The sequence below is a fragment of the Variovorax gossypii genome, assembly GCF_003965815.1.
Lineage (GTDB): Bacteria > Pseudomonadota > Gammaproteobacteria > Burkholderiales > Burkholderiaceae_C > Variovorax > Variovorax gossypii.
In genome coordinates this window covers 1-225034 of record NZ_RXOE01000006.1, presented here as the reverse complement: position 1 = coordinate 225034, position 225034 = coordinate 1, and the positions used below count along the sequence as shown (strand labels likewise).

The 225034-nt window shown below is 68.4% G+C and carries 208 protein-coding genes and 1 pseudogene (1 of these 209 cut by a window edge); 92 read left to right on the top strand and 117 right to left on the bottom strand.

Features of this window, described 5'->3' with window-relative positions:
- The 28 genes from EJP69_RS21725 to EJP69_RS21590 form a co-directional block, all read right to left on the bottom strand.
- Positions 1-133, bottom strand: the 5' portion of a protein-coding gene (locus EJP69_RS21725) for a phytanoyl-CoA dioxygenase family protein (RefSeq protein ID WP_126472461.1). The gene continues 548 nt to the left of window position 1, outside the view; the window shows 133 of its 681 coding nt (coding positions 1-133); it begins with the start codon at positions 131-133; its stop codon lies beyond the left edge, outside the window.
- A gap of 33 nt (positions 134-166) precedes the next feature.
- A complete protein-coding gene (locus tag EJP69_RS21720) occupies positions 167-1405 on the bottom strand; it encodes a lipopolysaccharide biosynthesis protein (RefSeq protein ID WP_126472460.1) in 1239 nt (412 codons plus the stop codon).
- A 5-nt stretch (positions 1406-1410) separates the two neighbouring features.
- Entirely contained in the window at positions 1411-2724 is a 1314-nt protein-coding gene (locus tag EJP69_RS21715) for a glycoside hydrolase 5 family protein (RefSeq protein ID WP_240652258.1), read from the bottom strand.
- Positions 2721-3791 carry a glycosyltransferase gene (locus EJP69_RS21710; protein ID WP_093206814.1) on the bottom strand — a complete coding sequence of 357 codons (1071 nt, stop codon included), beginning with the start codon at positions 3789-3791 and terminating at the stop codon, positions 2721-2723. The genes EJP69_RS21715 and EJP69_RS21710 overlap by 4 nt, the downstream gene beginning before the upstream one ends.
- 17 nt (positions 3792-3808) lie before the next feature.
- Positions 3809-4954, bottom strand: a complete 1146-nt coding sequence (locus EJP69_RS21705) for a polysaccharide pyruvyl transferase family protein (RefSeq protein ID WP_126472459.1) — start codon at positions 4952-4954, stop codon at positions 3809-3811.
- The gene (locus EJP69_RS21700) at positions 4951-6024 is read right to left on the bottom strand and encodes a hypothetical protein (protein ID WP_240652257.1); all 1074 of its coding nucleotides are present in this window, start codon (positions 6022-6024) and stop codon (positions 4951-4953) included. The genes EJP69_RS21705 and EJP69_RS21700 overlap by 4 nt, the downstream gene beginning before the upstream one ends.
- A 128-nt stretch (positions 6025-6152) precedes the next feature.
- Positions 6153-6932: a sugar transferase gene (locus EJP69_RS21695; RefSeq protein WP_240652256.1), complete on the bottom strand. Its 780-nt coding sequence runs from the start codon at positions 6930-6932 to the stop codon at positions 6153-6155.
- A gap of 267 nt (positions 6933-7199) precedes the next feature.
- Positions 7200-9461 carry a polysaccharide biosynthesis tyrosine autokinase gene (locus tag EJP69_RS21690; protein WP_093301267.1) on the bottom strand — a complete coding sequence of 754 codons (2262 nt, stop codon included), beginning with the start codon at positions 9459-9461 and terminating at the stop codon, positions 7200-7202.
- Positions 9458-9913: a low molecular weight protein-tyrosine-phosphatase gene (locus EJP69_RS21685; RefSeq protein WP_093301269.1), complete on the bottom strand. Its 456-nt coding sequence runs from the start codon at positions 9911-9913 to the stop codon at positions 9458-9460. Before EJP69_RS21685 ends, EJP69_RS21690 begins: the two co-directional genes overlap by 4 nt.
- Positions 9910-11091 carry a polysaccharide biosynthesis/export family protein gene (locus tag EJP69_RS21680; protein WP_093206820.1) on the bottom strand — a complete coding sequence of 394 codons (1182 nt, stop codon included), beginning with the start codon at positions 11089-11091 and terminating at the stop codon, positions 9910-9912. Before EJP69_RS21680 ends, EJP69_RS21685 begins: the two co-directional genes overlap by 4 nt.
- Positions 11092-12038: 947 nt before the next feature.
- Positions 12039-12242 (bottom strand): hypothetical protein, encoded by a 204-nt coding sequence (locus tag EJP69_RS21675; protein WP_170217205.1) that lies wholly within the window; start codon positions 12240-12242, stop codon positions 12039-12041.
- 221 nt (positions 12243-12463) lie between these two features.
- Positions 12464-13441: a 2-dehydropantoate 2-reductase gene (locus EJP69_RS21670; RefSeq protein WP_093206821.1), complete on the bottom strand. Its 978-nt coding sequence runs from the start codon at positions 13439-13441 to the stop codon at positions 12464-12466.
- A 19-nt stretch (positions 13442-13460) separates the two neighbouring features.
- Positions 13461-14261, bottom strand: a complete 801-nt coding sequence (locus EJP69_RS21665) for a class II aldolase/adducin family protein (RefSeq protein WP_093206823.1) — start codon at positions 14259-14261, stop codon at positions 13461-13463.
- Positions 14262-14280: 19 nt separating this feature from the next.
- Positions 14281-15276, bottom strand: coding sequence for a Bug family tripartite tricarboxylate transporter substrate binding protein (locus EJP69_RS21660; RefSeq protein ID WP_093301272.1), 996 nt, complete (start codon positions 15274-15276; stop codon positions 14281-14283).
- Between the two features lie 36 nt (positions 15277-15312).
- Positions 15313-17064, bottom strand: a complete 1752-nt coding sequence (ilvD, locus tag EJP69_RS21655; protein WP_126472458.1) for a dihydroxy-acid dehydratase — start codon at positions 17062-17064, stop codon at positions 15313-15315.
- Between the two features lie 43 nt (positions 17065-17107).
- Positions 17108-17578 carry a nuclear transport factor 2 family protein gene (locus EJP69_RS21650; protein ID WP_126472457.1) on the bottom strand — a complete coding sequence of 157 codons (471 nt, stop codon included), beginning with the start codon at positions 17576-17578 and terminating at the stop codon, positions 17108-17110.
- A 32-nt stretch (positions 17579-17610) separates the two neighbouring features.
- Positions 17611-18432 carry a 4-hydroxy-2-oxoheptanedioate aldolase gene (hpaI, locus tag EJP69_RS21645; protein ID WP_126472456.1) on the bottom strand — a complete coding sequence of 274 codons (822 nt, stop codon included), beginning with the start codon at positions 18430-18432 and terminating at the stop codon, positions 17611-17613.
- Positions 18433-18442: 10 nt separating this feature from the next.
- A complete protein-coding gene (gene hpaH, locus EJP69_RS21640) occupies positions 18443-19246 on the bottom strand; it encodes a 2-oxo-hept-4-ene-1,7-dioate hydratase (protein ID WP_126472455.1) in 804 nt (267 codons plus the stop codon).
- 27 nt (positions 19247-19273) lie between these two features.
- On the bottom strand, positions 19274-19681 hold the full coding sequence (locus EJP69_RS21635; RefSeq protein ID WP_126472454.1) for a 5-carboxymethyl-2-hydroxymuconate Delta-isomerase: 408 nt from the start codon (positions 19679-19681) through the stop codon (positions 19274-19276).
- A gap of 16 nt (positions 19682-19697) precedes the next feature.
- Positions 19698-20525 (bottom strand): DODA-type extradiol aromatic ring-opening family dioxygenase, encoded by an 828-nt coding sequence (locus tag EJP69_RS21630; RefSeq protein ID WP_126472453.1) that lies wholly within the window; start codon positions 20523-20525, stop codon positions 19698-19700.
- Entirely contained in the window at positions 20522-20857 is a 336-nt protein-coding gene (locus tag EJP69_RS21625) for an aromatic ring-opening dioxygenase subunit LigA (RefSeq protein ID WP_093301282.1), read from the bottom strand. Before EJP69_RS21625 ends, EJP69_RS21630 begins: the two co-directional genes overlap by 4 nt.
- Before the next feature lie 3 nt (positions 20858-20860).
- Complete coding sequence (locus tag EJP69_RS21620; protein ID WP_126472523.1) at positions 20861-21829, bottom strand: tripartite tricarboxylate transporter substrate binding protein; 969 nt, start codon at positions 21827-21829, stop codon at positions 20861-20863.
- A gap of 2 nt (positions 21830-21831) precedes the next feature.
- Positions 21832-23298, bottom strand: a complete 1467-nt coding sequence (gene hpaE / locus EJP69_RS21615; RefSeq protein ID WP_093301285.1) for a 5-carboxymethyl-2-hydroxymuconate semialdehyde dehydrogenase — start codon at positions 23296-23298, stop codon at positions 21832-21834.
- An 18-nt stretch (positions 23299-23316) separates the two neighbouring features.
- Positions 23317-24297, bottom strand: a complete 981-nt coding sequence (locus EJP69_RS21610) for a Bug family tripartite tricarboxylate transporter substrate binding protein (RefSeq protein WP_126472452.1) — start codon at positions 24295-24297, stop codon at positions 23317-23319.
- Positions 24298-24366: 69 nt separating this feature from the next.
- Positions 24367-25137, bottom strand: a complete 771-nt coding sequence (locus EJP69_RS21605) for a fumarylacetoacetate hydrolase family protein (protein ID WP_126472451.1) — start codon at positions 25135-25137, stop codon at positions 24367-24369.
- Positions 25134-25772, bottom strand: coding sequence for a fumarylacetoacetate hydrolase family protein (locus EJP69_RS21600; protein WP_093301288.1), 639 nt, complete (start codon positions 25770-25772; stop codon positions 25134-25136). Before EJP69_RS21600 ends, EJP69_RS21605 begins: the two co-directional genes overlap by 4 nt.
- A complete protein-coding gene (gene hpaR / locus EJP69_RS21595) occupies positions 25769-26206 on the bottom strand; it encodes a homoprotocatechuate degradation operon regulator HpaR (protein ID WP_093206842.1) in 438 nt (145 codons plus the stop codon). Before hpaR ends, EJP69_RS21600 begins: the two co-directional genes overlap by 4 nt.
- A 127-nt stretch (positions 26207-26333) precedes the next feature.
- The gene (locus tag EJP69_RS21590; protein ID WP_126472450.1) at positions 26334-26846 is read right to left on the bottom strand and encodes a MarR family winged helix-turn-helix transcriptional regulator; all 513 of its coding nucleotides are present in this window, start codon (positions 26844-26846) and stop codon (positions 26334-26336) included.
- A 105-nt stretch (positions 26847-26951) separates the two neighbouring features.
- Between EJP69_RS21590 and EJP69_RS21585 the strand changes: the two genes are divergently transcribed.
- Complete coding sequence (locus EJP69_RS21585) at positions 26952-27962, top strand: Bug family tripartite tricarboxylate transporter substrate binding protein (protein ID WP_126472449.1); 1011 nt, start codon at positions 26952-26954, stop codon at positions 27960-27962.
- Between the two features lie 35 nt (positions 27963-27997).
- The gene (radA, locus tag EJP69_RS21580) at positions 27998-29389 is read left to right on the top strand and encodes a DNA repair protein RadA (protein WP_093206846.1); all 1392 of its coding nucleotides are present in this window, start codon (positions 27998-28000) and stop codon (positions 29387-29389) included.
- 77 nt (positions 29390-29466) lie between these two features.
- Here the strand turns inward: radA and EJP69_RS21575 are convergent, their stop codons facing one another.
- Positions 29467-29922 carry a hypothetical protein gene (locus tag EJP69_RS21575; protein WP_093206848.1) on the bottom strand — a complete coding sequence of 152 codons (456 nt, stop codon included), beginning with the start codon at positions 29920-29922 and terminating at the stop codon, positions 29467-29469.
- A 149-nt stretch (positions 29923-30071) separates the two neighbouring features.
- Between EJP69_RS21575 and EJP69_RS21570 the strand changes: the two genes are divergently transcribed.
- Positions 30072-30509 (top strand): glycerate kinase, encoded by a 438-nt coding sequence (locus EJP69_RS21570; RefSeq protein ID WP_093206849.1) that lies wholly within the window; start codon positions 30072-30074, stop codon positions 30507-30509.
- Here the strand turns inward: EJP69_RS21570 and EJP69_RS21565 are convergent.
- Positions 30506-31450 (bottom strand): LysR family transcriptional regulator, encoded by a 945-nt coding sequence (locus tag EJP69_RS21565; protein WP_093206851.1) that lies wholly within the window; start codon positions 31448-31450, stop codon positions 30506-30508. The genes EJP69_RS21570 and EJP69_RS21565 overlap by 4 nt on opposite strands.
- A gap of 202 nt (positions 31451-31652) precedes the next feature.
- Here EJP69_RS21565 and EJP69_RS21560 point away from each other — a divergent pair, with 202 nt between their 5' ends.
- Positions 31653-32981, top strand: coding sequence for an MFS transporter (locus tag EJP69_RS21560; RefSeq protein WP_093206852.1), 1329 nt, complete (start codon positions 31653-31655; stop codon positions 32979-32981).
- Positions 32982-33013: 32 nt separating this feature from the next.
- Complete coding sequence (locus EJP69_RS21555) at positions 33014-34228, top strand: M20 aminoacylase family protein (RefSeq protein ID WP_093301296.1); 1215 nt, start codon at positions 33014-33016, stop codon at positions 34226-34228.
- 131 nt (positions 34229-34359) lie between these two features.
- On the opposite strand, the gene EJP69_RS21550 is transcribed toward EJP69_RS21555, so the two are convergent.
- On the bottom strand, positions 34360-35361 hold the full coding sequence (locus tag EJP69_RS21550) for a recombination-associated protein RdgC (RefSeq protein ID WP_126472448.1): 1002 nt from the start codon (positions 35359-35361) through the stop codon (positions 34360-34362).
- A gap of 143 nt (positions 35362-35504) precedes the next feature.
- On the opposite strand from EJP69_RS21550, the gene EJP69_RS21545 reads away from it, so the two are divergent.
- Both EJP69_RS21545 and EJP69_RS21540 read left to right on the top strand, forming a co-directional pair.
- Positions 35505-36458, top strand: coding sequence for a branched-chain amino acid transaminase (locus EJP69_RS21545; RefSeq protein WP_093206856.1), 954 nt, complete (start codon positions 35505-35507; stop codon positions 36456-36458).
- A 14-nt stretch (positions 36459-36472) separates the two neighbouring features.
- Positions 36473-36682: a zinc-finger domain-containing protein gene (locus tag EJP69_RS21540; RefSeq protein ID WP_126472447.1), complete on the top strand. Its 210-nt coding sequence runs from the start codon at positions 36473-36475 to the stop codon at positions 36680-36682.
- 41 nt (positions 36683-36723) lie between these two features.
- Here the strand turns inward: EJP69_RS21540 and EJP69_RS21535 are convergent, their stop codons facing one another.
- The 6 genes from EJP69_RS21535 to EJP69_RS21505 all read right to left on the bottom strand — a co-directional run bounded on the left by EJP69_RS21535 (position 36724) and on the right by EJP69_RS21505 (position 43835).
- A complete protein-coding gene (locus EJP69_RS21535) occupies positions 36724-37995 on the bottom strand; it encodes an O-antigen ligase family protein (RefSeq protein WP_093301297.1) in 1272 nt (423 codons plus the stop codon).
- Positions 37996-38157: 162 nt separating this feature from the next.
- Positions 38158-39357 carry an ATP-binding protein gene (locus EJP69_RS21530; RefSeq protein WP_126022423.1) on the bottom strand — a complete coding sequence of 400 codons (1200 nt, stop codon included), beginning with the start codon at positions 39355-39357 and terminating at the stop codon, positions 38158-38160.
- 11 nt (positions 39358-39368) lie between these two features.
- Entirely contained in the window at positions 39369-40091 is a 723-nt protein-coding gene (locus EJP69_RS21525) for a response regulator (protein ID WP_093206862.1), read from the bottom strand.
- A 117-nt stretch (positions 40092-40208) separates the two neighbouring features.
- On the bottom strand, positions 40209-41075 hold the full coding sequence (locus EJP69_RS21515; protein ID WP_240652255.1) for a beta-ketoacyl synthase chain length factor: 867 nt from the start codon (positions 41073-41075) through the stop codon (positions 40209-40211).
- Positions 41072-42274, bottom strand: a complete 1203-nt coding sequence (locus EJP69_RS21510; RefSeq protein WP_176947454.1) for a beta-ketoacyl-[acyl-carrier-protein] synthase family protein — start codon at positions 42272-42274, stop codon at positions 41072-41074. Before EJP69_RS21510 ends, EJP69_RS21515 begins: the two co-directional genes overlap by 4 nt.
- A gap of 178 nt (positions 42275-42452) precedes the next feature.
- Positions 42453-43835, bottom strand: a complete 1383-nt coding sequence (locus EJP69_RS21505; RefSeq protein ID WP_093206865.1) for an AmpG family muropeptide MFS transporter — start codon at positions 43833-43835, stop codon at positions 42453-42455.
- A gap of 59 nt (positions 43836-43894) precedes the next feature.
- Between EJP69_RS21505 and EJP69_RS21500 the strand changes: the two genes are divergently transcribed.
- The 13 genes from EJP69_RS21500 (at position 43895) to EJP69_RS21430 (ending at position 57092) form a co-directional block, all read left to right on the top strand.
- Positions 43895-44755: a M48 family metallopeptidase gene (locus EJP69_RS21500; protein WP_093301303.1), complete on the top strand. Its 861-nt coding sequence runs from the start codon at positions 43895-43897 to the stop codon at positions 44753-44755.
- Between the two features lie 224 nt (positions 44756-44979).
- On the top strand, positions 44980-46716 hold the full coding sequence (atzF, locus tag EJP69_RS21495; RefSeq protein WP_126472445.1) for an allophanate hydrolase: 1737 nt from the start codon (positions 44980-44982) through the stop codon (positions 46714-46716).
- A 12-nt stretch (positions 46717-46728) separates the two neighbouring features.
- The gene (locus tag EJP69_RS21490; RefSeq protein WP_126472444.1) at positions 46729-47736 is read left to right on the top strand and encodes an ABC transporter substrate-binding protein; all 1008 of its coding nucleotides are present in this window, start codon (positions 46729-46731) and stop codon (positions 47734-47736) included.
- A 5-nt stretch (positions 47737-47741) separates the two neighbouring features.
- Positions 47742-48569 (top strand): ABC transporter permease, encoded by an 828-nt coding sequence (locus tag EJP69_RS21485; RefSeq protein ID WP_093301307.1) that lies wholly within the window; start codon positions 47742-47744, stop codon positions 48567-48569.
- Positions 48566-49399, top strand: coding sequence for an ABC transporter ATP-binding protein (locus EJP69_RS21480; protein ID WP_126472443.1), 834 nt, complete (start codon positions 48566-48568; stop codon positions 49397-49399). Before EJP69_RS21485 ends, EJP69_RS21480 begins: the two co-directional genes overlap by 4 nt.
- A gap of 117 nt (positions 49400-49516) precedes the next feature.
- Positions 49517-49897 carry an oxalurate catabolism protein HpxZ gene (hpxZ, locus tag EJP69_RS21470; RefSeq protein ID WP_125948748.1) on the top strand — a complete coding sequence of 127 codons (381 nt, stop codon included), beginning with the start codon at positions 49517-49519 and terminating at the stop codon, positions 49895-49897.
- Between the two features lie 53 nt (positions 49898-49950).
- Positions 49951-51075 carry a BMP family ABC transporter substrate-binding protein gene (locus EJP69_RS21465; RefSeq protein WP_126472442.1) on the top strand — a complete coding sequence of 375 codons (1125 nt, stop codon included), beginning with the start codon at positions 49951-49953 and terminating at the stop codon, positions 51073-51075.
- 19 nt (positions 51076-51094) lie between these two features.
- A complete protein-coding gene (locus EJP69_RS21460; RefSeq protein ID WP_420824230.1) occupies positions 51095-52162 on the top strand; it encodes an ABC transporter permease in 1068 nt (355 codons plus the stop codon).
- Entirely contained in the window at positions 52159-53082 is a 924-nt protein-coding gene (locus EJP69_RS21455) for an ABC transporter permease (RefSeq protein WP_126472441.1), read from the top strand. Before EJP69_RS21460 ends, EJP69_RS21455 begins: the two co-directional genes overlap by 4 nt.
- 5 nt (positions 53083-53087) lie before the next feature.
- Complete coding sequence (gene biuH / locus EJP69_RS21450; RefSeq protein ID WP_093206877.1) at positions 53088-53780, top strand: biuret amidohydrolase; 693 nt, start codon at positions 53088-53090, stop codon at positions 53778-53780.
- A gap of 5 nt (positions 53781-53785) precedes the next feature.
- Entirely contained in the window at positions 53786-55375 is a 1590-nt protein-coding gene (locus EJP69_RS21445) for an ABC transporter ATP-binding protein (RefSeq protein ID WP_126472440.1), read from the top strand.
- A gap of 259 nt (positions 55376-55634) precedes the next feature.
- The gene (locus EJP69_RS21435) at positions 55635-56306 is read left to right on the top strand and encodes a cysteine hydrolase family protein (RefSeq protein ID WP_093301318.1); all 672 of its coding nucleotides are present in this window, start codon (positions 55635-55637) and stop codon (positions 56304-56306) included.
- A 39-nt stretch (positions 56307-56345) separates the two neighbouring features.
- Complete coding sequence (locus EJP69_RS21430; protein WP_093206882.1) at positions 56346-57092, top strand: GntR family transcriptional regulator; 747 nt, start codon at positions 56346-56348, stop codon at positions 57090-57092.
- Positions 57093-57133: 41 nt separating this feature from the next.
- Here EJP69_RS21430 and EJP69_RS21425 read toward each other — a convergent pair whose 3' ends face one another.
- The gene (locus EJP69_RS21425; RefSeq protein WP_126472438.1) at positions 57134-58111 is read right to left on the bottom strand and encodes a Bug family tripartite tricarboxylate transporter substrate binding protein; all 978 of its coding nucleotides are present in this window, start codon (positions 58109-58111) and stop codon (positions 57134-57136) included.
- Between the two features lie 44 nt (positions 58112-58155).
- A complete protein-coding gene (locus tag EJP69_RS21420) occupies positions 58156-59394 on the bottom strand; it encodes a flavin-dependent oxidoreductase (protein ID WP_126472437.1) in 1239 nt (412 codons plus the stop codon).
- A 102-nt stretch (positions 59395-59496) separates the two neighbouring features.
- Here EJP69_RS21420 and EJP69_RS21415 point away from each other — a divergent pair, with 102 nt between their 5' ends.
- Entirely contained in the window at positions 59497-60402 is a 906-nt protein-coding gene (locus EJP69_RS21415) for a LysR family transcriptional regulator (RefSeq protein WP_093206886.1), read from the top strand.
- Positions 60403-60423: 21 nt separating this feature from the next.
- On the opposite strand, the gene EJP69_RS21410 is transcribed toward EJP69_RS21415, so the two are convergent.
- Complete coding sequence (locus EJP69_RS21410; protein ID WP_093206888.1) at positions 60424-61227, bottom strand: exodeoxyribonuclease III; 804 nt, start codon at positions 61225-61227, stop codon at positions 60424-60426.
- Between the two features lie 12 nt (positions 61228-61239).
- Here EJP69_RS21410 and pyrE point away from each other — a divergent pair, with 12 nt between their 5' ends.
- On the top strand, positions 61240-61926 hold the full coding sequence (pyrE, locus tag EJP69_RS21405; RefSeq protein WP_093206889.1) for an orotate phosphoribosyltransferase: 687 nt from the start codon (positions 61240-61242) through the stop codon (positions 61924-61926).
- Positions 61927-61945: 19 nt separating this feature from the next.
- The gene (locus tag EJP69_RS21400; protein ID WP_206169373.1) at positions 61946-62644 is read left to right on the top strand and encodes a DUF4124 domain-containing protein; all 699 of its coding nucleotides are present in this window, start codon (positions 61946-61948) and stop codon (positions 62642-62644) included.
- Between the two features lie 101 nt (positions 62645-62745).
- On the opposite strand, the gene gatB is transcribed toward EJP69_RS21400, so the two are convergent.
- Genes gatB through gatC form a run of 3 tightly spaced genes read right to left on the bottom strand, consistent with a single transcriptional unit; the run spans position 62746 to position 66051 of the window.
- Positions 62746-64236, bottom strand: a complete 1491-nt coding sequence (gene gatB / locus EJP69_RS21395; protein WP_126472436.1) for an Asp-tRNA(Asn)/Glu-tRNA(Gln) amidotransferase subunit GatB — start codon at positions 64234-64236, stop codon at positions 62746-62748.
- A 1-nt stretch (position 64237) separates the two neighbouring features.
- Entirely contained in the window at positions 64238-65752 is a 1515-nt protein-coding gene (gene gatA, locus EJP69_RS21390; protein ID WP_126472520.1) for an Asp-tRNA(Asn)/Glu-tRNA(Gln) amidotransferase subunit GatA, read from the bottom strand.
- On the bottom strand, positions 65752-66051 hold the full coding sequence (gene gatC, locus EJP69_RS21385; RefSeq protein WP_093206894.1) for an Asp-tRNA(Asn)/Glu-tRNA(Gln) amidotransferase subunit GatC: 300 nt from the start codon (positions 66049-66051) through the stop codon (positions 65752-65754). Before gatC ends, gatA begins: the two co-directional genes overlap by 1 nt.
- A gap of 215 nt (positions 66052-66266) precedes the next feature.
- Here gatC and EJP69_RS21380 point away from each other — a divergent pair, with 215 nt between their 5' ends.
- From EJP69_RS21380 to mrdA, 4 genes are all read left to right on the top strand, one after another.
- Entirely contained in the window at positions 66267-67310 is a 1044-nt protein-coding gene (locus tag EJP69_RS21380; RefSeq protein WP_007833435.1) for a rod shape-determining protein, read from the top strand.
- Positions 67311-67396: 86 nt separating this feature from the next.
- Positions 67397-68356 carry a rod shape-determining protein MreC gene (mreC, locus tag EJP69_RS21375; RefSeq protein WP_093206895.1) on the top strand — a complete coding sequence of 320 codons (960 nt, stop codon included), beginning with the start codon at positions 67397-67399 and terminating at the stop codon, positions 68354-68356.
- Complete coding sequence (gene mreD / locus EJP69_RS21370) at positions 68353-68874, top strand: rod shape-determining protein MreD (RefSeq protein ID WP_126472435.1); 522 nt, start codon at positions 68353-68355, stop codon at positions 68872-68874. The genes mreC and mreD overlap by 4 nt, the downstream gene beginning before the upstream one ends.
- A gap of 55 nt (positions 68875-68929) precedes the next feature.
- Positions 68930-70900, top strand: a complete 1971-nt coding sequence (gene mrdA, locus EJP69_RS21365) for a penicillin-binding protein 2 (RefSeq protein WP_093206898.1) — start codon at positions 68930-68932, stop codon at positions 70898-70900.
- Positions 70901-71032: 132 nt separating this feature from the next.
- On the opposite strand, the gene fahA is transcribed toward mrdA, so the two are convergent.
- The 6 genes from fahA to EJP69_RS21335 form a co-directional block, all read right to left on the bottom strand.
- Positions 71033-72298 carry a fumarylacetoacetase gene (gene fahA, locus EJP69_RS21360; protein WP_126472434.1) on the bottom strand — a complete coding sequence of 422 codons (1266 nt, stop codon included), beginning with the start codon at positions 72296-72298 and terminating at the stop codon, positions 71033-71035.
- Between the two features lie 141 nt (positions 72299-72439).
- A complete protein-coding gene (locus EJP69_RS21355) occupies positions 72440-73414 on the bottom strand; it encodes a Bug family tripartite tricarboxylate transporter substrate binding protein (protein WP_126472433.1) in 975 nt (324 codons plus the stop codon).
- On the bottom strand, positions 73411-74721 hold the full coding sequence (gene hmgA, locus EJP69_RS21350) for a homogentisate 1,2-dioxygenase (protein WP_126472432.1): 1311 nt from the start codon (positions 74719-74721) through the stop codon (positions 73411-73413). The genes EJP69_RS21355 and hmgA overlap by 4 nt, the downstream gene beginning before the upstream one ends.
- 73 nt (positions 74722-74794) lie before the next feature.
- On the bottom strand, positions 74795-75004 hold the full coding sequence (locus EJP69_RS21345; protein ID WP_126472431.1) for a DUF2783 domain-containing protein: 210 nt from the start codon (positions 75002-75004) through the stop codon (positions 74795-74797).
- Positions 75005-75009: 5 nt separating this feature from the next.
- Positions 75010-76647, bottom strand: a complete 1638-nt coding sequence (locus EJP69_RS21340) for an FAD-dependent oxidoreductase (protein WP_126472430.1) — start codon at positions 76645-76647, stop codon at positions 75010-75012.
- A gap of 137 nt (positions 76648-76784) precedes the next feature.
- The gene (locus EJP69_RS21335; protein ID WP_093206905.1) at positions 76785-77744 is read right to left on the bottom strand and encodes an MBL fold metallo-hydrolase; all 960 of its coding nucleotides are present in this window, start codon (positions 77742-77744) and stop codon (positions 76785-76787) included.
- A 146-nt stretch (positions 77745-77890) separates the two neighbouring features.
- On the opposite strand from EJP69_RS21335, the gene EJP69_RS21330 reads away from it, so the two are divergent.
- Together EJP69_RS21330 and EJP69_RS21325 are read left to right on the top strand one after the other, a co-directional pair.
- Positions 77891-78763: an IclR family transcriptional regulator gene (locus tag EJP69_RS21330; RefSeq protein ID WP_093206907.1), complete on the top strand. Its 873-nt coding sequence runs from the start codon at positions 77891-77893 to the stop codon at positions 78761-78763.
- A complete protein-coding gene (locus EJP69_RS21325) occupies positions 78760-79530 on the top strand; it encodes an SIR2 family NAD-dependent protein deacylase (RefSeq protein ID WP_093301331.1) in 771 nt (256 codons plus the stop codon). Before EJP69_RS21330 ends, EJP69_RS21325 begins: the two co-directional genes overlap by 4 nt.
- Before the next feature lie 6 nt (positions 79531-79536).
- Here the strand turns inward: EJP69_RS21325 and EJP69_RS21320 are convergent, their stop codons facing one another.
- The 6 genes from EJP69_RS21320 to EJP69_RS21295 all read right to left on the bottom strand — a co-directional run bounded on the left by EJP69_RS21320 (position 79537) and on the right by EJP69_RS21295 (position 84560).
- Complete coding sequence (locus EJP69_RS21320; protein ID WP_093206910.1) at positions 79537-79758, bottom strand: hypothetical protein; 222 nt, start codon at positions 79756-79758, stop codon at positions 79537-79539.
- Positions 79759-79795: 37 nt separating this feature from the next.
- Positions 79796-80455, bottom strand: a complete 660-nt coding sequence (locus EJP69_RS21315; RefSeq protein WP_420824229.1) for an ABC-type transport auxiliary lipoprotein family protein — start codon at positions 80453-80455, stop codon at positions 79796-79798.
- A 44-nt stretch (positions 80456-80499) separates the two neighbouring features.
- Positions 80500-81459 (bottom strand): MlaD family protein, encoded by a 960-nt coding sequence (locus EJP69_RS21310; protein WP_093206913.1) that lies wholly within the window; start codon positions 81457-81459, stop codon positions 80500-80502.
- 16 nt (positions 81460-81475) lie between these two features.
- The gene (locus EJP69_RS21305; RefSeq protein WP_093206914.1) at positions 81476-82318 is read right to left on the bottom strand and encodes an ABC transporter ATP-binding protein; all 843 of its coding nucleotides are present in this window, start codon (positions 82316-82318) and stop codon (positions 81476-81478) included.
- A 12-nt stretch (positions 82319-82330) separates the two neighbouring features.
- On the bottom strand, positions 82331-83497 hold the full coding sequence (locus EJP69_RS21300; RefSeq protein WP_126472429.1) for an MlaE family ABC transporter permease: 1167 nt from the start codon (positions 83495-83497) through the stop codon (positions 82331-82333).
- A gap of 133 nt (positions 83498-83630) precedes the next feature.
- Positions 83631-84560, bottom strand: a complete 930-nt coding sequence (locus EJP69_RS21295; RefSeq protein WP_093206917.1) for a LysR family transcriptional regulator — start codon at positions 84558-84560, stop codon at positions 83631-83633.
- 120 nt (positions 84561-84680) lie between these two features.
- On the opposite strand from EJP69_RS21295, the gene EJP69_RS21290 reads away from it, so the two are divergent.
- Together EJP69_RS21290 and EJP69_RS21285 are read left to right on the top strand one after the other, a co-directional pair.
- On the top strand, positions 84681-86189 hold the full coding sequence (locus tag EJP69_RS21290; RefSeq protein ID WP_126472428.1) for a CoA-acylating methylmalonate-semialdehyde dehydrogenase: 1509 nt from the start codon (positions 84681-84683) through the stop codon (positions 86187-86189).
- 78 nt (positions 86190-86267) lie between these two features.
- Positions 86268-87893 (top strand): GMC family oxidoreductase, encoded by a 1626-nt coding sequence (locus EJP69_RS21285; RefSeq protein ID WP_126472427.1) that lies wholly within the window; start codon positions 86268-86270, stop codon positions 87891-87893.
- Here the strand turns inward: EJP69_RS21285 and tetR are convergent.
- On the bottom strand, positions 87841-88524 hold the full coding sequence (tetR, locus tag EJP69_RS21280) for a tetracycline resistance transcriptional repressor TetR (RefSeq protein ID WP_126472426.1): 684 nt from the start codon (positions 88522-88524) through the stop codon (positions 87841-87843). The genes EJP69_RS21285 and tetR overlap by 53 nt on opposite strands.
- A gap of 89 nt (positions 88525-88613) precedes the next feature.
- On the opposite strand from tetR, the gene tet reads away from it, so the two are divergent.
- Positions 88614-89825: a Tet(A)/Tet(B)/Tet(C) family tetracycline efflux MFS transporter gene (tet, locus tag EJP69_RS21275; RefSeq protein ID WP_126472425.1), complete on the top strand. Its 1212-nt coding sequence runs from the start codon at positions 88614-88616 to the stop codon at positions 89823-89825.
- A 7-nt stretch (positions 89826-89832) separates the two neighbouring features.
- Here the strand turns inward: tet and EJP69_RS21270 are convergent, their stop codons facing one another.
- Genes EJP69_RS21270 through EJP69_RS21240 form a run of 7 tightly spaced genes read right to left on the bottom strand, consistent with a single transcriptional unit; the run spans position 89833 to position 96523 of the window.
- Positions 89833-90882 carry an ABC transporter substrate-binding protein gene (locus EJP69_RS21270; RefSeq protein ID WP_240652253.1) on the bottom strand — a complete coding sequence of 350 codons (1050 nt, stop codon included), beginning with the start codon at positions 90880-90882 and terminating at the stop codon, positions 89833-89835.
- Positions 90883-90903: 21 nt separating this feature from the next.
- On the bottom strand, positions 90904-92085 hold the full coding sequence (locus EJP69_RS21265; protein WP_126472424.1) for an NAD(P)/FAD-dependent oxidoreductase: 1182 nt from the start codon (positions 92083-92085) through the stop codon (positions 90904-90906).
- Positions 92082-93485, bottom strand: a complete 1404-nt coding sequence (locus tag EJP69_RS21260; protein WP_126472423.1) for an FAD/NAD(P)-dependent oxidoreductase — start codon at positions 93483-93485, stop codon at positions 92082-92084. Before EJP69_RS21260 ends, EJP69_RS21265 begins: the two co-directional genes overlap by 4 nt.
- Positions 93482-93781 (bottom strand): (2Fe-2S)-binding protein, encoded by a 300-nt coding sequence (locus EJP69_RS21255; RefSeq protein ID WP_126472422.1) that lies wholly within the window; start codon positions 93779-93781, stop codon positions 93482-93484. Before EJP69_RS21255 ends, EJP69_RS21260 begins: the two co-directional genes overlap by 4 nt.
- Before the next feature lie 12 nt (positions 93782-93793).
- Complete coding sequence (locus EJP69_RS21250) at positions 93794-94588, bottom strand: ABC transporter permease (protein WP_126472421.1); 795 nt, start codon at positions 94586-94588, stop codon at positions 93794-93796.
- A 4-nt stretch (positions 94589-94592) separates the two neighbouring features.
- Positions 94593-95453: an ABC transporter permease gene (locus tag EJP69_RS21245; RefSeq protein ID WP_126472420.1), complete on the bottom strand. Its 861-nt coding sequence runs from the start codon at positions 95451-95453 to the stop codon at positions 94593-94595.
- Positions 95450-96523: an ABC transporter ATP-binding protein gene (locus EJP69_RS21240; RefSeq protein ID WP_093206936.1), complete on the bottom strand. Its 1074-nt coding sequence runs from the start codon at positions 96521-96523 to the stop codon at positions 95450-95452. Before EJP69_RS21240 ends, EJP69_RS21245 begins: the two co-directional genes overlap by 4 nt.
- Positions 96524-96741: 218 nt before the next feature.
- On the opposite strand from EJP69_RS21240, the gene EJP69_RS21235 reads away from it, so the two are divergent.
- The 6 genes from EJP69_RS21235 (at position 96742) to EJP69_RS21210 (ending at position 103809) form a co-directional block, all read left to right on the top strand.
- Positions 96742-97611: an IclR family transcriptional regulator gene (locus EJP69_RS21235; protein ID WP_093206938.1), complete on the top strand. Its 870-nt coding sequence runs from the start codon at positions 96742-96744 to the stop codon at positions 97609-97611.
- A gap of 14 nt (positions 97612-97625) precedes the next feature.
- Positions 97626-98045, top strand: coding sequence for an MAPEG family protein (locus EJP69_RS21230; protein ID WP_093301356.1), 420 nt, complete (start codon positions 97626-97628; stop codon positions 98043-98045).
- Between the two features lie 162 nt (positions 98046-98207).
- Positions 98208-99746: an L-piperidine-6-carboxylate dehydrogenase gene (amaB, locus tag EJP69_RS21225; protein ID WP_126472419.1), complete on the top strand. Its 1539-nt coding sequence runs from the start codon at positions 98208-98210 to the stop codon at positions 99744-99746.
- A 100-nt stretch (positions 99747-99846) separates the two neighbouring features.
- A complete protein-coding gene (locus EJP69_RS21220) occupies positions 99847-100749 on the top strand; it encodes an amino acid ABC transporter substrate-binding protein (protein ID WP_126472418.1) in 903 nt (300 codons plus the stop codon).
- The gene (locus EJP69_RS21215) at positions 100746-101975 is read left to right on the top strand and encodes a pyridoxal phosphate-dependent aminotransferase (RefSeq protein WP_126472417.1); all 1230 of its coding nucleotides are present in this window, start codon (positions 100746-100748) and stop codon (positions 101973-101975) included. Before EJP69_RS21220 ends, EJP69_RS21215 begins: the two co-directional genes overlap by 4 nt.
- A 157-nt stretch (positions 101976-102132) precedes the next feature.
- Positions 102133-103809: a thiamine pyrophosphate-binding protein gene (locus EJP69_RS21210; protein ID WP_126472416.1), complete on the top strand. Its 1677-nt coding sequence runs from the start codon at positions 102133-102135 to the stop codon at positions 103807-103809.
- A gap of 112 nt (positions 103810-103921) precedes the next feature.
- On the opposite strand, the gene EJP69_RS21200 is transcribed toward EJP69_RS21210, so the two are convergent.
- Together EJP69_RS21200 and EJP69_RS21195 are read right to left on the bottom strand one after the other, a co-directional pair.
- The gene (locus tag EJP69_RS21200; RefSeq protein ID WP_093206947.1) at positions 103922-104224 is read right to left on the bottom strand and encodes a hypothetical protein; all 303 of its coding nucleotides are present in this window, start codon (positions 104222-104224) and stop codon (positions 103922-103924) included.
- Between the two features lie 18 nt (positions 104225-104242).
- Positions 104243-105481 carry an ammonium transporter gene (locus EJP69_RS21195; RefSeq protein WP_093301364.1) on the bottom strand — a complete coding sequence of 413 codons (1239 nt, stop codon included), beginning with the start codon at positions 105479-105481 and terminating at the stop codon, positions 104243-104245.
- A gap of 375 nt (positions 105482-105856) precedes the next feature.
- Here EJP69_RS21195 and EJP69_RS21190 point away from each other — a divergent pair, with 375 nt between their 5' ends.
- On the top strand, positions 105857-106615 hold the full coding sequence (locus EJP69_RS21190; protein WP_093206951.1) for a sulfite exporter TauE/SafE family protein: 759 nt from the start codon (positions 105857-105859) through the stop codon (positions 106613-106615).
- A 20-nt stretch (positions 106616-106635) separates the two neighbouring features.
- Complete coding sequence (gene chrA, locus EJP69_RS21185) at positions 106636-108006, top strand: chromate efflux transporter (RefSeq protein WP_126472415.1); 1371 nt, start codon at positions 106636-106638, stop codon at positions 108004-108006.
- Positions 108007-108009: 3 nt separating this feature from the next.
- On the opposite strand, the gene EJP69_RS21180 is transcribed toward chrA, so the two are convergent.
- The 5 genes from EJP69_RS21180 to EJP69_RS21160 all read right to left on the bottom strand — a co-directional run bounded on the left by EJP69_RS21180 (position 108010) and on the right by EJP69_RS21160 (position 111468).
- Positions 108010-109521, bottom strand: a complete 1512-nt coding sequence (locus EJP69_RS21180) for a tripartite tricarboxylate transporter permease (protein WP_093301367.1) — start codon at positions 109519-109521, stop codon at positions 108010-108012.
- A 13-nt stretch (positions 109522-109534) separates the two neighbouring features.
- Positions 109535-110023: a tripartite tricarboxylate transporter TctB family protein gene (locus EJP69_RS21175; RefSeq protein WP_093209252.1), complete on the bottom strand. Its 489-nt coding sequence runs from the start codon at positions 110021-110023 to the stop codon at positions 109535-109537.
- A gap of 197 nt (positions 110024-110220) precedes the next feature.
- Entirely contained in the window at positions 110221-110637 is a 417-nt protein-coding gene (locus tag EJP69_RS21170; protein ID WP_093209250.1) for an RNA recognition motif domain-containing protein, read from the bottom strand.
- Positions 110638-110828: 191 nt separating this feature from the next.
- Positions 110829-111065: a DUF3820 family protein gene (locus EJP69_RS21165; protein WP_093209247.1), complete on the bottom strand. Its 237-nt coding sequence runs from the start codon at positions 111063-111065 to the stop codon at positions 110829-110831.
- 7 nt (positions 111066-111072) lie between these two features.
- Entirely contained in the window at positions 111073-111468 is a 396-nt protein-coding gene (locus EJP69_RS21160; RefSeq protein WP_206169372.1) for a translation initiation factor Sui1, read from the bottom strand.
- 62 nt (positions 111469-111530) lie between these two features.
- Between EJP69_RS21160 and EJP69_RS21155 the strand changes: the two genes are divergently transcribed.
- Positions 111531-112802: a DEAD/DEAH box helicase gene (locus EJP69_RS21155; RefSeq protein ID WP_126472414.1), complete on the top strand. Its 1272-nt coding sequence runs from the start codon at positions 111531-111533 to the stop codon at positions 112800-112802.
- A 19-nt stretch (positions 112803-112821) separates the two neighbouring features.
- Here the strand turns inward: EJP69_RS21155 and EJP69_RS21150 are convergent, their stop codons facing one another.
- Genes EJP69_RS21150 through EJP69_RS21140 form a run of 3 tightly spaced genes read right to left on the bottom strand, consistent with a single transcriptional unit; the run spans position 112822 to position 116944 of the window.
- Positions 112822-114219: a dipeptidase gene (locus EJP69_RS21150; protein WP_126472413.1), complete on the bottom strand. Its 1398-nt coding sequence runs from the start codon at positions 114217-114219 to the stop codon at positions 112822-112824.
- Between the two features lie 28 nt (positions 114220-114247).
- Positions 114248-115924, bottom strand: coding sequence for a carboxylesterase/lipase family protein (locus EJP69_RS21145; RefSeq protein ID WP_126472412.1), 1677 nt, complete (start codon positions 115922-115924; stop codon positions 114248-114250).
- A gap of 33 nt (positions 115925-115957) precedes the next feature.
- Positions 115958-116944, bottom strand: coding sequence for a Bug family tripartite tricarboxylate transporter substrate binding protein (locus tag EJP69_RS21140; protein WP_126472411.1), 987 nt, complete (start codon positions 116942-116944; stop codon positions 115958-115960).
- Positions 116945-117068: 124 nt separating this feature from the next.
- On the opposite strand from EJP69_RS21140, the gene EJP69_RS21135 reads away from it, so the two are divergent.
- Complete coding sequence (locus tag EJP69_RS21135) at positions 117069-117998, top strand: LysR family transcriptional regulator (protein WP_093209234.1); 930 nt, start codon at positions 117069-117071, stop codon at positions 117996-117998.
- Here EJP69_RS21135 and EJP69_RS21130 read toward each other — a convergent pair.
- The 11 genes from EJP69_RS21130 to argE all read right to left on the bottom strand — a co-directional run bounded on the left by EJP69_RS21130 (position 117983) and on the right by argE (position 131329).
- Positions 117983-118285 (bottom strand): Dabb family protein, encoded by a 303-nt coding sequence (locus tag EJP69_RS21130; protein WP_126472410.1) that lies wholly within the window; start codon positions 118283-118285, stop codon positions 117983-117985. The genes EJP69_RS21135 and EJP69_RS21130 overlap by 16 nt on opposite strands.
- A 122-nt stretch (positions 118286-118407) precedes the next feature.
- Entirely contained in the window at positions 118408-119166 is a 759-nt protein-coding gene (locus tag EJP69_RS21125) for a slipin family protein (protein ID WP_093209229.1), read from the bottom strand.
- A 73-nt stretch (positions 119167-119239) separates the two neighbouring features.
- Positions 119240-120403, bottom strand: a complete 1164-nt coding sequence (locus tag EJP69_RS21120; protein WP_126472409.1) for an acyl-CoA dehydrogenase family protein — start codon at positions 120401-120403, stop codon at positions 119240-119242.
- A gap of 7 nt (positions 120404-120410) precedes the next feature.
- Positions 120411-121571 carry an acyl-CoA dehydrogenase family protein gene (locus EJP69_RS21115; RefSeq protein ID WP_126472408.1) on the bottom strand — a complete coding sequence of 387 codons (1161 nt, stop codon included), beginning with the start codon at positions 121569-121571 and terminating at the stop codon, positions 120411-120413.
- Positions 121572-121622: 51 nt separating this feature from the next.
- Positions 121623-122525 (bottom strand): SDR family oxidoreductase, encoded by a 903-nt coding sequence (locus tag EJP69_RS21110; protein ID WP_126472407.1) that lies wholly within the window; start codon positions 122523-122525, stop codon positions 121623-121625.
- 37 nt (positions 122526-122562) lie between these two features.
- Positions 122563-124518, bottom strand: coding sequence for an acetyl/propionyl/methylcrotonyl-CoA carboxylase subunit alpha (locus EJP69_RS21105; protein ID WP_126472406.1), 1956 nt, complete (start codon positions 124516-124518; stop codon positions 122563-122565).
- Complete coding sequence (locus EJP69_RS21100) at positions 124515-126125, bottom strand: acyl-CoA carboxylase subunit beta (protein WP_126472405.1); 1611 nt, start codon at positions 126123-126125, stop codon at positions 124515-124517. The genes EJP69_RS21105 and EJP69_RS21100 overlap by 4 nt, the downstream gene beginning before the upstream one ends.
- Before the next feature lie 97 nt (positions 126126-126222).
- Positions 126223-126996, bottom strand: a complete 774-nt coding sequence (locus EJP69_RS21095) for an MHYT domain-containing protein (protein ID WP_093209214.1) — start codon at positions 126994-126996, stop codon at positions 126223-126225.
- 136 nt (positions 126997-127132) lie between these two features.
- On the bottom strand, positions 127133-128791 hold the full coding sequence (locus EJP69_RS21090; RefSeq protein WP_126472404.1) for a hypothetical protein: 1659 nt from the start codon (positions 128789-128791) through the stop codon (positions 127133-127135).
- 113 nt (positions 128792-128904) lie between these two features.
- Positions 128905-130188 (bottom strand): DUF445 domain-containing protein, encoded by a 1284-nt coding sequence (locus EJP69_RS21085; protein WP_240652252.1) that lies wholly within the window; start codon positions 130186-130188, stop codon positions 128905-128907.
- The gene (gene argE, locus EJP69_RS21080; protein ID WP_126472403.1) at positions 130163-131329 is read right to left on the bottom strand and encodes an acetylornithine deacetylase; all 1167 of its coding nucleotides are present in this window, start codon (positions 131327-131329) and stop codon (positions 130163-130165) included. Before argE ends, EJP69_RS21085 begins: the two co-directional genes overlap by 26 nt.
- Before the next feature lie 105 nt (positions 131330-131434).
- Between argE and EJP69_RS21075 the strand changes: the two genes are divergently transcribed.
- The 4 genes from EJP69_RS21075 (at position 131435) to EJP69_RS21060 (ending at position 135598) form a co-directional block, all read left to right on the top strand.
- Positions 131435-132631 carry a glycerophosphodiester phosphodiesterase gene (locus EJP69_RS21075; RefSeq protein ID WP_093301384.1) on the top strand — a complete coding sequence of 399 codons (1197 nt, stop codon included), beginning with the start codon at positions 131435-131437 and terminating at the stop codon, positions 132629-132631.
- Positions 132632-132649: 18 nt separating this feature from the next.
- The gene (locus EJP69_RS21070; protein ID WP_126472402.1) at positions 132650-133150 is read left to right on the top strand and encodes a nucleoside deaminase; all 501 of its coding nucleotides are present in this window, start codon (positions 132650-132652) and stop codon (positions 133148-133150) included.
- A 103-nt stretch (positions 133151-133253) separates the two neighbouring features.
- Positions 133254-134456: a M20 aminoacylase family protein gene (locus tag EJP69_RS21065; protein ID WP_126472401.1), complete on the top strand. Its 1203-nt coding sequence runs from the start codon at positions 133254-133256 to the stop codon at positions 134454-134456.
- Between the two features lie 50 nt (positions 134457-134506).
- On the top strand, positions 134507-135598 hold the full coding sequence (locus EJP69_RS21060) for a M14 family metallopeptidase (RefSeq protein WP_093209198.1): 1092 nt from the start codon (positions 134507-134509) through the stop codon (positions 135596-135598).
- A gap of 108 nt (positions 135599-135706) precedes the next feature.
- On the opposite strand, the gene EJP69_RS21055 is transcribed toward EJP69_RS21060, so the two are convergent.
- Positions 135707-136834 (bottom strand): ABC transporter substrate-binding protein, encoded by a 1128-nt coding sequence (locus EJP69_RS21055; protein WP_093301388.1) that lies wholly within the window; start codon positions 136832-136834, stop codon positions 135707-135709.
- 51 nt (positions 136835-136885) lie between these two features.
- On the opposite strand from EJP69_RS21055, the gene EJP69_RS21050 reads away from it, so the two are divergent.
- The 3 genes from EJP69_RS21050 to EJP69_RS21040 are packed head-to-tail and all read left to right on the top strand — an operon-like array spanning position 136886 to position 140395.
- Positions 136886-138949: a molybdopterin-containing oxidoreductase family protein gene (locus EJP69_RS21050; RefSeq protein ID WP_126472400.1), complete on the top strand. Its 2064-nt coding sequence runs from the start codon at positions 136886-136888 to the stop codon at positions 138947-138949.
- Entirely contained in the window at positions 138946-140085 is a 1140-nt protein-coding gene (locus EJP69_RS21045; RefSeq protein WP_126472399.1) for an aminopeptidase, read from the top strand. Before EJP69_RS21050 ends, EJP69_RS21045 begins: the two co-directional genes overlap by 4 nt.
- Positions 140078-140395: a polyhydroxyalkanoic acid system family protein gene (locus EJP69_RS21040; RefSeq protein ID WP_093209190.1), complete on the top strand. Its 318-nt coding sequence runs from the start codon at positions 140078-140080 to the stop codon at positions 140393-140395. The genes EJP69_RS21045 and EJP69_RS21040 overlap by 8 nt, the downstream gene beginning before the upstream one ends.
- Before the next feature lie 12 nt (positions 140396-140407).
- Here the strand turns inward: EJP69_RS21040 and EJP69_RS21035 are convergent, their stop codons facing one another.
- The 7 genes from EJP69_RS21035 to EJP69_RS21005 form a co-directional block, all read right to left on the bottom strand.
- The gene (locus EJP69_RS21035; RefSeq protein WP_126472398.1) at positions 140408-141145 is read right to left on the bottom strand and encodes an SDR family oxidoreductase; all 738 of its coding nucleotides are present in this window, start codon (positions 141143-141145) and stop codon (positions 140408-140410) included.
- Positions 141142-142668 carry an FGGY-family carbohydrate kinase gene (locus EJP69_RS21030; protein WP_126472397.1) on the bottom strand — a complete coding sequence of 509 codons (1527 nt, stop codon included), beginning with the start codon at positions 142666-142668 and terminating at the stop codon, positions 141142-141144. The genes EJP69_RS21035 and EJP69_RS21030 overlap by 4 nt, the downstream gene beginning before the upstream one ends.
- Positions 142669-142691: 23 nt before the next feature.
- The gene (locus tag EJP69_RS21025; RefSeq protein ID WP_126472396.1) at positions 142692-143822 is read right to left on the bottom strand and encodes an alcohol dehydrogenase catalytic domain-containing protein; all 1131 of its coding nucleotides are present in this window, start codon (positions 143820-143822) and stop codon (positions 142692-142694) included.
- Between the two features lie 156 nt (positions 143823-143978).
- Complete coding sequence (locus EJP69_RS21020) at positions 143979-144959, bottom strand: ABC transporter permease (protein ID WP_126472395.1); 981 nt, start codon at positions 144957-144959, stop codon at positions 143979-143981.
- Positions 144956-146464 carry a sugar ABC transporter ATP-binding protein gene (locus EJP69_RS21015; RefSeq protein WP_126472394.1) on the bottom strand — a complete coding sequence of 503 codons (1509 nt, stop codon included), beginning with the start codon at positions 146462-146464 and terminating at the stop codon, positions 144956-144958. Before EJP69_RS21015 ends, EJP69_RS21020 begins: the two co-directional genes overlap by 4 nt.
- A 25-nt stretch (positions 146465-146489) precedes the next feature.
- The gene (locus EJP69_RS21010) at positions 146490-147419 is read right to left on the bottom strand and encodes an ABC transporter substrate-binding protein (RefSeq protein WP_126472393.1); all 930 of its coding nucleotides are present in this window, start codon (positions 147417-147419) and stop codon (positions 146490-146492) included.
- Between the two features lie 125 nt (positions 147420-147544).
- Positions 147545-148435, bottom strand: coding sequence for a helix-turn-helix domain-containing protein (locus EJP69_RS21005; RefSeq protein ID WP_126472392.1), 891 nt, complete (start codon positions 148433-148435; stop codon positions 147545-147547).
- A 256-nt stretch (positions 148436-148691) separates the two neighbouring features.
- On the opposite strand from EJP69_RS21005, the gene EJP69_RS21000 reads away from it, so the two are divergent.
- The 4 genes from EJP69_RS21000 to EJP69_RS20985 all read left to right on the top strand — a co-directional run bounded on the left by EJP69_RS21000 (position 148692) and on the right by EJP69_RS20985 (position 152856).
- Positions 148692-149936: a CaiB/BaiF CoA transferase family protein gene (locus EJP69_RS21000; protein ID WP_126472391.1), complete on the top strand. Its 1245-nt coding sequence runs from the start codon at positions 148692-148694 to the stop codon at positions 149934-149936.
- Positions 149937-150006: 70 nt separating this feature from the next.
- Entirely contained in the window at positions 150007-151629 is a 1623-nt protein-coding gene (locus tag EJP69_RS20995) for a S8 family peptidase (protein ID WP_126472390.1), read from the top strand.
- Between the two features lie 8 nt (positions 151630-151637).
- Positions 151638-151877 (top strand): hypothetical protein, encoded by a 240-nt coding sequence (locus EJP69_RS20990; protein WP_126472389.1) that lies wholly within the window; start codon positions 151638-151640, stop codon positions 151875-151877.
- Between the two features lie 64 nt (positions 151878-151941).
- Positions 151942-152856 (top strand): DNA/RNA non-specific endonuclease, encoded by a 915-nt coding sequence (locus tag EJP69_RS20985; RefSeq protein WP_126472388.1) that lies wholly within the window; start codon positions 151942-151944, stop codon positions 152854-152856.
- A 16-nt stretch (positions 152857-152872) separates the two neighbouring features.
- On the opposite strand, the gene EJP69_RS20980 is transcribed toward EJP69_RS20985, so the two are convergent.
- The 6 genes from EJP69_RS20980 to EJP69_RS20955 all read right to left on the bottom strand — a co-directional run bounded on the left by EJP69_RS20980 (position 152873) and on the right by EJP69_RS20955 (position 156917).
- Positions 152873-153130: an acyl-CoA-binding protein gene (locus tag EJP69_RS20980; RefSeq protein ID WP_093301393.1), complete on the bottom strand. Its 258-nt coding sequence runs from the start codon at positions 153128-153130 to the stop codon at positions 152873-152875.
- Positions 153131-153196: 66 nt separating this feature from the next.
- Complete coding sequence (locus EJP69_RS20975) at positions 153197-154039, bottom strand: tetratricopeptide repeat protein (protein ID WP_126472387.1); 843 nt, start codon at positions 154037-154039, stop codon at positions 153197-153199.
- Between the two features lie 4 nt (positions 154040-154043).
- On the bottom strand, positions 154044-154757 hold the full coding sequence (locus EJP69_RS20970) for a TetR/AcrR family transcriptional regulator (protein ID WP_126472386.1): 714 nt from the start codon (positions 154755-154757) through the stop codon (positions 154044-154046).
- A gap of 124 nt (positions 154758-154881) precedes the next feature.
- Positions 154882-155358 (bottom strand): phasin family protein, encoded by a 477-nt coding sequence (locus EJP69_RS20965; protein WP_126472385.1) that lies wholly within the window; start codon positions 155356-155358, stop codon positions 154882-154884.
- Positions 155359-155460: 102 nt separating this feature from the next.
- Positions 155461-155910, bottom strand: coding sequence for an acyl-CoA thioesterase (locus EJP69_RS20960; RefSeq protein ID WP_093209153.1), 450 nt, complete (start codon positions 155908-155910; stop codon positions 155461-155463).
- Positions 155911-156020: 110 nt separating this feature from the next.
- Positions 156021-156917, bottom strand: a complete 897-nt coding sequence (locus EJP69_RS20955) for a LysR family transcriptional regulator (RefSeq protein ID WP_093301396.1) — start codon at positions 156915-156917, stop codon at positions 156021-156023.
- A 126-nt stretch (positions 156918-157043) separates the two neighbouring features.
- Between EJP69_RS20955 and gtdA the strand changes: the two genes are divergently transcribed.
- The 8 genes from gtdA to EJP69_RS20910 all read left to right on the top strand — a co-directional run bounded on the left by gtdA (position 157044) and on the right by EJP69_RS20910 (position 165514).
- The gene (gtdA, locus tag EJP69_RS20950) at positions 157044-158105 is read left to right on the top strand and encodes a gentisate 1,2-dioxygenase (protein ID WP_126472384.1); all 1062 of its coding nucleotides are present in this window, start codon (positions 157044-157046) and stop codon (positions 158103-158105) included.
- A 74-nt stretch (positions 158106-158179) separates the two neighbouring features.
- Positions 158180-158884: a fumarylacetoacetate hydrolase family protein gene (locus EJP69_RS20945; protein ID WP_126472383.1), complete on the top strand. Its 705-nt coding sequence runs from the start codon at positions 158180-158182 to the stop codon at positions 158882-158884.
- Positions 158885-158913: 29 nt separating this feature from the next.
- A complete protein-coding gene (locus EJP69_RS20940) occupies positions 158914-160188 on the top strand; it encodes a 3-hydroxybenzoate 6-monooxygenase (protein WP_126472382.1) in 1275 nt (424 codons plus the stop codon).
- Between the two features lie 59 nt (positions 160189-160247).
- Entirely contained in the window at positions 160248-161225 is a 978-nt protein-coding gene (locus tag EJP69_RS20935) for a Bug family tripartite tricarboxylate transporter substrate binding protein (protein ID WP_093209142.1), read from the top strand.
- Positions 161226-161310: 85 nt separating this feature from the next.
- A complete protein-coding gene (locus EJP69_RS20930; protein ID WP_093209139.1) occupies positions 161311-162288 on the top strand; it encodes a Bug family tripartite tricarboxylate transporter substrate binding protein in 978 nt (325 codons plus the stop codon).
- A gap of 124 nt (positions 162289-162412) precedes the next feature.
- Entirely contained in the window at positions 162413-163759 is a 1347-nt protein-coding gene (locus EJP69_RS20920; protein WP_126472381.1) for an FAD-dependent oxidoreductase, read from the top strand.
- A gap of 54 nt (positions 163760-163813) precedes the next feature.
- Entirely contained in the window at positions 163814-164503 is a 690-nt protein-coding gene (locus EJP69_RS20915; protein ID WP_240652251.1) for a hypothetical protein, read from the top strand.
- A 111-nt stretch (positions 164504-164614) separates the two neighbouring features.
- Positions 164615-165514, top strand: coding sequence for an acyl-CoA thioesterase (locus EJP69_RS20910; RefSeq protein ID WP_126472380.1), 900 nt, complete (start codon positions 164615-164617; stop codon positions 165512-165514).
- Here EJP69_RS20910 and EJP69_RS20905 read toward each other — a convergent pair.
- The gene (locus EJP69_RS20905) at positions 165489-166211 is read right to left on the bottom strand and encodes a GntR family transcriptional regulator (protein ID WP_093301408.1); all 723 of its coding nucleotides are present in this window, start codon (positions 166209-166211) and stop codon (positions 165489-165491) included. The two genes, EJP69_RS20910 and EJP69_RS20905, sit on opposite strands and share 26 nt — an antisense overlap.
- A 146-nt stretch (positions 166212-166357) precedes the next feature.
- Between EJP69_RS20905 and EJP69_RS20900 the strand changes: the two genes are divergently transcribed.
- The 15 genes from EJP69_RS20900 to EJP69_RS20830 all read left to right on the top strand — a co-directional run bounded on the left by EJP69_RS20900 (position 166358) and on the right by EJP69_RS20830 (position 182845).
- Positions 166358-167137, top strand: a complete 780-nt coding sequence (locus EJP69_RS20900) for an SDR family NAD(P)-dependent oxidoreductase (RefSeq protein WP_093209126.1) — start codon at positions 166358-166360, stop codon at positions 167135-167137.
- A 53-nt stretch (positions 167138-167190) separates the two neighbouring features.
- On the top strand, positions 167191-168408 hold the full coding sequence (locus tag EJP69_RS20895; RefSeq protein ID WP_126472379.1) for an ABC transporter substrate-binding protein: 1218 nt from the start codon (positions 167191-167193) through the stop codon (positions 168406-168408).
- Between the two features lie 16 nt (positions 168409-168424).
- Positions 168425-169327 (top strand): branched-chain amino acid ABC transporter permease, encoded by a 903-nt coding sequence (locus EJP69_RS20890; protein WP_093301412.1) that lies wholly within the window; start codon positions 168425-168427, stop codon positions 169325-169327.
- Positions 169324-170313: a branched-chain amino acid ABC transporter permease gene (locus tag EJP69_RS20885; protein ID WP_126472378.1), complete on the top strand. Its 990-nt coding sequence runs from the start codon at positions 169324-169326 to the stop codon at positions 170311-170313. The genes EJP69_RS20890 and EJP69_RS20885 overlap by 4 nt, the downstream gene beginning before the upstream one ends.
- Complete coding sequence (locus EJP69_RS20880; protein ID WP_126472377.1) at positions 170310-171086, top strand: ABC transporter ATP-binding protein; 777 nt, start codon at positions 170310-170312, stop codon at positions 171084-171086. The genes EJP69_RS20885 and EJP69_RS20880 overlap by 4 nt, the downstream gene beginning before the upstream one ends.
- Complete coding sequence (locus tag EJP69_RS20875) at positions 171079-171801, top strand: ABC transporter ATP-binding protein (protein WP_126472376.1); 723 nt, start codon at positions 171079-171081, stop codon at positions 171799-171801. Before EJP69_RS20880 ends, EJP69_RS20875 begins: the two co-directional genes overlap by 8 nt.
- A 25-nt stretch (positions 171802-171826) precedes the next feature.
- Positions 171827-172576, top strand: a complete 750-nt coding sequence (locus EJP69_RS20870; protein WP_126472375.1) for an SDR family NAD(P)-dependent oxidoreductase — start codon at positions 171827-171829, stop codon at positions 172574-172576.
- Positions 172577-172600: 24 nt separating this feature from the next.
- Positions 172601-173344 (top strand): SDR family NAD(P)-dependent oxidoreductase, encoded by a 744-nt coding sequence (locus EJP69_RS20865; RefSeq protein ID WP_126472374.1) that lies wholly within the window; start codon positions 172601-172603, stop codon positions 173342-173344.
- The gene (locus EJP69_RS20860; protein WP_126472373.1) at positions 173344-175062 is read left to right on the top strand and encodes an FAD-dependent oxidoreductase; all 1719 of its coding nucleotides are present in this window, start codon (positions 173344-173346) and stop codon (positions 175060-175062) included. The genes EJP69_RS20865 and EJP69_RS20860 overlap by 1 nt, the downstream gene beginning before the upstream one ends.
- Positions 175063-175087: 25 nt before the next feature.
- Complete coding sequence (locus EJP69_RS20855; RefSeq protein WP_126472372.1) at positions 175088-175696, top strand: glutathione S-transferase; 609 nt, start codon at positions 175088-175090, stop codon at positions 175694-175696.
- A 161-nt stretch (positions 175697-175857) separates the two neighbouring features.
- Positions 175858-176571, top strand: a complete 714-nt coding sequence (locus EJP69_RS20850; RefSeq protein WP_093209100.1) for an SDR family oxidoreductase — start codon at positions 175858-175860, stop codon at positions 176569-176571.
- A 170-nt stretch (positions 176572-176741) separates the two neighbouring features.
- Positions 176742-178400, top strand: a complete 1659-nt coding sequence (locus EJP69_RS20845; protein WP_240652250.1) for a ShlB/FhaC/HecB family hemolysin secretion/activation protein — start codon at positions 176742-176744, stop codon at positions 178398-178400.
- A gap of 23 nt (positions 178401-178423) precedes the next feature.
- Entirely contained in the window at positions 178424-181990 is a 3567-nt protein-coding gene (locus EJP69_RS20840) for a beta strand repeat-containing protein (protein WP_126472371.1), read from the top strand.
- 10 nt (positions 181991-182000) lie between these two features.
- Positions 182001-182480 (top strand): FecR family protein, encoded by a 480-nt coding sequence (locus EJP69_RS20835; RefSeq protein WP_126472370.1) that lies wholly within the window; start codon positions 182001-182003, stop codon positions 182478-182480.
- A complete protein-coding gene (locus tag EJP69_RS20830) occupies positions 182477-182845 on the top strand; it encodes a hypothetical protein (protein WP_126472369.1) in 369 nt (122 codons plus the stop codon). Before EJP69_RS20835 ends, EJP69_RS20830 begins: the two co-directional genes overlap by 4 nt.
- Here EJP69_RS20830 and EJP69_RS20825 read toward each other — a convergent pair.
- Positions 182842-183792 carry an AraC family transcriptional regulator gene (locus tag EJP69_RS20825; protein ID WP_126472368.1) on the bottom strand — a complete coding sequence of 317 codons (951 nt, stop codon included), beginning with the start codon at positions 183790-183792 and terminating at the stop codon, positions 182842-182844. The genes EJP69_RS20830 and EJP69_RS20825 overlap by 4 nt on opposite strands.
- A 79-nt stretch (positions 183793-183871) precedes the next feature.
- On the opposite strand from EJP69_RS20825, the gene EJP69_RS20820 reads away from it, so the two are divergent.
- Both EJP69_RS20820 and EJP69_RS20815 read left to right on the top strand, forming a co-directional pair.
- A complete protein-coding gene (locus EJP69_RS20820) occupies positions 183872-185083 on the top strand; it encodes a multidrug effflux MFS transporter (RefSeq protein ID WP_126472367.1) in 1212 nt (403 codons plus the stop codon).
- An 89-nt stretch (positions 185084-185172) separates the two neighbouring features.
- Positions 185173-185787: a class I SAM-dependent DNA methyltransferase gene (locus tag EJP69_RS20815; RefSeq protein WP_126472366.1), complete on the top strand. Its 615-nt coding sequence runs from the start codon at positions 185173-185175 to the stop codon at positions 185785-185787.
- 19 nt (positions 185788-185806) lie between these two features.
- On the opposite strand, the pseudogene EJP69_RS20810 reads toward EJP69_RS20815, so the two are convergent.
- The 12 genes and pseudogenes from EJP69_RS20810 to EJP69_RS20755 all read right to left on the bottom strand — a co-directional run.
- A pseudogene (locus EJP69_RS20810) lies at positions 185807-186445 on the bottom strand (ABC transporter ATP-binding protein); the annotation flags it as partial.
- An 80-nt stretch (positions 186446-186525) separates the two neighbouring features.
- Positions 186526-187281, bottom strand: coding sequence for an ABC transporter ATP-binding protein (locus EJP69_RS20805; RefSeq protein WP_093209092.1), 756 nt, complete (start codon positions 187279-187281; stop codon positions 186526-186528).
- Positions 187278-188258 carry a branched-chain amino acid ABC transporter permease gene (locus EJP69_RS20800; RefSeq protein WP_126472365.1) on the bottom strand — a complete coding sequence of 327 codons (981 nt, stop codon included), beginning with the start codon at positions 188256-188258 and terminating at the stop codon, positions 187278-187280. The genes EJP69_RS20805 and EJP69_RS20800 overlap by 4 nt, the downstream gene beginning before the upstream one ends.
- Positions 188255-189175, bottom strand: coding sequence for a branched-chain amino acid ABC transporter permease (locus EJP69_RS20795; protein ID WP_126472364.1), 921 nt, complete (start codon positions 189173-189175; stop codon positions 188255-188257). Before EJP69_RS20795 ends, EJP69_RS20800 begins: the two co-directional genes overlap by 4 nt.
- A gap of 132 nt (positions 189176-189307) precedes the next feature.
- A complete protein-coding gene (locus EJP69_RS20790) occupies positions 189308-190513 on the bottom strand; it encodes an ABC transporter substrate-binding protein (protein ID WP_093209084.1) in 1206 nt (401 codons plus the stop codon).
- A 264-nt stretch (positions 190514-190777) separates the two neighbouring features.
- The gene (atpE, locus tag EJP69_RS20785) at positions 190778-191017 is read right to left on the bottom strand and encodes a F0F1 ATP synthase subunit C (RefSeq protein WP_012745530.1); all 240 of its coding nucleotides are present in this window, start codon (positions 191015-191017) and stop codon (positions 190778-190780) included.
- Positions 191018-191289: 272 nt separating this feature from the next.
- Positions 191290-195996, bottom strand: a complete 4707-nt coding sequence (locus EJP69_RS20780; protein WP_126472363.1) for an RICIN domain-containing protein — start codon at positions 195994-195996, stop codon at positions 191290-191292.
- 225 nt (positions 195997-196221) lie between these two features.
- Entirely contained in the window at positions 196222-197073 is an 852-nt protein-coding gene (locus tag EJP69_RS20775) for a class I fructose-bisphosphate aldolase (protein ID WP_093209079.1), read from the bottom strand.
- 48 nt (positions 197074-197121) lie between these two features.
- Positions 197122-198132 carry an aldo/keto reductase gene (locus EJP69_RS20770; protein ID WP_240652249.1) on the bottom strand — a complete coding sequence of 337 codons (1011 nt, stop codon included), beginning with the start codon at positions 198130-198132 and terminating at the stop codon, positions 197122-197124.
- Positions 198129-199160 carry an ABC transporter permease gene (locus EJP69_RS20765; RefSeq protein WP_093209076.1) on the bottom strand — a complete coding sequence of 344 codons (1032 nt, stop codon included), beginning with the start codon at positions 199158-199160 and terminating at the stop codon, positions 198129-198131. The genes EJP69_RS20770 and EJP69_RS20765 overlap by 4 nt, the downstream gene beginning before the upstream one ends.
- The gene (locus tag EJP69_RS20760) at positions 199157-200671 is read right to left on the bottom strand and encodes a sugar ABC transporter ATP-binding protein (RefSeq protein ID WP_126472362.1); all 1515 of its coding nucleotides are present in this window, start codon (positions 200669-200671) and stop codon (positions 199157-199159) included. The genes EJP69_RS20765 and EJP69_RS20760 overlap by 4 nt, the downstream gene beginning before the upstream one ends.
- 14 nt (positions 200672-200685) lie before the next feature.
- A complete protein-coding gene (locus EJP69_RS20755; RefSeq protein ID WP_093301435.1) occupies positions 200686-201732 on the bottom strand; it encodes a substrate-binding domain-containing protein in 1047 nt (348 codons plus the stop codon).
- Positions 201733-201913: 181 nt separating this feature from the next.
- Here EJP69_RS20755 and EJP69_RS20750 point away from each other — a divergent pair, with 181 nt between their 5' ends.
- From EJP69_RS20750 to EJP69_RS20740, 3 genes are read left to right on the top strand one after another with little or no spacing between them, the layout of a single operon-like run.
- Entirely contained in the window at positions 201914-203401 is a 1488-nt protein-coding gene (locus tag EJP69_RS20750; RefSeq protein WP_126472361.1) for an FGGY family carbohydrate kinase, read from the top strand.
- Positions 203398-205167: a glycerol-3-phosphate dehydrogenase/oxidase gene (locus EJP69_RS20745; RefSeq protein WP_126472360.1), complete on the top strand. Its 1770-nt coding sequence runs from the start codon at positions 203398-203400 to the stop codon at positions 205165-205167. The genes EJP69_RS20750 and EJP69_RS20745 overlap by 4 nt, the downstream gene beginning before the upstream one ends.
- Positions 205164-205919: a GntR family transcriptional regulator gene (locus EJP69_RS20740; RefSeq protein WP_126472359.1), complete on the top strand. Its 756-nt coding sequence runs from the start codon at positions 205164-205166 to the stop codon at positions 205917-205919. Before EJP69_RS20745 ends, EJP69_RS20740 begins: the two co-directional genes overlap by 4 nt.
- Before the next feature lie 9 nt (positions 205920-205928).
- Here EJP69_RS20740 and EJP69_RS20735 read toward each other — a convergent pair whose 3' ends face one another.
- Genes EJP69_RS20735 through EJP69_RS20725 form a run of 3 tightly spaced genes read right to left on the bottom strand, consistent with a single transcriptional unit; the run spans position 205929 to position 211399 of the window.
- The gene (locus EJP69_RS20735; protein ID WP_126472358.1) at positions 205929-206816 is read right to left on the bottom strand and encodes a DMT family transporter; all 888 of its coding nucleotides are present in this window, start codon (positions 206814-206816) and stop codon (positions 205929-205931) included.
- A 44-nt stretch (positions 206817-206860) separates the two neighbouring features.
- Positions 206861-209977 carry an excinuclease ABC subunit UvrA gene (uvrA, locus tag EJP69_RS20730; protein WP_093209058.1) on the bottom strand — a complete coding sequence of 1039 codons (3117 nt, stop codon included), beginning with the start codon at positions 209975-209977 and terminating at the stop codon, positions 206861-206863.
- A gap of 18 nt (positions 209978-209995) precedes the next feature.
- The gene (locus EJP69_RS20725; protein ID WP_126472357.1) at positions 209996-211399 is read right to left on the bottom strand and encodes a chloride channel protein; all 1404 of its coding nucleotides are present in this window, start codon (positions 211397-211399) and stop codon (positions 209996-209998) included.
- 108 nt (positions 211400-211507) lie between these two features.
- On the opposite strand from EJP69_RS20725, the gene ssb reads away from it, so the two are divergent.
- A complete protein-coding gene (gene ssb / locus EJP69_RS20720; protein ID WP_126472356.1) occupies positions 211508-212062 on the top strand; it encodes a single-stranded DNA-binding protein in 555 nt (184 codons plus the stop codon).
- A gap of 86 nt (positions 212063-212148) precedes the next feature.
- Here the strand turns inward: ssb and EJP69_RS20715 are convergent, their stop codons facing one another.
- Complete coding sequence (locus EJP69_RS20715; RefSeq protein WP_126472355.1) at positions 212149-212985, bottom strand: alpha/beta fold hydrolase; 837 nt, start codon at positions 212983-212985, stop codon at positions 212149-212151.
- A gap of 103 nt (positions 212986-213088) precedes the next feature.
- Here EJP69_RS20715 and EJP69_RS20710 point away from each other — a divergent pair, with 103 nt between their 5' ends.
- Both EJP69_RS20710 and EJP69_RS20705 read left to right on the top strand, forming a co-directional pair.
- Entirely contained in the window at positions 213089-214066 is a 978-nt protein-coding gene (locus EJP69_RS20710) for a LysR family transcriptional regulator (RefSeq protein WP_126472354.1), read from the top strand.
- A 53-nt stretch (positions 214067-214119) separates the two neighbouring features.
- Complete coding sequence (locus tag EJP69_RS20705) at positions 214120-214770, top strand: hypothetical protein (protein ID WP_126472353.1); 651 nt, start codon at positions 214120-214122, stop codon at positions 214768-214770.
- A 6-nt stretch (positions 214771-214776) separates the two neighbouring features.
- Here the strand turns inward: EJP69_RS20705 and EJP69_RS20700 are convergent, their stop codons facing one another.
- The gene (locus EJP69_RS20700) at positions 214777-215748 is read right to left on the bottom strand and encodes a LysR family transcriptional regulator (RefSeq protein ID WP_126472352.1); all 972 of its coding nucleotides are present in this window, start codon (positions 215746-215748) and stop codon (positions 214777-214779) included.
- 74 nt (positions 215749-215822) lie between these two features.
- Here EJP69_RS20700 and EJP69_RS20695 point away from each other — a divergent pair, with 74 nt between their 5' ends.
- The 8 genes from EJP69_RS20695 to EJP69_RS20660 form a co-directional block, all read left to right on the top strand.
- Complete coding sequence (locus tag EJP69_RS20695; protein WP_126472351.1) at positions 215823-216380, top strand: GAF domain-containing protein; 558 nt, start codon at positions 215823-215825, stop codon at positions 216378-216380.
- Positions 216371-216787: a VOC family protein gene (locus EJP69_RS20690; protein WP_126472350.1), complete on the top strand. Its 417-nt coding sequence runs from the start codon at positions 216371-216373 to the stop codon at positions 216785-216787. Before EJP69_RS20695 ends, EJP69_RS20690 begins: the two co-directional genes overlap by 10 nt.
- Entirely contained in the window at positions 216784-217560 is a 777-nt protein-coding gene (locus EJP69_RS20685; RefSeq protein ID WP_126472349.1) for an alpha/beta fold hydrolase, read from the top strand. Before EJP69_RS20690 ends, EJP69_RS20685 begins: the two co-directional genes overlap by 4 nt.
- Positions 217561-217590: 30 nt before the next feature.
- On the top strand, positions 217591-218403 hold the full coding sequence (locus tag EJP69_RS20680; RefSeq protein WP_126472348.1) for an ABC transporter ATP-binding protein: 813 nt from the start codon (positions 217591-217593) through the stop codon (positions 218401-218403).
- A gap of 13 nt (positions 218404-218416) precedes the next feature.
- Positions 218417-219310, top strand: a complete 894-nt coding sequence (locus tag EJP69_RS20675; protein WP_170217203.1) for an ABC transporter permease — start codon at positions 218417-218419, stop codon at positions 219308-219310.
- A 51-nt stretch (positions 219311-219361) separates the two neighbouring features.
- Positions 219362-220465, top strand: a complete 1104-nt coding sequence (locus EJP69_RS20670) for an ABC transporter substrate-binding protein (protein ID WP_170217202.1) — start codon at positions 219362-219364, stop codon at positions 220463-220465.
- An 18-nt stretch (positions 220466-220483) separates the two neighbouring features.
- Entirely contained in the window at positions 220484-221605 is a 1122-nt protein-coding gene (locus tag EJP69_RS20665; RefSeq protein WP_126472345.1) for an FAD-dependent monooxygenase, read from the top strand.
- A 788-nt stretch (positions 221606-222393) separates the two neighbouring features.
- A partial coding sequence (locus EJP69_RS20660; protein WP_276318392.1) for an ESPR-type extended signal peptide-containing protein occupies positions 222394-225034 on the top strand: 2641 nt, incomplete at its 3' end.

Here is a 225034-nt window from a genome sequence, read left to right as displayed (position 1 = left end):
GCCGCTGCTCGATGCCGTCGCGCGCCAGCTCTATCCACCCGGGCGAGACGATCCCGCGCAGGCACACGACGCCATCCCGCAGGAACCGGAGGCGCTCGTCGAAGCTCACGCCGCGAAGCAGTGGGTTGCTCATAAGGATCTCCTCCAGCGCCGGTCCCTAACGGGTTCAGGCGCGTTGCTCCCCGTTCTTCGCCCGCATCAGGAAGAACAGCCAGGCGATCATCAGTGCGGCCATGCAGGCAAAGCCCCACGTCATGGCGTGGACGGTCTGGATGTAGGAGACGGGCGTGCCCGCCGCGAGCATCGCGACGGCGAACACCACCGCGCCGATCACCGAGCACAGCAGCAGGGCGCCGGGCCGCGAGGCTGCCCTGAAGCCGGTGCGCAGGCACATCGTCAGGCCGAAGATCGCGGGCGCGTAGAAGAAGGGCGAGAAATCCATTCCCCTGTAGTTCGCGCCGAAGGCCAGCACGACGAGGCGAGGGCCCAGCAGGCCCAGCACCACGCCCACGGCCTCGGCGACCACGAAGCCCAGCAGCACAAAGCCGGCGAAGTCGCGGAAGGACTTCTTCCTTTGCGCCTCCTGTGCCGACTTCCAGTTGGCCGCCAGCTGCGGCAGCAGGTAGTAGCCCAGCGCCGACAGCACGTACTGCATGGGCAGCAGGAAGGTGATGTAGATCTTGAGCAGGCCGCCCTGCTCGGCATCGGCCGAGGAGCCCAGCAGCAGGATGGCGCCGCCCGTCATGATCCAGCTCATGAACTGCGAGAGGCTGGCCTTCCAGCCGTAGGCCATCGATTCGCCGACCGTCAGGCCCTGCGCGTCCCTGGCCGCCGGCAGCGGTTGAACCGTGTTCCTCACGTTGCGCAGCACGAGGAAGAGAAACGGGATCTGGAGAACGGAAACCAGCAGCAGGGCTTCCTTCCAGCTCGCCGGCCTCTCGGCGTTCAGCACGACGACATAGCCCGCCGCGATGAGCGCGCCCGAGACGCACAGCACGCCGTAGCGCCGCCCCGCGAGCAGCAGGCTGCGCGAGATCCAGAAGATCTCGTAGCCCACGATGAGGGCCGCGCCCACCCATTGCAGCTGCCCCGGAAAGGCCGCTATCTGCCAGGCCAGGTAGCCGAGCAGGGAGAACAGGACCACCAGCGCCCACGCCAGCCACGCGGTGGACCGGTCGACGTAGTAGCGCCGGATGAGCAGGGGCTCGTGCACCATCGCCATGTGCAGGATGTACTGGAAGCTGACCACCGCCAGGAAGGCTGAGGCCACGCCGAAATCGGAGGGAGAGAGCACGCGCGCGAGGGCGAAGCTCAGCAGCAGCTGGCTCGCGCTGTAGATGCACTGGTCGGCAACGGCGAAGACCGGACCACCGAGGCGCCTTGCCAGACCGGACAGACGTTTCATTCCACCTAGTCCGATATCGAAAGCAATACGGGACTTGACGTCGCCTTGACGGTGAACCCCTCGCCCGAGCGGCTGCCGCAGCTGCCTTCGCGCATCTGGGGAAAGAAGTCGACGCGCGTGCACTTGCTGCCGTTCGCGCCGGCGGGGACCGACACGGTCTTCTCGCCGCCCTGCGTCCACACCACGTTCAGCAGCGACTGGCCGCGGCGCAGCACCAGCCGGCTCGTGCCGCCGGCATCCTGGTACGACACCTTCTGCGAGTGCCGGACGATCTTGAGGAATTCGGTGAGCGCCGAGTAGGCCTCCTTCTTCTCGCCGCCCTTCGACTTGAGGCCGAAGTTGTCTTCCTTCGAGAAGTAGGAGTCGCCGCGGTCGCGCCACGAATAGAGGTTCAGCAGCTTGATGCCCGCGGCGACGTTGATGAGGTATTCCCTGAAGACCAGCGCGGCCTGCGCGCCCTGGTTGCGCACCGGCATGTACGAGGCATAGCCCCATTCAGAGGCGACGATGCCGGTCTTGTTCAGCTGGCGGCGGTCGAGCTGCACGCGCAGCTTCTCGTAGTCGGCCAGCGCCGTCTCGGGCACCGAGCGGTAGGGATGGATCGAGATGTCCGTCAGGCAGTCGCTCTTGGCGGCCGAGACGAAGGCGTCTTCCAGCTCGGGAGGCACCTTGCCGTTGCTGCCGCCGACGAAGGGCAGCTTCGCGAAGCCGAATCCGATGATGATGTTCGGCCGGATCTGCTGCTGCTCCAGCTTGCTGCAAAGCGCCGACGAGGCCGCGCCGAACTCCGGGACCAGCTCGGGCCGCAGGAAGGTCTTGAGGTCCGGCTCGTTCCAGACTTCCCAGACGGCGACGTCGGCCGAATGCGCCTTGATGAAGTCGCCCGCGAAGTCGGCGAACAGGCTTTCCTTGCTGGCATTGCCGGGGCCGCGGCGCAGGTCGCCGGGCTCGTGGCCCCAGATTTCCTTGCCGCCGAACAGCGTCACGATGGCGTCGAGCCTGGCCTTGCGCACGCGCTGGATGAGCTTCGGGTAGTCGATCAGCGTGGGGTTGACGCTCTTCAGCGGAGGCCGTACGCCGAAGCGCACGAACTCGAAACCGGACGCGCGGATCTCGCGCAGGTCGTCGTCGGTGATGGTCGCCGGGTCGATCTGCACGCTTAGCGCGACCGGGTACTCCGAGCTCAGCGTGCCGATGCCCCGTGCGGCGGCCGGCCCGGCCGCGGTGACCGCGGTGGCCGCGACGAGCAGGGCGCCGAGCCATCCGGCGAGCCTGCGGGAAAGAGGGCCGGAAGTCCTGGAGGTCATGGCGGTCTTCATGGCAGCACCGATTCCTTGTACAGATCGACGATGGCGGTGTTCATGCGCTGCGAGGTGAACTTCTCCTCGAAGATCCTTCGCCCCGTCTGCCCCATCTGCCGCAGGGCCAGTTCGGGCATGCGGTCGATCTCGCGCAGCATCTGGTCGATGTGGTCCAGCTCGAAGAGCCGGCCGCTGCGGTCGTTCTCGACGATGTCGACCAGGCCGCCCACGGCGGATGCGAACACGGGCTTGCTCCTGGCCATCGCCTCGACGGCGACGAGGCCGAAGCCTTCCCAGCGCGACGGAACGATGATGGCGTCGCAGGACTGGTAGACCGCGTCGAGCGCGTCCTTCTCGAGCCAGCCCTTGAACTCCACCCGCGCGGGCTGCGCGAGCTGGAGGTCCTTGCGCACCGAGTCGCCGACCACGATCAGCCTGAAGTCGGGCCTGACCCTGGCGTAGGCATCGAGCAGGAGGTCGATGCCCTTCTGCCGGTCGAGCCGGCCGACGAAGAGGATCGTGCGCGGCCCGGCTTCGCCGTCGCGAAGCGGCAGGCGCGCCGGCGCGGGGCTCACGGAGTCGATCCCGTTGGGAATGCAGGTGCACCGCCGGATGCCCGACTTCGACGCGATCCGCACCTCGTGGCGGCTGATGCAGATGATGGCGTCGCTGCGCGAGGACAGCAGCCGCTCGATCCAGCGGTAGGCCGATTTCTTGTAGCGCGACGCCGCCTGGTCGAAGGCCCAGCCGTGGGAGCAGTAGACGATCTTCACCTCGCTGGGGATCTGACCGAGCAGCGCCATCGAGCGCACGATGCCGCCCGCGATCGAGCTGTGCAGGTGCAGCACCGAGGGGCGCTCCGTCTCGATGATCTTCTTCACGCGCGCGGCGTAGCCCACCAGCGACAGCGGGCTGCGCGCGGTGGGCACCACGTGGGCGCTTTCGGGGTTCAGCCAGTCGACGTTGCCGGGCAGGATGAACTTCACCTGGCTGATTTCCGGCGAGTTCCGCTGGAAGTTCGAGACGATCCGGAGATAGGTCTCCAGTCCGCCCTTGAGTGTTTCCGCGACGTGCAGGACTTTCATGGAATTCACTCCTCGGCTCAGATCAATGCGTGGGTTCCGGCGATGACGGCGGACTGCAGTTCGTGCAGCCGCTCGCGGTCGTTTCGTGCCTGGAGCAGTGCCAGCACGGAGGCCTTCAGCTCGTCGTGCCGGGGCGAGAGGCCGAACAGGTGCTGGGTGCGGTTCGTGAGCTGGAAGAAGGACTCGACCTTCTTGTCCCAATTCATGCCCAGGGAGGGAATGCCCAGGCTGTAGGCGACGATGTTCGCGTGCAGCCTGTGGGCGGCGATGCAGGAGCAGGCGCTGATCAGCGTGACGAGGTCGTCGGGGCGCTTCGGAACGGCGAACGAGAAGTTCGCCGCCGTGGCGCGGGAGGAAATCTCGGCCAGGACCTTGTTGTCCTCCGACGCGCCGTTCGTGAAGTACAGCACCCGGGCGCCTTCGGCCTGCAGCGCTTCGGCCAGGCCCGAGAAGAACTCCGCCGAGCCGACGGTGCGCGTGCTTCCGTACTCGGAATTCATCACCAGGGCATCGAGGCTGCTGACGCAGATGCCCACGTCCCACTTCTTCTCGGGCGAGAGCTCTTCCGAGAAGGCGCTCGCGCAGACCAGCGCCGGGTCGGGAACCACGCTGATCCGGCTGCGCGGAATGCGGAAGAAGGCGTGCAGGTTGTTCGCCGAATCCACGTCGCGCGTGGCGTAGAAGACCGGCGCGGCGTTCTGGAGGAACTTGCCCACGAGCAGCTTTCCCCAGAAGGACCATCTGGCCGTGACCCCGACCGACACCACGGCCACCTTCTTCCCGCGCAGCAGCCTGCCCAGGAAGAAGAGCTTCGACGGAAAGTTCAGCGCCACGTCGCAGAAGAGCTGGCCGCCGCCGACGATGACCAGGTCGGCATCGGCCACCGCTGCCTGCCATTGCCTGCGCCAGTTCAGCAGGTAGTTCTTCAGGCAGTACGCGAAAACGATTGCGGAGCGCAGCACCGAGGGCAGCTTCTGGAAGACGCCGAACGCGCCGCCGCCGCGCAGGTTGGATTCGTCGAACGCGACGCGCCCGGCGATGTCGAGGAACTCGATCTTCACGCCCGGGTACTTCATGTCCGCGATGTGGGCCAGCGACGCCGCGATGACGCCGTCGCCCAGGTTGTCGCTGAACGGCACCGCGCAAATCAGGATTTTTTTCATCTTTGAATTGGCTTGTTTCCGGAAACCTTGATGGCGATCAGATAAAGCATCACGGAAGTCAGATGCCTGGTGAAACTGCCGAGGTCCGGTTCGAATATCAATTGAACGAGGATGTGCGCGACGAAAAGACTGCCGAAGAAACGGGGCTCGAATTGCTCCGGTTGCCGTCTGGACCTTCGCCGCGCCTTGTAGAGGATCAGCAGCATGGCGAAGATCATCAATTGCATGAACGCGTCGCTCGGCGTCTGGAAATAGATGACGGGCGTGATCAGCACCGTTGCCGCATAGACGTAATTCACCAGGAACCCGGGGCCGGTGGCGGGCGACGCGATATTGGTGAATGCCGTGCGGTTGTCGCTGCCGATCTGTTCCGCATAGGCATTGGAGGTGTCGCGCGGCGATTGCAGCGTCTGCAAAAGACTGGAGGGCGCGGCCAGAACCGCGCCGGCGATCACGATGGCGGCCAGCACGTGGTATTTGAGCGGGCGCCGCCAGAGGTAATGGACGATGAAGAATACGCCGACGATCAGCAAATAGTAATTGCGGACGAAAACGCCATAAATCGCATAAAGACCGAGAAAGGCCCCGATGGTGAAAAATCTGGAAGTCCGGAAATAGATCGTCGTCACGGTGATGCACATGGTCATGAGCAGCACCACCGTCTCTTTTGACGGAGCGAACATGTTCAGCATGATGCAGGGCGCGATCAGCAGCAGCCGCGAAAAGAAATCGCCGGCCCTGCGGATCTTGTGCGTCGCGAAGAAAAGAAATATCGCGCTGCTGATGCAAGTGAAGACGTCGAGGTTTTCCGATCCGATGATGCTGAACAGCGCGGCCGTGACGGCGAACGAATTGTCCATTTCGTCCGTTCCGCCGTAATTCAGGATCTCGAGGATCTTTGCCGAATCGACGCTCCATTTCTCGGGAAGCATTTCCCGGAAATACGCATAGATGATCACGTACACGAACACGATCAGCACTCCGGCAATCGAGTACTGGTTGAAGCGGCGCGTGCCTCTTCTTGTTGTTGTTCGTGGTGTCGCGGCCGGACCTGGAATGGCGTGGCTCATCCGCATGTGGATTCCAATCCGATCATTTGCAAAGCGAAAGAAGGTCTGTCCGGCCTTGCGGCGCGGACTCCGTGGAAGACGGACTCCGACCGATCCGGCCGGAGCCGATCACCCGGGACCGACGAGATTCATCGCGACCCGTGACCGGCAGCAACCACCCAGATGGTCCTGAAGAAGATGTCGACGTCCTTCCCGACGGAAAGGGTCTCGACATATCTCACGTCGAGCGCGACGCGAGCGTTGTAGGTCAGCTGGTTGCGCCCGCTGACCTGCCAGAGGCCGGTAATTCCGGGCCGCACGGCGCAGTAATGCGACCAGTTGTGGCCATAGAGCTCCTTCTGCTCGAGCATGCAGGGGCGGGGGCCGATCAGGCTCATGTCGCCCATCAGCACGTTCCAGAATTGCGGCAATTCGTCGAGGCTGGTCTTTCGGATGAATTTGCCGAACCGGGTGATGCGCGGGTCATCGTCCAGCTTCTGGTATTCGTCCCATTGGCGGCGCGCCTCGGGATTGTTCTTCAGGTGCTCTTCCAGCACCTGGGCCGAATTGGCGATCATCGAGCGGAATTTGTAGAAGCGGAATACCCGTCCGTTCTTTCCGTATCGCGGCTGGTAATAGAGCACCGGTGCGCCGGAACTGGCGAAAACGCACAGGCCGAGCAGCACGAAAAGCCAGCCGAAGGCGGCAAAGAAGAAAAGAGCGGCGCCGATATCCACCGATCTTTTCGCGACCTTCAGCAATGGCGAATGGCTGATTCCGGATTGCGAGCCGCCGCGGGCCATTTCACCGCTGGCCTCGGAGATATCCCAGCCTTGCGGTACGAGCGATTCCTCGGGACGGAGATTGCCCATGGGGTTTTTCCATCCGGATTTGAAGCGCGACAAGATTTCCCGTCGAAATGCTTTCATTTTTGACGCACCTTTCCTCATGCGGGCAAATGCCCGCAGATCCTCGGTTATGGCCCTGTATTTTTGGCCGACACTACCCGCACAAATGCCTCTTAGTGTCTGCGGTGCAGAAACTATTGCGCGGCCAAATGACTCGATGAAGGCAATACGAATGAACTAGCAGTCATTTGTAATGCCTTTTTATTCCGAATACTATTTGAGTATTTAATCGATGCGCCAGGCTGAAATCCGTCGCATGATTTTGAATTTAACTCCAATTCAGTCGGTCTAAGTGGAATCCCTGTTGGTATTGTATGTGTATTGCAACTGTTTGTAAGCGCCGTATTTGTAACCCCCGCTTCCAGCGTGGCGGCGGCTTAAATCAATAGCATTCAGAATTACGCCATTTACAGTTCTGCCCGCATGGGCGAGCCTTCTGACGGTTTCGTTCAATTCGCCCAGCTGGGTCTTTTCGGCTCGTGCCACGAGCAGCAGGGTGCTGGCGAGCGGCGCCACCGAGGCGGTGTCGGCGGCCACCAGGACCGGGGCGGTGTCGATGACCACGAGGTCGTACTGCGGCGACAGCTTTTCCAGCACGTGCACGAAGGACTCGCTGGTCAGCAGCTCCGCCGGGTTCGGCGGCAGCACCCCCGTGGTCATGATGTCCAGGTTGGGCAGCACGGCGGGGCGGATGGCCTGCTTGAAGTCCAGCGTCCCGGCGATCAGTTCCGACAGGCCGGAGGAGCGCGGGATCGAGAAGAACTGGCTGACCCGGCCCTTGCGCAGGTCGGCATCTATCAGCAGCACGCGCTTTCCGGTGGCCGCGGTGATCGCCGCGAAGTTGACCGAGATGAAGGTCTTGCCAACGCCGGGCGTCGCGCCCGAGATGAGCAGGCGGTTGTTGGTCGCCTCCAGCATCGCGAACTGCAGCGCCGTGCGCAGGCTGCGCAGGCTTTCCACCGCCGGGTCCTCCGGCTGAAGGTGTGCGAGCACGTGCTTGCCGGCAAGCTTGTTCTCGATGTTCCTGTCGATGGTGCGCTGCGCGGCGCTGAGCGGAACGCTGCTGTAGACGTTGAGGCCGGTGTGGTTCTCGATCTCGGCCGGATTGCGGATGCCGCCGAAGAAGGAGCTGCGCGCGATCGCGGCGCCGAAGCCGGCGGCCAGCCCGAGGATCGCCGCCAGCGCGATGACCAGCGGCCGCTTGGGCCACACCGGTTCTTCCGGAACGATGGCCTCGTCGAGCAGGCGAACGTTGCCCACCTTGCCCTCCTTGGCCAGCCGCATCTGCAGCGAGCTGTTGAGCAGCGACACGTACAGGTCGGTGTTCACCTTGATGTCGCGCTGCATGCGCACCGTGTTCTGCTGCAGCTCGGGCATCTTGCGGATGCGCGCGTCGACGGTGGCCAGCGCGCTCTTCCAGGCGGCGACCTGCGCGTCCAGCGTCTGCACGTTGGGATGCTCGCTCGTGAAGCGCGACGTGAGCTCGCGCCGCTTCTGCTCCGCCTCGAGCAGCTTGGACTGCAGGTCGACCGTCTGGGTCAGCGCGTTCTTCGCCTCGTCGTCGAGGCTGACGGTGCCGTTCTGGTTGCGGTAGCGGTTGTAGATGTCTTCCGACTGCTCGAGCTGCTTCTTGAACTGCGGCAGGGCTCCGTCGAGGAAGCCCAGCGTCTTCTCCGCCTCGGCCGCCTTGCGCTCCATGTTCTGGCGCACGTAGAGCCGGCCGATCTCGTTGAGCAGCTGCGTGAGCTTCTCGGCGTCGGGGTTCTTCCAGCTCACGTCGAGCACGCCCGACTGCTTGCCCTTCTCGACCACCTTGAGCGCGTCCTGCAGCGCCAGCAGCGTGAGCTGCGTCGAAGACCGCACGAGCACGAACTGCGCGCCGGGCTTGGCCTCGATGCTCGTGACCATCAGGCTCAGGTTGCCGTTGGGAACGCCCGGCACCTTCGCTTCCATCAGGGTGCCGATGCGGCCCTTCATGGGTGTGTCGATGTCCGGGTTGCTCAGCTCGTACTGGCCGTCGGTGCCGAGGGTCAGCGTGAACTTCTTGTCCTCGAAGTCGACGGGCACGTCGAACTTCGGCACGAGGATCTTCTCGGTGCCCGTCACGTAGCCCGAGAGCCCCATGAAGCCGGGGTCCGAAAGCTCGGTGGCGCGGCGCGCGAGCCAGCTGCCCACGAAGGGCGCGTAGCGCGGCCGGGCGCTGATGTAGAGCTTGGTGTTCTCCACCGCCTTGCCGAGGATGGCGCGCGAGCGAAGTATTTCGATCTCGCCCGCGGCCGGCGTCTTCACGCTCAGCAGCGAAGAGGCCGCATCGCCCAGGAAGCTCCCGGCCGAGTTGCCGGAGTCTTCGACCTGCACCGCGACGTTGCCTTCGTAGACCGGCTTGCCGAGAAAGGCGTACGCCGTGCCCAGCAGCACGGCCACGACGGCGATGGCCGCGACGAGCCAGCGGTTGTCGATCAGGATGTCCAGGTACTCGGCCAGGTTGATGCCATCACCATCCTCTTCCATGGCTTGCAGCGGCAGCGCGGCTTGCTGGGTTGCGTTCATGTCGTTTGCTGCTCGGGTTTTGTGATTTTCAGAATGCGGTCGATCCATGCGCGGGTGCCGGCATCGATCAGCGCCAGGGCGTGCTCGAACGCGGCTTCGTCTTTTCCATAGGGATCGGGCACGTCGTGCCCGTCGAATTCGGCGATGCGGAACACCTTGCCGCGCACGAAGGGGTAGGTCGACTCGAGGTGGCGGCGCTGATCGCGGTCCATCACCAGGATCAGGTCGGCCTGCCGGCACAGCAGCTGGCTCACCTGCTGCGCGACGTGGCCCGAGATGTCGAGGCCGCGCTTCTTCATGAGCGCCTGGGCCTTGGCGTCGGCGGGCTTGCCGATGAGCGCACCGGTGCCCGCGGAGAACACGCGCAGCCCCGGCAGTCCCGCCGCGAGCAGGCCCTCGGCCATGGGGCTTCGGCAGATGTTGCCGATGCAGACGGTCAGCACGGATCTCATCGGTGGTTCATGTAGACCTGGTCGCTGTTGTAGAGCGCCTGGGTCGCCGGCAGGATCAGGCTGGCCACCCGGTACCAGGTGACCAGCGGCACGGAGTCGATGTAGACCACGTCGCGCGGCTGCAGCGGAAAGCGGTCGGCCAGCGCGAGCGCGGCGGGGTTCTTCGCGTTGAGATGGAAGACGGCCGGCGTGCTCCTGGCGCCGCCGGCGTCGTTGCTGCCGCCGCCGTTGCGCACGACGTAGATCTGCCCCGTGTTCGCGGTGCCCAGGTTCGCACTGCCGGCCTCGCCCAGCGCCTCGTTGAGGCTGAGCTTGCCGTTGTGCATGGTCAGCGCGGAAGGCTTGAGCACTTCGCCCATCACGAACACCTTGCTCTCGTCGCGGTTGCGCACCTGCACCACGTCGCCGCTCTGAAGCGGGATGCGGCTGGCGCCGACGCCGATGTCCTGCAGCTTCGGCAGGTCGATGAGCGTGGTCCTGTCGCCGCGCGTGAGCGTGATGAACGAGCGGTCGCCCGCGGCCGTGATGCCGCCGGCGCGGTTGAGCGCCTCGGCCAGCGTCATCGGCACGTCGGTGAAGATCTGCAGCCCCGGCGAGTTCACCTCGCCTTCCACGAAGGCGCGGCGGCTTCTGAAGGACTGGATGCGCACCGTCACCTGCGGATCCTTGATGTACCTGGCGATCTGCTTGGCGATCAGGTCGGAGGCCTCGATCTCGGTCAGGCCCTGCATCTTCACGCGCCCGATGTACGGAAAGCTGATCTGTCCCGAGGCGTCGACGATGAAGCCGGGCGCCACGCTGATGCCGGTGGGGTCCACCTGCTGGGAGATCACGGCGCCGGCGTGGGGCAGCAACTCGGGGTGGTCGTAGACGACCACGCCCACCACGTCGCCCGGCCCGATGGTGTAGACCGGCGCTTCGCCGAACAGCGCCTTCACGTCCGGCGGAACGGCAGTGGGTCGCGCGTCGGCCATGGCCCGGATGAGGCTCGGCGAGATCGGCACCAGCCCGCCTTCGGCCGGCATGCCGTCGGCCGCGAGGGCCGGCGCGGGACTCTGGTCGGGCTCGTAGGCCACCACCGAGCCGAAGCCCGGCGCGCAGCCCTGAAGCGCCAGCGCACCGGCCAGGGCGGCGATCCACCCCGTCAGGTACAGGTAGCGGGTCAAATGGAACTCCATTGCGAACTTGGTTATTTCAAAAACTGCGATTGCACATGCAAAGCCCGAGCCTGATTTGGCATCGATTGCGCCGGTTAATTCTTTTTATTGAGGGAGGTTTATTCCGGGCAGTCGACGATTTATCGGCAGGTCGGCGAGAGCGCGAATTGTCGCTGCCTTCGCAAGGCAACTTTTTGGTGGAGTAGACGCAAGTGACGTGTCTATTCGTGCGTCGACCACGCCAGCCACAGGGTCATGTTCCGGCAGGCCTGTCGCCTGTCTGTTTTCACTGGGGAAATGAGGCGAGGAATGCCCGTTTTGCAGGCTGTTCCGAAGGCCGGAAATTGCGACCTATTTATTACCCCGCACAGCCGGGAGATTGTGGTTTTCGATCCACAAAGTCAGGTTGTATAGGGTTTTTGATATTGCGTTCGAATTTGTAAAGAAATGTGTCCCGGTAGGAGGCGGCTGACAAGCCGTGGGCCGGGAACATCAAAGTGCCTGCCGGAGGCAACAAATGGCTTCGGCGAGGCAATGATCGACTGGAATGCTGCGGAATCCGGCAGACAGTACGTTTTTCTAATTAATCCGGAAATTGAGCGCCCCTCGACGGGGCTGAAAGCACCAACTGCGTGCAATGGCGTTCCATGAAGCCGAAGAATGATTTCAGGCTAATCTGGAGCGTATTCCGTACGGGTTCTGATTTGCTCGGAGCCGGGCAAGACTTTTGTATTGCCTGTTGATGCCCGCAATTCCTGGAGCCGGAATATGTTTCATATTACCGATCATTGAAACCGGGGCCGACCGGTGCAAAGGATCGGATAAATCAGAAAAAAGGGTTCATGAGCGGCTGCCACTGCCGCTCGAGGCGCCAAATACAGGAGAAATATTGTGCCGAACCCCGGCGAATTGAATGCGAATGTTTCTGTGCCGGGCTGCGAAATGGGGCCCGTTGCAGGCCCCGCGGCTCATTGCTCGCGGTCGTCGCCGGGGTGGCCGAGCTGGTTCTTGGCCGAGCGCACGCCCCGCACGACGAGGTAGAGCGCGCCGCCGGCAACCACCACGAAGCCGGCCACGGCGAGGCCGCCCATGCCGAAGGCCCACCACCAGAACAGGCCGCTGATGGGCAGCAACACCAGCGCCACCAGCAGCTCGATGAAGATCAAACGCATCCGTCTCCCCTTGTTCTCAGACATGCAGGCAGCCTTGGTGGTGTGTAATAAATCGCTACGTGCATTTTGAGTGGCGAGAGGATAGCCCAAGAAGAAACGCGGGTGTACAGGGTTTGCGGCCCCCCGCAACCCCCAACCCGTCGTTCTTCAGTCTGCGAGCCGAACCTGTGCGCGGCCTGACTGGCGCCGGCCGGCCCCGATCGGCGATCCCGCCCCGGGGATCAGTACAGCCCGAGCTGCCGCGTGCGCAGGCGCGCCAGGCCGAGCAGCGCGTCGGTGAACGGCGTGGCCACCGCCGTCAGCTCGCCCAGTTCGCGCACCACCGTCACCAGCGCGTCCAGTTCCACCGAGCGCCCGGCCTCCACGTCCTGCAGCATGGAAGTCTTGAACGCGCCCAGCTTCTTGGTGATCTCGTGCCGGTCTTCCGGACTCTGGGTGATCTCGATGCCGATGCGCCGGCCGATCTCCTTGGCCTCCAGCATCACCGCCGAGATGAAGCCGCGCACGTAGTCGTCGCCCATGATCAGGTCGGTGGTGCAGCCGGTGAGGGCGCTGATCGGGTTCACCGTCATGTTGCCCCACAGCTTGAACCACACGTCCTTCTGGATCTGCGGCGACAGCGTGGTGTCGATGCCGGTGCTCTTCAGCAGCGCCAGCAGCTTCTGCACGCGCGGCGTGGCCTCGCCCGAGGGCTCGCCGATGATCAGCCCGTTGCCGAAGTGATGCCGGACCACGCCCGGCGCGTCGAGCGAGCAGCTCGCGTGCACCACGCAGCCGACCACGTTGCGCGACGGAATGGCGCGCGCGATGGCGCCGTCGGGGTCCACGGCCGCGAGGCGGTGGCCGGTGATCGGGCCGCCGAAGCCGCCTTCCAGGAACCACCACGGCACGCCGTTCATCGCCACCAGCACGATGGTGTCGGCGCCGATCAGCGGCCCGATGCGCTCGGCCACGCCAGCCAGCGCGGGCGCCTTCACCGCGATGACCACCAGGTCCTGGACGCCCAGGGCCTCGGGGTCGGCCACCGCGTTGACCGGCACGCGCGTGCGCACGTCGCCGCGCATCAGCGACAGGCCGTCGCGCTGCAATGCTTCGAGCGTGGCGCCTCGCGCCACCACGTTGAGGCGCTCCCCCGCCTGGGCGAGGCCGACGCCGATCCATCCGCCGATCGCGCCGGCGCCGTAGATGCAGATCTTCATGAGCTTGGGTCGTTCCGGTTCAGTTGCGGTAGGAAGGATCGATGCGGTCCACCTGCCGCACCAGCGCATTGAACACGTCCTGGCCCGCGCCGTGCTCGGGGCTGAACTGCAGTGCGTCGCGCGTGCAGCGCCGCGCGATCTCCTCGCTCACCGGAATCGCCTGGCCCATCGAGAAGGTCGCCATCTGGATCTCGCAAGCGCGCTGCAGCGTCCAAAGAATGGCAAAAGTCTGCGGCAGCGTCTGCCCCCAGGCCAGCAGGCCGTGGTTGCGCAGGATCACCGCGTTGCGGTCGCCGATGCTCTTCAAGAGGCGCGGACCTTCGTCGGCATGGATGGTGATGCCCTCGAAGTCGTGGTACGCCACCATGCCGTGCAGCTGCGCCGTATAGAAATTGGTCTGCTGCAGGCCTCCCTGCAGGCAGGCCACGGCCACGCCGGCCGTGGTGTGCGTGTGCATCACGCAGTGCGCGCCTTCCAGGCCGTCGTGAATCGCCGCATGCACCGTGAAGCCGGCCGGGTTCACCGGGTACGACGAACCGTCGAGCACCTTGCCCTGCAGGTCGATCTTCACCAGGTTGCTGGCCGTGACCTCGCTGTAGTGCAGGCCGAAGGGATTGATGAGGAACTGCTTCTCGCCACCCGTCACGCTGTCGGGCAGCCGAACGGTGATGTGGTTGTAGATCATCTCCGTCCAGCCCAGCATCGCGAACACGCGATAGCAGGCCGCGAGCTCTTCGCGCGCGGCGCGCTCGTCCGGGTGGATCGAGGGATGGACCAGCGCCGAGGTCGACGATGGCACGGGATTGGCGAGTGTGTTCATGGCAGTTCCTTCATGTGTTTCAACCCTCCGCGGTGAAGCCGACCTCTTTCACGATCGGCGCCCACTTGGCGGTGTCTTTCTTCAGCAGTTCGGTCAGCTCGGCCGGCGTGGAAGACATCGCTTCCAGGCCGAAGGTGCCGAGGCCGTCGATCACGTCCTTCTGCGCGAGCGCGCTCTTCATCGCGGCGTTCAGCTTCGCCACCAGCTCGGGCGAGGCCTTGGCCGGCAGGAAGAAGGCGAACCACTCGCTGTGCGCCATGTCCTTCAGGCCCTGTTCGCCGAAGGTGGGCACTTCGGGCGCGAAGCGGCTGCGCTTGGCGCCCGACACGCCCAGGATGCGCACCTTGCCGGTGGGCAGGTGCTGCGTGATGTCGCCGATGGGGCCCGATACCGCCGAAATGTTGCCGCCCAGCAGGTCGAGCATGGCCGGCTGCGTGCCGCGGTAGGCCGCGTGCTTGAGCTCGACCTCGCCCTTCTTGCCCAGCAGAGCGCCGATGAAGTGCGGCGTGGAGCCGGCGGCCGGCGAGCCGTAGTTGGCGCCTGCCGGGTTCGCCTTGGCCCATGCCAGGAACTCGGGCACGGTCTTCACGCTGGCGGGCACGGCCGGGCCCACGGCGAAGCCGAAGTCGAAGATGCAGGCCAGGCTGACCGGCGTGATGTCGACCATCGGGTCGTACGGCAGCTTCTTGTAGATGTGCGGGTAGATCGTGAGGATCGAGGTCGGCGTCTGCAGGATGGTGCTGCCGTCGGCCGGCTTGCCCTTCACGTAGCCCACGGCGATCTGGCCGCCCGCGCCGGTGCGGTTCTCCACCACCACGGTCTTCGCGTAGTCCCCGCCGAGCTTCGTCGCCAGGCGGCGGCAGGTGGTGTCGGACGTGCCGCCGGCCGCGAAGCCGGTGACGATGGTCGCGGTCTCGATGTTCGTCGTCGCCTGCGCGAAGACGTTCTGGCCAAGGCTGGCCATCAAGGCGGATGCACTGGTGGTCTGCAGGATCTGGCGGCGCGTGAAGCTCATGGTGTCTCTCTCCGGACGGTGGTTATGGAGGGTCGATCAGGACTCGTCGCGCAGCCAGGTGACCGCGCCCGAGTGGGTCACGGCGCCCTGGTGGGCAGGGCGCACGGTGAGCGCGTATTTTTCCAGCAGGCCGCCGCGCGCGACCCCCGCGTTTACCTCACGTCCGGCGAGCCGCGCAGCGATTTCTTCGGCCGCGAGATCGACCGTGATCGAGCGCGCTTCCGCCCGCGCGTCGATCGACACCATGTCGCCGTCGCGCAGCGCCGCGATCGGGCCGCCGTCCGCCGCCTCGGGCCCCGCGTAGCCGATGCACAGGCCGCGCGTCGCGCCCGAGAAGCGCCCGTCGGTCAGCAGCGCCACCTTGTCGCCCATGCCCTGGCCGTAGAGCAGGGCGGTGATGCCCAGCATCTCGCGCATGCCGGGGCTGCCCTTGGGCCCTTCGTTGCGGATCACTATCACGTCGCCCGCCTCGTAGCTGCGGTTCTGCACGGCCGTCTGCGCCTCTTCCTCCGAATTGAAGACGCGTGCCGGGCCGCGGAACACGAGGCCTTTGAGCCCGGCCGTCTTGAGTAGCGCGCCGTCGGGGCACAGGTTGCCCTTGAGCACCGCCAGCCCGCCGTCGCGCGTGATCGGGTTGCCGGCCTCGCGCACCACGCGGCCGTCGGGCGCGAGGGCGCCGGCCAGTTCCTCGGCCATCGTGCGGCCGGTGAAGGTGAGCGCGTCGCCGTGCAGGAAGCCCTGCTCCAGCAGCGTGCGCAGGATGACGCCCGCCCCGCCGATGTAGAACACGTCGCGCGCCAGGTACCTGCCGCCCGGGCGCAGGTCGGCAATGAGCGGCGTGCGCGCGAAGATTTCGGCCACGTCGTCGAGGTGGAACTTGATGCCCGCCTCGTGCGCGATGGCCGGCAGGTGCAGCGCCGCGTTGGTCGAGCCGCCGGTGGCCGAGACGATGGCGCAGGCGTTCTCGAGCGCCTTGCGCGTGACGATGTCGCGCGGCAGCGGGCCGTCACCCAACACCGCCTTCATCAGCGTCTTGGCGGCACGGCGCATCAGCGGCGCGCGTTCGCTGAACACGGCCGGCACCATGCTGGAGCCGATGGGCGCGAGGCCCAGCGCCTCCGACACCATGCCCATGGTGTTGGCCGTGAACTGCCCCGCGCAGGCGCCGGCGGTGGGCAGGCAGGCGCGGCTCATGGCGTCGAGCTCGTCGTGCGTGGCGGTGCCGGCCAGCACCTTGCCGATGGTCTCGTAGGTGTCGACCACGTTCAGGTCCTGCCCGTCGGGCCCCGGCATCTGGCCCGGCAGCGCCGAGCCGCCGTGCACGAACACGCTGGGCACGTTGCAGCGGACCATGCCCATCATCAGCCCCGGCAGGTTCTTGTCGCAGGCGCCGATGGCGAAGATGCCGTCCCACTGGTGGCCGCGCGTGGAGGCCTCCACGCTGTCGGCGATGAGCTCGCGCGAGATCAGCGAGAAACGCATGCCCGAGTGCGCCATCGTCAGCCCGTCGCTGATCGACACTACCGGGCATTCGTGCGGCGTGCCGCCGCCGGCGTAGATGCCGGTCTTGGCGTGCTGCGCCTGCTCGCGCAGGTTGAGGTTGCACGGGCTCATCTCGCCGCCGGTGTGGAACACGCCCACGTGCGGGCGCGCGATGTCCTCGTCGTCCTGGCCCAGCGCGTGCAGGAAGCTGCGCGTGGTCGCGCGGATCGTGCCCTCGCGGATGGTGGCGGAGCGGAAGCGCTTGTTGCCGCTGTTGCTGCGGTTCGGATCGTCGGGCGTGGTCATCGGCTGGCGTCGGGGCTGGCTGGTCGTGGAAGAAGAAGGTGGGTCAGAACATGCCGTTCTTGTTCGCGGCGGTCTCTGGCACCGGCTGCACCACGTCCCAGTGCTCGACGATCTTCCCGTTCTCCAGCTTGAAGATGTCGACGATGGCGCTGCCGCGCGTGCCCGGCTCGCGGATCGCGTTGACGTGCAGGATCACGTAGTCGCCGTCGACGAAGCTGCGCTTGATCTCGCTCCTGGAGTTCGGGAACTTCTCGCGCAGGAAGGCGATGAACTTGCGGAAGCCCTCGGGGCCGTCGGCCGCCGTGGGGTTGTGCTGCACGTAGCGGTTGCCCACGTACTGCAGGGCCGCGTCGGCGTCCTTCTGGTTGAGGCCCTTCTCGTAGAAGGCGAGCACGGCCTGGCGGTTGGCTTCCTGCTGGGCGGTGGTTCCCTGCTTGCCGCCGCCCATGGGCGCGCAGGCGGCGAGGAACAGGGTGGCTGCCGCGGCCAGGGCCGCGAGGGTCATGCGTTGCATGGCGAGTGCTCCCGTGTGAAGAAGAAAAGAGATCAGTAGCCGTTGGGCGAGGCCGCGCCGGGCGCCGCCTTGTACTTGGCCAGCAGCTGCTTCGCCGCCGCCGCCAGCACGATGGTGTCCACGCCCACCGCCACGAAGAGCGCGCCGGCCGCGAGCCACTTGCGCGCCTGCTCCTCGGTGGTCGACAGGATGCCCGGCGCCTTGCCTGCCTTGAGGATGCGCGCGATGGCGTCGGCGATCACCGCCTGCACCTCCGGGTGGTTGGGCTGGCCCACGAAGCCCATCGAGGCCGACAGGTCGGCCGGGCCGATGAACACGCCGTCCACGCCCGGCGTGGCCGCGATGGCGTCGAGGTTCTTCATCGCCTCGACCGTCTCGGCCTGTACCAGCAGGCAGGTCTGCGCGTTGGCCTCGTGCAGATAGTTGGGGTAGGCCTGCCAGCGCGAGGCACGCGCCAGCGCGCTGCCCATGCCGCGGATGCCCTCGGGCGGGTAGCGCATGCCCTGCACCAACCGCGCGGCCTGCTCCGCCGTGTCGACCATCGGCACCAGCAGCGTCTGCGCGCCGATGTCGAGGTACTGCTTGATCAGCGTCGTGTCGCCCACCGGAATGCGCACGACCGGGTGCGAGCGGTCTGCCTCGGCCTGCGCCGACCATGCGCTGGAAATGCCCTGCAGCTGCGCGAGCACCGAGCGCACGTCGTTGGGCGCGTGCTCGCCGTCGACCAGCAGCCAGTCGTAGCCGGTGCCGGCCAGGATCTCGGCCACGTAGCCGTCGGCCAGCCCGACCCAAAGGCCGATCTGGGGCTTGCCGGCCTCGAGGGCCTGCTTGAAGGTGTTGATGGGGGTGTGCATGGTGTTCTCTTCAGACAAAGCGGAATGAGATGGAGCCCAGCGGACCGTAGTCGGCATGGAAGGTGTCGCCCGGCACGGCGGTGGTCGGCCGCGTGAACGAGCCGCCCAGCACCACTTCACCGGCCTCCAGGCATTCGTCCCAGGGCGCGAGCTTGTTCGCAAGCCAGGCCACGCCGGTGGCCGGGTGGTTGAGCACGGCCGCGGCCACGCCCGATTCCTCGATCACGCCGTTCTTGAAGAGCAGCGCGCTCACCCAGCGCAGGTCCACCGCGTCGGGCTTCACGGGCCGCCCGCCCATCACGATGCCGGCATTGGCCGCGTTGTCGGAGATGGTGTCGAACACCTTGCGCGGGGCCTTGGTGTGGCGGTCGAACTGCTCGATGCGCGCGTCGATGATCTCGATGGCGGGCACCACGTAGTCGGTGGCGGCCAGTACGTCGAAGATGGTCACGTTCGGGCCCTGCAGCTTCCTGCCGAGGATGAAGGCCAGCTCGACCTCGATGCGCGGCGCGATGAAGCGCTTGAACGGGATGTCGCCGCCCTGCTCGAAGAACATGTCGTCCAGCAGCGTGCCGTAGTCGGGCTCGTCGATCTGGCTCGACTGCTGCATGGCGCGCGAGGTGAGGCCGATCTTGTGGCCCTTCACGGTGCGGCCCTCGGCGATCTTGGTCTTCACCCATTCGCGCGAGATGGCGTAGCCGTCCTCGACGGTCATCTCGGGAAAGCGCTTGGAGAAGTGCTCGACCTGCACGCGCGACTTCTCGCTTTCGTGCAGCTCGGCGGCCAGTTGGGCGATGGTGGCTTTGGAGAGCATGTGGGTCCGTTCTTCTCTTGTCGTCGTTCAGCTCTTGTTGAACAGCGGATGCAGGTTGCTGTGCTTGCCGTCGTACACCTGCCCCGGGCTTTCGTCGATCTGCAGCGTGATGCCGATGTGGCGCTTCTCGAAGATCGGCGCGAAATGCGAGCGCACGTCGGCCAGCAGCTCGTCGCCGGCCTTCTTCTTCACGGCCTCGGAGCGCCCGGCGGCCATGCGGATGTTGAGGTAGACGAAGGCGTAGTCGGCCTTGCCGTCGGCCACCGCATAGTGCGCGGCGGGGTAGGCCAGCACGCGCGTGCCGCCGATGGGGAACACCGGCTTGTCGGCCTCGTCGCGCTGCTTCAGCATGGTGTCGGCCAGCGTGCGGCACAGGGCCGACATGTCGGTCTCGGCCTCGATGTTCGGCGTGTAGAGGATCACGAGATGGGGCATGGGTGCAGCTCTCCGTTCATTCCACCGACATCGTCGCGGCCGTGCAGGTCACCGCGAAGATCGGGATCGCCTTCATGTGGAAGATCTCGCCCTTGCCGCGCGCGGCCGCCGCCACGCTGATGAAGGTGCGGATCTCGAAGCCGCCCTGGCCCGCCTCGCGGTAGGTGGCCTCGTCGCCGTAGTCGGCCTGCGAGAGCAGCGTCTCGCGGTCGTTGGCGCACCAGCGGCGCATGAACTCCGCGTCCCACTCGGCGTTGACCTTGCCCGAGTCGGGCGTGGCCGGCCAGTGCGAGATGCCGCCCGTGCCCACCAGCGCGATGCGCTCGGGTACCTTGTCGCAGGCGCGGCGCAATGCCTCGCCGAAGGCCCAGGCGCGGTGCAGCGGCGTGAGCGGCGGGCCCTGGCAGTTGATGTTCACGGGGATGACCTTGGTGTCGAACTTCGGCGTGAGGAAGTTCAGCGGCACCATGATGCCGTGGTCGAACTTCCATTCCTCCGCATAGGCCACGTCCACCGTCTGCATCACCTCGCGGATCAGCCGCTGCGACAGCGCGGCGTCACCCGGGATGCGGTGCTTCTCGATGCCCAGCCACTTCGGGTCTTCGATGGGGCCTTCGTAGCTGTCGGCCATGCCGATCGCGTAGGCCGGCATGTTGTTCATGAAGAAGTTCGCGAAGTGCTCGGCGGCGATCACGATCACCGCGTCGGGCTTCGTCGCGCGCATCGCCTCGCCGAAGCGATGGAACTGCGCGTGGAACTCGTCCTTCACGGCAGGGTCGGCAAGATGCGCGCGGCCGGTGATGCCAGGGGCGTGGCTGCACACGCCTGCGAATACGAGACTCATACGCCTGCCACCTTTTCGTCCGTGCCCGTTGTCATTGCGTAGATGCCCGCGCGCACCGGGCCGTACTTGCGCACACCCTCGCGCATGGCCTCGAGGTAGTCGGCCCATGGGATGCCCAGCAGCGGCGCGAAGTGCATCAGCAGCTGGCCGTTGCAGCCGAGCACGTAGAGCTTGCCGATATCGCCGGTGTCGATGGCTTCGCGTTCCTCGTCCGTGAAGTCGTAGGCGCCCAGCAGCGCCGCGCGCGTAGCGCCGCCTTCGGCATAGCGCCGCTGCACTTCCGGCTCGCGGTTGAGCGCGAACAGGAATTTCTGCATCGCATAGAGGCTCATCGTTCAGCCCTCGATCTGGATGTTGGCCTTGCGGATCACGTCGCCGTACTTCGCGATCTCGCTCTGGATGAAGGCCGCGAAGCGCTCGGGAGTGCCCGACAGCGAGGCGATGCCGCCCTTGTGGAAGGCATCGGTCACGGCGGGACCCGCGAGCGCGCGGTTCACCTCGGCGTTCATGCGCTGCACGACGGCGTCGGGCGTGCCGGCCGGGGCCAGCAGGCCGTTCCACGAATTGGACTCGATGGGCACACCCTGTTCGGCCAGTGTGGGTATGGCCGGTGCGTACTGCGAGCGCTGCGCGGTCGCCATGCCCAGCGCGACCAGCCTGCCGCTCTGGATGTGGCCGCGGAACTCCGGCCAGTTGCCGAACATCATCGTCACCTGCCCGCCGAGCAGGTCGGTGAGCGCCGGGCCCTGGCCCTTGTAGGGAACGTGCACGATGTCCAGGCCCATCTGCAGCTTCAACATCTCGCCCGAGAGATGGGCCGAGGTGCCGTTGCCGAAGGAGGCGAAGCTCAGCGTGCCCGGCTTGGCCTTCGCCTGGTTGCGCAGGTCGGCCAGCGTCTTCAGGCCGCTGTTGGGGTGCGTGGCCAGCACGTGTTCCGACATGCCCATGAGCGCCACGGGGCGCAGGTCTTTCTGCGTGTCGTAGGGCAGCTTGCGGATCAGCGTCTGGTTGGCCGTGAAGCTGTTGGCCACGCAGACGAAGGTGTAGCCGTCGGGCGCGGCCTTGGCCGCAGCGTCCACGCCGATCACCGTGCCCGCGCCGGGCTTGTTGTCGACGATCACCGGCTGGCCCAGCGTCTTCGACAGCTCGGTGCCGACGAGACGGGCGACGAAGTCGGTGGTGCCGCCGGGCGTGAAGGGCACGATCACGCGGATCGGCTTGGCGGGCCATGTGCCCTGTGCGCGAGCGAGCGAGGGCAGGGCCGCGAATGCAGCCGCGCCTTGCAGCAGCGTGCGGCGTTGCATGCTCACGCCACGCCCCAGTGCGGAATGTGGTGCGAGCCCAGCGACACCGCCACGTTCTTCGGCTCGCAGAACACTTCGTAGCTCCAGGTGCCGCCTTCGCGGCCCGTGCCCGAGGCCTTGGTGCCGCCGAAGGGCTGGCGCAGGTCGCGCACGTTCTGGCTGTTGACGAAGCACATGCCGGCTTCCACGGCGGCGGCCACGCGGTGCGCCTTGCCGATGTTCTCGGTCCACACGTAGCTGCTCAGGCCGTACTGGATGTCGTTGGCGAGCTCGATGGCGTGCGCCTCGTCCCTGAACGGAATCAGGCAGGCCACTGGGCCGAAGATCTCGTCCTGCGCGATCTTCATGCGGTTGTCGACGTCGGCGAACACGGTGGGCGCGACGTAGTTTCCCTTCTTCACGCGGTCGGGCAGGTTCGACGGAGCTTCCAGGCCGCCGCACAGCAGCGTCGCGCCTTCCTTCGGGCCCAGCTCGATGTAGCTGCGCACCTTGGCCAGGTGGGCCTGCGAGATCATCGGGCCGACGATGGTCTTCTCGTCCAGCGGGTCGCCCACCGTGATGCGCTTCGCGCGCTCGGCGAACTTCGCGGCGAAGTCGGCATAGATCGACTGCTGCACCAGGATGCGCGAGCCGGCCGTGCAGCGCTCGCCGTTGTTGCTGAAGATCATGAACACGGCCGCGTCGAGCGCGCGGTCGAGGTCGGCGTCTTCGAAGATCACGAAGGGGCTCTTGCCGCCGAGTTCCATGCTGAACTTCTTCAGGCCCGCGCTCTTCACGATGCGGTTGCCGGTGGCGGTGGAACCGGTGAACGAGATGGCGCGCACGTCGGGGTGAGCCACCAGCGGCTCGCCGGCTTCCTTGCCGTAGCCGTGCACCAGGTTCAGCACGCCGGGTGGAATGCCGGCTTCCAGAGCCAGCTCACCCAGGCGAGCTGCCGTCAGCGGCGAGAGCTCGCTCATCTTCAGCACGGCGGTGTTGCCGAAGGCCAGGCAGGGCGCGACCTTCCAGGTGGCCGTCATGAAGGGCACGTTCCACGGGCTGATGAGCGCGCACACGCCCACCGGATGGAACAGCGTGTAGTTCAGGTGCGTGGGCGTGGGGTAGGTGTGGCCGTCCACGCGCGTGCACATCTCGGCGAAGTAATAGAAGTTGTCGGCCGCGCGCGGCACCAGCTGCTTGCCGGTCTGCGCGATGACCTGGCCGCAGTCGTTGGTCTCGGTCTGCGCGATCTCGGGCACGTTCTTCGCAATCAGGTCGCCGAGCTTGCGGATGAGCTTCGCGCGCTCGGGTGCTGGCATGCCGGCCCACTTGGGAAAGGCTTCCTTCGCGGCGGCCACGGCGGCGTTGACTTCGGCTTCGCCGCCCGAAGCGACTTCGGCCAGCACTTCCTGCGTGGCGGGGTTGACGGTCTCGAAGTAGTCCGAGCCCTTGACGGACTTGCCGCCGATGAGATGGTCGATCTGTTGCATGAAGAGAGTCCGGTTCAGTCAGTCCAGTTTGATGTCGCGCGCCTTGATGAGGGCGTGCCATTTCTTGCGCTCCGAGTCGGTGTAGCGCGTCATTTCGGTGGCGTCGGCGGGGCGTGCCTCCCAGCCGGCGTCGTAGAGCTTCTGCTTCACTCCGGCATCGGCCATGGCCTTCTGAAGTTCGCTGCCGAGCTTCGCCTGCACTTCCTTCGGCGTGGCCGCGGGTGTCACGAGGCCCTGCCATGTGTAGGCCTCGACGTTGGCGAAGCCGAGTTCCTTGGCGGTGGGAACGTTGGGCAGCTGCGGCACGCGCTCGCCCGACATGGCCAGCAGCGGGATCACCTTGCCGGCCTTGACGGCGCTCACGCCGCTGGGCAGGTCGAGCATCATCAGCGCGACCTGTCCGCCCATCAGGTCCTGCAGGGCAGGGGCGCCGCCCTTGTAGGGCACGTGCAGCATCGACACGCCGGCCTCGCGCTGGAACAGTTCGTATGCAAGATGGTGCGGGCTGCCGGTGCCCGGCGTCGCGATGCTGTATTTGCCGGGCGAGGCCTTGAGCGCGGCCAGCAGCGCCTTCGCATCGGCGATGCCTGCGTTCGGCGCGGCCGTGATGATGAGCGGCGATCGGCCCATCATGCCGACGAGCGCGAAGTCTTTCTCGGCGTCGTAGGGCAGCTTCTTGTAGAGCGCGGGGTTGTAGACCAGCACGCCGTTGTCGGCCGAGAACACGGTGTAGCCGTCGCCCGGCGAGCGCGCCACGTTCTCCGACGCGATGATCGCGCCCGCGCCGGGGCGGTTGTCCACCAGCACCGGCTGGCCCAACTGCTGCGAGACCTGCGCGCCCACGGTGCGCGCGAGGAAGTCGGTGCCGCCGCCGGCCGGGTAGCCGACCACCCAGCGCACGGGCTTGGCGGGGTAGGCGGTCTGTGCAAGGGCCGTGGCCGAGACGGCCAGCGCCAGTGCGGCTGCGGTGAACTGGAGGAGCTTTCTGCCGGTGATCATGTCGTGTTGTCTCCGCTGATCTGGTTATGGATATGGCAAGGAAAAAGCGCGCCGTGACAGCGCGCCGGCTCAGGCGGCCGCGATGGTGTTGACCAGCGCGCCGACGCCTTCGATTTCGGTGACGACCACGTCGCCCGGCTTGCAGTCGACCACGCCGTCGGGCGTACCGGTGAGGATCAGGTCGCCCGGCGAGAGCGTCATGAAGCGGCTGAAGTACTCGATGAGGAAGGGCGCGTCGAAGATCATGTCGCGCGTGCTGCCTTGCTGCGTAACCGTGCCGTTGACGGTGGTGCGCAGCGCGAGCGCCATCGGGTCGGGCACATCGGCCGCGTCCACGAACCACGGGCCCAGCGGCGTGCAGGTGTCGCGGTTCTTCACGCGCAGGTTGGGGCGGTACCAGTTCTCGAGGTAGTCGCGGATGGCGTAATCGTTGGCCACCGTGTAGCCGCCGATGAAGTCGTAGGCGTCGTCGCGCTTCACGTTCCTCGCGGTCTTGCCGACCACGATGGCGAGCTCGCATTCATAGTGCATGAACTGCACGCCGGCGGGGCGGTGCGTTTGCTGGCGGTGGCCGATGAGCGTGCTCTGGCCCTTGACGAACACCAGCGGTTCCTCTGGCGCCTTGAACTCGAGTTCCTTGGCGTGGTCGGCGTAGTTCAGGCCCAGCGCGAGGATGGTGCGCGGGCGCGCGGTAGGCGCGAGCGGCGGCAGCCACACGAGCTGCTCCTGCGGCACGACGCGGCCGTCTTCCAGCCGCACGGCGGCGTCGGGCTGGCCGTTGAATTCGTGGCTGGTGCCGGTATGTTCGCGGCCCTCGAAGATGACGCGTGCGTGCTTCATGCGGCTTCCTTCGCCAGCGTGTTGCTCAGGGCTTCGAAGCCCGGGGCGGAGATGTCGATGCGGTCGCCCGCGCGTGCCAGCGGGCGGCCGGGGCCGCAGCCGAGCATCAGCACGTCGCCGTGCGCGAGCGTCATGAAATCGCCGACGTCGGCGAGCAGCTGCCGTGCGGGGCGTACGAGCTGCGAGAAGTCGAGCGACTGCCTGAGTTCGCCGTTGATGCGCACCTCGACGCGGAAGCTCGCGGGGTCGGCGACCTCCTGCGCGTCGCGCAGCACGGGGCCGATGCCGAGGAAGCCGTCGACGCACTTGAACTTGACCGGCGGGCGGAAGAAGCTCGCGTGCGGGATCGACAGGTCGTTCATCAGCACGAAGCCTTCGACGTCGCCCTCGGCGCCGATCACCATGCCGATGCTCGCGCCGACTTCCACTTCGGGCACCGCGGCGGGCACGGTGATGGCGCTGCCGTGCGGGCTCCAGGTGTTGGCCGTCTTCACATAGAGAACGGGCGCCTTCGGCGGTGCCTTGTACGGCGGCTGCGTCATCTGCGGCGCGAGGGCTTCTGCCTCGGCGCGGAAGTTGAGCAGGGTGCCGTACACCGTGCCCGTTGGCAGGAAATGGGGAGTGATGCTGCTCATGGCGAGGGTTGCTCCAGTGCGATCAGTTCGTCGAGCAGCCCGTAGAGCTGCGCGAGCTTGGCCTTGCCGAGGGACTTTTCCATCCAGTCGTAGTGCGCCTCGATGCTGCTTCCCAGGCGCTTCACCAGCTTCATGCCGTGTGGCGTGGCCTCGACCACGGTGCGGCGCTGGTCGGCCGGATCGCGCGCGCGGGTGATGAGGTTGTCGCGCTCCATGCGCGCGAGCACGCCTGTAAGGCTGGGCCCGAGGATGAAGGCCTCGCGCGCCACGCGGCCGGTGTCGACCGCGCCGTGCTCGCCCAGCACGCGCAGCACGCGCCACTGCTGGTCTGACAGCGCGTGCTCGCGCAGGCTGGGCCGCGTGTGGGCCATCACGGCTTCGCGCGCCTGCAGCAGCAGGCGAGGCAGGTTGCGATGAGTGAATGTCGTGCTCAAGGCTCGTCTCTTCCGAAATTACTTAACATGTTAAATGAATCGTCGAAGCTTTCCTAGTGGCTGTTCCGATCGATTCGAAAACCTAGGGTATGCACGGATGAGCCGTGCGCCGCGGGAGCTTCTCGCTTCAGCGCGCGACCGGTGGCTCGCGGCGGCGCCGGTCGGCCTTGGGCAGGTCGGCCGCGGCCGCCACCATCGCCTCGCCGCGCGCGTGCAGGCGCTGCAGCATGTCGTCGAGCAGCGCCACTTCGTCTGCCTTCAGTGCGCCCAGCAGTTCGGTGTTGATCGCGCAGACCAGCGGATAGAGCTCCGCATGGAGCTTCGTGCCCGCCGAGGTCAGGCGCAGACGCACATGGCGCCGGTCGCCGGCGGGCTGCTCGCGCGAGACCAGGCCCTTGTCGACCAGCGAGCTCACCGCGCGCGAGGTGCGCGCGCGGTCGAGCTGCGCATGCTCGGCCAGTTGCGACGAGCCCAGCGCGCCATGGCCCGCGAGCGTGGCGATGAGCCGCCATTCGCGCCGCGTGATGCCGAAGCGCCCCTCGCACAGCCGGATCACCATGCTGCCCGCCACCGACAGCAGCCGGCTGGTGCGGTAGAGCAGCAGGTCGTCGAGCGTGCGCGGCTGTGCGTGCATCGGCATAGGGTTTGCCCGGGCAATGATTGATTAGATGAACCAATTGTCGGCGCTCTACATTGGCCCCGATCCACCGCGCCCCACCGGCGGAAGAGAACGGAGACGAGACAGATGACGACAGACCCGCAGTTCCTGCCCCAGCCAGGTCGCCGCCATGCGCTGGCCGTGCTCGGCGGCATGGCCCTCGCGCCGCTGGCTGCAACCGTGCAGGCGCAGCCGGCCATCGCGCCGGGAACCCCCATCCGCGTGCTGATCGGCGTGCCCGCCGGCGGCACGCAGGACGTGCTCACGCGCGCCATCGCACAGGAAGTGCGCGAATCGCTCGGCCCGCTCATCGTGGACAACCGCTCCGGTGCCGCCGGGCGCATCGCGGTCGAGGCGGTGAAGACCGCCGCGCCCGACGGTCGCACGCTGCTGCTGGGCACGGCCAGCATGATGACCATGTTCCCGAGCGCCTACAGGAACCTGTCGTACGACCCGATCAAGGATTTCCAGCCCATCATCAACGCGGCGCGCTTCGAGCTCGCGCTGGTGGTGCACAAGGACGTGCCGGCCAACACGCTCCCCGAGTTCATCGCATGGGCGAAAAAGCAGCCGGGCGGCGCGAGCTTCGCGTCGTACGGCGCGGGCACGCCTTCGCACTTCCTCGGCGAGATGCTCAACCGCGCGGCGGGGCTTTCGATGGTGCACGTGCCCTATCGCGGCTCCACGCCGGCGCGCCAGGACGTGATGGGCGGCACCGTGCCGGTCTACTTCGACACCGTGGGCGGCGCGCTGCAGATGGTGCCGGGCGGCCGCGTCAAGGTGATCGCCACCAGCGGCGAGAAGCGCTCGCCGCTGATGCCCAGCGTGCCCACCTTCGTCGAGGGCGGCCTGAAGGACGTGGTGGCGACCGCATGGTTCGCGTACTACGCGCCGCTGAAGACGCCGAAGCCCGTGGTCGACCAGCTGCGCGCCGAGTTCATGCGCGCCGTGAACTCGCGCGAGGTGCGCCAGCAGCTGCTGCAGAACGGCATGTACCCGGTGGGCGACGGCCCCGAGGCGCTGCTGAAGACGATGCGCGAGGACATCGCGCGCTGGGCGGCGATCATGAAGGCGGTGAACTTCCAGGCGAACGACTGAGGGGCCTCGCCCGTCCGGCCACCTAAACTCGAAGGATGGCCAAGGACAAAACACTTTTCGTCTGCAGCGAATGCGGCGGCACCAGCCCGAAGTGGCTCGGCAAATGCCCCAGCTGCGGCGCATGGAACACGCTCATCGAGCAGGTGGCGGGCGCGGGCAGCGGACCCGCCAACAACCGCTTCGGCACCCAGTTCGCATCGCTCGCGGGCGCATCGGAGCTCGCGACGCTTTCTGAAATCGAGGCGACCGACGTCGCGCGCACGCCCACCGGCATCGACGAGCTCGACCGCGTGCTGGGCGGCGGCATCGTCTCGGGCGGCGTCACGCTGATCGGCGGCGACCCGGGCATCGGCAAGTCGACGCTGCTGCTGCAGGCGGTCGATGCGCTGCAGCACGCCGGGCAGAACGCGCTCTACGTCACCGGCGAGGAAAGCGGCTCGCAGGTGGCGCTGCGCTCCAGGCGGCTGGGCCTCGACCATTCGCAGGTGCAGGTGTTGGCCGAGATCCAGCTCGAGAAGATCATCGCCACGCTCGACGCCACGCGCCCGGCCATCGCGGTGATCGACTCGATCCAGACGGTCTATTCGGACCAGCTCACCTCGGCCCCAGGCTCGGTGGCGCAGGTGCGCGAATGCGCCGCGCATCTCACGCGCTTCGCCAAGACCAGCGGCACGGCCGTGGTGCTGGTGGGCCACGTGACGAAGGAGGGTGCGCTCGCCGGTCCGCGCGTGCTCGAGCACATGGTCGACACGGTGCTGTACTTCGAGGGCGACACGCATTCGAGCTTCCGCCTCGTGCGTGCCATCAAGAACCGCTTCGGCGCGGTCAACGAGATCGGCGTGTTCGCGATGACCGAGCGCGGCCTGAAGGGCGTGACCAACCCGAGCGCGATCTTCCTGAGCCAGCATGCCGAGCCGGTGCCGGGCAGCGTGGTGCTGGTCACGCTAGAAGGCACGCGGCCGATGCTGGTGGAAATCCAGGCGCTGGTCGACAACGGCGGGCCCAGCCCGCGCCGCCTCTCGGTGGGCCTGGACCGCGACCGCCTCGCGATGCTGCTGGCGGTGCTGCATCGCCATGCGGGCGTCGCCTGCATGGACCAGGACGTGTTCGTGAACGCGGTGGGCGGCGTGCGCATCAGCGAGCCCGCGGCCGACCTGGCCGTGATGCTGGCCATCACCTCCAGCCTGCGCGGCAAGCCGATGCCCAAGGGCTTCATCGCATTCGGCGAAGTGGGCCTGGCCGGCGAGGTGCGCCCCGCGCCGCGCGGGCAGGAGCGCCTGCGCGAGGCCGCCAAGCTGGGCTTCAGCGTCGCGGTGGTGCCGAAGGCGAACGCGCCCCGAAAGGGCGCGAAGGAAATCGAGGGGCTGACGATCCACGCGGTGGATCGCATCGAGGAGGCGATGGAGGTGGTCCGCCGCCTCGACTGACCCGGTCTTTCACCGGAGCCGGATGCCGGGAGAAAAAATGACCCGGCGCGCGCGGTGGCGCGCCGGGCCTACCCTCCCTATCCCCCTATGTGCATCGTGAATGCCGGTCCGCTGTTGAGCACGCATTGGCCGCTGCCCAACGTGGCCGAGTTCATCGAATACTGGCAACTCAGGTTGCCGCCGCGGCTGCCGGTGGCGTTCGCCACGCCGGCAGTCCGCGAGCCGGCGACCCGGGTTGCCTCTCCCTGGAACTGCTCACCGCCGATCTGCGCGTTGAAGTGGCCGCGGCCGTTCATGTCGTTGGTCACCGTGCCTGCGACGACGCCGTAGCGCGAGGCTTCGGCGTTCGACGGATACAGCCGCGCGGCGAAGGTCTGTGCGACCGGGCCCGGTGCGACGGCGTAGGCCTGCGAAGGCGGCGCCGAGGGAGCGGGTTGTCCGAGCGGCACGACGTAGCAACCGCTGAGCGCGGCGGCCGTGAGCGTGGCGGCGAGGGTGAGACGAACGAATGTGACGGAGCGCGGAATGGTCATACGCTTTTCGGTGGCCCGGGCAGATGCCCGTGCGGCGAAATGTGCCAGCCGATGCGCCCGCGCAAAGTGCTTTTGAGGCCGAGTACCGTTTTTCGCCCCTTACGGTAGTCGGGGTGGCTACTTCGAAGGGCACTCGAGGGGCGGCGACAATGCGCGCCATGAATTTCAAGAACTTTCTATTGCCTCTGGGCGCCATCGTCGTCATGGCGCTGGCCTGGCGCGCGGCCGGATGGGGCGGTGTCGCCCTGGCCGGCGGCGCGATCGTGATGTTCCTGCTGCTGCACTTCAACCGCGCCATGCAGGTGCTCAAGCGCGCAGCCGAGCGGCCCGTGGGCTACGTGGCCAGCGCGGTGATGCTCAACGCCAAGCTCAAGCCGGGCGTGACGCTCATGCACGTGATCGCGATGACGCGCGCCCTCGGCGAACTGCGCTCGCCCAAGGACGAGCAGCCCGAGCACTACCGCTGGACCGACGGCGGCGGCTCGTACGTCGATGCGATCTTCAACGGCGGCAAGCTGCAGAGCTGGACGATGACGCGCCCGGAGGCACCGGCTGACGACGAGGGCAGCAACAGCCCCGCAGCCTAGGCCGCGTTCCCCTTGCGCCGGGGCTGCCGCCAGGGCGGATTCGCCTTCGCATGGTGGCGCGCCTCCTTCGCGAATTCGGCGCACACGTGCGTCATGAGGTCTGCCGAGCGGTAGACCAGGAACACGTCGAAGTCCGGCAGCTCGTCGGCAATCGGCAGCTTCTCGAGCAGGTGGGGCTGCAGCCGCAGCGGCCCCGCGCCGTGGAACACGAAATCCGACCACATGCTGATCAGGTCGGTCTGCGTGGCCAGCTGCAGGCCCAGCAGGTTCGACGCGCTCTGCACCATGCGCTTCGGCATCTCAAGCCCGTGCATGTTCATCGTGCTCACCAGCGGGCTGCCCGCGTCGTCGATGGGGTCGAGTACCAGCCAGTCGGCGTCCAGCAGCGGCTGCAGCCTGCGCACGCGCCGCAGCGGATGGCCGGTACGCACCGACAGGTGCATGGCCACCGAGAACAGCGGCTCCCATTGAAAGGCGTTGGTGCCCGGCCCGTTGCAGGTGGAGACCAGCCCCAGGTCGAGCCGGCCTTCGCGCAGGCCCTCGAAGATCTGCTGCGGCCGCAGCTCGAAGCCGCGCAGCGCCACGTTGGGAAAGCGCTTGCGGAACGAGGCCATCGCATCGGGCAGCGGACCGCTCGAGGCCACGGCGGTGAAGCCGATGTTGAGCTGCGCCTCGTCGTGCCCGCGGATCGCCTCGATGTCTTCCAGCGCGTGCCGCAGCTCCTGCTCGACCACGCTCGCGCGCTTGACCAGCGCCGTGCCGTAGGCCGTGAGGCTCACGCCGCGGGTGGAGCGCGACATCAGCGTCACGCCGAGTTCGCGCTCCAGCTCCGAGATGGTCTTCGACAGCGCGGGTTGCGTGGTGTGCAGGCTTCGCGAGGCCTCGTGGATGCTGCCGTGCTGCGCCACCGCCAGCAGGACGCGCAACTGTTGCAGCTTCATCGTGGTGCCGATCTGCCGGAAAGATGCGCCTTGGGGCTTGTCCCGATGGCTTCCGGTGACTGTTTATGACGGGGATGCCGTTTGGTTATCAGCATGAAAATTTGTGATTCTTCGCCGCAGCGCTTTGCCTGAATACTCCGCCGCGAACGGGCCCCAGGGTTATGCAGAGGCCCCCCGCAACCTGTACGTGGAGTGACATTAGATGAGCGAAGCCGCATTGCCCGCAAGCCCGATCGGGGGCTCTTCACCAGCCGCCGCTCATGCGCCCCATGCCGCGCAGGGCAAGGGAAAGCAGAGCCAGTTCCGCCTGATCGCCGCCTGCTCGCTGGGCAATGCGCTGGAGATGTACGACTTCACCGTCTACAGCTTCTTCTCGCTGCTGATCGGCAAGCTGTTCTTCCCTTCCGACAGCCCCTACGGCTCGCTGCTGCTCGCGGTGGCGACCTTCGGCATCGGCTTCGTGATGCGGCCGCTGGGCGGCGTGATCATCGGCAACTACGCCGACCGCAAGGGCCGCAAGGCCGCGATGACGCTGACCATCGGCCTCATGGTGCTCGGCACGCTGTGCATCGCGTTCGCGCCGCCGTACGCGTCGGCCGGCGTGTTCGGCTCGCTGATGATCCTCGCGGGCCGCCTGCTGCAGGGCTTCTCGCTCGGCGGCGAAGTGGGCGCTGCCACGTCGATGCTGATGGAGGCGGGCGGCGTCAAGGGCCGGGGCTTCCGCGTGAGCTGGCAGCTCGCGAGCCAGGGCGTATCGGCGCTGCTGGGCGCGCTCACCGGCGCAGCGCTGTATGCCGCGCTGCCGCAGGCCTCGCTGGAGAGCTGGGGCTGGCGGCTGCCGTTCCTGCTCGGGCTGCTGATCGCGCCGGTGGGCCTCTACATCCGCGCGCACCTCGAGGAAACGCACGTTGCCGAGAGCCACGAGTCCAGCCCCATCGGCCGGCTGCTGCGCAACCATGGCGGCCTGGTGCTCAAGGGCATCCTCGCCACCACCGCCGGCACGGCGACGATGTACCTCGTGGTGTTCTTCATGCCCACGTACATGATCCGCGTGCTGCACATGCCGCCTTCGCTCTCGCTGCTGTCGGGCTGCGTCACGGGCATCACGCTGTTCGCGGTGTCGCTGGTGGCGGGTCGGCTGGCCGACCGGCTGCCCAACCGCAAGCCGCTGGTGATCGGCTCGCTGCTCTTCAGCGTCGTCGCCGTGGGCCCGGTGTTCTGGCTCATCAGCCACTACCCGAGCGTGCCGCTGGTGCTGGCGCTGTCGGCGCTGCTCACCGCGAGCGTGAACATCGGCACGACGCCGATGTTCCTGATGCTGCTCGAGATGCTGCCGGCCGGCGTGCGCGCCAGCGGCATCTCGGTGATCTACAGCGTGGGCGTGACCATCTTCGGCGGCTCCTCGCAGTTCATCGTCACCTGGCTGCTCGCGAAGACCGACAACCCGCTCTCGCCGGCCTTCTACATGATGGCCTGCGGGCTGCTGAGCCTCGGCGCGCTGCTGAGCCTGCGCGAGCGCAAGGCCGGCTGACCATCGAATCCCCATCCGACGACCTCCTTCACATGACCCGCGAACTCAGCCCCCAGACCACCAAGCTTCTTTCGCGCCTGCTGCCGCAAGCCGACGTCGACACGCAGGCCTTCGTCGACATCCGCAGGCAGATCCACGCCAACCCCGAGCTCGGCTTCGAGGTGAGCGCCACCAGCGAGCTGGTCGCCAACCTGCTGCGCAGCTGGGGCTACGAGGTGCACACCGGCATCGGCCGCACCGGCATCGTGGCGCAGCTCAAGCTCGGCAGCGGCACGCGCCGCCTGGGCATCCGCGCCGACATGGACGCGCTGCCCATCGTCGAGGCCACCGGCCTGCCGTACGCGAGCCGCAACCAAGGCCGCATGCATGCCTGCGGGCACGACGGCCACACGGCCATCCTGCTGGCGGCGGCCAAGGCGCTGGCGACGGCGCGTGACTTCGACGGCACGCTGAACCTGATCTTCCAGCCCGACGAAGAGAACCTCTGCGGCGCGCGCGCGATGATCGAGGACGGCCTGTTCGAACGCTTCCCCTGCGATGCGGTGTACGCGCTGCACAACGCGCCGGGCGTGCCGGTGGGCACGATGATGGCGATCGAAGGTCCGGTCACGCTGTCGTCCGACGTGGCCGACGTCACCATCAAGGGCGTGGGCGGGCACGGCGCCATGCCGCACCGCGCGCGCGATCCGGTCGCGGCTGCCGCGGCGGTGGTGACGGCCCTGCAGACGGTGGTGGCGCGCAACGTGGCGCCCGACGACACGGCGGTGGTGTCGGTCGGCTTCATCCGCGGCGGCGCCACGCACAACGTGATTCCGCAGTCGGTGTCGCTGGGGCTGAACGTGCGCGCGGCCCGGCCCGAGACGCGCGCGCTGGTCGAGCAGCGCATCCGCGAGATCGTGAGCCTCACCGCGCAGGCGCACGGCGTGGAAGCCGAGATCGACTACCGCCAGCTCGTGCCGCCGGTGGTCAACACCGCGGCCGAGACCGAGCTGGCCGCGCAGGTATGCGCCGAGCTGGTGGGCGAGGAGAACGTCGTAAGGCAGGCGCCCAAGGGCTTCTCGGGCAGCGAGGACTTCGCCTGGATGCTCTCCGAGTTGCCGGGCTGCTATCTGCTGCTCGGCAACGGGGAGGGCGAGTTCGGCGGCTGCATGGTGCACAACCCCGGCTACGACTTCAACGACGAAGTGCTGCCGCTGGGCGCGGCCTGCTGGGTTCGCCTGGCGCAGACTTACCTGGCGAAGACGTGAACAAACCTGCTGCGCAACCCGATCTCGCACCTGCGGTCCTCACCGTACGCGAGTACGGTTCCGGTCCTCGATGCGAGCTCGGGCTGCTCGCGACGGTTTCTTCACGTCTTCGGCGCGCCCTGACCTGAGGCCTAGAACGGCGCGTCTTCTTCCTCGGGCGCATCGGCCGGCACGGTCGTCGTGGGCGCGGCTGCAGCAGCAGGCTTCGGCGCTTCGTCCGGCGCCGCCGCCGAGAAGGCCGCCTCGCCGCCCAGCGCGTCGAGCAGCGCGGGCACCAGCTGGCCCAGCTCGCCCGTGGCGATGGCCACGTCGGCGTCGAAGTTGTCTTCCTTCTTGCCGCCGGCCGCGCCGTCGCCCGTGCCTTCGAGGAAGGCGATCTTGCGGATCAGCAGGCCGTGCGTGAGCTCGAAGGACACGCGGTCGTCCCAGGTCAGCGCGAGGCGGGTGGGGCGCTTGCCGTCGGTGATGTGCTGCTTCACCTCGTCGATGTCCAGCGGGTGCTTGGCGTAGCGCACCACGGCCTTGGAGTCGTCGCCCGCCTTGAGCTCGCACTCGCGGTCGATGGTGAAGCCGGCCGGCGGCTCCTGCGTGAGCAGCCAGTTGGCCATGGCCGCGGCGGGCTCGATCTGGGTGTTGATGAGGGCCACGGCGAAGCCGTCGAGCGACTTCACGAGGCTGGTGACCACTTCGTCGGCGCGCGAGGCGTTGCCGGTGTTGATCACGAGGCGGTTCTCGGCCTTGTCGATCCACACCGCGACGCGGGCGCTGCGCGTGAAGGCCATGGGCAGCAGCTCGAGCGTGATGTCTTCCTTGAGCTCCTTCTTTTCCTTCTTGCCGGGCTTGCGGCCGGTGGTGGCCTCGATCTGGGCGCAGCGCTCGTCGACCTTGCGGCGCACCACCGAGCCGGGGACCTGCTTGCTCTCGATCATGTATTCGACCAGCCACTGGCCGTCGATGGACTCCACCAGCGGGCCGTTGGCCTCGCCGCGCGGCTCGATCCAGCCGGCGGACTTTTCCTGCGAGGGGCCGCAGGGCTCGAAGCGCTGCTTGCCGAGCCCTTCCTCCGCCTCGGCCAGTGTCTGGGACCAGGCGGGTTCGATGCGATAGACGATGACGTTCTTGAATACGGACACGGAAACCCTTTTTCCAACGGTTTGGACAGCCGGCCATTGTCGGGCACCCCGGAAACTCCGCCGCCGTAAAATCGCAAGCTTTTGCGACTTCCCTCCTTCGTCGCACCACCCCCACACCGCTTCCCAAACAAAGGAATCAGGAAATGAGCTCGATCCCCCCCTCGCTGGACGACCGTGACGGCAAGATCTGGATGGACGGCGAACTCGTGGACTGGCGCGACGCCAAGATCCACGTGCTGAGCCACACGCTGCACTACGGCTGCGGCGCCTTCGAGGGCGTGCGCGCCTACAAGACGGCCGACGGCAGCACTGCGATCTTCCGCCTGGCGGAGCACACCGAGCGCCTGTTCAACAGCGCCAAGATCCTGCGCATGAAGATCCCCTTCACGCAGGAACAGCTCAACGAGGCCCAGAAGCAGGTGGTGCGCGAGAACAAGCTCGAGAGCTGCTACCTGCGCCCGCTGATCTGGATCGGCTCCGAGAAGCTGGGCGTGAGCCCCAAGGGCAACAAGGTGCACGCCATGGTCGCGGCCTGGTCCTGGGGCGCCTACCTGGGCGAAGAGGGCATGAAGCGCGGCATCCGCGTGAAGACCTCCAGCTACACCCGCCACCACGTCAACATCACGATGACGCAGGCCAAGACGGTGAGCAACTACACCAACTCGATCCTGGCCAACATGGAAGCGCTGGACGACGGCTACGACGAGGCGCTGCTGCTCGACGCGAGCGGTTTCGTGTCGGAAGGCGCGGGCGAGAACATCTTCGTGGTCAAGGGCGGCGTGGTCTACACGCCCGACCTGTCGGCCGGCGCGCTCAACGGCATCACCCGCAACACCATCCTGCACGTGTGCAAGGACCTGGGCCTCGAACTGGTGCAGAAGCGCATCACGCGCGACGAGGTCTACGTCGCCGACGAAGCCTTCTTCACCGGCACGGCCGCGGAAGTCACGCCCATCCGCGAACTCGACCGCGTCGAGATCGGCAACCGCGGCGACGGTGGCGCGCGTGGCCCGATCACCGAGAAGATCCAGGCGGCCTTCTTCGACATCGTGAACGGCAAGAATCCCAAGTACGCACACTGGCTCACGAAAGTCTGAGAAGAAGAGATCCCATGTCCACCAATGCAGTAGTCGAACTCCTGGCCAAGGAGCTCAATCATCAGGGCGGCGTGTTCTGCCCCAGTCCCAAGGCCGACATGAAGCTCTGGAACAGCCACCCGAAGGTCTACCTCGACGTGGCGCGCACCGGCGAGGCCAAGTGCCCGTATTGCGGCACGGTGTACCGGCTGAAGGCCGGCGAGGCGGTGTCGTCGCGGCACTGATAAGCCGCTGAACCGACCGGCCCCGGTCGTCCGATGCCTCTTCAGGCAGCCGGGCGGGCGGGGTCTTTTTCCAGGCTCTCCAGGCTCTTCAAGCGCGAGGGCAGCAGGCCGCGCCACGGGGCCGGATCATTCTTCTCCTGCGCGAGCCGCAGGTAGACCATCGAGATGAAGAGCAGCGCCAGGCCGATCTGCGCATCGCGCATGGCCGAGTTCACGCTCGAGGCGATCAGCGCGATCAGCGTCGCGGCCAGCGCATAGCGGCCGGCGATGTCGGGCCGCTTCCATGCCTGCCAGACGGCGGCGACCATGATGAGGAGCAGGCTCAGCAGGGCGGGAAGGCCGCCCTGGGCGCCGACCCACAGGAAGTCGTTGTGCGGCATGTTCGAGTCGGCGAGCAGCGCCGGGCCGCGCTTGTGCCACTGGTCGGTCCAGCCGCCGATGCCCCAGCCGGTGAACGGGCGGTCGGCGATCATGAGGCCGGTGTCGCGGTACATGTAGTAGCGGATGGCCCAGCTGCCCTTGAAGACCGCGCCGGCCTGCGCCTCCTCGATTTCCTGCACGCCGACTTCGACCTTGTGCTGCAGCTGCGGCAACTGGTAGAGCCCGGCGCCCATCACCACGGCACCCAGCACCAGCGCGCCCACCAGCATCTTCAGGTGGCTGCGCCACTGGTGGATGCACACCACCGGAATCACCAGCAGCAGCGCGAGCACCGAGGTGCGCGAGGTCAGCGGCAGCGCCACCACCAGGCCCAGGCCGAGCAGCAGCACGAAGGCCGGAATGGCGCGCAGCGGCCTGTGCGCGGCGATCTGCGCGATGCCCCACACCGCGGCGGTGGAAGCCACCACGCTGAACAGCAGCGCGTTGCTGATCGATTTGTTGCCCACCTCCATCACCACCGCGCGCAACGGCGACCAGATGTTGAAGCCGCCGACCGCGTAGAAGACGACGATCAGCACGATGTTCAGCACCGCCACCAGCAGGAAGCCGCGCAGCGCCCAGATCGCTTCCTCGCGCGTGAGCGCCATCGCGATCAGCATCGTGAGACCGATGCGGATGCCGTGGAACAGGTTGGAGCCGGTCTCGGGGTAGTGCGGCCCGATGGCCAGCACGATGAGGGTCCAGGCGAAGTAGGCCATCACCGGCCACCACAGCGGGTTGGCGCGCAGCCGCGCATAGCGCTCGCCCAGGCCGCCGGCCACCAGCATGGTGAGCAGCAGCAGGATGGCCGAAAGATAGGTGACGCCGACCGGCATGAACACCACCAGCCCCCAGAACATGGCCGCGGGCCGAACGATGTGCGATCTCTGCATAGGGGCGGGATTTTAGGTTGGCATCTTGGAGCTGACCTGACTTCTCCCCCAGGCTTCGCGCACTTCGTGTCGCTTCGCCAACCCCCTCGCCGGGGGCGATGCCTGCGGCCCGGCAAAGCCGGTTCCGTGGCATCCCCGCGAACTGCCGGGACGGGGGCAGTGTCAGTGGCTGCGCGCGGCCGCTGGCAGGCGGATCACGAAGCTGGCACCGCCACCGGGGCGGTCTTCGCAGCGCACGGTGCCGCCGTGCCGCTCGGCGATCGACTTCACCAGCGCCAGCCCCAGGCCCACGCCGCCGTTGCGCTCGCTGGCGCCGGGCAGCCGGTAGAAGGGCTCGAAGATGCGTTCGCGCAGGGCGGGCGGCACGCCCGGGCCCCGGTCGTTCACGCGCACGGTGGCATAGCCGTTGGCGCTGCCCAGTTCCACCGCGATCTCGCCGGCGCCGTAGCGGCGCGCGTTCTCCAGCAGGTTTCGGATCGCCCGGCGCAGCAGGCGCGACACGCCCGGCACGGTGAGCGTGGCGTTGTCGGTGCCGTCGGCCAGGTCGAGCTCGGCGTTGACCTGCGAGCATTCCTCCGCCGCCAGGCCGGTCAGGTCGACCGGTTCGATGGTGCCCATGTCGGCCTCGCTGGCGTCGAGCCGGCTGGCCAGCAGGATCTCGTCGATGAGCTGGTCGAGCTCGCCGATGTTGCGCGAGATCTCCTCGCGCGCCGACTGGCTCGGGTGCTCGCCCATCAGCTCCAGGCCCATGCGGATGCGGGTGAGCGGCGAGCGCAGCTCGTGCGAGGCGTTGGCTAGCAGCGACTTGTGCGAGCGCACCAGCTGCTCGATGCGTTCGGCCGACGCGTTGAATCGTTTGGATAGATCAGCCACTTCGTCCTGCCCTTCTTCTGTCACGCGCACCGAGAGATCGCCTTCGCCCCAGCGCTGCACGCCGCGCTGCAGCGATTCCAGCCGCTGCGTGATGCGCCGCACGATCGGGTACACCCCCAGCGCCACCGCCACGCCCACCAGCGCGATCATCCAGCCCAGGCCGAAGGGCGTGCGCCACGGCGCGAAGCCGCCGGTGCCGGTGGGCCGCTCGCGCGGCGCCACGCGCAGCGTGATGGCCTTGCCGTCGCTGAGCGTCACGTCGAACTCCAGGCCCTGGCCCGGCACGCGCAGGGCGGTGCCCGCGCCGATCGGCTTGTCCTGCGCGTCCAGCACCACCACGTTGCGCGGCACCGGCGCCAGCCGCTCGCGCTCGGCCTCGGCGGCCTCGCGCACGATCCAGTTGGCCATCAGCGTGAGGATCACGACGCCGCCCACCACCGCGAGCCAGATGCGGACGTAGAGATGGCGCGAATAGAGACTGCGCAGCATCGGCGGCCGGCCTAGTCTTGCTGCTTGGCGAAGACGTAGCCCACGCCGCGCACGGTAAGGATGCGCTTGGGGTTCTTCGCGTCGACTTCGATGGCGGCGCGGATGCGGCCCATGTGCACGTCGATGGAGCGGTCGAAGGCTTCCAGCTCGCGACCGCGCACGGCTTCCATGATCTGGTCGCGCGTGAGCACGCGGCCCGCGCGCTCGGCCATCGCCGTCAGCAGGTCGAACTGGTAGGAGGTGAGGTCTGCGATCGCGCCGCCCACGGACACGGTGCGCGCGTTGCGGTCGATCTCCAGCGTGCCGAAGCGCATCACCGACGAAGCCTCGGTCTCGGTGGCGCTCTCGGAGCGGCGGCGCAGCACGGCGCGGATGCGCGCCAGCAGCTCGCGCGGCTCGAAGGGCTTGGGCAGGTAGTCGTCGGCGCCGATCTCCAGGCCGATGATGCGGTCCATGGGGTCGCCCTTGGCGGTGAGCATCAGCACCGACACCTTCGACAGCGGGCCGGGCAGCGCGCGGATGCGGCGGCAGATCTCGAGGCCGTCGGTGTCGGGCAGCATCAGGTCGAGGATCACCAGGTCGGGCGCGTGCTGCTGCAGCTGCTCGAGCCCGGCGGCGCCGTCGCCGGCATGGTTGAACGCGAAGCCCGACTGCGTCAGGTATTCGCCCACCATCTGCGCCAGGCGGGCGTCGTCTTCGATCATCAGGAGTTGGGGGGTGCTCATGCGCTTCATGGTCGTCCACCGGGAGCAAGAGGGCTTGAACGCTCCGTAAAGTTGGGTAAACCTCGGCAACCCCTGTCAACCGGCGATGCTGCGAAAAGCATAGCGCCGGCCGCAGTGGCCGTGGGCTCAGCCCCGTGCGAGCGGCCGCAACTGCAGCCGCAGCGACAGGGACGCGGAAAGCGGCAGGTCGACCGGCGAGCCCGCGCCGCCGACATTGCCGTCATCGAGATGTGCCAGCGATTCGAACAGCCCCAGCGACGCGGCCATGGGGTTGATCTCGGCCAGCGACTTCGCGGCTTCGGAGCGCGGCGGCGTGGCTGCAGCAGCCGTGCCGTCTTCGCTGACCAGCGACCAGTCGAGCGCCGCGACGGTGCGCTCGCTCGGCTCGCTCGCGATCACCAGCGCCACCGCGAGCAGGCCGCGGCTGTCGGTGACGGACGTCAGCGCGCCTACCGTGGGTGCGTCGTAGCCCACCAGCAGCACCGGTTCCTGGTCGCAGGCGGATTGCACCGCGGCCTCCAGCAGGCCGGAGGCGAAGCTGTGCTCGTAGGCGGAGACCGCGTTGCTGGCCGCCATGCAGCCGGTGCCGATGGTCCAGTAGCCCACGGCCGCGTTGTGCACCGAGTTGTGGAACTTGGTGGGCGACAGGCCCTTCGGATCGCTCGCGAGCGTGCTGCACATGTAGTCGTTGATCGACAGGTCGCCGTGCGCCGACGTGAACACGCAGGGCACGTCGGCCGCGTTGCGGCCCGAGCCGGCGAGGGCGGCCGCGGCCACCTCGAGCGCCAGCGCCACGGTGTCGGGCGCGCGGCGGCGCTCGGCCGGGGCCAGCACCTGCGGCGACGGGCGTTTCGCGGGCGGATCGGCCAGCGCGCCTTCGCCGCGGAAGGCGGCGCGCGCGGCGTCCCAGCCGGGCAGGGTGGGAGTCCAGAAGGCCGGGCCTTCGATGTAGAGGGTGGGGGGCTTGGGGGCGGCCTGGTTCATGTCGTTCATGCCGCCTTGCCGAAGACCAGCGAGCAGTTGTTGCCGCCGAAGCCGAAGGAGTTGCTCAGCGCGTAGCGCACTTCGCCGCGCGCGGGCTCGAGCCGGATCTGCGGGCCGAAGCCTTCGTCCAGCGTGTGGGTGTTGACGGTGCCCGGCATCAGGCCGCGCTCGATGGCCAGCAGGCTGATGACGGCCTCGACGATGCCCGCCGCGCCCAGCGTGTGGCCCATGAAGCCCTTGGTCGAGCTGGCGTGCGTGCGTGCCGGGAAGCGGCGCGCCACCAGCGCGCCTTCGACCTCGTCGTTCTTCTGGCTCGCGGTGCCGTGCATGTTGATGTAGTCGATGGCCTCGGGGGCGAGGCCCGCGCGCGCCAGTGCCTCGTCGAGCGCGCGCTCGGCGCCCAGGCCCTCGGGGTGCGGCGTCGACATGTGGTGCGCGTCGCTGGCCTCGCCGTAGCCCAGCAGGTGCAGCGGCGCGGCATCGGTGCCCGTCTGCACGCGCTCGACCAGCGCGAAGCCCGCGGCCTCGCCCAGGCTGATGCCCTTGCGTGCGGCGTCGAAGGGCCGGCACGGCTCGCTCGACACCAGTTCGAGCGAGTTGAAGCCGAACAGCACGCTGCCGCACAGCGTGTCGGCCCCGCCGACCACGGCCGCGTCGGCCAGGCCCAGGCGAATGAGCCGCTCCGCCGAGGCGAACACCTTGGCGCTCGACGAGCAGGCGGTGGAGATGGTCTCGCTCGGGCCGCTGATGCCCAGCAGCTGCTGCGCGAACATGGCCAGCGAATGCGGCGTGTGCACCGCGGCGCGGCGCTGCTCGGGCGGGAACATGCCCTGTGCATCGAGCCGGGTGTAGGCCAGCTCGGTCTCGCCGATGCTGGCGGTGGATGTGCCCAGCACCAGCGCGATGCGCGATGCGCCGTACTTCTCGCGCGCCGCGGCCACCGCCTCGACGAAGCCGTCGGCCTGCAGGCCCATCCAGGCGAGCCGGTTGTTGCGGCAGTCCCATTGCGCGAGCGGCTCGGGCAGCCGGACGTCCTCGACCCCTTCGACACGGCCGATCCAGGTGGGCAGCGGCGCGTCGCCGAAGTCGTTGGCGCGCAGCCCGCTGCGCGACTGCGCCAGAGCGTCGGCCAGCGCTTCCTTGCCGACACCGACGGCGCAGGTGGCCGTGTAGGCACTTATTTGAAGAGGAGAAATTCGGGACGGCACGATCTTGGAGGTGTTGGGCTGTCGGTCAGGCAGACGATGGGCGCGCGGAAAGGAAAACCTGAAAGGGCGCGGCGGAGAAAGGATATTGAAAGAAACGAATGTATACCGGTACAGCCTACCAGTTGCGCGGCCCGTGCAGCGTCGGCCGTTTCCTATAAGGCGCAGGCCCTGTAGACCCCTATTGACGGCCCTGGGGGCTTGTGGTCGTCAGCCGCGAGGCCAGCGCCACCAGCACCAGCACCGGCGCGCCCAGCAGCGCGGTGCCGACGAAGAAGCTGCTGTAGCCGTAGGCGTCGACGAAGGCGCCCGAATAGCCGGCCAGGAACTTCGGCAGCAGCAGCATCAGCGAGCTGAACAGGGCGTACTGCGTGGCCGAGTAGCTGATGTTCGTGAGGCTCGACAGGTAGGCGATGAAGGCCGCCGAGGCGATGCCGCCGGCCAGGTTGTCGGCCGACACCACCGCGATCAGCGCCGTCAGGTCGTGCCCGCGGGTGGCCAGCCAGGCGAAGAGCAGGTTGCTGGCGGCGCTGAGCACCGCGCCCAGCATCAGCACGCGCATCACGCCCAGGCGCATCGACAGCACGCCGCCGACGAAGGCGCCCACCAGCGTCATGATCACGCCGTAGATCTTGCTGACCGAGGCCACCTGGTCCTTGGTGAAGCCCATGTCCACGTAGAAGGGGTTGGCCATGATGCCCATCACCACGTCGCTGATGCGGTAGATGGCGATGAGCGAAAGGATCAGTACCGCCTGCCACTTGTAGCGGCGGATGAAGTCGGCGAAGGGCTCGACCAGCACGTTGCGCAGCCATTCGGCAGCGCTGCGGGCCTTGGGCAGGGCGCCCGGCACCGGCTCAGGCGAGAGCAGCACCGTGACCACGCCGACGGCCATCGAGGCGGCCATGACCAGGTAGGCCGTCTTCCAGGCGCCGTTCTGGTAGGCGGCGGCGCCCGTGGCCGCCACGGCGGGCGCCACCTCGGCCCAGGCCGCGACCCACAGCACGCCGGCACCGGCCCAGATCATCGCGAGCCGGTAGCCGGTCTGGTACGCAGCGGCCAGCGCGGCCTGCTTGCGCGCCTCGGCCGATTCGATGCGGAAGGCGTCCAGCGCGATGTCCTGCGTGGCCGAGCCGAAGGCCACCAGCAGCGCACACCAGACCAGCGGCGTGAGCCCGTGTCGCGGGTCGTTGACCGCCATGCCCGCCAGCCCGGCGATCACCATGCACTGCGCCAGCAGCAGCCAGCCGCGGCGGCGGCCCAGCAGCGTGGTCAGCGGCGGCAGCGGCAGCCGGTCGACCAGCGGCGCCCAGACCCACTTGAAGCCGTAGGCCAGCCCGACCCAGCTCAGGTAGCCGATGGTGGTGCGGTCGATGCCCGCTTCGCGCAGCCGGAAGCTCAGCGTGCCCAGCACCAGCAGCAGCGGCAGCCCCGCCGAGAAGCCCAGCGCCAGCATGCGCAGGGTGGCGGGTTCCAGGTAGACCTTCAGCGCGTCGCGCCAGGGCGGTGAGGGGGGCGTGGGGGTTTCTGCGGGCGAGGCGGACATGTGCCCCGGATTGTCCATGAGCGAGGCCCCGGGCTTCCCGCCTTCTTGTCTTCATTTGTTCCTATCATCCCGCTCCTATGTGCACACGATGCGATCGCCCCGTTTTCGCCCTTGCGGCTCCTTCCGCAGCTTCCGCCTGGAATCCCCGGCGGGCCTTCCTGCTGGCCGCCGCCGGCGCGGTCCTCGCGAAGCCGGCGCTGGCGCAGGTCGAGGTGGGCAAGCCTTCGGTGGCGCGCAACATCGTGCCGGTCGAGCAGATCGAGGCGGCCGGCGTGCAGCAGTACGGCCAGCTGCTCGAGCAGGCGCGCGCCAAGGGTGCGCTGGCGGGCGAGAGCAATCCGCAGCTGCAGCGCCTGCGCACCATCGCCAGGCGCCTCGTTCCTTTCGCCACGCCGTGGAATTCGCGCGCCCGCGACTGGAAGTGGGAGGTCAACCTCATCGGCAGCAAGCAGATCAATGCCTTCTGCATGCCCGGCGGCAAGATCGCCTTCTTCACCGGCATCCTCGACCAGCTCAAGCTCACCGACGACGAGGTCGCGATGGTGATGGGCCACGAGATGGCCCACGCGCTGCGTGAACACGCACGCGCCCGCATGGCCAAGAGCGCGGGCACCGGCGCGGCGCTCTCCATCGGCGCGCAGCTGCTCGGATGGGGGCAGGTGGGCGACCTGGCCGCGCGTGCCGGCACGCAGCTCATCACGCTCAAGTTCAGCCGCAGCGACGAGTCCGAGGCCGACCTCGTGGGGCTCGAACTCGCGGCGCGCGCGGGCTACGACCCGCAGGCGTCGGTGTCGCTGTGGAAGAAGATGGCCACGGCTTCGAAGAACCAGGGCGGCCTGAGCTTCCTCTCGACGCACCCCAGCGGGCCTGACCGCATCGCGAAGCTCGAGTCGAACCTGCCGAAGGTCGAGAAGCTGTACCGCGAAGCAAAGAAATAGCTCGCCCCCAGGCTGCGCGCAATTCGTGTCGCGCACGCCTTCCCCCTACCGGGGGCAACACCTGCGGCCCGGCAAAGCCGGTTCCGCGGTGTTTCGCGAAAACTCCACTCCCCATTCTGTTTTTCTGACTGACGCGCGCCGCGCGTGAGTCGCATCGCATCGCGCCGGCGGTCACTGGCACGCCGCTTGCATCACAACATGTGTACATGTTTGGATGCCTGAAGATGGTGCATGAAGAAAACCCGAAGAGCGGATCGCCCGAAGCGGCCTGGATTGCCAGGTTCGCCTCGCCCGTGGCGCACGCGCAGGCCGCGGGGGCGCTGGATTTCGCCCTGCCGCTCGCCGGGCTGCGCTTCGCGGTCAAGGACAACATCGACGTGGCCGGCGTGCCCACCACGGCCGCCTGTCCGGCCTTCGAGCGCCTGCCCGCGGCGCATGCGGCCGTGGTGCAGCGCTTGCTCGAAGCCGGTGCATTGCTGGCCGGCAAGACCAACCTCGACCAGTTCGCCTGCGGCCTGAACGGCACCCGCTCTCCGTATGGGGAGGTGCCCAACGCCTTCGATGCGCGCTACGTATCGGGCGGCTCCAGTTCGGGCTCGGCCTACGTGGTGGCGAGCGGCGAGGTCGACTTCGCGTTCGGCACCGACACCGCCGGCTCGGGCCGCGTGCCGGCCGGGCTCAACAACATCGTCGGCCTCAAGCCTTCGCGCGGCCTGCTGAGCGCCTTCGGCGTGGTGCCCGCGGCGCAGAGCGCCGACTGCGTCTCCATCTTCGCGCGCACCGTCGCCACGGCGGTCGACGTGCTGCTCGCCGCCGCGGGCCACGACGCGCGCGACCCGTACTCGCGCGACATCGACCTGCGCCGCGAACCGCTGCCCGCGCGCTTCCGCTTCGGCGTGCCCGACAGGCTGAGCTTCTTCGGCGACGCCGCCGCCGAACAGGCATTCGGCGAAGCGGTCGCGCGGCTGCTCGCCATGGGCGGCACGCCCGTCACCATCGCCTACGCGCCGCTCGCCGAAGCCGCCGGGATGCTCTACGAAAGCGCGCTGGTCGCCGAGCGCTACGCCGCGGTGCGCGAATTCTTCGACGCGCACGCCGACGACGTGATCGAGCCCGTGCGTGGCATCCTCGAGAGCGGGCGCCGATACGACGCCGCCGACGTGTTCGAGGCCCAGGCGCGGCTGCGCGCCATCGCGCAGAAGGTCGAGCCGATGTGGCGCGACATCGACGTGCTGCTCGTGCCCACCGCGCCCACGCACTACACCCGCGAGCAGATGCGCGCCGACCCGGTCGTGCTCAACCGCAACCTCGGCGCGTACACCAACTTCGTCAACCTGCTCGACTACGCCGCGCTCTCTGTGCCCAGCAGCCTGCGCGCGGACGGCCTGCCTTTCGGCATCACGCTGATCGGCCCCTGCGGCAGCGATCTCGCACTGGCCGAACTGGGCCAGCGCTATCACCACGCGACCGGCCTCGCGCAGGGCGCGACCGGCGAGCCGCTGCCCGCGCCGCGCGCCATTCCGGGGCTCGCCGCGCCGGGCGCCGGCCTGCTGCCCATCGCGGTGGTCGGCGCGCATCTCTCGGGCATGCCGCTCAACGGCCAGCTCACCGAGCGCGGCGCGACGCTGCTGCGCGCCACAACGACTTCGCCCTTCTACCGGCTGCATGCATTGCCGGGCACGGTGCCCCCCAAGCCCGGGCTGCGGCGCGTGGCCGTCGGGGCAGACGAAGGCGGTGCCGCCATCGCGCTCGAGGTGTGGGCCGTGCCGCTCGCCCAGGTCGGCAGCTTTCTCGCGCTCATCCCGGCTCCGTTGGGCCTCGGCAGCGTCGAGCTGGCCGACGGCAGCTGGGTGAAGGGCTTCATCTGCGAAGGCCATGCGCTGGCCGGCGCGCAGGACGTGACCCATCACGGCGGCTGGCGCGCCTACGTCGCGAGCCTGGCCAACCCGAGTTCCAACTGATCAGGAGTTCCGATGAGCATTCAAGAAAACTCTTCCGCCGCTCGCCAACGACGCCAACTGCTGCAGGCCGGCGCCGCTGGCCTGGCTGTGCTGGCCGCGCCCGCCATCGTGCGGGCGCAGGGCGCGGCGACGAAGCTGCGCATCGGCTTCTGGCCGGTGGCCGCCGGCCTGCCGTTCTTCGCGGCGGTCGACAAGGGCTACTTCAAGGAGGCCGGCCTCGACGTCGAGCCGCTGAAGTTCGCCGGCGCGCAGCAGGTGATGGAAGGCATGCTCGCCGGCCGCTGCGACGGCAGCGCCAACGGCACCGGCTCGGCCAACCTCGCCATCGGCGAGATCGCGCAGCCCGGCCTGTTCAAGATCTTCTGCACCAACCCGAGCAACGCGAAGTACGTGCTCGACGAATTCATCGTCGCCAAGGACAGCCCCGTGAAGAGCGTGGCCGAGCTGGCCAGCAAAAAGGTGGCCTCGGGCCCCGGCATCCAGAACGTCACGCTGTGCAAGACCATGCTCGAGCGCGCGGGCGCCAAGGGCGCGACCGTGAGCGAGCTGCCCATCGGCCAGCACGTGGCCGCGCTGGTCGCGGGCCAGGTCGACGCCTGCTACACGCTGGAGCCCACCGGCACGGTGGGCCGCATGAACGGCACCACGCGCGTCGTCGAGGCCGGCGTGGTCGCCAAATACATCCTCGGCGACCCGATGGCGCCCTGGCACGGCGGCGCGGCCAGCCTCACCAGCGAGTTCATCAAGAAGAACCCCGAGATCGCGAAGAAGTACATCGCCGCCTACGCACGCGGCGTGGAACTGGTGCGCACCAAGCCCGACGAGGCACGGCAGTTCATGAAGGGCTACACCGCCATCGAAGGCAAGCTCACGGCCGAGGTGCCGCTCGCGTCGTACATGCTCTACAACGAGTTCAAGCCCAGCGACGTCGCGTACTTCCAGAAGTTCTACGACCTGTTCACCGAGAAAGGCATCTTCGAGAAGAAGGTCGCGGTGGACACGCTCCTCTACAAGGCCTGAAGACCATGGCCGAAGCAAGCACGACCACGGCCGCGCCGTGGACCCCGCCGGCAAGCGCTGCCACCGCAGCACCGAAGCCGCCGTTGCGCGACCGCATGCTGCCCTTCATCGGCCCGGTGGCGCTGTTCATCGTGTGGGACCTGGTGGTGCGGCTCGGCTTCATCAAGCCGATCCTGCTGCCCACGCCCGCCGACACCATCGCAGCGCTCATCACCGGCCTGGCTGGCGGCCCGCTGCTCACCGACTTCGCCATGACCGTGTGGCGCACCGTGCAGGCCTTCGTCATCGCGGCGGTCGTCGGCGTGCCGCTGGGAGTGCTGCTCGGCAGCAACGAGAAGGCCTACCGCAGCGTGGAGTTCCTGATCGACTTCTTCCGCTCCACGCCGTCGTCGGCGCTCATTCCGCTGTTCCTGCTGATCTTCGGCGTGAGTGACGTCAACAAGGTCGCCATCGCGGCCTTCGGCGCGCTGCTCATCGTGGTGTTCAACAGCGCCTACGGTGTCATCAACGCCCGCAAGCAGCGCGTGATGGCGGCACGCGTCATGGGTGCCTCGCGCTGGCAGATCTTCAAGGACGTGCTCGTGTGGGAAAGCCTGCAGCCCAGCTTCGTGGGCCTTCGCTCGGCGGTGTCGATGGCGCTGGTGATCGTCATCGTGGCCGAGATGTTCATCGGCTCCGACACGGGGCTGGGCCACCGGATCATCGATGCGCAGCAGGTGCTCAACGTGAAGAGCATGTACGCGGCCATCCTTGCGGCGGGTGCATTGGGCTACGCGCTCAACATCCTCTTCCTGATCGCGGAACGCCGCATCGTGCACTGGAGCGGAAGATGAAAGTCACGCAGGACATCGTCATCAAGGGCCCGGTGTACGCCGACGTTCCGAAGCCCGCCTTCAGGCCCGGCCCGGCAGGCACGCACATCACGATCCGCGGGCTCACCAAGTACTTCGCGGGCTGGCCGCTGTATGAGAACTTCGACCTCGACATCCCGAAGCACGCGATCGTCTCGGTGTTCGGACCCAACGGCTGCGGCAAGTCCACGCTCATCAACATGATCGCGGGGCTCATTCCCATCGATTCGGGCGAGATCCTGTTCGACGGCAAGCAGCGCAAGGACACCAAGATCGGCTACGTGTTCCAGAACTATCGCGAGGCGATGTTCCCGTGGATGCGCACCATCGACAACATCGCCTATCCGCTGAAGCTCGAAGGGCGCAGCAAGGCCGAGGTCGACCGGCGCATGGAAGAGCTGGTGGCGTCCTTCGACGTGAAGTTCGACCTGAAGCGCTTTCCGTACGAGCTCTCGGGCGGCCAGCAGCAGACCGCGTCGATCATGCGCGCGCTTGCGCCCAACCCCGAGGTGCTGTTTCTCGACGAGCCCTTCTCGGCGCTCGACTTCGAGATGACGCTCTTCATCCGCGAGAAGCTGCAGGAAGTGTTCATGCAGACCGGCACCACCATGCTGCTGGTGTCGCACGACCTCGAGGAGGCCGTGTACCTCGCCGACGAGGTGCTGCTGCTCACCAAGCGGCCCACCAAAGTCGCCGAGATCCTGCGCTACGGCGACGCGCGCCCGCGCACCGTCGAGACGCTGAGTACCGAGAGCTTCGTCGCGATGAAAAAGCTCAGCCTCGACATCTTCCAGCGCGAGGTCCGTCGGTAGCATGAAAACCACCCCCAGTCTTCGCGCACTTCGTGTCGCTTCGCCAACCCCCTCGCCGGGGGCAATACCAGCGGCCCGGCAAAGCCGGTTCCGCGGTATTTCCGGATGGGACGTGTCATGACGCATGAGATCAATATCCCCGAGGTGCTGGCTGAAGTGCAGGCCGTGTTCGCACGCTACGAGGCCGCGCTGGTCGGCAACGACCGCGCGACGCTCGACGAGCTCTTCTGGAACAGCCCGCACACGCTGCGCTACGGCTTCTCGGAGAACCACTACGGCCATGCCGACATCGCCGCCTTCCGCGCCTCGCTGCCGTTGCAGAGCCCGCCGCGCGAGCTGCTGCGTACCGTCATCACCACCTACGGCCGCGACTTCGCGACCGCGAACGTCGAGTTCCGCCGTGAAGGCAGCCGCCAGACCGGCCGCCAGAGCCAGACCTGGATGCGCACGGCCGAAGGCTGGCGCGTGGTCGCCGCCCATGTGAGCCTGCTCGGCTGAGCCCCGGCAAGGGCACGTTTTTTGCACCTCAACCTGTAACGGAGAAGAAAGCCATGACCAGCCAATTCAACCGCCGCGATTCGCTCAAGACCCTTGCCGCGCTGGGCGCGGCCGGCAGCCTGGGGAGCTGGAGCTCGCTTGCCAGTGCGCAAGCCAAGCCCAAGCCGCTCACCGTCGGCGTGATCTACGTCGGCGCGCGCGACGACTACGGCTACAACCAGGCGCACGCCATGGCCGCCGCCGAGATCAAGAAGCTGCCCGGCGTGAAGGTCGTCGAGGAAGAGAACGTGCCCGAGACCGCGGCGGTGCAGAAGACCATGACCGGCATGATCTCGCAGGACGGCGCGGGCCTGCTCTTTCCCACCTCGTTCGGCTACTTCGACCCGCACATCCTCGCGGTGGCGCCCAAGAACCCCGACGTGCGCTTCTCGCACTGCGGCGGGCTCTGGACCGAAGGCAAGCACCCGAAGAACGTCGGCAGCTTCTTCGGCTACATCGACGAGTGTCAGTATCTCAACGGCGTGATCGCCGCGCACATGACGAAGAGCAACAAGATCGCCTTCGTCGCCGCCAAGCCCATTCCGCAGGTGCTGCGCAACATCAACGCATTCACGCTCGGCGCGCGCTCGGTCAAGCCGAACATCACCTGCAGCGTGATCTTCACGGGCGACTGGTCGATGGCGGTGAAGGAGGCCGAGGCCACCAACAGCCTCGCCGACCAGGGCTGCGACGTGTTCACCATGCACGTGGACGGCCCGAAGGTGGTGGTCGAGACGGCGGCCAAGCGCGGCAAGATGGTCTGCGGCTACCACGCGAGCCAGGCCAAGCTGGCGCCCAATGCCTACCTCACCGGCGCCGAGTGGAACTGGCTCACCGCCTACAAGACCGCCATCGAGGCCGCGCAGAGCGGCAAGCCGCACCCCAACTTCCTGCGCGGCGGCCTGAAGGAAGGCTACGTGAAGATGTCGGCCTACGGCCCCATGGTGCCCGACGCCGCGAAGAAGCATGCCGACGAGATCAAGGCGAAGATGATCGCGGGCAGCTTCGACATCTTCAAGGACGGCATCAAGGACAACAAGGGCGCGGTCGTGGTGCCCGCGGGCAAGGTCCTGAAGCAGACCGACCTCGAGCTCGAGAAGATGAACTACCTCGTCGAAGGCGTCGTGGGCAGCGTCTGACCTTCACTCCGTCGACGACATGTTGCGCCCCGCGCTCTTCAAGGAACTGGCCCTGCCGGTGTTCGCCATCGCGGCGGCGCTGCTGCTGTTCGGGCTGGTGGTGGCCTTCGCCGGCATCGACGCGGTGGAGGTGTGGGCCACGCTGTTCAAGGGCGCGTTCGGTGACTGGTTCTCCTGGCAGAACACGCTGCAGCGCGCCGCGCCGCTGATGCTCACCGCGCTGTGCGTTGCGCTGCCCGCGCGCGCGGGGCTCATCGTCATCGGCGGCGAGGGCGCGCTGGTTCTGGGCGGGCTGGCCTGCGCGGCGCTGGCGCACGCAGTGCCGCTGCCCGGCAACGCCGTCGGCACGGCGGTCGTGTGCATCGCGGGTGCCGTCGCCGGTGCGCTGTGGATCGTGCTCGCGGGCTGGCTGCGCCAGTACCGCGGCATCAACGAGACCATCAGCAGCCTGCTGCTGGCCTACATCGCCATCGGCGTCTTCAAGCATCTGGTCGAAGGGCCGCTGCGCGACCCGGCCAGCCTCAACAAGCCCTCGACGCATGCGCTTGCCGACGGGCTGCTGATCGGCGGCATCGGCGGCTCCGACGTGCATTGGGGCCTTGTGATCGGCGTGGTGGCCTGCCTGGGGCTCGGCTGGTGGCTGCGCGCCACGGCCTCGGGCTTCTCGGTGCGGGTGGTGGGCGGCAATCCGCGTACCGCGCAGCTCGTGGGACTGCCGGCGACGCGGCTCATTCTTTCGGCTTGCGGGCTCGGCGGCGCATGCGCCGGGCTGGCTGGCGCCATCGAGGTGGCGGCGGTGCACACCAACGCCAATGCCTCGCTGATCGCTGGTTACGGCTACGCGGGCATCCTGGTGTCGTTCATCGCGCGGCACAACCCTGTGGCCATCGTGCCGGTGGCCATCCTGTTCGGCGGCTTCGGTGCGGCGGGAAGCCTGCTGCAGCGGCGCGTCGGGTTGCCCGATGCATCGGTGCTGGTGCTGCAAGGTATCGCCTTCGTGCTGATCCTCGCGAGCGAAGGCCTGCGCACCGTCGACTGGAAGAAGTTCGGCGACCGCATGCTGCCCGAAGCCAGGAGCTACACATGACGGCCGACCAGTGGATCGCGCTGCTCGCCGGCATCGTCGGCGGTGCGCTGCGCGTGGGTGCGCCGTTCCTCTTCGTGAGCCTGGGCGAGTGCCTCACGGAGAAGTCCGGCCGTATCAACCTCGGGCTCGAAGGCGTGCTGGTGTTGTCTGCAATGGCGGCCTTCGGTGGCGCCTACCTCACCGACTCCGCGTGGCTCGGCGTGCTGATCGGCGCGCTGGCCGGGGCCGCGCTCGCACTGCTGCACGGGCTGCTGTGCTCGCTCGACCGCGTGAACGACGTGGCGACGGGCATCGCGCTGATGCTGCTCGGCACCGGGCTGGCCTTCTACCTCGGCAAGCCGCTGATCCAGCCGCAGGCGCCGCAGATTCCAGCGATTCGGCTGGGCTTCTGGAGCGACAACCCGGTGGTGCAGTCCGCCCTGCAGCTCAACGCGCTGGTGCCCGTGGGCGTGGCGCTCGCGGTGCTGCTGTGGTGGGGCTTCGCTCGCACACGCGCAGGGCTGCTGGTGCGCATGGCGGGCGATTCGGCGCAGGCCACGCGCGCGCTCGGCTATTCGGTCTCGGGCCTGCGCATCGCGGCCACCACCGCCGGCGGCTTCATTGCGGGGCTGGGCGGTGCATCGCTCACGCTGTTCTATCCGGGCAGCTGGAACGAAGGCATCTCCAGCGGCCAGGGCCTGATCGCGGTGGCGCTGGTGATCTTCGCGCGCTGGAGTCCGCTGCGTTGCGTGGGCGCCGCGCTGCTTTTCGGTGGCGCGGGCGCCATCGGGCCGGCGCTGCAGTCCGTCGGCATCGGCTGGGGCTATCACCTCTTCAACACCGTGCCTTATGTGCTCACGCTGGTGATCCTCGTGCTCACCTGCAGGCCGGGCAGCGCCGCCGCCGGCAGCCCCGGCGAACTCTCATCGACAAGGAACTGAAAGCCATGACGACAAAGACCGTCGCCGCCGAGCCTTATGCCTGGCCCTACAACGCCAACATGCGCCCCGAGAACACGGCGCTGATCGTCATCGACATGCAGACCGACTTCTGCGGCAAGGGCGGTTATGTCGACGTGATGGGCTACGACCTGTCGCTGGTGCAGGCACCCATCCAGCCGATCGCGCGCACGCTGGCGGCGCTGCGGCCGCTGGGCTATCACGTCATCCACACGCGCGAAGGCCACCGGCCCGACCTCGCCGACCTGCCGGCCAACAAGCGCTGGCGCTCGCGGCAGATCGGCGCCAACGGCGTGGGCATCGGCGACGACGGGCCGTGCGGGCGCATCCTGGTGCGCGGCGAGCCGGGCTGGGAAATCATTCCCGAGCTGGCGCCGCTGCCGGGCGAGGTGGTGATCGACAAGCCCGGCAAGGGCTCGTTCTATGCGACCGACCTCGAGCTGATCCTGCGCACGCGCGGCGTCGAGAACATCATCCTCGCGGGCATCACGACGGACGTGTGCGTGCACACCACGATGCGCGATGCCAACGACCGGGGCTTCGAGTGCCTGCTGCTGTCCGACTGCACGGCCGCCACCGACCATGGCAACCACCTCGCCGCGCTGAAGATGATCACCATGCAGGGCGGCGTGTTCGGCGCGCATGCCACCTCGCAGGCGCTGCTGGCCGCGCTCGGCTGACCGCGATGGGCGCCGCGCCTTCTTCCCACGCCATCGGCGGCCTGCCCGCGGGCAGCGGCGCGCTCGCGCTCGACACCTACGAGCTCACCAAGCGCTTCGGCGACTTCACGGCGATGGATCGCGTGACGATGCGCGTGGAGCCCGGCACGGTGCACGCGCTGCTCGGCGAGAACGGCGCGGGCAAGAGCACGCTGGTGAAGTGCGTGGCCGGCTTCCAGCGCGCGGAGGAGGGCAGCATCCTGATCGACGGGCGCGAGCAGGACATTGCCAACCCGATCGTGGCGCGCGCATTGGGCATCGGCATGGTCTACCAGCACTTCACGCTGGCGCCGGGCATGACGGTGGCCGAGAACCTGCTGCTCGCGGGCGGCAAGACGCCGGCGCTGATCGACTGGAAGCGCAAGCGCGCGGAGCTGGAGGCGTTCCTGGCGACCACGCCGTTCAGCCTCGATCTCGACGTGCGGCCTTCGGAGCTCGCGGCGGGCGAGAAGCAGAAGCTCGAACTGCTCAAGCAGCTGTACCTGAAGCCGCGCCTCTTGATCCTCGACGAACCGACCTCCGTGCTCACGCCGCAGGAGGCCGACGAGGTGCTGGGCCACGTGCGCGAGTTCGCACGCAGCGGGCTGTGCACGGTGCTCATCATCACGCACAAGTTCCGCGAGGTGATGGCGTATGCCGACAGCGTGACGGTGCTCAGGCGGGGCAAGGCGGTGCACCATTGCCGCGTGGCCGATACCAGTCCGGCGCAACTGGCGCAGGCCATGATGGGGGGCGAGCAGGTCGCCTCGTCGCCGGCGCAGGGGCCAGTCGACAGGAAGCCGGTGGCTACTGGCGCGCCGATCGCGCTGAAGGTCGAGGGCCTGAAGGCGCAGGGCGATCGCGGCACGCTGGCGCTGCACGAGTTGAGCCTGTCGGTTCGCGCCGGCGAGATCCTCGGCGTGGCCGGTGTTTCCGGCAACGGGCAGCGCGAACTGGTGGAGGCGCTCGTCGGGCAACGTCCGCGCCTGGCGGGCAAGGTCAGCGTGATGGGGCGGCCTTACGCCGCGCATCGCGCCGAGAACCGCGAGCTCAAGGTCCGCAGCCTGCCGGAGGAGCCGCTGCGCAATGCATGCGTCGGCGATCTCAGCGTCGCGGAGAACATGGCGTTGCGCGACTTCGACCAGCCGCCCCTGTCGCGCGGCGGCGTGCTGAGCTTTCCGTACTGGCGCAGCCGCGCGCGCGAGTGGATCGCCGAATACGGCGTGAAGACGCGGGGCGAGGGGGCGCCGATCCGCAGCCTCTCGGGCGGCAACGTGCAGCGTGCGGTGCTGGCGCGCGAGCTGGCGGGCGACATCAACGTGCTGATCGCGGCGAACCCGGTGTTCGGGCTGGACTTCGCGGCCGTCGCGGAGATTCATTCGCGCATCGTGCAGGTGCGGGAGAAGGGCGGGGCCGTTCTGCTCGTCAGCGAGGACCTCGACGAGCTGCTCGAGCTGGCGGATCGCATCGTGGTGATGAGCGAAGGGCGGATCGTGTTCGAGACTTCGGCTTCCGGAGCCGAGCGGCACGTCATTGGGGCGCATATGGGTGGCGGGCATCACGAGGTGGTCGCATGAGTGCTCTTCCTGTCGTCTTGAGAGCGCCCGGCGGGCGACACGGCGCGGCCGCCCCCACTATGCCGGCCGCTTCGCGGCTTCCCTGCGGTGCTCGCGTTTCGCGGGGTCTCGCAGAACTCGCTTCGCTCAGACAGCTGCGAGCCCTTGTCCGCGAAACGCTGCGCTCCTCGGCGGCACAGAGGAGGCGACCGCGCCGTGCCACCCGCCGGGCTCGGTTGTTGAGTGATTGCCGCAGCCTTGGAAACACACTAGGACGAGCATGCGCATAGAACTGGCCGATCCGTTCCCCTACGAGTTCGACATTGATCGGACCGCGCTCGTGCTGATCGACATGCAGCGCGACTTCATCGAACCTGGCGGCTTCGGCGAGACGCTGGGCAATGACGTTTCGCTGTTGGAGGCCATCGTCCCTGCGACGAAAGCCGTGCTGGAAGCATGGCGGGAGGCAGGTGGCCTCGTCGTGCACACGCGGGAGGCGCACAAGGCCGATCTTTCGGACTGCCCGCCGGCCAAGCGCAATCGCGGCAACCCCACGCTGCGCATCGGCGACGAAGGGCCCATGGGGCGCATCCTCGTCGCGGGCGAGCCGGGCAACCAGATCATCGAGGCGCTCGCGCCCGTCGAGGGCGAGATCGTGATCGACAAGCCGGGCAAGGGCGCGTTCTACGCCACCGGCCTGCACGAGCTTCTGCAGGCGCGCGGCATCACCCATCTGCTTTTCGGCGGCGTCACGACCGAGGTCTGCGTGCAGACCAGCATGCGCGAGGCCAACGACCGCGGCTACGACAGCCTGCTGCTCGAGGACTGCACCGAGAGCTACTTTCCGGCGTTCAAGGCGGCGACGCTCGACATGGTGCGCGCGCAGGGCGCCATCGTCGGCTGGACGGCGCCGGGCGCCGCGCTCGTCGCGGCGCTTGGGAAGCCGCAATGACGACCATGGCCCGCCGCGCCAGCGACTAACATCCCATCCGTGTCTACCGTTCGCCCCCGCCCAGAAGCTTCCGCTCCAGCCGCCGCCGACGCGTCCGCCTTCCGCACGCGTGCCGACGAGGTCTACGCGCAGCTCAAGCGCGACGTGGCCGACTTCATCCTCGTGCCCGGCGACCGCTTCACCGAAGGCGAGATCAGCGACCGGCTCGGCGTGTCGCGCACGCCGGTGCGGCAGGCGCTCTTCAGGCTGCAGCAGGAGGGCTTCGTCGAGGTGCTGTTCCGCAGCGGCTGGCGCGTGCTGCCCTTCGACTTCGACCAGTTCGAGCAGCTCTACGACCTGCGCATGGTGCTGGAGACCACCGCCGTGCACCGCCTGTGCGAGACCGACCGCCACATCGACCGCGGTCTGCTCGACACGCTGGCCGACATCTGGCTCGTGCCCGCGGCGCAGCGCAGCACCGACATGGCACAGGTGGCGCAGTGGGACGAGGCCTTTCATTGCTCGCTGGTGGCGGCCGCAGGCAATGCCGAGATGGCCCGCGTGCACGGCGACGTGACCGACCGCATCCGCATCATCCGCCGGCTCGACTTCACCAAGCAGCCACGTATCGATGCCACCTACGACGAGCACGCCAAGATATTGAAGGCCGTACGGGCGAACCGCGGCGACCAGGCAGCGATGCTGCTGCGCGCGCACATCGAGACCAGCCAGGCCGAGGTGCGCAAGATCACGCTGCACCAGGTGCATCTGGCGCGGCACGCGGGGAAGGCCTCGACTACGCGCTGACCGGAAAGTCCCCCGAGTTCAGGCGCAACGGGGCGGGCCGATCAGTCTGCAGTGATGTTGCCGCGCTTGACGACACCCGCCCAGCGGTCGGCATCCTTCTTCAGCAGCGTGCCGAACTCCGCAGGCGTCGAGCTCGCCGGCACCATGCCCTGCGACTCGAAGGACTTCGCCACCTCGGGCTGCTTCAGCACCGCCGCGATCTCCTTGTTGAGCCGTGCCACCACGTCCTGCGGCGTGCCCTTGGGCGCGAGCACGCCGTACCACATGTCGACGTTGTCGGCGGTCACGCCGGCTTCGGCCAGCGTCGGCACGTCGGGCAGTTGCGGCAGGCGCTTGCCGCTGCCGGTGGCGATGGCCTTGAGCTTGCCTACCTGGATGTGCTGCAGCGCCACGTGCACCGGCAGGAACATGTAGTCGATGCGCCCGCCGAGCAGGTCGGTCACCGCGCCGGCCGTGCCCTTGTAGGGCACGTGCAGCAGCTCGGTGCCCGTGCCCTGCATGAGCAGCGCCATCGAGAGGTGGTGCGGCGTGCCCACGCCCGGCGTGGCGTAGGTCAGCTTGCCGGGCTCCGCCTTGGCTGCGCTCACCATCTGCTGCACCGACGAGGTCTTCTGCACGTTCGGGTTGGTCACCAGCAGCAGCGTGCCCCACGAGGTGAGCGACACCGGTGCGAAGTCGGCCACCGGGTCGTAGCTGAGCGACCGGTAGAGGCTGCGGTTCATCACCAGCGTGTTGACCTGCACCAGCAGCGTGTAGCCGTCGGGCTTGGCGCGCGCCACGCGCTCGCTGCCGATGTTGCCGCTGGCGCCGGCCACGTTCTCCACGATCACCGGCTGGCCCAGCCTGGCGGGCAGGCGGGCCGAGAGCTGGCGCGCGACCAGGTCGATGCCGGTGCCGGGGGTGTAGGGCACCACCAGCGTGATGGCCTGCTCGGGCCAGGCGAATGCACTGGTGGCGACAGTCGCGGTACTGGCCGCGACGAGCAGGGTGGCGAGGGTCTTCTTGATCAGCGAGCGCATGGTCTGTCTGTCTCCGTGTTCTTCTGTGGGTTGCCTGTTCAGGTTCAAAGGTAGGAAGCGCGGGCCTTCAGGGCCGCGGGGTCGTAGCCGGCCACGCGCTTGTAGTTGTCCGAGATGGCCTGCAGCTCGGCGACGGGCACGACCTCGTCGATGCTGTCGAAGCGCTTGCCGCCCGAGCGCTCGAACACTTCGCGCAGGATGGCGTCGGGCGGATTGCTGCGGTTGGTCAGCACGACCTCTGTGGTGGCCTTGACGCGCACGCGGTCGTAGTCTTCGAGTGCGGCCGTACCGACGCCCGTCTTCTTCAGTGCGCCCGCGAGGTAGCGCGCGTCGATGATCGCCTGCCCCGCGCCGTTGGAGCCGCGCGGCACCATCGGGTGCGCGGCGTCGCCCAGCAGCGTGAGGCGGCCGTGCGTCCAGCGCGGCAGCGGGTCCTGGTCGACCATCGGGTACTCGAGGATGGTGTCGGAGGCGAGGATCAGCGCGGGCACGTCGAGCCAGTCGAAATGCCAGTCGGCGAAGGCGGGCAGGAAGTCTTCGAGGCGGCCCGCGCGGCTCCAGTCGCGCATGGCGGGCTGCGGTGCGTGGATCTCGGCGACCCAGTTCACGAGCTGGTTGCCCTCGGCGTCGATGTTGTTGCGTATCGGGTAGATCACCATCTTGCCGACCGAGAGCCAGCCCGCGCGCACCATGCTGCCGCCCGAGAGGAATGGCTTCCAGCGCGCGGTGCCGCGCCACATGTTCACGCCCGAGTAGCGCGGTGCACCCTCGTTCGGATAGAGCTGCTTGCGCAGGGCCGAATGGATGCCGTCGCAGCCCACGGCAACGGCGCCGCGCACCGCTGGCGCATCTGCGAAATGCACGGTGACGCCTTCCGCGTCCTGCTCCACGTGCGTGCAACGGCGGCCGCACACCACGCTGTCGGGGCCGAGGCGCTTCAGCGTCTCTTCGTACAGCACCGTCTGCAGGTCGCCGCGGTGGATGGAGAACTGCGGCCAGTCGTAGCCCGCGTGCTGCCCCGCGGCTTCGCGGAAGACCAGCTGGCCGTGCTCGGAGAAGAAGACCGCTTCCTGCGTGCGCACGCCCACCTTGTCGAGGGCCTCCAGCAGCCCGAGTTCGGTGAGTTCGCGCACCGCGTGCGGCAGCAGGTTGATGCCCACGCCCAGCGGCTTCAGCTCGGGCACGGCTTCGTACACGCGGCAGGGAATGCCGGCCTGGTGCAGGCTCAGCGCGAGGGTCAGGCCGCCGATGCCGGCGCCAAGGATGATGACTTCGTTGCTCATGATGATCGGTCGTTGCAGTGCGTTCCTGTCTCGGCCCGCATTAGGAACTTGGATCGATCATTTTGGAAATTTAGATGTGATATGGATTTATCATGAATCCATATGAATCTATCGACCCGCCAGCTGCGCGCCTTTCTGCAGGTTGCGCGCGTGGGCAACTTCACGCGCGCCGCCGAGCAGGCGCACATCACGCAGGCGGGGCTCAGCATCCTGATCCGCGAGATGGAAAAGCAGCTGGGCTGCCGCCTCTTCGACCGCACCACGCGCGTGGTGAGCCTCACGCCCGCGGGCCGGCGCCTGCTGCCGGTGGTGGAGCGCATGGTGACCGACCTCGACGACGTGGCTGCCGAGCTGGGCGCCGAGGGTGACGCCGCACGCCAGACGCTGCGCATCGCGGCCACGCCGCTCGTGTCGTCGAATCTTCTGCCGCAGGTGTTCGCCAGCTTCCGCGAAGCCCATCCGCAGGTGAGCCTGCGCCTGTTCGACGCCGACCTGCGCGACGTGGAGGCGATGGTGACGGCCGGCGAGGCCGACGTGGGGCTGGGCTTTTTCTTCAAGGCCGCGCCGGGGCTGGCGCGCGAGCCGGTGGGGCGGTTTCACCTGATGCGCGTCGCGCCGATGGATGAGGCCGGGGAACCGGGGGCCGTCGGCTCCGCGCCCTGGTCGGCATTGCGCGGCGCCGAGCTCGTAGGCTTGCCGCCCGGCAACCCGATCCAGAAGGTGATCGACCAGCATCTCGCCGCCATCGGCCGCGCCGACGCGCAACGTACCTCCTTCAACTTCTTCGGCACGCTGATCTCGATGGTGGAGGCGGGCTTCGGCACCGCCGTGATGCCGACCTTCGCGCTCGCCGCCTGCCGCCGCCACCGCGTGCGCACCGACGTGCTGACCAAGCCGAAGGTGGGGCTCGACTTCTATCGGATCACCAAGCGAGGGGCGTACGAGACGGAGGCCATGCAGGCCTTCGTCGCCACGCTGGAGAAGGCGCTGCCCGAGCTGTCGCGATGAGCGGGCGGGCGTCTCGGTGGCTTACAGCTTGAAGTCGTAATCCACCGTGATCGGCGCGTGGTCGCTGAACTTCACGGTCTTGTAGATCTGCTCGGTGCGTGCCAGCGCCGCGGTCTTCGGCGTGGCGAGGTGGTAGTCCAGCCGCCACCCCACGTTGTTCGCGTAGGCCTGGCCGCGGTTGCTCCACCAGGTGTAGGCCTCGCCGGTGGTGTCGGGCTTGAGCATGCGATACACGTCAACAAGGCCCGCGCCTTCGGCGCCGGCGTCGAGCAGCTTCGTCATCCAGGCGCGCTCCTCGGGCAGGAAGCCGCTGTTCTTCTGGTTGCCGCGCCAGTTCTTCAGGTCGATCTCTTTATGGGCGATGTTGATGTCGCCGCACAGCACGAACTCGCGCTCCTTCTTGAGTGCCACGAGGTGCGGGAAGAAGCCCTTGAGGAAGCGGAACTTGGCCTCCTGGCGTTCCTCGCCCGAGCTGCCGCTCGGAAAGTAGCAGCTGATGACGGAGAACTTGCGCTTGGGCGTGTCGAAGCGCAGTTCGAGATACCGGCCCTCGGCGTCGAACTCGGGATCGCCCCAGCCCACCACGACCTGGCTCGGAGCGTGCTTGGTGTAGACGGCGGTGCCGGCGTAGCCCTTTTTCTCGGCGAAGTGGAAATGGCCCTTGAGGCCGGCCATTTCCTCGAACCGGCCCTCGATGTCGCTGGCCTGGACGCGGATCTCCTGCATGCAAATACAATCCGGCGCAAGTTCGGCCACCCAGTCGGCCACGCCTTTGGTTGCGGCCGAACGCAGGCCATTGAGATTGAGACTGGTCAGTTTGAACACAAGGAATTTCCGATGGCTGTAGATGGTGAGAAGAAAAGCAGCGCGATCGCACAGGATTTCGTCCAGTTCGCACTGGATGCCGGCGTACTGCGCTTTGGGGAGTTCAAGACCAAGGCCGGTCGGATGAGCCCCTATTTCTTCAATTCGGGGCTCTTCGACGACGGCGGCAAGATTGCCCGGCTCGCCGGATTCTATGCAGACCGCCTGATCGAGAGCGGCCTCGAGTTCGACATGATCTTCGGCCCCGCCTACAAGGGCATTCCGCTGGGCGCCACGGTGGCGGCCGAGCTGGCCCGCCGGGGCCGCAACTATCCCTTTGCCTACAACCGCAAGGAAGCCAAGGCGCACGGCGAAGGCGGCAACCTGGTCGGCGCGCCGCTCAAGGGGCGCGTGCTGATCGTCGACGACGTGATGTCCGCCGGCACCGCGGTGCGCGAGTCGATCGCCGCCATCGAGGCTGCAGGCGCCACGCCGCATGCCGTGGCCATCGCACTCGACCGGCAGGAAAAGGCCACCGAGAACGGAGTCGACGTGGACCACAGCGCCGTGCAGTACGTGCGCAACCAGCTGGGCCTGTCGGTGATCGCCATTGCCACGCTGGACGACCTGCTGAGCTATCTTTCCGGCGATGCCGCGGCCGACCTGGGCGCTCATCGCGAGCGCGTGCTGGCCTACCGCGCGCGCTACGGCGCCAGCTGAAGAGGCAGGGCCGCCGAACATGCACCATCCCGCACGCGACGATCACGGTACACCGGCCCGCCTGCTGGCGGCGGCATCATTTCTTCTCATTGCCTCCTCGTTCTGCGGCGCGTTGCAGGCGCAACCGCAGAAAGTGGAAGGCGCCTCCGCCGGCATCTACACCTGCACCGACGCCCGCGGCCGCACCCTGACGGCCGACCGGCCCATCGCCGAGTGCAGCGACCGCGAGCAGCGCGAGCTCAACCCGAGCGGCTCGGTGCGCCGCAAGGTCGAGCCGACCTACACCGCGCGCGAGCTGCAGGAGCGCGAGGACCGCGCCCGCGAAGCCGCCATCCAGGCCGCGCGCCTGACCGATGAGCGGCGCCGCGAACGCGCACTGCTGGTGCGCTACCCGAACCTCGCCACGCACGACCGCGAGCGCAGCGAAGCGCTGGCGCAGATCGATGCGGTGACCCAGGCCGCGAAGAAGCGCATTGCCGAGCTGGGCGAGGACCGCAAGAAGATCGACGAGGAGCTGGAGTTCTACAAGCAGGACGTCAGCAAGGCGCCGGGGGCGGTGCGTCGCAAGCTCGACGACAACACGCAGAGCGTGGCGGTGCAGAACCGCTTCATCGCGGAGCAGGAAGAAGAGAAGAAGCGGGTGAATGCGCGCTTCGACGAGGAGCGCACGCGCCTGAAGACGCTCTGGACGCCGCAGAACGGCGGGAACCCGAAGTAACCCCCCAGGCTGCGCGCACTTCGTGCGCTTCGCCAACCCCCCTGCCGGGGGCAACACCTGCGGCCCGGCGGAGCCGGTTCCGCGGTGTTTCCCGAAAAGACTCAGCTGAGCTTGGCCTTGAGCAGTTCGGTCACTTGCGCCGGATTGGCCTTGCCGCCGCTGGCCTTCATGACCTGGCCCACGAGGGCGTTGAGCGCCTTCTCCTTGCCGCCGCGGTATTCCTCGACGTTCTTGGCGTTCTTCGCGATCACCTCGTCGAGGATCTTGTCGAGCGCGCCGGCGTCGTTCATCGGCTTCAGGTCCTTGGCCTCGATGATCGCGTCGACGTCGCTGCCTTCGCCGGTCCACAGGGCTTCGAACACCTGGCGCGCGGCGTTGTTGGGCAGGGTGCCGTCGGCGATGCGCTTGACCAGCTGGGCCAGTTGCTGCGCCTTCACGGGAGCGGCCTCGATGCCGATCTCGGCGGCGTTCAGGCGGCGCGCCATCTCGCCGGTGATCCAGTTGCTCGCGAGCTTGGGCGTGGCGCCCGCGCTCACGGCTTCGTCGAAGTAGCCGGCGAGCGCCGCGCTCTGGGTGAGCTGCGCCGCGTCGTATTCCGACAGGCCGTGGTCGCGCACATAGCGCTCGGCCATCGCGCGTGGCAGCTCGGGCATGGCGGCCTTCACGCGCTCGATCCAGTCGGCGGCGATCACCAGCGGAGGCAGGTCGGGGTCGGGGAAGTAGCGGTAGTCGGACGAGTCTTCCTTGGCGCGCATCGCACGCGTCTCGCCGGTGTCGGGGTTGAACAGCACGGTGGCCTGCTCGATCTCGCGGCCGTCCTCGATCTCGTCGATCTGCCAGCGGATCTCGTAGTCGATCGCCTGCTGCATGAACTTGAAGCTGTTCAGGTTCTTGATCTCGCGGCGCGTGCCGAGCTTCTCGCCGGGCTTGCGCACCGACACGTTGGCATCGCAGCGGAAGCTGCCTTCCTGCATGTTGCCGTCGCAGATGCCGATCCAGGTGACGATCTTGTGCAGCTCCTTCGCGTAGGCCACGGCCTCGGCGGTGGAGCGCATATCGGGCTCGGTCACGATCTCCAGCAGCGGCGTGCCGGCGCGGTTCAGGTCGATGCCGCTCTGGCCGATGAAGTCTTCGTGCAGCGACTTGCCGGCGTCTTCCTCGAGGTGGGCGCGCACCAGACGCACCGTCTTCTGCTCTTCGCCCACGAAGAACGACACCGCGCCACCCTGCACCACGGGGATCTCGAACTGGCTGATCTGGTAGCCCTTGGGCAGGTCGGGATAGAAGTAGTTCTTGCGCGCGAACACGCTGCGCGGCGCGATGTGCGAGCCCAGCGCCAGGCCGAGCTTGATGGCGCGTTCGACGGCACCCTTGTTCATCACGGGCAGCGTGCCGGGCAGCGCCAGGTCGACCGCGCAGGCCTGCGTGTTGGGCTCGGCGCCGAAGGCGGTGGAGGCGCGGCTGAAGATCTTGCTCGCGGTGGAGAGTTGCGCGTGCGTCTCGAAGCCGATGATGACTTCATAGCCGCGCACCAGCGGGCCGGTCGGGCGGCCCTGTTGTTGTGCTTCGAAGGTGTTCACTGTCTCGCTCATTTCAGAAGCCCTCGGGCGTGCGTGCGTGCCAGTCGGTGGCCTGCTGGAAGCGGTGAGCTGCGTTGAGCAGCTTCGCTTCACCGAAGTAGTTGCCGATCAGCTGCAGGCCCACGGGCATGCCGCCGTCGAAGCCCGCGGGCACGCTCATGCCGGGCAGGCCGGCCAGCGATGCGGGCAGCGTGAAGATGTCGGCGAGGTAGTCGGCCACCGGGTCGTCGCCGTGCTCGCCGAGCTTCCACGCGGTGGTGGGCGCAGCGGGGCCGACGATGACGTCGCACTGCTTGAACGCCTGCTGGAAGTCGTCGGCGATCATGCGGCGCACCTTCTGCGCCTGCAGATAGTAGGCGTCGTAGTAGCCGTGCGAGAGCACGTAGGTGCCGATCATGATGCGGCGCTTCACTTCGTCGCCGAAGCCTTCGGCGCGCGTGCGTTCGTACATCTGCGTGAGCGCGCTCTTCTTGCTCGCGGGGTCGAAGAAGTCCTTGGCGCGGTGGCCGAACTTCACGCCGTCGAAGCGGCTCAGGTTGCTCGAGGCCTCGGCCGCGGCAATGATGTAGTAGACGGGAATCGACAGCTCGGTGCGCGGCAGCGTGACCTCGACGCGCTTGGCGCCGAGCTTCTCGTACTGCGCGAGCGCGGCGTCGATGGCCGCGCGCACGCCGGGTGCCACGCCTTCGCCGAAGAACTCCTTGGGCACGCCGATGCGCAGGCCTTCGAGCGAGTCGTTCAGCGAGCGGCCGAAGTTCTCGGCGGGCTTGTCGAGCGAGGTGGAGTCGCGGTCGAGGTCGGGGCCGCAGAAGGCCGACAGCAGCAGCGCGCAGTCTTCGGCCGAGCGGGCCATCGGGCCGGCCTGGTCGAGGCTCGACGCGAAGGCCACCATGCCGTAGCGCGAGGCGCGGCCGTAGGTGGGCTTGATGCCCGTCACGCCGCAGAACGACGCGGGCTGGCGGATCGAGCCGCCGGTGTCGGTGCCGGTAGCCGCGGGCGCGAGGCGTGCCGCCACGGCTGCCGCGCTGGCGCCGGACGAGCCGCCCGGAATGCGCTCGCGGTTCCACGGGTTCTGCACCGGCACGGCCTTGTCGTGGCCCACGGCGGGCACGGCGACGTTCTCGTTGGCCGAGCCCATGGCGAACTCGTCGCAGCTCAGCTTGCCGAGCGTGACCGCGCCGGCTTCTGCCAGTCGGCGCACCACGGTCGCATCGAAGGGCGAGCGGTAGCCCGCGAGCATCTTCGAGCCGGCGGTGGTGGCGAAGTCGGTGGTGACGAAGATGTCCTTGTGCGCGATGGGCACGCCGGCCAGCGCGGGGGCGTCGCCCCTGGCGATCAGCGCGTCGGCCGCGCGGGCCTGCGCCAGCGTGGCTTCCTCGTTCACGTCGACGAAGGTGCCCAGCGACTCGTGGGCTTTCATGCGGCCCAGGAAGGCCTGCGAGGCCTCGACGGCCGAAACCTTGCGCTCGGCCAGCGCCTTCGCCAGCTCGACGACGCTCAATTGATGCAATTCACCGCTGCTGCTCATCATTCGATCACCTTGGGCACGAGGAACAGGCCGGCTTCGACGGCCGGGGCGCTCTTCTGGTTGGCTTCGCGGTTGTCCGGCTCGCTCACCACGTCGTCGCGCAGACGCAGCGTGATGTCCTCGATGGCCGCGACCGGATGGGCCAGCGGCTCGACACCGGCGGTGTCCACGGAACGCATACGTTCGACTAAGTCGAAAAAGCCATTGATCTGGCTGAGCATGCGCTCGCTTTCGTCGGGAGCCAGCTGCAGCCTCGCCAGCGAGGCGATGCGCGCAATATCGGAAGCGGAAAGTGACATAGGTCGGAACGGCCCAAAAAAGCGGGGGTAATCGCACGCCGGAACGGGTGCTAATACGGGAATCAGAGGGGATTCGGGTATTATCCCGCCTTTGCCGCAACCCCCGCGAACGCGCCGGCTTTTGCGCCAAAAACGATCAATTCACCCCGTCAAACGACCCAAAAAATAGAGCGACGACCTGCCGATGCGCAGGCCGTGCTCAGAGGATTCCGCACATGTTTGGAGCTTTCCGTCGGTACTTTTCCACCGACCTTGCGATCGACCTCGGCACCGCCAACACCCTGATATTCGCCCGCAACAAGGGCATCGTCCTCGACGAACCCTCGGTCGTCGCCATCCGCCACGAAGGCGGCCCCCATGGCAAGAAGGTGATCCAGGCCGTCGGCCGCGAGGCCAAGGCCATGCTGGGCAAGGTGCCCGGCAACATCGAGGCGATCCGCCCGATGAAGGACGGCGTGATCGCCGACTTCGTGATCACCGAGCAGATGATCAAGCAGTTCATCAAGATGGTGCACCCGCGCACGCTGCTCACGCCGAGCCCGCGCATCATCATCTGCGTGCCCTGCGGCTCCACCCAGGTCGAGCGCCGCGCCATCAAGGACGCGGCCGAGGCGGCGGGCGCCACCTCCGTCTACCTGATCGAAGAACCCATGGCCGCGGCCATCGGCGCCGGCCTTCCCGTCAGCGAAGCCTCGGGCTCGATGGTGGTGGACATCGGCGGCGGCACCACCGAGGTGGGCGTCATCTCGCTGGGCGGCATGGTCTACAAGGGCTCGGTCCGCGTGGGCGGCGACCGCTTCGACGAAGCCATCATCAACTACATCCGCCGCAACTACGGCATGCTGATCGGCGAGCCGACGGCCGAAGTCATCAAGAAGAACATCGGCTCGGCCTTCCCGGGCTCCGAAGTCAAGGAAATGGAAGTCAAGGGCCGCAACCTTTCCGAAGGCGTGCCGCGCAGCTTCACCATCAGCAGCAACGAAGTGCTGGAAGCCCTGACCGATCCGCTCAACAACATCGTCTCGGCCGTGAAGAACGCGCTGGAGCAGACGCCGCCCGAGCTGGGCGCCGACATCGCCGAGCGCGGCATGATGCTGACCGGCGGCGGCGCGCTGCTGCGCGACCTCGACCGCCTGCTGGCCGAGGAAACCGGCCTGCCGGTGCTGGTGGCCGAAGATCCGCTGACCTGCGTTGTGCGCGGCTGCGGCATCGCCCTCGAGCGCATGGACCGCCTCGGCAGCATCTTCACGAGCGAGTAAAAGGCGAAAGCCATCATCGGCCGGCCTCTGCTTGCGCAGGCCGGCTTTTTGTTATTTGATTCCGCACCACCGTCGGGTCTGAATTCATGCCTCTGGGCACGCTCGATCGCACAGCGCCACCCCTGTTCAACCAGGGGCAGTCGGCACTCAGCAAGCTGATCTTCTTCGGCGCGCTTTCGCTGTTCCTCATGGTGGCCGATGCGCGCTTCCATATCGTGCAACCGGTGCGCTCGGCCATCGGCGCGGTGCTGTACCCGGTGCAATGGGTGGCGCTGAAGCCGGTGCAGGCCGTGCTCGGCGGCGGACGCTACCTCGAAGACCTGCAGACCGCCCAGCGCAACGAGGAAGACGCGCGCAAGGCGCTGATGATGCAGGCCGAGCGCGCCGCGCAGGCCGACACGCTGGCCCAGGACAACGCCCGCCTGCGCGAGCTGCTCGAGCTGCGCCAGACCACCACCACGCCGGGCCGCGCCGCCGAGGTGCTCTACGACGCGGCCGACCCCTACACCCGCAAGATCGTCATCGACCAGGGCCTGGCCCAGGGTGTGCAGCCCGGTTCGCCGGTGATCGACGCACGCGGCGTGCTCGGGCAGGTCACGCAGGTGCTGCCCTTCACGAGCGAGGTCACGCTGGTGATCGACCGCGACCTTTCCATTCCCGTGCAGAACACCCGCACCGGCGTGCGCAGCGTGGCCTTCGGCGACGCCTCGGCCCATGGCGGCGGACTGGAGCTGCGCTTCATGGCCGCCAATGCCGACCTGCAGGAGGGCGACCTGCTCTCCACCAGCGGCGTCGACGGCATCTACCCCGCGGGCCTGCCGGTGGCGAAGATCGAGCGCATCGAGCGCCGCGCCGACTCGGCCTTCGCCCGAATCTACTGCGTGCCGCTGGCCCACGTGACGGCCGCGCGCTACGTGCTCGTGCTCGAGCCCACGGGCACGCCGGCCGCGCCGCCGCCCGCGGCGCCCGCCGTCACCCAGCGCAAGCGCCCCGAGGGCAAGCCCGGCGCCGGCAAGAACGAGAAGAAACCGGGAGTGCGCCCATGATCAAGCGTCCAGGCCAGCAGCAGCTGTTGCTGCCCGTCAGCCCGCTCTTCATGTGGAGCAGCCTCGTGGTCGCGCTGCTCGTCAACATGATCCCGATCGGTCGCGCCGTCTGGATGCCCGACCTGCTGGCGCTGGTGATCGTGTTCTGGGGCGTGCACCAGCCCGCGCGCGTGGGCATCGGCGCGGCCTTCGTGTTCGGCCTGTGCATGGACGTGCACCAGTCGTCGCTGCTGGGCCAGCATGCGCTGTCCTACACCACGCTGGGCTTCTTCGCGATCACCATCCACCGGCGGCTGCTGTGGTATCCGGTGGCTTCGCAGGCGCTGCAGGTGCTGCCGCTCTTCGCGCTGTCGCAGCTGATCGAGGTGCTCACGCGGATGATCGGCGGCGGCGTGTTCCCGGGCTGGACGGTGCTGGCCTCGCCGGCCATCGAGGCAGCGCTCTGGCCGCTGGCCACCGCGCTGCTGCTGGCTCCCCAGCGAAGAACGCCGGAACCGGACGAGAACCGGCCCCTCTAAGCCCAGCCTCCCCGCATTTGCCTTCGCACCTGCGCGCGCCTAAGCTCCCATCGCCATGACCGAAATCCGCAACGTCGCCGCCGATCTCGCGCGTTTCAAGCGCCGCGTGATCGTCATCGGACTGGCGGTGCTCTTCGCGTTCGGGCTGCTGGGCGCACGGCTGTTCTACCTGCAGGTCACGCGCCACGAGGACCTGGCCGAGCAGGCCGAGAGCAACCGCACGGCGGTGGTGCCGGTGGTGCCCAACCGGGGTCTCATCCTCGATCGCAACGGCATCGTGCTGGCTTCCAACTACTCGGCCTACACGCTGGAGATCACGCCCTCGAAGGTGGGCGACGTCGAGGAGACCATCGACAGCCTCACGCAGGTGCTCGAAGTCTCGCCGCGCGACCGCCGCCGCTTCAAGCGCCTGCGCGAGGACTCGCGCAGCTTCGACTCCATTCCGATCCGCACCCGCCTGAGCGACGAGGAAGTCGCCCGCTTCGCCGCCCAGCGCTACCGCTTCCCGGGCGTGGAGATCAAGGCGCGCCTGTTCCGCAACTACCCGCAGGGCGAGCTGGCCTCGCATGTGCTCGGCTACATCGGCCGCATCAACCAGCGCGAGAAGACCGCGATGGAAGACTGGGACGAGGAGGACCAGGCCAACTACAAGGGCACCGACTACATCGGCAAGCTGGGCGTCGAACAGAGCTACGAGAAAACGCTGCACGGCCAGACCGGCGTCGAGCAGATGGAAACCTCCGCCGGCGGCCGCGCCGTGCGCCGCCTCGCCAGCCATCCCGCCACGCCGGGCAACACGGTCATGCTGTCGCTCGACATCAAGCTGCAGAAGCTGGTGGAGGACATGTACGGCGACCGCCGCGGTGCGCTGGTGGCCATCGATCCCAAGACCGGCGAGGTGCTGGCCTTCGTGAGCAAGCCCACCTTCGACCCGAACCTCTTCGTCGAAGGCATCGACAACGAAAGCTGGGCGGCGCTCACCGAGTCCATCGACAAGCCGCTGCTGAACCGCGCCCTGCGCGGCACCTACCCGCCGGGCTCCACCTACAAGCCCTTCATGGCGCTGGCGGCGCTGCAGACCGGCAAGCGCGGCCCCAGCGTGGTGGTGAACGACCCCGGCTACTTCAACTTCGGCGGCCACCGCTTCGGCAGCCCCGAGGGCAACCTGGGCGGCGTCGACATGCGCCGCTCGATCCAGCTGTCGAGCAACATCTACTACTACTCGCTGGCCAACGAGATGGGCGTGGACTTGATCCACGACTTCATGAAGCCGCTGGGCTTCGGCCAGATCACGGGCATCGACCTCGGCGGCGAGGTGCGAGGCGTGCTGCCGAGCACCGAGTGGAAGCGCAACACCTACAAGCGGCCCGAGCAGAAGAAGTGGTACGCGGGCGAGACCATCTCGCTGGGCATCGGCCAGGGCTACAACAACTTCACCATGCTGCAGCTGGCGCAGGCCACCGCCGTCATCGCCAATGGGGGCCTCAAGCACAAGCCGCACCTCGCGCTGGCCACGCGCGACACCGTGAGCGGCAACGTGGTGCCCCTGCCGCAGCCCGCGGCGGAGAACCTGGGCTTCACGGCCGCCAACATCGCGGTGATCCGCGAGGGCCTGACCAGCGTGGTCACCAGCGGCACCGCGCGCGGCGTGTTCGCCGGCGCCAGCTACCAGGCGGCCGGCAAGACCGGTACCGCGCAGGCGGTGTCGATGGGCCAGAACACCAAGTACAACGCGCGCGCTCTCGAGGAGCACCAGCGCGACCACGCCCTCTTCATGGCCTACGCGCCGGTGAACGACCCGAAGATCGCCCTGGCGGTGATCGTGGAAAACGCCGGCTGGGGCGCCGGCGCGGCGGCCCCCATTGCGCGCCGCGTGTTCGACTACTGGCTCGCCGACCAGTACCCGAGCGAGGCCGACATGGCCGCCATCAAGATCGGCAAGGCGACCGCACCGATTGGCAAGCCGCGCGTGGCGAGCGAAGTAGCCTGGCCCGCAGCCTCGGCAACGCCAGCCGCGGCGCCCTGATCCGGTCTTGCCCCCTCTCCCTCTGGGAGAGGGTTGGGGTGAGGGCATCGGCATCGACTTCGAAGCCGTGCTTCATCGGGGGCACGGAGCCCTCGCCTTGGCCCTCTCCCAGAGGGAGAGGGGAAAACACACTCAGACCACCGTTCCGCTGACTTCGCCCAAGCCGATGCGCACCGCGCCCGGGCGTTCGCAATAACCGCGGATCACCAGCGTGTCCCCGTCTTCCAGGAAGGTGCGCTTCTCTCCGTTCGGCAGCGTGATCGGCTGCTTGCCGCCCAGCGTCAGCTCGATCAGCGAACCGGCCTCGTCGGGCTTGGGGCCCGACAGCGTGCCCGAACCCAGCAGGTCGCCCGGTTGCAGGTTGCAGCCGTTCACCGTGTGGTGCGCGACGAGCTGCGCGGCCGTCCAGTAGGCAGCCTCGGTGGTGTTGCCGCGCGTCAGGCGCACGGGCTCCACGCCCTCGGCGCGCATCTTCGCGGTCTGCAGCAGCACTTCGAGCGTGATGTCGAGCGCGCCGCTCTCGCGGTTCGAGGCCGAGTCGAGGTAGGGCAGCGGCTGCGGGTCTCCGGCGGGCCGCTCGAACTTCGCGCGGAAGGGCGCCAGCGCTTCCATCGTCACGATCCACGGCGACAGCGCGCTCGCGAAGTTCTTCGAGAGGAAGGGGCCGAGCGGCTGGTATTCCCAGGCCTGCAGGTCGCGCGCCGACCAGTCGTTGAGCAGCGTCACGCCGAACAGGTGCTCCTCGGCGTCGGCGATGGCGATGGGCTCGCCCTGCGCGTTGCCGCGTCCGACGAGGAAGCCCAGCTCCAGCTCGTAGTCGAGGCGCTTCGAGGGGCCGAAGCTCGGCTCGGCGGCGTCGGGCGCCTTGGTCTGGCCATGCGGGCGCTTGAAGACCTGGCCGCTCACGCCGATGGACGATGCGCGGCCGTGATAGCCGATGGGCACCCACTTGTAGTTGGGCATCAGCGGCTGGTCGGGACGGAACAGCTTGCCGATGGTGGTCGCGTGGTGGATGCCCGTGTAGAAGTCGGTGTAGTCGCCGATGCGGCAGGGCACGGTCATCTCGGCCTTGGCCTGCGGCAGCAGGGCCTTCGACCATGCGGCCTGCTTGTCGCTGCCCTCGGCGAGGCCGGCGGAGATGGCGGCGCGCAGTGCCTGGCGCTCCTTCGTGCCGGCGTCCATCAGCGCGTTCATGTCGTCGGTGTCGACGAGGCCCGCGGCGCGCAGGTCCAGCACCTGGTCGCCGATGGCGACGCCGATGCGGAAGGCCTCGCTGCTGCCCGCAGCGCGGAAGCGTCCGAAGGGCAGGTTCTGGATCGGGAAGTCGGTGCCGGCCTCGTTGGCCGATGCGACCCAGCTGCGCAGCTTCGGGTCATGGGTGGCGTTCAGTGCGGTCATGGAGGATGTCTTTCAGGCAAATGTTCTAAAGGGTCCGGACTCTTTCGGGGAACACCGCGGAACCGGCTTTGCCGGGCCGCAGGTGTTGCCCCCGGAAGGGGGTTGGCGGTCACACGAAGTGGGCAAGCCTGGGGGTGAGCTTTACTCTGCGGTCATGCCGGCCTTCTTGGCGACTTCGCCCAGGCGCTTGTATTCGGTCTCGGTCAGCGTCGTCAGCTCCTGCGCGGTCGAGCCGCGCGGCGAGAAGCCGGCCTGCGCCAGCTTGGCCTTCACGTCGGGCATCGCGAGCGCCTCGACGAAGGCTTCGTTCAGCGCCTTCACGACCGGCGCCGGCAGCTTCGCCGGCCCGTACACGCCGAACCACGGCTCCAGCGCATAGCCCTTCAGGCCCGCCTCGGCCATCGTCGGCACATCGGGCAGCGAGGGCGAGCGCGTGGGGCCCGCCACTGCCAGCGCGCGCAGCTTGCCGGCCTGGATGTGCGGCAGCGACGCAGGCAGGTTGTCGAACATCACGCCGATGTTGTTGCCCAGCATGTCGGTGATGGCCGGGCCGCTGCCCTTGTAGGCGACGTGCACGAGCTCCGTGCCGGTCATCTGCGCGAACATCACGCCGGCCAGGTTCATCGAGGTGCCGGCGCCCGCGGTGGCGTAGGGCATGCCGGGGTTCTTCTTCGCGGCGGCGATCAGGTCGGGCACCGACTTCACGGCCGAGGCCGCAGGCACTTCGAGCACGATGGTCGAGGTGCCCAGCAGGCTGATGGCGGTGAAATCCTTGCGCGGATCGAAGGCCATCGACTTGTAGATGTGCGGGTTCAGCGCATTGGTCGAGATCGCGCCGAAGCCGATCGTGTAGCCGTCGGGCGCGGCCTTGGCCACCGCGTCCATGCCGATGTTGCCGCCCGCGCCGCCGCGGTTGTCGATCAGCACCGGCTGGCCCAGCTTCTCCGACACCTTCTGGCCCACGGTGCGCGCCACCAGGTCGGTGGTGCCGCCGGGGGTGTAGGGCACGATGAAGCGGATGGGCTTGGACGGGTAGTCGGCCGCATGCGTGAGGAAGGGCGCGGCGAGCAGGGCCACGGCCGCTGCACGACGCGTGAGGGTGAACACGGTCTTCATGCCTTGAATTGATCCTTGAGGCCGGCCCAGCAGTCTGCGTAGTCGGTGTCGAGTGCGGGGCTCTTCAGCGCGAAGTTCGTCGGAATGAACCGGTAGCGGCTCTCGAACATGAAGGCCAGTGTGTTGTCCAGCTTGTGCGGCTTCAGGTCGGCGTGGGTGGCCTTGTCGAAGGCTTCCTCGTCGGGGCCGTGCGGCACCATGCAGTTGTGCAGGCTCGCGCCGCCGGGCTTGAAGCCGCCCGGCTTGGCGTCGTACTCGCCCAGCACCAGGCCCATGAACTCGCTCATCAGGTTGCGGTGGAACCACGGCGGGCGGAAGGTGTTTTCCATGACCATCCAGCGCGGCGGGAAGATCACGAAGTCGCAGTTGGCCGTGCCGGGCGTGTCGCTGGGCGAGGTCAGCACGGTGAAGATCGACGGATCGGGATGGTCGAAGCTGATCGAGCCGATCACCATGAAGTGCGCGGTGTCGTACTTCACCGGCGACAGGTTGCCGTGCCATGCGACCACGTTGAAGGGCGACTGCTTCATCGGCGCCTGCCAGAAGCGGCCGCCGAACTTCTTGACGATCTCGTAGCCGCCTTCTTCCGTTTCGAAGGCCGCCACCGGCGCCTGGAAGTCGCGCGCATTGGCCAGGCCGTTCGAGCCGATCGGACCGAGCTCGGGCAGGCGGAAGTGCGCGCCGTAGTTCTCGCAGACGTAGCCGCGCGAGAGACCGTCGGGCAGCGCCACCTTGAAGGCCATGCCGCGCGGCAGCACCGCGATTTCGCCGGGCTTCACGTCGAGCACGCCGAGTTCGGTGGTGATGACGAGGCGGCCCTGCTGCGGCACCACCAGCATCTCGCCGTCGGCGTTGACGAAGGCGCGGCGCTCCATCGAGCGGCCCGCGAGGTACATCAGCGAACCGATGCCGACCTGCGACTCGGCATCGCCGTTGGCCGCGATGGTGCGCATGCCGTCGATGAAGTCGGCTTCGGCCGCGCCGTCCAGCGGCTGCGGGTGCCAGCGCAGGGGCTCGGGCGGCAGCGCGATCTCGCGGTCGGCGCCGGTGGTCCACAGCGGCTGCGCGTACGGCTGGTAACGGCCCGACACCACCGAGGGCTGGCGGCGATACAGCCAGGTGCGACGGTTCTCGTGGCGCGGCGCGGTGAAGGCGGTGCCGGAGATCAGCTCGGTGTACAGGTCGAAGGGGCCGCGCTGCGGGTTGTTGCGGCCCTGCGGCAGTGCGCCGGGCACGGCCTCGGAGGCGTATTCGTTGCCGAAGCCGCTCTGGTAGCGCCGTTCGGAGGACGGGGTTGCTTGGGTCATGTGCTTGCTCTTTCGGGAGTCGCGATGAGGTTGGAATGTGTTCCGGGCCGGTCGGGCCGAGCAGGGGCGGCGCTCAGCCGGCGCGCGCCGCGTCGAAGGCCTCGCGCAGCACGGCCAGCGAGCCGACGTGGTTGGCCAGCACGAGCACGAGGCGCGCGTTGAAGGCGTGGCTCTCCTCGGTGGAAAGCCCCTGGTGCGCCTCGATGAGCGCTTCGTAGAAGTCGTCGGGCGCCTCGAGGTTCGGAGCGGTGATGAGGTGTTGCTGTTGTTGATGCTGCTGCATGGTGTTCACGCCTTTGCCAGTGCGCGGTCGACGGCCGTGCGGATGTCCGCTGCCGAAGGCTGCCGCCAGCGTGCGCACACGTGCTGGTCGGGCCGCATCAGGTACATGGTGCCGGGCCGCGCGTCGTAGCGCTGCGTTGCCAGCTCGCTGCCCTTGGCGCCGTCCTCGACGCGCACCACGTGCAACGGCAGGTCGCTGGCCTTCAGCTCGCCGAGGCTGCGCTCGGCCGCCTCGCCCTGGCCGAACACCAGCGCGGTGAACTGCGAGACATGGCATTCGCGCAGCAGCCAGCCGGTGCTGCCGTCCGCGTGCACCACGGGCGCGTCGGCGGCGGCGGCGCCAGGCACCATCGCGCCCGAGAAGGCATCGGCGTCCGGCGTGTTCAGCGGCGAATCGCGCAGCACCGAAGGCACCGAGAGCCGCCCGCTGTTGACCAGCGTGCGCGCGAAGGCGTGGCGCTTCGTCAGCTCCAGCACCGCGTCGCGGAAGAGCCGGCTCACCTCGCTCTTGGGCGTGATGAAGTCGGTCGCGCGGGTGGAGTTGCGGATGTTCTCGTCGGCGGCGTACTCGCGCTCGCTGGCATAGCTGTCGAGCAGCGCCTCGGGCGCCTGGCCCTGCACCACGGCGGCGAGCTTCCAGGCGAGGTTGTCTGCGTCCTGCACGCCCGAGTTGGCGCCGCGCGCGCCGAAGGGCGACACGCCGTGCGCCGAGTCGCCCGCGAACAGCACGCGGCCGTGGCGGAAGCGCTCCATGCGCTGGCAGGCGAAGGTGTAGACGCTGGCCCAGCCGATCTGGAACTGCACGCCCTCGAAGCCGATGCTGTCGAGCAGGGCGCGCACGCGCGGCGTGATGTTCTCGGGCTTGCGCTCTTCCACCGGGTCGGCGTCCCAGCCGAGCTGGAAGTCCACGCGCCACATGCCGTCGGCCTGCTTGTGCAGCAGCACGCTCTGGCCGGGGTGGAACGACGGGTCGAACCAGAAGCGCCGTTCGGTGGGCAGGTGCGCGTCCATCGTGATGTCTGCGATCAGGAAGCGGTCGCGGAACACGCGGCCCTTGGCTTCCTGCCCCAGCATCTGGCGCAGGTTGGAGCGCGAGCCGTCGCAGGCGGCGACGTAGTCCGCCTGGAGCCGGTAGCTGCCTTCGGGCGTTTCCACCGTCAGCACCGCGCCGTCGTCGCGCTGCTCGATGCCCGTGACCTTGTTGTTCCAGCGCAGGTCGACCAGCGGCAGCTCGGCCGCGCGCTCGACGAGGTAGCCCTCGACGTAGTACTGCTGCAGGTTGATGAAGGCCGGGCGCTCGTGGCCGGGCTCGGGCAGCAGGTCGAAGCGGTAGACCTGCTCGTCGTGGAAGAACACCTTGCCCACGTTCCACGACACGCCCTTGTCGACCATGCGGTCGCCGCAGCCCAGGCGGTCGAACACTTCCAGCGTGCGCTTGGCGAAGCAGATCGCGCGCGAGCCGCTCGAAAGGGTGTTGTCGTTGTCCAGCAGCACCACGGGCACCTGCCGCAGCGCGAGGTCGATGGCCAGCGCCAAGCCCACCGGGCCGGCGCCGACCACCACCACCGGGTGGCGCGCAGGCGTGGCCGCGTCCTGGTCGGCGTGGCGGCGGTAGTCGAAGCGCAGGCTCTGATAGTCGATCACGTACTTGTCTCCGTGTCTTTGGTCTTCGCTCCTTCCCCCGCTGGGGGAAGGCCGGGATGGGGGCAAGCTGCCGTCACTTCGGGCGCTCTGCCTGCCCCCACCCCAACCCTCCCCCAGAGGGGGAGGGAGCAGTTCGATCAGCCTTCCAGCGCCTTCCACATCTCGACGTCGCGCTCGGCCGTCCAGATGCGCGGATCGGCATGGCCCGAGGCCTCGTCGTAGGCGCGGCTCACGTCGAAGGGCATGCAGTGGTCGAAGATCACCCACTGGCTGTACTTGGGCTTGAGCTTCTCGTAGGTTTCCTTGTAGACCGCGTTCAGGTCGCGCCCGGCCTTCACGCCTGCCTGCACGCTGGCGTAGACGTCGGAGATGAAGTCGCGCGTGCCCGTCAGGCCTTCGGACACGGCCTCGGGCGTGGTCAGCGCGGCGCCGCGGCCCGGCACCAGCGCCACGGGCTTCAGTGCGGCGATGTTGTCCAGCGTCTGCGGCCAGTCCTTGAAGTAGGCGTCGCCGGCGTACGGCGTGGCGCCGAACTCGACCAGGTCGCCCGACAGCAGCGTGCGCTCCTGCGGCAGCCAGACGACGGTGTCGCCCTTGGTGTGGCCGCGGCCGAGCTGGATCAGCTGCACCTCGAGCTTGCCCAGCCACAGGGTCATCTTGCCGGTGAAGGTCATGGTGGGCCAGGTCAGGCCCGGCGGCACGGTCTCGACGTTCTGGAACAGGCGCGGGAAGCGGCCGATCTCGCTGGCCTTGTCCTGCTCGCCGCGCTCGACGATCAGGTCGCGCGTGTCCTGGCTGGCCAGGATGTGCTCGGCACCGTAGCCCGCCGCGCCCAGCACGCGCACCGCGTGGTAGTGGGTGAGCACCACGTACTTGATGGGCTTGTCGGTCACTTCGCGGATGCGGCGCACCACGTCGGCCGCCATGGCGGGGGTGGCCTGGGTGTCGGCCACCAGCACGCAGTCGTCGCCGATCACGATGCCGGTGTTGGGGTCGCCCTCGGCGGTGTAGGCCCAGGCATGTTCGGAGATCTGGCTGAAGGTGACCTTCTTCTCTTCCATGTCGGCCTGGCTGGCGAATTTCTTGGCTTGGCTCATCGGGTGTCTCCGTCGGTGGGGTTGAATCTTGAAATTCGTTTAAGTCGAACGAATTTGCAGTTAACGAATGATCGCAGTGTAAGCCGCAGATCAGTTAATGTCTAATCCCTTCTTCATGAACGAACGACCAGAAGGCGAGGCAGGCCATGGCAGCCAGTGACAACGACCGCGCCCAGCGCGGCATCCAGAGCATCGAAGTCGGCGGCCAGCTGCTGCGCGCGCTGGTGCATCACGGCCGGCCCATGGCGCTGAAGGACCTGGCGCGCGAGGCCGACATGACGGCCGCCAAGGCGCATCCGTACATGGTCAGCTTCGGGCGGCTGGGCCTCATCGAGCAGGACCGCGCCAGCGGCCACTATCTGCTCGGCCCGCTCGCCTTGCAACTGGGCCTCATCAGCCTGCAGCAGGCCGACCCGGTGCACATCGCCACCCCGCTGATCGGCCAGCTCGCGCAGCAGATCGGCCACACCGTGGCGCTGGCCGTGTGGGGAGCGCGCGGCGCGACCATCGTGCGCACGGCCGAATCGCCCTCGCCGGTGCACGTGAACATGCGGCACGGCACGGTGTTCTCGCTGACCAACACCGCTTCGGGCCGGGTGTTCGCCGCTTACCTCGACGCCGGCGTGGTGCGCCAGCTGCTCGAGGAGGAGCGCCAGCGCCAGAAGCAGCGCAAGGGCGCGGAGCCCGCTCCCGCAGCCGGCATGCCGCCGGTGCAGCCGCTGCCTTCGTGGAGCGACTTCGAGCGCCAGCTGCAGGAAGTGCGCGCGCACGGCATCAGCCGTTCCGACGGCGAGGTCATCGAGGGCGTGAGCGCCATGGCCGCGCCGGTCTTCGACCACACTGGCGCCATCGTGCTGGCCGTCACCGCCATCGGCCCGGCCGGCATCTTCGACACCGCGTGGGACGGCGAGATCTCCCGCGCGCTCAAGGCATGCGCCGACACCGTGTCGCAACGCCTCGGCGCCTCGCCGGCGCAGGCGGCGGCAGCAGCAGCCAATTCCCCCAGACCAGAGCGATGACGCCAGTCACAACAGATATCTCTTCTCCCTCTTCCCCCGCTTCTGCCATCCAGGCGGCCACCGAGCTGCTTCGCAATGCCCGGCGCATCGTCGTGTTCTCGGGCGCAGGCCTGTCGCGCGCCTCGGGCATTCCGACCTACCGCGACGCCGACGGCCTGTGGAAGAGCCAGAACGCGCTGCAGTTCTCCCACGCCGAGGACCTGCAGCGCGACCCGGCCGGCTTCACGAAGTTCTGGGCGCAGCGCCTGTCGATGATCGAGTCGGCGCAGCCCAATCCGGGCCACACCGCGCTCGCGCTGCTGCAGCGGCTGCGCCCAGCCACCCGGCTGGTCACGCAGAACGTCGACGGGCTGCTCACGCTGGCCGGCGGCCAGGACGTGCTCGAGCTGCACGGCTCGCTGCGCCGCTGGCGCTGCGACCGCTGCGGCAACCGCAGCGGCCCCTGGCCCTTCCACCGCTGCCTGCGCTGCGGCTCGCACGCGCGGCCCGACGTGGTGATGTTCGGCGAGATGCTGAACGAAGGCGTGTTGCTCGACGCGCAGGTGGCGGCGCAGGAGTGCGATCTGTTCATGGTGGTGGGCAGCACCACCATCGTCTATCCGGCGGCCGAGCTGCCGCAGACCGCGCTGTCGCACGGCGCGCGGCTCATCACGCTGAACCTGGAGCCGCTGCCGCACCTGGACGACGCGGCGGCCGTGGTGCTGCGCGGTACTTCCGAAGAACTGCTGCCGCAGCTGCTGGCGGGCGTGCCGGGCTCGAGAGGCTGAGGGGGCTCAGCCCTTCCTGCCCCCGAGCAGCACCAGCGCCCCGCCCACCACGATCACGGCCACGCCGGCCCACACCGGCAGGTTGACCGTTTCCTTCTCCTTCACCGAGAACTCCAGCGGCCCGAGCTTGGCCTGGTGGGTTTCCTTGGTGAAGCTGAAGCTGCCCATGGCCAGGGCGACGATGCCGGCCACGATCAGCAGGATGCCGACGATGCGAGTTGCGTTCATGGGTCGATGATCCTTCCTTCCGTGTCCTTGCCGGAGATTACTGCCGTGGCTGTTGCTGCTGCAACTGGTCCACCCACTGCACCACCTCGGCCACGGCGGCGTCGCTGGCCGCGACCAGCGCCTTCACCCCGCCGGGCGCGTCGGCGCTGGGCGCCGGGCGGCGCACGGTGAACAGGCGCTGGCCCAGCACGCGGTCGCCGCCGCTCGTGGTGCGGACCAGCGTGGCGCGCAGGCGCACCAGGCCCGTGCTGGCACTTGCCGAATCGAAGTAGTGGCTGAACTCGTCGAGCGAGATGCGCAGCGTGTCGGGCGCCTCGCCCCGGCCGCGCGAGATGGTGGCGGCCTCTTCGGGGCCCAGCACCATGCGGCGCTCCGACAGCGTGTCGCGCAGCCGCTGGCGCAGCAGCTGCGAGGGCGGCAGGCTCCAGCGCGACTGGCCGTAGGGGCGCAGCTCGTTGACGTCGGCATATCCCAGCCGGTAGAGGATCTGCGTGCCTTCCAGGCGCGAGTTGCTTTCGAACTCCGCCAGCGAAAGCGTGGGCAGCGTGGCCGGCGCGGGCGCCGAGGCGGATGCCGCCGGGCCGGGGCCGAAGTCGTAGAGCGTGGCGCGCGCGGGCTTGTCGGGCAGCGCGCCGCAGCCGGCCGCCAGCAGCATCGCGCAGCCGAGCGCGATGGCTGCAGGGGTCTTCGTCGTCAAGGAGCGAATGGCGTTCATGGTCGGTGATCCTCCCCGGGGCTGGTTCAAGGCCGCGTCGCGGCCGGCGCTTGGAAGCCCGGCTCGCCCGGGCCCGCGGCCGCGCCGCCGTTGCCGAACAGCAGCGATTGCGGGTTGTCGTTGATGCTGTCCGCCGCGCGGCCCAGCCGGCGCACGGCGTGCGAGGTGTCGTCGGCCACGCGGTTCACGCGCGGCAGCGTGGCGGCGTTGAACGAATCCACCGCCTGCGCCAGCGCCTTGGTGCCGTCGCTCAGCCGCTCTACCGGGCCGTCGGGCGCGTTCAGCCTGCCCACGGTGGTGTTGAAGTTGTTGGCCACGCGCGAGACGTCGCCCGCCGCCTTCTTCACCGAGGCCATGGTGTCGGGCAGCTTCGTCAGCGCCGGGTTCAGGCCGGTCTTCACCGTGTTGTCGAGCGTCTTGAGCAGCGTGTTGGCGCTGGCCGAGGCGGCCGCGATGTTCTCCAGCGCATCGGCCGCGCGCTTCTGGTTGGGGTCGCTCAGCAGCTGGTTGGCGCGCTTCGTCACTTCCTCGACCTGGTTGATGATGGCCTCGCCGCGGTCCTGCAACTGCGCCAGCATCGAGGGCTTGAGCGGGATGCGCGGCGGGTCGTCGTTGTTCGGCTTAAGCGAGACGGTCGATTCGCCCTTGTCGTCCAGCGCGATGAAGGCCAGGCCGGTCACGCCCTGGTAGCTCAGCGTGGCGAAGCTGGATGTGGTGAGCGGCACGCGCTCGTCGACCGTGATGCGCACCCGCACGTTGCCCTTGACCTTCGGGTCGAAGTCGATCGACGCCACCTTGCCCACCGCGATGCCGCGGTAGCGCACCATGGCCTGCGGCTGCAGGCCGCTGACCGCGTCGCGCGTGGAGAGTTCGTAGATGTTGCGCACGGTGCTGTCGCGCGTGAACCAGACCACCAGCGCGACGAGCGCGGCGATCAGTCCGAGCACGAAGGCGCCGGCGGCGATGGCGTGGGCCTTGTTTTCCATGGTGGCTACCTACCTTTCAGCGCCCGGCCGCGGGGGCCTGTTGCGCGGGGGATTGTCCGGCTGGCTTGTCATGCAGCGCTTCGAGGGCGCGCTGGCCGCGCCCGCCGAGAAAGTATTCGTGGATGAAGGGATGCGGGTACGCGATGACCTCGCGCGCCGCGCCGGTGACGATCACCTTCTGGTCGGCCAGCACCGCGATGCGGGTGCTCAGGTCGAACAGCGTGTCCAGGTCGTGCGTGACCATCACCACCGTGAGGCCCAGCTCGCGGTGCAGGCCGCGCAGCAGGTCGCAGAAGCTGTCGGAGGCCTCGGGGTCGAGGCCGGCCGTGGGCTCGTCGAGCAGCAGCAGCGGCGGATCCATGATGAGCGCGCGCGCCAGCGCCACGCGCTTGATCATGCCGCCCGAAAGATCGGCCGGGCTCTTGTTGGCATGCTGCGGGCCCAGGCCCACCATCTGCAGCTTCACCAGCGCCGCGTGGCGGATGAGCTCGTCGGGCAGCAGCTTCAGCTCGCGCAGCGGAAAGGCGATGTTCTCCAGCACGCTGAAGGCAGAGAACAGCGCGCCGTGCTGGAACAGCATGCCCACGTTGGCCGCGCCCGAGGCGCTGAGCTCGCCGGGCTCCTGGCCCAGCACCTCGACATGTCCGCGCGTGGGTTTCTCGAGGCCGAGGATCTGCCGCAGCAGCACCGTCTTGCCCGTGCCCGAGCCGCCCACCAGCGAGAGCACCTCGCCGCGGTCGATGTGCAGCTGCAGGTCGCGATGCACCACCTGCTCGCCGTCGGCGCTCTGGAACACGGTCCACAGGCCGCGGATGTCCACCACGGTGGCGTCGGTGTCGGGGCGCACGGGCATGCTCATGGTTTCACGCCCTCATGCCCGGAAGCCGATGCCCTTGAAGAGCACGGCGAAGAGGGCGTCGACCAGGATCACGGCGGTGATCGAGGTGACGACCGACGAGGTGGTGCCGCGCCCGAGGCTCTCGGTGTTCGGCTTCACCTTCATGCCGAAATAGCAGCCGATCAGCGCGATCAGGATGCCGAACACCGCCGACTTGGCCATGGCCAGCCACAGGTTCGAGATCGGCACCGCGCGCGGCAGCGCCGAGAGGAAATAGGCCGGCGAGATGTCGAGCGCCGCGTCGGCCGCCAGCATGCCGCCGGCGAGCGCGGCCATCGAGGTCCACAGGCTGATCAGCGGCATCGCGATGGCCAGCGCCAGCACGCGCGGCATCACGAGGCGGAAGCCGTGCGGGATGCCCATCACGCGCATCGCGTCGAGCTCCTCGGTCACGCGCATCACGCCGATCTGCGCCGTGATGGCCGAGCCCGAGCGCCCGGCGATCAGCACTGCGGCCAGCACCGGCCCCAGCTCGCGGATCAGCGAGAGCCCGAGGATGTTCACCACGAAGGTCTCGGCGCCGTACTGGCGCAGCTGCTGAGAGATCAGGTAGGCCAGCACCACGCCGATCAGCAGGCCGACCAGCGCCGTGATGTGCAGCGCCGTCGCGCCGAACTGGTAGAGGTGCCCGGAGAAATCGCGCCACGGCCCGCGGTGCGGCGCGCGCGCCAGCCGGCACAGGTCGAGCGCGAGCTGGCCGACCAGCGCGGTGAAGTCGCGCATCACGTACATGGCGCGCGGCCCGTTGTGCGAGAACTCGCGGATGCGGTCGTTCAGCGAGGGCGAGGGCTCGTCCGGCGTGGCGACGGTGTACTGCGCCACCTGGTCGAGCACGGCCTTGTGCTGCGGCGACAGCTCGATGGTGGCGGGCCACTCGTGGCGCCAGTGTTCCCACAGGAGCTGCGCGCCGATGTGGTCGAGCTGCTCGATGGGGCGCAGGTCCCAGGCGCGGTTGGCGGCGGGCGGGGCTGCCTTCAGGCTCTCGTCCAGCGCCTGCCAGGCCGGCTTGGACGACATCGCCAGCGTGGTCCAGCGGCCGCTGGCCACCGTCCATTGGCGGTCTTCCTGCTCCCGCTGGCCGACGCGAGGCCACCCGCTGTCGGCGGCGGAAGCCTCGGCAGGCGATGTGGCGGGAGGCATAGACAAGGCGGGTGAGCGGGAAAGTTAACAAAAACGGGGTTGGAAGCGCGCATCGTAACCGCGTGCATCCGAAGAGAAGGTGTTCCAGACCCTTCGTTCGCGTAGGGCACGACGCCGTTTCTTCATGATTTCTTCAGGGTGCGAAACCTTCGGACAGCGCCTCGCGCAGCCAGCCCACGAATGCGGTCACCGCCTGCGGCACGTGCGTGGCATAGGGCCGTATTGCATACAGCCGCTCGCCGAACGCGCCCACCGAGCGCCATTGCGGCAGCACCTGCTGCAGCTTTCCCGACTGCAGCGCCGCCTGAGCGCTGAAGTCGGGCACCAGCGCGATGCCCAGCCCGCTGAGCGCCGCGTCGCGCAGCGCCTCGCTGTTGTTGGCGACCAGCGGGCCCGACACCGGCACCGTGATGCGCGGCGCAGACGGCTTCGCCTCGAAATGCCAGGTCGGTGTTTCCTGCGCGCGGGGGTAGTGCAGGCAGTCGTGGCCGGCCAGCGCCTGCGGTTCGCGCGGCGTGCCCCGGCGGCGCAGGTAGGCGCGGCTTGCCACCAGCACCGATCGGGTTTCGCACAGCGTCCATGCCACGTGCGTGTCGGGCGGCGCGGCCGTGTGGCGGATGGCGAGGTCGAAGCCCTCCATCGCGAGCGAGCTGAGCCGGTCGGACAGGTCGAGCTCGATGCGCACCTCGGGCTGCGCGCGCAGGAAGTCCGCCAGCCTCGGCACCAGCTGCTGGCGCGCGAAGGCCACCGGCGCCGTCACCCGCACCAGCCCGCGCGGCACGCCCGCGAGGTCGCGCACGCCGGCGAAGCTGTGGGCGATCTGCTCGAAGGGTTCGCGCATGTCTTCCACCAGCCGCTGGCCGGCTTCGGTGAGCCGCACGCTGCGCGTTGTGCGCTGCACCAATGGCGCACCGGCCGCGCGTTCGAGCTCGGCGATGCGCTGGCTCATGGCTGCCTTGCTCACGCCCAGGCGCAGCGCGGCGGCCGTGAAGCTGCCCTGTTGCGCGAGCACCGTGAGCCAGTGCAGGTGCGTCCAGAGCGACTCGATATTTTGGGGTTTCATGGTTCGATTGTTCGCTATTCTGAACAATAAGTTCAGTCTTCGTGACTAGGCGAGGAACAACACGCTGCCTAAACTGGCCGCACTCTTCCTTCGGACACAGCCTCTTTCAGGGTTCTCCCCATGCCTACTTCCATCGATCACTTCATCGCCGGCAAGCTCGCCGCCAACACCTCCGGCCGCACGCAGGACGTGACCAACCCCGCCACCGGCGTCGTCACCGGCAAGGCCGGCCTGGCGAATGCCGACCAGGTCGGCGCCGCCGTCGCCGCCGCGCAGGCCGCGTTCCCGGCCTGGGCCGACACGCCGCCGATCCGCCGCGCGCGCGTGATGTTCAAGTTCCTGCAGCTGCTCAACGAGCACAAGGACGAGCTGGCCCACATGATCACCGCCGAGCACGGCAAGGTCTTCACCGACGCGCAGGGCGAAGTCAGCCGCGGCATCGACATCGTCGAATTCGCCTGCGGCATTCCGCAGCTGCTCAAGGGCGACTTCACCGACCAGGTGAGCACCGGCATCGACAACTGGACGCTGCGCCAGCCCCTGGGCGTGGTCGCCGGCATCACGCCCTTCAACTTCCCGGTGATGGTGCCGATGTGGATGTTCCCGGTGGCCATCGCCGCAGGCAACACCTTCGTGCTCAAGCCCAGCCCGACCGACCCGACGCCTTCGCTGCGCATCGCCGAGCTGCTGACGGAAGCCGGCCTGCCCGACGGCGTGTTCAACGTGGTGCAGGGCGACAAGGTCGCGGTCGACGCGCTGCTGGAGCACCCCGACGTCAAGGCCATCAGCTTCGTCGGCTCCACGCCCATCGCCAACTACATCTACGAGACCGGCGCACGTCACGGCAAGCGCGTGCAGGCCCTGGGCGGCGCGAAGAACCACATGGTGGTGCTGCCCGACGCCGACATCGACCAGACGGTGGACGCGCTGATCGGCGCCGGCTACGGCTCGGCCGGCGAACGCTGCATGGCCATCAGCGTGGCGGTGCTGGTGGGCGACGTGGCCGACAAGATCATTCCGAAGCTCATCGAGCGCACGAAGACGCTGAAGGTGCTCAACGGCGAGAACCTCGCGGCCGAGATGGGCCCGATCGTCACGCGTGCCGCGCACGAGCGCATCACCGGCTACATCGACCTGGGCGAGAAGGAAGGCGCGAAGCTGCTGGTCGACGGCCGCAAGTTCGACGGCAACACCGCGGGCGAAGGTTGCGGCGACGGCTTCTGGATGGGCGGCACGCTCTTCGACCACGTCACGCCCGAGATGCGCATCTACAAGGAAGAGATCTTCGGCCCGGTGCTCAGCTGCGTGCGCGTGGCCAACTTCAAGGACGCGATCGACCTCGTCAACGCGCACGAGTTCGGCAACGGCGTGAGCTGCTTCACCCGCGACGGCAACGTGGCGCGCGAATTCAGCCGCCGCATCCAGGTGGGCATGGTCGGCATCAACGTGCCGATCCCGGTGCCCATGGCCTGGCACGGCTTCGGCGGCTGGAAGCGCTCGCTGTTCGGCGACATGCACGCTTACGGCGAGGAGGGCGTGCGCTTCTATACCAAGCAGAAGTCGGTCATGCAGCGCTGGCCCGAGAGCATCGGCAAGGGCGCCGAGTTCGTCATGCCGACAGCCAAGTAGCATCGGGCGCGGCGCGAGGGGCGCCGCGATTCCGCCCGGGAATTCCGTCGAACAAAAAGAGAGACAAGGCAAGACGCCATGAGCGACACCCAATTCGACTACATCATCATCGGCGCCGGCACCGCCGGCTCGCTCATGGCGAACCGGCTCAGCGCCGACAAGAGCAAGCGCGTGCTGCTCATCGAGGCGGGCCGCAAGGACGACTACCACTGGATCCACATTCCCGTCGGCTACCTGTACTGCATCGGCAATCCGCGTACCGACTGGCTCTACAGCACCGAGCCCGACGCGGGCCTCAACGGCCGCGTGCTGCGCTATCCGCGCGGCAAGACGCTGGGCGGCTGCTCCAGCATCAACGGCATGATCTACATGCGCGGCCAGTCGCGCGACTACGAGCACTGGGCCGACCTCACGGGCGACGACGACTGGCGCTGGCAGAGCGTGCTGCCGGCCTTCAAGAAGCACGAGGACTTCTACCTCGGCGCCGACGAGATGCACGGCGCCGGCGGCGAGTGGCGCATCGAGAAGCAGCGCCTGCGCTGGGACATCCTCGACGCGTTCGCCGAAGCCGCTTCGCAGGCCGGCGTGCCGCACACCGCCGACTTCAACCGCGGCAACAACGAGGGCGTGGGCTACTTCCAGGTCAACCAGAAGAACGGCTGGCGCTGGAACACCGCCAAGGCCTTCCTGCGCCCGACCTGCTATGGCAGGCCCAACTTCGAGCTCTGGACCGGCGCGCAGGTCTCGCGCCTGCTGTTCGAGACGCTGCCCGACGGCACGCGCCGCTGCACCGGCGCGGAGGTATGGAACGGCAGCGAGATGGTCACGGCGCAGGCCACGCGCGAGGTGGTGCTGAGCGCGGGGGCCATCGGTTCGCCGCAGATCCTGCAGCTCTCGGGCATCGGCCCGGCTGAACTGCTGCGCCAGCACGGCATCGACGTGGTGCTCGACGCGCCCGGCGTCGGCGCCAACCTGCAGGACCACCTGCAGATCCGCGCTGTCTACAAGATCGAGGGCGCGCCCACGCTCAACGTGATGGCCTCCTCGATGGTCGGCAAGGCGAAGATCGGCCTCGAGTACCTGCTCAAGCGCAGCGGCCCGATGAGCATGGCGCCGTCGCAGCTCGGTGCCTTCACGCGCAGTTCGCCCGATCGCGAATGGCCCAACCTGCAGTACCACGTGCAGCCGCTGTCGCTCGATGCCTTCGGCGATCCGCTGCACAGCTTTCCGGCCTTCACCGCGAGCGTGTGCAACCTCAACCCGACGAGCCGGGGCTCGGTGCGCATCAAGAGCAAGCGCTTCGAGGACGCGCCGGCCATCGCGCCCAACTACCTGAGCACCGACGAGGACCGCAAGGTGGCGGCGGATTCGCTGCGCGTCACGCGCAACATCGCCGCGCAGCCTGCGCTCGCCAAGTTCAAGCCGCAGGAATGGAAGCCCGGCGTGCAGTACCAGACCGACGAGGAACTGGCGCGCCTGGCCGGCGACATCGCCACCACCATCTTCCACCCGGTGGGCACCACGAAGATGGGCGCCGACGACGACCCGGGCGCCGTGCTCGATTCGCGGCTGCGCGTGCGCGGCATTCAGGGCCTGCGCGTGGTGGATGCGGGCGCAATGCCCACCATCACCAGCGGCAACACCAACAGCCCTACGTTGATGATGGCGGAGAAGGCGGCCGGCTGGATCCGCGGCGCGGCCTAGCCTTGGCGCCCTTGGCCTGGCTTTCGAGGCGCGCCTTCGCGCCCTCGATCATCAGGTCGACGCCGATCTCGAACATCGCATCCGGGCCGGCCTCGCGGTAGCGCGCGAAGGCCTCGGCCAGCAGGGGGCGCGAGGCGGCCGAGGCATCGAGCGCCTGCTGCCGCGCCTCGGCGTCGGGCGGCGCCGCCTGTTCCTCGAGCACGCAGCCCACGGTGTAGCGGCCCAGCGCGATCAAAAGCGTCATCGCCTGCGGCGCCGGCACGCCGCGGCTGACCACCGCCGCCAGCTGCGCCTCCACCATCTCCAGGTCGCCCGGATCGGGCTCGGTGCCCGCGTGCAGCCGCGCGCCGTCGCGCCGTGCCAGCAGTGCGCGCCGGAAGCTGCGCGCGTTCTCGCGCAGGAAGGTCTCCCACGACTCGTCGGGCAGCGGCAGCTTGCGCTCGTGGGTGCGGCGCAGGATCTCGCTGTTCATCGCGTCGAGCAGCGCCCGCTTGTTCCTGAAATGCCAGTACAGCGCCGGCTGCTGCACGCCGAGCCGTTCGGCCAGCAGCCGGGTGCTGAGCTTGTCCATGCCGACCTCGTCGAGCAGCGTGAGGGCTGTCTCGAGGATCACTTCGCGGTCCAGTTTCATTCGGGTGTGCTTGCCGGTATCGAGCCGGGAGGGTACTTCACGGCCTGAAATTTATCGCTGATAATTCCTTATCAACGATAAATTCCAACATGTCTTCCACATCCACCCCATTCGCCGGCGGCCGCCACGCGCATGCCGTGATCCTGGCGATCGTCACGCTCGACGCCGTCGGCATCAGCCTGGTCATGCCCATCGTGCCGAGCCTGCTGCGCGAGGTCGGCCACACCGGCGACCTCGGCTGGCGCTTCGGCGCCTTTCTCTCGCTCTATGCGCTGATGCAGTTCCTCTGCGCGCCCGTGCTCGGAGCGCTCAGCGACCGCTTCGGCCGCCGCCCGGTGCTGCTGGTGTCGGTGGCGGGCGCTGCCGTCGACGCGCTCTTCATGGCCTTCGCGCCCTCGCTGTGGCTGCTGTTCGTGGGCCGCGCGATCGCCGGCATGACGGGCGCGAACATGGCGGTGGCCTCGGCCGCCATCGCCGACCTCACGCCCGAGAACCAGCGCGCGCGCTGGTTCGGCCGCATGGGCGCCTGCTTCGGCATCGGCTTCATCGCGGGGCCGGCGCTCGGCGGCGTGCTCGGCGACCACGGCGTGCGGCTGCCCTTCATCGCCGCCGCCGTGCTCAACGGCCTGACCTTCCTCGCGGCCTTGCTGCTGCTGCGCGAGTCGCGTCCGGCGAAGCTCGCTTCGCAGCCCTTCGATCGCGGCGTGCTGCATCCGCTCGCGCCGCTGCGCTGGGCCAAGAGCTTTCCCGCGCTGCTTCCCATCCTCGGCGTGTTCACGGTGCTGATGCTGGTGGGCGAGGTCGCTGGCACGACCTGGGTGCTCTACGGCGAGGACAAGTTCGCCTGGAACGGCACCATGGTCGGCGTCTCGCTCGCGGTCTTCGGCCTGATCCAGGCGCTGATGCAGGGCTTCGTGGCGGGCCCGCTGGTCGAGCGCTGGGGCGAGCGCGCCGCCCTCGCCATCGGCACCGCGGCCGACTGCACCGCCTACGCGCTGCTTGCCTTCGCCACGCGGGGCTGGATGGCGCTCGCGCTGCTGCCGCTCCTGTGCACGGGCGGCATCGGCGCGCCCGCGCTGCAGTCGATGCTCTCGGCCCGCGTGGGCGAAGCCGAGCAGGGGCGGCTGCAGGGCGTGCTCGCGAGCCTGTCCAGCCTGGCCTCGGTGTTCGGGCCGTTGCTCATCAGCCAGCTCTACTTCGCGTTCCGCGTGCGCTTCCCCGGCATCGTGTGGCTGGCGGGTGCGGTGGTCTACCTGCTGTGCATGCCGGTGCTGCTGCGCAGGCGCGAAGCGCGCGGCTGAAGAAACATCACTTCTCTATCGTCTTGTTCCAGCGCGCGTTCCAAGCCGGGCGGTTCGCGTTGATGCTTTCCCAGTCGATGGTCACGGCGGTCTTCATCCACTTGTTGATGTCCGCCACCTGCGCCACGCCGTCGCCCACCACCGGCGCCTTCGGGTTGGTCGGGATCTGGGCGCCGTACTGCAGCACGTTGGCCTGCGCCAGCGGGCTCAGCAAAAACTCGGCGAGCTTCTGCGACAGCTCGGGCTCGGTGTTGTTGGCGATCACGCACTGGCCGACCATGAGCACCACCGCGCCTTCCTTGGGCGGCGCGTATTCCACCGGAATGCCCTTGCTCTTCATCGCCGCCACGGCCGTGGGCGTGAGCGGGAAGATCGCCGCCTCGCCGGTCTGAACCATCTCGGAGAGCTTGGCCGAGCTCGGGATGTACTCCAGCACGTTCGGCCCGATGGAGGTGGGCCAGGCCTTGAAGCCGGGCTCCACGTTCTTGTCGTTGCCGCCCTGGATGCGGTTGAACATCAGGAAGCCGTGCAGCCCGAAGGAAGACGACGACATCGACTGGAACACCACCTTGCCCTTGTACTTCGGGTCGGCCAGGTCCATCCACGAGGTGGGGGCGGCCCAGCCCTTCTCCTTGAACATCTTCGCGTTGTAGGCCAGGCCCGTCATGCCCAGGCTCACGCCGCTGGCCATGTCGTCCTTGAAGCGCGCGGCCGGGTAGATCTCGGAGAGCGACTGGCTGGGCTTCTGCTTCTGGCACAGGCCCATGCCGATGGCGCGCACCATCACGCCGTCGTCGAGGAACATCACGTGCATCTGCGGCCTGTCCTTGTTGGCCTGGGCCTTCGCGAGGATGTCGGACGAGGTGCCGGGCACCACCACCACCTTCGCGCCGTAGGCCTTCTCGAAGGCGGGGAAGACGTACTGCGTGTACGCCTTCTCCATCGTGCCGCCGTTCATGCCGATGTAGAGGGTCTTGGTCTGCGCACCGGCGATGCCGGCGGCCGCGAGCAGCGCGGCCAGGAGCGGGAGGGTTCTGATCGAGGACTTCGGGGACATGGCGATGCTCTCCATTCAAGTTCAGGTGGGGGATGCGGGAGTGAGGGTGAGGGGCTTTGGGGCCTGCGCTTTCGCTTTCGCCTGCTCGTCGTCGAAGCGCTCGATGGCGAAGGCGTCGATGGGCGTGTCGGTGCGGCCGTCGCGCGCGAGCTCGGCAAGCACCTCGCCGGCGGCAGGGCCGATCTGGAAGCCCGCGCCCGCGAAGCCGAAGCCGTGGAACAGGCCGGGCGTGGTGCGGCTCGGGCCCAGCACCGGTTCGCGGTCGGGCAGGTAGCCTTCGGTGCCGCCCCAGGTGCGGATGATGTGGGCGTGGCGCAGCGCGGGCAGCAGCTCGATGGCCTGCACGGCCAGCGCGGCGATGCCCTCGCGCTCGGCGCGCGAGCGTTCGGCGTCGAGCGTGATGCCCGTTCCGCCGCCCAGCACCACGTTGCCGCGCTCGACCTGCCGGCAGTAGATGCCGCCGCCTTCCACGCCGAGGCTCCATTTCATGAAATGCGGCACCGGCTCGGTCACTGCCATCAGCGGGCTGCGCGCAAACATCGGCGGCGTCTCGCCGAACTGGCTGGCAATGGCGCCGGCCCAGGCGCCCGCGCAGTTGAGCAGCACCGGCGCCTGCACTTCGAGCGCATTGCCGCTGCGCACCATGAACATGGCACCGTCGTGCGCCACCTCGTCGACCTTGTGGCGCTCGAAGACCTGCGCGCCGGCACGCTGCGCCGCGAGTGCGAAGGCCGGCGACACCAGGCGCGGATTGGCCTGCCCGTCTTCCGCGCACAGCGAGCCGCCCACCGCGCGCGTGCCTAGCCACGGGCATTGCTCGCGAAGCCGTGCGCCGGAGATCAGCTCCAGGCCCAGGTCGAAGTCGCTGCTCAGCGCGCGGTAGCGTTCGAGCGAGGCCATGTCCGATTCGCTGCGCGCGATCTTGAAGTGGCCCGAGCGGATGTATTCGCCGTCGGTGCCCAGCAGCCCGGCCAGGTCGCCCCAGATGCGGTGTGCGCGCTGCGCCAGCGGCAGCTGGCTCACTGGCCGGCCCTGGCGGCGCACGCCGCCGTAGTTCACGCCGCTGGAACGCGAGCCGCAAAGATCGCGCTCCAGCAGCACCACGCCGAGGCCCATGCGGCGAAGGGCCAGCGCAGCGGAAGAGCCGACGATGCCGCCGCCGACGATGGCGACATCGGTTCGCAGCTTTTTGATCGAACTCATGCGCCGCTCCCTTCGACCGGCACGAGCCTGATCGGAATCGGCTTGATCGGCGCCTGCCCGCGCAGCCGGCCCACCTGCTGCAGCGGCTGCCGCGTCGCGTGCGCGAGGATTTCGGCAGCGGCCGCGCCGCACATGCGGCCCTGGCAGCGGCCCATGCCGACGCGCGACAAGGCCTTGAGGCGGTTCATCTCGTCGGCGCCGGTGCTGGCGATGGTCTGGCGCAGCGTGCCGGCGGTGACGTTCTCGCAGCGGCAGATGACGAGGTCGTCGCTCGCGTGCGCTGCCCAGTCCTGAGGCACGGGGAAGGCGCGTTCGAGGCCCTGGCGGAAGCCGGCGAGCTTGTCGAGCTTGCGTTCGAGCACGGATGCGCGCGCCGTGTCGATGGCGATGCCCGCGTCCTGCAGCAGTGCCAGCGCCGCGCGCTCGCCCGCCCATTCGGCCGCGTCCGCGCCCATGATGCCGGCGCCGTCCCCTGCGAGGTACACGCCATCGACGCTGGAGCGCCCCGCTGCGTCGCGCACCGGCAGGTGCGCGCGGTGCAGCGGCGCGTAGTCGAAGCGGCAGCCGAGCAGGTCGGCCAGTTGCGTCTCGGAGCGCAGCGCGTAGCCGAAGCCCACCGCATCGCAATCGATCGTGCGCTCCGTCTCTCCGTCGAGCCACGCCACGCCGGTGACGCGGCCCTGCTGCTCGTCGCCGAGCACCCGCAGCGGACGCACGCCGCCGTGCAGCGCGATGCCGTGCGCGCGCAGCCAGCCCACGTAGTACATGCCCTTGGCGAGCACGGCGGGCTGCGCCAGCATGGCGGGCGCGGCGGCGATCTGGTCGGCGAGGCACGCGGTGTCGAGCACAGCGGCCACGTCCACGCCGGCCTTCGCATATTGATAGGCCACCAGGTACAGCAGCGGCCCCGTGCCCATGAACACCACGCGGCGCCCGATGGCGCAGCCCTGGAACTTGAGCGCGACCTGCGCGCCGCCCAGCGTGTAGACGCCCGGCAGCGTCCAGCCCGGAACGGGCAGCACGCGGTCGGTGGCGCCCGTTGCCACGATGAGATGGCTGTAGGGCACGCGGCGGTTGCCGAGCGTGGGGTTGTGCATCACGTCGAGCACCTTGTCCTGTGCGTTCCACGCGAGGCTGTCGGCGTGGTGCTCGATGCTGCCCCGCAGCGCGTCGAAGGCCGCGTGCACCGCGTCGGCGCGCTTCGATTCGAAGCCGTAGAGCGTTCGCGCGGTCCGCTGCGCAAGGCGCGCGGGCGGGCGGCGGTAGATCTGGCCGCCGGCGCGCGGTGCCTCGTCGATCACCACGGGCCGCAGGCCATGCGCCACCAGCGCCTGCGCCGCGCGCACGCCGGCCGGACCGGCACCGACGATCACGGGGCGGACTTCATTCGGCGCCGTCATGCGTCGTTCCTTCCCGTGAGCAGTTCCATGCCCGGTGCGATGAAGGTCGAGCAGGCGCGAAAGCGCTCGCCCTCGCTGGTGGAGATCCAGCAGTCCTGGCAGGCGCCCATCATGCAGAAGCCCGCGCGCGGCAGGCCGCTGAACTCGTTGCGGCGCAGCTGGCCGCACTGCGTGAGCACGGCGGTCAGCACGGTGTCGCCGGCCAGCGCGCTCGCGGGCACGCCGTCGAGCGTGAAGGGCACGGCCTCGCGGCCGGTCTTCTCGGCCACGCGATGCAGCAATGCGTGTGCGGTCATGGTCGTCTTCATCTATCTGCGCCCCACCAGGACGCGGTCGAGCCCGTACACGCGGTCGAGCAGCATCATCGCGAAGGCCGTCACCGCCACCATCAGCGCCGACACGGCGGCCATCAGCGGGTCGATGGACTCCGTCGCATACATGTACATGCGCACCGGCAGCGTGACCGTGCTCGGCGAGGTGACGAAGATCGACATCGTCACTTCGTCGAAGCTGTTGATGAACGACAGCATCCAGCCGCCCGTCACGCCCGGCAGGATCATCGGCAGCGTGATGCGGCGGAACACCGTGGCCTGGCTCGCGCCCAGCGAGAGCGCGGCCTGCTCGGCGCTGCGGTCGAAGCCCACCAGCGCCGCCACCACCAGCCGCAGCGTGTAGGGCGTGACGATGAGCGCGTGCGCCAGCACCAGCCAGCCGAAGCTGCCCGTGCCGCCCACCAGCGAGAACAGGCGCAGCAGCGCCACGCCCAGCACCAGGTGCGGCACGATCAGCGGCGAGAGGAACAGGCCGTTGAGGAAATTGCGCCCCGGGAACTCGTAGCGCGTGATCGCCATGCCGGCCGGCACCGCGAGCAGCGTCGCGATGGTGGCCGAGCTCAGCGCGAGCCACAGGCTGTTCCAGAACGACTGCATGAAGTCGGGGTGCGCGAACACTGCTTCGAACCAGCGCAGCGAGAAGTGCGTGGTCGGAATGGTCAGCGTGTTCTCGGGCGTGAACGCCACCACGCACACCACCACCAGCGGTGCCAGCATGAAGACGATGACGAGCGCGTTGAACGCAAGGGCGATGGGGCCGTTCTTGTTCATCGGTTCACCCCAGTGCCTTCTTGTAGCGGCCTTCGACAAGGCGGTTGTAGCTGAGCATCACGGCGAGGTTGGCCACCAGCAGCACCAGCGCCACGGCAGCGCCCAGCGGCCAGTTGAGCTCGCTCAGGTATTCGTCGTAGACGATGGTCGCGACCATCTTCAGCCGCCGTCCGCCCAGCAGCCCCGGAATGGCGAACGAACTCGCGGCCAGGCCGAACACGATCAGGCTGCCCGAGAGAATGCCCGGCATCACCTGCGGCAGCACGATGCGCCGCAGCGTGGTGAAGGGCGTGGCATTGAGCGAGAGGGCCGCGTTCTCCACGCCGGGGTCGAGCTTCTGCAGCGAGGTCCACACCGGGATCACCATGAAGGGCAGCATCACGTGCACCAGCGCGATGACCACTGCCGCGTTGGTGTAGAGGATCTTCACCGGGCCGATGCCCAGCAGCTGCAGCAGCCCGTTCACCGCGCCCTCGGGGCCCAGCAGCATGCTCCAGCCGAAGGCCCGCACCACCACCGACACCAGCAGCGGCGCCAGCACCACCAGCAGCAGCGCCGAGCGCCACGGGTTGCGCATGCGGCTGAGTACATAGGCCTCGGGTGCGCCGATCAGCACGCAGATCAGCGTGACCAGCGCCGAGACCCAGAAGGTGCGCCAGAAGATGCCGAGGTAATACGAGTCGGAGAACACCAGCGCGTAATGCGCGAGCGTGAACTCGCCCGACTTCGGCCCCGTGGCCGGGTCGTAGGCGTTGAACGACAGCACGGCGGTGAGACCGAGCGGCACCACGAGCAGCACCGTGAACAGCAGCAGCGCGGGGCCGGAGAGCCACCACGGGGCGGCCTTGCTCTTCGATGCGCTCATGCTGCAACGGCCTTTTCTTCCGCCGGCAGCAGCCGCATGCAGTGCGCCGGCCAGTCGATGCCGGTGCGGCTGCCTTCCGCGAGGGCCTCGCGCCCGTCGTTGGGGCTCAGCACCGTGAGCTCGCCCACCGAAGTCGCCACGCGGTAGAGCCACTGGCTGCCGAGGAAGAAGCGCTCCAGCACTTCGCCGTCGATGCGGCCCTGGCCCGGCGCCACCAGCTGCAGCTTCTCGGGCCGCACGCTCAGCAGCGCGGCGGCGTCGACGCTGAAACCCGTGTCGTCCACGTCGAGCGAGAGCGTGCCGACCTCCACGCAGGTGCGTTCCGCGCCGCTGCCGGACACGCGGCAGTCCAGCAGGTTGGCCTTGCCCACGAAGGTGGAGATGAAGCGCGTGCTCGGATGCTCGTACACGCGCTGCGGGTGGTCGATCTGCGTGGCGCAGCCGCCTTCCATCACCACCACGCGGTCGCTGATCGACATCGCCTCGCTCTGGTCGTGCGTGACCATCACCGTGGTGGTGCCTACCTTGCGCTGGATCTGGCGCAGCTCGAACTGCATCTCCTCGCGCAGCTTGGCGTCGAGGTTGGACAGCGGCTCGTCCAGCAGCAGCACCGGCGGCTCGATCACCAGAGCGCGCGCCAGCGCCACGCGCTGCCGCTGGCCGCCGGAGAGCTCGCGCGGGTAGCGCCCGGCGTGCCGGTCGAGGTGCACAAGCGCAAGCGCCTGCTTCACGCGCTCGGTGCGCTCGGCCTTGGGCATCTTGCGCATCTCGAGGCCGAAGCTCACGTTGTCGGCCACCGTCATGTGCGGGAAGAGGGCGTAGGTCTGGAACACGATGCCCAGCCCGCGCGTGTTGGCCTTGGCGTGCGTGATGTCCTTGCCCGCGAGCTCGATGCGGCCGCTGCTCACGGCCTCGAAGCCCGCGATCATCTGCAGCGTGGTCGTCTTGCCGCAGCCCGAGGGGCCGAGCAGCGAGACGAACTCGCCCTTTTCCACCGAGAGATTCATGGCCGACACCGCGCGGGTGGCGCCATAGAACTTGGTCACGTCGGTGAGCCGTAGGAATGACATGGAACGGGCCTTTCTTCGGGGGCGAAAAAGATGGCTTCGGGCACCTTGCCTCGGCTTGGTGCAGGCCATGGACAGCTTGCTGTTCTTGATTCACTCTATTGCAACGATTGCGCCAGATCGCCTCGGGTATTCCACTAATCAGAATATTTCTTTAAATTATTCCGTTTAACGGAATATGATGGCCGCATCAGCCAAATCGAATTCCGCAGGAGGAAGGTATGGAGAGCACTTCGGCGGCGCCCGCCGTCAGCAGCAGCGGCGTGCCGCGCGTCTTTTCGGTGATCCGCGCGCTCGGCGCGGTGCAGGCCGAGGGTGGCCGCGTGACCCAGATCGCACGTTCGGTGGGCCTCACGCAGGCCACCACGCACCGTTTGCTGCAGTCGCTCATGGCCGAGGGCATGGTCGAGCAGGACGAGCGCAGCAAGCTCTACCGCCTGAGCATCGATTTCTTCGCGCTGGCCGCGAGCGCGGGCAACCCGGGCGACCTGCGCTCCATCTGCCGGCCCGTGCTGCTGCGCCTGTGCGCCAGCCTGGGCGACAGCATCTTCCTGCTCGCGCGCAGCGGCTTCGACGCCGTGTGCCTCGACCGGAGCGAGGGGCCGTTCCCCATCCGCTCATTCACCGGCGACATCGGCGGGCGCATCGCGCTGGGCGTGGGGCAGGGCGCGCTCGCGATCCTCGCCTTCCTGCCCGAGGCCGAGCGCGAGGAGGTGATCCGCTTCAATCTGCCGCGCGTGCGCGAGTACGGCGTGTACGACGAGGTTTACCTGCGCACCGAAATCGAGCGCGTGCGCCAGGCCGGCTTCGCGGGGCGCAACACCGGCCTGCTCGAAGGCATGGCCGGCGTGGCCGTGCCGATCCTCGACCGCGAAGGCCGCGCGGTGGCCGCGCTGAGCGTGGGCACGATTGCCGACCGGCTGAATGCGGACCGCATGCCGACGGTGGTCGAACTGCTGAAACGGGAGGCCGCGACCATCGGGCCGAAGATCAATCCCTTCGACGCGACGCTGAGGCGGCCCGCGCAGAGCCTGGCGGGGTCGCCGGCGGGGCAGAAGATTCCCTTGCCCGAGGCGCCGGGGCCGGGCTGAACAAGGAGCCGACCATGAACAACCCCTCGATCCTCTACCCCGTCTTCGCCCTCGCGGCCCTCACCGGCATGGTGCTGCTGCTCATTCCCTTCACGCGCGTTCGCGCCGTGCTGCGCCGCGAGATCCGGGCGGCCGATTTCAGGCTGGGCGAGTCGGACGCGGTGCCGGACGCGGTGCGTCTGCCCAACCGCAACTACATGAACCTGCTGGAGCTGCCTGTGCTGTTCTACGTGGTGTGCCTGCTCTTCTACGTGGCGGCGCAGGCGACGCCCGCGGCGGTCTGGCTGGCCTGGGCCTACGTCGGGCTGCGGGCGCTGCACAGCGCGGTGCACCTGACCTACAACCACGTGCTGCACCGGCTGGGCCTGTTCGCGGCGAGCAACGTGGTGCTGGTGATGCTGTGGATCCTGGCGGCGACCCGGTTGGTGCGCTAGGCGCACGTCAACGGCTCGAGATCCTTCCTGAAACGCATCAGGTCCTTCCATATTTTCATTAGGCAATCGGGCGGGATTCGCTGATATTGGCCGGATTACGCCCCTCGGCCTTCGTTGCCTTCCCGTTCCCTTTCTCTTTCATCTGCCTCCCGGAGCGCGTCCATGTCCGAATCCCAATCCCCCGTTTCCGTCGCCACCGAAATCGAACAGTTGCTGCAGCGCCTCGGCGTGCCCCGCAGCGCCCACACCGGCGGCGAGCTGACGGTGCGTTCGCCCGTCAGCGGCGAGGTGGTGGCGCAGGTGCCGCAGACCTCGCCGGCCGAGGCGACGGCGGTGATCGGCCGCGCGCACGAGGCCTTCAAGGCCTGGCGCAACGTGCCGGCTCCGCGCCGCGGCGAGCTGGTGCGCCTGCTGGGCGAGGAGCTGCGCGCCGCCAAGGGCGACCTGGGCCGCCTCGTCACGCTGGAGGCCGGCAAGATCCCGTCCGAAGGCGCGGGCGAGGTGCAGGAAATGATCGACATCTGCGACTTCGCGGTCGGCCTCTCGCGCCAGATCTACGGCCTCACGCTGGCCACCGAGCGCGCCGAGCACCGCATGATGGAAACCTGGCATCCGCTGGGCGTGTGCGGCGTGATCTCTGCCTTCAACTTCCCGGTGGCCGTGTGGTCGTGGAACGCCGCGCTGGCGCTGGTGTGCGGCGACCCGGTGGTGTGGAAGCCCTCCGAGAAGACGCCGCTGACCGCGCTGGCCGTGCACGCCATCGCGCAGCGCGCCATCGAGCGTTTCGGCGACGCGCCCGAAGGCCTGCTGGGCCTGCTGCTGGGCCAGCGCGACATCGGCGAGCTGCTGGTGGACGACCACCGCGTGCCGGTTCTCTCGGCCACCGGCTCGACCGCCATGGGCCGCCAGGTGGGGCCGAAGCTGGCCGCGCGCTTCGCCCGGGCCATTCTGGAGCTCGGCGGCAACAACGCCGCCATCGTCACGCCCTCGGCCGACCTCGACCTCGCGCTGCGCGGCATCGCCTTCGCAGCCATGGGCACGGCCGGCCAGCGCTGCACCACGCTGCGCCGCCTGTTCGTGCATGAAGGCGTGTACGACCAGCTGGTGCCCAAGCTGGCCAAGGTCTACGGCAACGTGCAGGTGGGCGATCCGCGCGAGGCCGGCACGCTGGTCGGCCCGCTGATCGACCGCGCCGCCTTCGACGGCATGCAGAAGGCGCTCGGCGAAAGCCGCGAGGCCGGCGCCAAGGTGCACGGCGGCCAGCGCGTGGAAGGCATCGGCACGAAGGACGCCTACTACGTGCGCCCCGCGCTGGTGGAGCTGAAGTCGCATGAAGGCCCGGTGCTGCGCGAGACCTTCGCGCCCATCCTGTACGTGGTGCGCTACAGCTCGCTCGACGAGGCCATCGAACAGCACAACGCGGTGGGCGCGGGCCTGTCGTCGTCGATCTTCACGCTGAACATGCGCGAGGCCGAGCGCTTCATGTCGAGCTCGGGCTCCGACTGCGGCATCGCCAACGTCAACATCGGCCCGAGCGGCGCCGAAATCGGCGGCGCCTTCGGCGGCGAGAAGGAAACCGGCGGCGGACGCGAAGCCGGCTCCGACAGCTGGAAGGCGTACATGCGCCGCGCCACCAACACCATCAACTACTCGACCGCCTTGCCGCTCGCTCAGGGCGTGACCTTCGACATCGGCGACTGACCGATCGCTTTGTGGACTGTCCAGGCCTGCCGCTTCGCGCGCCAGGCGGGCAGCCGCATGCATTCATCGCAACCAGAACCACAACCAGGAGACAGAAAAAATGAGGATTTCCTTCAAGGCCATCGCTGCCGCAGCCGCGCTGCTGGCACTTTCGCTCGCCGCCACGGCCCAGACCGCCGCCGGCGGCACGCTCGACAAGATCAAGTCCAGCGGCAAGGTGGTGCTCGGCGTGCGCGAAGCCTCGCCGCCCATGGCCTACATGCTGGGCGCGGGCGAGAAGTACGTGGGCTACCACGTCGAGCTGTGCGAGCGCGTGCTGAAGGACATCGCTCCGCAGGCGAAGCTCGAGTACATGGCCGTGACCGCGCAGAACACCATCCCGCTGGTGCAGAACGGCACGCTCGACATCGGCTGCGGCCCCACCACCAACAACACGGCGCGCCAGCAGCAGGTGGCCTTCGCGCTCACCACCTACGTGAGCGAGGTGCGCATGGCGACCAAGATCGACTCGGGCATCACCAACCTCGACCAGCTCGCGGGCCGCAACGTGTCGGCCTCCACCGGCACCACGGCGGTGCAGCTGCTGCGCAAGCGCGAGCGCGCGCAGAACGTCTCGTACAACACCATGCTCGGCAAGGACCACCTGGAAAGCTTCCTGCTGATGGAGTCGGGCCGCGCCGATGCCTTCGTGCTCGACGACAACCTGCTGGCCGGGATCATCGCGAACTCGAAGAACCCGTCGGCCTATCGCATCGTGGGCGAGCCGCTGGGCTCGGAGCCGATCGCGCTGCTGTTCCGCAAGGACGACCCGGCCTTCAAGGCCGCGGTGGACGACTCGTTGCGCCGCATGATGAAGAGCGGCGACCTCGAGAAGATCTACACCAAGTGGTTCGTGGCGGCCATTCCGCCGAAGAACACCAGCCTGAACCTGCCGATGAGCACCACGCTCAGGCAGCTCATCGCCGAGCCTAACGACAAGCCGCTGGAGGCCTACGCCAAGTGACAGCAGATACCGCCACCTCCATCGCTTTCGAGCCCGCGCAGCGCGTGCGCGCCATCGGCGTCTCGGAGATCCTGCGCATCACCGACCACGCCAACGCGCTGAAGCGCGCGGGCCGACCGGTGATCGTGCTGGGCGCGGGCGAGCCCGATTTCGACACGCCGCAGAACGTGCGCGAGGCCGCGGTGCGTGCCATCGGGCGCGGCGACACGCGCTACACCGTGCTCGACGGCAGCCCGGCGATGAAGGCGGCGGTACAACTCAAGTTCAGGCGCGACAACGCGCTCGACTTCGCGCTCGACGAGATCAGCGTGAGCGCGGGCGCCAAGCAGGTGATCTTCAACGCGCTGATGGCCAGCCTGAACCCCGGCGACGAAGTCATCCTGCCCGCGCCGTACTGGACCTCGTACGCAGACATCGTGCAGATCTGCGGCGGCGTGCCGGTGCCCGTGGCCGGCACCGAGGCCAACGGCTTCCGGCTCGATGCCGCGCAGCTCGAGGCGGCCATCACTCCGCGCACGCGCTGGCTGTTCCTGAACTCGCCCTCGAACCCGAGCGGCGCGGCCTACAGCGCCGACCAGCTGAAGCCGCTGTGCGAGGTGCTGCTGCGCCATCCGCAGGTGTGGGTGCTGGCGGACGACATCTACGAGCACATCCTCTACGACGGGCTGGCCTTCGCGACGCCCGTGGCGGTGGAGCCGCGGCTGCGCGAGCGCACGCTGACGGTGAACGGCGTGTCCAAGGCCTATGCGATGACCGGCTGGCGCGTGGGCTACGGCGCCGGTCCGCGCGCGCTGATCGCGGCCATGGCCGTGGTGCAGAGCCAGACCACTTCGTGTCCTTCGTCGGTCAGCCAGGCCGCGGCCATCGAGGCGCTGACCGGACCGCAGGACATCGTGGCCGAGCGCTGTGCCGACTTCCAGGCGCGGCGCGACTTCGTGGTCGCAGCGCTGAACCGCGCACCGGGGCTGCACTGCCGCGTGCCCGAAGGCGCGTTCTACACATTCGCGAGCTGCGCCGGCGTGCTCGGCAGGCGTACCCGCGGCGGCGCGCTGCTGCAGACCGACAGCGACTTCTGCCGCTACCTGCTGCAGGACTTCGAGGTGGCGGTGGTGCCGGGCAGCGTGTTCGGGCTGGCGCCGTACTTCCGGATTTCGTATGCGACGTCGATGGCGCAACTGGAAGAGGCGTGCGCGCGCATCATCGCTGCCTGCGCCGCCCTCGAATGAACCCGCATTTCTCCCTCCCCCGCTGGGGGAGGGCAGGGGTGGGGGCGGGCGGCCTGGCAATTGCTGTCGGCTTGTCCATCGCCGCTTGCCCCCATCCCAACCTTCCCCCAGAGGGGGAAGGAGCAATACCCGACACCTTCAGCCCATTGGATACAGCATGACTTCCTCCTCCCGCACCGGCGGCCAGATCCTGGTCGACCAGCTCATCACCCACGGCGTCGAGCAGCTCTTCTGCGTGCCCGGCGAGAGCTTTCTCGCCGTGCTCGACGCGCTGCACGACGCCTCCATCGAAGTGACCGTGTGCCGCCAGGAAGGCGGCGCGACGATGATGGCCGAGGCGCAGGGCAAGCTCACCGGCAAGCCGGGCGTGTGCTTCGTCACGCGCGGGCCGGGCGCCACCAATGCGTCGGCCGGCGTGCACATCGCGCACCAGGACTCGACGCCGCTGCTGCTGTTCGTCGGCCAGGTCGCGCGCGACGCGCTGGGTCGCGAGGCCTTCCAGGAGCTGGACTACGGCGCGGTGTTCGGCACCATGGCCAAGTGGGTGGTGCAGATCGACGACCCGGCGCGCGTGCCCGAGCTGGTGTCGCGCGCCTTTCACGTCGCGACCTCGGGCCGCCCCGGGCCGGTGGTGATCGCGCTGCCGGAAGACATGCTGACCGAGGCCGCGACGGTGGCCGACGCGCAGCCTTACGCCGTCACCGAGACCCATCCCGGCGCGGCGCAGATCGCCGAACTGCAGCAGCGGCTGTCGCAGGCGCAGCGGCCGGTGGTCATCCTGGGTGGCAGCCGCTGGTCGGAGAAGGCATCGCGGCAGTTCGCGGACTTCGCGGCGGCGTTCTCGCTGCCCGTGTACTGCTCGTTCCGCCGGCAGATGCTGCTGTCGGCCGATCACCCGAGCTATGCGGGCGACCTGGGGCTCGGCGCCAATCCGCGCATGCTGGAGCGCATCCGCAATGCCGACCTGGTGCTGCTGGTGGGCGGGCGCCTGTCGGAAGTGCCTTCGCAGGGCTACGAGCTGCTGTCCATTCCGCAGCCGAAGCAGGCGCTGGTGCATGTGCATGCCGATGCCGGCGAGCTCGGCAGGCTGTATCGCCCGGCGCTGGGCATCCACGCCACGCCGCAGGCTTTCGCCGAGGCCGTTGCCACGCTGCGGCCCGCGCAGGTGGCTGCATGGCAGGCGGAAACGAAGACCGCCCGCGAAGACTTCCTGCGCTGGAGCGACCCGTCGCCCATCCGCATTCCGGGCCCGCTGCAGATGGGCGAGGTCATGAAGCACCTGCGCGAGGTGCTGCCGGCCGACACCATCTTCTGCAACGGCGCGGGCAACTTCGCCACCTGGGTGCATCGCTTCTGGCCGTTTCGTTCGTATGCCAGCCAGCTCGCGCCCACCAGCGGCTCGATGGGCTACGGCCTGCCGGCCGGCGTCGGTGCCAAGCGCCTCTGGCCGCAGCGCGAGGTGGTGGTGTTCGCGGGCGACGGCGACTTCATGATGCACGGCCAGGAGTTCGCGACCGCCGTGCAGTACGGCCTGCCGATCATCGTGGTGCTGCTGGACAACGCCATGTACGGCACGATCCGCATGCACCAGGAACGGCACTACCCGGGCCGCATCAGTGCCACGCAACTGAAGAACCCCGACTTCAGGGGCTACGCCGAGGTGTTCGGTGGCCACGGCGAGCGCGTGACCAGCACGGAGGAATTCGGCCCCGCGCTGGCCCGCGCGAGGGCGAGCGGCAAGCCGGCGATCCTGCATTGCCTGCTGGACCCGGAAGCCATCACGCCGGGCAGCACGCTTCAGTCGATCCGCAAGGCGGCGCTCGCCGTGGACTGAGCACTCCCCCAGGCTTCGCGCACTTCGTGTCGCTTCGCCAACCCCCTCGCCGGGGGCGACACCGGCGGCCCGGCGAAGCCGGTTCCGCGGTGTCCCGCGAACTGGCTGCGTATCAGCGGAGGCCGCCTACGTATCGGGGCGGGGGCGTGGGCGGCTGGCCGTCGGGCTGCCGCGCCGCCAGCCGGGCGGCGCGCGCCAGCGGCTCCATCGCCTGCTCCAGCCGCGTTGCGAGCAGGTAGAGCTCCTCGTCCTTGGTGTCGGCGGCGTGCGCGCGGGTCATGCGCACGATCTCGGCGGCGTACTCGGCGTTGGTCGCCATCCACTCGGTGTCGGTCACGCGGCCGTGCTTTCGCCGCAGCGCCACGTGAAGGCGGGCGGCGAGGGCGATGCGTTCGCTTTCGGACATGGATGGCATGGTTCCTCCGTCGGTGGGTCAACTGCTCCCGAGATGTTCCCTGTGCTGTGCAAGATCGAGGCCCAGCACCTCGCTGTCGGCATCGACGCGCAATCCGACGATGACGTGCACCAGGAACAGCACCACCGCCGTTCCCGCGGCGCTGAAGATGGCCACGCTGCCGACCGCGATCGCCTGCGTCAGCGCGTCGCCGGTGGCGCCCGAGACGCGCGGGTCGGCGAACACGCCCGTCAGCAGCGCGCCCACGATGCCGCCGATGCCGTGCACGCCGAACACGTCGAGCGAGTCGTCCGCGCCCAGCAGGTGCTTCAGGCCGGTGGCGCCCCAGTAGCAGGCCAGCCCGGCGATGGTGCCGATGGCCAGCGCGGCCGGCGGCGTGACGAAGCCGGCGGCCGGCGTGATGGCCACCAGCCCCGCGACCAGCCCCGAGCACAGGCCCAGCAGCGAAGGGCTGCGCCGCACGATCCATTCGCCGAGCATCCAGCTCAGGGCGCCGGCGGCGGCCGCGATGTGCGTGACCAGCATCGCCAGCCCCGCGCGGCCGTCGGCCGCCACCGCCGAGCCGGCATTGAAGCCGAACCAGCCCACCCACAGCAGGCCCGCGCCGGTCATGGTGAATGCCAGGTTGTAGGGTTCGAAGGCCTCGCGGCCGTAGCCCTTGCGCGAGCCGAGCGCGTAGGCGCACACCAGCCCCGCGATGCCCGCGTTGACGTGAACCACCGAGCCGCCTGCGAAGTCGAGAGCGCCCATCTGCGCGAGCCAGCCGCCCGGCTCCCACACCCAATGGGCGATGGGCGCGTACACCAGCACGCTCCACAGCAGCGCGAACCACAGGATCGCCGAGAAGCGCATGCGCTCGACGAAGGCGCCGAGAACGAGGGCCGTGGTGATGATCGCGAAGGTCAGCTGGAACATCGCGTAGACCGTCTCGGGCACGTTGGGCGCCACGTGGCTCACCGCCAGCTGCCCGGCCGCCTTGAGGTATTCGAAGCCCGAGAACCAGAAGCGCCCGGAGCCGCCGAGCCAGGGCCAGCCCTCGGTGAAGGCCAGCGAATAGCCCACCGCGAACCAGGTCAGCGAGACCGTCGCGGCGATCGCCACCACCGCCGCCATGGTGGCCAGCACGTTCTTGCGGCGCACCATGCCCGCGTAGAAGAGAGCGATGCCGGGCAGCGTCATCAGCAGCACCAGCGCGGTCGAGGTCATCATCCATGCGGTGTCTGCCGCGTTGATGGAGGCTTGCGGTGCCAGGGCCATGGTCGCTTTTCTTCTTCAAGTGATGGACTCAGGCGCCCCGTGCACAAGTCGTGCCACGTCGTTAACTATCAGAAACACTTTGGTTTGCAAATCGGACTTCTTCGGTAAGGCAAAGCGGGTAATTCCCAATGCACTGAGGCGGTGCGTGCCCATAAAGTCTGCGCACTCGCGAACGGGCCCTGCTCGTGTGCCGAGGGTCCGAGGAGACAATCCCCCCAAGCAACAAGAAAAATCTTCAAAGGCTCCGTACGAGATGCCTGTTCGACTTTGGAAGGCGCCGCTGGTCGGCGCCTTTTTTATTTGCGCGAAAGGCACGGGGCGCAGGCTTCTTCAGCTACTTTTTCGATAGCACCGAGGTGAGACAATCCAGCCCCTATGGAAATGCTGGTGGTGACGGGCGCCTCTGCGCTCGCGGGTTTTGTCGATTCGATCGTGGGCGGGGGCGGGCTGATCCTGGTGCCCGCGCTGTTCGCGGTTTTCCCGGGCGCACCGCCCGCGACCCTGCTGGGCACCAACAAGAGTGCGTCCATCTGGGGCACGGCCGCCGCCGCCGCCCAGTTCAGCCAGCGGGTGCAGATGCGCTGGGGCGCGCTCTGGCCGGCCGCGCTGCTCGGTTTCGCCGGCTCGATGCTGGGCGCCTGGGGCGTCACCATGTTCCCGGGCGACTTCCTGCGCAAGGCGCTGCCGCTGATCCTGCTGGGCGTGCTGCTGTACACGCTGGCGCGCAAGGACATGGGCCGCATGCACGCGCCGCGCTTCTCGGGCCGGGCCGAGACGCTGGCCGCCTGCACCATCGGCCTGTCGATCGGGCTGTACGACGGCTTCTTCGGGCCGGGCGCGGGGAGCTTCCTGGTGTTCCTCTTCGTGCGCTGGATGGGCTACGACTTCCTCAACGCCTCGGCCTCGGCCAAGATCATCAACACCCTGACCAACGCCGCCGCGCTGATCCTGCTGGCGGCCAAGGGTCACGTCTGGTGGCACTACGGGCTGGTGATGGCGGTGGCCAACGTGGCCGGCAGCGTGCTGGGCACGAGGGTTGCGCTGAAGCACGGCGCGGGCTTCGTGCGGGTGGTGTTCATCGTGGTGGTGAGCGCGCTGATACTGAAGACCGCCTACGACGCATTCCTGAAATAGCGAGACACGAAAGTCGCCCGATGCCGCCCACCGAAGACCCAGCCGAGCCGCCCGTCCCCGTCAGCTTCTGGCAGGCCTTCGGCTACTGGCTCAAGCTGGGCTTCATCAGCTTCGGCGGGCCGGCCGGGCAGATCGCGCTGATGCACCAGGAGCTGGTGGAGCGTCGGCGCTGGATCTCGGAAAAGCGCTTCCTGCATGCCCTCAACTATTGCATGCTGCTGCCCGGCCCCGAGGCCCAGCAGCTCGCCACCTACATCGGCTGGCTCATGCACCGCACCTGGGGCGGCATCGCGGCGGGCGTGCTGTTCGTGCTGCCCTCGCTCTTCATCCTGATCGCGCTGTCGTGGGTCTACATGGCCTACGGGCAGGTGCCGGCGGTGGCCGGGCTGCTGTACGGCGTGAAGCCGGCGGTGACGGCCATCGTGCTGTTCGCGGCCTGGCGCATCGGCTCGAGGGTGCTGAAGAACGCGTGGCTCTGGGCGATCGCCGCGGCGGCCTTCGTGGCGATCTTCGCGCTGCAGGTGCCGTTTCCGCTGATCGTGCTCGCGGCGGCGGCCATCGGCTATTTCGGCAGTCGCGTGGCGCCGCAGCGCTTCGCGCCCGGAGGCGGCGGGCATGGCGCGGCGGGGGCTGCGGCCATCGGCCCGGCGCTCATCGACGACGACACGCCGACGCCCGCGCACGCGCGCTTCGGCTGGGGCCGCTTCTGGCGCGTGCTGGGCGTGTTCCTCGCGCTGTGGCTGGGCGCCATGGGCGCGCTCGTCGCGCTGTACGGCTGGCACGGCACGCTCACGCAGATGGGCTGGTTCTTCACCAAGGCCGCGCTGCTGACCTTCGGCGGCGCGTATGCGGTGCTGCCCTACGTGTTCCAGGGAGCGGTCGACCACTACGGCTGGCTGGGCGCCACGCAGATGATCGACGGCCTCGCGCTGGGCGAGACCACGCCGGGGCCGCTGATCATGGTGGTGTCCTTCGTGGGCTTCGTCGGCGGCTGGAACCAGGCGCTGTTCGGCGCCCACTCGCTGTTCGCCGCGGGCGCGGTGGCGGCGACGGTGGTGAGCTTCTTCACCTTCCTGCCGTCCTTCCTGTTCATCCTGCTTGGCGGTCCCTTCATCGAATCGACGCACGGCAACCTGAAGCTCACTGCTCCGCTGACGGCCATCACCGCGGCGGTGGTGGGCGTGATCGTCAATCTGGCGGTTTTCTTCGCCTGGCACGTGCTGTGGCCAAAGGGAGCCGGAGGGGGCTTCGACGCGGCATCGGCGGCGATCGGGCTGATCGCCGCCGTGGCGCTGTTCCGCTTCAAGGCCGGGGTGATCCCGGTGGTGCTGGGCTCGGCCCTGCTGGGGCTGGCGTGGCAGCTGTTGCTGCTGCCACTGTTCGTGCGCTGAGGCTCAGTCCTCTACAAAAGCCTCTTCGCGCTTGGCCTTGATGGCAGGGAGAAGCACGATGCCCAGCAGCAGCACCGCCGCGATCAGCAGCCCCGCCGACAGCGGCCGTGTGACGAACACGCTCCATGCGCCGCGCGACAGCAGCAGCGCCCGGCGCAGGTTCTCTTCCATCATCGGCCCCAGGATGAAGCCCAGCAGCAGCGGCGCGGGCTCGGTGCGCAGCTTGATGAACAGGTAGCCGATGAAGCCGAAGGCCGCCACCATCCACACGTCGAAGGTGTTGTTGTTGGTCGAGTACACGCCGATCGCGCAGAACAGGACGATGGCCGGGAACAGGAACTTGTAGGGCACCGTCAGCAGCTTGATCCACATGCCGATCAGCGGCAGGTTCAGGATGATGAGCATCGCGTTGCCGATCCACATCGAGGCGATCAGGCCCCAGAAGAGCTCGGGGTTGCTGGTCATCACCTGCGGGCCGGGCTGGATGTTGTGGATGGTCATCGCGCCCACCATCAGCGCCATCACGGCATTGGGCGGGATGCCCAGCGTCAGCAGCGGGATGAAGGAGGTCTGGGCGCCGGCGTTGTTGGCCGACTCGGGCGAGGCCACGCCGCGGATGTTGCCCTTGCCGAAGGGCACTTCGCCGGGGCGCATCTTGATCTTCTTTTCCAGCGCATACGAGGCGAACGAGGCCAGCAGCGCCCCGCCGCCGGGCAGGATGCCCAGCGCGGAGCCCAGCGTGGTGCCGCGCAGCACCGCGGGCAGCATGCGCTTGAAGTCGTCCTTGGTGGGCCACAGGCCCTTGACCTTGTGCGTGAACACCTCGCGCTCGTCGTCGGGTTGCGAGAGGTTGCCGATGATCTCGCCGTAGCCGAACACGCCCATGGCGATGACCACGAAGCCGATGCCGTCGGTGAGCTCGGGAATGTCGAAGCTGTAGCGCGCCACGCCCGAGTTGACGTCGGTGCCGACGATGCCCAGCAGCAGGCCCAGCACGATCATCGCCACCGCCTTCAGCAGCGAGCCCGAGGCCAGCACCACTGCGCCGATCAGGCCCAGCACCATCAGCGAGAAATACTCGGCGGGGCCGAACTTGAAGGCCAGCTCGGTCAGCGGAGGCGCGAAGGCGGCCAGGATCAGCGTGCCCACGCAGCCCGCGAAGAACGAGCCCAGGCCGGCGGCGGCCAGGGCCGGGCCTGCGCGGCCCTGCCTTGCCATCTGGTAGCCGTCGATGCAGGTGACCACCGAGGACGACTCGCCCGGCAGGTTCACCAGGATGGCCGTGGTGGAGCCGCCGTACTGCGCGCCGTAGTAGATGCCCGCCAGCATGATCAGCGCCGAAACCGGCGGCAGCGCGTAGGTAGCCGGCAGCAGCATCGCGATGGTCGCGACCGGGCCGATGCCCGGCAGCACGCCGATCAGCGTGCCCAGGATGCAGCCGATCAGGCAGTACAGCAGGTTGGTGAAGGTGAACGCGACGCCGAAGCCGGTCGCGAGGTTGTGGAAGAGTTCCATGGCGGTGTGCTCCTCAGCCCGAGATGAAGGTGGGCCACACCTGGATCTGCAGCTTCAGCGCCCAGATGAACGCCACGTAGCTGCCGGCCGCCAGGATGGTCGCGAGGATCAGCACGTCGCGCAGCTTGAAGTGCTCGCCCGCCATGCTCGAGATGATCGTGAGCGCGTAGATTGCGATGATCATCCCCATGGCCGGCAGCCCGATGCTGGGCAGTCCGCCCAGCAGCACGCCGAAGGCCAGGTTCGCGCCGAGCACGAAGGCCAGCGGCTTCCAGGCCCACTTGCCGATGGGGTCGCCGTCGTTGGTCTCGACCACCATCGCCTGGAACATGATGATCGCGCCCAGTACCGCCAGCAGGATGCCCAGCATCAGCGGGAAGTAGCCCGGCCCCATGCGGGCGCCGTCGCCGATGGTGTAGGTGGTGGCGCCGATGGCGAAGGCGCCGCCCACGGTGGTGAACATGACTCCTGAAAAGAAGTCCGCCTGACTCTTTATCCGCATGTCTCGCTCCTCTTGTTATGGAGGAATGAGGGTCGATCCGCGGGGCTGACCGTTGGCTGACCAGCGCGGTACGAACAAATGCGTACCGCAGGGCAAGGGTTCTTCCCGGTTCGGGCGTTTTCCCCAATAAAAAAAGCTCCCGAAGGAGCTTTTTTCATTCAAGGGCCCGAAGGCCCTGGAGGCAGGAGGGGGAGGGCTCAGTAGCCGCCGCGGCCACCGCCGCCGTAGCCACCACCGCCGCCACCGTAACCGCCGCCGCCGCTGCGGTCGCCGCCGTAGCCGCCACCACCGCTGCGGCCGCCGCCACCGTAGCCGCCGCCACCACCACCACCGTAGCCGCCGCCACCGCTGCGGGGGGGACGGGCTTCCATCGGACGGGCTTCGTTCACCGTCAGGGCGCGGCCCTGCAGGGGCTGGCCGTTCATGGCTTCGATGGCTGCGAGTGCTTCGGCATCCGTGCCCATTTCGACAAAGCCGAAGCCCTTCGAACGGCCGGTGTCACGTTCCATCATGACCTTTGCGCTGACGATCGAGCCGAATTCGCCGAAGGCTTGCTCGAGATCGTTGTCACGGACCGAGTAGGCGAGATTGCCCACGTAAAGTTTCTTGCCCATCAAGGGACTCCTGATTCAAACCAACAAAAAAACAAAAAGCGATGGAGTCCCAGAATCACAACAAACAAGAACTGCGCTGTGGCGCGAAACTGACCGATCACCGAATTACGTGCACGGGAGCCGCGGGGGCCCACTGACACGTAGCAGGGATTATCCGGCCCGATTTGCAAAAATTGCGGCGAAATCGTGCTTCATCGGGTAACTCCCGGGCCTGAAGGGCGGTTTCGCAACGGTTTCAGCAGGCCGGAAAGCCCGTTGTGGTCTATTTCATGCATCAACGCGAGCAATCTGCCGATTTCTCCCGAGGGAAAACCCTCGCGTGCAAACCAGCTCAGGTAATTGCCGGGCAAATCGGCAATCAGCGTGCCCTTGTACTTGCCGAAGGGCATTTCGAGCGTCACCAGCCGCTGGAGGTCTTCGGGATTCATCTTCTGCTCAGCCTCCCGCGCGCTTGACCGTGTGGCCCAGCTTCGAGAGCGCGGCGATCACCGTCTCGCGGTGGTCGCCCTGGATCTCGATGGTGCCGTCCTTCACCGTGCCGCCCGAGCCGCAGGCCGTCTTCAGCTGCTTTCCCAGCGTCAGCAGCGCCGCCGCGTCGAGCGCAACGCCCTTGACCACCGTCACGCCCTTGCCTTTTCTGCCCTTGGTCTCGTGGGATACACGCACAATGCCGTCGGTGGCCGGCGCGCGGGCCTGGCTAGCGAGCTCCTTGCAGCGGCATCGGGCCACGGGCTCCCCGCAGCCGGGGCACATGCGGCCGCCCGCCTCGGTGGAATACACCAGCGTGCCGCCGGACTGATTGCTGCGCTGCTGCTGTTTCATCGTCGACATCCGATACGTCTCTCTTCTCTGTCCATCCATCTACCCTGGGGTTGATCCTTCTGTCCGCTCACATGCCATTCGACTCACTGGGTCTGTCCCCCGCGCTCGTGCAGGCCGCCGCCCGCCGCGGCTATGCCGCGCCGACCGCCATCCAGGCCGCGGCCATTCCCGCGATTCTGCAAGGCCGCGACGTGCGGGGCTCGGCGCAGACCGGTTCCGGAAAGACCGCCGCATTCTCCCTGCCGCTGCTGCAGCGCCTGGGGGCCGACCGGCCTCGCGGCGCGCGCCGCGTGCGCGCCCTGGTGCTCGTTCCCACGCGCGAACTCGCGGCCCAGGTCGGCGAGACCATGCACGACCTGGCCCAGGACCTGCCCGAACGCCCGAAGATCGTCGTCGCATTCGGCGGCGTGTCGATCAACCCGCAGATGATGAGCCTGCGCGGCGGCGCCGACATCGTCGTCGCCACGCCGGGCCGGCTGCTCGACCTGGCGGACCACAACGCGCTGAAGCTCGACGGCGTGGCCATGCTCGTGCTCGACGAGGCCGACCGCCTGTTCGACCTGGGCTTCGCCGACGAACTCGGCCGCATCCTCGAACTGCTGCCGAAGCGGCGCCAGAACCTGCTGTTCTCGGCCACCTTCCCGGGTGCCATCCAGGCGCTGGCCGACGGCATGCTGCAAGACCCGGCGGTAGTCGACGTGCAGGGCGAACCCGGCACCGCGCCCGACATCGTGCAGCGCGTGATCGAGGTCGACCCCGGCCGCCGCACCCAGCTGCTGCGCCACCTGCTGAAGCAGCACGAGGACGAATGGGGCCGCGTACTGGTCTTCGTCGCCACGCAGCACGCCGCACAGACCGTGGCCGAGAAGCTCTACAGGAACGGCATCTACGCCGTGCCCTTCCACGGCGACATCGCGCAGCGCACGCGCACCGACATCCTCTCGCAGTTCAAGCAGAGCCGCTGGGACGTGGTGATCGCCACCGACCTCGCGGCGCGCGGCATCGACATCGCCCAGCTGCCCGTGGTCATCAACTACGACCTGCCGCGCTCGCCCGCCGACTACATCCACCGCATCGGCCGCACCGGCCGCGCCGGCGAGAGCGGCCTGGCCATCAGCTTCGTGAGCGCATCGACGGAGGCCCACTTCAGGGTGATCGAGAAACGCCACGGCCTGAAGCTGCCGCGCGAGCGAGTCGAGGGCTTCGAGCCGGTGGAGGTGGCGCCGCCGCTGGTCGACGCGTCGGGCACGGGGGGCATCAAGGGCAAGCGGCCGAGCAAGAAGGACAAGCTGCGGGCGGCGGCTGCGAAGGCAGCGCGGCCGCGCGAGGGCGAAGAGCCCTGAAGAAATCCTTCGCCGGGCGTCAGCCGACGTGAAAAGACGCAGGCGGATGCTTCGCCAGTTCCGCGAGAAGCAGCGTCCACGCCCGCGTCCCTTGCCGGATCGACGCCAGCCTGAAGAACTCGTTCGGCGCATGCACGTCTTCGTCGGGCAGGTTGAAGCCGAACATCAGCGTGTCGATGCCCAGCATCTCCTTGAAGATCGCCGTCACCGGCACGCTGGCGCCTAGCCGCACGTGGATGGGGCGCAGGCCGCTCTCGCGCTCCAGTACAGCCTCGGCCGCGCTCACCAGCGGATGGTGCGGCGCGAGGGTGGAGGCGGGCGAGCCGTCGTTCATTGCCACCACGTCGAGCGTGCAGCCCGGCGGGCAGTGCCGCTGCAGGTGGTGCAGCACCGCGTGGATCACGGCGCGCGGGTCCTGCCCCGCGACGACGCGCGTGGTGAGCTTGGCCTGCGCCTCGCAGGGCACGATGGTCTTGCCGCCGCCGCCTGTGTAGCCGCCCCACAGGCCGTTGACGTCGAGCGCGGGACGCAGCGTGATGCGTTCGCGCGCGGTGTAGCCGGGCTCTCCGTGCGCGCTGCCGCCGACGTCCGAGAAGAACGCGGCCTCGTCGTACGGGAACGCAGCGGTGTCTGCGCGCTGTCTTTCCGTGGGCGACGCGGCGCCGTCATGGAAGCCTTTGACCGCAACGCCGCCATCGGGGTGGTGCAGCGACGCGACCAGCCGCGCCATCTCGTGCAGCGCATTGCGGACGCCGCCGCCGTAGCGGCCCGAATGCAGGTCCTTGTGCGCGGTGCGCAGCCGCACCTCCAGCTGCGCGTTGCCACGGGCGCCGGTGTTGATCGTCGGCACGTCCGCGCTCGCCCGCCCGCCGTCGGCGGACAGCACCGCGTCGGCCTGAAGCAGCGCGCGGTGGCGTTCGACGATGGTTCGCAGCGACGGGCTGCCCGTTTCCTCCTCGCCTTCGAGGAACACCTTGATGTTCACCGGGCAGCGTCCCTGCACCGCGAGGAACGAGGCGATCACCTCGAGCGCGATCGCGGTCGAGCCCTTCACGTCGGAAGTGCCGCGCCCGTAGAGACGGCCGCCCACCTCCGTCGGCTCGAACGGCGGCGTGTGCCACTGGTCGAGGGGATCGGCCGGCTGCACGTCGTAGTGGCCGTACACCATCAGCGTGGGCTGGCCGGGCGCGCCGTTCCATTCGCCGTAAACGGCGGGCTCGCCGCCGCCGTCGAGCAGGCGCACGCCGGACAGGCCGATCCGCTGCAGCCGCTCGAGGAGGAAGCGCCGCGCCTCGTGCATGTGCGGCGCGAAGGACGGGTCGGCGCTCACGCTCGGAATGCGCAGGAATGCCTTGAGCCAGTCCACGATCTCCGGCTGGCGGGCGTCGAGGTGGTCGATGACGTGTCGTTCGTTCATGAGTGGGTCGATGCGGTTCATTCTTCGGTCAGTACATCGGCGGGAACACGTCGGGTCCCCAGAGCGTGTCGCATTTGTGGGCGTGCTCGAACGCGTTGCTCGATGTCTTGATGGCCGGGTAGGTGAACTCCATCAGCGCCCGGTCCGAAGGGCCCATGGAGCGCGGCCAGCGCGTCGCGACGTTGCGGCCGTCGCCGTTCGGGTCGCCGTTCTTTGCGAAGTTGAGGAGGTACGCGACCATCTGCGTCGACAGCGCCTTGCGCTGCGCCGTGGTGGCCGCGTCGGGCGTGGTGCTGCTCTGATCGAAGTAGGGGTAGGTGGGCAGCGAGTCGACCGTGCCGGTCAGGTAGTAGCTGTCCATGCCGTGTGCCGTGCCGTAGTAGAAGGCCGTGGGGCTCGATGGAAACGACAGCTGCGGATCGGTCATCTCCCAGCCGTACACCGGCACCCACGCCGCGAGCGCATCGCGCCGCGCGCTGTTGCCGCAGGCGTACATCGCGTCGCCGATGGCCCGTGCGATGCCTTGCGCCGGCACGGCGTAGTTGCCGATCGGATAGGCCGCCTCGATGGCCGTGGTGTCGTAGCCGGCCGGCGCGAGCCCGCGCAGGTACAGCGGGTAGTAGGCTGCGCTCAGCTTCGTGTCGACGAACAGCGTGCCCTCGTCGTGCACGCCGCCGATCATCACGGGCACCTGGTTGAAGTTGCCGGTCGCGAATGCGCGCGCGGGCACCTGGGTGATGACCTGCGCGTCCACGGTGGGCCGCCACTTGAGTCCGCCCTGCGCGAGCAGCGCGGATACCGGCAGCGCGCGCAGGCAGGCCACCACGTCGGTGGCACCGCCGCACCCGAGGTTCTGCACGGCGGTGTCTCCCACCGCCAGCGAGGTGTCCATGCCGGGATTCGAATACTCGGCCGCGCCGCCGCTCTGCATCACCGCGCGCTGGAACAGCCCCCTGGCCTTCGGCGACTGCAGCAGCGAGAAGCTCTGCGTCGCGCCCGCCGAGGTGCCCCACAGCGTGACGTTGCCCGCGTCGCCGCCGAAGGCCGCGATGTTCCTCTGCACCCAGCCGAGCGCGGCAAGCTGGTCCATCACGGCGAAGTTGCCGAGGCTGCCGTCCTTGTTGGCCGCACGCAGCGCCTTGTTCGCGAGATAGCCGAGCGCGCCGAGCCGGTAGTTGATGCTGACGACCACCACGCCGCGGCTCGCCAGCGGGCTCGGGCCCATCTCTCCCGAACCCAGCGTGAACGCGCCGCCGTGGATGTAGAAGATCACCGGCAGCTTGTCGCCGGCCTTGGTTCCCGCCGGTTTCCACACGTTCAGGTAGAGACAGTCTTCGGCGATCGGCGACGACACTGCGCCGGGCGCCTGCGGACATGCGCTGCCGAAGGCCTTGGCCTGCAACGTCGCCGCGCGGGCGGCCGGCGGTTGCGGCGGTGCCCAGCGCAGTGCGCCCACCGGCGGCTGTGCGTAGGGAATGCCGAGGAACGACACGATGCCGTCACCCGCATTGCCAGCGACCTTTCCTTCGGTGGTGACCGCGACCGTGAGGTCGTCCTGCGCAGGTGCGGGTGCCACCGGTGCAGGGCTTGCGGCCGGCGGCAGCGCGACGCCGCCGCCGAACCCCGCGCCGCTGCCGCCACCGCCGCACGCCGAGAGCGACAGCGCGATCGTCAGCGCCAGGCCGTTGATTTGTCTCGTCTTCATGGATGCACCTCTTGTCTTGGAATGGATCGCGGCTCAGGGCGACTCGTAGCCGATGGTCTTGACGAGGTCGCGGTAGCGCGCGATCTCGGCCGCATAGAACTTCTCGCCTGCCTCGAGGCTCATCGGCTCGAAGACGGTCTTGGCCTGCGATTCCAGCTGCGCGCGCGCCTGCGGGTTCTTCAGCGCGGCGGCGATCGCGGCGTTGAGCCGCTCGGCCACGGGCCGCGGCGTGCCCTTGCGCACCATGTAGGAGGTCCAGATGCCGAAGTCGAAGTCCTTCATGTCCTTGCTCTGCGCGCTGGTCTGCAGCGTGTCGAAGGGCGCGGGCAGCCGCCTGCCCGGCGACAGCGAGCCGATCACGCGCAGGCGTCCCTGCTTCACGTAGTCGGCATAGAAGGCCTGGTAGGGCATGAAGGCGAAGTCGATCTGCCCGCCGATCAGGTCCTGGATGATGGGCGCGCCGCCCTTGTAGGGCACGTGCGTGACGGGTGCGCCCGTGCGCCTGGTGAAGAGTTCGCCCAGCAGGTGGTAGAGCGTGCCCGGGCCCGGAGTGCCGTAGCTCAGCGGCGCGTCCTTGCGCGAGCGCGCCAGTGCCACGAACTCGTCGAGCGAATGGGCCGGCAGCTGGCTGTTGACCACCAGCACCAGCGGCGAGGTGGCCACCGGTGCGATCCACTGGAAGTCCTCGGGCTTGTAGCGCGTGCTCTTGTTGACCAGCCCCGAAAGGATCAGCTCGTTGGGCGAGCCCTGGAACAGGTAGTGACCGTCGGCCGGCGCCGCCAGCACCTTGGCTGCGGCGATGGCGCCGGTCGCACCGCCGATGTTCTCGACGATCACCTGTCCGCCGAGCTCCTTGCCGACCAGGTCGTTCAGCGCCCGTGCGGTGAAGTCGCTCGCCGCGCCCGCCGGGTAGGGAACCATCATCGTGACGACCTTCGAGGGGTAGGGCGCCTGCGCCATCGCTGCGGCACCGCAGCCTAGAAAAGCCAGCGCGCAGAGCCATCGACCGAACCGCTTCATGGGGAATTCCTTGGTCCAAAGTAGTACGCGATGGATGCTAGGAATCGGGCTTCTATCTGTCCAATGCATTGTTTTTGTCATTACCATGAGCAGACCTCATGCATGTGACAACGGACGGCCCGCCATGAACCTCCAGCAACTCGACCACCTGCTCGCACTCGCCGAAACCGGCTCCTTCAGCCGCGCATCCGAGAAAGTGCACCTGACGCAGCCGGCGCTCAGCCGCAGCATCCAGATGCTCGAGCAGGAGCTCGGCATGCAGCTCGTCGACCGTGTCGGCAAGCGCAACGAACTCACGCCGTTCGGCGCGATGGTGCTGGCGCGCGCCAAGCGCATCTCGATGGAAACGCACGAGCTCAAGCGCGCCGCCGCGCTGCTGGCCGATGGGCAGGCAGGCGTGGTGCGGCTGGGGCTCGGTGCGGCGCCCGGGGCGTTGTTCTCGTCGCCGCTGCTGATCCACATGCTGAGAAACCATCCGCGCGTGGGCCTGCAGCTGCATGGCGGCGGGCCCGAACTGCAGCTGGCGGCGCTGCGAGCGCGCACGCTCGATGCACTGGTGCTGACATACCGGGCGGTGTCGCCGCGCGAAGACCTGCACATCGACGTGCTGCCGACACTGCGCTCGGGCTTCGTCTGCCGGCGCGGCCATCCGTTGCTGGCGTCGCGCCGCGGCAAGCCGGTTCGCTTCGACGAGCTGGTGCGCTATCCGGTGGTCTCGACGATGGTCAGCGACGACGTGGCGCGCATCCTGGTGGAGCGCTACGGCAGCGACGCGAGTCCGCAGCGCTGGCTGCATGTGTCGTCGGAAGACATCGGCGCGTTGATCGAGGCCGTGCGCGGCACCGATGCGATCTTCCTGGGAGTGCTCGCGGCCACCCGTGCGCTGCAGGACAACGGCGATCTGGCCGAGTTGAAGGTGGAGCCCGCGGCGGGGCTCAGCGCGCAGTTCGCCTTCGTGACGCTGGAAGGCCGGACCGAAGCGCCTGCGTTGCGTCTGGTGCGGGAGTTCTGCGTCGGGCTCGCGCAGGCGGGGGCCGATCAGTCGGCCGCGTAATCCACCTGATGCCGCGCGATCCGCAGGTCGCCCAGCTCCTCCCGCACGCGAAGGTGCGCCGGATGCGTGGCATAGCCGTCCAGCGAGGCCTGACTGTCGAACTCGCTGTAGAGCACCACGTCGCAGGCGTAGTCCACGCGGCTCGAGTCGATGCCCACTTCCATGTGCAGCAGGCCCGGGATCTGGCCGCGCAGCGATTCGAACTTGTGCTTGAGCAGCTGCGTGGCCTGCTGTTTCTGCGCCGGCGAATCGGCGCGCAGGTTCCACATCACGATGTGCTTGAACATGGATCGGGCTTGTCTGGAAATGAAGGAGCGAAAGTCGTGCGGTCGATCGTAGGCACGCCGCGCGCGAAACACCAGACGCCGCGCCCGGCGCCGGTGAAGAACAGTTTTCCGCTTTCGCGTCGTCAGGCGGGCTTGGCCAGGAATCTCGCCAGCAGGTCCACCGGCAGCGGGAACACGATGGTGGTGTTCTTGTCGGCGCCGATGACGGTGAGCGTTTCCAGGTAGCGCAGCTGGATCGCCTGCGGCTCCTGCGCCAGCACGCGCGCGGCCTGCGAGAGCTTCTCGGACGCCTGCAGCTCGCCCTCGGCGTGGATCACCTTGGCGCGCCGTTCGCGTTCCGCCTCGGCCTGCCGCGCGATGGCGCGCACCATCGATTCGGTGAGGTCGATCTGCTTGATCTCCACGTTCGACACCTTGATGCCCCACGAGGCCGTCTGCACGTCCAGCGACTCGCGCACGTCGAGGTTCAGTTGCTCGCGCTCCGCCAGCATGTCGTCGAGCTGGTGCTTGCCGAGCACCGAGCGCAGGGTGGTCTGCGCCAGCTGGCTGGTGGCGTTGAAGAAGTCCTTGACCTGGATGATGGCCTTCTCGGCGTCGATGATGCGGAAGTAGACGACCGCGCTGACCTTCACCGACACGTTGTCGCGCGAGATCACGTCCTGGGTGGGTACTTCGAGCACCACGGTGCGCAGATCCACGCGCACCACCTGCTGGATGGCCGGAATCACGAGCACCAGGCCTGGCCCCGAGACGCGCGAAAAGCGGCCGAGGGTGAAGACGACACCGCGTTCGTACTCCCGGAAGATCCAGATCGCGGAAAAGAGCAGCACCGCCAGCAGGACCACGATGACGGCGCCGGTGACTGAGGTGAGAGAGAGCATGACGGTCTCCTGCGACCCAGCGAAAGCGCTGGATGGTTGGACACCTGGCGCGCGGCGGCGTTCCGCGCGGCGCCTACCAGCCCATCTGCCGGGCCGCCAGCTCCTTCATGATCTCCTCGGCCCCGCCGCCGATCATCATCACCTTGACCTCGCGGTAGACGCGTTCGCTCACCGTGCCTCGCATGAAGCCCATGCCGCCGAGGATCTGCACCGCCTGGTCGGCGCAGAACTGCATGGTCTGCGTGGCGTGGTTCTTCAGCATGCAGATCTGCGCGACCCATTCGGGCGCGTTGTGGCGCCCGGCCGCCTCGAGCGCGTCGCCCTCGGCCGACACCGCCTCGATCCACGCCTCGGTGGAAGCGATGCGCATCTGCATGTCGACCAGCTTGTGGCGCACCGCCTGGTGCTCGACGAGCGCGGCGCCGAAAGTCTTGCGCTCGCGCGCCCAGGCCAGGGCTTCGTCGAAGCAGGCCTGCGAGAAGCCCAGGGCGCCCGCGGCGAGGCCGATGCGCTCGCCGTTGAAGTTGCCCATGATCATGCGGAAGCCTTCGCCTTCGTTCCCTAGCAGGTAGCGCGCGGGGGCGCGCACGTTGTCGAAGTGCAGCGTGGCGGTGTCGGAGCACAGCCAGCCCATCTTCGAGAGGCGCGTGCGCGTGAGGCCCGGCGTGTCGCCCGGCACCAGCAGCATCGAGATGCCGCCGGCGCCGCGCCCCTCGCCGGTGCGCACGGCCACGGTGATCCAGTCGGCGCGCATGCCGGAGGTGATGAAGGTCTTCTCGCCGTTGACGACATAGTGGTCGCCTTCGAGCCGCGCCGTCGTGCGAAGGGCCGCCACGTCGGAGCCGCCGCCGGGCTCGGTGATGGCCAGCGCCGCGATCTTCTCGCCGCGCAGCACCGGCGGCACGACCTCGCGGCGTACCTCGTCGCCGGCATGCAGCACCACCGGCGGAAGGCCTATGTTGTGCGAGAACAGGCTCGCGAGCACGCCGCCGCTCTTGCCATGGCGCGCGAGCGCGATCCACGCGGGCAGCTTGAGCGAGTACGAGGCGGGCGTGCCGCCGAGTTCTTCCGGATAGCCCAGGCCCAGCAGCCCGAGTTCGGCGGCTCGCGCATAGAGTGCGCGCGGAAACTCGCCCGCGTCGTCCCACGCCTGCACGTGCGGCGCGATCTCGCTTTCGGCGAAGCGCCGCACCGTGTCGGCGAGCGCAGCGCGGTCGGCTTGCAGTTCGGCGTCCATGCCGTGTTCAGCCGCGCGGCGGGCGCTTGGCGATGCCCATGGTCTTCGCGAGGATGCCGAGCATCACCTCGTCGGCGCCGCCGCCGATGGAGCCCAGCCGGCCGTCGCGGTACAGCCGCGACACGCGGTTCTCCAGCGTGAAGCCCATGCCGCCCCAGAACTGCAGGCAGGTGTCGGCCACCTGCCGCGTGAGCCGGCCGGTCTTGAGCTTGGCCATCGACGCGAGTTCGAGCACGTCCTCGCCCTTCACGTGCAGGTCGCAGGCGCGATAGGTGAGCGCGCGCAGCGCTTCAACCTCTGTCTTGAGTTCGGCCAGCTTGAACTGCACCCATTGCTGATCGGCCAGCGTGGCGCCGAACATCTGCCGCTGCTGCGCCCACTCGATGGTCTGCGCGATGCAGTCTTCCATCGACTCCAGCGAACTCGCCGCGGCCCACAGCCGCTCTTCCTGGAACTGCTGCATCTGGTAGACGAAGCCCTGGCCCTCCTCGCCGATGCGGTAGCGCTGCGGCACGCGCACGTTGTCGAAGTAGATGAGCCCGGTGTCGCTCGAATCCATGCCGATCTTGCGGATCTTCTTCGCCTTCTCGATGCCCGGCAGGTTCATCGGCACCATGACGAGCGACTTGTTGCGGTGCACCGGGCCGTCGCTGGTGTTGACCAGCATGCACATCCAGTCGGCCTGCAGGCTGTTGGTGATCCACATCTTCTGGCCGCTGATGAGGTAGTCGCCGCCGTCCTTGCGCGCGTGGCTCTTCAGGCCTGCCACGTCGCTGCCCGCGCCGGGCTCGCTCACGCCGATGCAGCCGACCATGTCGCCGGCAATGGCGGGGGCGAGGAACTCGCGGCGCAGCTCGTCGCTGCCGAAGCGCGCGAGCGCGGGCGTGCACATGTCGGTCTGCACGCCGATGGCCATCGGCACGCCGCCGCAGGAGATGTGGCCCAGCGCCTCGGCCATGGCCATCGCGTACGAATAGTCCAGGCCCGCGCCGCCGAAGGCCTCTGGCTTGTTCAGGCCGAGCATGCCGAGGTTGCCGAGCTTCTTGAAGACCTCGTGCGCCGGGAAGATCTCGGCCGCCTCCCATTCGTCCACATGCGGGTTGATCTCGTCGTCGATGAAGCGGCGCAGGGTCTTCTGGATCTCGAGGTGTTCGTAGCTGTACTGCATGAATTGGTCTCCGGTCGATCTTTCGTTCGTTCGCTTGTTCTCTCGTTGTCCCTACTTGTCCTGGAACACGCGCGGCGCCTGCGCCAGATGGAAGCCGTCGAAGGGCTTCACCGCCGTGCGCTGCTGCGCCTGTGCATCGGGAATCGCCATCGGCCAGCCCATGCGCACCTGCGGTCGCGCGCCGTCCACACGCAGCACGCTGCCGCTGATGAAGCTGGCCGCGGGGCTCAGCAGGAATGCGATGGCGGCGGAGGCCTCGGCCTCGTTGCCGAAGCGGCCCGCGGGCACGGTCTTGCGCATGGCGCGCAGCATGTCGCCGGCCTCGGGCGGATAGTGGTCCATGCCGCTCGACGCGATGTAGCCCGGCGCCACCGCGTTCACGCGCACGCCGCTCGCGGCCCATTCGAGCGCGGCGGTCTCGGTGAAGCTCACCATGCCCGCGCGCGCCGCGCCGCTGTGGCCCATGTTGGGCATGGAACCCCACATGTCGGCCACGATGTTGACAATGGCGCCGCCATTGGCCTGCATGCTCTGCAGGTAGCACTCGCGCGCGACCAGGAAGCCGCCTGTGAGGTTGGTGTGGATCACCGCTTCCCAGCCCTTGGCCGAGATCGCATGCAGCGGCGTGATGTACTGGCCGCCCGCGTTGTTGACGAGACCGTCGATGCGGCCGTGTTCCGTAACGATGGCAGCCACCGCCGCACGCACCGCGTCTTCGTTGCGGATGTCGAAGGCCTGCGTGGAAGCCTTGCCGTCGGCGGCCTCGATCTCGGCGCGCACCGTGTCGAGCTTCTCGGGCTTGCGGCCGACCAGCACCACCTGCGCGCCCAGAGAGGCGAGTTCGTGCGCGGTGCAGCGGCCGATGCCGGAGCCGCCGCCGGTGACGACGATGACCTGCCCGTCGAACAGGCCGGGCGCGAAGACGGAGCGGTAGCGGGAGGAGGGTGAAGTCATGCGGTTGGCTTTCGGAAAGACGCGGGGGCTGGCCCCGTCATGCATCGGCGACCTGCGCGACCACGTGCCGCGCCGCCACCTGCGCACCCACGGCGACATGCAGGGCGACCCGCCCGGCGCGCGGCGCGCAGTGCACGTGTTCCATCTTCATCGCTTCCAGCGTGACGATCGGCTGGCCCGCGGCGACCGCGTCGCCCTCGGTCACCAGCAGCGCGATCACGCGGCCGTTCATGGAGGCGCGCAGCAGGCCGTCGCCGCCGCTGCCGTCCGCACGGGTGGCGGCGACGTGCGTGAGATCGTCCAGCTGGTGCGCCTGCCCGTCGTGGTGGAAGAACACGCGGCCGTCGCGCCGCGCGACGAAGGCCTGCGCGGATACGCCGGTGCACGAGAAGCGAAGGTTGCCGTCGCCCGGCAGTGCGAGCAGCGCAAGCCGCACCGGATCGCCGCCGTCCAGCGCGGTGTCGAAGCTGCCGGCGCCGCGCGGCGTCACGCGGGCCGCGTGCACCTTGCCGTCGAGCGAGAAGCGCAGGGCGTTGGGCAGCGTGTGGGCCAGCGGCGAGGGCCAGCCGCGTTCGCCCAGCTGGAGCAGCAGCGCGGCGAGCAACGCTGCGCGTGCCTGGTCCGCCGGGTCGACGGCGAGCAGCGCGTCGAGATGGTCGCCGACGAAGGCGGTGGTCGCCCCGCCACTCGCGAAGACATCGTGCGACAGTGCGCGCCGCAGCAACTGCTGGTTGGTGGGAATGCCGAGCGCGACCGTGTCCTGCAGGCCTGCGGCGAGCCGCTGCCTTGCCTCGTCGCGCGTGCGGCCGTGGGCCACCAGCTTGGCGATCATCGAGTCGTAGAAGGGCGGCACTTCGGCGCCGTCATGCAGCGCGTGCTCGGTGCGCAGCGCGGCGGAGGGTCGCCATGCGGCCAGCGTGCCGCTCTGCGGCATGAAGCCCTGCAGCGGGTCTTCGGCGCACAGTCGTACCTCGATCGCGTGGCCTGAGATGCGCACGTCCCGCTGCGCAATCGGCAGCGACTCGCCGGCCGCGACGCGCAGCTGCAGCTCGACCAGGTCGAGTCCTGTCACGGCCTCGGTCACCGGGTGCTCCACCTGCAGGCGCGTGTTCATTTCCATGAACCAGTACTGGCCCTCGGCGTCGAGCAGGAATTCGAGCGTGCCCGCGCCTTCGTAGCCGATGGCCTTCGCAGCGGCCACGGCGGTGGCGCCCATGCGTTCGCGCAGCGCTTCGGACACCGCCGGCGAGGGCGCTTCCTCGATCACCTTCTGGTGCCTGCGCTGCACCGAGCAGTCGCGTTCGCCGAGATGGATGGCATTGCCGTGCCGGTCTGCGAACACCTGCACCTCGACGTGGCGCGGCGCGACGATGGCGCGCTCCAGGATCACGGTGGCGTCGCCGAATGCATTGAGCGCTTCCGACTGCGCGCTGCGCAGTTGCTCGGCGAAGTTCGCGGCTGAAGTGACGAGCCGCATGCCGCGCCCGCCGCCGCCGGCCGTGGCCTTGATCATCACGGGCCAGCCGATGCGCGCGGCTTCGGCGGCAAGCGTCTTTTCGCCCTGGTCCCCGCCCTGGTAGCCCGGAATGCAGGGCACGCCCGCCGCCTGCATCAGCCGCTTGGCGCCGGCCTTGTCGCCCATCGCGCGGATGGCTTCGGGCGAGGGGCCGATGAAGACCAGGCCCGCGTCGCGGCAGGCCTGCGCGAATGCGGCGTTCTCGGCGAGGAAGCCGTAGCCGGGGTGCACAGCGTCGGCACCGCTGGCGCGCGCGGCCTCGACGATCGCGGCGATGTTCAGGTAGCTCTGCGCGGGCAGCGGCTCGCCGATGTGCACCGATTCGTCGGCGAAGCGCACGTGCTGCGCGTCGACGTCGGCGCTGGAGTACACGGCCACCGTGCGATGGCCCATGGCGCGCGCGGTGCGCATCACGCGCATCGCGATCTCGCCGCGGTTGGCGATCAGGATCTTGTGGAATCTGGTGGTGCTGCTCATGGACGTGCCACCCCGAACTGCATGGGTTGCGTCGTGCGGGCGTCGGCGTCGCGGCACACCGAGAGCACTTCGGCCAGCACCGCGCGCGTGTCGCGCGGGTCGATCACGCCGTCGTCCAGCAGCAGCGCGCTGGTGGTGAACACGCTCATCTGCCGGTCGAAGCGCTCGACGATCTGCTGCTGCATCGCGTCGAGCTTCGCCTGGTCGACCGCGCCCTTGCGCGCCATGCCGGCCTCCATCACGATGGCCATGGTCTTCGCCGCCTGCTCTCCGCCCATCACGGCGGTGCGCGCGTTGGGCCAGCTGAAGCAGAAGCGCGGCGCGAAGCCCCGGCCGCACATGCCGTAGTTGCCCGCGCCGTACGAGGCGCCGCAATGCAGCGTGATCTGCGGCACCGTGGCGTTGGTCACGGCCTGGATCATCTTCGCGCCGTGCTTGATGATGCCGGCCTCCTCGTGCGCGCGGCCCACCATGTAGCCGGTGATGTTCTGCAGGTAGACGATGGGCGTGCGCGACTGGCAGCAGGCCTGGATGAAGTGCGTGGCCTTGGTGGCGCCGTCGGAGTCGATGGGGCCGTTGTTGGTGATGATGCCCACGGCGTGCCCCTCGAGACGGATGTGGCCGCAGACGGTGGCGCTACCGTAGTGCTCGCTGAACTCCAGGAACTCGGAGCCGTCGGCGATGCGCGCGATGACCTCGCGCATGTCCACCGGCCGCCGCCCGTCGGTCGGCATGATGCCGAGCAGGTCTTCGGCGTCGTAGCGCGGCGCAGCGAAGGTGCGCGGCTTTTCTTCGCGTGCCCAGTCGATGCCGCCGAGGATCGAGCGAGCGATGCGGATGGCGTCGCGGTCGTCCTCCGCGAGGTAGTCGCCGAGGCCCGAGACGTGGGTGTGCATCACGGCGCCGCCCAGTTCTTCCTCGGTGGCGATCTCGCCGGTGGCGGCCTTCAGCAGCGGCGGCCCCGCGAGAAAGGCGCGAGTGCGGTCGCGCACCATCACGATGTAGTCGGACAGGCCCGTCTGGTAGGCGCCGCCGGCGGTCGAGGAGCCGTGCGTCACCGTCACCACCGGCAGCCCCGCGGCAGAGAGCCGTGCGAGGTTGCGGAAGATGTTGCCGCCGCGCACGAAGTCCTGCACGCGGTACTGCATGAGGTTGGCGCCGGCGCTTTCCACGAGCTGCACGTAGGGCAGCCTGTTCTCCAGCGCCATTTCCTGCACGCGCAGCTGCTTGTCTAGCCCCATGGGCTGCAGCGCGCCGGCGTCGATGCCCGAGTCCGACGCATTGACCATGCAGCGCACGCCCGACACGTAGCCGATGCCGGAGATCAGGCCGCCGCCGGGAACGCTCTTCGAGAGATCGGGGTTGTCCTGCCCCAGTCCCGCGAGCGAAGCCAGCGGCAGGAAGGGCGCGCCGGTGTCCAGCAGCAGCGCGATGCGCTCGCGCGGCAGCAACTGGCCGCGCCTGGCGAAGCGCTCGGCCGAGGCGCCGGAGGCCGCGACGGCGCGGGCTTCGTGCTCGCGCACCTGGCCGAGCAGCGCCAGCATGCTGGCACTGTTGGCCCGGAAGGTGTCGCTGGCCGCTTGCAGCCGGGATTCGATGACTGGCATGTGAGAGTCCGTGCAGATCGTTTTTTTCGCTCTGCACGGACTCTAGGACGCGGGCGCGGCGCCCGCTTGCGCTTACTGGCTGGTGCCCGTCGGGCGGTCAGCCGGCGCGGGCGCGCCGGGGCGCGACCGGGGTGTCGAGGCTGCTGCCCGTGACCACCCAGTAGATGAAGATCAGCACCGCGCCGGCCGTGCCGAACACCGTGAGGCCCATGTAGCTGCCGCCGATGGCCAGCGCGTCGACCGGCGCCGCGGCGGTGCAGACCATGCTGGCCGCGCTCATGCCCACGTAGTGCATGGTGCAGACCGCCACGCCCATCACCGCGGCGGCCGCCACCTTGTGCGTGAACTTGCGCAGGTTGAAGGCGAGCCAGAGGGCGGCTCCGGCCGCGGTGACGGCGATCAGCACCGACAGCCCGACCGTCGCCAGGTCGAAGTTCATCGAGGCGCGCATGTTCATCGCGAACATGCCCATGTAGTGCATCACGCACACGCCCAGGCCCGCCAGCAGGCTGCCCGCGAGCCAGCCCGGCTTGCTGAACTTGCGCCGTCCGCCGGCCATGTAGAGCGCGATGCCCGAGATCAGGATGGCCGCCACCAGCGACACCACCGTCAGCGGCATGTTGTACGAGATGGCCACCGGCAGCCGGTACGCCAGCATGCCGATGAAGTGCATCGACCAGATGCCGATGCCGCCCAGCGCCACCGCCGCGCAGGTCACGACGGCGAGGTTGGGCTTGCCGTCCGCGCCGACCATCCGGCCGGCGCAGATCAGGGCCACCAGCGAGCCCGCGAAGGAGATGAGGAAGGAAAGCGCCACCATGCCCAGGGAGTACTCGGGCGACAGGATCTGGCCTACGACGAGCGGAGTCATGCGATGTCCCTTTCAGGTCAAAAGAGCGTTTCGCGGACCCCCGGTCGCCGGATGCGAACGGGACGCCGCAAGACGTCCCGCGCAGTCTGTAATGTTTGTTTTAAAAAGTAAACCGAAATTTACACTTATTGTTACGCTACCTTACCGGCCTGATTCGATATATCGCATTGTTGCGATCGGCCGCCATGTAGATCGTGCCGTCGGCGCCCACGGCGACGCCCGTGACCACGTAGGGCGGAGGCAGTCCGGGGCCGGCCGCGACGCCGATCGGCAGGTTCTCGGCGACGGTGCGGCGCGTGCCGTCAGGCGCGATTTCCACCAGCCGGCGCGCCGCGCTCTCGGCCACGACGAAGCTACCCCAGGGCGTCTGCGCCACGCCCTCGGGCAAGGCCAAGCCTTCGGCTACCGCGCGCAGCGGCGAGCTGGCGTCCAGTGGAATGCGCAGCAGCCTGCCGGCCGCCTCGGTCACGTAGAGCGCGCCGTCCCGGCCGACGATCATCTGCACCGGGCCGTTCAGGCCGCTGGCGAGCACTGACTTCTGTGCGAACTTCGGCCCGCTGGCGCGGGTGATGCTGCCGGTGGCGATCTCGGCGTAGATCACGCTGCCGTCCGGCATGGGGATGGCGTCGAAGGGCGCCTTCAGGCCGTGGATGGTGTCGACCGTCTTCAGGGTGCGCCGGTCCACCAGCTGCACCGAGCCCGTGAACCACGAGGTCAGCGCGAAGAGCTTCGGCGAGAGGCCGACGGCGAACGGATAGTCGAGATCGGGGTCGCGCTGCATGCGGAACACGTCGCGCACTTCGCCGGTGCGCACGTCGACCTGGCGGAAGCCGAAGACGTCGGCCACCCAGAGGTCGTTGCCGTCGAGCTTCATGCCGGCCGGCGCCGCCACCTTGCCGCTGGTGAGCGTGCGCAGCTCGCCGGTGGCGGGGTTGAAGGCCTGCACCTCGTTGTTCGCCATGTTGGAGACGTAGATGGTCCCGTCGGGCGTGTCCTTGGCTATGGCCAGGTTGTCCAGCGACGGCCGCAACTGCTTCGCGACCGTCTTGCGGCCGGTGGCCAGCTCCACCCGCACCAGCTCGCCGCTGCGCGTGTCGACCACCCAGAGGTTGCCCTTGCCGTCGAGGTTGGCCGCGGCCGGGATCTTGAAGCCGTCGGCGATCACGGTCATGTTGCCGTTCGCCGGATCGATCTTCACGACCTGGCCCTTGAACCACAGCGGCCCGTAGAGCATGCCGTCGGGGCCGGCCTCGAAGCCGTTGAAGCCGCCCATGTCCTTCTTGATGAGCCGGGGCGGCTTCTGGCCCTCGCGGTCGATCTCCCACAGTGCGTCGCCCAGGAACACCTGCGAGGCGTAGAGCCTGCCGTTGCGGCGGTCGAAGTCGAGCGAGTTGATGCCGGGCAGGTCCTTGGCCAGCACGCGCATGGGGGCGGTGTCGCTCTCGCGGTAGCGCACGATGCCCATGAGGTAGTTGGTCCAGGCCAGCTCGCCCTTCGGGCCTACGGCGATGTCGTCCGCCTGGCCTTCAGGCGCGTCGATGAACACCCTGGCCGCGCCGGTGCTGCGGTCTACCTCCCACATCGTGTTGCCGAGCACGGAGCCTGCCAGCAGCCGGCCCTTGGCGTCGACGGCCAGCCCGTGCACGCCCATGAAGGCAGACGGGGCGACCAGCGCCTCGGGCGCGGCCCACGAGGCGGGCCGGGTGGCCGATGGCGGCGCGAGGCTGCTGCAGGCGCCCAGCAGGGCGAGGGTGGCGGTCAGCGCAATGGCGCCGAGACTGCTTCGACGGGGCATGGTTGGCGTCTCCTCTTGTTGATGCGCGAAGCAGTCTAGGAGCCCGACCGGGCCGTGGAGTCCCGCCGGGGACAGGATGCGGACTTTCGTCCGCTGTGGATTACCCGCGGGCTTCAGCCGCGCAGCAGCTGCGTGGCCGTGTGGATCAGCAGCCCCACCAGCCCGCCCACCAGCGTGCCGTTGATGCGGATGAACTGCAGGTCGCGCCCGATGTGGCGCTCGAGCTCGACCGTCATCTCCTGTGCGTTCCACTCGCCCACGCGCTCCTCGATGTAGCGGCGGATGTCCTCGCGGTAGCGCTCGATGGCCAGCGGCGCGGCCGCCTCGATCTGCTCGTTGATCCAGCGGCGGATGGCCTCGTCGCCCTGCAGCCGCGTGCCCAGCGCGCCGGCCATCGACGCGATGCGCTGGCGGATGGCCGAGTCGCCGCGGCCCAGGTCGTCGTGCAGCCACGCCAGCAGCTCGCCCCACAGCCCGTGCAGGTAGTCGCCCAGGGCAGGGTGCGCGACCAGCTCGGCGCGGATCTGCTCGCCGCGCTGCTGGAACTCGGGGTCGAGCTTCAGGCGCACCACGAAGTCGTCGACGAAGTGATCGAAGCGCCTGCGCATCGGGTGATCGGGCTCGGCCGCGAGCTCTCCGATGGTGCGTGCCACGGCCGCGACGATCTTGCGCGTGGCCAGCTTGGCGGCGACCTGGTCGAGGCCCACGTAGCGCAGCGTCTTGATCTCGCGCGCGATGGCCTCGGTGATGTGGGCCTGCGCCTCCTCGCCTTCGAGCAGGCCGGCCACCTGCTGCAGCACGTCGTCGAGCAGCGCCTGGTGGCGCCCGCCGGCGGTGAGCGCGTCCAGCGCCTGGCCGGTGAGGCGCGAGAGGTCGATCTTCGCGAGGCCCGCCGCGGCGGCGCGGCCCATGAAGTCGCGCACGCGCTCGTCGTCGAAGGCCGAGAGCCCGTAGCGCGTGGCGGCCACGCCCCATTCGCCGAGCTTCTCGCCGCTGGCGGGCCGCGCGAGCCAGTCGGCGATGCGGCCGGCCGCGTCGAACTGCCGCAGCTTGGCGAGCACCTGCCCGGTGCTCAGGAAGTTGTCGCAGATGAAGCCCGCGAGCTTGGCGCCGATGCGGTCCTTGTTGCTCGGGATGATGGCCGTGTGCGGAATCGGCAGGCCCAGCGGATGACGAAAGAGCGCCACCACCGCGAACCAGTCGGCGATGGCGCCGACCATCGCGGCCTCGGCGAAGGCCGCCACGTAGCCCCAGGCCGGATGGCGGTCGTGCAGCACGCTCGCCACCGCGTAGAGCAGAGCGGCGCCGCAAAGCAGGCCGAGCGCGACGCGCTTCATGCGCCGCGATGCGTCGTTGTTGTTGTCGCCGCGGTCAGCCAATGCTCGGCGTGGACGCAAGGCGCTCCATGAACAGCTCGCAGCGCGCGAGCTGCTCGAGGCTCACGTATTCGTCGGGCTGGTGCGCCTGCTCGATGCTGCCGGGTCCGCACACCACGGTGGGGATGCCGGCGTTCTTGAAAAGACCCGCTTCGGTGCCGAAGGCCACCAGCGTGGTGCGCTCTTCGCCGGCGAGGCGCTGCGCCAGTTTGGTGATGGGGTTGTCGGCCGCGCCGAGGAAGCTCGGGATCTCGCAGATGGTCTCGAAGCTGAAGCCCGTGTCGGGCGCCACCTTCTTCATCGCGGGCTCGAGGCTGCCCGCATAGGCGACCACCTCGGCCTGCATCTTCCCGGCATCGGCGGTGGGAAGATCGCGGAATTCATAGCGGAACTCGGCGTCGCGCGGCACCACGTTGTCGGCGATGCCGCCGTGGAACTGGCCCACGCTCGCGGTGCTGAAGGGCACGTCGAAGCCCTCGTAGCGCGCCTCGCTGCGCTCGAAGCCCTCGGCCATGTCGCGCACCTTGCCGATCACTCGGGCCGCCATCTCGATGGCGTTGACCGACTTCGGCGTGAGCGAGGAGTGCGCTTCCTTGCCGCGCACGCAGCACTTGTAGCGGTACACGCCCTTGTGCGCGATGGCGGGCACCATGCTGGTGGGTTCGCCCACGATGCAGGCGACAGGCTTGATGCCTGCATCGCGCATGTCGGCGATGAGTTCCTTCACGCCGAAGCAGCCGATTTCTTCCTCGTAGCTGAAGGCGAAGTGCACCGCGAAGGGGGCGTCGCTTTCCAGGAAGCGCTTCGCGTTCGACAGCGCGATGGCGATGAAGCTCTTCATGTCGGCCGAGCCGCGCCCATAGAGGCGCTCGTTCTGCACCACGGCGGACAGCGGGTCGACGCTCCAGTCCTGCCCGTCCCATGGCACCGTATCGGTGTGGCCCGAGACGATCACGCCGGCCGGCTTGCCCTCGCCCAGCGTGGCGAACAGGTTCGCCTTGGTGCGTTCGGCGTTGTAGGTGATGCGGCTCTTGACGCCCAGGGCCGCGAGGTGGCTCTGCGCGAAGTCGATCAGTTCGAGGTTGCTGTTGGCGCTGATGGTGTTCATGCGCACCAGGGTCTGGGCCAGCAGCAGGCTTTGGGGGGAAAGCGTATGGAGCATGCAACACATTCTCCCGGAAGTCGGCTCCATGCGCGCGCCGAGGTCGAAGCTGTCACGCTAAACGGGTACCCTGCGCCTCTTCTTTTGAACGGAGAAACAAGGACCATGCGCACCTTTCAGATCGCCCTGACCGCAACCGCCGCCATTGCCCTGGCAGCCTGCAGCAGCACCGGAGGCCCCTCCAGCGGCGGCAAGCTGCTGACGCTGGACGGCAAGCCGCCGCTGGTCATTGCCCATCGTGGTGCATCGGGCTATCTGCCGGAGGAAACGCTCGAAGCCTATGCCCGCGCCATCGAACTCGGCGCCGACGTGATCGAGATGGACCTGATCTCCACCAAGGACGGCGTGCTCATCGCCCGCCACGACCCCAACCTCGCCATCAGCACCGACGTGGCCAAGCACCCCCGCTTCGCCTCGCGCAAGAAGACCATCAAGGTCGACGGCGAAACCCAGACCGGCTGGTTCAGCAACGACTTCACGCTGGCCGAGATCAAGACCCTGGGCGCCATCTCCACCGACGCCGAGCGCCCGCAGGAATTCAACGGCAAGTACAAGGTGCCGACCTTCCAGGAGATCATCGACTTCGCCAAGGCCAAGTCGAAGGAAACCGGCCGCACCATCGCCATCTACCCCGAGACCAAGAACCCGACCTACTTCCGCGACCTCGGCCTGCCGATGGAAGACAAGGTCATCGCCGCCATCAACGCGGCCGGCTGGAACAGCAAGACCGCGCCCATCTACGTGCAGTCCTTCGAGCCGGGCAGCCTCAAGTACATGAAGAGCAAGGGCCTGAACACCAGGCTCATCCAGCTGATCGACGGCGACAGCGTCGACCTGAAGACCGGCGCGGTCACCTTCGCGGTGCCCAGCGACCGTCCCTACGACTGGACCAAGGCCGGCGACAAGCGCAACTTCGACGCCATGGTCACGCCCGCGGGCCTGGCCGAGATCAAGACCTATGCCGACGGCATCGGCCCCTGGAAGCGCTACATCGTGAGCATCAAGGGCACCATCGGCGCCGACGGCAAGCCGGTGGACGTCAACAAGGACGGCAAGATCAACGACGCAGACGCCACCTCCACGGCGCCCACCTCGCTGATCGCCGACGCGCACAAGGCGGGCCTGTTCGTGCACCCCTTCACCTTCCGCAACGAGTCGCGCCGCCTGGCCTCCGACTACAACAAGGACGGCAAGAACGAATACGGCGTGTACTACAAGCTCGGCGTGGACGGGGTGTTCACCGACTTCACCGACACCGCGCTGGCCGCGCGCGCCGACTACCTGAAGAGCATCGGCCGCTGACCGGGGTATCGTCCGCGCATGACCACCGACGACCTGTCCCCGCGCGACCTCGAACTGCTTCGCATGGCCATCCGCCTGTCGGACGAGTCGAAGGCGCGCGGGCGCCATCCCTTCGCCGCGCTGGTGGCCAACGAGCACGGCGAGGTGGTGGTCACCGCGGGCAACAACTCGATGCCGCCCGAGGGCGACCCCACGCAGCACGCCGAGCTGGTGGCGGCCGCGCAGGCCGCGCGGCTGCTCACGCCCGAGGAACTCGCGCGCTGCACGCTCTTCACCAGCGCCGAGCCCTGCTGCATGTGCGCTGGCGCGATCTACTGGACCAACATCGGGCGCGTGGTCTACGCGCTCTCGGAACACGCGCTGCTCGGCCTGACCGGCGACCATCCCGAGAACCCGACCTTTTCGCTTCCCTGCCGCGAAGTCTTCGCGCGCGGGCAACGGCGCGTCGAGGTGATCGGGCCGTTGCTCGAGCAGGAAGCCGCGGCGCCGCACGTGGGCTTCTGGACGGCCGGGCACTGAGTAAAGGCCCACGCATGTCCCGGCAGCCCTCTCGGGCTGCGTGTTTTCCGAGGTGCCCCGAAACGCCATAGTGGATAGACTGGCGTTTTGAGACGACCACCCCATGAAACTCATCGATTCGATCGTCACGCAGGCGGCCGGCATCGCCGCCGTCCGACGTGACCTCCACGCTCATCCCGAACTCTGCTTCGAAGAAGTCCGCACCGCCGACGTGGTGGCAGGCAAGCTCACCGAATGGGGCATTCCCATCCACCGCGGCCTGGGCACCACCGGCGTGGTGGGCATCGTCAAGAACGGCACCAGCAACCGCGCGGTCGGCCTGCGCGCCGACATGGACGCGCTGCCCGTCACCGAGCTCAACACCTTCGCCCACGCCAGCAAGCACCACGGCAAGATGCACGCCTGCGGCCACGACGGCCACACCGCGATGCTGCTCGCGGCCGCGCAGCACCTGTCGAAGCACCGCAACTTCGACGGCACCGTCTACCTGATCTTCCAGCCGGCCGAGGAAGGCGGCGGCGGCGCCCGCGAGATGATCAAGGAAGGCCTCTTCGAGAAATTCCCCATGGATGCCGTGTTCGGCATGCACAACTGGCCCGGCATGAAGGCCGGCCAGTTCGCCGTGAGCCCCGGCCCGGTGATGGCCTCGGGCAACAAGTTCTTCGTCAACGTGATCGGCAAGGGCGGCCACGCGGCGCTGCCGCAGACCGGCGTCGATCCGGTGCCGATCGCCTGCGAGATCGTGCAGGCCTTCCAGACCATCCTCACGCGCAAGATGAAGCCGACCGATTCGGCCGTGATCTCGGTCACCACCATCCATGCGGGTGAAACCAACAACGTGATTCCCGACAACTGCGAGCTGTCGGGTACGGTGCGCACCTTCTCCATCGAGGTGCTCGACATGATCGAGGCGCGCATGAAGAAGATCTGCGACAACATCTGCGCCGCGCACGACGCGACCTGCGAGTTCCGCTTCGAGCGCTACTACCCGCCCACCATCAACACCGAGGCCGAGGCCGACTTCGCGCGCCGCGTGATGGGCGGTGTCGTCGGCGCCGAGAACGTGCTGAAGCAGGAGGCCGCCATGACCTCGGAAGACTTCGCCTTCATGCTGCAGGCCAAGCCCGGCGCCTACGCCTTCATCGGCAACGGCGACGGCGCGCACCGCGACGTGCACCACGGCGAAGGTCCGTGCACGCTGCACAACGCGAGCTACGACTTCAACGACGATCTGATCCCGCTGGGGGCCACCTGCTGGGTGCAGATCGCGGAGCAGTTCCTCAAGCCCGGCGGCGCCGCGGCCTGATCGCCCGACCACCCTGATCGCCTGATCCACCGAGAAAGGTCCTGCGCCACATGATCGGAATCGCCGAAGCCTTTTCGCCGCGCTACGCGCAGGCGCGCCAGAAATTCCTGCAGGGCTGCGTGAGCGCCGGCCTCACGGTCGAGCCGCATGCCCATCCGCTCAAGGGGCGCGAGGGCGAGGAGCTCTCGATGGACGTGGCGCTCGACGGCGCACCCGATGCGCAGAACCTGCTGGTCGTCAGCAGCGCATGCCATGGCGTCGAGGGCCATTGCGGCAGCGGCGTGCAGGTGTTCGCGCTGCACGACGCCGAATGGCGCGAGAAGGCGAAGGCGCAGGGCGTGGCGGTGCTGTACGTGCATGCGCTCAATCCGCACGGCTTCTCGTACGGCCGTCGCGTGACGCACGAGAACGTCGACCTCAACCGCAACTTCATCGACTTCTCGAAGCCGGTGCCGGTCAACGAGCCCTACGCGAAGCTGCACGAGCTGCTGTTGCCCGACACCTGGCCGCCCACGCCGGAGAACCAGGCGGCCATCGAGAAGTGGATAGGCAAGCACGGCACCACCGCTTACCAGGCGGCAGTGACCAGCGGGCAGTACCAGTTCGACGACGGCCTGTTCTACGGCGGCAAGGCGCCGACCTGGAGCAACAAGACCATCCGCGATGTGCTGCGCCGCCATGCCGGCCGCGCGAAGCGCATCGCGTGGATCGACCTGCACACGGGGCTGGGCCCGAACGGCCTGGGCGAACGCATCTTCGCCTGCCGCGACGACAAGGTCGCCTATGCGCGCGCCAACGCGTGGTGGGGCACGCCGGCCGCGCCAGTCACCTCGATCTACGACGGCTCCTCCACTTCGGCGCTGCTGCGCGGGTTGATGTGGGATTCGGTGTACGAGGAATGCCCGCAGGCCGAATACACCGGCATCGCGCTCGAATACGGCACGCTGCCGATCCTGGAAGTGACCGGCGCGCTGCGCGCCGACCACTGGCTGCACAAGCATCCGCAGGCGCCGGCCGAGCTGGCGGACGGCATCCGGGCGCGGATGCTGGAAGCCTTCTATACGGACACCGACGCCTGGCGCGGACAGATCGTCAGCCAGGCGCGCCAGGCCATGTTCCAGGCCGTCGACGGGCTGAGCTGACCCACCACCCCCAGGCTTCGCGCACTTCGTGTCGCTTCGCCAACTCCCTCAAGGGGGCAATACCTGCGGCCCGGCAAAGCCGGTTCCGCGGTATTCCACGAAAGAACTTCAAGTCCTGACGCGGCCGTCGCCCGTCAGCATCGAGAGCTCGACGAACTTCGAGCCCACGTGGTTCTTCGCCGAGAACGACACCTCGAAGCCGCCGAACTGCTGGCGGTCGATGCTTTCCAGCCCGGCGATGAGGCTCTCGCGCGTGGGCTTGCCCGGTGCCTTGCGCAGGCCCTCGGTCAGCACCTTCGCGGCCAGGTAGCCTTCCATGCTGGAGAAATTGGCGCTCGCGCCGCCGCCGGCCTTGCGCACCGCTTCGTTGAACTCGCGCGCCAGCGCGTTGGCCTGGTTGTAGGGCGAGGGCACCACCTGCGTCACCATCACGCCGGCCGCGTCCTTGCCCAGCTCGTCCGCCAGCGCCTGCGTGCCCACGAAGGACATGTTGAAGAAGGTGCCGCCGTAGACCGCCTTGCGTGCCTCGCGGATGAAGGCGGCGCAGGCCTTGTACGCGCCCACCTGCACCACCGCGTCGGGCCGCGCCGCCACGATGGTCTTCACCGCCTGCGCCACGTCGGCCGAATTGCGCTCCACGGTGGCCAGCGCCACCGGCTTGAGCTGCTGCTCGGCGAGCGCCAGCGTCACGCCGTCGAGCCCGGCCTTGCCGTAGGCGTCGTTCTGGTAGAAGACCGCGATCTTCTTCAGGCCCAGGTGGGTGAGCTGCTTCACCATCAGCGCCGTCTCGTCGTTGTACGAGGCGCGCAGGTGGAACACGTTCTTCTGGAAGGGCTCGCGCAGCGACATCGCGCCGGTGAAGGGGGCCACGAAAGGCACCTTGTCCTTCGCGGCCAGCGGCAGGGCGGCCAGGCTGGTCGGGGTGCCGACATAGCCGAACAGGGCGAAGGCGTCTTCGTCGATCAGCTTCTGCGTGTTGGCCGCGCAGCGGTCGGGCTCATAGCCGTCGTCCAGGTTCTTGATGACCACGTTGCGGCGGCCCGGCTGGGCGTTGTACTGGTCCAGGAACAGCTTGGCGCCCTGGTGGAACTGGATGCCCAGCTGCGCTGCCGGGCCGGTGAACGGCGCCGACTGGCCGAGCACCAGCGGCGTGTCGCCCTGCGCCCGGGCGATGCCGAAGCCGCCCAGCGTGGCGGCCGCGCCGGCGGCCAGGGAAAAATGACGTCGATTCAACATGATGAAAACCCACTCCCGCGCTCTGATTCGCGCACAAATTAGACTTGCCCGATGGCCCACGCACCGGATACCTCGCTCGAAGAAGCGCCCGCCCAGCCCGCAACGACCACCGTGCTGGGCGCCTGCCCGCACGACTGTCCGGACACCTGCGCGCTGGTCACCACCGTCAGGGACGGCGTTGCCGTGAAGCTGCAGGGCAACCCCGCCCATTCGCACACGGGCGGGGTGCTGTGCACCAAGGTGTCGCGCTACATCGAACGCAACGACCATGCCGAACGGCTGGTGCAGCCCCTGAAGCGCGTCGGCCCCAAGGGAAGCGGCCAGTTCGAGCCGGTGAGCTGGGACGCCGCGCTGGACGACATCGCCGCTAATCTTCGAGTATTACAGGGAAAACCCGAAGCTATTGTCCCCTACAGCTATGCGGGCACCATGGGCCTGGTGCAGGGCGAGTCCATGGACAGGCGCTTTTTCCACAAGCTGGGCGCCACCCTGCTGGACCGCACGATCTGCTCGATGGCCGGCGGCGAGGCCATGCTCTACACGCTGGGCGGCAAGGTCGGCATGCGCATCGAGTTCTTCGTCGAGGCGAAGCTGATCCTGATCTGGGGCAGCAACTCCATCGCCAGCAACCTGCATTTCTGGCGCCACGCCCAGGCCGCCAAGCGCGCCGGCGCGCGGCTGGTGTGCATCGACCCGCGCAGGACCGAGACCGCCGACAAGTGCGACGAGCACATCGCGCTGCTGCCCGGCACCGACGCCGCGCTGGCGCTGGCCCTGATGCACGAGCTGATCGTGAACGACTGGCTCGACCACGACTACATCGCCAGCCACACGCTGGGCTGGGAGCAGCTGCGCGAGCGCGCGCTGCAATGGCCGCCGTCGCGCGCGGCCCAGGTCTGCGGCATTCCCGAAGAGCAGATCGTCTCGCTCGCGAAGGCCTACGGCACCACGAAACCGGCCGCCATCCGCCTGAACTACGGCATGCAGCGCGTGCGCGGCGGCGGCAACGCGGCCCGCGCCGTGGCATGCCTGCCGGCGCTGGTGGGCGCCTGGCGCGACCGCGCGGGCGGCCTGCTGCTGAGCAGCTCGGGCCACTACCCGGTGGACCGCGCCGCGCTGCAGCGCCCCGACCTGCTGGCCGGGCGCAAGCCGCGCACCATCAACATGAGCACCATCGGCGACGCGCTGCTGGACACCGCCAACCCGGTGAAGGCCATCGTGGTCTACAACAGCAACCCGGTGGCGGTGGCGCCCGAGTCGGCCAAGGTGGCGGCGGGCTTCGCGCGCGAAGACCTCTTCACGGTGGTGCTGGAGCAGTTCCGCACCGACACCGCCGACTACGCCGACTACCTGCTGCCCGCCACCACGCAGCTGGAGCACTGGGACATCCACTGCAGCTACGGCCACACCGACGTGCTGCTGAACCGCCCGGCCGTGGCGCCGCGCGGCGAGGCTCGCAGCAACGCCTGGGTGTTCCGCGAACTGGCGAAGCGCATGGGCTTCGACGAGCCCTGCTTCTCCGATTCCGACGAGACGCTGTGCCGCACTGCTTTCGCCGAGCGCAACATCGATTTCTCCGAGCTGTTGGCCCAGGGCTTCAGCAGCCTGAAGCTGCCCGAGGCTCCGTTCGCCGAGGGCCGATTCCCCACGCCCTCGGGCCGCTGCGAGTTCTTCAGCGACCGCCTGCAGGCCATGGGCATGGACGGCCTGCCTGAGCACGTGCCCAACTGGGAGCCGGCAGGCAGCTCGACCGAGTTCCCTCTGGCCATGATCTCGCCACCAGCGCGCAATTTCCTCAACTCGACCTTCGTCAACGTGACGAGCCTGCGCGCCATCGAGGTCGAGCCGCTGCTCGAGATCCACGAGGCCGACGCCGCAGCGCGCGGCATCGAGGACGGGGCGACGGTGCGCGTCTTCAACAAGCGCGGCGAGCACCGCTGCCGCGCCGAGGTCTCGCGCCGCGCACGACAGGGCGTGGTGCACGGCATGGGCATCTGGTGGCGCAAGCTCGGCATGGACGGCACCAACGTCAACGAGCTCACCAGCCAGCGCCTGACCGACATCGGCCGCGGGCCGACCTTCTACGACTGCCTGGTCGAAGTCGAGAAGGTGTGAGGCCTCTTCGCGTTCTTCCGGCGCTCGCGCTCGCCGGTTCGCTGCTCCTGCTCACCGGCTGCGCCGACCTCGGCTACTACTGGCAGTCCGCCAGCGGCCACATCGGCATCATGCGGGCCGCCAAGCCGGTGCCCGAGTGGCTGGCAGACCCGTCGGTGTCGGCCGCGCTGAAGACCAAGCTCGAACTCACGCAGCGCATCCGCAACTTCGCGTCGGCCGAGCTCGGCCTGCCCGACAACGCCAGCTACAAGTCGTACGCCGATCTTCACCGCCCCGCGGCCGTGTGGAACGTGGTGGCGGCGCCGCCGTATTCGCTCACGCTCAAGAGCTGGTGCTTCCCGGTGGCGGGCTGCGTGGGCTATCGCGGCTACTACAGCGAGGAAGCGGCCAAGGCCGAAGCCGAGGAGCAGAAGAAGCAGGACCTGGAAGTGGCCGTGTACCCGGTGCCCGCGTACTCCACGCTGGGCTGGATGAACTGGGCCGGCGGCGATCCGCTGCTGTCCACCTTCATCGGCTATCCCGAGGGCGAGCTGGCCCGCATCGTGTTCCACGAGCTGGCGCACCAGGTGCTCTACGTGGCCGGCGACACGGTGTTCAACGAGTCCTACGCCACGGCGGTCGAGCGCATCGGCGGCGCGATGTGGCTGCAGCGCGAGGCCGGCGACGCGGCGCGGCGCGAGTACGCGCAGTTCGATGCGCAGCGCCAGGATTTCCGCGCGCTCGCGCTCAACACCCGCCGCGCGCTCACGCAGGTCTACGAGTCGCCCGAGGCCAAGGCCAAGGACTGGGCCAGGGTGGACGTCATGAAGCAGGCCGCCATGGCCGACTTCCGCGAACGCTATACCAAGCTGAAGGCCGGCTGGAGCGGCCCGCGCCAGAACGCCTACGACGCCTGGGTGGCGCGCGCCAACAACGCGGCCTTCGGCGCGCAGGGCGCCTACGACGACCTCGTGCCCAGCTTCGAGAAACTCTTCGAGCGCGAAGGCCGCGACTGGCCGCGCTTCTATGCCGAGGTGCGGCGCATCGCCGCGCTTCCCACCACAGAGGAACGCCGCGTCGCCCTGCAGGCAGCGACGGGTATCCTTCAGACCCAGACCAGCCCTGAACACGACAAGACCGGAGATCGCGGTGCCTGACATCCACATCGAACGCAACCACACACTGGGCATCGCACGCGCGCGTGTCGTCGCACGCAAGTGGATCCAGCAGGCCGAGCAGGAGTTCGGCCTCGAATGCGTCTACACGCAGGGCGAGGGCTGCGACACCGCCACCTTCACGCGCGCCGGCATCGACGGCACCGTCGAAGTCACCGACACCACCTTCAAGCTCGACGCGACGCTGGGCTTCCTGTTCAGCAGCTTCAGCGAAATGATCGAGCAGAAGATCACGCGCAACCTCGACGCGATGCTCGAATCGTCTCCCCGGGGCGGCACCCGCCTCGCCTGAGCGCCCCCGGTTTCAGACGACGGTGTAGCCGCCGTCCACCGGCAGCGCCGCGCCGCTGATCATCGACGCGCCGTCGCCCAGCAGGAAGAGGATCGGCGCCACCACTTCCTCCACCTGCGCGAAGCGGCCCAGCGGAATGTTCCTGAGAGCCGCGGCGCTCTTTTCCGGATCGGCCCAGGCCTGCTGCGCCATCGGCGTGAGCGTGATGGTCGGGTTCACGCTGTTCACGCGGATGCCGTGCGGGCCGAACTCCAGGCACAGCGAGCGCGTGACGGCGTCCATCGCGGCCTTCGAGGCGCAGTAGCAAAGATGTGCGTCGAGCGCGACCAGCGAAGCCTGGCTCGACACGTTGACGATGCTGCCGCGCACGCCGGCCGTGATCATCGCCTTGCCGCAGCGCGAGGCCACCAGTGCCGCCGCGCGCGCGTTGACGGCCATCACCGCGTCGAAACTGTCGGCCTGCAGTTCGATGGCGGATTCGAGCAGCGCGATGCCGGCGCAATTCACCACGAGATCGAAGGCGGGCAGGGCAGCCAGCGCACGTTCCAGCGCCGGTGCATCGGCCACGTCGAGCAACAGGGGCGTGCAGCCGGCTTCGGTATGCAGCGCAGCCAGTGCCGCGGCATTGCGCCCGATGGCCGTGACCTGCGCGCCCGCTTGTGCGAGCCGTGCCGCCACCGCGCGGCCGATGCCGCTGCTCGCACCGGTCACGAGGGCGCGGCGTCCGGAGAAGTCGAAGGAGATGGTCATTTCAGCCGCTGCATCGCATCGCGCAGCGCGGGGTAGAGCGATTTGTAGATTTCGAAGCGTTCGCGATAGACGGCCTGCGCGCGGGGCTCGGGCCGCGCGCGCTCCACCAGCGTGACCCAGCCGCGCTCGGCGGTGGCCGCGTCGACCAGCCCGGCGCCGAGCGCCGCGAGCATCGCCGCGCCCAGTGCCGCTTCCACTTCCTGCTCGATGGTGAACACCGGGTAGCCCGTGATGTCCGCGACGATCTGCATCCAGAGATCGGAGTGCGCCGCGCCGCCGACCACGATCAGGCGCTCGTCCAGCGGCTGGCCGCTTCGGTGCCCGGCCTCGATGTTGTGCTGCAGTGCGAAGCTCACGCCTTCGAGCACCGCGCGGTAAAGGTGTGCGCGGCTGTGCGCGAGCGAAAGCCCGATGAACGCGCCCTTGGCCTGCGCGTCCCAGATCGGGCTGCGCTCGCCCATGAGGTAGGGCAGGAACACCAGGCCCTCGGCACCCGGCGGCACGTCGACCGCCTTGCGCTCGATGAGCGCGTGCGCGTCCTCGCCGGTGCGCGCGGCCTCCGCGATCTCGGCCTGGCAGAAGGCCTCGCGGAACCAGGTGACCGCGGCGCCCGCGGTGATAGCGCCGCCGAACACATAGCTGCGGTCCGCGCCGCGGTACACGTGCGGCATGGTGATGAGCTTGTGCCGCGCATCGACCGTGGGGCTCACGAAGCCCCAGCACATGCTGGTGCCGATCATCGCCACGTGGTCGCCGCTGCCGGTGACGCCCGCGCAGAAGGTGGCGACCGCCGCGTCGACCCCGCCCGCCATCAGCGGCATGCCCTCGGCAAGGCCGAGCTTCGCCGCCCATTCGGCACCCAGAGCGCCGACCACGTCGCTCGACTCCACCAGGCGCGGCGGCATCATGCGCGACGGAATGCCGAGCATGCCCATCGCTTCTTCCGACCACTGCCGGCGCGCCGCGTCGTACACGCCGCCGATGTTGCCGGCCGAGCTGTGGTCGACCGCCAGTTCGCCGGTGAGCCGCCAGTTGACGTAGCTGTTGGGCGGCAGGAAGTGGCGCGTCTTCGCCCATACCTCGGGCAGGTGCTCGCGCACCCACAGGATCTTGGTGAAGCCGTAGTAGCTGTCCACGCCGTTGCCGGTGATGGCCTGCAGCCGTGCCACGTCGACATTCGCATTCACCGCGTCGACCTCGGCGGTGGCGCGGCGGTCCATCCAGATCAGGCAGGGGTGCAGCGGGCGCATCTCTTCATCGACCGGAATGCCCGCGCCGCCGTAGAGGCTGCTCACGCACATCGCGGCGATGTCGGAGGGTGCGACGCCGCTGCCGGCCACGCAGGCACGCACGCTCTCGCATACCGCGTCGAACCACACCTCGCAGTCCTGCTGCGCCCACAACGGCTTCGGCGTCTCGGGCTGGTAGGCGACGCTGTGCTGCGAATGCACCTTGCCGTCGATGCCGACGAGCAGGCACTTGGTGCTCTGCGTGCCGATGTCGACGCCGATCACGTATTTCATGGTGTCCTCTGGCTGGTTGTCTCTCAGGATCGGGGCTGCGGCTTCAGCAGCACCTTGATGGAATCCAGCGAGTTTGCCAGCGCGAAGGCGCGCTCCCATTCGGTCAGCGGAAAGTCGTGCGTGACGATGCCCTTCGAGGTGACGAGGCCGCGCGCCAGCAGGTCGATGGCAACGGGGTAGCAGTACGGTCCCAGGTGCGCGCCGCGCACGTCGAGCTCCTTGCGGTCGCCGATGATCGACCAGTCGGCGCTGGTCTCCGAGCCGAACACGCTGAACTCCACGAAGCGGCCGAGCTTGCGGATCATGTCCAGGCCTTGGGTCACGCCCGCGGGCACGCCGGTGGTCTCGATGTACACGTCGCAGCCGTAGCCGCCGGTCAGGCCCTTGACGATGGCGTCGGCGTTCTCGGCCTTAGGGTTGATGACGACGTCGGCGCCGTACTGCTTCGCGAGCGCGAGGCGTTCGGGCACGAGGTCGATCACGATCAGCTTCTTCGGTGTCTTCAGTGCCGCCACCTGCACCATCATCAGCCCCAGCGGCCCGGCACCGGCGATCACCACCACGTCGTCGAGCTGGATCTCGCCGCGGTTCACCGTGTGGATCGCGCACGAGAGCGGCTCGATGATGGCTGCGTCTTCCAGCGGGATGCCGTCGGGAATCCTGTGCACGCGGGCGGTGGGCGGCAGCCGCATGTAGTCGGCCATGCCGCCGTCGGCCACGATGCGCTGGAAGCCGAAGATGTTGTGCACCTCGCACATCCAGTACTTGCCCGAGGTGCAGAAGCGGCACTTGCCGCAGGGCACGATCTGCTCGGCGATCACGCGGTCGCCTTTCTCCACGCCGAAGTGCTCGGCCGCGCCTTCGCCCAGCGCCTCGACGTAGCCGAAGAACTCATGGCCCGGGATCACCGGTGCCTTCACCCACGAGGGCTGCCCGTCGCCGCCCCAGAACATCTTCGCGCCCGAGTGGCACTTGCAGTCGGAGGCGCAGATGCCGCAGGCGGCGATGGAGATCAGCAGCTCGTTGGCGCCGATGACCGGCATGTCGACGGTCTCGAGCCGATAGTCCTTCGGGCCGTGGCAGACCACGGCCTGCATGGAGGCGAGTTGCGAGATGGCACCCGAGGTGCCGGGCTGGAGCTTTTGATAGGACATGGGTTCCTTGTGTTCAGAGAGGTTGTTTCGGGTTTTTCTCCCTCCCCCGTTGGGGGAGGGCAGGGGTGGGGGCAAGCGGCGTGACCATTGGGCACGCCCTGCCTGCCCCCATCCCAGCCTTCCCCCAGCGGGGGAAGGAGCAAGGCGGGAAAGGGCTCAGCGTTTTGCCTCGCGGCTGATGAAGATGGCGAGCAGCACGATGCCGCCCTTGATGATCAGTTGCAGGTACGGCGACACGCCGATCATGTTCAGGCCGTTGTTCAGCACGCCCAGCAGCAGCGCGCCGACCAGCGTGCCCACGATGGCGCCGCGGCCACCCGCGATGGAGGTGCCGCCCATCACCACGGCCGCGATGGCGTCGAGCTCGAAGCCCACGCCCACGCCGGGCTGCCCGCTGGTCACGCGCGAGGCCTGCACGATGCCGGCCACCGCCGCGGTGAAGCCGCTGAGCGCATACACCAGCAGCTTGTAGCGCGACACCCGCACGCCCGACAGCCGCGTGGCTTCCTCGTTGCCGCCGATGGCGTACACGTAGCGGCCGAAGGGCGCCATGTTCAGCAGCACGTAGGCCGCGAGGTAGGTCGCCAGCATGATGAGGATCGGCACCTTGATGCCCGCCAGCACGCCGCCGCCGAGGAAGGCGAAAGAATCGGGCAGCCCGTCGATGGGATAGCCGCCGGTGTAGATCAGCGCGATGCCGCGCGCGATGCCCATGGTGGCCAGCGTCACGATGATGGGCGGCATGCGCAGGTAGGCCACGCAGTAGCCGTTGAACAGGCCGATCACCACGCCCACGCCCAGGCCCAGCGGCACGGCGAGCACCGGCGGCAGCCCGAACTGCACCATCAGCCCCGAGGCCAGCGTGCCCGAGAGCGCCACCACCGCGCCCACCGAAAGATCGATGCCGCCGGTGAGGATCGCGGCCGTCATGCCCACCGCGATGATCGCGTTGATCGACGACTGCAGCGCGATGTTCTGCAGGTTGCTCCACGAGAGGAAGTTGTCGGTCGCCACGATCATGAAGACCGAGATCGCGACCAGGCCCACCAGCGGAAGAAAGGCCGTCGAGCGGCGCAGCCGGGTGAAGAGCCCGCCGGCGGGAACCGGCGGCACGGGATGGGTGGCGGTGGCGTTCATTGCAGGCCCCCTTTGGTTGCGTGGCGCATGATGTCGCCGGAGTTGATGGAGTCGCCCTCGAGCGTGGCCACGATGGAGCCGCCCGAGAACACCGCGACGCGGTCGCACATGCCCACGATCTCGGGCAGCTCGCTGGAGATCATCACGATCGACTTGCCCTGCCGCGTGAGTTCGCGCATGAGCCCGTAGATCTCTGCCTTGGCGCCCACGTCGATGCCGCGCGTGGGCTCGTCGAAGATCAGCACGTCGCAGTCGTGGCCGAGCCAGCGTGCGATCACCACCTTCTGCTGGTTGCCGCCCGATAGCGTGGCCACGCGGGTTTCGATGCCGGGCGCCTTCACGCCCACGCGGCGCGAGAGCTCGGCGGCCGAGCGCTCTTCCGATGCCCTGCTGACCAGTCCCGCGCTGCGGTGCCTGCCGAGGTTGTTCAGCGAGATGTTGAAGCGGATCGTGAAGTCGGTGATGAGCCCTTCCACCTTGCGGCTCTCGGGCAGCAGGCCGATGCCGTGTTCCAGCGCCTGCGTCGGGTTGTCCAGCCGCACGGGCTTGCCGTTGCGCAGCACCGTCTTGCGGTAGGCGCGGTCGGCGCCCATCATGCCCAGCGCCAGTTCGGTGCGGCCCGAGCCGACCAGCCCCGCGAAGCCGAGGATCTCGCCCTCGTGCAGCTCGAAGGCGTTGACAGGCCCGCCCTTGGCGAGCTGGATGTGCGGCACTTCCAGCACCTTGCGCCCGCGCGGCGCGGGCTGCGGCTTCGGCGGAAAGCTGTGCTCGATGCGCCGGCCCACCATCATCTCGACCAGCGCATCGACGTTCGTCTCGCCCACTTCGGCGTGCCCCGCGTTGGCGCCGTCGCGCAGCACGCTGATGCGGTCGCACACCTCGAAGATCTCGTCGAGGTGGTGCGAGATGAAGATCATCGCCACGCCCCTGGCGCGCAGCTCCCGCATGATGTTGAACAGATGCCCGGCCTCGTTCGGCGTGAGCGTGGCGGTCGGCTCGTCGAGCACCAGCAGGCGCGCCTTCAGCGAGAGCGCCTTGCCGATCTCCACGAACTGCTGCTGCGCCACCGAGAGGCGGCAGATGGGCGCGTCGAGGTCGATGTGCACGCCCAGCTCATCGAAGAGCTCGCGCGCCGAGCGCTTCATCGCCGCCCTGTCCATCAGCCCGAAGCGGTTCTTCAGGTAGCGGCCGAGGAAGATGTTCTCCACCGCGTTCAGGTACGGGATGAGGCTGAACTCCTGGAAGATGATGCCGATGCCCGCGGCGATCGCGTCGTTGTAGCCCGCGAACCTGCGCTCGCTGCCCTCGATGAGGATGCGCCCCTCGTCGGCCTGGTGGATGCCGCCGAGGATCTTCATCAGCGTCGACTTGCCCGCGCCGTTCTCGCCGAGCAGCGCGTGCACCTCGCCCTTGCGGATCGAGAGGTCGATGCCCGAGAGCGCCTTCACGCCGGGAAAGCTCTTCGAGACGCCTTCGAGCCGAAGCATTTCGGCGGTGTCTTCCATGGCCTTGAACTCGTCGATGCGAGGGTTACCAGCTGAAGGTCTTCGCGCCCTCGGCGTCGATCAGCTTCACGTCGACAGGTACTGCGGCCGGCACGTTGGCGCCCCACTTCTTCGCCAGCGCGATGCCGATAGCCAGGCGGATCTGGTCGCGCGGGTACTGCGCGGTGGTGGCGATGAACTTCGAGCCCGGCTTCTGCATCGCCTTGATGGCCTCGGGCGCGCCGTCGACGCTGGCGAGCTTCACGTCCTTGCCGCTGGCCTCGATGGCGGCGAGCGCGCCCATGGAGCCGCCGTCGTTCACGCTGAAGATGCCTTTCAGGTCCTTGTTGGCCTGCAGGATGTTCTCGGTCACGGTGAGCGCGGTGGCGCGCTCCTGCTTGCCGTTCTGCGTGCTCACCACCTTGATGCCGGGGTACCTGGCGAGCGCCTCGCGGCAGCCCTTCACGCGCTCGAGGATCGGCACCACCGGGATGCCGTCGAGGATGGCCACGTCGCCCTTCTCGCCGATGTTCTTCGCGAGGTAGTCGCAGGCCAGGCGGCCGGCGTCGGTGTTCTTCGAGCCCACGAAGGAGTCGACCGGACCCTGCGCGTTGGCGTCCACCGCCACCACCACCAGGTTCGCCTTCTTGGCCGAGCGCACGGCCGACTGCACGCCGGTGGAGTCGGTCGGGTTCAGCAGCAGGATGTCGACCTTCTTCTGGATCATGTCCTCCACGTCGCCGATCTGCTTGGCCACGTCGTGGCGCGCGTCGGTGGTGACCACGGTCGCGCCGATGCTGGCGGCGGCTTCCTCCAGCGCCTGCTTCATGGTCACGAAATAGGGGTTGTTGAGCTCCTGGAAGGTCATGCCGATGCGCAGCGGCTGCTTCGCCGCCTGGGCCTGCGCGGCCGAAGTGCCGCAGACCAGCGCGGCGATGCATGCGGTGAGGGCGGTGGCTTTGAGAAGGTTCGTCATGGTGGCTGTCTCCTTGAGGTTGTCTTGCTGTCCGTGGAAGAAACGCTGGCAAAGGGCCGCCCCGCGCGGCGCCTCGATGCGCCGCGCCGGAAACGACGCGGGGGGAACGGTGGTGGCGCCGTGCGCTACGGCGGGCTGGCTGCGCGCGAGGCGGCTGCCTGCATGCGGTGGAACTGGCGGAACTTGGTGGGCGGCATGCGCTTGTGCAGCAGGAACTGCCGGTTGAAGTTCGACACGTTGTTGAAGCCCACGTCCATGCAGACGTCGAGCACGGGCTTCTCGCTGTTGGTGAGCAGCTCGCAGGCGCGGCTGATGCGCAGCCGGTTCACATAGCGCACGAAGGACTGGCCCGTGTGCTTGCGGAACGAGCGCGAGAAGGCACTGGGGCTCTGGCCCACCAGCTCGGCCAGCATCGGCTCGCGCAGGTCGTCGCCCAGGTTGGCGGCGATGTGCGCCAGCACGTTGTTGATCGCGTGCGACATGAAGGCCTTGGGGTCGGGCTTGAAGGCGGGGCTGGCGAGGCGCTGGCGGTCCCGGCCGTCGGCCAGCAGCTCGAGCAGCGACAGCAGCAGCACCACGCGCCGAAGGCCGCGCGCCTCCAGCAGCGATTCCATGATCGGCTTGGCCGTCGCGGCGGTCTCGGCCGAGAACAGCAGACCCGAGCCCGATTCGGCCAGCAGCGGTGCGATGCGCTCGAACTCGGGGAAGGTCGCGGCCATGCCCTGCGCCAGCGAGGCCGGGAACTGGATCACGATGCCGCGCCGTTCAACACTCTGGCCGGCGGGCACGTCGCTGATCCAGTTGTGGGGCAGGTCGGGGCCCATCAGCACCAGGTTGCCGGGCTCGAAGTGGCCGACGTGGTCGCCCACGAAATACACGCCCTGGGTCTCGACGATGAGCTGGATCTCGTACTCGGGATGGAAGTGCCAGCGCACCGTGCGGTACGGGTATCCGTGCGCCCAGCAGGTGAACGATTCGTCACCGCGGACTTCGACGATTTCCAGGTCGGGTTGCATGGGGCGGACTGTACGAACCGCTCCCGACGCCAACAACCAGAGATAGCGCCGGGAATCGATACTTTCTTGACCTTGCGTAAGGCCCCGGAGACCGATGCCGGAGCCCGCATTGCGCCGCAGCAAGACCCTTTCTCCCCGAGGAAGGAGCAGGGCGCGGGCTCCGATTGCTGCACTGCGGCGAACCCGAGGTCGGCGGAGTCAAGAATTCATAGGTGTTTTCCCTTCCCGGCCCGGCGGGGCGGCACACTCGGGCGCCATGACGACGACCACAAGCACAACCTCATCCTCCTCGGCGGGCCCGCTGGCCGGCCTCAAGGTCATCGAGCTGGGACAGCTCATCGCCGGGCCCTTCGCCGCGCGCACGCTGGGCGATTTCGGCGCGGACGTCATCAAGATCGAGCCGCCCGGCGCAGGCGATCCGCTGCGCACCTGGCGGCTGCTGAAGGACGGCACCTCGGTCTGGTGGCAGGTCCAGTCGCGCAACAAGCGCTCGCTGGCGCTGGACCTGCGCGAGGCCGAGGCGCAGGCCGTGGTGCGCAAGCTCGCGGCGGAGGCCGACGTGCTGGTCGAGAACTTCCGGCCCGGCGCGATGGAAGGCTGGGGCCTGGGCCCCGACGAGCTGCTGGCCGCCAACCCCGCGCTCGTGATGCTGCGCATCAGCGGCTACGGCCAGACGGGGCCGTATCGCGACCGACCCGGCTTCGGCGTGGTGGCCGAGGCCATGGGCGGGCTGCGCCATCTCACGGGCGAACCGGGCCGCGTGCCGGTGCGCGTTGGCGTCTCGATAGGCGACACGCTGGCCTCGCTGCACGGCGTGATCGGCGTGCTGATGGCGATGCAGCACCGGCATGCGACGGTGAGCGCGGAATATCCGAAGGGGCGCGGGCAGGTGGTCGACGTGGCGCTCTATGAGGCGGTCTTCAACTGCATGGAAAGCCTGCTGCCCGAGTACGACGCCTTCGGCGCGGTGCGCGAGGCCGCCGGCAGCGCGCTGCCGGGCATCGCGCCGACCAATGCCTACCGCTGCGCGGATGGCGGCTACGCCATCGTCGCGGGCAACGGCGACAGCATCTTCCGCCGGCTCATGGAATGCATCGGCCGGCCTGACCTGGCGGCCGACCCGGCGCTGGCCGGCAACACGGGCCGCGTGGCGCAGGTGGAAATGCTGGACGCCGCCATCGGCGACTGGGCCGCGCAGCGCACCGTGGGCGAGGTGCTGGCGGCGCTCGATGCGGCGCACGTGCCGGCCGGGCGCATCTACACCATCGCCGACATCGCGGCCGACCCGCACTACGCCGCGCGCGGCATGCTGCAACAGGTGCGCATGGCCGACGGCAGCGATCTCGCGGTGCCCGGCTTCGTGCCCAAGCTGTCGCTCACGCCGGCCAGCCACCGGCACGACGCGCCCGCGCTCGGAGAGAACACCGACGCGGTGCTGAAGGAAATCGGATTGAGCGATGAGCAGATCGCGGCGCTGCGCGAGCGTGGGATCGTGGGCTAGCTCCGCGAGGGGCAATCACCGGGGCGTAACGGCCCTCGTGCGATAAACCGGCAACAAGGAGAGAGAGTCCATGGCTGCAGCAGCGAACGAGCGACGCGAGGCGCCGAGGCGCATCCACCACCAGCCCGTGAAGAGCGAGCTGTCGAAGTCGGACGAGCAGAAGCTGGAGCGCCTGCTGCAGGTGCTGCGCCTGCGCCGCATGGCGGTGGAGCCCAAGTTTTCCGACGACGTCATCGTCTGGCCCCCGCGCAGCGCGGCGGCCGGCGGCGCGGAGCTGGCGACGCTGAGCGCGATCAACCTGGGCAATTCGGCGGACGCGATCGGGCAACGGGTGGAGGGCCGCGGCATCCCCCGGATGAAGCTCCTCAAGCAGGTCGAGGGCGTGTCGGTGATGAGCGCCAACTCGGCCGCGCTGCTGGCGATGCGGCGAAACACGCCCGGGCTGCGCATCGCGCCGGCCGCGTGGGCGTATCTCCAGTACATCCGGCCGCTGGGCGACGAGCTGGAAGCCAGCGCGATCCAGGTCGCGGCGGGAACCAAGGTCAAGCGCTTCGAGCTGCGCCTTGCCGATCCGCAAGGCAAGCCCGTGGCGGGCGTGCGGGTCAAGGCGCTCGTGGACTGGGACGGTGCCCACGTGCCGGCGGTGACCGACAAGGAGGGCATCGCGAGCATCGGGATTCCCGTGCTCTATCCGCGCGTCGAAATGATCCTGGTCGAGCCGGAGCACACGCACTGGTCCGTCTTCCTCAAGGGCTTCGACCGGACGGCTGCGCCGAAGCGGCTGGACGTGCGGGCGCTGCCGCTGGCACCAGATTCCTTTCGGCTGCTGGCGCACTACGCGCCCTACGACCCCCAGGCGGGAGCGGGCGTGACGGTGGGCGTGATCGACAGCGGCGTCGGGCCGCATCCGGACATCGCCGTGGCCGGCGGCGGCTGCTTCGTCACCGGCGAGAACCCGGCCGACTTCCTGGACAACGGCATCGGGCACGGCACGCACGTGGCCGGCATCATCGCGGGCCGGATGGCGCAGGGCACCGGCATCCACGGCCTCGCGCCGGCCTGCAGGCTCATGGCCTACCGCGTCTGCCCGAAGAGCGGCGAGCGCGGGCGCGCGAAATCGACCGACATCGCCAGCGCGCTCGACCGCGCCATCGCCGACGGCTGCCACATCGTCAACATCAGCATGGGCAGCCTGGAGCCGATGCCGGAGATGCCCGACATCCTCGAGAAGGCGCGCAATGCCGGCGTGGTGGTGTTCGCGGCCACCGGCAACGACGGCCAGCCGCTGCTGCGTTTTCCCGCCCGCTACAGCCACACCCTGGCCGTGGGCGCGATGGGGCGCGACGGGACGTTTCCGGCGGATTGCCCCGAGAGCTTCCAGGAAAGCGAGATCCGCCGGAAGAAGGAGTTCGTCGCCGAGTTCTCGAACCATGGGCTCTCCACCGATTTCATCGGCCCCGGCGTGGCGGTGCTGTCGACCTTTCCGGGCGGCAGGTACGCGATGATGTCCGGCACCTCGATGGCCACGCCGTACTCCTCGGGCATGGCGGCCCGTCTGTTGTCAGGGAATCCGAAGCTGCTTACCATGCAAAACGGTCCTGAAAAGGCCGACGCCATCGTCAGGATGCTGTCGCAGACGGCGCAAAGGGTGGGTTGGCCGGCCGAGTACGAAGGATTTGGAGTTCTGAAGTGACCAGCGTCGTGTTGACCTACACAGGCAGCCCCGGCAAGAAGTTGTCGGCGAAGGCGCGGCTGCGCCGCCGCGTGCCGGGTGTCGTCCTGACGGCCAAGACCAGCACCCTGCTGGAAGCCCAGGTCGACGAGGAGCAACTGGCCGCGCTCGAGCAGAACCCCGAGTGGGCGGTGTCCCAGCCCACCTTCGCGGAAATCCGCAAGCCTGCCTTCAATCTGAAGAACGCGCGCGCCAAGCTGGCGAAGTGATCGCGCAGCACGCATCCACCGGGGCCGAAGACGGCCCCGGCGTCTTTCTGGAGGGAGCTTTTCCATGTCCGATGCAGACATCCAGGTCGTGAGCGACTCGTGGGCCGGCATCCAGCGCGTCGCGGCGACGCCGAAGCCGCCGGAGTTCTTCGAGGGCCGCCAGGGCTATTCGGCCGGTTTCCTGGGGCGGGACGCGCACGTGGCGCTGCCTTCCATCGGCGAGCCCATCTCCATGGACGACATCGCGAGGCTGGAGGACGGCAGCGTCGAGCTCAGGTACCAGCACTTCAGCACCGTGCAGTGCATGTCCCGGCGCATGCCGCTCTATTCGGCCTGCAACATCGACGGCTCGAAGTCGAAGAACGTCCCGCGCCACGACACCTGGAGCTACGACGGCCGCATCGCCAAGGAGCACCAGATGCTGCGCGAGGCCTACGGCCCCGGGCAGGAAGGAAAGTTCTCCCGCGGCCACATGACGCGCAGGCAGGACCCGAACTGGGGCCCGCTGGCGACGGCCCGCAAGGCCAACATCGACACCTTCTTCGCCACCAACGCCTGCCCGCAATGGCAGCCGTTCAACGAGGGGCTGTGGGGCGACCTGGAAGACTACGTGCTCGGCAACGCGCAGGGCGACGACAAGCGCATCAGCGTCTTCACCGGCCCGATCCTGCGGCCGGACGACCCCGAGAGATTCAGCATACGGATACCGCGCGATTTCTGGAAAGTGGTCGCCTTCGTCAGCGAAGCGACCGGCGAACTCGCCGCCATCGCCTACCTGATGAGCCAGGGCAGGTACCTGGATTCAGGCGTGGCGCGCGACCTCGAGGACTTCGGCACCTCGCAGCGGCCGCTGGCGTTCATCGAGGCGGAAACGGGGCTCGGCTTCGAGAGCCTCGCGGGACGCGACGTGCTCGACGGCGCGGACCTCGCGTTCGCCCAGCCCATCCGGCGCTTCACGGACACGAAGCTGCCGGCCTGAGCCGAGGGGCTGTCTGTCAGCCGCGCAGCGATTCGATCAGGTCGATGTACTTCTGCTTGGCCTCGTCGGCGCTCGCGCCCTTCTGGGCCGTCCACGCGTCCCACTTGGCGCGCGCGACCACGTCGCTGAAGCTGGGCTTCTTGGCGGTGTTGTCGCCTTCGGTGGCCTGCTTGAACAGGGCGTAGATCTTCAGCAGCGTCGGGTTGTCGGGGCGCTCGGCGAGCAGCTTGGAGTTGGCCTGGGCGGCTTCGAACTGGGCGTTGAGATCGGACATGGCGTTCAGGGTGATGAAAAGCGGAAAGCACGCATCTTAAATCGTGCGGTACATGGCGGTACCAAGTCAGTCTCTCAACCCCGCCCGCGCCAGTTCCACATCCAGCCGTTCCCGCGCATCCGCGGGCTTGAGTTCCGCCGCCTTTTCATAGAGCCGCGTCGCCTCGCCCATGCGCGATTCGCCATGCAGCATCAGTTGCGCGCGGGCGTATTCCATCATTCCGGCGGCCGAGTGGGGGTGCAGCTCGAGCCCGCGCTCGAACAGCTCGATCGAAGTCTCCGAGCGCACGCCGTAGGTCATGCGTCCGACCAGCGCCCCCACCTTGTCGATCACTTCGGCGTGGAAGGAGGCCAGGGCGAGGTGCGCGTCCGCGTGCCGCGGCTGCAGCTCGATCACGCGCTCCAGCGCGCCCTTGAGCTTGCTGCCCAGGCCCTGCGCCAGCGCGCGCGCCACGCTGATGCCCTGGCTGTACCGGCCCAGCGCATACGACTGCCAGTAGAGCGCCTGGCAGTTGTCGGGCTCGGCGGCCGCCTGCGCGCCCGCGCGCTCGATCACCTGGCGGAACATCGCGAGCCGTATCGATTCGCGCGGCTCGAGGTAGTTGGCGTAGATCGCCGTCGCCTGGTTGGCCAGCGCCATTCCTTCGGCGCCCTGCTGCAGCCCGATGGCGGCGGCGCGTTCGAACTCGCCGCTGTGGTACAGCGCCCAGCCTTCGGCGAGCGCCGAGCCCTCGGCAGGCAGCGGCAGTTCGTGGCCGGCATGCAGGCGCGGCCAGTGGGGCAGCACGCTGCGCGCGTCGTAGCGGGGAGAGTCGGCCCAGGGAAGGGGGGTCCAGTGTTCGGTGTCGGCATTGGCGTTGGGTGCACCGGCCGACATCAGCGAGAGCGGTTTGAAATCGTGGTGGGGCATGGTTCTAGACCGCCATATCGACAGGGGAAGCCGCGGCGCCGGCACTGCTGCTGTTGCCGGGGTCTTCGCCGTTGTAGGCATTGCCGAGCGCCAGCAGATGCCTTCTCTGTTCGCGCCCCAGGTAGGGCGCCAGCAGGTGCAGCGCATGGAGGCCGCCGCGCATCAGCGCGCCCTGCGCATGCTCGGGCTCCAGCGCCTCGCGCGGGTTGCGCACGTATTCGTAGCTGAGCCAGTAGGTCAGCACCACGACCATGCTCTGCGCGAGCGTGTCGACCTCGTGCACGTCGATCTCCAGGTGGCCCGCGCGGCTCAGCCCGGCGATCAGCTGGCGGATGGCGCGCGCCTTGTTCTTCAGCACGAGCTGGAACTGCGTCTCCAGCCGGCGGTTCTTGCTGAGCAGGTCGTTGAGGTCGCGGTACAGGAAGCGGTAGCGCCAGATCAGCTCGAACAGGCTGTGCATGAAGAACCACGCGTCCTCCACGTCGTGCACGCCCTCGCTGGCGTGCAGCAGTTCGTCGAGCTCGGCCTCGTAGGCCTCGTAGAGCTTGTTGATCAGCTCTTCCTTGGCCGGGTAGTGGTAGTACAGGTTGCCAGGGCTGATGTTGAGCTCGCTGGCCACGAGCGTGGTCGAGACGTTCGGTTCCCCGAAGCGGTTGAACAGATCCAATGCGGCTTCGAGGATGCGTTGCGCTGTTCGGCGTGGCGCCTTCTTTGCCATGCTGGTGCCCCCGGTTGTCTCGTGGTCTCTTGGGAGCACTCTAGCGTATGTGCACCGCACCATGAACGGTGCGGGACATGTTTTGCGGCGCTGGTTTCTTGTGCAGCGCCGCAATGCGGGCCGCTCAGCTGGCCTTGCTGCGGCGCAGGGTCTTCTTGGCCGCGGGGGCTGTCGTCTTGCGCGCCGCGGTCTTGCGGGGCGCTGCGGTCTGCTGCGACTTCTTCAGCTGGGCCTCGAGCGCCTCGACGCGCGCCTGCAGCGCGGCCATGTCGGCGGCGCTCGGCGCGCCGAGCTTCTCGAGCGCGCGCGCCACGCGCTCCTCGAAGATGTTCTCCAGCTTGCCCCACTGGCCGGCGGCCTTGGTGCCGAACTCGCTGGCGAAGCCGGCCATGCGCTGCTGGGCCTGGGCCAGGGTTTCCTCGGCGGCCTGCTGGGTCTTCTTCTGCATGCCCGCGCCGTCCTTGACCAGCGCCTCGAAGGCCTTGCTGCCTTCCTGCTGCATCTTGGCGAAGGCACCGAGGCCGGCAAGCCAGATCTGCTGGGCGGAATCCTTGATGCGGTCGGCGGCCTTGCCGTTGCTGTCGTCGTCCTGGGTAGCCATGCGATTTCTTCCTTTGCTTGCAAACAATCGCCTGACTCTAGCCGCCCGGCGCGCTCTTCATTAGAGCTTCGCGTCTACGGGGTCATGCCGTGAAGCGCGGTATCAGGGCGTGCCGCCGGCCGCGCGGCTCGCGTCCAGGTGCGCCTTGGCGCGCTCGGCCAGCGCCATTTCGCCGGGGGTGCCGGGCACGTAGGCCTCGACCGGCAGCGGCCGGCCGTGCGAGTCGACCGAGACGAACACGATCAGGCACTCGGTGGTCTTCTCCATCGCGCCGCCCTTCATGTCGCCGCTGCGCACCTCGACCGAGATGTTCATGCTGGTGTTGCCGGTGTAGGCGAGGCGGGCCTCCACCTCGACGAGGTCGCCGATCATGATCGGCCGGTGGAAGCGGATGCTGCCGATGAAGGCGGTGACGCAGTAGCGCTTGGCCCAGCTGGTGGCGCAGGCGTAGCCCGCTTCGTCGATCCACTTCATGACGGTGCCGCCGTGGACCTTGCCGCCGAAGTTGACGGTGCTGGGTTCGGCAAGAAAGCGCAGGGTGATCGAGGACATGGGAGGCCGCCTTTGGTGAATATGGCTGTGACTATGAAGTGGGGAGCCGCGATTATGCGAGCGGGCACCCGCTTCCGGACGCCGCCCGTCGTCCGGGCGCATACGCCCGGCTAGCTGCCGCTGAACAGCTGCGCCATGGTGCGCCGCAGCCAGGCGTTGCCCGGGTCGGCGTGGAAGCGCTCGTGCCAGTGCTGCTTCACCGCGTAGTCCTGCAGCGCGAAGGGCGGCTCCAGCAGCTTCACCGGCTCCTGCGTGGCCAGCACCTTGCCCAGGATGCGCGGCACCACCACGAGCAGCTCGGTCTGCGCCACGATGCGCGCCACGCTCAGGAAGCTCGACAGCCGCACAACCACGTTGCGCTTCAGCCCCAGCCGCGCGAGCGTGGTGTCGACGATGGCGTGCCCCGTGCCCGAGGTCGACACCACCGCGTGCGCCTCGGCCTCGAAGCGCTTGCGCGTGAGCTTCGTGCCGATGCGCGGATGGTTCTTCGCCGCCAGGCAGACGAAGTTCTGCATGAAGAGCGTCTGCTGGTAGAAGCCCGCGTCCAGCTGCGGCATGAAGCCCACGGCGAGGTCGACCTCGCCGTCCTGCAGCCGCCGGCCGCTGATCGTGGAGATGATCTCCGTCTCGATGTGCACCCCGGGCGCCGACCGCCGCAGGTGGTCGAGCAGGCCGGGCAGCAGCACCACTTCGCTGATGTCGGTCATGCAGATGCGGAAGCGCCGCTGCGCCTGCGCGGGATCGAAGCTGCTGCGGTTGCCCTGGGCCTGCGCCAGCTGGGCCAGCGCCTCGCGCAGGTTCGGGTAGATGCGCTCGGCGTGCGGCGTGGGCTGCATGCCCTGCGCGGTGCGGGTGAAGAGGCGGTCGTCGAAGTGGGCGCGCAGCTTGTTGAGCGCGGTGCTGGCCGCCGCCTGCGCCATGCCCAGCCGCTCGGCCGCCTTCGAGACGTTGCCGGTCTTGTAGACCTCGTCGAACACGGCGAGCCATTCGAGATCGAGCTTCGACATGCGGGACTCCTGCTTGCTTACGGCAAAAGACACCATTATCGAAATTTCGAATTCCGTGTATTGGCTGTCGGTCTTGAGGAAATAGTGGTGCGGGCCAACAATGCCGCCAACGGAGACACCCGCCCCATGAAACCCGCCCCCTCGAATGCGGCCGAGCGCCGCGACTACTACGACCGCATCCGCCCGCTGCACCTCACGCCGCTGTGGGAGTCGCTGCACGCACTCGTGCCGCGCGAGCCGCAGACGCCCTGCGTGCCCGCCCTGTGGCGCTACGACGAGATCCGCCCGCTGCTGATGCAGTCGGCCGATCTCATCACCGCCGAGGAGGCCGTGCGCCGCGTGCTGGTGCTGGAGAACCCGGCGCTGCCCGGCAATTCGTCGATCACGCAGTCGCTCTACGCGGGCCTGCAGCTCATCATGCCGGGCGAGGTCGCGCCTTCGCACCGCCATGTGCAGTCGGCGCTGCGCTTCATCGTCGACGGCAAGGGCGCCTACACCACGGTGGGCGGCGAGCGCACCACCATGTACCCGGGCGACTTCATCATCACGCCCTCGTGGGCCTGGCACGACCATGGCAACGAGGGCATCGGCGGCAGCGTGGAGCCGGTGGTGTGGCTCGACGGCCTCGACATCCCGATGCTGCGCTTCTTCGACGCCGGCTTCGCCGAGAACGACGACTCCAAGGTGCAGCACGTCTCGCGCCCCGAGGGCAACAGCCTCGCGCGCTTCGGCCACAACATGGTGCCGGTGCGGCACGACCACGTATCGGCCACCTCGCCGATCTTCAACTACCCCTATGCGCGCAGCCGCGAGGCGCTGGCGCAACTGCAGAAGCAGGAAGTGCCCGACGCCTGGCTGGGCCACAAGCTGCGCTACATCAACCCGCTGACGGGCGGCTCGCCGATGCCGACCATCTCGACCAACCTGCAACTGCTTCCCAAGGGCTTCGCGGGCAAGACGCACCGCGCCACCGACGGCGCCGTGTACAGCGTGGTCGAAGGCCACGGCACGGCCGAGATCGCCGGCCAGCGCTTCGCGTTCGGCCCGCGCGACACCTTCGTCGTGCCCTCGTGGGCGCCGCTGAAGCTGTCGTCGCCGGGCGAAGACGCCGTGCTCTTCAGCTTCTCCGACCGCCCCGTGCAGCAGGCCATGGGCATCCTGCGCGAAGCCTTCCTCGAAGACGCCTGAAGCCCGGGCGATCGTTCTTTCTTGCCGTTTCTTTCTTCTTGACCGTGTGCCGCCCCGAGCGGCAGGAGCCTCCCATGTCCTTCGTCTTCACGCCTCCTTCCATCGTCGGCCTGCCCATCGTGGGCTCCGACCAGCAGTTCCCCGTGCGCCGCGTCTATTGCGTCGGCCGCAACTACGCCGCGCATGCGCGCGAGATGGGCTTCGACCCCGACCGCGAGCCGCCTTTCTTCTTCTGCAAGCCGAACGACGACGCCTCCGTGGTGCCCGTGTTCGACGGCAAGGGCGCGTCCATTCCCTACCCGCCGCTCACCGGCAACTACCACTACGAGGCCGAGCTGGTGGTCGCCATCGGCAAGGGCGGCGCCAACATCCCGGTCGAGCAGGCCGCCAGCCACATCCACAGCTACGCCGTGGGCCTGGACATGACCCGCCGCGACCTGCAGATGAAGATGCGCGAGCAGGGCCGCCCGTGGGAAATCGGCAAGGCCTTCGATTTCTCCGCGCCCATCGCGCCGCTGCGCACGCTGGCCGACGTGGGCGAGATCAACGCCGGCGCCATCGTGCTCGAAGTGGACGGCGAAGTGCGCCAGAAGAGCGACATCACGCACCTGATCTGGTCGGTGAACGAAGTCATCGCCAACCTCTCGACGCTCTTCACGCTGCAGCCCGGCGACCTGATCTTCACCGGCACGCCCGAGGGCGTGGGCGCGGTGAAGCCGGGCCAGACCATCAAGGTGAGCATCGAGCGCCTGCCTTCGCTGACCGTCCGAATCGACTGACTGAATCCTCCGGAAAGCGCGGGCCCGCCATGACTCCATCGAAGAACCCTCCCACCGTGCTGCTGGTCGGCGGCGGCATCGGCGGCATGGCCGCCGCGCTGGCGCTCGCGCGCCTGGGCGTTTCCATCGACCTGCTCGAGCAGAGCGCCACCATCGGCGAGATCGGCGCCGGCCTGCAGCTCGGCCCCAATGCCTTCGCCGCGCTCGACGCGCTGGGCGTGGGCGAGGCAGTGCGCCGGGGCTCGGTGTTCACCGACCGGCTGGTGATGATGGACGCCGTCGACTGCGGCGAAGTGGCCTCGGTGCCGGTCGGCGAGGCCTTCCGCGCGCGCTTCAAAAATCCGTATGCGGTGAGCCATCGCGCAGACCTGCACGGTGCGATCCACGAGGCGGTGAAGCAGCATCCGCTGATCCGCTTCCACACCTCGGCGCAGGTCGAGTCCATCGACCTGGGTGGGCAGGGCGCACACGCGGTGACGGCTGTCACCCGCGACGGCCGCAGCTTCAAGGCCGACGCCATCGTGGGATGCGACGGCGTGAAGTCGGTGGTGCGCGGCAAGCTCATCGGCGATGCGCCGCGCGTGTCGGGCCATGTGGTGTATCGCGCAGTGGTGCCCGCGGCCGACATGCCGGCCGACCTGCGCTGGAACGCACCCGTGGTCTGGGCCGGCCCCAACTGCCACCTGGTGCACTACCCGCTGCGCCACGGAGAGCAATACAACCTGGTCGTCACCTTCCACAGCCGCGAGAAGGAAGAGTGGGGCGTGACCGACGGCAGCAAGGAAGAGGTGCTCTCGTACTTCGAGGGCGTGCATGCGCGCCCCCGCCAGCTGCTCGATCGCCCGACCTCGTGGCGCCGCTGGAGCACCGCCGACCGCGATCCGGTCGAGCGCTGGAGCGAAGGCGCTGCCACGCTGCTGGGCGACGCGGCGCATCCCATGATGCAGTACCTCGCGCAGGGCGCGTGCATGGCGCTCGAGGACGCCGTGACGCTCGGCGAGGCCGTGAAGGCCTGCGGCTTCGACATGCCCGCCGCCTTCAAGCTCTACGAGGCGGCGCGCGTCGCCCGTACGGCGCGCGTGGTGCTGTCGGTGCGCGAGATGGGGCGGCTCTATCACGCCAAGGGCGTGGAACGCCTCGTGCGCAACAGCCTCTGGCCGGGCCGCACGCCCGAGCGCTTCTACGATGCGGTCGAATGGCTCTATGCCTGGCGGCCCGAGCGCTGCCTGGACGACGCGCCCGAGTCGCTGCGTCCTTCGGGCGCGGCCGTCGCCGAAGCCGTTGCGGCGCTCTCGCCGCACTGAAGCAGTTTTCTTTCAGCAATTCATAACCATCGAGGCCGAAGGCCCAGGAGACAAGAGACATGAACTTTTCGCGCGCGCTGCTGACGGGCTTCCTGGCCCTGACGGCCACTGCCGGGGCACTGGCCCAGGCTTCCGACTACCCGAGCAAGCCCGTGACCCTGGTCACGCCCTTCGCCGCCGGCAGCGGCCCCGACGCGGTGCTGCGCCTCGTCTCCGACAAGCTCTCGCGCCTGTGGAACCAGCGCGTGCTCGTCGACAACCGGCCCGGCGGCGGCGGCTTCATCGCCATCGACCAGGCACGCCGCGCCGCGCCCGACGGCTACACGCTGCTGCAGCTCGACAGCGAGCACATCGCCGCGCTGCCGCACCTGTACAAGTCGCGCAACTTCGTGACGCTGCAGCACTTCGACCCGGTGGCATCGCTCTTTCGCACGCCCTTCTTCGTGGCCGTGGCCACCGAGTCGAAGTGGAAGAACATGGGCGACCTGATCGCCGCCGCCAAGGCCAACCCCGACGGCATCGTCTACGGCTCGTGGGGCGTGGGAAGCCCGGGCCACCTGGGCGCGCAGCAGCTTGAGGCACTCACCGGCATCCGCATGCGCCACGCGCCGTATCGCGAGGTGTCGCAGCTCTACTCCAACGTGGGCACCGGCGAGGTGCCGTGGGCCTTCGCGAGCATCCCGTCGAGCCAGGGCATCTACAAGGCCGGCAAGCTGCGCTACATCGCGGTCGCGGCGAGCAAGCGCATCCCGCAGATGCCCGACGTGCCGACCATGGCCGAGGCGGGCGGACCCGCATCGCTGGAGGTGAATTCCTTCGTGTCGCTGCTCGCGCCCAAGGGCGTGCCGGCGGCCATCAAGGCGAAGATCAATGCCGACGTGGCCAAGGTCATCGCCGATCCCGAGATCCGCGCCCGCTTCGACACCTTCGCCTTCGAGCCGCTCGCATGGTCGCCCGAGGAAATCGAGCGCAATGCCGAGGCCAAGTCGAAGGTGTACGGCGAGCTGGTGCGCAGGGGCAACATCAGCCTCGAATAGCGGAGGGCTCGGCTTGCCCGGTGTCTTCTCAGGCAGTTAAGCTGGCCCTCTCAGGTTTTTGACAACTTTTTCACACTTTCCCTTCATGCACGCCACCAAGAGAGCCCTTTTGATCGCCTGCGGCCTGGCCGCCGCTGCCGCGCTGCCCCTGAGCGCCAGCGCACAGAACGCCGCCTGGCCGACCAAGCCCATCCGCCTGCTGGTGGGCTTCCCCGGCGGCTCCACGCCCGACATCGCCGCTCGCACCATCGCCGAGCCGCTGTCGAAGGCGCTGGGCCAGCCGATCGTGGTCGACAACAAGGCCGGCGCCTCGGGCAACATCGCGGCCGACCAGGTGGCCAAGGCCAACGACGACCACACGCTGGGCCTCGTCATCAACGGCAACCTCACGTCGTCGAAGATGCTGTATCCCAAGCTGCCGTACGACCCGGTCAAGGACTTCACGTATCTCTCGCTGATCGCGACCGCCCCGCTGGTGCTGGTGGCGCAGAACAACCTGCCCTCGGGCACCGCCTTCTTCGACGAAGGCCGCAAGGCCGGCGACAAGTGGAACTACGGCTCGGTGGGCATCGGCTCGGTCGGCCACCTGGGCATGGAACTGCTCAAGACCCGCGTGCCCGGCTTCAAGCCCGAGCACGTGCCCTACCAGGGCAACCCGCAGGTCATCACCGCGATGCTGGGCGACCAGGTGCAGATGGGCCTGATCCCGCCGGGCGTGGCCATGCCGCAGATCAAGGCCGGCAAGCTCAAGGCCATCGGCCTCACGGGCGGCCGCAGCGCGCTGGTGCCCGAGATCCCGCCGCTGTCCGACGCCGGCGTGAAGGACTTCAACCTCGAGGTGTGGGTGGCGCTGCTGGGCCCGGCCAACCTGTCGAAGGTGGCGCAGGCGCGCATCAGCCGCGAACTCGAAGCCGTGATGAAGAACCCCGACGTGCGCCGCAAGCTCTTCGAGCAGGGCTGGCAGGCCGTGGGCACCTCGCCGGACGGCATGCGTACGCGCGTGAACGAGGAGGCCGCCATCATGACCAAGATCATTTCCGCCCGCGGCATCAAGTTGCAGTGAGCACACCCCCAGGCTTCGCGCACTTCGTGTCGCTTCGCCAACCCCCTTGCAGGGGGCAACACCGACGGACCGGCAAAGCCGGATCCGTGGTGTTTCCCGAACAGACATCCATGGATCTATTTGAATGACTTCCACATTGCATGAACCGGCGCGCACGCTGCCGGTGTTCGGCGAGTACGACGTGGTGGTGGTCGGCGGCGGCCCCGCCGGCATTGCGGCCGCGGTGAGCGCCGCGCGCCATGGCGCCAACACGCTGCTGGTGGAGCGCTACGGTTTTCTCGGCGGCATGGGTACGGCCGGCGGCGTCACCAATTTCGCGGGCCTGTACGGCAAGCGCAAAGGCGAGATGACGCAGCTGGTGCGCGGCGTGGTCGACGAACTCATCGACCGCATCGCCGCGCTCAACGGCATGAACCAGCCGCAGAACGGCATGGGCGGGCGCATCTGCGTGCGCTCCTACGACACCTCGGCCTACAAGCTCGCCGCCGACCAGCTGCTCGGCGAAGCGGGCGTGAAGCTGCTGTTCCACGCGCTTGCGGCCGCCGTCGTGCTCGACGGCAAGCGCATCGCAGCACTGGTGGTCGAGACCAAGTCGGGCCGCCAGGCCATTCGCGCCAACGCCTTCATCGACGCCAGCGGCGATGCCGACGTGGCCGCCTTCGCGGGCGTGCCCTTCGAGGTGGGCGACGGCCACGGCAGCGGACTCTTCCCGACCACCATGTTCCGCATCGGCCAGGTCGACGCGCCGGCTGCGCTGGAGGCGGTGGGAGAGTTCAAGGCCATCAACGACTTCATGGCTCGCGCCGAGCAGCAGAAGCCGGGCGTCTACAAGTTCCCGCGCGAGGGTGCGATCCTGCGGCCCAACAAGGACCCGCGCGAGTGGCGCGCCAACGTCACGCAGATCCGCAATTCGCAGGGCCGGGCGATGAACGGCGTCGACGCGCGCGAGCTCACCGAGGGCGAGCTCGAGGGCCGCCGCCAGATCACGGAGTACTTCAGGTTCCTGAAGGCCGAGGTGCCGGGCTTCGCGCAGTCGGCCATCGTGGAGATCGCGCCGCAGGTCGGCATCCGCGAGACGCGGCGCATCCAGGGCCTGTACGCGCTCGGGCGCGAGGACATCCTGGGCTCGGCGAAGTTCGACGACAACATCGGCCTGAACGCCTGGCCCATGGAAATGCACGCCGACGGCCGCATCGAGTGGGCCTTCCCGCGCGACGAAGCCAACGCCTACAACCACCTGCCGTGGCGCATGCTGGTGCCGCAGGCGCTCGACAACCTGCTGGTGGCCGGGCGCTGCGCGTCGATGACGCACGAGGGCCAGTCGGCCGCGCGCGCGAGCGGCGGCTGCTTCGTCATGGGGCAGGCCGCGGGCACGGCGGCGGCGTCGCTGGGCGGCGGCAGCTTCGCGAAGGTGGACGTTCCGGCGCTGCAGGAAAAGCTGCTCGCCGACGGCGTCGACCTCGACCGCTGAGCGCGGCGGCGCGCTAGAGTCCGGGGCTTGATGAACTCGAACCCCGGACGAAACGTGCACTTCCCTTCGCTGTCGACACCCGCGCGTCGCACCCTCCTGGCGCTGTCCTGCGCCGCCATCGGCCTCTCGCTGGCCGGCTGCGCCAGTACTCCCGAAGGCGAGCCGGTGCACGGCAAGGACCGGCTGCTGAGCTTCTTCGCGGCCAAGGACGGCCGCAAGGTCGCCATCGCCGGCGAGAACTACCACTACGTGTTCGACGGCGATCCCTCCGTGGCGGCGCTGCTGCGCTGGGAAGGGCGCACCAAGGTCACGCCCGCGCTGCTGGGCGAGTTCAAGGTGGCGCGCAACCAGAGCTTCGAGGGCCAGTACGTGCTGATGGCTTTCGACGCCGACCTGACGCCCGAAGACCGGGCCTTCCTGATCCAGACCGGCTTCGCCAAAACCGACGCGAAATACGGCGACCGGCCCGGGCCGTCGCTGCGCTACTTCGGCACCGTCTACGGCAAGCGCTATGCGGCGGTGCCGCTGAAGTCGGCCGACACGGTCGACTTCTCCCGGCGGCAGTACCTGGGCTACGTCGAGCAGGAAACGCTCAGCGCCCCCTTCAGCAAGGCCGCGCCTTCGCCGCTGGTGTATGCGGACGACGGCTCGCTGCTGCTGTCCGGCGTGCCGGTGCGCGTGGTGCAGGGCGGCACGGACTACGGCTGCCGCGCCCGCCTCATGGGCGTGTGCTTCTACAAGTAGCCGAGTAGCGGGAGAGCGGCGGGAGGCAGCTGACCGGCCCGCGACAGCCCGCGGGCGCGGGCTTTGCTATGGTCGAGGGTTGCCTTTTCGACAGTTTTGCCTCCTTCCCCGATGACCACCGATCCCGCCACCGCCTCCCGCCTCGTCAACGAACTCGTCGCGCTCATGCAGCTCGAGCCTCTGGGCGGCGACCGCTTCAGGGCCCAGAGCGAGGACATCGGCACGCCAGCCGTGTTCGGCGGCCAGGTGCTGGGCCAGTCGCTGATGGCCGCGAGCCTCACCGTGGGCGCCGAGCGCCCGGTGCATTCGATGCATGCCTACTTCCTGCTGCCGGGCGAGCATGCGCCCATCGAGTACAGCGTCGACCGCGTGCGCGACGGCCGCAGCTTCACCACCCGCCACGTGGTGGCGCGCCAGCAGGAGCGCATCATTTTTGAAATGTCCGCCTCGTTCCAGACCGTGGACGAGGGCGTCGAGCACCAGTTCGACATGCCCGAGGTGGATGGCCCCGACGGCCTCATCAGCGAACTCGACCAGCGCATCGCGCTCGGCGACCGCCTGCCGGAGCCCTGGCGCACCAAGGCGATCCAGCCGCACGGCATCGAGTACCGCCGCGTAGACCCCGAAGACCTGATCGCACCGCAGGTGCGCCCGACCTCGGCGCAGAGCGCCATCTGGATGCGCGCCATCGCGCCGCTGCCCGACGACCCGATGGTGCATCGCGCGCTGCTGGCCTACGCCTCCGACCACGGCCTGCTGCGCGCCGCCATGCTGCCGCACGGCCTGAGCTTCATGAGCGGCCAGGTGCGCCCCGCGAGCCTCGACCACGCGATGTGGTTCCACCGCGATTTCCGCATGGACGACTGGCTGCTGTACGTGCTCGACTCGCCCAGTGCGGGCGGCGCGCGCGGCCTGTGCCGCGGCAGCCTCTATTCGCGCGACGGCCGGCTCGTGGCCTCGGCCGCGCAGGAGGGCATGCTGCGCATCAGGAAGCCGGCGGCTCGTTCGTGATGAGCGTGGGCGGCAGCCCGTCGCGGCTGCGCTCGTCGAGCAGCCGCTGGTAGTTGTCGCGCAGCAGGATGCCGGCGTAGTACACGTGCTCGCGCATCAGCTGCTCGGCGCGGGCCGCGTCGCCTGAGATCACGGCCTGCACGATGCGGTGGTGGTCGTCGTGCGAACGCAGGATCACGCCGTGGTCGTTCCACAGCATGATCCGGTCCGACGCGAAGGGCACCGCCTGTGCCTGCGCGCCGAAGCGCACCACCCACGGGTTGCGCGCGCCGTGCATCAGCGTGTTGTGCAGCTTCACGTTCATCTGCTGGTAGGGCGCCAGGTCTTCCACCAGCAGCTTTCCCTTCGCAAGTATTTCGTCGCCCTCGCGCAGGCATTCGCGCAGCAGGGCGGCGGTGGGCTCGTCCACGCCCAGCGAGGCGAAGCGCCGGCAGGCCAGGCCCTCCAGCACCGAGCGCACCTCGTAGGCCGCGAGGATGTCCTCGAGCGCGAAGGCGCGCACCAGGTAGCCCTTCTTCGGCTGATGGTCGATCAGCCCTTCCATCGCCAGCGCGGCCAGCGCGGCGCGCACCGGCGTGCGCGACACCTTGAGGCTTTCGGCGATCGGCACTTCCTCCACGCGCATGCCCGGCGAGAGCCTGCCGTGAAGGATCCAGGTGCGCAGCGTCTCTGTGACTTGTTGGGAGAGTGTGTCCATGTCAGGTATACATGATGCCGTGAAATTGAACGAATAGTTCGAGTTGTTAGGGTAAACGAGGACGCATGAATGATTTCATGTATACACAATGCGGCCCTCGATCAACTTTCAAGCCGCCCCTGCGCGGCCCGGAGACCCTGCAGCCCATGGCGGACCATCATGCACAACCCCACGGCCGGCTGGCCCTCGTGACCGGCGGCGGCCGGGGCATCGGAGAGGCCGTGTGCCGCCGGCTCGCGGCCAGCGGCTATCGCGTCGTCGTCGCCGACATCGACGGCGGCAACGCGCGCGCCGTGGCGCAGTCGCTGGGCGAGGGGCACCACTTCCGCCAGTTCGACGTGAGCGATGAAGCGGCCGTCGAGGCCGTGTTCGACGACATCGAGGGCAGCATCGGCCCCGTCGCCGCGCTGGTCTGCGTGGCCGGCGTGCTGCTGATGCCGGGCGGCGAGCGCTCCCTCATCAAGGACACCACGCTCGAAGACTGGGAGCGCACCTTCGCCGTGAACGCGCGCAGCGTGTTCCTCTGCGGGCGTGCATACCTGCGCCGCCGCGAGGCGAAGCCCGTGGCGCACGGGCGCATCGTCACCTTCGGCTCGGTGGCGGCGCAGCTCGGCGGCTACCGCTCCAGCGCCACCTACATCGGTGCCAAGTCGGCGGTGCTGGGCCTCACCAAGGCCATGGCGCGCGAATCGGCGCACATGGGCATCACCGTCAATTCGGTGGCGCCAGGCCTGATCGACACCGACATGCTGCGCGGCACCGTGCGCAGCAGCGGCGCGCTCGACGCGGCCGCCGCCAACATCCCGCTCGGGCGCATCGGCACGGTGGACGACGTGGCGGGCGCAGTCGACTACCTGGTCTCGGAACAGGCGGCCTACATCACGGGCAACGTGATCGACGTCAACGGCGGCTACCGCATGCAGTGACACGGCAACGCACCGGTCCTTCACCCCTTCATTCCAACGAACGGAGACAGCTCATGAAAAAGAACTTCCTGATTTCTGCATTGGCCCTGGGCGCAGTGCTCTGCGTGGCCTCGCCCGCCGCGCTCGCGCAGGCCGAGCCCGGCCTGACCGACAAGACCATCAAGATCGGCATGTTCTCGCCGATGTCGGGCGCGTCGATGAACTACGGCTTCGACGTCATCAACGCCGCGAAGATGTACTACGACAAGGTCAACAAGGAAGGCGGCGTGAACGGCCGCAAGATCGAGCTCGTGGTGGAGGACGACCGCTGCAACGCCAACGACCTGCTGGCCGCGGTGAAGAAGCTCACCGAGCAGGACCAGGTGTTCCTGCTCAACGGCGGCTCCTGCTCGGCCGCCGTGGTGGGCGCGCGCGAATACGTCGAGCGCGCGAAGATCCCGCTGGTGATGCTCAACGCCTCGGGCGACGGCGCGCTGTATCCGCCCTCGAAGTACATCTACGGCGCGTTCTCCATCTCGCAGCACGCGGTGGGCGGTTCGATGGTGCAGTTCGCGAGCGAGCACCTCAAGGCCAAGAAGATCGGCTACATCAACCACGACGACGCCTACGGCGGCTGGAACCTGGAATCGGCCCAGGCGCAGGCCAAGGCGCTCGGCGGCATCGACCTGCAGGTGCAGTCGGTCAACCCGAACATCACCGACGTCACGGCGCCCATGCTGAAGATCAAGGCCGCCAACCCCGACGTGCTGCTGCTCACCACCTACGCGCGCCCCGTGAGCCTGATCGTCAAGCGCGCCTTCGAGCTCGGCTTCAACAAGCCCATCGTGCTGGCCGTGAACTCCACCGCCGACCTGAAGCAGCTGGTGGAGAACGTCGGCAACAAGGACGCCTTCAAGAACGTCTACATCCAGGAAGTGCTGGCCGACGTGCCCGGCGGTCCCAAGCTGAAGTGGGTGTACGACATGTACAAGGCCTCCTACCCCGACCTGGCCTCCAAGCCCGGCTACCCGCAGACCTACATGCCCTACGGCATTCCTTCTGCCATGGCGGTGGTCAACGCGCTGAAGGCGGCCGGGCCCAGCCCCACGCGCGAGAAGGTGCTCACGGCGCTGTCGACGATGAAGTTCGACTCCGGCGTGATGGCCGGCCCCATCGAGTTCGGCCCCGACGACCGCGCCGCGCAGGAAGCGGCCATCTACATCAAGTTCGACGCAACCAACATGACGCTCGTGCCCGGCAGCTACAAGAGCGTGTGGAAGTACAAGCCCTGAGGACGGCCGCGAACCCATGAGCCTTTCCGACATCTGGCTTTTCGTGCAGCAGGGCGTGCTGTCCGGCATCGTCACCGGCAGCGTCTACGCGCTGCTCGCGGTGGCGATCGTCATGGTCTTCAAGACCACCGACGTGCCGAACTTCTCGCAGGGCGAGATCTTCATGGCCGGCGGCTACGCCGCGCTCTTCCCGCTCGTGGTGTGGGGCTGGCCCTACTGGGGCGCGGTGCTCGCGAGCATCGCGGTCACGGCATTGCTCGCCGCGCTCTTCCAGCGCGTGGTGATGCAGCGCGTGACCGCCTCGCGCGGCGTGGGCGTGCAGCTCGTCATCGCCACGCTGGGCTTCGCCTACCTGCTCAAGGGCCTGGTGCGCAAGACCGGCCTGGGCGACACGCCGCGCTCGCTGCCCTCGCTGGTGCCGCAGGACCCGATCACCATCGGACAGGCCTCGCTCACGCTGCTCGACCTGGCCATCTTCGGCTCGGCGGTGGTGACGATGGTGCTGCTGTACCTGATGTTCACGCGCACCCGCACCGGCCAGGCCATGCGCGCGGTGGGCATGAACCCGCGCGGCGCGCAGATCGTTGGCGTGAAGCTCGGCAGCATCCGCATGCAGATCTGGGCGCTCACGGGCGTCATCTCGGCCATCTCGGCGCTGCTCATCACGCCCAAGATCCTCATCACGCCCGACATCGGCCACATCGCCATCCTGGCCTACGCGGCCGCCATCGTCGGCGGCTTCACCAGCCTGCCGGGCGCGGTGGTGGGCGGCTTCATCATCGGCATCGTCGAGAACCTGGTGGGGCTCTTCATTTCGTCCAACGCCATCGTGGTCGCGCCCTTCGTGGCGATCATGGTGGTGCTGCTGGTGCGCCCGCAAGGCCTGCTCGGCGGAAAGCCGCAGGTGAAGAAGGTATGAGCGTGTCTCCTGCTTCTTCTTCATCTCCGTGGCGCGACCGCGCGGTGCTGCTGGTCATGGCGCTGGTGCTCGCGGTGCTGCCATTCACCACCAGCGGCTACGTGCTGTACGTGGTCAACCTGCTGATGGTGTTCACCGTGCTCGCGCTCGGCATGCACCTGGTCATCGGCGAGACCGGGCAGTTCGCACTCTCGCACGCGGCCTTCTTCGGCATCGGCATCTACACGGCCGGGCTCATCAACAACCAGTGGCAGCCGCCGTTCTTCGTCTCGATCCTCGCGGGCGCGGTGCTCTCGGCCGCGCTGGGCTGGGTCATCGGCCTGCTGGCGCTGCGCATGCGCGACATCTACCTCGCACTCGCCACCTTCGCCTTCGGCGAGGCGATGCAGTGGGTGTTCCTGAACTGGGAGTCGGTGACGAACGGTTCGAACGGACTGCAGATGAAGCCGGCTTCGCTGGGCGGACTGCAGCTGATGAACGACCTGCAGGCGTATCCCTTCGTGGTGGCCATCGCGGCGCTGATGCTGTGGCTCACGGTGGCGCTGTCGCGCTCGCGGCTGGGCTCGTCGTTCCGCGCGGTGCGCGAGAGCGACGTGGCGGCTGTGGCCATGGGCGTGAACACGCGCGCGGTGAAGGTCACTGCCTTCGTGCTCTCGGCGGCCTTCGCGGGCGTGGCGGGCGGCATGTACACGCTCTTCACCTCGTTCATCCATCCCGAGAGCCTGGGCTTCCAGACCACCATCCTGATCCTCACGATGGTTGTGGTGGGCGGCCTCGGCTCGGTGCGCGGCGCGGTGGCGGGTGCCATCGTGTTCGGACTGGTGTCGGAACTGCTGCGGCAGGCGCCGTCGTACCAGGAAATCATCTACGGCGGCATCCTCATGCTCTTCATGATGTTCCTGCCCAAGGGCATGGCGTCGCTGTTCGCGGCGCGCCGCAAGGCGCAGCGCGCAACCTCGGTCAACGCGGCGGAGGCCGTGCGATGAGCGCGACGGCATTCCTCGACGTGCGCGACATCAGCGTGGTGTTCGGCGGCCTCAAGGCGGTGAACGGACTCTCGTTCCAGGTGGAGCAGGGCCGCATCCATGCGCTGATCGGACCGAACGGCGCGGGCAAGTCGACCACCTTCAACTGCATCTCGCGCTTCTACACGCCCAGCAGCGGCAGCGTGACCTTCGAGGGCCGGGAGCTCACGCGCGTGGCGCCGCATCGCATGGCCTCGCTGGGCATCGCGCGCACCTTCCAGAACCTGGAGCTCTTCGCCGAGCTGTCGGTGCTGGAGAACGTGCTGCTCGGCACCCATGCGCGTGCCGCCGGCACGCTGGGACGCCTGCTGTGCCGGCCCGATCGCGAGACCGAGGACTACGCCCTGCACCTGCTGGAGCGCGTGGGCCTGGCCGACGAGCGCGACCAGCCCGCGCGCGACCTCGACTTCGGCCGCCAGAAGCTGCTGGAGCTGGCGCGCGCGCTGGCCATCAAGCCCAGGCTGCTGCTGCTCGACGAGCCCGCCGCCGGCCTGCGCAACCGCGAGATCGAAAGCCTCGACCGGCTGCTGAAGGAGCTGGTGGCGAGAGACGGCATCACCGTGCTGCTGGTCGAGCACGTGATGCAGCTGGTGATGTCGATCTCGGACCGCATCACCGTGATGGCCTTCGGCGAGAAGATCGCCGAGGGCACGCCTTCGGAAATCGGCAGCAATGCGCGCGTGATCGAGGCCTATCTGGGCAAGGGAAATGGAAAGGGAGCCGCGCATGGCTGAGGAAGCACTGTTGTCGCTGCGCGGCATCTCGGCAGCGTACGGCCGCATCCAGGCGCTGTGCAACGTGTCGGTGGAAGTGCCCGAGGGGCAGATCGTCGCGCTGCTCGGCAGCAACGGCGCCGGCAAGACCACCACGCTCAACTGCATCTCGAACATCGTCGATTGCACGGAGGGCGAGGTGCGCCTCGCGGGCGAGCGCATCGACCGCCTCGGCTCCGACGCACTGGTGAAGCGCGGCATCGTGCAGGTGCCCGAAGGCCGGCAGGTGTTTCGCGACATGAGCGTGCGCGAGAACCTCGACCTCGGCGCCTACCTGCGGCGCGACCGCGCGGGCATCCGCAACGACCTGGAGGCGGTGTACGGCATGTTCCCGCGCCTGAAGGAGCGGCAGGGCCAGATGGCCGCCACGCTCTCGGGCGGCGAGCAGCAGATGCTGGCCATCGGCCGCGCCGTGATGGCGCGCCCGCGCGTGATGCTGTTCGACGAGCCGTCTATGGGCCTTTCGCCGCTGCTGGTGGAGCAGATGTTCGGGATCATCGAGCGGCTGCACCGCGAACAGAAGATCACCATCCTGCTGGTCGAGCAGAACGTGCAGCTCGCGCTGGCGGTGTCGAGCTACGGCTACATCCTGGAGAACGGCGAGATCTCGCTGAACGGCCCTGCTGCGCAACTGGCCGACGACGAAGCGGTGCGCCGCGCCTACCTCGGCGTCTGACGGCGCCTTCGCAAAAGGAAACTTCATGCTTCTCGAAGACAAACTCGCGCTCGTCACCGGCGCGGCGCGCGGCCTGGGCGAGGCCATCGCGCGCCGCATGGCGGCCGAAGGCGCGCGCGTGCTGGTGGTGGACCGCGACCTCGACGTGGCCCGGCAAGTGGCTGCATCGATCCGCGAGGCCGGTGGCCGTGCCGATGCCGACAGCGTCGACGTGAGCGACGCTGCAGCGGTGGACGCGCTCGCGGCCCGCATCGCCGCATCGCACGGCGACATCGACATCCTGGTGAACAACGCCGGCATCTCGGCACGCTCGAAGTTCGACGAGCCCGGCGCGCGCGAGGCCTGGGACCGAGTGATGTCGGTCAACCTGCAGGGCGTGTTCAACGTGACGCAGGCCTTCGTGCCGGCGCTCAAGCGCACGCACGGCAACATCGTGAACCTCTCGTCCATCGTGGCTTTCGGCGCGGGCATCTCCTCGGCCGGCTACGTGGTGGCCAAGGGCGGGGTGCGCTCGCTCACGCAGGTGCTGGCGCGCGACCTCGCGCCGTACGGCGTGCGCGTGAACGCGGTGGCACCAGGCCTGATGGTCACCGACATGACGGCCGGCCAGCGCGAGACCGAGCACGGCACCGACTGGTACCTGAGCCGCGTGCCGGTCAAGCGGCACGGCGAGGCCGACGAGATCGCCGGGCCCGTCGTCTTTCTCGCGTCCTCGATGGCGAGCTACGTCAACGGCGTGGTGCTGCCGGTCGACGGCGGCTACCTGGCGGTCTGACGGCCGCCTTCCAACGGAACAAACATGAACAACAGCAGTGAAGAAAAGCCGCTCGTCCTCGTGACCGGCGGCGCCAGCGGCATGGGCCGCGCCATCGTCGAGCGCATGGCGCGCGACGGCTGGCGCGTGGTGATGGCCGACTACAACGGCGAGCTCGCGCAGCGCGAGACCGATGCGCTGCGCGCCGAAGGCCTCGACGTGGAATGTCGTGCCATCGACCTGACCGACGAGCCGGCCGTGCGCGCGATGGTGCAGGCGCTGCCGCCGCTCACCGCGCTGGTCAACAACGCGGGCATCTTCGACGAGCGCAAGTTCATGGACGTGAGCTCCGCCGACTTCCGCCGCATGTACGAAGTCAACCTGCTTGCCGTGGCCACGCTCACGCAGGAGGCCGCGCGCAAGATGGCCGATGGCGCGCGCATCGTCAACATCGCCTCGCGCGCCTACCTGGGCGCGAAGAATCATCCGCACTACGTGGCCTCGAAGGCCGCGCTGGTGGGCTACACGCGCGCCAGCGCGATGGAACTGGCGCCGCGCGGCATCATGGTCAACGCCATTGCGCCGGGGCTCATCGACACGCCGCTGCTGCGCGCGCTCACGCCCGAGAGGCTGGCCGCGCAGCTCGCGTTGCAACCTACGGGCGCGGCCGGCCGGCCCGAGGACATCGCCAACGCCGTGGCCTTCTTCGCATCGCCATCGACCTGCTTCGTGACCGGACAGGTGCTCTTCGTCGACGGCGGCAAGTCGCTCGGCGGCTCGGGGGCCTGATGCCGCAGCAGCAAGATGAGAAGACCACGTACGACGTCGTGGTGATCGGCAGCGGCGCGGGCGGGCTCTCGGCCGCGCTCACCGCGAAGCTGGAAGGGCTCGACGTGCTGGTGGTCGAGAAGACCGACCGCATCGGCGGCTCCACGGCGATCTCGGGCGGAGCCGTCTGGGTGCCGCTCAACGACCAGGCGGAAGCAGCCGGCCATCCCGACACGCGCGAGAAGGCACTGACCTATCTGCAGAACACCGTGGGCGCCGCCGGCGACGAGGCGTTGCGCCACGCCTTCCTCGACGCGGGCCCGCGCGCGCTGCGCTACCTGCGCGAGCGCACCGACGTGAAGCTCGCGGCACGCACCTACTCGCCCGACTACTACCCCGACCGCGAAGGCGCTGCCATGGGCGGGCGTTCGCTCGACCCCATCGAGTTCGACGGCCGGCTGCTCGGCGCGCACTTCAAGACATTACGCGACCCGCTGCCCGAGTTCTGCGTGCTCGGCGGAATGATGGTCAACATGACGGACGTGAAGCACCTGCTCGGCGTCTGGCGTTCGTTCGCTTCGTGGAAGCACGGCGTGAAGCTGGTGCTGCGCTATTTCGGCGACAGGCTGAGCGGCCATCATCGCGGCACTCGCGTGTTGTTGGGCAATGCGCTGGCGGCACGGCTCTTCCACGGCGTGTTGAAGCAGGGCATTCCGTTCTGGCTCGACACGCCGGCATTGGGGCTCGAGCAAGACGCGGGCGGCAAGGTCATCGGCGTGAAGCTGCGCCGCGATGGCAAGGAAATCATCGTGCATGCGCGTCGCGGCGTGGTCGTCGCTACCGGTGGCTTTCCGTGGAATGCGGCGATGCGCGGCCAGCACTATCCGGCACCCACTGGTCCGTATTCGATGTCCCCGCAGGACAACGTCGGCGAAGGCATCACCATGGCGCGCGAGGCCGGCGGCACGCTCGGCATCGGGCATGCGGGGCCGGCGCTGTGGGCGCCCGTCTCGTTGCTCACGCGGCCCGATGGCAGCGTGCTGCGCTATCCGCACCTGGTGTGGGACCGCGCGAAGCCGGGGCTCATCGCGGTCGATGCGCGCGGCGATCGCTTCGTCAACGAATCGACCTCGTACCACGAGTTCGTGCGCGGCATGTACCGCGCGAACGGCAAGGCCACGAGCATTCCGGCGCTGCTGGTGTGCGACAGCGACTTCGTCGAGAAATGGGGCCTGGGCCTCGCATTGCCCGGCGGCCGGCCGCGCGAGCATCTGGTGCGCGCGGGATATCTCTTCCGCGCCGACACGCTGCAGGACCTGGCGAAGCAGGCGGGCGTGGACCCGGCCGGGCTTGCACGCACCGTCGCCGCATACAACCCGCCTGCCGCGCAAGGGCAGGACCCGGCCTTCGGCAAGGGCGGCGACGCCTACAACCGCTACCTCGGCGACCCCGAGCACCAGCCCAACGCCTGCCTCGCCCCGCTGCAGAAGGCGCCGTTCTACGCGGTGAAGGTGTACCCGGGCGACATCGGCACCGCGCTCGGCATCCGCGCCGACGGCAACGCCCGGGTGCTCGATACGCAGGGCGCTCCCATCGCGGGCCTCTACGTGGCCGGCAACGACATGCATTCGGTGATGGGCGGCGAGTACCCCGCGCCTGGCATCACGCTCGGCCCCGCGCTAACCTTCGGCTGGGTGGCCGGCATGCATCTGGCGCACGGCTCCGAGGCTCAGCTCTGAAACACAAGCTCCCAGCATCATCATCATGAAAATCTTCTTCTCTCCTGCTTCCCCGTTCGTGCGCAAGTGCATGGTCGTGGCCCACGAGCTCGGCATTGCCGACCGCATCGAGAAGCTGCCGAGCGCGGCCGGCCCGGTGAAGCGCGACGCCACCATCATCCCGAAGAACCCGCTCGGCCAGGTGCCCACCTTCATCACCGACGACGGCCAGGTGCTGTTCGACAGCCGCGTGATCTGCGAGTACCTCAATGCCACGCAGTCGGGCAAGCTGTTCCCGTCCGACGGCAAGGAGCGCTGGGCCCGCCTCACCGAATTGGCGCTTGCCGACGGCATGACCGGCGCCGCCTTGCTCGCACGCTACGAGAACGTGCTGCGCCCCGAGGAACTGCGCTGGGCCGACTGGACCGACGGCCAGCTCGCCAAGGTGCGCACCGGCCTCGATTGGCTGGAAACCGCCGCCCCTTCATTCGGCGACCGCGTCGACATCGGTACCATCGCCTTCGGCTGCGCGCTGGGCTACATGGACTTCCGCTTCCCTTCCGTGGACTGGCGCGCCGAGGCGCCTAACAGCGCGAAGTGGTTCAAGGCGTTCAACCAGCGGGCTTCGATGCAGGCGACCTTGCCTACGGTCTGAGTTTTTTCTTTCGGGGTGCGATCACGCCGACGGGGTGCCTTGCTCCGCGAATGTCCCCGGCGGCCTGTGCATGCCCCCGGACATCGCCGAAAGTCTCCACTTGGCAGGAGATCCGAATCCTTGGCTAAATGCGAGCTCTCGCATGAACCAAGGAATCCCGAATGTCTTCTGAAGACCAGAAAAAAGTAGCCATCGTCACCGCAGGCGGCAGCGGCATGGGTGCCGCCGCGGCACGCAAGCTCGCCGATGACGGCTTCCGCGTGGCCATCCTGTCGTCGTCGGGCAAGGGCGAGGCGCTGGCCGCCGAGCTGGGCGGCATCGGCGTGACGGGCTCCAACCAGTCGAACGACGACCTCAAGCGCCTCGTCGACAAGGTCGTGGCCCAGTGGGGTCGTGTCGACGTGCTGGTCAACAGCGCCGGCCACGGCCCGCGCGCTCCCATCCTCGACATCACCGACGAAGACTGGCATCGCGGCATGGACGTCTACCTGCTGAGCGCCGTGCGTCCCGCGCGGCTCGTCGCGCCGCTCATGGTGCAGCAGGGCGGCGGCGCGATCATCAACATCTCCACCTTCGCGGCCTTCGAGCCCGACCCCGTGTTCCCCACCTCCGGCGTGTTCCGCGCCGGCCTCGCGGCCTTCACCAAGCTCTTCGCTGACACCTATGCCGCGAAGAACGTGCGCATGAACAACGTGCTGCCCGGCTTCATCGACAGCCTGCCCGAGAAGGCCGAGTTCCGCTCGCGCATTCCGATGGGCCGCTACGGCAAGAGCAGCGAGATCGCCGCCGTCATCGGCTTTCTAGCGTCGGAAGGCGCGGGCTACATCACCGGGCAGAACCTGCGCGTGGACGGCGGCATCACGCGTTCCGTCTGACGATTCGGACGTTGTGCGATCGCAACTCTTTGAAACGTGTCAACCCCATAAAGCCGCGATGCACAACATATTTACACTTTTGTTTACATTGAATTACCATATGTAGCACTCTGAACACGGCCACCGTCCCGCCTTATTTGTTCAGCCACCGGTGTTTCCTGGGTGAACGAATGAGACAAAGACTGACGAGGCAGTGGCTGCGATGCGGCGTGGCCGCGACGATGTTGGCGATCGCGGGCTGGGCCAACGCGCAGGGCGAGCGTTTCGACATCTCGCGCTTCCAGGTCGAAGGCGACACGCTGCTCGGCGCCGCCGAAGTCGACCGGCTGGTCGCTTCCATGGCGGGCCCCGGCAAGGCCTATGGCGACATCCAGCGCGCGGTCGACGCGCTGCAGCAGGCCTACACCCGTGCCGGCTACACGACCGTGCGGGTCTCGGTGCCCGAGCAGGAACTCACCGGCGGCACCGTGAAGCTGCGCGTGACCGAGAGCGTGATCTCGTCGGTCACGGTCAGCGGCAACACTCACTTCGATTCGGACAACATCCGCGCCAGCCTCTCGCGCCTGCAGCCCGGCCGCGTGCCCGACCTGCGCGCCGTCTCGGAGTCGGTCCAGCTGGCCAACGACAGTCCGGCCAAGCAGATCGGCGTGACGCTCGGCGAAGGCGCCAGCCCCGGCACCATCGACGCCAAGGTGTCGGTGGTCGACCACGATCCGCTGCGCCTCATCACCACGCTCGACAACACCGGCACCGAGGCCAGCGGCCGTTGGCGCACCGGCGTCGCGCTGCAGCACGCCAACCTGTTCAACCGCGACCAGGTGGGCACGCTGGCGTACACCACCTCGCCCGACAGCCCCGCGGGCATGCGGCTGCACCTGTATTCGCTGGGCTACCGCATCCCGCTCTACGGCTTCGGCGACAGCCTGGACTTCATCTACGGCAAGTCGAGCGTCAACTCGCCGGCCAGCTCGCCCACGCTCGGCGGCGTGCTGGGCTTCACCGGCAAGGGCGATGTCTACGGCCTGCGCTGGAACCACTTTCTCGGCCGCAGCGGCGAAAGCAGCTCGAAGCTCGTGGTCGGCCTCGACCGCCGCCGCATCGACTCGCGCTGCGACATCGGCGGCGAGCAGGTGAGCATCGCGCCGCCCACACCGCCCATCGCCTCGTGCGTGCCCTACGTCACCATGCCGCTGAGCCTGACCTACATCGGCCAGCGCGACAGCGTCGACGAAGTGCTGGCCTACAGCGCCGGCCTGTCGCGCAACCTGCCCAGCGGCACGCGCTACACCAATCTCGACGGCCGCACCGACCGCTACTCCTACCTCACGCCCGGCAACCGCCGCACGCGGGACGACTTCGTCGTGCTGCGCGGCAGCGCTTCGTACGCAAAGAACCTGTCCAGCGGCTGGCAGGCACGGCTGGCGGGCAGTGCGCAGTACACCAACACGCCGCTGGTGGCGAGCGAGCAGTTCGGCCTGACCGGCCAGACGCTGGTGCGCGGCTTCCTGGAGCGCGCCGTCGTGGCCGACAGTGGCGTGGTCGTCAACGCCGAACTTTATTCACCCGAGCTGAGTGCGCTGACAGGCGTGCCCGGCCAGCTGCGCGCGCTGGTCTTCTTCGACGCGGGGCAGGGCAGCAACAGCCGCACGGCCGGCACCACGCTGCCGCGCCGGGTCCATGTGTCGAGCATGGGCGTCGGCGCGCGCTACAGCTGGGGTCGCGACTTCAGCCTGCGGCTGGACATCGCCCGCGTCAACGACGCGGGCCCCTCGTTGACCGAGAAGCGCGGCGACTGGCGCGCCCACCTGAGCGCGATGCTGGCGTTCTGAACCCCACACAAGGCAAACACACCATGCGCCCGAACTTCAGACGCCGCCTCCTGCCGATGGCCGCCGCCGCGCTGTGCGCCGCCGCCGCTCCGCTCCCGCTGTGGGCCCAGCCGCTGCCGGGCGCATTGCCCACGGGCTGGAGCGTCACCTCCGGCAATGTCTCGTTCACGCAGAACGGCAACACGCTGAACATCCTGCAGGGCACGCCGCAGGCGCTGGTCAATTTCGCGACCTTCAATGTCGGCGCGAACGCGCTGGTCGACATCCGCCAGCCGGGCAGTACCTCGGCGCTGCTGGCGCGTACCGTCGGTGGCGACCCGTCGCTGATCTACGGGCAGATCAAGGCCAACGGCGCGCTCTGGCTCATCAATCCGGCCGGCATCATGGTCGGGCCCGGTGCGCGCATCGACGTCGGCAGCTTCATTGCGAGCACGCTCAACGTCAGCGACAGCGACTTCCTCGCGGGCCGGCTCATGTTCCGCGGCACGGCTTCGGCGGGCGAAGTCCGCAACGCCGGCACCATCAACGCCGCGAGCGGCGGCAGCATCTACCTGGTCGGCCCCAGCGTGGTCAACAGCGGCACGCTCAGCGCGCCCAACGGCGAAGTGCTGCTGGCGGCGGGGCAGACCGTGCAGCTGGTCGACACCGGAACGCCGGGCGTCTCGGTAGCCATCACCGGCACGCCGGGCGAGGCGAAGAACCTCGGGCGCATCGCGGCCGAGGCCGGGCGCATCGGCCTGGCGGCGGGCCTGGTGACCAACAGCGGCAGCATCAACGCCGACAGCGTGGTGCGCGAGGGCGGCCGCGTGTTCCTGCGCGCCTCCGGCGACCTGAAGACGACGGCCGCATCGGACATCAGCGCCAACGGCACGACCGGCGGCAACGTCGTTCTCTACGCCGACGGCGCTGCGGCGATCGACGGCCGTGTGTCGGCCACCGGCAGCGCGGGGCGCGGAGGCTACGTCGACACCTCGGGCCAGCGCTCGCTCGACGTGGTCAACGTGCCCATCGTGGGCCGCGGCGGCGAGTGGCACATCGACCCGATCAGCATCGAGATCGTGGCCGGCGGCGGCAGCGGCGGAACCACCGGCACCAACGCCATCACCTCGAGCGAAACCGGCGCGCACATCGGCGCCGACATCATCACGTCGCAGCTCGACGCGGGCACCGACGTGAGCATCACCACGGGCAGCCCCACGACCGGGGCCGGCGACATCACCGTCTCGTCGGCCATCGCCAGGACCAGCGCCGCAGACTCCACGCTGACGCTGAACGCCAGCAACAACATCGTCATCAACGCGGCGATCACCAGCAAGGGCGGCAAGCTCGGGCTCAATCTCAACAGCAACCTGCAGAACGACGACTCGGGCGCCAGCCATGCGGCCCAGGTCAACGCCGACATGAACCTGAACGGCGGCGTGCTGACCGTGTCTGAAGGTTCTTCGGCGACCGGCAACGGCACGCTCATCATCGGCGGCGGAACCACCTCGCTGGCCGCACCCACTTCGGCCATCGTGGCCGGCGCCGTCAACGTAGGAGCGGGCGGCACGCTGCTGGTGCAGCGCGAAGGCTCGCCGATCTCGGGCGTGCTCAACAACGCCGGCACCGTGAACATCGACAGCCCCGGCACGGTGTCGTTCGGCCAGGGCGGCACCCACAGCGGCGTGTTCAACGTGAGCGCGCCCTCCACGCTGTCGATGTCGGGCGGGCAGACCTTCAACGCCGGTTCGGGCTTCACCGGTACCGGCACGGTCGCATGGTCGGACGCCGTGACGCTGGGCACGAACCTGAGTTTCGGCCCGGGCGGCAACAGCCTGGTGCTGCACGACATGAGCCTCAACACCGGCGGCAACACGCTGCTGACGCAGGGCGCGAGCGTGGTGGTCGACGGCGCAGTCACCCTGCGCGAAGCCGGCGTCTGGAGGAACAGCGCGGCCGTCGAGGTCAGGGGCAGCAGCGGCGCCATCCTGGCGCACGACGAGCGCGTGAAGTTCGAGAACGACGGTACCGTCACCACCACCGGCACGCGCTCCGACGTGTTCGCGGGCGCGGGCGGCGTCATGGCCACCTTCATCAACAACGGCACGCTGGTGAAGGCCACCGCCAGCGACCAGCAGTTCACGGGCATCCAGAACGGCGCGGCCGGCACTATCCGTGCCGACGCCGGGCGACTGACCCTGGCGGGCTCCACGCTCGGCGGCAGGATGCAAGTGGCGAGCGGCGCGCAATTGACGCTCGACAACGTGAGCCTGAACAGCAGCGCCGACTTCTCCGGCGCCGGCGCGATGACCTGGCAGAACTACATCTCGCTGCTCGGCGCGGTGGACGTCAAGGCGGCCGCCCCGGCGCTGTCGATGGGGGCATCGACCGTGATCCAGGGACAGGGCAACGCACTCACCACGCGCAACGTCGTGAACATGGCCGGGTCCGAAGTGACGCTGGTGGGCACGACGACGTGGAACAACCTCGGCACCCTCAATCTCGGCGACGGCGCAGCGTTCACGGCCGGCAACGGGCGGCTCGCGAACGGTGGCACCGTGGTGAAGACCGGCACGGGCCTCGTCTCCGTGCCTCTCAGCAACATGGCGGGCGGCACGGTGCGCATCGAAGGCGGCACGCTCGATGCGCGCCAGGGCACCGACAACCCCAACAACGGCACCATCGTGCTGCAGGCCGGCGCCACGCTGGGCGGTGGCGGCGCGGACATCTACAACAACGGCAGCATCAGCGGCAGCGGCACCATCGCGCTGGGCGGCGACGGCACGCTGGTCAACAACGGCATCGTGTCGCCCGGCACCGCCACGACGGCAGGCACGCTCACCGTGCGCGGCAACTACACGCAGACCGGCAGCGGCGCGCTGAACATCAAGATCGGCGGCAGCGGCTTCGACCTGCTCGACATCGACGGATCGGCGCACCTCGCCGGCGCTCTCAACCTCGCCGGGCTTGGCGGCGCCTTGCCTGCGAACGGCGCACAGGCCGACTTCGTCGTGGCGAGGGGCCTGAGCAACAGCGGCACCTTCAGCCAGGTCAACGCGCCCGTGCAGACCTCGCCGAACAGCACCGCCACGTTGACCGTCAGCTACCCGGCCGGCGGAAGCTCGGTGGCGCGCGCCACCGCCGCCGTCGTGCCCACGCTGGGGGCCTGCACCACCAACCCCGCGCTGCCCGGCTGCGACGCGGTATTGCCGACGCTGGCGCAGTGCGTGGCGAACAGGTCGCTCGACGGCTGCTCGGCCGTGCTGCCGACTGCGGCCGCATGTACCGTGAGCCCGGCGCTGCCGGGGTGCGTGGCGCCGATCGCATCAACGCCGCCGCCTTCCGCCGACATCTGCACCATCGCGCCCAATTCGGCGCTCTGCCAGATCCTGAGCCCGCCGACGGCGTCGGAGCCGAGGAGGCCGGTGCTGCAGGCGGCCAACGAGATCATCAAGACCGTGACTGCCGCAGGTCCCTTGCATCCTGCCAGCGACAAGACCTTCGACGAGAAAGCCGACAAGTCCACCGACAAGACGGACACCAAGGAAGTGGCGTCGGCGGACAAGGCCGCGACCAAGAGCGAGCCCGCCAAGAAGATGTACTGCAATTGAGGAGCGGCACATGACATCGAAATCGACATCCATATCGCCGACAGCACGACGCATCGCGGGCCTGCTCTGCCTCATCGGCTGGCTGGCGCTGGTGCCCTCGGCCCATGCACAGGTGGTCGGCACCGTGACCAATCTCTCGGGCATCCTGGCCGCGCGCAACGCGCAGGGCGTCACCCGGCTGCTGGCGGTGGATTCGCCGGTTCACCAGGGCGACACGCTCACCACCGAGAGCCGCGCCTATGCGCAGCTGAAGTTCGCGGATGGCGCCGAGCTGACCCTGCAGCCGCAGTCGATGCTGGTGGTGACGCGCTACAGCTACGACGCCGGCAAGCCGCAGGACGACAAGGTCGAGCTGGGGCTGGCACAAGGCGGCTTTCGCAGCATCGCCGGTGCGCTCGGCCAGCGCAGCCGCGACGCGACCGTCATCAACACCCCGGCGGGTGTGCTGAAGGGGAGCGCCAGCATGGTCGTTTCCCTCGTGCCGCAGTGAGCCGAGCACTGCAAGGAGACCGTTCGATGAAAAAATTCTCTTTCTTCTTCCTTTCCGCGCTGTCGGCTGCCCTGGTCCCGATGCACGCAGCAGCACAGCTTGTGCCAGCTGCTTCCGCTCCCGTTCTTCCGCCGGGCCTGTATGTCCAGGTGATCGATGGCCTGATCAATGTCAGCAACAAGGGCGGGAGCACCAACTTTGCCCCGGGGCAGTTCGGCTTCACGCCAACGCCCAGCCAGGCGCCGATCACCCTTCCGAAGAACCCCGGCATCCCGTTCACGCCGCCGGTCGCCTTCACGCGACCACCCGTCAGCGGCAGTTCTGCTCCCCCCAAGTCGAGCGGTGTCGACTGCGAAGTGCGCTAGGCGCCGATTGCGCGATCGCCGCGGCTCAGCGTGCGGAAGCGTCCGGGGCTTTCGCCCACCATGCGCCGGAAGGCAGCGCTGAACGCCGTTTCCGACTGGTAGCCGATGCGCTCGGCAATGCGCGCAATGGCCTCGTCGCTGTGGCGCAGCGCATTGCGCGCCACCGTCATGCGCCAGCCGCCCAGGTAGTCGAGCGGCGTCGATCCCGTCAGTGACTTGAAGCGCACCGCGAAGGCCGTGCGCGACATGCCCGCCGACTGCGCGAGGCGTTCCACTGTCCATGGCTTCGCGATGTCGCCATGCATGCGCGACAAGGCCTCGCCGATGCGCGCATCGGCCATCGCGCCCAGCCAGCCTTCGGGTTGCGGCGCATTCGCCAGATACACGCGCAAGGTCTGCACCAGCACCAGTGCGGCGAGATTCGTGCGGGCAATCGAAGCGCCCGGGCGCATCTCGGCTGTCTCCCAGCCCAGCAGGTCGAGCAGCCCCACGAGCGGCCGCGCGCCGGGGGCGCTCGCGCGCAGGTGGATCAGCGGCGGCAGATGGCGCAGCAGCAGTTCGCCGGCTTCGCTGTCGAGCGTGAAGCGACCGCTCGCCATGGTGACTGCCTCGGCATCGCCCGCAGCACGGCCGTCGTAGCGCAGCACGCCGTCGGGTCCGCGGTGGTCGCGGCTGACCTGTATGCCGTCCTGCACCGGACCCGGCGGATCGCTGGAGGAAGTGAAAGGCTGGCCGTTGGTCAGCAGGTAGAAGTCGCCCGTTTCCAGCAGGACCGGCGGGCCCTCGTCCCCGATCTGCAGCCGCAGCCGGCCCGTGAGCACGCCGCCCAGCTTGATGTGCGAGTCGTAGTGCGGATAGCGGAATGCCCAGCGGCCGCGTGCCTCGAAGCGCGAGGACAGCGTGCTGCTCACCGTGAGCATCGACAGCACATCGGACAACGGATCCATGGTTTCTTCTGTACGAATGAATAGGAAAAGCGGTCTGTTGATTATTCAATCATTCAGTTCGAAGCGCGACCATTGGCGCATGTCCTCATCGAACGCTCAACTTTCACGCTACGCCATCGTGCTGGGCCTGCTCACCGCGATCGGACCTTCAGCCATCGACATGTACCTGCCCGCGCTACCCGCCATTGGCCATGCGCTGGGCGCCGATGCGCACGCGGTGCAGGCCAGCCTGATGGCCTTCTTCATTGCGACTGGCGCGGGTCAGCTCGTGGCCGGCCCGCTGTCGGACATGTTCGGGCGCAAGCGGCCGATGTACGTGGGCCTTGCCGTGTTCGTCGCAGCGAGCATCGGCTGTGCGCTGGCGCCGAGCATCGGCGTGCTGATCGCCTTCCGCTTCCTGCAGGGGCTGGGCGCCTGTGCGTGCATGGTCACGCCGCGCGCGGTGGTGCGCGACCTGCACACCGGCACCGAGGCGGCGCGGCTGATGTCGCTGCTGATCCTGGTCTACAGCGTGTCGCCTATCCTGGCTCCGCTGGTGGGCAGCTTCGTGGCAGAGGCCGCAAGCTGGCGCGCGGTGTTCTGGGTGATCGGTGCGCTGGCGGTGCTGGCCGCGGCGATGGTGGCGGTGCTGTTGCCCGAGACGCGGCCGCCGGCAGCGCTTGCGCAGAGCAGCTTTCGCGGTGCGATGGCCGCCTATGGCGTGCTGCTGCGCGACCGGCGCTTCCTGGCCGTGGCTTTCATGGCCTCGCTCACGCTGTCGGGCTTCTTCGTCTACGTGGCGAACTCGTCGTTCGTGATGAGCGCGCACTACGGCATTTCGCCGCGCATGTATGCCGTGCTGTTCGCGTTGAACGCGGTGTCGATGATCGCGGCCTCGCAGGCCAACGGCTGGCTCGCCACGCGCTTCGGCATCCGGCGCGTGCTGCGCACGGCGGTCGTCGCGCATGCCGCCGTCACGGGGCTGCTGCTGGTGCTGACGCTGGCGGGCGTCGACCGGCTCGGCGTGCTGGTCGGCCTGCTGGTGGTCGTCTACGGGCTCAACGGTGTGATCGTGCCTTCGGCCTTCGTGGTCGCGATGGAAGGCCATGCCGCGCGCGCCGGCACCGCCTCGGCGCTGCTCGGCACGCTGAACTTCGCGGGCGGTGCGATGATGGTCGCGCTGGTGTCGCCCTTCGCCAATGGCACGCCGCTGCCGATGGTGGCGGGCATCGCGTGCTGCTCGGCCATCGTGCTGATGCTGGCCTTGCGCGCGTTGCGGCCCGCGCACGCCACGGCACCGGTCAGCGCCTAGGCAACTTTCCCCATGAGCCGGATGGCGCGTTGGGCCTAGACTTTCCATCCAGGTCCCGCCGGATGTCCGATGGGCCGGAAAGGCCGCTCATGAAGACCCCCGCGCAGGCGCTGGAAAATTCGCGCCGCACCGTCCAGTCCTACGACGCGCATGCCCGCGAGTACAACGCGATCGTGGCCGAACATCCGCTGCAGCCTGAAATCGCGGATTCGATGCGACGGATGATGGCGTTCGTGCCCGCCGGCGGCAGCGTGCTCGAGATCGGCTCCGGTCCGGGGCGTGACGCCGACTTCGTCGAGTCGCTGGGCGGCGTAGTCCGGCGCACCGACGCGGCGCAGGCATTTCTCGATCTGCAGGCGCAGCGGGGCAAGAAGGGCGATCTGCTCGACGTCGTGACCGATGCGCTGGGCGGGCCCTACGACGCCGTCCTCGCGATGTGCGTGCTGATCCACGTCGATCGCGCGCAGGTACCCGGGGTGCTGCGCAAGGTCTTCGATGCACTAGTGCCCGGCGGCGTCTTCCTGGTGTCCATGCGCGTCGGCGAAGGCGAGAAGAAGGGCGACTACCACACGGTGTGCTGGGATAAGGACCGGTTCGCCGCGGAGCTCGTGGCGGCCGGCCTGCACCCCTGCTGGGAGATGGAGCGCATCGGCCGCAACGACGAGGCGTGGGTCTACTTCCTGGCGCGTCGCCCGCAGCCGTGAGCTGCTGGCGAAGCTGCCTCTACACGCCCAGGTAGCGCGTCCACAGCGACCGGTCGGCATCCAGCGCGGCCGAGTCGCCCTGCCACACCACGCGTCCGCGTTCGAGGATCACGTGGCGGTTGGCCAGCGGCAGCAGGCGCTGCACGTACTTGTCGACCACCAGGATCGCTTCGCCCTCGGCCTTGAGCGTGGCGATGCAATGCCAGATCTCCTCGCGGATCACCGGGGCCAGGCCTTCGGTGGCTTCGTCGAGGATCAGCAGGCGCGGATGTGTCGACAGCGCGCGTGCAATCGCCAGCATCTGCTGCTCGCCGCCCGAGAGCTGGTTGCCCGCGTTGGCCTTGCGTTCCGACAGACGGGGGAACAGGCCGTAGAGCGCCTCCAGGGTCCAGCGCGGCGCGCTGCCCGGACGCGGCCTTGCGAAGGCGCGCAGGTGCTCGTCGACGCTGAGGTTCGGAAACACATGCCGACCCTCGGGCACGATGGCCACGCCGCGCCGCGCGATGGCGTCGGGCTTGTGTCCTCCGATGGCCGCGCCGCCGAAGTGCACGCTGCCGCGCATCGGCGAGAGCGTGCCCGTCAGCACCTTCAGCAGCGTGCTCTTGCCCATGCCGTTGCGCCCGAGCAGCGCGAGCACTTCGCCGGGGCGGATGTCGAGGTCGATGCCGAACAGCACCTGGCTGGCGCCGTAGCCGGCTTCGATGGATTTCGCTTCGAGCAATGTCATGGTGGCCGTGTTCATGAATGGCCTTCGGCTTCGGTGCCGAGGTAGACGGCCTGCACGTCGGGATGGCCCCGCACTTCGTCGGCGGTGCCGCTCATCAGCACCTTGCCCTGCACCAGCACGGTGAGCCGGTTGGCGAGGCGGAACACCGCGTCCATGTCGTGCTCGATCAGCAGGATGGCCATCGACGCGCGCAGCGACTCGATCAGCTCCACCATGCGCGCCGATTCGTCCGGTCCCATGCCGGCCATCGGTTCGTCGAGCAGCAGCAGCTTGGGCTCGGCCGCGAGCGCCAGCGCCACGTCGAGCGCGCGCTGCGCGCCGTGCGGCAGCGTGCCTGCGATGCGCGTGCGCTCGGCGCCGAGGCCGACGCGCTCGGCCAGCGCCACGGCGCGATCGACGAGATCGCGCTCCTTCGCGCGCGGCGCCATGAAGCGCAGGCTGGTGCCTGCATGCGCCTGCGCCGCGAGCATCAGGTTGTCGTGCACGGTCTCCTTCGGGAACACGCGCGTCACCTGGAAGCAGCGCGACATGCCGGCGGCCACGCGCTGGTGGTCCTTCAGCTTCGTGATGTCGGCTTCGTCGAGCAGGATGCGCCCGGCATCGGCTTTCAGCAGGCCGGTGATCAGGTTCACCAGCGTGGTCTTGCCCGCGCCGTTCGGTCCGATCAGCGCATGCACCTCGCCGCGTTCCACGGTGAGGCTCACATGGTCGGTCGCCAGCAGTCCGCCGAAGCGCTTGACCAACCCTTCGATTCTGAAAAGGCTCATGACTTGCTCCCTCGCCCCTCTGGGGAGAGGGTTGGGGTGAGGGGCATGCGGCGCTTGTACAGGGCAGCAAGTCCCTTGGGTGCCCACAGCGCCACGGCGATCAGCAGCAGCCCGAGCGGCATGTGCCAATGCTCCGTGTGCTGCTTCAAGGCTTCTTCGAGCACCAGCCAGACGACGGCACCCACCGGCCCGCCCCAGCTGCGCCCCAGCCCGCCGATGACGACCATCACCAGCAGCGTGGCCGACTGCGTCCAGTGCATCGTCGCCGGGCTCACGAAGCCGTTGCCGCCAGCGAGCAGCGCACCGGCCAGCCCGGCGATGGAGCCCGCGATGGCGAAGGCCACCAGCTGCAGACGGAACACCGGATAGCCCAGCGCCCGCATGCGCGTCTCGTTGTCGCGGATGCCCATCAGCGCATGGCCGAAGCGCGATTGCGTCGCGCGGTGCAGCCACCACAGCGTGAGCGTCACGATCGCCAGCACCACCCAGTAGAAGTTCGCCTCGTTGCCCAGGTCCAGCCCGGGCAGGAGCGTGGGCCGCGACATCAGCGTGTAGCCGTCGTCGCCGCCATAGCGGCGCAGCGACACCACCACGAAGTACAGCATCTGCGCGAAGGCCAGCGTGGTCATGATGAAGTACACGCCGCGCGTGCGCAGCGCCACCGTGCCGATCAGCGCGGCGACAAGGCCGGCCACGAGCGCGGCCGCGGGCCACATGATCCAGCCCGACATCACGCCGGAGTCGCTGAGCGCCACCACCGTGTATGCGCCCACGCCGATGAAGCCCGCGTGCCCCAGCGCCACCATGCCGCCGAAGCCGAGGATGAAGTTGAGGCTCGCGGCGGCCAGCGCCACGACGAGCACGCGGCGCACGAAGCCGATGTAGAACTCGAGCCCGAAGGCGGGCGCGACCAGCGGAAACGCCGCGAGCAGCACGAAGAGCAGCCCGAGGCCGATGTAGCTTGACGATGTCTTCATGCGCGTGCCGAGAAGAGCCCGGAGGGCCGGAAGATGAGGACGACCACCATCAGCGCATACATCGCGACTTCGGCGAACAGCGGGCCCAGGTCGGCCGCGGTCGCCGGTGGCAGCGTGGCGCGCAGCAGCATCGGCACGAAGGCGCGGCCCACGGTGTCGACCACGCCCACGAGCAGTGCGGCCACGAAGGCGCCGCGCACCGAACCGATGCCGCCGATCACCAGCACCACGAGCGCCGGAATCAGGATGGCCTCGCCCATGCCGACCTGCACGGCGACGATCGGGCCCATCAGCGCGCCCGCCAATGCGGCCAGCGCCGCGCCGAGCAGGAACACGCCGTTGAAGATGCGGCCCACGCGCACGCCCATCAGCTCGGCCATCGGCCGGTCGGAGGCGCCCGCGCGCACCCGCATGCCGATGCGCGTGTGGTTCACCAGCAGGTACAGCGCCAGCGCCACCAGCAGGCCGCCGACAAGAATGACTAGGCGATAGGCCGGGTAGGGCAGGCCCTCCATCAGGTCGACCGGCCCCGAGAGCGCGGCGGGCGTCGGCGCCATCACCGGCGAAGGGCCCCAGGCCATCTTCACGATGTCGTCGGCCACCAGGATCACGCCGAAGGTGGCGAGCACCTGCGCGAGGTGATCGCGCGTGTAGAGCCGGCGCATCAGCAGCACTTCGAGCAGGAGCGCCACGACCACCGTGATCGCCACCGCAATGACGATGGCCGCCGCGAACGAGCCGGTGCGCGTGTGCGCCTCGGCCGCCACGTATGCGCCGGCCATGAAGAGCGAGCCGTGCGCGAGGTTCAGCACATCCATGATGCCGAACACCAGCGTGAGCCCCGCAGCCAGCAGGAACAGCATCAGCCCGTAGCCGAGGCCGTTGAGCAACTGCTCGAGAACAAGAATTCCACTCATAGAACCATCAGGAGGGTTGCCCGCATTGATTTCAGGGAACACCGAGGAACCGGCTTCGCCGGGCCTCAGGTGTTGCCCCCGGTAGGGGGTTGGCAAAGCGGACACGAAGTGCCGCGCAGCCTGGGGGCGAGCCTATTTCAATGGGCACTTGTCGGCGTAGGAGTCGCCGTAGTTCGTGAGCACGGTGTTGATCAGCTTGTTCGTGACCTTGCCCTGTGCGTCCTTGCCGATCACGCGCAGGTAGAAGTTCTCGACGGGATAGTGGTTGTTCGCGTACTTGAAGTTGCCGCGCGTCGAGGCGTAGTTGGCCTTCTTCAGTGCGGCCACCACGGCTTCGCGGTTCTGCGCGTTGCCTCCGGCCTGCTTCACGGCGGCGTCCATCGCGAGGATCGCGTCATAGGCCTGTGCCGCGTACACCGACGGGTAGCGGCCGTTGTATTCCTTGCGGAACGCGGCCACGAAGGCCTTGTTGGCGGCGTTGTCGAGGTCGTGCGCCCAGTGCGAGGTGTTGAAGAGGCCGAGCATGGGCTCGCCCACTGCGCCGATCACGTCCTCGTCGGCCGAGAAGCCGCTGGTCACGAGCGTGATGTCCTTCGACAGGCCCGCGCCCACGAACTGCTTGATGAAGTTGATGCCCATCGCGCCGGGCAGGAAGAAGTAGATCGAGTCGGGCTTGGCCGCGCGCAGCTGCGCGAGTTCGGCGGCGTAGTCGATCTGGCCGAGCTTGGTGTAGAGCTCGTCGGCCACCTGCCCCTTGAACTGGCGCTTGAAGCCGCCCAGCGCATCCTTGCCGGCCGGGTAGTTGGGAGCGATCAGCACGATCTTCTTGAAGGCGCGATCCTGCGCGAACTTGCCGGCGGCCTCGTGGAACTGGTCGTTCTGGTAGGCGGTGCCGAAGAAATAGGCATTGCACTGCGCGCCCGCGAACTGGCTCGGGCCGGCGTTGGCCGAGAGGTAGGGCACCTTGGCGTTGAAGAGCGTCGGGCCCACGGCCAGCGCCACGTTGGAGCCGATGGGGCCGCTGAAGAGGTCGATCTTGTCGCGCTGGATCATGCGGTCGACCAGCTGCTTGGCCTGGTCGGGGCTGCCGGCCATGTCGGCCTGCACGAATTCGACGTCCTGCCCGCCGAGCTTGCCGCCCAGCTGCTTGATGCCGAGCGCGAAACCGTCGCGCGCCTCGGCGCCCAATGCCGCGAACGGCCCGGAGATGTCGAGGGCCAGGCCCACCTTGACAGGGGCGGCCGTGGCGGACACCGCAGCACCGAGGACTGAGCCGCACAGCAGCAGCGAAAGCAGGGTGCGCGGCAGCGCGGGCGACTTCGGGGGCAGGCGGCTCATGGGTTCTCCGGCAGGAAAGGATGCAGAAACAACGCACCGGCACCGCCCCATGCGGCACCGACGACATCAAACCGTTGATAGCTAAATACTTTAGCTGTAAACAATTTGGTGTCAACAGTGCTAGCACGAATGGTGCCAATACGTCGTCTTGCTTCCTGATGCGCGGGCCTGTTTAAGGAACACCGCGGAACCGGCTTTGCCGGGCCGCCGGTGTTGCCCCCTGCAAGGGGGGCGAAGCGACACGAAGTGCGCGAAGCCTGGGGGTTAGCCAAAAGGATTTGCGGTGGCGAACCAGAGGCCGATGCCGGTGGCGATGATGAACGCCCCGTCGGTCACGCCCGCCACCAGGAAGAACTTGGTCTGCAACGTATCGACCAGCTCGGGCTGGCGCGCGGTGCTCTCCAGGAACTTCTGGCCGACCAGTCCGATGCCGAGGCACGAGCCGAGGGCGGCGACGCCGATCAGCAGGGCCACTGCGAGGGGAAGGATGTTGAAGCCGGTCATGGTGTTTTCTCCTGGTTGGTTGGTGAATCGAGGCACTGATTGCTTCCTCGATGGACGTACTTTCCCAGAGCGGCTGCGCACGGTCCATGACGTGAGAGGTCATGGAGCGGATGCAGCCAATGCAGACGAGACAAAGAAAAAAAGCCGCCCGTGAAAACGGGCGGCTCCTTCGCGGAACACCGCGGAACCGGCTTCGCCGGGCCGCAGGTGTTGCCCCCTGCAAGGGGGTAGGCGAAGCGACACGAAGTGCGCGCAGCCTGGGGGTTTGCCTGCTACTGAAGCTGCGTCCAGTTCTGGTTGTTGCCGCCGTTGCAGGTCCACGTGATCAGCGCCGTGTCCTGCGTCGTCGCATTGTTCGGCACGTCCAGGCACGAACCCGAGGCGCGGTTGCGCAGGGCCGCGCCGACCAGGCTCCACTGCGTCGTGTCGCCGGCCGAGCAGGCCAGCTGGACCACGGCCGCATTGGTCGTCGCGGTGCCGCTTTGCGCCAGGCACAGGCCGCTGTGTTCGGCCTTGAACTGCACGAAGCCGCCACCGAGCTGGGTCACGGTGAAGCGCTCGTTGCCCGCGTTGCCGCACGGCCACTGCACCACCGTCGTGCCGCTCGTGGTCGCCGCGCCCTTCACGTTCACGCACAGGTTGCTGTGGTTCGAGCGGATGCGCGTGACCACCGGCGTCGGGTCGTTGTCGAGCGAGCGCACGTATTCGCGCAGGGCGACCACGTCGTTGGACGGCAGGCTGGAGGCGTTGCCGTGGCCGCTCGTGAGAACGTCCTGCAGCGTGGCCGCCTGGCCGTTGTGGAAGAACGCGGTGGTGTTCCACGTGCCCAGCAGCGTCGGCGTGTCGAAGCCCACGCCCGCCAGCGGCTGGTTCATGCCCTTGCCCGAGGAAGCCTGGATCGTGCCCACGTCGTGCCGCACGCCGTCGCGGAAGGTGGCGCCGGTGTGGCAGGTCGCGCACTGCGCCGTGTTGAACACGGTCTGGCCGCGCGCGGCGTCCACGCTGAGGCTGCCGTCCGCCGCACGCGCGGGGCTGCGCATGTACTTGGTCAGCGAGGTCAGGTAGGCCGCGAGGTCGTCGAGCTGCGCGCTCTTGCCGGCCTTGGGCGCGCCCAGCGGGTCGGAGGTGGCCGCGAAGTCCGCGTTCGTCAGGAAGCCGGTGCCGCCGAACTCGTTGCGGATGTCGTTCTCGAAGTCCTGCACCTCGTCGAAGTTGGCCGTCCAGTGCAGCTTGCCGTGGCCCAGGCCGCGCCGGCCCTGCAGGCTGATGGTGCGGCGCAGGCCCTCGCCGCGCTGGGTGAAGTCCCACACCATGCCGTCGTCGCCGCCGTCCGCATGGCAGCTCGCGCAGGAGATGTAGTTGTCCTTGCTCATGCGGCGATCCGACGCGTTGTAGAACACCTGCTTGCCGCGCAGAGCTGCCGGCGACATGGGCTCCGCAGCGACCGTCGACACGGTCTGCAGGAAGGTCGGCACATTGGTCTCCGACGACAGCACCGTCGCCACGTCGTGCACCGTCACCGAGCGCGCCAGGAAGTTGTTGACGAACAGCCGCTTGCGCGTCGCGTCGAGGTACAGGCCGTGCGGCGCGCTGCTGGCGTTGATCTCGCCACGCACCGCGCGGCTGTACGGATCGACGATGGCGACGCGGTTGCCTTCCATCTGCGCGACGAACAGGTAGTCGCCCGAGGGAGAGAAGAGCGCCGCGCGTGCCGGTGCCCGGTCGTCGAAGTCGATCTGCTCGCCGAACTCTTCCGCCGCCGTCTGCAGGTTGACCTGCGACAGGATGGAGCGCACCGTCTGGTCGTGCACCAGGTTGTTGCCGTCCCGGTACTTGCCGCGCACGATGTTGTCCTTCTTCGAGGGCAGCACGGCACGTGCGCCGTCGGGCGAGATCACCACCTGGCTCAGGTAGTTGGCCACGCCGCGCGCGCGGCTCTCGGTGTCCACCGTGGTGGTGTCCACCGGCAGCGCGACGGTGGTGATGGCGCTCATGCTCTGCAGGTTCACCTTGTGCAGCTGGCCGCCCGTCATCTTCGACTTGAAGCGCGTGACGTAGGCCACCTGCGAGCCCGACTCGACCGCGATGCCGCGCAGCGCGCCCTCCAGCGCGACCGCGCCGGTGGTGGTGCCGTTGCTCGGGTTGAAGCTCATCAGCACCGACTTGCTTTCCATCGTCAGCAGGCCCTTGGTGCCGTCGGGCGTGAAGGCCACGCCGTAGGGGCCGCTGCCGTAGGCCAGCGGCACGGTGGCCGAGAGGCTGCCGTCGGCGGCGTTGAGCACCACCAGCTTGTCCTCGCCCTGCACCGTGACCCAGATGCGTCCGTCGGGGCCGACGGCCAGCGTCTTCGGCTCGTCGCCCACGCGCACTTCCCAGCGCTTGACGAGGCTCTGCGAGTCGATGGCGGCGACCGTGCCGCTGTCGGGGTTGACCGAGTACACCGAGTTCGCGTCGCCCGCGATGTTGGTGGTGTGCGTGGGCGCCTTCGCCGTCACCGGCATGATCACCGTGAGGTTGTAGGTGTAGAAGGTCTCGCGGCCGCTGGCGTCCTTCACCGTCAGCGTCACCGTGAAGTGGCCGGGGCGCGTGTAGGTGTAGCTGTAGTTCGCCTGGTTCGAGTAGGCCGTCTGCGTGCCGTCGCCGAAGTTCCAGCGGTACTGCGCGCCGCTGCTGCCCAGCGTGGCCGGGTTGAACACCAGCTGGCCGTTCACCAGCTTGGGCCCGCCGCCGATGCCGGGGTCGCCGATGATGGCCTGGCCGCGCAGCGTGTTCACGTCGGTGTCACTCAGCACGCGGCCGTAGACGCGCACTTCCGCCAGCGTGCCCTTGAAGAGCGCCGCGTTGCCCTGGATCTGGCCGAGCACCGCGAACTTGTTCGACAGGCCCTTGTTGCCCGTGGGACCGGTGGAGGTGGTCTTCGCGCCGTCGACGTACACGGCCTGCGCGCCGGAGGCGGCGTCGCGCGTCATCACGACGTGGTGCCAGGTGCCGTCGTTCACCGCCGCGGTGGAGGTGGTGCCGCCGTCGTTGCCGACCGAGAGCTTGATGCGCCCGCTGTTGTCGAGCCAGCCCCAGAACACGTCGTCGGCGCCGCCGGACTGGTCGCGTCCGAAGATGCCGGGCGCGGTCCAGGAGTTCGGGCCGCCGGCCTGCGTGGTCTTCATGTAGAAGCTCAGCGAGGCGCTGCCGCCCAGCACGGTGGCCACGGTGTCGCTCTTTAGCGGCACGCCGGCCGTGCGGTTCGCGAAGTTCAGGCCGATGCTCTCGAAGGCGTCGCCGGTGGCGGGCGTGCCGTTGTTGGCGCCGATCTGGTCGGAGAGGTTGCCCGCCAGCGTCCAGTAGTGCATCAGGCCGATTTCGGCGGCGTTGCCGGTGTGGAACACCGACTTGTAGTCCGCGCCGATGGCGTTGCCCGCATAGTCCTTCACGCCGTTGGCCGGCAGGAACACCTCGTAGCTGGTGCCCGGCTGCAGCGGCTGCGCGGGGTGGAAGTTGATGATGCCCAGCTGCACGCTGTAGGTGCCCGCCAGCGTGTTGCCGCCCACCGGGCGCACGATGAAGGTGTTGGAGTTCACGCTCTCGGGCAGGATGCTGTCGCTCATGCCCAGGCCGATGCGCGAGGTCAGCGCCTGCTGCTTCGAGTCGCCGGCGGGAGAGACCTGCCTGACTTCCGGCTTGGTGGTGTCGGGGTCGACCTGGTGCACGACGAAGCCGCTGCCCGAGCCGTGGTCGTTGCCCACGAAGATCAGGTTGCCGAAGGCCGCGACCTGGCCGTTGTCGGAGTGCGAGAAGTTCGGATCGTCCTCGCGCAGGATGCTGCCGCGGCCCACTTCGACGTGGTTCAGCGGATTGCTCACGTCGACCTTGTGGATGTAGGTCTGCGCACCCTGGATGACGTAGTTGTCCTGCGTGGCGCAGTAGAGCTGCTCGTCGATGACGAGGCGGTTGTCCTCGGCCACGAAGTTGGAGCGGTCGCTCAGGTCGTAGCTGTACATCTTCGCGCCGCCGCCGCGCGCCGAGGCGTGCAGCGTCTTGCCGTCGAAGCAGGTGGCGTAGTAGTTGGGGTTGGAGCCCACGGTGTCCAGCACCTTGGGGTTCAGCGGGTCGGAGATGTCGAGGCTGGAGAAGCCCGCGGTGTTGTCCATCGAGGTCAGCACCATGTGGTTGCCCATGGTGAAGATCGGGCCGATGCGGAAGCCGCCGAGCTCCCCGGTCGGCACCGGATTGGGCTTGCCGGCGCCGCGGTTCGCCACCACGGCGTTGGCGGGGTCGGTGGCATCGACGATGAATATGCCGCGGCCCGCCGAGGCCACGTACAGGTAGGGCGCCTGCCACCAGAGCTGCCAGGCGACGTTCTCGTAGTCGCCGCCGTTGACGCCGGGCAGCGCGAGCTTCTTCACCTGCTTGATGTCGTTGACGTCGGTGAAGTCCCAGAACTCGACGCCGTTGATGCTGGGCAGCACCACGTACGTCTTGCCGCCGATCTTCGCGGTGCCGAAGGAGTGGGTCTCGCGGAACTCCTGCGTGCGGCCCTCGGGCTCGTAGATCTTCTTCACGAGCTTGATCTGACGCGGGTTCGAGATGTCGTACAGCAGGAAGCCGCCCGGGCCGAGGCCGCTGTCCGGCGCGAAGGAGGTCAGGAAGTAGCCGTTGACCATGATGCCGGCGTTCATGCCGTAGTCCTTGCGGCCCGGGTAGGTGGCGGGCACCTCGCGCGACTCGTAGGCATTGCTGTGCGCCGGGTCCAGCGGATGCGCGGCACTGGTGATCATCGAGACCGGCTTGAACAGCTCGGCCGAGGTGTAGGTGAGATTGCCGAGGCCCGGTCCCTGCAGGGGGAGAGGATCGGCCACGGCTTCGGCCACCGCCGTCGCCATGTTGTTCAGGGTCGTCATCGGACTGACCCCCGTGATTGCCGCGTGCGTCAGCAGCGTGACGAACGGCAGCAGGAACGCCATCAAGTAATACCGGATTTTCATCGTCGCCTCCAGGTTGTTTGAAGTCCGCAGGGGAACCGTTTTCTTCTCGGCCAACTAACTCCGTGTTTGTCTTTTCTCTTTGTCTCTCTCGTCTCTTCCTTGCCTGCCTGGGCGCGTGGCAGAAAACGCGCGCGCAGGACGCACCCCGGCGGGCGACGCATCCGTCGCCCGCCGTGAGCTTTCTTCCTTCTTTCTTCCTCCTAAAGAGGGCGCGTATTCGTCATGTCATTTCGCGCCACCCGATTCGTAGATGTCCCATGCCTCCTTGGCGCTGGCGCCGCGGTGGATCATGGCCATCAGCGCGTCCACCACCGCCGACGGATTGCCGTGCTGGTAGACGTTGCGCCCGTACACCATGCCGACGGCGCCTTCGTCCATCAGCACGCGCGAGCGCGCGAACACCTGCTGCAGGTCCTCGCGGCCGCCGCCGCGCACGAGCACGGGGCAGCGCGCGGCCTGCACCACGCGGTGGAAGTCCTTGGGGTCGGTGGTGGGGTCCGCCTTGATGATGTCGGCGCCCATGTCGCGCGCCAGGCGCACCAGCGTGACGATCTTCTCGGCATCGCCGTCCACCGAGTAGCGGCTGCCGGCCGACGGCGCCTGCATCACCAGCGGTTCGATCATCAGCGGCATGCCGTAGCGGTCGCAGTCGGCGCGCACGCGGGCGATGTTCTGCACGCACTGGCGGAACAGATCGGGCTCGTCGGGCAGCATGAAGAGGTTGACCACCACGCAGGCGGCGTCGCGCTGCACCGCCGGCAGCACCGGGTCGTGCTCGTTCTGCAGCACGGCCCACATCACGCGGTGGCGCGTGGCGTTGTAGGGGTTGCCCATGTCGATGCGCATCACCAGCGCGGGCTTGTCGCGGCCGGGGCGGTCCTGCAGCAGGTCGGACTGGCCGTAGTTGAGCTGGATCGCGTCGGGGCGGGCGGCCACGAGACGGTCCATCACCGAGGGCATGTCCTCGAGGCCGTCGAGGAAGCTCGGCTCGTTGCACACGCCGTGGTCGAGCGCGATGTCCAGGCAGCGCCCGTTGTTGAGCAGCCTGTTCAGGCGTGCGGTCTTGTCCTTCGACATACGGAAAGAAGTCCTTGTGTGTTGTGTGACAGAAAAGAAGAGGGCGGCTCAGGCCAGCGAGCCCAGGTGCCTGCCGGCTGCCGCGTCGATCAGCTGCAGCGCGGCGTCGTGCAGGCGCACCGAACCGGCGCCTGCGTTCTCGATGGCCTGCTTGCTCACGCGCGCGCCGCACAGCGCCACCGAGATGCTTCCGCGTGCCAGCGTCCAGGCGATCATGAGTTGGCCGAAGGAGCATTCGAGCTGCTTGCGCAGCGGCTCCAGCTCCTCGAAGAAGGCCTTGAGCTTCGCGCGGTTCTGCGCGCTGAAGCGCGGGTTGGTGGCGCGCTGGTCGTCGCCGGTGAACTTGCGCTCGGGGTCGATGGGGCCCGCGAGCAGGCCCAGCGCCAGCGAGGAGTAGCCCAGCACCGCCACGTTGTGCTCGGTGCACAGCGGCACCAGCGTCTGCTCGATCTCGCGGTCGATCAGGCTGTAGCGCTCCTGTGCGGCGTCGACCGGGCCGTACCGGAGGTATTCGGCCAGCGTCTCGGGGCTCACGTTGCTCACGCCGATGGCGCGGATCTTTCCCTGCTTCTTGAGTTCGAGCAGCGTGCTCATCGTCTCTTCGACCGGCGTGGTGCTGTCCTGCCAGTGCGTGATGTAGAGGTCGATGTAGTCGGTCTGCAGGCGCTTCAGGCTTTCTTCGGCCTCGTGGATGATCGACTCGCGCCCGAGGTAGCGGTACACCGGGTGGCCGTCTTCTTCGAAGAAGTGCGTTCCCTGTTGGGTGTGCCAGACCAGGCCGCACTTGGTGGCGATCACGGCCTCGTGGCGCCGGCCCTTCAGCGCGGTGCCGACGATGCTCTCGGAGCGCCCGAGGCCGTAGGCCGGCGCGGTGTCGATCAGGTTCACGCCCGCGTCCAGCGAGGCCTGGATGGCAAGCACGGCGGCCGCGTTGTCGCCGCCGCCCCACATCCAGCCGCCCATGGCCCAGGTGCCCAGGCCGATGGCCGAGCACTCGATGCCCGACGGGCCGAGCGTGGTCTTCTGCATGGCCGATGCGTTGTTGGTGCTGTTGCTCATCGCTTGGTCTTTCTCGTGTTCATGAGGTGGTCGATGGTCACGGCCGCGAGCAGGATCACGCCCTTGATCACGTCCTGCCAGTAGGGCGACACGTCGAGCAGGATCAGCGAGCTGGTCACCACCGACAGCAGCGCCAGGCCCAGCACAGCGCCGAGCACCGTGCCCGAGCCGCCCTTGAGGCTGGCGCCGCCGATCACCGCGGCGGCGATCACGTTGAGTTCCATGCCCATGCCGAAGGTCGGCGTGGCCGCGCCGAAGCGCGCCGTGTAGATCACGCCCGCGAGCCCGGCCGATGCAGCGCACAGCACCGTGACCCAGAACTTGACGTGGCCCACGCGGATGCCCGAATAGAGCGCAGCCTTCTCGTTGCTGCCGGTGTAGAACACGCGGCGCAGCAGCGAGGAGCGGCGCAGCACGAAGTCGCTCACCACCACGATCACCAGGAAGATCAGGATCACCGCCGGAATGCCGAAGAGCGTGCCCTGGCCGATGAACTTGAACTCCGCCGGCAGCGAGAACAGCGACTGCGGCGTGCCCTGCGTGAGCGCGAGGCACAGGCCGCGCACGATCACCATGAAAGCCAGCGAGGCAATGAAGTGATTGAGCCCGATGCGCGTGACGCAGCCGCCGATCATCGCGCCGATCATGGCGCTGGCGGCGATGGCGATGAGCCCCGCCGTCCACGGGTCGAAGCCCATGAGGAAGAGCTTGCCCGTGACCACCATCGCGAAGCACACCACCGAGCCCACCGACAGGTCGATGCCACCGACGATCAGCAGGATGGTCATGCCCACCACCACGATGCCCTCGATGGAGAACGACAGCAGCATCGCGCGCACGTTGTCCCAAGTGAGGAAGTAGGGCGAGGCGAAGCTCATGCCCACGCACAGCGCGGCGATGATGAGCAGGAGGCCCATCTCGCGCATGCTGCCGAGTTTGCTGGCGGGTTTCACGGGACCTCCTCCTCCCGATTGGCGTTGCTGGAGACCGGGGGCAGTCCCCGCATCGAGTTGTGCTGGGTAATTCATGCTGTCGCTTCCTCTTCGCAAAGTCCGGAGGCCAGCCGCAGCAGCGCCTCTTCCGTCATGTCCTTGTCTTGCACCTCGCCGGCGAGCCGGCCGTCGCGGATCACCAGCGCGCGGTCGCACAGCCCGATGATCTCGGGCAGCTCCGAGGAGATCACGATCACGCCCACGCCCTGGCTGGCCAGGTCGCGCAGGATGTGATGAATCTCCGACTTGGCGCCCACGTCCACGCCGCGCGTGGGCTCGTCCATCAGCAGCACCGACGGGTTGGTGGCCAGCAGCTTGGCGATGGCCACCTTCTGCTGGTTGCCGCCCGACAGGCTCGCGACGTCGATGTCGACGCCGTCGGACTTGAGCTTGAGCTTGGCGCCCAGCTCGATCGCGAGCTTGCGTTCGCTCGCGCGCTGCAGCAGGCCGAAGCGCGAGCTCACGCGCTTCAGTGCCATCGACGCGATGTTCTGCGCGATCGGCAGGTCGAGATAGACGCCGGCCGCCTTGCGGTCTTCGCTGAGATAGGCGATGCCCTCGCGCAGCGCGTCGCTGTACTTGCGGATGGCGAGCTCCCTGCCGCGCAGCCGCACGCTGCCGCCGCGGGCCGTGCGCAGGCCGCAGATGGTCTCGGCGAGTTCGCTGCGGCCGGCGCCCATCAGGCCCGCGATGCCGAGGATCTCGCCGCGCTTGAGCCTGAACGACACGCCGTGCACGCGCTCGCCGTCGGCGATGTCCGTCACCTCGAGCACGTGCTCGCCCGACGAGGTTTCATCCTGCTTGGGCGGGTAGTAGTTGCCCAGGTCGCGCCCGACCATGCGGCGCACCAGGCCGTCGGCATCGAGCTCGGCCAGCGGGCCGCTGTGCACGTCGCGCCCGTCGCGCAGCACGGTCACGCGCGAGCAGTGCGCGAAGATCTCGGCCATGCGGTGGCTGATGTAGATGATGCCGATGCCCTGCGCCTGCAGGTCATGCAGCACCTTGAAGAGCGCGGCCGATTCGTTGTCGGTCAGCGCGGCGGTGGGCTCGTCGAGGATCAGCACCTTGCAGTCCAGCGTGAGCGCCTTCGCGATCTCGATGAGCTGCTGCGTGGAGATGCTCAGGTCCTTCACCAGCGCGGACGGGTCCACGTCCTGCCCCAGCCGCTGCAGCACCTTCGCCGCGCGTTCGTTGAGGCTCGCGTAGTTCATCCACGCGCTCTTGCCGGCGTTGATTTCCGGCATGAAGATGTTCTCGGCCACGGTGGCGTCGCCGCACAGGGCGATCTCCTGGTGCACCAGGCCGATGCCCAGGCGCATGGCGTGCGCCGGGCCGTCGATCACCACCTTCCGGCCGTCGAGCGAGATCTCGCCCTCGTCCGGCTGGTGGATGCCGTCGATGATGTTCATCAGCGTGGACTTGCCCGCGCCGTTCTCGCCGCACAGGGCGTGGATCTCGCCGCGGTGCAGCGTGAAGTCCACGCCCGAGAGCGCGCGCGAAGCGCCGAAGCGCTTGCTGATGCCCCGCAATTCGAGCAGTGCGCTCATCGCTTCGTGCCCATTCACTCGCCGATGCCCTTGGTACCGCGGCGGGCGAGGTACTTGTCCCAGTAGAAGTCGTCGGCGTTGGCCTTGCTCACCACCGACAGGCCGTTGTCCAGGAAGGGTACGGCCATCGGGTTGGTGCCGTTGCGCTTGGCGTCGTTCATCGGGTCGATGAGGCCCGGGTTCTTGGCCAGGAACAGCATCATCATGCCCATGTAGCCCTGCATGCCCTGGTTCGGGTTGATGGAGCCGAACACGTCGCCCGACTTGATCATGTCGAGGATCTTCGCGTTCACGTCGCAGCACATCACCTTGATGTTCTTCTTGGTCTCGACCTTGGCCTGCGCCGCGCCGAGGGCGGAGTTGGCCTCGGGCATGAAGAGCGCGCCCAGGTTCGGGTTGGCCTGCGCGAGGCTCAGCACCGCCTGGTAGGCCTTGTTCGGGTCCTGGTTGCTGGCGGCGCGGCCGACCAGCTTCATGCCGGGGTGCTTGGCCTTCATGCGGTTGATGAAGGCGGCGATGCGGCGGTCGTGGTTGTCCTGGCCGGGGTTCTCCAGCACCGCGTATTCGCCCTTGCCGCCCAGCGAGGCCGCGATGGCGTCGGCGGCCTGCGTGCCTTCGCGGTCGTTGTCGGAGGTGACGAAGGAGGTGCGCTTGGAGTTCGGCGAGTCGGCCGCGAAGGTGACGACCGGGATGCCCATCGCCGCGGCACGGTTGATCGGCTCGATGAACGGGTCGGGGTTCATCGGGTGCAGCAGGATGCCCGCGGGCTTGCGCGCCAGCTCCTGCTCGAAGGACGCGAGCTGCTTGTTCACGTCGTACTCGGGCGTGCCGGTGTAGCGGGTGCGAACGCCCAGCGTGCGGCCGAGCTGCTTCATCATTTCGTAGACCGGAAACCAGTACTCGACCCCCGACACCATCACGTTCATCACGTAGACGTCGCTCGAATTGCCGCGCAGGCCGCCTGCCGCGGCGGGGGCAGCCGCCTGCTGCTGCGCGAACGCGCTTGCGCCGGCCAGGCCGATGCCGGCTGCGGCTGCGGACTTCAGGAAATTACGCCTCATTTTTTGTCTCCTCACGTTGGGTGGCACAGCTTGTGGCTGCCGCTTTTCAGGGCAGCCCTTGGAACCTCTTTGTCACATCAGTTGTTATGACAGGCTAGAATGTACGCGCTGGCCGTTTGCAGGGATAACTAGGGGAAACGCTACTGGCAAGGTGCTTTTATTCAGCCGAAGCTGTTATGACATGAAGCCAAACATACTGATCGGCATCGACATGGGGTCGAGCAGCCTGAAAGCCCTGGCCCTCGAAGCCGGGAGCGGCCGCTCCGTCGCCCTGTCCCGAATGCCACTGCCGCACGACCGGCTGCCCGGAGGGGGATGCGAAGTGAGCGCGACGGCCATCCGCGCAGCGCTCACCCACGTGCTGCGCGACGTCGCCCATCAACTCGGAGACCGCGTGGCGGAGGTCCGCGCCATCGGCTGCACCGGCCACGGCGCGGGGCTCTATGCGCTCGACGCGCGCAACGAGCTCGTGGGCGGACGCGCCGTCGCCTCCACCGACCAGCGCGCCGACGCGCGTGCCCGCTCCCTCGCGCTCGGCCACGGCCCTGCGCTCTTCGCCGACGTGGGCTGCCAGCCCTGGCCCGGCCAGCCCACGGTGATCGCGGCCGAGCTGCTGGGCACCGATGCCGTGCAGCGCGGCGCGGTGCGCCGGCTGATGTTCGCGAAGGACTACCTCGGCTTCCTGCTGACGGGCGAGATCGCGACCGACGCCAGCGATGCGAGCACCGCCGGGCTTGTGTCGATCGAGACGGGCACCTGGTCGCAGGCGGCCTTCGATGCGTCCGGCATCGCGGATCTCGGCCCGCGCGTCTTCGGTCCGCTGGTGCCCAGCGGCGAGATCGTCGGCAGGCTGCGGCCTTCGGAAGCCGCGCTGTGCGGCCTGCCCGCCGGCATTCCCGTGGCGATGGGCGCCATCGACCTGCTCGCCTCGATGACCGCGATCTGCGCCGAGGGGCGCTCGCGCGCGGTGTCGGTCTTCGGCACCTGGTGTGTGAACGCCGTCATCGGGCCGGTGATCGAGCCCAAGCCCGCGGTGGCCGCCGTCGTCAATTTCGGACGCGAGGACAAGCGCCTCTACATGGAGAACAGCCCCTCGTCGATGGCCAACATCGCATGGCTGGCCGGCGTGCTCGGGCTGCCCGATTCGCGCGCGGTGGTCGACCTGGCGATGTCGGTGCCGCTGGGTGCCGGCGGCCTGCGCTTCCTGCCTTTCGTCAACGGCGGCGGTGGCGTGACGGCGGGCTTCGTCGGCCTGAAGAGCCATCACACGCGCGGCGACATGGCGCGCGCGGTGGTCGATGCGGTTGCCGCGCTGCACGCACGGCACACGGCGCGCCTCGCGGCCTGCGGGCTGCCGGTGTCCGCATCCACCGTGCTCGGCGGCGGCGCAAGCGACACGCGCCTCGTGCGCCTGCTGGCGGGCTTCCTCGGCCACCCGGTCGAGCGCTGCGCCGACGACGAGACCGGCGCGCGCGGCGCCGCCATCTACGCCGCCATGTCGCAAGGCATCGACCGCGCGGAGCAGGGCAGCGCCCTGCTCGCGCCCTGCGACACCGTCGCACCCGACGCAGCCCAGGCGCGCGCCCATGCCGACTTCATCGCCGGCTTCAACGAACTGATCGACACCATGTCTCCTGTGTTTTCCCATCTGGCGGGAGGTGCCCGATGAGCGCCTGGCAACTGCCTTTCGTTCGTCCTGCTTCTTTGGCGGACCGCCATTTCTCGACGGTCATCATCGGCGCCGGCATCAACGGCGTGGGCGTGTTCCGCGACCTGTGCCTGCAGCGCGTGGACTGCCTCATCGTCGACAAGGGCGACTTCAGTGCAGGCGCCAGCAGCGCGCCCTCGCGCATGATCCACGGCGGCCTGCGCTACCTGGAGAACGGCAGCTTCTCGCTGGTGGCCGAGGCCACGCGCGAGCGCAACCTGCTGCTGCGCAACGCGCCGCATCTGGTGCAGCCGCTGAAGACGGTGGTGCCGCTGTCGAGCTTCTTCGGCGGCCTGATGAGCAGCGCGCTCAAGTTCTTCGGTCGCACGCCGCCGCAGCGCACGCGCGGGCTGCTGGCGGTGGCCGCGGGCCTGCGCCTGTACGACCTGCTGGGCCGTCGCCAGCGCGTGATGCCCAACCACCGCATCAGCCGCGTGCCGCCGGGCGACCGCAGCCTGTTCCGCGCGGCGGTGCGCTGGACGGCCACCTTCTTCGACGCGTGGATCAGCCACCCCGAGTGGCTCATCCTCGAGCTGATCGGCGATGCCTGCCGCGACCAGCCGCGCTCGGCCGCCACCAACTACTGCCGCGTGATGGGCTGCGCGGGCAACATCATCACGCTGCGCGACGAGATCACCGGCGCTCTGGTGCGCGTGACGGCCGACACCGTGGTGAACGCCAGCGGTGCCTGGCTGGACCGGAGCACCGCGGTGCTCGGCGGCGGCGGTCCGCGCGTGATGGGTACCAAGGGCTCGCACCTCGTGCTCGACCATCCCGCGCTGCGCGATGCGCTCGAAGGCCGCATGGCCTACTTCGAGGCGGTGGACGGGCGCGTGTGCATCGTCTATCCCTTCCTCGACCGCGTGCTGGTGGGCTCCACCGACATCCCGGTGGAAGACCCCGACAAGATCGCGACCGAGCCGGAGGAGGTCGACTACCTGCTCGAAGTGCTGGCCGAGGTGTTCCCGAACCTGCGCTTCGACCGCGGCGATGTCGTCTACACGTACGTCGGCGTGCGGCCTCTCGCGCGCTCCGACGCCGACAAGCCGGGGCAGATCTCGCGCGACCACTCGGTGGTGCTGGATCCGCCGAGCGCCACGCGCGATATTCCCGTCGTCGGCCTCGTCGGCGGCAAGTGGACCACCTTTCGCGCGCTCGCCGAGGAAGCCACCAACGAAGTGCTGAAGCAACTGGGCCGTCCGCGCACGGCGTCGACGGACATGCTGCCCATCGGCGGCGGTGCCGAGCTGCCGGCCGATGCGCAGGCGGCCGAGCGCTTCGTCGAGCGCATGGTCGGCGCCTCGGGCATGAGCCGCACGCGCGCGCAGGTGCTGCTGCGGCGCTACGGATCGAAGGCGCTGCCGCTGGCGCAGCGCCTGGCCGCCTCGGGCGACATGCCGCTGCGTCATGCGCCCGACTATTCGGTCGCCGAGCTTTCGTACCTGTGTCTCGAAACCGGCGTGGTGCACCTGGACGACCTCGTGATCCGGCGCACGCTGCTGGCAATTCGCGGGCTCGTCACCGACGCCGCGCTGGCCGAGATGGCCGGCATCGCCGCCGAGGCGCTGGGCTGGGACTCGGCGCAGCAGCATGCCGAGCTGAAGGCCTGCGCCACCGCGCTGCGCGAGCGCCACGGCGTGCGGCTTTCGCCGGTGGCGGCCGATGCGCCGGCATCTTTCGATGCATCATTGATGACTCCTCAGGCCATGGGCCAGCCCTCGACGTGAACTCTCAGACCGAAATTTCGACCGTCCTCGACCGCGACTCCGAGTCCCCGCTGTGGGCCCAGTTCCGCGACGCGCTGCGCATGCAGATCCTGCAGGGCGTGCTGCCCATCGGCGCCAAGCTGCCGTCCGAAGCCGAGCTGGGCGAGCAGTTCGGCATCTCGCGCATCGTGGTGCGCGAGGCGCTGGCCGACCTGGTGCGCAACAACCTCATCTACAAGATCAAGGGTCGGGGTGCCTTCGTGTCGGCGCGCGAGCGGGATGAAGACTTCGTCTCCACCGTGCTCGGCTTCTCCGACGAGATGGAACGCAAGGGCCGCTCGGTGCGCACGCAGATCCTCGCGCAGGAGCTGCGCGCGCCCACCGAGCAGGAGGCCGCGTCGCTCGGCCTGACCGACGACACGCAGGTGGTCGCGCTCAAGCGCCTGCGCAGCGTGGACGGAGAGCTGCGCCTGCTGGTTGAAACCGTGGTGCCCGCCGACCTGGCGCCCGGCCTGCACCGCACGCGCCTGGACGACCGCTCGCTCTACGACGTGCTGCGCCGCCAGTACGGCCTGCGGCTGGTGCGCGCAGAACGCTGGATCGACGCCGTGCTGCCCGACGCCGAGACCTGCGACCTGCTCAACCTGCCGCAGCCCGAGCCGCTGCTGCGCATCGAGTCGATCGCCTACGGCGCCAATGGCAGGCCGCTGGAGCACTACCGCGCGCTGCACCGCTGCAAGACCAGCCGCCTGCACGTGCAGACGACCACCTGAGGTCTGGGTTCAGCTCCTGGCTGTCTTCGAGGGCCAGAGCACCGAGGCGATGGCCACCATCATCAGCGCCACCGCCACCCAGTCCTGCCAGTGCACGGCCTCGCCGAGCCACACCGCGCCGCTGAAGACGCCGAGCACCGGGATGAACATCACGCTCAGCGTCGACGCGATCGGCGGCAGGCCGCGCGCAAGGTAGAACCACGCGGCGTGGGCGAAGCCGAAGATCAGCACCGCGTTGTAGAGGATCGAACCCCATGCCACGCGGCCCGGCCAGTAGAGCTGCTCGCGCTCGAAGAGCAGCGAGAGCACCGTCATCACCACGGCCGTCATCGCGGTCATCCAGAACGAGAGCGTGAGCGTCGGCAGGCCGATGCGCGTGTGGCGCAGCAGTTGCGTGCCCAGCGCCCACGTGGCCGCGGCCACCAGTGCCAGCGCCACGTAGCCGGGCCGGCCCGACAGGTTCGTGAGTTCGTGCCACAGCAGCAGCCCCACGCCGACCGCGCAGGCGCCAACGCCCAGCCACGCGCGCCGCGTGAGCGCGGCGGAGAACAGCAGCGCACCGATGACGGCCGAGAACACCGGCATCGTGTAGCCCAGGATCGCGGCGCGCCCGCCCGAGAGTGCCTTCACCGCGAGGATGATGCAGGCGTGCCAGACGAACATGTTGGTGGCGCCCAGCCAGACCAGCTCGGGCCACGCGCTGCGCGGCACGCGGAACGGCACCTTGAGCCACACCAGCGCGATGGCCAGCACCGGCAGGCCGAGCCAGATCGAGATCGCGCGGAAGCCCAGCGGCGGGTAGTCGGCCACGCCGAGCTTCATCACCGGCCAGTTGAAGCCCCACGCGAGGGTCAGGAGAACGAGGATGACGAACTGGCGCGGGGTGAAGGAAGGCATGGGGCGCGATTGTGGCGCGGCCCGTGCATTCGTGCAGGGCGCGGCTACTTCAGCAGCCGCTTCAGGTACCGCCCCGTATGGCTCGCCTCGTTCGCCGCGATGTCTTCCGGCGTGCCCTCACCCACCACCGTGCCGCCGCCGGCACCGCCCTCGGGGCCCATGTCGATGAGCCAGTCGGCGGTCTTGATGACGTCGAGGTTGTGCTCGATCACGACGATGGTGTTGCCCGCGTCGCGCAGCTGGTGCAGCACCTTCAGCAGCAGCTCGATGTCGGCGAAGTGCAGGCCGGTGGTCGGCTCGTCAAGGATGTAGAGCGTGCGGCCGGTGTCGCGCTTGCTGAGCTCCAGCGCGAGCTTCACGCGCTGGGCCTCGCCGCCCGACAGCGTGGTGGCCGACTGGCCCAGCTTGATGTAGCTCAGGCCCACGTCGAGCAGCGTGCGCAGCTTGCGCTCGATTGTCGGCACGGCCCTGAGGAAGTCGTGCGCGGCCTCGACCGTCATCTCCAGGATCTGCGCGATGTTCTTGCCCTTGTAGAGCACCTCGAGCGTCTCGCGGTTGTAGCGCTGGCCGTGGCAGACCTCGCAGGGCACGTACACGTCGGGCAGGAAGTGCATCTCGACCTTCACCACGCCGTCGCCCTGGCAGGCCTCGCAGCGCCCGCCGGCCACGTTGAAGCTGAAGCGGCCCGGGCCGTAGCCGCGCTCGCGCGCGGTGTTGGTCTCGGCCATGAGCTCGCGGATGGGCGTGAACAGGCCGGTGTAGGTGGCCGGGTTGCTGCGCGGCGTGCGGCCGATGGGGCTCTGGTCGACGTTGATGACCTTGTCGAAGTACTCGATGCCTTCCACCGACTCGTGCGCGGCCGGTTCCTCGTGCGCGCGGTAGATCGTGCGCGCCACCGCGGTGTAGAGCGTGTCGTTCACCAGCGTGGACTTGCCCGAGCCCGACACGCCCGTCACGCAGGTCAGCAGGCCGACGGGGAAGGCCACGCTCACGTTCTTCAGGTTGTTGCCGGTGGCGCCGACGACGCGGATTTCCTGCAGGTCGGTCTGCGTCGCCAGGTGCGCTGCCTCGCGCGCGGCGCGGCGCTCGGCGGCGGGGCTGGGCGGAAAGCGCGGGGGCTTCTTGCCTTCATGGAAGGCGGGTTGCTTCGTCGCCGGCAGCCAGGCGGTGCGGTGCTTGGGCACTTCGATCTTTCGTGCGCCCGAGAGGTACTGGCCGGTGAGCGAGTCAGGGTTGGACGAAACCTCGGTGTAGGTGCCCTGCGCCATCACGCGGCCGCCGTGCACGCCGGCACCGGGGCCCATGTCGATCACGTGGTCGGCGGCGTGGATCATGTCCTCGTCGTGCTCGACCACGATCACGCTGTTGCCGATGTCGCGCAGGTGCTTGAGCGTGCCGATGAGGCGGTCGTTGTCGCGCTGGTGCAGGCCGATGCTGGGCTCGTCGAGCACGTACATCACGCCGGTGAGTCCGGAGCCGATCTGCGAGGCGAGGCGGATGCGCTGCGCCTCGCCGCCAGAGAGCGTTTCGGCGCTGCGGTCCAGGCTCAGGTAGTTCAGGCCCACGTCGTTCAGGAATTTCAGGCGCAGACCGATCTCGCGCACCACCTTGTCGGCGATGTCGGCCTTGGCGCCGCGCAGCCTGAGCTTCTGGAACCAGTCGAGCGAATCGCGCAGCGTGAGGCGGCTGAGCTCGAAGATGGCCATGCGCGGACGCTCGGCGCCGTTGTCGGCGGCGCTCTCGTCGACCAGGAACACGTTGCGCGCCTCGGGCCGCAGTCGCGAGCCGCCGCAGTCGGGGCAGGGCTGCAGGTTGCGGAAGCGCGCGAGGTCCTCGCGCACCATCACGGAGTCGGTCTCGCGGTAGCGCCGCGTCATGTTCGGGATGATCCCCTCGAAGGGATGCTTCTTCGTGAGCTTCTTGCCCGCGAAGTTGCCCGACTCCATGGTGTAGTTGAACTTGATCTCCTCGGCGGCCGAGCCGTGCAGCAGCACGTGCTGCACCGAGGCGGGAAGCGATTCGAAGGGCGCGTCGACGTCGAACTTGTAGTGCTTCGCGACGCTCTCGATCATGCTGAAGTAGTAGCCGTTGCGGCGGTCCCAGCCCTTGACGGCGCCGCTGGCCATCGACAGCGATGGAAAGGCCACCACGCGCGCCGGATCGAACACCTCGCGGTGGCCGAGGCCGTCGCAGCTGGGGCAGGCGCCCACGGGCGAGTTGAACGAGAACAGGCGCGGCTCCAGCTCCGACAGCGAGTAGTGGCAGATCGGGCAGGCGAACTTGGCGTTGAACAGGTGCTCCTTGTCGGGCGCACCCTCGGCGCCCAACTGCAGCGCGATGGCGCGTCCCTCGGCCAGGCGCAATGCGGCTTCGAAGCTCTCGGCCAGGCGCTGCTGCATGTCGGGGCGCGCGCGCAGGCGGTCGATGACGACGTCGATGTCGTGCTTCTCGGTCTTCTTGAGCTTGGGCAGGTCGTTGTATTCGTAGGTCTGCCCGTCGACGCGGAAGCGCACGTAGCCGGCTGCCTGCATCTCGGCGAAGAGCTCGAGGAACTCGCCCTTCTTCTCGCGCGCCACGGGCGCCAGGATCATCAGCCGGGGCTCGTCGGGCAATGCCAGCACCGCATCGACCATCTGCGACACCGTCTGCGCCTGCAGTGGCAGGTGGTGGTCGGGGCAGTAGGGCGTGCCGGCGCGGGCGTAGAGCAGGCGCAGGTAGTCGTGGATCTCGGTCACCGTGCCCACGGTGGAGCGCGGGTTGTGGCTGGTGGCCTTCTGCTCGATGCTGATGGCGGGCGAGAGGCCCTCGATCACGTCGACGTCGGGCTTGTCCATCAACTGCAGGAACTGCCGCGCATAGGCCGACAGGCTCTCGACGTAGCGCCGCTGTCCTTCCGCATACAGCGTGTCGAAGGCCAGGCTCGACTTGCCCGAGCCCGACAGGCCGGTGATGACCACCAGCTTGTTGCGCGGGATGTCGAGGTCGACGTTCTTCAGGTTGTGCGTGCGCGCACCCCGGATGCTGATGCGCTGCTGCGCCAGCACCGCGCCGAGGTAGGTATTGCGTTCGAGTTCCGCGTCGCGAGCGCTTTCCGCGTCGGCGTCGGTGTATTCAGTGGTTTTTGAATTCAAGGGGGCGATCGTCCGAGGGCAACCGGACATGATAGACCGCCGGGGATTTCATGGCGAGTGGCCGGGCTCTGGAGGCTTGGGCGTGGGGACTTCCGGCGATGGCGGCGGCTGCACCGCTTCGGTGCCACCCCCGCTGCCCCCACTGCTGATCGCCCGGCCCACCATGTGCTCGGCCAGCGTGTCGTACAGCGGGCGGCTGATCATCCGCGAGACCAGGCTGGCCAGCATGGCGGCGGCCATCAGGCTCAGCACCATCGAGTGGCCGTCGACCATTTCCATGACGATGATGAAGGCGGTGAGCGGCGCCTGCGTCACCGCCGCCAGGAAGCCGGCCATGCCCATGGCGATGAGCGCCGGCCCCTGCTCGCTGCTGGCCAGCCGGGCCACCGCGTCGCCGATGCCCGCGCCGATGGACAGCGACGGCGCGAAGATGCCGCCCGGCACGCCGCACCAGGCCGTGAGCCAGGTGGCGACGAACTTCAGCACGGTGTACAGCGGCGTGAGCTCGTCGTGGCCCTGCAGCATCTGCTTGACCGCCTCGGAGCCCGCGCCGAAGGTGACGCCGCCCGTGACCAGCCCGATGACGGCTACCGCCAGTCCGCCCACGGCCGCGAATCGCACCGGAAAGCGCGCCCGCCAGCGATTGAAGCGTCCGGCCGTGCCCGTGAGCGAAGCGATCAGCAGCCGCGCGAAGAGTCCGCCCGCGGCGCCGCTCAGCAGCGTGACCAGCAGGCCGGGCGCGAGCACGTCCCAGCCCAGCCGGGGCACGCGGATCACGCCGAAATAGCTGATGTTGCCGAAGGCCGAGACCGCCACCAGGCCCGCCAGCACGATGGCCGTGATGATCAGTCCGCTGGAGCGCGCCTCGAGCCGGCCCGACAGTTCCTCGATGGCGAACACCACGCCCGCCAGCGGTGCGTTGAATGCCGCCGCGATGCCGGCGGCACCGCCGGCCACCAGCAGCGCGCGCCCGTCGATGGCCGTGTTGGGCGAGAGCCAGCGGCGCGCATGCTGCATCACGCCCGCCGCCACCTGCACGGAGGGGCCTTCGCGCCCGATCGACAGGCCGGCCGCGAAACCCGCCACGCCCAGTCCGATCTTCGCGACCGTCAGCCGCAGCGAGGCGAAGACGAAGCGCCGCTCGCCGGGCAGGGCCGGATGCAGCGCGGCCTTGATCTGGGGAATGCCGGAGCCGCCGGCTCCGGGGAAGAAACGCAGGGTGAACCAGACGATGCCGGCCGTGAGCAGCGGCGTGGTCAGCAGCACCGCCCAGGGCCAGGCGCGGTAGAAGCGGTGGAACTCGCCGAAGACCCAGTCGCTGGCCAGCGTGAAGCCCACCACGAAGAGGCCTGCCGCGATGGCGTAGCCCAGCACGATGACGCGGTCGAGCCAGACGCGCCCGCTCGACAGCTCGGCGCGCAGATGCTCGAAAAAGTCAGGTTCCCGATTCATCGCAAAGGCCCATTCTGGCATCCGGCGGGAGTACGGGCGGTCGCCTTGGGGCACAATCGAGGGTTCTTCTCAACCTTCTCCTCCATCTACTTATCAGGGGCAGTGCATATGGCATCGGTCAATAAAGTCATCGTCGTCGGCAATCTGGGGCGCGACCCCGAGATGCGTACATTCCCGAGCGGCGACCAGGTCGCGAACGTCACAGTGGCCACCACCGATCGCTGGAAGGACAAGCAAAGCGGCGAAATGCGCGAGGCCACCGAGTGGCACCGCATCGTCTTCAACGGCCGCCTGGCCGAAATCGCCGGCCAGTACCTGCGCAAGGGCTCGCAGGTCTATGTCGAGGGCAGCCTGCGCACGCGCAAGTGGACCGACAAGGACGGCATCGAAAAGTACACCACCGAGATCCGCGCCGATCAGATGCAGATGCTCGGCAGCCGCCAGGGCCAGGGCGGCCCGTCGGGCCCGAGCGATGACGACGGCTACGGTGGTGGCGGTGGCGGCGGCTACTCGCAAGGCAGCGGTGGTGGTGGTGGCGGCGGTGGCGGCTACGCCCCGCGTGCGCCCGCGGCTGCACCGCGCGCTCCGGCGCCGGCTCCGCGCCAGGCACCGGCCAAGTCGTCGTCGGGCTTCGACGACATGGACGACGACATTCCGTTCTGAAGCCGGTTACCCGGACTTGTCACTGAAGGCCTGCTCTTTCGGGAGCAGGCCTTTTTTCATTGCCCGGGCCTGAGCGCGCCAGGCCTTCAGCCGGCTTCCGGAACAGGCTCCTTGCGGGCCTCCGCATCGGCGCCCAGGAACCCCAGCACCAGTTCGACGAAGCGCTCGCCCTGCTCGACGTTCGATAGGTGCACCACCGGCAGCAGCTCGAAGCGCGCACCCGGAATGCCCGCCGCGAGCTCCTCGCCGTGGCGGGCCGAGGTCACGGTGTCTTGCTCGCCCGCGATGACGAGCGTGGGGCTCGCGATCAGGCGCAGCGTCCTGCGCAGGTCGGCGTCGCGCACGGCGGCCCAGCTGCCGGCGATGCCTTCCCTGGGCGTGCGCAGCAGCGTCCTGTGGAACGCCTCGATGGTGGCTCCGCGGGCCTCGAGCATGCGGGCGGGAAACCAATTGCGCAGGAAGGTGTCGGCCGTGGATGTCATGTCCGGCGCGGCCATCAACCCGGCGATGGCCTGGTCCCACTGGCCGGCCGGGCCCAGCCAGGCGGCGGTGTTCGACAGCACCAGCCGGTCGATGCGCTCCGGCACGTGCACGCCCAGCCATTGGGCGACGATGCCGCCGAGGGACAGCCCGAGCACGTGGACGCGTTCCAGCCCCAGCGCGTCGAGCAGCTCGACGACGTCGCGCCCGAGACGGTCGAGCGAGTAGGGCACCGCCGGTGCGCCGGACGCGCCATGGCCGCGGGCGTCGTAGCGCAGCACGCGGAAGTGGCGCACGAGCCGCGGAACCTCCGCGTCCCACATGTGCAGATCGGTTCCGATGGAGTTCGACAGCAGCAGCACCGGCAGGCCGGCGTCCCCGTCGAAGCGGTAGGCGATGGAAACGCCGTCGCCAGTGGTGAAGAAGGAAAGGTTCGAGTCCATGGTGCGTGGCCTTGCGATGTGTTTGACGATGGCTTCATCGTAGGCAGGCACCGGCGCGGCGGATACTACAAAGTTCAGACCATCTTTGTATGAAGAGCCAACGATGTCATCCACCTTCACGCTCCACGATCTGCAATGCTTCGACGCCGTCCTGCGCCACGGCGGTTTCCAGGCCGCGGCGGAACGGCTGCACCGCACGCACCCTTCCGTGATCGCCTCGGTGGCCAAGCTGGAGCAGCAGCTGGGCATCACGCTGCTGGACCGCTCCGGCTACCGCGTGAAGCCGACGGACGCAGGGCGCGCGCTGCATCGCAAGGCGGAATCGCTGCTTCGGGAAGCGGGCGACCTGAAGACCTACGCCGAGCAGCTGGCCATGGGGCAGGAGGCCGAGCTCCGCGTCGTGCTCGGAGACCTGTGCCCGCTGACGCCCGTGCTGCAGCTGCTGGGCCGCTTCTTCGGCGCGTGGCCGCAGACGCGGCTTCATCTGCAGTTCGAATCCGTGACCGGGCCGTGGGAGCGCCTGCTCGACGGCGAGGCCGATCTCATCGTGCACCGGGTCGCCAAGAGCGACGTGCGCCTCGACTGGATCGACCTCGGAAAGGTGGCGATGGTGCCGGTCGTGGCCGCGGGCTTCCTGCCGTTCCCGGTCACGGCTGCGATCACGCCGCAGCAGATGCAGCGCTTCGCCCAATGCGTGATCCGCGACTCCGCCCGCCGCGCGCCCGAAACGCAGCACTACGTGGTCGAAGGCGCGCCGCAGTGCTCGGTGCCAGACATGCTGATGAAGAAGGAACTCATCGTGAACGGCATGGCGTGGGGCCACCTGCCGCGCTTTCTCGTCGAGTCCGAGCTGAAGGAAGGGCGGCTGCTGTCCATCGCGGGGCGGCACTTTCCGGGCATCGTCGAGGACCTCGTGGTCGCGCGGCTGCGCGACAGGCCGCACGGCCCCGTGGCGTCTGCGCTGTGGGACTTTCTCGGCAGCCATGCACCGCTCCTGAAGCCGGCGCTGGGGCAGGTACCTCGGGCAAGCGGCCGGGGCGCGGAGCGGCCCGCGAAAGCAGGACGCAAATCGACACGATGACGCGGAAGTCGCCGCCGGATAATGCGGGCTTTTTTGCTCAGTAGCCAACCAGGATGAGTGCCGCGGATTTCCTTTTTTCTCCCGAAGTGCAGAAGCTCCTCGCGATCCTGTACGCGGCACCCGATCAGCAACTTCCGACCGGCGAACTCGCCAGGCGCTCGAAGCTCGGCGAGGCCGATGCGGCGCTCACCGTGGAGCATCTCGTCAAGAGCGGCATGGTGAAGCGGCAGGCGGCGAAGGCCGAGCAGGCCGAGACCCTGCAGGTCGATCGCTCCTTCGTCTTCCACGACGAACTGCGGCGCATCGCATTCAAGTCGTTCGCCGTGGCGGAGCCGATCCGTTCCATGCTGCGGTCCAAGTTCAAGGACTCGGTCGTGCGCGCCTTCGTGCTGGGCGAGGACGCGCAGGGCACCGTGGAGCTGCTCGTCGTGCATGGCCAGCTCGTGCCCGACGAGGCCACCATGGCGGCGGCCTGCCAGAAGCTGTCGAAGAGCATGAGTCGCCACCTCAAGGTGCACGTCATTCCGCTCGGCAGGCTCGACGGCATGTCGCCGCGCGATCCGCTGGCCTCGAAGCTCGCCGCCGACAACGTGCACGAGATCATCGCGCTCGGGGATACCAAGGCGCAGCTGCCCGTCGAGAAGGGCGGGCTGCTGCAGGCGGCGAGAAAGAAGCTGGCGACGCTTGCCCGGCCGTCCGCGTGAAAGGGTTCAGCCGGCGGAGCGCTTCATGCGCCGCGCCGTCTCGACCACCGCGCCGCGCAGCGATCGCACCGTGGGGTGGGCTTCGAGCTCCTTCAGCGTGAAGAAGCTCACCGGCGGCAGGTTCCAGCTCAGGCGGTAGGGGAGCGCGGCCCAGTGGCCCGCGGGCTCCATGCCGGCCAGCACGTCGCGCGCGAAGATGGTGATGGCGTTGGGCTCCTGGCGCAGCACCGTCTCGATGCTCCGGATCGCCGTGGTCTCCAGGATGGGCAGCGGCGGCTGGACGCCCGCGCCGACGAAGATCGCGTTGTAGGTCCTGCGCATGGGCGTGTTGGGCGGCGGCAGGATCCAGTCGAGCTGCGCGAGCCGCGCCCAGTCCAGCGGCCCGCGCGAGAGGCGCTTGACGTTCTTCGCGCCGACCACGAGGCAGGGTTCCTGCTCGTGGATGGCTTCCTGCACCAGCCCGCTCGCATCGCCGTCGTAGGAGCGGCCGATGGCGCAGTCGAGTTCGCGCGCGACGAGGCCGGCGACCAGCTCGTCCGTGGTGCCTTCGCGCACCATCACCGAAATGCGCGGCGAGCGGTCGAGCAGGTGCGTGAGCGCCGCCGACATGAGTTGCTGCGGCACCTGCTGCGTGAGGCCCAGCCGCAGGCGCCCGCTGCGCCCGGCTTCGAGCGAGGTGAGCACGCGCGTGGTCGCCTCGAGCTCGGCCAGCCAGCGCCGCGCGTAGTGCAGCACCGCGTCGCCCGCGGCGGTCGGCACCAGCCCCCTGCTGGAGCGCTCGAAGAGCGTGCTGCCGAAGATGTCCTCGACCTCGTGCAGCGCCTTGGTGATCGCCGGCTGGCTGAGCTGCATCTCGGCGGCGACGCGGCTGAGCGTGCGATGCCGGTCGATGGCCTGCAGCAGCGAAAGCTGGCGCAGCTTGAGGCGCGAGAGCAGCGCGTGCTGCAGTTCGACGGCGGGGTCGCGGGCTGTGGGCAAGGCCATAACTCCATGGTTATCGGGCTATCAGAAATTATTTCACTTTGGTGAATTGCGAGTCCTAGACTTTTCCCATGGACCCGATCAATGCACCGACGACCACCGGCATCACGGCCGGCTTCCTGGACGCCCTGGCCGAGGCGGCCGGCGCCGACGAGGCACTGCGCCGGATCGACGGCTGCCGCCTTCGGATCACCCCGGGCAGCATCTTCAGCATCCAGCAGAACGTGACGACCGGGCGCGACGCGGCCGGCCAGGTCCTGCTGCGCCGCTTCTATTCGTCGGAGGCCGCGACCTTCCCGGTCAACGGCGCGAAGCGCAAGACGCGCACGCCGTGGACCGAACGTCTCTTCGTGCAGGGGCGCGTGTTCGTGGGCGAGGGCGAGCAGGTGCTCGCGCAGAACTTCGACGACTTCGACCAGATGCGCGCCTACGGGCTGCGCAGCGTGGTCAACGTGCCGATGCTGCAGGGCAGCCTCTGCTATGCCACCTTCAACGTCTTCGGCACCCGCGAGCGCTGGCAGCCGGAGGAGCTCTTCGGCATCCGGCTGCTGGCGCTCGCCGCCGCGCGATGGGTGCCTTCCGCGCCTGGGCTCGCCTACAGCTTCGAGGAGGAGACGCCATGCCTGTGACTGCCTTGCATCACTTCACCATCCGCTGCACGCCGGACGAGCTGCCGCCGCTGGTCGATTTCTACACGCGCGTGATGCGCCTCACGGTCGGTGCGCGGCCGGAGATTCCAGCGCCCGGCGCGTGGCTGTACGCGGATGGCCAGCCCATCGTTCATCTCTACGCACACCTGTCGACGCCTGATGGACCTGGCGATGCGGACGGGCCCGTCACCGGCCACGTCGACCACATCTCGTTCCGCTCGCGCGGACTGGCCGAGATGCGCGAACACCTGCGCGCACTGGACATTCCGTTCGCCGAGGCGCCCATTCCCGGCTGGGCGATCCACCAGCTCTTCCTGCACGATCCGCGCGGCCTGAAGATCGAGATGACCTTCTGGATGGACCTGGAAGAAGGGAGCGCCGCATGACGAGCTTCGTGCAGGCGGGCGAGCTGCGCATCGCCTTCGACCGCGAGGGCGACGGCCCGCCGCTGCTGCTGATGCACGGCGCGGAGGCCTCGCGGCAGATGTTCGCGGCGCTGGTGCCGCACCTGTCGAAGCACTTCACCGTGATCGCCTACGACCAGCGCGACTGCGGCGAGACCGAGGGGCCGGAGCGCGCGTCGACGCTCGCCGACCTGGCGGACGATGCGCAGCGGCTCGTCAAGGCGCTGGGGTTCAGGCGTGCGCACGTGTTCGGCTCGTCTTTCGGCGGCCGCGTCGCGCAGGCGCTGGCGCTGATGCATCCGCGTTCGGTCGATCACCTCGTGCTGGGCAGCACATGGCCGCTGCCGAGGCCGTACGAAGAGCTGTGTCCCGACGCGCGGCGCCTGGGCGAGCTGCGCCGCGACCTGCCGGCCACGGCGGAGGAACTGGCGACCTGGTTCTTTCCCGAAGCCTTTCTCGCGGAGCGGCCCGAACTGCGGCGCCTGTTCGCCAACGCACGGCCCGGATCGGCGCGTGCCACCCGGCGAGCCGAGACCGTGCAGACCGCGCTCGAGCAAGGCGCAGCCGACATCCTCGCACCCACGCTGGTGCTGGCGGGCGAACTCGACCGCGTGGTGCCCGCGAGCGTGACGCTCTCGATGGCCGGCCGCATCCGCGGCGCCGATGCGGTGCTGCTGCCCGGCGTCGGCCACGTCACCGCGATGCAGGCGCCGCAGGTGCTGGCGCAGCACATCGTCCGCTTCCTAGAGACCTGATCGAGACCTGAAACCCGAAGGAGCCAGGCCATGAGCACGAACCATGAACGCGCGACCGCAGGCGCGCGCGGGCGCCCCGACTACATCCGCATCGAAGGGCTCTCCAAGCACTTCGGCGACGGCGGTGGAGGCGTGCTCGCGCTGAAGGACATCGACTGCGGCATCGAGCAGGGCAGCTTCGTGACCATCGTGGGACCGAGCGGCTGCGGCAAGAGCACGCTGCTGCGCATCCTCGCGGGCCTGCTCGACTACGACATCGGCCGCGTGGTGCTCGACGGACAGCCGATCCGCGGCACGCGGCGCGACGTGGGCGTGGTGTTCCAGAGCTCGATCCTGCTGCCATGGCGCACCATCCTCGAGAACGTGATGCTGCCGGCCGAGGTGCTCGGCATTCCCGCGAAGCAGGCGCGCGAGCGGGCGATGCAGCTGCTGCAGATGGTCCGACTCGAAGGCTTCGAGCACAAGCTGCCGCGCCAGCTGAGCGGTGGCATGCAGCAGCGCGCCTCGATCGCGCGGGCGCTGCTGCACGACCCGAAGATCCTGCTGATGGACGAGCCCTTCGGCGCGCTCGACGCGATGACGCGCGAGCGCATGAACCTGGAGCTGCAGCGCATCTGGATGGAAAGCGGCAAGACGGTGGTGCTCATCACGCATTCGATTCCAGAGGCGGTGTTCCTCGGCGACAGGGTGTTCGTGATGTCGCCGCGCCCCGGCACGCTCGAGCGCGTGCTGCCCGTCGACCTGCCGCGCCCGCGGTCGATGGAGGTGATGTCGCATCCCGCCTTCGCCGCCGCGTCCGCATCGATCCGCGAGCGCTTCTCGCATGCAGCTTCATTCGACTGACAGGGGGCTCCCGATGACCACCGCCATGCTCGCCAAGACCGATTCCGCCGCGCCGTCCGCGGCTCGCCCTTCGATCCCGGCAAGGGAGAAGCCGCGGCGCCGCGCCAATCCTCTCGCGTCGACACGGGTGCAGTCGATCCTGCTGCTCGTCGCGCTGCTCGGGTCGTGGGAAGGGGCCGTGCGGCTCTTCAAGGTGCCGAAGCACCTGGTACCGCCGGTGAGCGACATCGCCGTCGCGCTGTGGCGCGGCCTCGCCACCGGGCCCCTGGCGAAGGACGGCTTCTGGTACCACGGCGGCGTGACGGTGACCGAGATTCTTCTGGGCTTTCTCATCGGCAGCGGCGTGGGTCTCGCGATCGGCATCGTGGTGTCGCAGATGCCGAAGGTCGAGGCGCTGCTGGAGCCCTACGTCGCGGCGCTGCAGAGCGTGCCCAAGGTGGCGGTCGCGCCGATCATCGTGGTGTGGCTGGGCTTCGGCATCGGCTCGAAGGTGATGATCATCTGCCTGCTCACCTTCTTCCCGGTGCTGGTGACCAGCATCGCGGGCTTCAAGGCGGTGGACCCGGACCGGATCGACCTGCTGCGCTCGCTCTCGGCGACGCAGTGGCAGATCTTCCGCAAGGCGAAGTTTCCGAGCGCGCTGCCGTACATCTTCGCGGGGCTGAACATGGCCGCCGCCTTCAGCGTGGTGGGCGCGGTGGTGGGCGAGTTCGTCGGCGCGCAGGCGGGGCTCGGCGTGCTCATCCTGCAGATGGAAGCGCAGGCCGACACCGGCGGCAGCTTCGCGGTGTGCGTGGTGCTGTCGGTGATCGGCATCGTGCTGAGCGACCTGCTGCGCCGCATCCAGCGCCGCGTGCTGCACTGGATGCCGGCCGACGCCTCGCAGCAGCGGACGGTGAACGTCTGAGCCGCGCATTCCTGATCCCGCATTTCTTTTCGCATGAAGAAGGAGCGAGCCATGTTGACGCGACGTGATTTCGGCCTGGGCCTCGGCGCCCTCGGTCTTGCAGCCGGCCTGCCGGCACTGGCGCAGGCGCAGGGCGTACGGGTGATGAAGGTGGCGAACACCGCTGCGGTGAACGATCCGCAGCAGTGCTTCACCACCGCGGGCCAGCACCCCAGGCTCGACTTCTACAAGTCGAAAGGCGTGGACGTGGAGTACGTCAACATGTCGAGCATGACCCAGGCGCTGCAGAGCCTGCGCGCTGGGCACGTGGACTTCGGGCCGGCGGTGCCGGGCATCCTGCTGCCGGCGATGGCGAAGGATCCGTCGCTCGACCTGGTGAGCGTCTACAAGTGGCTGCCGCGCAATGCGAACGTGATCGTCGTGAAGCCCGGCAGCCCGATCAGGTCGGCCGCGGACCTCGCGGGCAAGCGCATCGGCGTGCGCAGCCAGGGCGACACCGGCATCGTCATCACGAAGATCATGCTGGCCGAGCTGGGGCTGAAGGACGACCGCTGCGAGTACATCGCCATCGGCGACGGCGCGCCGGCCGGCGCGGCGATCGACAACGACCGCGTGGACGCGATGGTGGCCTTCGACACCGCCGCCGCGCGCATCGAACTGGTGGGAACGAAGCTGCGCTACGTGCCGCTCACGCCGAAGTTCGCGCAGTTGGGCTCGGGCTGGCTGTGCGTGCCGCGCAAGCTGCTCAAGGACGACCGCAAGGCGCTGGTGGCGCTGTTCCAGGGCATCGCGAAGTCGACTCTCTTCTCGAACGCGAACCTCGATGCGGCGATCGACCTGCACTGGGCCACGTACCCCGAGAGCAGGCCCAAGGGCCGCAGCGAGGACGAGGCGCGCAAGGAGCTGGCATTCATCCTCAAGGACCGCAGGAACAGCTGGATGCGCCGGCCCGACGATCCGGACCAGCGCATGGGAGCGTCGTCGGTGGCCGAGTGGAAGGCCAACATCGAGATGACGGCCGAGAGCAGCAAGAACCCGAAGCTGGCCAGCGAACTCGGCGACCCGAACCGGCTGTTCACCAACGAGCTGATCGACGACATCAACGCCTTCGACAAGCAGGCGGTGATCCGGATGGCCAGGGAATTCAGGCTGTAGCAGGCGAAGGAGCAGGCCATGGACGTTCTCATCTCCGGCGCCAGCATGGCTGGCCTTTCGGCGGCCTGCTGGTTCGCCCGCCTCGGCCACCGGGTGACGGTCGTGGAGCGCGCCGACGGACTGCGCCCCGGCGGCGCGCCCATCGACGTTCGCGGTCGTGCGCTCGCAACCGCGCAACGGATGGGCATCCTCGCGAGGATCGAGGAAGAGAAGGTCGCCATCCTCGAGCCGGCGCCGGTGCTCGACGGTACGGGAGCGCAGGTCGCGACCCTCGACCTGCGCTGGTTCGCCAACGAGACCGACGACGACATCGAGATCACGCGGGACCGGCTCAACCGGATCCTGCTGGACGCCATACCCGACGGCGTGGAGTTCCGCTTCAAGGCCTCCATCGCGGCGATCGCCGATGGGGCGAGCGGCGTGGATGTCGTCTTCGCGGACGGGCTGCGGGGGCGGTACGACCTCGTCGTGGGTGCCGACGGCCTGCATTCCAACGTGCGCCGGCTCGCCTTCGGGCCGGAGAAAGATTACGTCCGGCACTTCGGCCACTACGTCGCGCTGGTCGATCTTCCGGCTGACCGGACGTGGCACCGCGCCATGCTCAACGTGCCCGGCCTCACGATCGCCGTGCGCGATGCGGGCGACGGTCCGCAGGGAATGATGCTCGCGGCCAGCCCCGAGATCGACTACGACTACCGCGACCTCGATGCGCAACGGCGGCTGATCGACCGGCTCCTTTCCCGCGTCGACGCGTGGCAGGTGCCCGCGATGCGCGAGGCGTTCGTCGATCCCGACGCCAGGGGCTTCTACTTCGATTCGGTCAGCCAGACCCGCATGCCGGGCTGGACGCGCGGCAACGTCGCGGTCATCGGCGACGCGGGTCACTGCGCGGCGCTGCTGTCGGGCATGGGAACGACGCTGGCGATGGTGTCGGCGGAGCTCCTGGCGAGCACCTGGACCGAGGCCGGCGGCAACATGGAGGCGGCATCGCCGCTCTATCACGAACGCCTGCGGCCCTATGTGGAGCAGTGCCAGGCCTTCGCCGGCGAAGGCGCTCCGATCATGGTGCCGCCCACGCAGGAAGCGCTCGACGAGCGCAACGCGATGTTCCGCGAGTACGCGGCCAGGTTCGCGAAGTGAGCTGAACCGGCCGGCCGCCTGCTACCGCGGCCTTGGAACCGGGGCTCGCGGCGATCCGCGAGGTCACGACCTCCGTCCCGCGTCCCTTGAAGCAGCCGATCGGGTTGGCGGTCTCGAGCTTGACGATGAACTCGCAGCCCAGGAGTTCGCCGAGGGCGGAGCATTCGAATTGCGGGGTGTCGAGAAAAACGCCGGAAATCTCTTTTCTCGCTGTGCGCATGCGTTCCAGGTCGATTCGCGTGTTTGACCGACTGGTGCTTTTTTGCGCTGCCGGTGCTGTTTTTTTGCGCGTGAAGCAATTAATTCGACTTAGTTCGGATAATTTTTGGCGAGTCATTGTTCGCGGGCAATGGAAATTCGGAAAAGCGGCCGTCAATTGGTCGAAACGTATCCCAACGTACTCATGAAATCCTGCCTTGCAGGCCGGTTGCTTCCCTTTCCTCTCTCACCTCGCGTACGGGCGCGTCTACCCGTCCATCCCATCAAAGACAAATAACATTTTCATTGTCATTGATATCGAATTGATGATTACGAAGAATAACTTCATTGCCAAATGAGAAATTGCATAGTAAGAAAATAATTCATTGGTATCTTTGGATTACTATTGAATTTGACGGTTCAATTGAAAATTCGCTTTTATTCTTCTAAATGACTCCAAAAAGAGACATTTTAGATTGCTTGATTCCATTCGTTTTTTTAGATTTGCCGGCTGCAAATAATTAAAAAAACCAGGGGGCCGAATGGTCTTCAGCCATTCGATCAGCCTTTCAAACGGATGGATGGAGCTCATGAATAAAACTTACCGCTCTCTGTGGAACGAGTCCCTTGGCGCCTGGGTTGCGGCGTCTGAAACCGCCAGTGCACGCGGCAGCCGCGGCGCAAGCCGCGTGGCGGCCTCCGCCGCGAACGGCGCGCTCACGCTGCCCCCTTCAGGGCGCCTGCGCGCGGGGGTCATGACGGCATTGCTGACGCTGGGCTGGGCCGGATGCTCCGCCCCGGCGCAGGCGCAGTCGGTCGACTGCTCGGCGTCGCCTTTCAACGCGTACAACAGCACCGCCTCGTGCATGGGGTTCGAATCGAAGGCCTCGGGGATCGGGGCCACCGCGCTCGGTTCTCTTGCGCAAGCCCAGCAACTCGGCGGGCTCGCGGTGGGGTACAACTCCCTCAGCTCCGCACAGAATTCGATCTCCCTGGGGTTTCAGGCCTTCAGCTCAGGCGTCAATTCCATCTATCTGGGTGCCCGCACCGGGCCCACCACTGGCGCACTGGCCGATGGCGCCATCGGCATCGGCACGGACGTGACCGCCAACGCCCTCAGCACCGTTGCCATCGGCTCCCTGTCCCAGGCAACCGCGTTGCGCGCCGTCGCGGTGGGAAACCAGGCAATGGCAACCAGTGAAGCGGCCACCGCCTTCGGCAACGGCACTCGAGCGCAAGGCAACAGTTCGCTTGCGCTCGGTGCGCAAGCGATCGCTGTCGGCGACAGCACAGTCGCGGTCGGCCAGGGTGCCGGCGCGGGCTCGACGATCGCCAATGCAGGTTCGGCCGCAGTGGGTATCGCGGCCGGAACGCTGGTCAGCGGCGCACGGAACACCGCCATGGGGGGAGGCATTGCGAGCGCGATGCGCGGCGCGGGTTCGGGCGTCACAGGAGCGCGCAACGTCGCCTTCGGCACAGGCGACGGCAGCGTCGCCTACGACGCCACTCTGAAGGCATCGGCGGGCAACCTGGTAACGGGCAACGACAACATCGCCATCGGCACCAACGCGGGCATCGGCGTCGCCAGCAACGCGACGACTTCCATCGGCCTCAATGCGAATGCCAGCGCGAACAACGCGGTTGCGATAGGCCCCCTGGCCAACGCAGCGGGCATCAGCTCCGCGGCACTCGGCAACCTCGCCAATGCTTCGGCGGACTTCTCTCTGGCCATGGGCAATCAGGCCCTGTCGAGCGGCGTCGGCTCGGTCGCGGCGGGGTCGGGCGCCAACGCAGCGGCCGATGGCACCGTGGCGATGGGCAACAACGCCACCGCCAGTGCCACGCGCGGGACCGCACTGGGATTCGGTACCGCGGCCGCCAAGAACGCCACCGCAGTGGGCACGCTTGCCGCAGCGGCCGGTGAGCAGGCGGTCGCCATCGGCAGCAACGCCAAGGCCTCCGCGCTCAACGCGATCGCGATGGGCCTCAACACCGTCGCCGACTCCGCAGACGCAGTCGCAATCGGCAACGGCTCGACGGCCACCGGCGGCAAGGCAGTAGCCATCGGTTCCGGCAACGTCGCCAACGGCAACGGCGCGGTGGCCATCGGCGACCCGAACACCGCCACCGGCAACGGCGCGATCGCGAGCGGCCTGGACAACACCGCCACCGGCAACGGCTCCGTGGCGATGGGCAACACCAACAAGGTCGGCGGTGGCGGCCAGGCCGTGGGCGTGCCCGGCACGCCGGCGCAGGGCGCGGTCGGCATCGGCTTCCAGAACACCGTGGTCGGACAGGGCAGCGTGGCGATCGGCAGCACCAGCCAGGCGCTGGCGGCAGGCGCGGTCGCCTTCGGCGATACGGCCATCGCCAACAACGCGGGCGACGTGGCGCTCGGTTCCGGCTCGGTCACCGCGACGGCCGTGGGAACTCCCAGCGTCACCATCAACGGCACGACGCACAAGTTCCAGGGCATCAACCCCACGAGCACCGTCAGCGTCGGTGCGCCGGGCACCGAGCGCACCATCACCAACGTGGCCGCCGGCAGGATCTCCGGGACCTCCACCGATGCCATCAACGGCAGCCAGCTGTCCGCCACCAACGACGCGATCGCGGAGGTGGCGACCACGGCCGGCAAGGGCTGGAACCTGACCACGGCCCAGACGGGCACCGGCACGGCAACGGGCACCAGCGTGCAGAACATCGCTCCGGGCACCGCCGTCACCTACACGGCAGGCAACAACATCGCCATCACGCAGAACGGCGCCGAGGTGCAGATCGCCACCAGCGCGACGCCCAGCTTCACCAGCGTGACCACGGGCGGCACGGTGATGAACAACAACGGCCTCACGATCACGGGCGGCCCGAGCGTGACGATCACGGGCATCAACGCCAACAACACGGTGATCACCAACGTGGCGCCCGGCGTGGGCCCCACCGACGCGGTGAACGTGAGCCAGCTGAACACCACGATCACGGCCAACAAGATCAAGTACTTCAGCGTGCAATCCACCGGCGGCGGCAACGAGGACAACCTCGGCGCGCAGGCTGCGGACGCTGTCGCCGTGGGCAAGGACGCCAGCTCGACCGTCGCCGGCGGGGTCGCCATCGGCTCGGGCGCCGTCTCCGACCGGGCGATCGCCGCCGGCACGGGCAACATCCCCGCGGGCAGCGCGCTGATCCCGTTCAACACCGCCGACCGCACGCTCCTGGGTGCGCTCTCCGTGGGCA

Bases quoted from the DNA above. Each gene is read 5' to 3' on its own strand.
- EJP69_RS21720 (WP_126472460.1), bottom strand. From the start codon at position 1,405: ATGAAACGTCTGTCCGGTCTGGCAAGGCGCCTCGGTGGTCCGGTCTTC.
- EJP69_RS21715 (WP_240652258.1), bottom strand. From the start codon at position 2,724: ATGAAGACCGCCATGACCTCCAGGACTTCCGGCCCTCTTTCCCGCAGG.
- EJP69_RS21710 (WP_093206814.1), bottom strand. From the start codon at position 3,791: ATGAAAGTCCTGCACGTCGCGGAAACACTCAAGGGCGGACTGGAGACC.
- EJP69_RS21705 (WP_126472459.1), bottom strand. From the start codon at position 4,954: ATGAAAAAAATCCTGATTTGCGCGGTGCCGTTCAGCGACAACCTGGGC.
- EJP69_RS21700 (WP_240652257.1), bottom strand. From the start codon at position 6,024: ATGAGCCACGCCATTCCAGGTCCGGCCGCGACACCACGAACAACAACA.
- EJP69_RS21695 (WP_240652256.1), bottom strand. From the start codon at position 6,932: ATGAAAGCATTTCGACGGGAAATCTTGTCGCGCTTCAAATCCGGATGG.
- EJP69_RS21690 (WP_093301267.1), bottom strand. From the start codon at position 9,461: ATGAACGCAACCCAGCAAGCCGCGCTGCCGCTGCAAGCCATGGAAGAG.
- EJP69_RS21685 (WP_093301269.1), bottom strand. From the start codon at position 9,913: ATGAGATCCGTGCTGACCGTCTGCATCGGCAACATCTGCCGAAGCCCC.
- EJP69_RS21680 (WP_093206820.1), bottom strand. From the start codon at position 11,091: ATGGAGTTCCATTTGACCCGCTACCTGTACCTGACGGGGTGGATCGCC.
- EJP69_RS21675 (WP_170217205.1), bottom strand. From the start codon at position 12,242: ATGCGTTTGATCTTCATCGAGCTGCTGGTGGCGCTGGTGTTGCTGCCC.
- EJP69_RS21670 (WP_093206821.1), bottom strand. From the start codon at position 13,441: ATGAAGATCTGCATCTACGGCGCCGGCGCGATCGGCGGATGGATCGGC.
- EJP69_RS21665 (WP_093206823.1), bottom strand. From the start codon at position 14,261: ATGAACACACTCGCCAATCCCGTGCCATCGTCGACCTCGGCGCTGGTC.
- EJP69_RS21660 (WP_093301272.1), bottom strand. From the start codon at position 15,276: ATGAGCTTCACGCGCCGCCAGATCCTGCAGACCACCAGTGCATCCGCC.
- ilvD (WP_126472458.1), bottom strand. From the start codon at position 17,064: ATGACCACGCCCGACGATCCGAACCGCAGCAACAGCGGCAACAAGCGC.
- EJP69_RS21650 (WP_126472457.1), bottom strand. From the start codon at position 17,578: ATGCAACGCATGACCCTCGCGGCCCTGGCCGCGGCAGCCACCCTGTTC.
- hpaI (WP_126472456.1), bottom strand. From the start codon at position 18,432: ATGCACACCCCCATCAACACCTTCAAGCAGGCCCTCGAGGCCGGCAAG.
- hpaH (WP_126472455.1), bottom strand. From the start codon at position 19,246: ATGCTCTCCAAAGCCACCATCGCCCAACTGGCCGCCGAGCTGCACGAA.
- EJP69_RS21635 (WP_126472454.1), bottom strand. From the start codon at position 19,681: ATGCCCCATCTCGTGATCCTCTACACGCCGAACATCGAGGCCGAGACC.
- EJP69_RS21630 (WP_126472453.1), bottom strand. From the start codon at position 20,525: ATGAGTCTCGTATTCGCAGGCGTGTGCAGCCACGCCCCTGGCATCACC.
- EJP69_RS21625 (WP_093301282.1), bottom strand. From the start codon at position 20,857: ATGAGCCTCTATGCGATGCAGAAATTCCTGTTCGCGCTCAACCGCGAG.
- EJP69_RS21620 (WP_126472523.1), bottom strand. From the start codon at position 21,829: ATGCAACGCCGCACGCTGCTGCAAGGCGCGGCTGCATTCGCGGCCCTG.
- hpaE (WP_093301285.1), bottom strand. From the start codon at position 23,298: ATGCAACAGATCGACCATCTCATCGGCGGCAAGTCCGTCAAGGGCTCG.
- EJP69_RS21610 (WP_126472452.1), bottom strand. From the start codon at position 24,297: ATGATCACCGGCAGAAAGCTCCTCCAGTTCACCGCAGCCGCACTGGCG.
- EJP69_RS21605 (WP_126472451.1), bottom strand. From the start codon at position 25,137: ATGAAGCACGCACGCGTCATCTTCGAGGGCCGCGAACATACCGGCACC.
- EJP69_RS21600 (WP_093301288.1), bottom strand. From the start codon at position 25,772: ATGAGCAGCATCACTCCCCATTTCCTGCCAACGGGCACGGTGTACGGC.
- EJP69_RS21590 (WP_126472450.1), bottom strand. From the start codon at position 26,846: ATGCCGATGCACGCACAGCCGCGCACGCTCGACGACCTGCTGCTCTAC.
- EJP69_RS21585 (WP_126472449.1), top strand. From the start codon at position 26,952: ATGACGACAGACCCGCAGTTCCTGCCCCAGCCAGGTCGCCGCCATGCG.
- radA (WP_093206846.1), top strand. From the start codon at position 27,998: ATGGCCAAGGACAAAACACTTTTCGTCTGCAGCGAATGCGGCGGCACC.
- EJP69_RS21575 (WP_093206848.1), bottom strand. From the start codon at position 29,922: ATGACCATTCCGCGCTCCGTCACATTCGTTCGTCTCACCCTCGCCGCC.
- EJP69_RS21570 (WP_093206849.1), top strand. From the start codon at position 30,072: ATGCGCGCCATGAATTTCAAGAACTTTCTATTGCCTCTGGGCGCCATC.
- EJP69_RS21565 (WP_093206851.1), bottom strand. From the start codon at position 31,450: ATGAAGCTGCAACAGTTGCGCGTCCTGCTGGCGGTGGCGCAGCACGGC.
- EJP69_RS21560 (WP_093206852.1), top strand. From the start codon at position 31,653: ATGAGCGAAGCCGCATTGCCCGCAAGCCCGATCGGGGGCTCTTCACCA.
- EJP69_RS21555 (WP_093301296.1), top strand. From the start codon at position 33,014: ATGACCCGCGAACTCAGCCCCCAGACCACCAAGCTTCTTTCGCGCCTG.
- EJP69_RS21545 (WP_093206856.1), top strand. From the start codon at position 35,505: ATGAGCTCGATCCCCCCCTCGCTGGACGACCGTGACGGCAAGATCTGG.
- EJP69_RS21540 (WP_126472447.1), top strand. From the start codon at position 36,473: ATGTCCACCAATGCAGTAGTCGAACTCCTGGCCAAGGAGCTCAATCAT.
- EJP69_RS21535 (WP_093301297.1), bottom strand. From the start codon at position 37,995: ATGCAGAGATCGCACATCGTTCGGCCCGCGGCCATGTTCTGGGGGCTG.
- EJP69_RS21530 (WP_126022423.1), bottom strand. From the start codon at position 39,357: ATGCTGCGCAGTCTCTATTCGCGCCATCTCTACGTCCGCATCTGGCTC.
- EJP69_RS21525 (WP_093206862.1), bottom strand. From the start codon at position 40,091: ATGAAGCGCATGAGCACCCCCCAACTCCTGATGATCGAAGACGACGCC.
- EJP69_RS21515 (WP_240652255.1), bottom strand. From the start codon at position 41,075: ATGAACGACATGAACCAGGCCGCCCCCAAGCCCCCCACCCTCTACATC.
- EJP69_RS21505 (WP_093206865.1), bottom strand. From the start codon at position 43,835: ATGGACAATCCGGGGCACATGTCCGCCTCGCCCGCAGAAACCCCCACG.
- EJP69_RS21500 (WP_093301303.1), top strand. From the start codon at position 43,895: ATGTGCACACGATGCGATCGCCCCGTTTTCGCCCTTGCGGCTCCTTCC.
- atzF (WP_126472445.1), top strand. From the start codon at position 44,980: ATGGTGCATGAAGAAAACCCGAAGAGCGGATCGCCCGAAGCGGCCTGG.
- EJP69_RS21490 (WP_126472444.1), top strand. From the start codon at position 46,729: ATGAGCATTCAAGAAAACTCTTCCGCCGCTCGCCAACGACGCCAACTG.
- EJP69_RS21485 (WP_093301307.1), top strand. From the start codon at position 47,742: ATGGCCGAAGCAAGCACGACCACGGCCGCGCCGTGGACCCCGCCGGCA.
- EJP69_RS21480 (WP_126472443.1), top strand. From the start codon at position 48,566: ATGAAAGTCACGCAGGACATCGTCATCAAGGGCCCGGTGTACGCCGAC.
- hpxZ (WP_125948748.1), top strand. From the start codon at position 49,517: ATGACGCATGAGATCAATATCCCCGAGGTGCTGGCTGAAGTGCAGGCC.
- EJP69_RS21465 (WP_126472442.1), top strand. From the start codon at position 49,951: ATGACCAGCCAATTCAACCGCCGCGATTCGCTCAAGACCCTTGCCGCG.
- EJP69_RS21460 (WP_420824230.1), top strand. From the start codon at position 51,095: ATGTTGCGCCCCGCGCTCTTCAAGGAACTGGCCCTGCCGGTGTTCGCC.
- EJP69_RS21455 (WP_126472441.1), top strand. From the start codon at position 52,159: ATGACGGCCGACCAGTGGATCGCGCTGCTCGCCGGCATCGTCGGCGGT.
- biuH (WP_093206877.1), top strand. From the start codon at position 53,088: ATGACGACAAAGACCGTCGCCGCCGAGCCTTATGCCTGGCCCTACAAC.
- EJP69_RS21445 (WP_126472440.1), top strand. From the start codon at position 53,786: ATGGGCGCCGCGCCTTCTTCCCACGCCATCGGCGGCCTGCCCGCGGGC.
- EJP69_RS21435 (WP_093301318.1), top strand. From the start codon at position 55,635: ATGCGCATAGAACTGGCCGATCCGTTCCCCTACGAGTTCGACATTGAT.
- EJP69_RS21425 (WP_126472438.1), bottom strand. From the start codon at position 58,111: ATGCGCTCGCTGATCAAGAAGACCCTCGCCACCCTGCTCGTCGCGGCC.
- EJP69_RS21420 (WP_126472437.1), bottom strand. From the start codon at position 59,394: ATGAGCAACGAAGTCATCATCCTTGGCGCCGGCATCGGCGGCCTGACC.
- EJP69_RS21415 (WP_093206886.1), top strand. From the start codon at position 59,497: ATGAATCTATCGACCCGCCAGCTGCGCGCCTTTCTGCAGGTTGCGCGC.
- pyrE (WP_093206889.1), top strand. From the start codon at position 61,240: ATGGCTGTAGATGGTGAGAAGAAAAGCAGCGCGATCGCACAGGATTTC.
- EJP69_RS21400 (WP_206169373.1), top strand. From the start codon at position 61,946: ATGCACCATCCCGCACGCGACGATCACGGTACACCGGCCCGCCTGCTG.
- gatB (WP_126472436.1), bottom strand. From the start codon at position 64,236: ATGAGCGAGACAGTGAACACCTTCGAAGCACAACAACAGGGCCGCCCG.
- gatA (WP_126472520.1), bottom strand. From the start codon at position 65,752: ATGAGCAGCAGCGGTGAATTGCATCAATTGAGCGTCGTCGAGCTGGCG.
- gatC (WP_093206894.1), bottom strand. From the start codon at position 66,051: ATGTCACTTTCCGCTTCCGATATTGCGCGCATCGCCTCGCTGGCGAGG.
- EJP69_RS21380 (WP_007833435.1), top strand. From the start codon at position 66,267: ATGTTTGGAGCTTTCCGTCGGTACTTTTCCACCGACCTTGCGATCGAC.
- mreC (WP_093206895.1), top strand. From the start codon at position 67,397: ATGCCTCTGGGCACGCTCGATCGCACAGCGCCACCCCTGTTCAACCAG.
- mreD (WP_126472435.1), top strand. From the start codon at position 68,353: ATGATCAAGCGTCCAGGCCAGCAGCAGCTGTTGCTGCCCGTCAGCCCG.
- mrdA (WP_093206898.1), top strand. From the start codon at position 68,930: ATGACCGAAATCCGCAACGTCGCCGCCGATCTCGCGCGTTTCAAGCGC.
- fahA (WP_126472434.1), bottom strand. From the start codon at position 72,298: ATGACCGCACTGAACGCCACCCATGACCCGAAGCTGCGCAGCTGGGTC.
- EJP69_RS21355 (WP_126472433.1), bottom strand. From the start codon at position 73,414: ATGAAGACCGTGTTCACCCTCACGCGTCGTGCAGCGGCCGTGGCCCTG.
- hmgA (WP_126472432.1), bottom strand. From the start codon at position 74,721: ATGACCCAAGCAACCCCGTCCTCCGAACGGCGCTACCAGAGCGGCTTC.
- EJP69_RS21345 (WP_126472431.1), bottom strand. From the start codon at position 75,004: ATGCAGCAGCATCAACAACAGCAACACCTCATCACCGCTCCGAACCTC.
- EJP69_RS21335 (WP_093206905.1), bottom strand. From the start codon at position 77,744: ATGAGCCAAGCCAAGAAATTCGCCAGCCAGGCCGACATGGAAGAGAAG.
- EJP69_RS21330 (WP_093206907.1), top strand. From the start codon at position 77,891: ATGGCAGCCAGTGACAACGACCGCGCCCAGCGCGGCATCCAGAGCATC.
- EJP69_RS21325 (WP_093301331.1), top strand. From the start codon at position 78,760: ATGACGCCAGTCACAACAGATATCTCTTCTCCCTCTTCCCCCGCTTCT.
- EJP69_RS21320 (WP_093206910.1), bottom strand. From the start codon at position 79,758: ATGAACGCAACTCGCATCGTCGGCATCCTGCTGATCGTGGCCGGCATC.
- EJP69_RS21310 (WP_093206913.1), bottom strand. From the start codon at position 81,459: ATGGAAAACAAGGCCCACGCCATCGCCGCCGGCGCCTTCGTGCTCGGA.
- EJP69_RS21305 (WP_093206914.1), bottom strand. From the start codon at position 82,318: ATGAGCATGCCCGTGCGCCCCGACACCGACGCCACCGTGGTGGACATC.
- EJP69_RS21300 (WP_126472429.1), bottom strand. From the start codon at position 83,497: ATGCCTCCCGCCACATCGCCTGCCGAGGCTTCCGCCGCCGACAGCGGG.
- EJP69_RS21295 (WP_093206917.1), bottom strand. From the start codon at position 84,560: ATGAAACCCCAAAATATCGAGTCGCTCTGGACGCACCTGCACTGGCTC.
- EJP69_RS21290 (WP_126472428.1), top strand. From the start codon at position 84,681: ATGCCTACTTCCATCGATCACTTCATCGCCGGCAAGCTCGCCGCCAAC.
- EJP69_RS21285 (WP_126472427.1), top strand. From the start codon at position 86,268: ATGAGCGACACCCAATTCGACTACATCATCATCGGCGCCGGCACCGCC.
- tetR (WP_126472426.1), bottom strand. From the start codon at position 88,524: ATGAAACTGGACCGCGAAGTGATCCTCGAGACAGCCCTCACGCTGCTC.
- tet (WP_126472425.1), top strand. From the start codon at position 88,614: ATGTCTTCCACATCCACCCCATTCGCCGGCGGCCGCCACGCGCATGCC.
- EJP69_RS21270 (WP_240652253.1), bottom strand. From the start codon at position 90,882: ATGTCCCCGAAGTCCTCGATCAGAACCCTCCCGCTCCTGGCCGCGCTG.
- EJP69_RS21265 (WP_126472424.1), bottom strand. From the start codon at position 92,085: ATGAGTTCGATCAAAAAGCTGCGAACCGATGTCGCCATCGTCGGCGGC.
- EJP69_RS21260 (WP_126472423.1), bottom strand. From the start codon at position 93,485: ATGACGGCGCCGAATGAAGTCCGCCCCGTGATCGTCGGTGCCGGTCCG.
- EJP69_RS21255 (WP_126472422.1), bottom strand. From the start codon at position 93,781: ATGACCGCACACGCATTGCTGCATCGCGTGGCCGAGAAGACCGGCCGC.
- EJP69_RS21250 (WP_126472421.1), bottom strand. From the start codon at position 94,588: ATGAACAAGAACGGCCCCATCGCCCTTGCGTTCAACGCGCTCGTCATC.
- EJP69_RS21245 (WP_126472420.1), bottom strand. From the start codon at position 95,453: ATGAGCGCATCGAAGAGCAAGGCCGCCCCGTGGTGGCTCTCCGGCCCC.
- EJP69_RS21240 (WP_093206936.1), bottom strand. From the start codon at position 96,523: ATGTCATTCCTACGGCTCACCGACGTGACCAAGTTCTATGGCGCCACC.
- EJP69_RS21235 (WP_093206938.1), top strand. From the start codon at position 96,742: ATGGAGAGCACTTCGGCGGCGCCCGCCGTCAGCAGCAGCGGCGTGCCG.
- EJP69_RS21230 (WP_093301356.1), top strand. From the start codon at position 97,626: ATGAACAACCCCTCGATCCTCTACCCCGTCTTCGCCCTCGCGGCCCTC.
- amaB (WP_126472419.1), top strand. From the start codon at position 98,208: ATGTCCGAATCCCAATCCCCCGTTTCCGTCGCCACCGAAATCGAACAG.
- EJP69_RS21220 (WP_126472418.1), top strand. From the start codon at position 99,847: ATGAGGATTTCCTTCAAGGCCATCGCTGCCGCAGCCGCGCTGCTGGCA.
- EJP69_RS21210 (WP_126472416.1), top strand. From the start codon at position 102,133: ATGACTTCCTCCTCCCGCACCGGCGGCCAGATCCTGGTCGACCAGCTC.
- EJP69_RS21200 (WP_093206947.1), bottom strand. From the start codon at position 104,224: ATGCCATCCATGTCCGAAAGCGAACGCATCGCCCTCGCCGCCCGCCTT.
- EJP69_RS21195 (WP_093301364.1), bottom strand. From the start codon at position 105,481: ATGGCCCTGGCACCGCAAGCCTCCATCAACGCGGCAGACACCGCATGG.
- EJP69_RS21190 (WP_093206951.1), top strand. From the start codon at position 105,857: ATGGAAATGCTGGTGGTGACGGGCGCCTCTGCGCTCGCGGGTTTTGTC.
- chrA (WP_126472415.1), top strand. From the start codon at position 106,636: ATGCCGCCCACCGAAGACCCAGCCGAGCCGCCCGTCCCCGTCAGCTTC.
- EJP69_RS21180 (WP_093301367.1), bottom strand. From the start codon at position 109,521: ATGGAACTCTTCCACAACCTCGCGACCGGCTTCGGCGTCGCGTTCACC.
- EJP69_RS21175 (WP_093209252.1), bottom strand. From the start codon at position 110,023: ATGCGGATAAAGAGTCAGGCGGACTTCTTTTCAGGAGTCATGTTCACC.
- EJP69_RS21170 (WP_093209250.1), bottom strand. From the start codon at position 110,637: ATGGGCAAGAAACTTTACGTGGGCAATCTCGCCTACTCGGTCCGTGAC.
- EJP69_RS21165 (WP_093209247.1), bottom strand. From the start codon at position 111,065: ATGAATCCCGAAGACCTCCAGCGGCTGGTGACGCTCGAAATGCCCTTC.
- EJP69_RS21160 (WP_206169372.1), bottom strand. From the start codon at position 111,468: ATGTCGACGATGAAACAGCAGCAGCGCAGCAATCAGTCCGGCGGCACG.
- EJP69_RS21155 (WP_126472414.1), top strand. From the start codon at position 111,531: ATGCCATTCGACTCACTGGGTCTGTCCCCCGCGCTCGTGCAGGCCGCC.
- EJP69_RS21150 (WP_126472413.1), bottom strand. From the start codon at position 114,219: ATGAACGAACGACACGTCATCGACCACCTCGACGCCCGCCAGCCGGAG.
- EJP69_RS21145 (WP_126472412.1), bottom strand. From the start codon at position 115,924: ATGAAGACGAGACAAATCAACGGCCTGGCGCTGACGATCGCGCTGTCG.
- EJP69_RS21140 (WP_126472411.1), bottom strand. From the start codon at position 116,944: ATGAAGCGGTTCGGTCGATGGCTCTGCGCGCTGGCTTTTCTAGGCTGC.
- EJP69_RS21135 (WP_093209234.1), top strand. From the start codon at position 117,069: ATGAACCTCCAGCAACTCGACCACCTGCTCGCACTCGCCGAAACCGGC.
- EJP69_RS21130 (WP_126472410.1), bottom strand. From the start codon at position 118,285: ATGTTCAAGCACATCGTGATGTGGAACCTGCGCGCCGATTCGCCGGCG.
- EJP69_RS21125 (WP_093209229.1), bottom strand. From the start codon at position 119,166: ATGCTCTCTCTCACCTCAGTCACCGGCGCCGTCATCGTGGTCCTGCTG.
- EJP69_RS21120 (WP_126472409.1), bottom strand. From the start codon at position 120,403: ATGGACGCCGAACTGCAAGCCGACCGCGCTGCGCTCGCCGACACGGTG.
- EJP69_RS21115 (WP_126472408.1), bottom strand. From the start codon at position 121,571: ATGCAGTACAGCTACGAACACCTCGAGATCCAGAAGACCCTGCGCCGC.
- EJP69_RS21110 (WP_126472407.1), bottom strand. From the start codon at position 122,525: ATGACTTCACCCTCCTCCCGCTACCGCTCCGTCTTCGCGCCCGGCCTG.
- EJP69_RS21105 (WP_126472406.1), bottom strand. From the start codon at position 124,518: ATGAGCAGCACCACCAGATTCCACAAGATCCTGATCGCCAACCGCGGC.
- EJP69_RS21100 (WP_126472405.1), bottom strand. From the start codon at position 126,125: ATGCCAGTCATCGAATCCCGGCTGCAAGCGGCCAGCGACACCTTCCGG.
- EJP69_RS21095 (WP_093209214.1), bottom strand. From the start codon at position 126,996: ATGACTCCGCTCGTCGTAGGCCAGATCCTGTCGCCCGAGTACTCCCTG.
- EJP69_RS21090 (WP_126472404.1), bottom strand. From the start codon at position 128,791: ATGCCCCGTCGAAGCAGTCTCGGCGCCATTGCGCTGACCGCCACCCTC.
- argE (WP_126472403.1), bottom strand. From the start codon at position 131,329: ATGCTCCATACGCTTTCCCCCCAAAGCCTGCTGCTGGCCCAGACCCTG.
- EJP69_RS21075 (WP_093301384.1), top strand. From the start codon at position 131,435: ATGCGCACCTTTCAGATCGCCCTGACCGCAACCGCCGCCATTGCCCTG.
- EJP69_RS21070 (WP_126472402.1), top strand. From the start codon at position 132,650: ATGACCACCGACGACCTGTCCCCGCGCGACCTCGAACTGCTTCGCATG.
- EJP69_RS21065 (WP_126472401.1), top strand. From the start codon at position 133,254: ATGAAACTCATCGATTCGATCGTCACGCAGGCGGCCGGCATCGCCGCC.
- EJP69_RS21060 (WP_093209198.1), top strand. From the start codon at position 134,507: ATGATCGGAATCGCCGAAGCCTTTTCGCCGCGCTACGCGCAGGCGCGC.
- EJP69_RS21055 (WP_093301388.1), bottom strand. From the start codon at position 136,834: ATGTTGAATCGACGTCATTTTTCCCTGGCCGCCGGCGCGGCCGCCACG.
- EJP69_RS21050 (WP_126472400.1), top strand. From the start codon at position 136,886: ATGGCCCACGCACCGGATACCTCGCTCGAAGAAGCGCCCGCCCAGCCC.
- EJP69_RS21035 (WP_126472398.1), bottom strand. From the start codon at position 141,145: ATGACCATCTCCTTCGACTTCTCCGGACGCCGCGCCCTCGTGACCGGT.
- EJP69_RS21030 (WP_126472397.1), bottom strand. From the start codon at position 142,668: ATGAAATACGTGATCGGCGTCGACATCGGCACGCAGAGCACCAAGTGC.
- EJP69_RS21025 (WP_126472396.1), bottom strand. From the start codon at position 143,822: ATGTCCTATCAAAAGCTCCAGCCCGGCACCTCGGGTGCCATCTCGCAA.
- EJP69_RS21020 (WP_126472395.1), bottom strand. From the start codon at position 144,959: ATGAACGCCACCGCCACCCATCCCGTGCCGCCGGTTCCCGCCGGCGGG.
- EJP69_RS21015 (WP_126472394.1), bottom strand. From the start codon at position 146,464: ATGGAAGACACCGCCGAAATGCTTCGGCTCGAAGGCGTCTCGAAGAGC.
- EJP69_RS21010 (WP_126472393.1), bottom strand. From the start codon at position 147,419: ATGACGAACCTTCTCAAAGCCACCGCCCTCACCGCATGCATCGCCGCG.
- EJP69_RS21005 (WP_126472392.1), bottom strand. From the start codon at position 148,435: ATGCAACCCGACCTGGAAATCGTCGAAGTCCGCGGTGACGAATCGTTC.
- EJP69_RS21000 (WP_126472391.1), top strand. From the start codon at position 148,692: ATGACGACGACCACAAGCACAACCTCATCCTCCTCGGCGGGCCCGCTG.
- EJP69_RS20995 (WP_126472390.1), top strand. From the start codon at position 150,007: ATGGCTGCAGCAGCGAACGAGCGACGCGAGGCGCCGAGGCGCATCCAC.
- EJP69_RS20985 (WP_126472388.1), top strand. From the start codon at position 151,942: ATGTCCGATGCAGACATCCAGGTCGTGAGCGACTCGTGGGCCGGCATC.
- EJP69_RS20980 (WP_093301393.1), bottom strand. From the start codon at position 153,130: ATGTCCGATCTCAACGCCCAGTTCGAAGCCGCCCAGGCCAACTCCAAG.
- EJP69_RS20975 (WP_126472387.1), bottom strand. From the start codon at position 154,039: ATGCCCCACCACGATTTCAAACCGCTCTCGCTGATGTCGGCCGGTGCA.
- EJP69_RS20970 (WP_126472386.1), bottom strand. From the start codon at position 154,757: ATGGCAAAGAAGGCGCCACGCCGAACAGCGCAACGCATCCTCGAAGCC.
- EJP69_RS20965 (WP_126472385.1), bottom strand. From the start codon at position 155,358: ATGGCTACCCAGGACGACGACAGCAACGGCAAGGCCGCCGACCGCATC.
- EJP69_RS20960 (WP_093209153.1), bottom strand. From the start codon at position 155,910: ATGTCCTCGATCACCCTGCGCTTTCTTGCCGAACCCAGCACCGTCAAC.
- EJP69_RS20955 (WP_093301396.1), bottom strand. From the start codon at position 156,917: ATGTCGAAGCTCGATCTCGAATGGCTCGCCGTGTTCGACGAGGTCTAC.
- gtdA (WP_126472384.1), top strand. From the start codon at position 157,044: ATGAAACCCGCCCCCTCGAATGCGGCCGAGCGCCGCGACTACTACGAC.
- EJP69_RS20945 (WP_126472383.1), top strand. From the start codon at position 158,180: ATGTCCTTCGTCTTCACGCCTCCTTCCATCGTCGGCCTGCCCATCGTG.
- EJP69_RS20940 (WP_126472382.1), top strand. From the start codon at position 158,914: ATGACTCCATCGAAGAACCCTCCCACCGTGCTGCTGGTCGGCGGCGGC.
- EJP69_RS20935 (WP_093209142.1), top strand. From the start codon at position 160,248: ATGAACTTTTCGCGCGCGCTGCTGACGGGCTTCCTGGCCCTGACGGCC.
- EJP69_RS20930 (WP_093209139.1), top strand. From the start codon at position 161,311: ATGCACGCCACCAAGAGAGCCCTTTTGATCGCCTGCGGCCTGGCCGCC.
- EJP69_RS20920 (WP_126472381.1), top strand. From the start codon at position 162,413: ATGACTTCCACATTGCATGAACCGGCGCGCACGCTGCCGGTGTTCGGC.
- EJP69_RS20910 (WP_126472380.1), top strand. From the start codon at position 164,615: ATGACCACCGATCCCGCCACCGCCTCCCGCCTCGTCAACGAACTCGTC.
- EJP69_RS20905 (WP_093301408.1), bottom strand. From the start codon at position 166,211: ATGGACACACTCTCCCAACAAGTCACAGAGACGCTGCGCACCTGGATC.
- EJP69_RS20900 (WP_093209126.1), top strand. From the start codon at position 166,358: ATGGCGGACCATCATGCACAACCCCACGGCCGGCTGGCCCTCGTGACC.
- EJP69_RS20895 (WP_126472379.1), top strand. From the start codon at position 167,191: ATGAAAAAGAACTTCCTGATTTCTGCATTGGCCCTGGGCGCAGTGCTC.
- EJP69_RS20890 (WP_093301412.1), top strand. From the start codon at position 168,425: ATGAGCCTTTCCGACATCTGGCTTTTCGTGCAGCAGGGCGTGCTGTCC.
- EJP69_RS20885 (WP_126472378.1), top strand. From the start codon at position 169,324: ATGAGCGTGTCTCCTGCTTCTTCTTCATCTCCGTGGCGCGACCGCGCG.
- EJP69_RS20880 (WP_126472377.1), top strand. From the start codon at position 170,310: ATGAGCGCGACGGCATTCCTCGACGTGCGCGACATCAGCGTGGTGTTC.
- EJP69_RS20875 (WP_126472376.1), top strand. From the start codon at position 171,079: ATGGCTGAGGAAGCACTGTTGTCGCTGCGCGGCATCTCGGCAGCGTAC.
- EJP69_RS20870 (WP_126472375.1), top strand. From the start codon at position 171,827: ATGCTTCTCGAAGACAAACTCGCGCTCGTCACCGGCGCGGCGCGCGGC.
- EJP69_RS20865 (WP_126472374.1), top strand. From the start codon at position 172,601: ATGAACAACAGCAGTGAAGAAAAGCCGCTCGTCCTCGTGACCGGCGGC.
- EJP69_RS20860 (WP_126472373.1), top strand. From the start codon at position 173,344: ATGCCGCAGCAGCAAGATGAGAAGACCACGTACGACGTCGTGGTGATC.
- EJP69_RS20855 (WP_126472372.1), top strand. From the start codon at position 175,088: ATGAAAATCTTCTTCTCTCCTGCTTCCCCGTTCGTGCGCAAGTGCATG.
- EJP69_RS20850 (WP_093209100.1), top strand. From the start codon at position 175,858: ATGTCTTCTGAAGACCAGAAAAAAGTAGCCATCGTCACCGCAGGCGGC.
- EJP69_RS20845 (WP_240652250.1), top strand. From the start codon at position 176,742: ATGAGACAAAGACTGACGAGGCAGTGGCTGCGATGCGGCGTGGCCGCG.
- EJP69_RS20840 (WP_126472371.1), top strand. From the start codon at position 178,424: ATGCGCCCGAACTTCAGACGCCGCCTCCTGCCGATGGCCGCCGCCGCG.
- EJP69_RS20835 (WP_126472370.1), top strand. From the start codon at position 182,001: ATGACATCGAAATCGACATCCATATCGCCGACAGCACGACGCATCGCG.
- EJP69_RS20825 (WP_126472368.1), bottom strand. From the start codon at position 183,792: ATGGATCCGTTGTCCGATGTGCTGTCGATGCTCACGGTGAGCAGCACG.
- EJP69_RS20820 (WP_126472367.1), top strand. From the start codon at position 183,872: ATGTCCTCATCGAACGCTCAACTTTCACGCTACGCCATCGTGCTGGGC.
- EJP69_RS20815 (WP_126472366.1), top strand. From the start codon at position 185,173: ATGAAGACCCCCGCGCAGGCGCTGGAAAATTCGCGCCGCACCGTCCAG.
- EJP69_RS20805 (WP_093209092.1), bottom strand. From the start codon at position 187,281: ATGAGCCTTTTCAGAATCGAAGGGTTGGTCAAGCGCTTCGGCGGACTG.
- EJP69_RS20800 (WP_126472365.1), bottom strand. From the start codon at position 188,258: ATGAAGACATCGTCAAGCTACATCGGCCTCGGGCTGCTCTTCGTGCTG.
- EJP69_RS20795 (WP_126472364.1), bottom strand. From the start codon at position 189,175: ATGAGTGGAATTCTTGTTCTCGAGCAGTTGCTCAACGGCCTCGGCTAC.
- EJP69_RS20790 (WP_093209084.1), bottom strand. From the start codon at position 190,513: ATGAGCCGCCTGCCCCCGAAGTCGCCCGCGCTGCCGCGCACCCTGCTT.
- atpE (WP_012745530.1), bottom strand. From the start codon at position 191,017: ATGACCGGCTTCAACATCCTTCCCCTCGCAGTGGCCCTGCTGATCGGC.
- EJP69_RS20780 (WP_126472363.1), bottom strand. From the start codon at position 195,996: ATGAAAATCCGGTATTACTTGATGGCGTTCCTGCTGCCGTTCGTCACG.
- EJP69_RS20775 (WP_093209079.1), bottom strand. From the start codon at position 197,073: ATGTCGAAGGACAAGACCGCACGCCTGAACAGGCTGCTCAACAACGGG.
- EJP69_RS20770 (WP_240652249.1), bottom strand. From the start codon at position 198,132: ATGAGCAACAGCACCAACAACGCATCGGCCATGCAGAAGACCACGCTC.
- EJP69_RS20765 (WP_093209076.1), bottom strand. From the start codon at position 199,160: ATGAATTACCCAGCACAACTCGATGCGGGGACTGCCCCCGGTCTCCAG.
- EJP69_RS20760 (WP_126472362.1), bottom strand. From the start codon at position 200,671: ATGAGCGCACTGCTCGAATTGCGGGGCATCAGCAAGCGCTTCGGCGCT.
- EJP69_RS20755 (WP_093301435.1), bottom strand. From the start codon at position 201,732: ATGAGGCGTAATTTCCTGAAGTCCGCAGCCGCAGCCGGCATCGGCCTG.
- EJP69_RS20750 (WP_126472361.1), top strand. From the start codon at position 201,914: ATGAAGCCAAACATACTGATCGGCATCGACATGGGGTCGAGCAGCCTG.
- EJP69_RS20745 (WP_126472360.1), top strand. From the start codon at position 203,398: ATGAGCGCCTGGCAACTGCCTTTCGTTCGTCCTGCTTCTTTGGCGGAC.
- EJP69_RS20735 (WP_126472358.1), bottom strand. From the start codon at position 206,816: ATGCCTTCCTTCACCCCGCGCCAGTTCGTCATCCTCGTTCTCCTGACC.
- uvrA (WP_093209058.1), bottom strand. From the start codon at position 209,977: ATGTCCGGTTGCCCTCGGACGATCGCCCCCTTGAATTCAAAAACCACT.
- EJP69_RS20725 (WP_126472357.1), bottom strand. From the start codon at position 211,399: ATGAATCGGGAACCTGACTTTTTCGAGCATCTGCGCGCCGAGCTGTCG.
- ssb (WP_126472356.1), top strand. From the start codon at position 211,508: ATGGCATCGGTCAATAAAGTCATCGTCGTCGGCAATCTGGGGCGCGAC.
- EJP69_RS20715 (WP_126472355.1), bottom strand. From the start codon at position 212,985: ATGGACTCGAACCTTTCCTTCTTCACCACTGGCGACGGCGTTTCCATC.
- EJP69_RS20710 (WP_126472354.1), top strand. From the start codon at position 213,089: ATGTCATCCACCTTCACGCTCCACGATCTGCAATGCTTCGACGCCGTC.
- EJP69_RS20705 (WP_126472353.1), top strand. From the start codon at position 214,120: ATGAGTGCCGCGGATTTCCTTTTTTCTCCCGAAGTGCAGAAGCTCCTC.
- EJP69_RS20695 (WP_126472351.1), top strand. From the start codon at position 215,823: ATGGACCCGATCAATGCACCGACGACCACCGGCATCACGGCCGGCTTC.
- EJP69_RS20690 (WP_126472350.1), top strand. From the start codon at position 216,371: ATGCCTGTGACTGCCTTGCATCACTTCACCATCCGCTGCACGCCGGAC.
- EJP69_RS20685 (WP_126472349.1), top strand. From the start codon at position 216,784: ATGACGAGCTTCGTGCAGGCGGGCGAGCTGCGCATCGCCTTCGACCGC.
- EJP69_RS20680 (WP_126472348.1), top strand. From the start codon at position 217,591: ATGAGCACGAACCATGAACGCGCGACCGCAGGCGCGCGCGGGCGCCCC.
- EJP69_RS20675 (WP_170217203.1), top strand. From the start codon at position 218,417: ATGACCACCGCCATGCTCGCCAAGACCGATTCCGCCGCGCCGTCCGCG.
- EJP69_RS20670 (WP_170217202.1), top strand. From the start codon at position 219,362: ATGTTGACGCGACGTGATTTCGGCCTGGGCCTCGGCGCCCTCGGTCTT.
- EJP69_RS20665 (WP_126472345.1), top strand. From the start codon at position 220,484: ATGGACGTTCTCATCTCCGGCGCCAGCATGGCTGGCCTTTCGGCGGCC.